Origin of the sequence: Candidatus Regiella insecticola LSR1 (assembly GCF_000143625.1) — a bacterium.
Lineage (GTDB): Bacteria > Pseudomonadota > Gammaproteobacteria > Enterobacterales > Enterobacteriaceae > Regiella > Regiella insecticola.
The window spans coordinates 1-230686 of the sequence record NZ_GL379592.1 but is presented as its reverse complement, the minus strand read 5'-3'; the positions used below and the strand labels follow the sequence as shown (position 1 = coordinate 230686).

The 230686-nt window shown below is 42.5% G+C and carries 213 protein-coding genes, 1 tRNA gene, 1 other RNA gene and 30 pseudogenes (1 of these 245 cut by a window edge); 140 read left to right on the top strand and 105 right to left on the bottom strand.

The annotated features are described in order from the left end of the window. The 18 genes and pseudogenes from rpsB to accA all read left to right on the top strand — a co-directional run. Window positions 1-9 carry the 3' portion of a 30S ribosomal protein S2 gene (gene rpsB, locus REG_RS06835; RefSeq protein WP_039907665.1) on the top strand. Its footprint begins 720 nt before the window's first position, so the window shows 9 of its 729 coding nt (coding positions 721-729); its start codon lies beyond the left edge, outside the window; it ends in the stop codon at window positions 7-9. A gap of 101 nt (window positions 10-110) precedes the next feature. Next, window positions 111-971: a translation elongation factor Ts gene (gene tsf, locus REG_RS06830; protein WP_006704974.1), complete on the top strand. Its 861-nt coding sequence runs from the start codon at window positions 111-113 to the stop codon at window positions 969-971. Between the two features lie 303 nt (window positions 972-1274). After that, window positions 1275-2054: a UMP kinase gene (gene pyrH / locus REG_RS06825; protein WP_039907787.1), complete on the top strand. Its 780-nt coding sequence runs from the start codon at window positions 1275-1277 to the stop codon at window positions 2052-2054. Between the two features lie 154 nt (window positions 2055-2208). Beyond that, window positions 2209-2766, top strand: coding sequence for a ribosome recycling factor (frr, locus tag REG_RS06820; protein ID WP_006704972.1), 558 nt, complete (start codon window positions 2209-2211; stop codon window positions 2764-2766). Between the two features lie 29 nt (window positions 2767-2795). Beyond that, window positions 2796-4001, top strand: coding sequence for a 1-deoxy-D-xylulose-5-phosphate reductoisomerase (ispC, locus tag REG_RS06815; protein ID WP_006704971.1), 1206 nt, complete (start codon window positions 2796-2798; stop codon window positions 3999-4001). Window positions 4002-4029: 28 nt separating this feature from the next. Beyond that, complete coding sequence (gene ispU, locus REG_RS06810; RefSeq protein ID WP_006704970.1) at window positions 4030-4800, top strand: (2E,6E)-farnesyl-diphosphate-specific ditrans,polycis-undecaprenyl-diphosphate synthase; 771 nt, start codon at window positions 4030-4032, stop codon at window positions 4798-4800. An 11-nt stretch (window positions 4801-4811) separates the two neighbouring features. Then, a complete protein-coding gene (gene cdsA / locus REG_RS06805; RefSeq protein ID WP_006704969.1) occupies window positions 4812-5660 on the top strand; it encodes a phosphatidate cytidylyltransferase in 849 nt (282 codons plus the stop codon). A 15-nt stretch (window positions 5661-5675) separates the two neighbouring features. Continuing rightward, entirely contained in the window at window positions 5676-7103 is a 1428-nt protein-coding gene (rseP, locus tag REG_RS06800; RefSeq protein ID WP_087943404.1) for a sigma E protease regulator RseP, read from the top strand. A 37-nt stretch (window positions 7104-7140) separates the two neighbouring features. Then, a complete protein-coding gene (bamA, locus tag REG_RS06795) occupies window positions 7141-9555 on the top strand; it encodes an outer membrane protein assembly factor BamA (RefSeq protein WP_006704967.1) in 2415 nt (804 codons plus the stop codon). A 319-nt stretch (window positions 9556-9874) separates the two neighbouring features. Continuing rightward, a complete protein-coding gene (locus REG_RS06790) occupies window positions 9875-10372 on the top strand; it encodes an OmpH family outer membrane protein (protein ID WP_039907661.1) in 498 nt (165 codons plus the stop codon). A 3-nt stretch (window positions 10373-10375) separates the two neighbouring features. Further along, on the top strand, window positions 10376-11437 hold the full coding sequence (lpxD, locus tag REG_RS06785; RefSeq protein ID WP_006704965.1) for a UDP-3-O-(3-hydroxymyristoyl)glucosamine N-acyltransferase: 1062 nt from the start codon (window positions 10376-10378) through the stop codon (window positions 11435-11437). A 16-nt stretch (window positions 11438-11453) separates the two neighbouring features. Beyond that, on the top strand, window positions 11454-11579 hold the full coding sequence (locus tag REG_RS14275; protein WP_006704964.1) for a hypothetical protein: 126 nt from the start codon (window positions 11454-11456) through the stop codon (window positions 11577-11579). Between the two features lie 102 nt (window positions 11580-11681). Further along, a pseudogene (gene fabZ / locus REG_RS06780) lies at window positions 11682-12134 on the top strand (3-hydroxyacyl-ACP dehydratase FabZ); the annotation flags it as partial. 97 nt (window positions 12135-12231) lie between these two features. Then, window positions 12232-13020 (top strand): acyl-ACP--UDP-N-acetylglucosamine O-acyltransferase, encoded by a 789-nt coding sequence (gene lpxA, locus REG_RS06775; protein ID WP_006704962.1) that lies wholly within the window; start codon window positions 12232-12234, stop codon window positions 13018-13020. Window positions 13021-13293: 273 nt separating this feature from the next. Next, window positions 13294-14442, top strand: a complete 1149-nt coding sequence (lpxB, locus tag REG_RS06770; RefSeq protein ID WP_176603474.1) for a lipid-A-disaccharide synthase — start codon at window positions 13294-13296, stop codon at window positions 14440-14442. Continuing rightward, window positions 14439-15062, top strand: coding sequence for a ribonuclease HII (rnhB, locus tag REG_RS06765; protein ID WP_039907659.1), 624 nt, complete (start codon window positions 14439-14441; stop codon window positions 15060-15062). The genes lpxB and rnhB overlap by 4 nt, the downstream gene beginning before the upstream one ends. 130 nt (window positions 15063-15192) lie before the next feature. Next, window positions 15193-18675, top strand: a complete 3483-nt coding sequence (gene dnaE / locus REG_RS06760) for a DNA polymerase III subunit alpha (protein WP_006704959.1) — start codon at window positions 15193-15195, stop codon at window positions 18673-18675. Between the two features lie 13 nt (window positions 18676-18688). Continuing rightward, window positions 18689-19651: an acetyl-CoA carboxylase carboxyl transferase subunit alpha gene (accA, locus tag REG_RS06755; protein ID WP_039907657.1), complete on the top strand. Its 963-nt coding sequence runs from the start codon at window positions 18689-18691 to the stop codon at window positions 19649-19651. 74 nt (window positions 19652-19725) lie between these two features. Here accA and REG_RS13360 read toward each other — a convergent pair whose 3' ends face one another. Beyond that, a complete protein-coding gene (locus tag REG_RS13360; RefSeq protein ID WP_176603464.1) occupies window positions 19726-19878 on the bottom strand; it encodes a hypothetical protein in 153 nt (50 codons plus the stop codon). Window positions 19879-19971: 93 nt separating this feature from the next. Here REG_RS13360 and parS point away from each other — a divergent pair, with 93 nt between their 5' ends. Beyond that, the gene (gene parS / locus REG_RS06750; protein WP_039907656.1) at window positions 19972-20421 is read left to right on the top strand and encodes a type II RES/Xre toxin-antitoxin system antitoxin; all 450 of its coding nucleotides are present in this window, start codon (window positions 19972-19974) and stop codon (window positions 20419-20421) included. After that, the gene (locus REG_RS06745) at window positions 20418-20882 is read left to right on the top strand and encodes an RES family NAD+ phosphorylase (RefSeq protein WP_039907654.1); all 465 of its coding nucleotides are present in this window, start codon (window positions 20418-20420) and stop codon (window positions 20880-20882) included. The genes parS and REG_RS06745 overlap by 4 nt, the downstream gene beginning before the upstream one ends. Before the next feature lie 94 nt (window positions 20883-20976). Here REG_RS06745 and barA read toward each other — a convergent pair. From barA to rsgA, 5 genes and pseudogenes are all read right to left on the bottom strand, one after another. Continuing rightward, window positions 20977-23768: pseudogene (gene barA, locus REG_RS06740) on the bottom strand (two-component sensor histidine kinase BarA). 11 nt (window positions 23769-23779) lie between these two features. Continuing rightward, window positions 23780-27091 carry a miniconductance mechanosensitive channel MscM gene (gene mscM, locus REG_RS06735; protein WP_006704955.1) on the bottom strand — a complete coding sequence of 1104 codons (3312 nt, stop codon included), beginning with the start codon at window positions 27089-27091 and terminating at the stop codon, window positions 23780-23782. An 18-nt stretch (window positions 27092-27109) separates the two neighbouring features. Continuing rightward, window positions 27110-27985, bottom strand: a complete 876-nt coding sequence (asd, locus tag REG_RS06730) for an archaetidylserine decarboxylase (RefSeq protein WP_006704954.1) — start codon at window positions 27983-27985, stop codon at window positions 27110-27112. Window positions 27986-27992: 7 nt separating this feature from the next. Then, window positions 27993-28166, bottom strand: a complete 174-nt coding sequence (locus REG_RS13355; RefSeq protein ID WP_176603463.1) for a hypothetical protein — start codon at window positions 28164-28166, stop codon at window positions 27993-27995. Between the two features lie 18 nt (window positions 28167-28184). Further along, window positions 28185-29285 (bottom strand): small ribosomal subunit biogenesis GTPase RsgA, encoded by a 1101-nt coding sequence (gene rsgA, locus REG_RS06725; protein ID WP_006704953.1) that lies wholly within the window; start codon window positions 29283-29285, stop codon window positions 28185-28187. A gap of 272 nt (window positions 29286-29557) precedes the next feature. On the opposite strand from rsgA, the gene orn reads away from it, so the two are divergent. Genes orn through REG_RS06710 form a run of 3 tightly spaced genes read left to right on the top strand, consistent with a single transcriptional unit; the run spans window position 29558 to window position 31400 of the window. Next, the gene (orn, locus tag REG_RS06720; protein ID WP_006704952.1) at window positions 29558-30103 is read left to right on the top strand and encodes an oligoribonuclease; all 546 of its coding nucleotides are present in this window, start codon (window positions 29558-29560) and stop codon (window positions 30101-30103) included. 22 nt (window positions 30104-30125) lie between these two features. Then, a complete protein-coding gene (gene tsaB, locus REG_RS06715) occupies window positions 30126-30827 on the top strand; it encodes a tRNA (adenosine(37)-N6)-threonylcarbamoyltransferase complex dimerization subunit type 1 TsaB (RefSeq protein ID WP_006704951.1) in 702 nt (233 codons plus the stop codon). 39 nt (window positions 30828-30866) lie between these two features. Next, complete coding sequence (locus REG_RS06710) at window positions 30867-31400, top strand: Slp family lipoprotein (protein WP_006704950.1); 534 nt, start codon at window positions 30867-30869, stop codon at window positions 31398-31400. Between the two features lie 68 nt (window positions 31401-31468). Here the strand turns inward: REG_RS06710 and REG_RS06705 are convergent, their stop codons facing one another. The 3 genes from REG_RS06705 to REG_RS11325 are packed head-to-tail and all read right to left on the bottom strand — an operon-like array spanning window position 31469 to window position 33760. Beyond that, a complete protein-coding gene (locus REG_RS06705; protein ID WP_006704949.1) occupies window positions 31469-32041 on the bottom strand; it encodes a hypothetical protein in 573 nt (190 codons plus the stop codon). A 19-nt stretch (window positions 32042-32060) separates the two neighbouring features. Beyond that, window positions 32061-33530 carry an amino acid permease gene (locus REG_RS06700; protein ID WP_176603473.1) on the bottom strand — a complete coding sequence of 490 codons (1470 nt, stop codon included), beginning with the start codon at window positions 33528-33530 and terminating at the stop codon, window positions 32061-32063. Window positions 33531-33568: 38 nt separating this feature from the next. Continuing rightward, window positions 33569-33760 (bottom strand): hypothetical protein, encoded by a 192-nt coding sequence (locus REG_RS11325; RefSeq protein ID WP_006704947.1) that lies wholly within the window; start codon window positions 33758-33760, stop codon window positions 33569-33571. A 138-nt stretch (window positions 33761-33898) separates the two neighbouring features. Between REG_RS11325 and galU the strand changes: the two genes are divergently transcribed. Beyond that, window positions 33899-34798 (top strand): UTP--glucose-1-phosphate uridylyltransferase GalU, encoded by a 900-nt coding sequence (gene galU, locus REG_RS06695; RefSeq protein ID WP_039907785.1) that lies wholly within the window; start codon window positions 33899-33901, stop codon window positions 34796-34798. Window positions 34799-34816: 18 nt separating this feature from the next. Further along, the gene (gene gndA, locus REG_RS06690; protein ID WP_006704945.1) at window positions 34817-36232 is read left to right on the top strand and encodes an NADP-dependent phosphogluconate dehydrogenase; all 1416 of its coding nucleotides are present in this window, start codon (window positions 34817-34819) and stop codon (window positions 36230-36232) included. A 25-nt stretch (window positions 36233-36257) separates the two neighbouring features. Here gndA and recC read toward each other — a convergent pair whose 3' ends face one another. After that, complete coding sequence (recC, locus tag REG_RS06685) at window positions 36258-39644, bottom strand: exodeoxyribonuclease V subunit gamma (RefSeq protein ID WP_006704944.1); 3387 nt, start codon at window positions 39642-39644, stop codon at window positions 36258-36260. Window positions 39645-40054: 410 nt separating this feature from the next. Between recC and REG_RS06680 the strand changes: the two genes are divergently transcribed. Beyond that, a complete protein-coding gene (locus REG_RS06680; protein WP_039907651.1) occupies window positions 40055-40954 on the top strand; it encodes a hypothetical protein in 900 nt (299 codons plus the stop codon). Between the two features lie 136 nt (window positions 40955-41090). Here REG_RS06680 and REG_RS06675 read toward each other — a convergent pair whose 3' ends face one another. The 3 genes from REG_RS06675 to trxA form a co-directional block, all read right to left on the bottom strand. Then, window positions 41091-41483, bottom strand: coding sequence for a hypothetical protein (locus REG_RS06675; RefSeq protein WP_039907650.1), 393 nt, complete (start codon window positions 41481-41483; stop codon window positions 41091-41093). Window positions 41484-41888: 405 nt separating this feature from the next. Beyond that, window positions 41889-43148 (bottom strand): transcription termination factor Rho, encoded by a 1260-nt coding sequence (gene rho, locus REG_RS06670; RefSeq protein ID WP_039907647.1) that lies wholly within the window; start codon window positions 43146-43148, stop codon window positions 41889-41891. A gap of 472 nt (window positions 43149-43620) precedes the next feature. After that, window positions 43621-43947, bottom strand: a complete 327-nt coding sequence (gene trxA, locus REG_RS06665; protein ID WP_006704941.1) for a thioredoxin TrxA — start codon at window positions 43945-43947, stop codon at window positions 43621-43623. 118 nt (window positions 43948-44065) lie between these two features. On the opposite strand from trxA, the gene rhlB reads away from it, so the two are divergent. Together rhlB and REG_RS06655 are read left to right on the top strand one after the other, a co-directional pair. Beyond that, window positions 44066-45361 carry an ATP-dependent RNA helicase RhlB gene (gene rhlB, locus REG_RS06660; protein ID WP_006704940.1) on the top strand — a complete coding sequence of 432 codons (1296 nt, stop codon included), beginning with the start codon at window positions 44066-44068 and terminating at the stop codon, window positions 45359-45361. Window positions 45362-45367: 6 nt separating this feature from the next. Further along, window positions 45368-46267: pseudogene (locus REG_RS06655) on the top strand (Ppx/GppA phosphatase family protein); the annotation flags it as partial. A gap of 195 nt (window positions 46268-46462) precedes the next feature. Here the strand turns inward: REG_RS06655 and queF are convergent. The 4 genes and pseudogenes from queF to REG_RS11320 all read right to left on the bottom strand — a co-directional run. Continuing rightward, the gene (gene queF, locus REG_RS06650; RefSeq protein ID WP_006704938.1) at window positions 46463-47302 is read right to left on the bottom strand and encodes an NADPH-dependent 7-cyano-7-deazaguanine reductase QueF; all 840 of its coding nucleotides are present in this window, start codon (window positions 47300-47302) and stop codon (window positions 46463-46465) included. Beyond that, a complete protein-coding gene (gene traF / locus REG_RS06645; RefSeq protein WP_006704937.1) occupies window positions 47295-47888 on the bottom strand; it encodes a conjugative transfer signal peptidase TraF in 594 nt (197 codons plus the stop codon). Before traF ends, queF begins: the two co-directional genes overlap by 8 nt. An 18-nt stretch (window positions 47889-47906) precedes the next feature. After that, complete coding sequence (locus REG_RS06640; protein ID WP_039907644.1) at window positions 47907-49094, bottom strand: amino acid aminotransferase; 1188 nt, start codon at window positions 49092-49094, stop codon at window positions 47907-47909. Window positions 49095-49170: 76 nt separating this feature from the next. After that, window positions 49171-49260, bottom strand: a pseudogene (locus REG_RS11320) (glutaredoxin domain-containing protein); the annotation flags it as partial. 351 nt (window positions 49261-49611) lie between these two features. Between REG_RS11320 and feoA the strand changes: the two are divergent. After that, window positions 49612-49836 (top strand): ferrous iron transporter A, encoded by a 225-nt coding sequence (gene feoA / locus REG_RS06635; protein ID WP_006704934.1) that lies wholly within the window; start codon window positions 49612-49614, stop codon window positions 49834-49836. Window positions 49837-49944: 108 nt separating this feature from the next. Here the strand turns inward: feoA and ffs are convergent. Beyond that, window positions 49945-50041, bottom strand: an RNA gene (ffs, locus tag REG_RS11315) — signal recognition particle sRNA small type. A gap of 538 nt (window positions 50042-50579) precedes the next feature. On the opposite strand from ffs, the gene aroQ (REG_RS06630) reads away from it, so the two are divergent. The 3 genes from aroQ (REG_RS06630) (at window position 50580) to accC (ending at window position 52994) form a co-directional block, all read left to right on the top strand. Further along, a complete protein-coding gene (gene aroQ / locus REG_RS06630) occupies window positions 50580-51050 on the top strand; it encodes a type II 3-dehydroquinate dehydratase (protein WP_006704933.1) in 471 nt (156 codons plus the stop codon). A 137-nt stretch (window positions 51051-51187) separates the two neighbouring features. Continuing rightward, window positions 51188-51637, top strand: a complete 450-nt coding sequence (gene accB, locus REG_RS06625; protein WP_006704932.1) for an acetyl-CoA carboxylase biotin carboxyl carrier protein — start codon at window positions 51188-51190, stop codon at window positions 51635-51637. 25 nt (window positions 51638-51662) lie between these two features. After that, entirely contained in the window at window positions 51663-52994 is a 1332-nt protein-coding gene (gene accC / locus REG_RS06620; protein WP_039907783.1) for an acetyl-CoA carboxylase biotin carboxylase subunit, read from the top strand. A 269-nt stretch (window positions 52995-53263) separates the two neighbouring features. Here accC and REG_RS12245 read toward each other — a convergent pair. After that, window positions 53264-54087 (bottom strand): IS5-like element ISRein1 family transposase gene (locus tag REG_RS12245; RefSeq protein WP_260200023.1). Its coding sequence is split into 2 segments (ribosomal slippage): window positions 53264-53700 and window positions 53700-54087, totalling 825 coding nucleotides; the frame shifts between segments, so codons are not numbered across the junction. A 66-nt stretch (window positions 54088-54153) separates the two neighbouring features. Here REG_RS12245 and REG_RS06605 point away from each other — a divergent pair. After that, on the top strand, window positions 54154-54396 hold the full coding sequence (locus REG_RS06605; protein WP_006707829.1) for a YhdT family protein: 243 nt from the start codon (window positions 54154-54156) through the stop codon (window positions 54394-54396). A gap of 86 nt (window positions 54397-54482) precedes the next feature. Here the strand turns inward: REG_RS06605 and REG_RS06600 are convergent. Next, window positions 54483-54970 (bottom strand): annotated as a pseudogene (locus REG_RS06600) (IS5-like element ISRein1 family transposase); the annotation flags it as partial. Window positions 54971-55036: 66 nt separating this feature from the next. Here REG_RS06600 and REG_RS06595 point away from each other — a divergent pair. Together REG_RS06595 and panF are read left to right on the top strand one after the other, a co-directional pair. After that, window positions 55037-55279, top strand: a complete 243-nt coding sequence (locus tag REG_RS06595) for a YhdT family protein (RefSeq protein ID WP_006707829.1) — start codon at window positions 55037-55039, stop codon at window positions 55277-55279. After that, window positions 55269-56705, top strand: a complete 1437-nt coding sequence (gene panF / locus REG_RS06590) for a sodium/pantothenate symporter (RefSeq protein WP_039907642.1) — start codon at window positions 55269-55271, stop codon at window positions 56703-56705. The genes REG_RS06595 and panF overlap by 11 nt, the downstream gene beginning before the upstream one ends. Window positions 56706-56825: 120 nt before the next feature. On the opposite strand, the gene REG_RS12240 is transcribed toward panF, so the two are convergent. Continuing rightward, window positions 56826-57098, bottom strand: coding sequence for a helix-turn-helix transcriptional regulator (locus REG_RS12240; protein WP_260200225.1), 273 nt, complete (start codon window positions 57096-57098; stop codon window positions 56826-56828). A 130-nt stretch (window positions 57099-57228) separates the two neighbouring features. On the opposite strand from REG_RS12240, the pseudogene REG_RS06580 reads away from it, so the two are divergent. Then, window positions 57229-57630, top strand: a pseudogene (locus tag REG_RS06580) (DUF1731 domain-containing protein); the annotation flags it as partial. Window positions 57631-58042: 412 nt separating this feature from the next. Further along, the gene (locus tag REG_RS06575; protein ID WP_039907640.1) at window positions 58043-61942 is read left to right on the top strand and encodes an FG-GAP-like repeat-containing protein; all 3900 of its coding nucleotides are present in this window, start codon (window positions 58043-58045) and stop codon (window positions 61940-61942) included. Between the two features lie 109 nt (window positions 61943-62051). On the opposite strand, the gene REG_RS06570 is transcribed toward REG_RS06575, so the two are convergent. From REG_RS06570 to mreB, 8 genes and pseudogenes are all read right to left on the bottom strand, one after another. Further along, entirely contained in the window at window positions 62052-62324 is a 273-nt protein-coding gene (locus tag REG_RS06570) for a barstar family protein (RefSeq protein WP_039907638.1), read from the bottom strand. Beyond that, complete coding sequence (locus REG_RS06565) at window positions 62305-62799, bottom strand: ribonuclease (RefSeq protein ID WP_006704925.1); 495 nt, start codon at window positions 62797-62799, stop codon at window positions 62305-62307. The genes REG_RS06570 and REG_RS06565 overlap by 20 nt, the downstream gene beginning before the upstream one ends. Then, window positions 62796-62987, bottom strand: coding sequence for a hypothetical protein (locus tag REG_RS11310; protein ID WP_071985191.1), 192 nt, complete (start codon window positions 62985-62987; stop codon window positions 62796-62798). Before REG_RS11310 ends, REG_RS06565 begins: the two co-directional genes overlap by 4 nt. Next, window positions 62974-64449 (bottom strand): metalloprotease TldD, encoded by a 1476-nt coding sequence (gene tldD, locus REG_RS06560; protein ID WP_039907636.1) that lies wholly within the window; start codon window positions 64447-64449, stop codon window positions 62974-62976. The genes REG_RS11310 and tldD overlap by 14 nt, the downstream gene beginning before the upstream one ends. A 159-nt stretch (window positions 64450-64608) precedes the next feature. Further along, complete coding sequence (gene rng / locus REG_RS06555) at window positions 64609-66078, bottom strand: ribonuclease G (protein WP_006704923.1); 1470 nt, start codon at window positions 66076-66078, stop codon at window positions 64609-64611. Between the two features lie 39 nt (window positions 66079-66117). After that, complete coding sequence (gene mreD, locus REG_RS06550; protein ID WP_006704922.1) at window positions 66118-66606, bottom strand: rod shape-determining protein MreD; 489 nt, start codon at window positions 66604-66606, stop codon at window positions 66118-66120. 197 nt (window positions 66607-66803) lie between these two features. After that, window positions 66804-67721: pseudogene (gene mreC, locus REG_RS06545) on the bottom strand (rod shape-determining protein MreC); the annotation flags it as partial. An 18-nt stretch (window positions 67722-67739) separates the two neighbouring features. Then, window positions 67740-68783 carry a rod shape-determining protein MreB gene (gene mreB / locus REG_RS06540; RefSeq protein ID WP_039907778.1) on the bottom strand — a complete coding sequence of 348 codons (1044 nt, stop codon included), beginning with the start codon at window positions 68781-68783 and terminating at the stop codon, window positions 67740-67742. 488 nt (window positions 68784-69271) lie between these two features. Here mreB and REG_RS06535 point away from each other — a divergent pair, with 488 nt between their 5' ends. From REG_RS06535 to REG_RS14260, 6 genes and pseudogenes are all read left to right on the top strand, one after another. After that, a complete protein-coding gene (locus tag REG_RS06535; protein WP_006704355.1) occupies window positions 69272-69625 on the top strand; it encodes an IS630 transposase-related protein in 354 nt (117 codons plus the stop codon). A 14-nt stretch (window positions 69626-69639) separates the two neighbouring features. Further along, a complete protein-coding gene (locus REG_RS14270; RefSeq protein ID WP_260200036.1) occupies window positions 69640-69888 on the top strand; it encodes a transposase in 249 nt (82 codons plus the stop codon). After that, window positions 69881-70072: a transposase gene (locus REG_RS14265; protein ID WP_260200071.1), complete on the top strand. Its 192-nt coding sequence runs from the start codon at window positions 69881-69883 to the stop codon at window positions 70070-70072. The genes REG_RS14270 and REG_RS14265 overlap by 8 nt, the downstream gene beginning before the upstream one ends. Further along, window positions 70073-70480, top strand: coding sequence for an Ig-like domain-containing protein (locus REG_RS06525; protein WP_087943401.1), 408 nt, complete (start codon window positions 70073-70075; stop codon window positions 70478-70480). Then, window positions 70435-70548, top strand: a pseudogene (locus REG_RS14660) (hypothetical protein); the annotation flags it as partial. The gene REG_RS06525 and the pseudogene REG_RS14660, both read left to right, overlap by 46 nt. 63 nt (window positions 70549-70611) lie before the next feature. Next, window positions 70612-70749 (top strand): hypothetical protein, encoded by a 138-nt coding sequence (locus REG_RS14260; RefSeq protein WP_260200224.1) that lies wholly within the window; start codon window positions 70612-70614, stop codon window positions 70747-70749. Window positions 70750-71302: 553 nt separating this feature from the next. Here REG_RS14260 and rfaF read toward each other — a convergent pair. From rfaF to REG_RS13345, 9 genes are all read right to left on the bottom strand, one after another. Next, window positions 71303-72364: an ADP-heptose--LPS heptosyltransferase RfaF gene (gene rfaF, locus REG_RS06515; RefSeq protein WP_006704918.1), complete on the bottom strand. Its 1062-nt coding sequence runs from the start codon at window positions 72362-72364 to the stop codon at window positions 71303-71305. 270 nt (window positions 72365-72634) lie between these two features. Continuing rightward, entirely contained in the window at window positions 72635-73591 is a 957-nt protein-coding gene (rfaD, locus tag REG_RS06510; protein WP_006704917.1) for an ADP-glyceromanno-heptose 6-epimerase, read from the bottom strand. Window positions 73592-73612: 21 nt separating this feature from the next. Next, complete coding sequence (gene uspA, locus REG_RS06505; protein WP_006704916.1) at window positions 73613-74059, bottom strand: universal stress protein UspA; 447 nt, start codon at window positions 74057-74059, stop codon at window positions 73613-73615. 36 nt (window positions 74060-74095) lie between these two features. Beyond that, complete coding sequence (gene pitA / locus REG_RS06500; protein WP_039907628.1) at window positions 74096-75595, bottom strand: inorganic phosphate transporter PitA; 1500 nt, start codon at window positions 75593-75595, stop codon at window positions 74096-74098. 210 nt (window positions 75596-75805) lie between these two features. Further along, window positions 75806-76999: a protoheme IX biogenesis protein HemY gene (gene hemY / locus REG_RS06495; RefSeq protein ID WP_006704914.1), complete on the bottom strand. Its 1194-nt coding sequence runs from the start codon at window positions 76997-76999 to the stop codon at window positions 75806-75808. A gap of 2 nt (window positions 77000-77001) precedes the next feature. After that, complete coding sequence (gene hemX, locus REG_RS06490) at window positions 77002-78108, bottom strand: uroporphyrinogen-III C-methyltransferase (RefSeq protein ID WP_006704913.1); 1107 nt, start codon at window positions 78106-78108, stop codon at window positions 77002-77004. 45 nt (window positions 78109-78153) lie between these two features. Then, on the bottom strand, window positions 78154-78981 hold the full coding sequence (hemD, locus tag REG_RS06485) for a uroporphyrinogen-III synthase (RefSeq protein ID WP_006704912.1): 828 nt from the start codon (window positions 78979-78981) through the stop codon (window positions 78154-78156). Further along, window positions 78978-79916 carry a hydroxymethylbilane synthase gene (gene hemC, locus REG_RS06480; protein ID WP_006704911.1) on the bottom strand — a complete coding sequence of 313 codons (939 nt, stop codon included), beginning with the start codon at window positions 79914-79916 and terminating at the stop codon, window positions 78978-78980. The genes hemD and hemC overlap by 4 nt, the downstream gene beginning before the upstream one ends. 243 nt (window positions 79917-80159) lie before the next feature. Next, window positions 80160-80297: a hypothetical protein gene (locus tag REG_RS13345; protein WP_176603461.1), complete on the bottom strand. Its 138-nt coding sequence runs from the start codon at window positions 80295-80297 to the stop codon at window positions 80160-80162. Between the two features lie 94 nt (window positions 80298-80391). On the opposite strand from REG_RS13345, the gene REG_RS06475 reads away from it, so the two are divergent. Together REG_RS06475 and REG_RS12225 are read left to right on the top strand one after the other, a co-directional pair. Beyond that, window positions 80392-82968, top strand: a complete 2577-nt coding sequence (locus REG_RS06475; protein WP_006704910.1) for a class I adenylate cyclase — start codon at window positions 80392-80394, stop codon at window positions 82966-82968. 320 nt (window positions 82969-83288) lie between these two features. Continuing rightward, a protein-coding gene (locus REG_RS12225; protein WP_407078952.1) for an IS5 family transposase occupies window positions 83289-84052 on the top strand; the annotation gives its coding sequence in 2 pieces (ribosomal slippage) (window positions 83289-83649 and window positions 83649-84052; 765 coding nt in all). Here REG_RS12225 and REG_RS06460 read toward each other — a convergent pair. The 5 genes and pseudogenes from REG_RS06460 to REG_RS12220 all read right to left on the bottom strand — a co-directional run. After that, a complete protein-coding gene (locus REG_RS06460) occupies window positions 84039-84311 on the bottom strand; it encodes a type II toxin-antitoxin system RelB/DinJ family antitoxin (RefSeq protein ID WP_039907626.1) in 273 nt (90 codons plus the stop codon). The two genes, REG_RS12225 and REG_RS06460, sit on opposite strands and share 14 nt — an antisense overlap. Before the next feature lie 103 nt (window positions 84312-84414). Continuing rightward, window positions 84415-86238, bottom strand: coding sequence for a pentapeptide repeat-containing protein (locus REG_RS06455; RefSeq protein WP_176603460.1), 1824 nt, complete (start codon window positions 86236-86238; stop codon window positions 84415-84417). Window positions 86239-86584: 346 nt separating this feature from the next. Continuing rightward, entirely contained in the window at window positions 86585-86770 is a 186-nt protein-coding gene (locus tag REG_RS06450; RefSeq protein WP_006704907.1) for a YpfN family protein, read from the bottom strand. A 21-nt stretch (window positions 86771-86791) separates the two neighbouring features. Further along, a complete protein-coding gene (gene dapE, locus REG_RS06445; RefSeq protein WP_039907623.1) occupies window positions 86792-87922 on the bottom strand; it encodes a succinyl-diaminopimelate desuccinylase in 1131 nt (376 codons plus the stop codon). 187 nt (window positions 87923-88109) lie between these two features. Next, window positions 88110-88418: pseudogene (locus REG_RS12220) on the bottom strand (ArsC family reductase); the annotation flags it as partial. A gap of 162 nt (window positions 88419-88580) precedes the next feature. Between REG_RS12220 and aroQ (REG_RS06435) the strand changes: the two are divergent. The 3 genes and pseudogenes from aroQ (REG_RS06435) (at window position 88581) to amiC (ending at window position 90531) form a co-directional block, all read left to right on the top strand. Then, window positions 88581-89123: a gamma subclass chorismate mutase AroQ gene (aroQ, locus tag REG_RS06435; protein WP_006704904.1), complete on the top strand. Its 543-nt coding sequence runs from the start codon at window positions 88581-88583 to the stop codon at window positions 89121-89123. 5 nt (window positions 89124-89128) lie between these two features. Further along, complete coding sequence (locus REG_RS13340) at window positions 89129-89266, top strand: hypothetical protein (protein ID WP_176603459.1); 138 nt, start codon at window positions 89129-89131, stop codon at window positions 89264-89266. Window positions 89267-89303: 37 nt separating this feature from the next. Next, a pseudogene (gene amiC, locus REG_RS06430) lies at window positions 89304-90531 on the top strand (N-acetylmuramoyl-L-alanine amidase AmiC). A 68-nt stretch (window positions 90532-90599) separates the two neighbouring features. Here the strand turns inward: amiC and REG_RS06425 are convergent. Further along, window positions 90600-90676, bottom strand: a tRNA-Met gene (locus REG_RS06425). Window positions 90677-90941: 265 nt separating this feature from the next. Here REG_RS06425 and REG_RS06420 point away from each other — a divergent pair. The 15 genes from REG_RS06420 (at window position 90942) to coaD (ending at window position 104988) form a co-directional block, all read left to right on the top strand. Further along, window positions 90942-92018: a leucine-rich repeat domain-containing protein gene (locus REG_RS06420; RefSeq protein ID WP_039907621.1), complete on the top strand. Its 1077-nt coding sequence runs from the start codon at window positions 90942-90944 to the stop codon at window positions 92016-92018. Between the two features lie 203 nt (window positions 92019-92221). Further along, window positions 92222-93052 (top strand): tRNA cyclic N6-threonylcarbamoyladenosine(37) synthase TcdA, encoded by an 831-nt coding sequence (gene tcdA / locus REG_RS06415; RefSeq protein WP_050749351.1) that lies wholly within the window; start codon window positions 92222-92224, stop codon window positions 93050-93052. Window positions 93053-93229: 177 nt separating this feature from the next. After that, window positions 93230-95347 (top strand): hypothetical protein, encoded by a 2118-nt coding sequence (locus tag REG_RS06410; protein ID WP_039907619.1) that lies wholly within the window; start codon window positions 93230-93232, stop codon window positions 95345-95347. A 107-nt stretch (window positions 95348-95454) separates the two neighbouring features. Then, window positions 95455-96804, top strand: coding sequence for a Fic family protein (locus REG_RS06405; RefSeq protein ID WP_006704900.1), 1350 nt, complete (start codon window positions 95455-95457; stop codon window positions 96802-96804). Between the two features lie 947 nt (window positions 96805-97751). Next, window positions 97752-97958 carry a hypothetical protein gene (locus tag REG_RS06395; protein ID WP_141553638.1) on the top strand — a complete coding sequence of 69 codons (207 nt, stop codon included), beginning with the start codon at window positions 97752-97754 and terminating at the stop codon, window positions 97956-97958. A gap of 32 nt (window positions 97959-97990) precedes the next feature. Further along, the gene (locus tag REG_RS06390; RefSeq protein WP_141553637.1) at window positions 97991-98938 is read left to right on the top strand and encodes a calcium-binding protein; all 948 of its coding nucleotides are present in this window, start codon (window positions 97991-97993) and stop codon (window positions 98936-98938) included. Between the two features lie 40 nt (window positions 98939-98978). Beyond that, window positions 98979-100295, top strand: a complete 1317-nt coding sequence (locus tag REG_RS06385; protein WP_039907613.1) for a calcium-binding protein — start codon at window positions 98979-98981, stop codon at window positions 100293-100295. 238 nt (window positions 100296-100533) lie between these two features. Further along, window positions 100534-100764, top strand: coding sequence for a hypothetical protein (locus tag REG_RS06380; RefSeq protein ID WP_039907610.1), 231 nt, complete (start codon window positions 100534-100536; stop codon window positions 100762-100764). A 239-nt stretch (window positions 100765-101003) separates the two neighbouring features. Beyond that, complete coding sequence (locus tag REG_RS06375; protein WP_039907609.1) at window positions 101004-101318, top strand: BON domain-containing protein; 315 nt, start codon at window positions 101004-101006, stop codon at window positions 101316-101318. A gap of 73 nt (window positions 101319-101391) precedes the next feature. Further along, a complete protein-coding gene (gene waaA / locus REG_RS06370; RefSeq protein ID WP_039907607.1) occupies window positions 101392-102666 on the top strand; it encodes a lipid IV(A) 3-deoxy-D-manno-octulosonic acid transferase in 1275 nt (424 codons plus the stop codon). Window positions 102667-102675: 9 nt separating this feature from the next. After that, on the top strand, window positions 102676-103458 hold the full coding sequence (locus tag REG_RS06365) for a glycosyltransferase family 2 protein (protein ID WP_006704895.1): 783 nt from the start codon (window positions 102676-102678) through the stop codon (window positions 103456-103458). Window positions 103459-103544: 86 nt separating this feature from the next. Next, window positions 103545-103838: a hypothetical protein gene (locus tag REG_RS12215; RefSeq protein WP_006704759.1), complete on the top strand. Its 294-nt coding sequence runs from the start codon at window positions 103545-103547 to the stop codon at window positions 103836-103838. Then, window positions 103792-104223: a helix-turn-helix domain-containing protein gene (locus tag REG_RS12745; RefSeq protein WP_141553588.1), complete on the top strand. Its 432-nt coding sequence runs from the start codon at window positions 103792-103794 to the stop codon at window positions 104221-104223. Before REG_RS12215 ends, REG_RS12745 begins: the two co-directional genes overlap by 47 nt. Beyond that, on the top strand, window positions 104133-104378 hold the full coding sequence (locus tag REG_RS13770) for a hypothetical protein (protein WP_176603386.1): 246 nt from the start codon (window positions 104133-104135) through the stop codon (window positions 104376-104378). The genes REG_RS12745 and REG_RS13770 overlap by 91 nt, the downstream gene beginning before the upstream one ends. A 127-nt stretch (window positions 104379-104505) precedes the next feature. Further along, window positions 104506-104988, top strand: a complete 483-nt coding sequence (gene coaD / locus REG_RS06355) for a pantetheine-phosphate adenylyltransferase (protein ID WP_087943398.1) — start codon at window positions 104506-104508, stop codon at window positions 104986-104988. A gap of 128 nt (window positions 104989-105116) precedes the next feature. Here coaD and mutM read toward each other — a convergent pair whose 3' ends face one another. The 6 genes from mutM to ftsB form a co-directional block, all read right to left on the bottom strand. Continuing rightward, window positions 105117-105926 carry a bifunctional DNA-formamidopyrimidine glycosylase/DNA-(apurinic or apyrimidinic site) lyase gene (gene mutM, locus REG_RS06350; protein WP_006704893.1) on the bottom strand — a complete coding sequence of 270 codons (810 nt, stop codon included), beginning with the start codon at window positions 105924-105926 and terminating at the stop codon, window positions 105117-105119. Between the two features lie 72 nt (window positions 105927-105998). Next, the gene (locus tag REG_RS06345) at window positions 105999-106625 is read right to left on the bottom strand and encodes a protein-L-isoaspartate(D-aspartate) O-methyltransferase (RefSeq protein WP_006704892.1); all 627 of its coding nucleotides are present in this window, start codon (window positions 106623-106625) and stop codon (window positions 105999-106001) included. Continuing rightward, window positions 106622-107107, bottom strand: a complete 486-nt coding sequence (ispF, locus tag REG_RS06340) for a 2-C-methyl-D-erythritol 2,4-cyclodiphosphate synthase (RefSeq protein WP_039907767.1) — start codon at window positions 107105-107107, stop codon at window positions 106622-106624. Before ispF ends, REG_RS06345 begins: the two co-directional genes overlap by 4 nt. 11 nt (window positions 107108-107118) lie before the next feature. Further along, complete coding sequence (gene ispD / locus REG_RS06335) at window positions 107119-107826, bottom strand: 2-C-methyl-D-erythritol 4-phosphate cytidylyltransferase (protein WP_006704890.1); 708 nt, start codon at window positions 107824-107826, stop codon at window positions 107119-107121. A gap of 23 nt (window positions 107827-107849) precedes the next feature. Then, window positions 107850-108673, bottom strand: a protein-coding gene (locus REG_RS12205; protein ID WP_260200023.1) for an IS5-like element ISRein1 family transposase whose coding sequence is annotated in 2 segments (ribosomal slippage) — window positions 107850-108286 and window positions 108286-108673 — 825 coding nt in all. Because the reading frame shifts where the segments join, the coding sequence is not laid out codon by codon here. A gap of 73 nt (window positions 108674-108746) precedes the next feature. Next, window positions 108747-109130 carry a cell division protein FtsB gene (ftsB, locus tag REG_RS06320; protein WP_006704889.1) on the bottom strand — a complete coding sequence of 128 codons (384 nt, stop codon included), beginning with the start codon at window positions 109128-109130 and terminating at the stop codon, window positions 108747-108749. Window positions 109131-109334: 204 nt separating this feature from the next. Between ftsB and REG_RS06315 the strand changes: the two are divergent. Next, window positions 109335-110354: pseudogene (locus REG_RS06315) on the top strand (TonB-dependent receptor plug domain-containing protein); the annotation flags it as partial. A gap of 23 nt (window positions 110355-110377) precedes the next feature. On the opposite strand, the gene REG_RS12200 reads toward REG_RS06315, so the two are convergent. Continuing rightward, a protein-coding gene (locus REG_RS12200; protein ID WP_260200023.1) for an IS5-like element ISRein1 family transposase occupies window positions 110378-111201 on the bottom strand; the annotation gives its coding sequence in 2 pieces (ribosomal slippage) (window positions 110378-110814 and window positions 110814-111201; 825 coding nt in all). A gap of 68 nt (window positions 111202-111269) precedes the next feature. On the opposite strand from REG_RS12200, the pseudogene REG_RS12195 reads away from it, so the two are divergent. Then, a pseudogene (locus REG_RS12195) lies at window positions 111270-112185 on the top strand (TonB-dependent receptor domain-containing protein); the annotation flags it as partial. Window positions 112186-112324: 139 nt separating this feature from the next. Continuing rightward, window positions 112325-112900: an aminodeoxychorismate synthase component II gene (locus REG_RS06295; RefSeq protein ID WP_039907604.1), complete on the top strand. Its 576-nt coding sequence runs from the start codon at window positions 112325-112327 to the stop codon at window positions 112898-112900. Between the two features lie 361 nt (window positions 112901-113261). Here the strand turns inward: REG_RS06295 and crp are convergent, their stop codons facing one another. The 3 genes from crp to REG_RS06280 all read right to left on the bottom strand — a co-directional run bounded on the left by crp (window position 113262) and on the right by REG_RS06280 (window position 115213). Further along, window positions 113262-113894 (bottom strand): cAMP-activated global transcriptional regulator CRP, encoded by a 633-nt coding sequence (gene crp, locus REG_RS06290; RefSeq protein ID WP_006704887.1) that lies wholly within the window; start codon window positions 113892-113894, stop codon window positions 113262-113264. Window positions 113895-114014: 120 nt separating this feature from the next. Further along, window positions 114015-114884: a phosphoribulokinase gene (locus tag REG_RS06285; RefSeq protein ID WP_039907602.1), complete on the bottom strand. Its 870-nt coding sequence runs from the start codon at window positions 114882-114884 to the stop codon at window positions 114015-114017. 59 nt (window positions 114885-114943) lie between these two features. Continuing rightward, window positions 114944-115213: a YheU family protein gene (locus tag REG_RS06280; RefSeq protein WP_050749358.1), complete on the bottom strand. Its 270-nt coding sequence runs from the start codon at window positions 115211-115213 to the stop codon at window positions 114944-114946. A gap of 95 nt (window positions 115214-115308) precedes the next feature. Here REG_RS06280 and sodA point away from each other — a divergent pair, with 95 nt between their 5' ends. After that, window positions 115309-115929 carry a superoxide dismutase [Mn] gene (gene sodA / locus REG_RS06275; RefSeq protein ID WP_006704884.1) on the top strand — a complete coding sequence of 207 codons (621 nt, stop codon included), beginning with the start codon at window positions 115309-115311 and terminating at the stop codon, window positions 115927-115929. A 211-nt stretch (window positions 115930-116140) separates the two neighbouring features. Here the strand turns inward: sodA and eno are convergent, their stop codons facing one another. The 5 genes from eno to REG_RS06250 all read right to left on the bottom strand — a co-directional run bounded on the left by eno (window position 116141) and on the right by REG_RS06250 (window position 122168). After that, the gene (gene eno, locus REG_RS06270; RefSeq protein WP_039907600.1) at window positions 116141-117451 is read right to left on the bottom strand and encodes a phosphopyruvate hydratase; all 1311 of its coding nucleotides are present in this window, start codon (window positions 117449-117451) and stop codon (window positions 116141-116143) included. 114 nt (window positions 117452-117565) lie between these two features. Further along, window positions 117566-119212, bottom strand: coding sequence for a CTP synthase (locus REG_RS06265; RefSeq protein WP_006704882.1), 1647 nt, complete (start codon window positions 119210-119212; stop codon window positions 117566-117568). Window positions 119213-119439: 227 nt separating this feature from the next. Continuing rightward, window positions 119440-119697 carry a hypothetical protein gene (locus tag REG_RS06260; protein ID WP_039907599.1) on the bottom strand — a complete coding sequence of 86 codons (258 nt, stop codon included), beginning with the start codon at window positions 119695-119697 and terminating at the stop codon, window positions 119440-119442. A 172-nt stretch (window positions 119698-119869) separates the two neighbouring features. Beyond that, a complete protein-coding gene (locus REG_RS06255; protein WP_039907597.1) occupies window positions 119870-120223 on the bottom strand; it encodes a hypothetical protein in 354 nt (117 codons plus the stop codon). Window positions 120224-120302: 79 nt separating this feature from the next. Beyond that, window positions 120303-122168 (bottom strand): hypothetical protein, encoded by a 1866-nt coding sequence (locus REG_RS06250; RefSeq protein WP_006704878.1) that lies wholly within the window; start codon window positions 122166-122168, stop codon window positions 120303-120305. 166 nt (window positions 122169-122334) lie between these two features. Here REG_RS06250 and REG_RS06245 point away from each other — a divergent pair, with 166 nt between their 5' ends. Both REG_RS06245 and REG_RS10785 read left to right on the top strand, forming a co-directional pair. Continuing rightward, entirely contained in the window at window positions 122335-122628 is a 294-nt protein-coding gene (locus tag REG_RS06245; protein ID WP_006704759.1) for a hypothetical protein, read from the top strand. A gap of 203 nt (window positions 122629-122831) precedes the next feature. Beyond that, window positions 122832-123077, top strand: a complete 246-nt coding sequence (locus REG_RS10785) for a hypothetical protein (protein ID WP_176603386.1) — start codon at window positions 122832-122834, stop codon at window positions 123075-123077. A gap of 88 nt (window positions 123078-123165) precedes the next feature. On the opposite strand, the gene speE is transcribed toward REG_RS10785, so the two are convergent. From speE to ubiD, 3 genes are all read right to left on the bottom strand, one after another. Continuing rightward, window positions 123166-124032 (bottom strand): polyamine aminopropyltransferase, encoded by an 867-nt coding sequence (speE, locus tag REG_RS06235; RefSeq protein ID WP_039907595.1) that lies wholly within the window; start codon window positions 124030-124032, stop codon window positions 123166-123168. 307 nt (window positions 124033-124339) lie between these two features. Then, window positions 124340-125041, bottom strand: a complete 702-nt coding sequence (gene fre, locus REG_RS06230; RefSeq protein WP_006704876.1) for an NAD(P)H-flavin reductase — start codon at window positions 125039-125041, stop codon at window positions 124340-124342. Between the two features lie 14 nt (window positions 125042-125055). After that, a complete protein-coding gene (gene ubiD / locus REG_RS06225; protein ID WP_176603458.1) occupies window positions 125056-126540 on the bottom strand; it encodes a 4-hydroxy-3-polyprenylbenzoate decarboxylase in 1485 nt (494 codons plus the stop codon). Between the two features lie 346 nt (window positions 126541-126886). Here ubiD and REG_RS06220 point away from each other — a divergent pair, with 346 nt between their 5' ends. The 12 genes from REG_RS06220 to REG_RS10780 all read left to right on the top strand — a co-directional run bounded on the left by REG_RS06220 (window position 126887) and on the right by REG_RS10780 (window position 137472). Beyond that, a complete protein-coding gene (locus REG_RS06220; protein ID WP_039907593.1) occupies window positions 126887-127270 on the top strand; it encodes a hypothetical protein in 384 nt (127 codons plus the stop codon). 116 nt (window positions 127271-127386) lie between these two features. Next, the gene (locus REG_RS14255) at window positions 127387-127515 is read left to right on the top strand and encodes a hypothetical protein (RefSeq protein WP_260200223.1); all 129 of its coding nucleotides are present in this window, start codon (window positions 127387-127389) and stop codon (window positions 127513-127515) included. A 181-nt stretch (window positions 127516-127696) separates the two neighbouring features. After that, window positions 127697-128083, top strand: a complete 387-nt coding sequence (locus tag REG_RS06215) for a hypothetical protein (RefSeq protein WP_039907591.1) — start codon at window positions 127697-127699, stop codon at window positions 128081-128083. A gap of 350 nt (window positions 128084-128433) precedes the next feature. Further along, the gene (gene rpsO / locus REG_RS06210; protein WP_006704872.1) at window positions 128434-128703 is read left to right on the top strand and encodes a 30S ribosomal protein S15; all 270 of its coding nucleotides are present in this window, start codon (window positions 128434-128436) and stop codon (window positions 128701-128703) included. A gap of 69 nt (window positions 128704-128772) precedes the next feature. Beyond that, a complete protein-coding gene (locus REG_RS13325; RefSeq protein WP_006704871.1) occupies window positions 128773-128910 on the top strand; it encodes a hypothetical protein in 138 nt (45 codons plus the stop codon). Window positions 128911-129006: 96 nt separating this feature from the next. Continuing rightward, on the top strand, window positions 129007-131103 hold the full coding sequence (gene pnp / locus REG_RS06205; RefSeq protein ID WP_006704870.1) for a polyribonucleotide nucleotidyltransferase: 2097 nt from the start codon (window positions 129007-129009) through the stop codon (window positions 131101-131103). A 150-nt stretch (window positions 131104-131253) separates the two neighbouring features. Next, entirely contained in the window at window positions 131254-132147 is an 894-nt protein-coding gene (gene nlpI, locus REG_RS06200; RefSeq protein WP_006704869.1) for a lipoprotein NlpI, read from the top strand. Window positions 132148-132320: 173 nt separating this feature from the next. After that, complete coding sequence (locus REG_RS13320; RefSeq protein ID WP_176603452.1) at window positions 132321-132506, top strand: hypothetical protein; 186 nt, start codon at window positions 132321-132323, stop codon at window positions 132504-132506. A 46-nt stretch (window positions 132507-132552) separates the two neighbouring features. Beyond that, on the top strand, window positions 132553-132633 hold the full coding sequence (yrbN, locus tag REG_RS14655; protein WP_141553643.1) for a protein YrbN: 81 nt from the start codon (window positions 132553-132555) through the stop codon (window positions 132631-132633). Next, a complete protein-coding gene (locus tag REG_RS06195; protein WP_039907589.1) occupies window positions 132623-134509 on the top strand; it encodes a DEAD/DEAH family ATP-dependent RNA helicase in 1887 nt (628 codons plus the stop codon). Before yrbN ends, REG_RS06195 begins: the two co-directional genes overlap by 11 nt. 375 nt (window positions 134510-134884) lie before the next feature. Continuing rightward, entirely contained in the window at window positions 134885-135379 is a 495-nt protein-coding gene (gene smrB / locus REG_RS06190) for an endonuclease SmrB (RefSeq protein WP_039907758.1), read from the top strand. A gap of 23 nt (window positions 135380-135402) precedes the next feature. Beyond that, complete coding sequence (locus REG_RS10780; protein WP_006704866.1) at window positions 135403-137472, top strand: putative Ig domain-containing protein; 2070 nt, start codon at window positions 135403-135405, stop codon at window positions 137470-137472. A gap of 365 nt (window positions 137473-137837) precedes the next feature. On the opposite strand, the gene REG_RS06180 is transcribed toward REG_RS10780, so the two are convergent. From REG_RS06180 to REG_RS06160, 6 genes and pseudogenes are all read right to left on the bottom strand, one after another. Next, on the bottom strand, window positions 137838-138119 hold the full coding sequence (locus tag REG_RS06180; RefSeq protein ID WP_039907587.1) for a type II toxin-antitoxin system YafQ family toxin: 282 nt from the start codon (window positions 138117-138119) through the stop codon (window positions 137838-137840). Beyond that, window positions 138112-138372 (bottom strand): type II toxin-antitoxin system RelB/DinJ family antitoxin, encoded by a 261-nt coding sequence (locus tag REG_RS06175; protein WP_006704864.1) that lies wholly within the window; start codon window positions 138370-138372, stop codon window positions 138112-138114. The genes REG_RS06180 and REG_RS06175 overlap by 8 nt, the downstream gene beginning before the upstream one ends. Window positions 138373-138881: 509 nt before the next feature. Continuing rightward, window positions 138882-139202: pseudogene (locus tag REG_RS06170) on the bottom strand (recombinase family protein); the annotation flags it as partial. A 173-nt stretch (window positions 139203-139375) separates the two neighbouring features. Then, window positions 139376-139636: a hypothetical protein gene (locus REG_RS06165; protein ID WP_039907585.1), complete on the bottom strand. Its 261-nt coding sequence runs from the start codon at window positions 139634-139636 to the stop codon at window positions 139376-139378. A 204-nt stretch (window positions 139637-139840) separates the two neighbouring features. Continuing rightward, window positions 139841-140047, bottom strand: coding sequence for an ATP-binding protein (locus REG_RS11305; protein WP_071985190.1), 207 nt, complete (start codon window positions 140045-140047; stop codon window positions 139841-139843). A gap of 36 nt (window positions 140048-140083) precedes the next feature. After that, window positions 140084-140353 carry a hypothetical protein gene (locus REG_RS06160; protein ID WP_039907583.1) on the bottom strand — a complete coding sequence of 90 codons (270 nt, stop codon included), beginning with the start codon at window positions 140351-140353 and terminating at the stop codon, window positions 140084-140086. A gap of 110 nt (window positions 140354-140463) precedes the next feature. On the opposite strand from REG_RS06160, the pseudogene REG_RS13765 reads away from it, so the two are divergent. The 7 genes and pseudogenes from REG_RS13765 to yigL all read left to right on the top strand — a co-directional run. Then, window positions 140464-140637: pseudogene (locus REG_RS13765) on the top strand (transposase); the annotation flags it as partial. Between the two features lie 225 nt (window positions 140638-140862). Continuing rightward, window positions 140863-141590 (top strand): annotated as a pseudogene (gene bioC / locus REG_RS06155) (malonyl-ACP O-methyltransferase BioC). 79 nt (window positions 141591-141669) lie between these two features. Then, window positions 141670-142366 (top strand): annotated as a pseudogene (gene bioD, locus REG_RS06150) (dethiobiotin synthase). A 61-nt stretch (window positions 142367-142427) separates the two neighbouring features. Continuing rightward, complete coding sequence (locus tag REG_RS06145; protein WP_006704862.1) at window positions 142428-142697, top strand: CCDC90 family protein; 270 nt, start codon at window positions 142428-142430, stop codon at window positions 142695-142697. 53 nt (window positions 142698-142750) lie between these two features. Further along, on the top strand, window positions 142751-143053 hold the full coding sequence (locus REG_RS06140; RefSeq protein WP_039907753.1) for a hypothetical protein: 303 nt from the start codon (window positions 142751-142753) through the stop codon (window positions 143051-143053). An 86-nt stretch (window positions 143054-143139) separates the two neighbouring features. Further along, window positions 143140-145014 (top strand): ATP-dependent DNA helicase RecQ, encoded by a 1875-nt coding sequence (recQ, locus tag REG_RS06135; RefSeq protein ID WP_039907581.1) that lies wholly within the window; start codon window positions 143140-143142, stop codon window positions 145012-145014. A 91-nt stretch (window positions 145015-145105) separates the two neighbouring features. Then, window positions 145106-145906: a sugar/pyridoxal phosphate phosphatase YigL gene (gene yigL / locus REG_RS06130; RefSeq protein WP_006704859.1), complete on the top strand. Its 801-nt coding sequence runs from the start codon at window positions 145106-145108 to the stop codon at window positions 145904-145906. Between the two features lie 261 nt (window positions 145907-146167). Here the strand turns inward: yigL and fabR are convergent. Then, window positions 146168-146804 (bottom strand): annotated as a pseudogene (gene fabR / locus REG_RS06125) (HTH-type transcriptional repressor FabR). Window positions 146805-146954: 150 nt separating this feature from the next. Between fabR and REG_RS06120 the strand changes: the two are divergent. After that, a pseudogene (locus REG_RS06120) lies at window positions 146955-147609 on the top strand (YaaA family protein). Between the two features lie 154 nt (window positions 147610-147763). Here REG_RS06120 and thrC read toward each other — a convergent pair. The 4 genes from thrC to thrA are packed head-to-tail and all read right to left on the bottom strand — an operon-like array spanning window position 147764 to window position 152592. After that, window positions 147764-149056: a threonine synthase gene (gene thrC / locus REG_RS06115; protein ID WP_006704858.1), complete on the bottom strand. Its 1293-nt coding sequence runs from the start codon at window positions 149054-149056 to the stop codon at window positions 147764-147766. Beyond that, the gene (locus REG_RS13310; RefSeq protein WP_176603457.1) at window positions 149053-149220 is read right to left on the bottom strand and encodes a hypothetical protein; all 168 of its coding nucleotides are present in this window, start codon (window positions 149218-149220) and stop codon (window positions 149053-149055) included. The genes thrC and REG_RS13310 overlap by 4 nt, the downstream gene beginning before the upstream one ends. Beyond that, entirely contained in the window at window positions 149180-150121 is a 942-nt protein-coding gene (gene thrB / locus REG_RS06110; protein WP_039907579.1) for a homoserine kinase, read from the bottom strand. The genes REG_RS13310 and thrB overlap by 41 nt, the downstream gene beginning before the upstream one ends. 2 nt (window positions 150122-150123) lie before the next feature. Next, window positions 150124-152592 carry a bifunctional aspartate kinase/homoserine dehydrogenase I gene (gene thrA, locus REG_RS06105; protein WP_006704856.1) on the bottom strand — a complete coding sequence of 823 codons (2469 nt, stop codon included), beginning with the start codon at window positions 152590-152592 and terminating at the stop codon, window positions 150124-150126. 448 nt (window positions 152593-153040) lie between these two features. Between thrA and arcA the strand changes: the two are divergent. Next, window positions 153041-153747, top strand: a pseudogene (gene arcA / locus REG_RS06100) (two-component system response regulator ArcA). A gap of 123 nt (window positions 153748-153870) precedes the next feature. Here the strand turns inward: arcA and gpmB are convergent. After that, window positions 153871-154427, bottom strand: a pseudogene (gene gpmB, locus REG_RS06095) (2,3-diphosphoglycerate-dependent phosphoglycerate mutase GpmB); the annotation flags it as partial. A gap of 267 nt (window positions 154428-154694) precedes the next feature. Between gpmB and prmB the strand changes: the two are divergent. The 4 genes from prmB to REG_RS06075 all read left to right on the top strand — a co-directional run bounded on the left by prmB (window position 154695) and on the right by REG_RS06075 (window position 157635). Beyond that, the gene (gene prmB, locus REG_RS06090) at window positions 154695-155627 is read left to right on the top strand and encodes a 50S ribosomal protein L3 N(5)-glutamine methyltransferase (protein WP_039907576.1); all 933 of its coding nucleotides are present in this window, start codon (window positions 154695-154697) and stop codon (window positions 155625-155627) included. A 127-nt stretch (window positions 155628-155754) separates the two neighbouring features. Next, entirely contained in the window at window positions 155755-156822 is a 1068-nt protein-coding gene (aroC, locus tag REG_RS06085) for a chorismate synthase (RefSeq protein WP_006704852.1), read from the top strand. Further along, window positions 156804-157367: an elongation factor P hydroxylase gene (locus REG_RS06080; protein ID WP_006704851.1), complete on the top strand. Its 564-nt coding sequence runs from the start codon at window positions 156804-156806 to the stop codon at window positions 157365-157367. Before aroC ends, REG_RS06080 begins: the two co-directional genes overlap by 19 nt. Next, entirely contained in the window at window positions 157351-157635 is a 285-nt protein-coding gene (locus REG_RS06075) for a YfcL family protein (protein ID WP_006704850.1), read from the top strand. The genes REG_RS06080 and REG_RS06075 overlap by 17 nt, the downstream gene beginning before the upstream one ends. 84 nt (window positions 157636-157719) lie before the next feature. Here REG_RS06075 and REG_RS06070 read toward each other — a convergent pair whose 3' ends face one another. The 9 genes and pseudogenes from REG_RS06070 to REG_RS06030 form a co-directional block, all read right to left on the bottom strand. Beyond that, on the bottom strand, window positions 157720-158055 hold the full coding sequence (locus REG_RS06070) for a hypothetical protein (protein ID WP_006704849.1): 336 nt from the start codon (window positions 158053-158055) through the stop codon (window positions 157720-157722). 298 nt (window positions 158056-158353) lie between these two features. Beyond that, window positions 158354-159109, bottom strand: a complete 756-nt coding sequence (gene rlmB / locus REG_RS06065) for a 23S rRNA (guanosine(2251)-2'-O)-methyltransferase RlmB (protein ID WP_006704848.1) — start codon at window positions 159107-159109, stop codon at window positions 158354-158356. A gap of 4 nt (window positions 159110-159113) precedes the next feature. Beyond that, window positions 159114-160946, bottom strand: coding sequence for a glutamine--fructose-6-phosphate transaminase (isomerizing) (glmS, locus tag REG_RS06060; protein ID WP_039907751.1), 1833 nt, complete (start codon window positions 160944-160946; stop codon window positions 159114-159116). 143 nt (window positions 160947-161089) lie between these two features. Further along, on the bottom strand, window positions 161090-162463 hold the full coding sequence (gene glmU / locus REG_RS06055; RefSeq protein ID WP_006704846.1) for a bifunctional UDP-N-acetylglucosamine diphosphorylase/glucosamine-1-phosphate N-acetyltransferase GlmU: 1374 nt from the start codon (window positions 162461-162463) through the stop codon (window positions 161090-161092). 61 nt (window positions 162464-162524) lie between these two features. Beyond that, complete coding sequence (gene mdh, locus REG_RS06050) at window positions 162525-163487, bottom strand: malate dehydrogenase (protein ID WP_006704845.1); 963 nt, start codon at window positions 163485-163487, stop codon at window positions 162525-162527. A gap of 587 nt (window positions 163488-164074) precedes the next feature. After that, window positions 164075-164422: an iron-sulfur cluster insertion protein ErpA gene (gene erpA / locus REG_RS06045; protein ID WP_006704844.1), complete on the bottom strand. Its 348-nt coding sequence runs from the start codon at window positions 164420-164422 to the stop codon at window positions 164075-164077. A 440-nt stretch (window positions 164423-164862) separates the two neighbouring features. Next, the gene (gene fis / locus REG_RS13305) at window positions 164863-165183 is read right to left on the bottom strand and encodes a DNA-binding transcriptional regulator Fis (RefSeq protein ID WP_006707796.1); all 321 of its coding nucleotides are present in this window, start codon (window positions 165181-165183) and stop codon (window positions 164863-164865) included. 23 nt (window positions 165184-165206) lie between these two features. Continuing rightward, window positions 165207-166161: pseudogene (gene dusB / locus REG_RS06035) on the bottom strand (tRNA dihydrouridine synthase DusB). A 545-nt stretch (window positions 166162-166706) separates the two neighbouring features. After that, window positions 166707-168155, bottom strand: coding sequence for a glycosyltransferase family 39 protein (locus REG_RS06030; RefSeq protein WP_006704842.1), 1449 nt, complete (start codon window positions 168153-168155; stop codon window positions 166707-166709). A 466-nt stretch (window positions 168156-168621) separates the two neighbouring features. On the opposite strand from REG_RS06030, the pseudogene REG_RS06025 reads away from it, so the two are divergent. Further along, a pseudogene (locus REG_RS06025) lies at window positions 168622-169082 on the top strand (DUF1456 family protein). Between the two features lie 170 nt (window positions 169083-169252). Here the strand turns inward: REG_RS06025 and REG_RS06020 are convergent. The 10 genes and pseudogenes from REG_RS06020 to pmbA form a co-directional block, all read right to left on the bottom strand. Further along, window positions 169253-169684, bottom strand: a complete 432-nt coding sequence (locus REG_RS06020; protein ID WP_006704140.1) for a transposase — start codon at window positions 169682-169684, stop codon at window positions 169253-169255. Window positions 169685-169698: 14 nt separating this feature from the next. Next, the gene (locus REG_RS06015) at window positions 169699-170052 is read right to left on the bottom strand and encodes an IS630 transposase-related protein (protein ID WP_006704355.1); all 354 of its coding nucleotides are present in this window, start codon (window positions 170050-170052) and stop codon (window positions 169699-169701) included. A gap of 218 nt (window positions 170053-170270) precedes the next feature. Continuing rightward, window positions 170271-171341: a hypothetical protein gene (locus REG_RS06010; protein ID WP_006704840.1), complete on the bottom strand. Its 1071-nt coding sequence runs from the start codon at window positions 171339-171341 to the stop codon at window positions 170271-170273. Further along, window positions 171342-172165, bottom strand: a protein-coding gene (locus tag REG_RS12185) for an IS5-like element ISRein1 family transposase (RefSeq protein WP_260200023.1) whose coding sequence is annotated in 2 segments (ribosomal slippage) — window positions 171342-171778 and window positions 171778-172165 — 825 coding nt in all. Because the reading frame shifts where the segments join, the coding sequence is not laid out codon by codon here. Window positions 172166-172178: 13 nt separating this feature from the next. Then, a complete protein-coding gene (locus tag REG_RS05995) occupies window positions 172179-174770 on the bottom strand; it encodes a TcdA/TcdB pore-forming domain-containing protein (RefSeq protein WP_006704839.1) in 2592 nt (863 codons plus the stop codon). Window positions 174771-174779: 9 nt separating this feature from the next. Beyond that, entirely contained in the window at window positions 174780-175091 is a 312-nt protein-coding gene (locus REG_RS14250; protein WP_260200234.1) for a C80 family cysteine peptidase, read from the bottom strand. A 261-nt stretch (window positions 175092-175352) separates the two neighbouring features. Then, a pseudogene (locus REG_RS14245) lies at window positions 175353-176477 on the bottom strand (TcdA/TcdB catalytic glycosyltransferase domain-containing protein); the annotation flags it as partial. A gap of 52 nt (window positions 176478-176529) precedes the next feature. Continuing rightward, a protein-coding gene (locus tag REG_RS12180) for an IS5-like element ISRein1 family transposase (RefSeq protein WP_260200023.1) occupies window positions 176530-177353 on the bottom strand; the annotation gives its coding sequence in 2 pieces (ribosomal slippage) (window positions 176530-176966 and window positions 176966-177353; 825 coding nt in all). A 36-nt stretch (window positions 177354-177389) separates the two neighbouring features. Next, window positions 177390-177659 carry a hypothetical protein gene (locus REG_RS05970; RefSeq protein WP_039907570.1) on the bottom strand — a complete coding sequence of 90 codons (270 nt, stop codon included), beginning with the start codon at window positions 177657-177659 and terminating at the stop codon, window positions 177390-177392. Window positions 177660-178321: 662 nt separating this feature from the next. After that, window positions 178322-179671 (bottom strand): metalloprotease PmbA, encoded by a 1350-nt coding sequence (gene pmbA / locus REG_RS05965; RefSeq protein WP_039907749.1) that lies wholly within the window; start codon window positions 179669-179671, stop codon window positions 178322-178324. A 447-nt stretch (window positions 179672-180118) separates the two neighbouring features. On the opposite strand from pmbA, the gene rpmB reads away from it, so the two are divergent. The 7 genes and pseudogenes from rpmB (at window position 180119) to REG_RS05930 (ending at window position 185214) form a co-directional block, all read left to right on the top strand. Next, a complete protein-coding gene (gene rpmB, locus REG_RS05960) occupies window positions 180119-180355 on the top strand; it encodes a 50S ribosomal protein L28 (protein WP_039907568.1) in 237 nt (78 codons plus the stop codon). An 11-nt stretch (window positions 180356-180366) separates the two neighbouring features. After that, window positions 180367-180534: a 50S ribosomal protein L33 gene (gene rpmG, locus REG_RS05955; protein ID WP_006704834.1), complete on the top strand. Its 168-nt coding sequence runs from the start codon at window positions 180367-180369 to the stop codon at window positions 180532-180534. Window positions 180535-180730: 196 nt separating this feature from the next. Beyond that, window positions 180731-181525: pseudogene (locus tag REG_RS12175) on the top strand (IS5 family transposase). 331 nt (window positions 181526-181856) lie between these two features. Beyond that, window positions 181857-182727 (top strand): annotated as a pseudogene (locus tag REG_RS05940) (RNA-guided endonuclease TnpB family protein); the annotation flags it as partial. 80 nt (window positions 182728-182807) lie between these two features. Further along, window positions 182808-184016: an MFS transporter gene (locus REG_RS05935; RefSeq protein WP_039907746.1), complete on the top strand. Its 1209-nt coding sequence runs from the start codon at window positions 182808-182810 to the stop codon at window positions 184014-184016. Between the two features lie 261 nt (window positions 184017-184277). Then, window positions 184278-184388 (top strand): annotated as a pseudogene (locus tag REG_RS14650) (hypothetical protein); the annotation flags it as partial. Beyond that, on the top strand, window positions 184363-185214 hold the full coding sequence (locus tag REG_RS05930; RefSeq protein WP_006704830.1) for a pentapeptide repeat-containing protein: 852 nt from the start codon (window positions 184363-184365) through the stop codon (window positions 185212-185214). The pseudogene REG_RS14650 and the gene REG_RS05930, both read left to right, overlap by 26 nt. On the opposite strand, the gene der is transcribed toward REG_RS05930, so the two are convergent. From der to pilW, 8 genes are all read right to left on the bottom strand, one after another. Next, window positions 185215-186690, bottom strand: coding sequence for a ribosome biogenesis GTPase Der (gene der, locus REG_RS05925; RefSeq protein ID WP_006704829.1), 1476 nt, complete (start codon window positions 186688-186690; stop codon window positions 185215-185217). Between the two features lie 25 nt (window positions 186691-186715). Then, window positions 186716-186901: a hypothetical protein gene (locus tag REG_RS12170; protein ID WP_006704828.1), complete on the bottom strand. Its 186-nt coding sequence runs from the start codon at window positions 186899-186901 to the stop codon at window positions 186716-186718. Between the two features lie 218 nt (window positions 186902-187119). Next, the gene (gene bamB, locus REG_RS05920) at window positions 187120-188328 is read right to left on the bottom strand and encodes an outer membrane protein assembly factor BamB (RefSeq protein ID WP_006704827.1); all 1209 of its coding nucleotides are present in this window, start codon (window positions 188326-188328) and stop codon (window positions 187120-187122) included. 275 nt (window positions 188329-188603) lie between these two features. Continuing rightward, window positions 188604-189242 (bottom strand): YfgM family protein, encoded by a 639-nt coding sequence (locus tag REG_RS05915; protein ID WP_006704826.1) that lies wholly within the window; start codon window positions 189240-189242, stop codon window positions 188604-188606. 204 nt (window positions 189243-189446) lie between these two features. Then, on the bottom strand, window positions 189447-190727 hold the full coding sequence (gene hisS, locus REG_RS05910) for a histidine--tRNA ligase (protein ID WP_006704825.1): 1281 nt from the start codon (window positions 190725-190727) through the stop codon (window positions 189447-189449). Window positions 190728-190974: 247 nt separating this feature from the next. Beyond that, a complete protein-coding gene (ispG, locus tag REG_RS05905) occupies window positions 190975-192099 on the bottom strand; it encodes a flavodoxin-dependent (E)-4-hydroxy-3-methylbut-2-enyl-diphosphate synthase (protein ID WP_006704824.1) in 1125 nt (374 codons plus the stop codon). Between the two features lie 290 nt (window positions 192100-192389). Then, window positions 192390-193403 carry a cytoskeleton protein RodZ gene (gene rodZ, locus REG_RS05900; RefSeq protein ID WP_006704823.1) on the bottom strand — a complete coding sequence of 338 codons (1014 nt, stop codon included), beginning with the start codon at window positions 193401-193403 and terminating at the stop codon, window positions 192390-192392. Continuing rightward, window positions 193393-194136, bottom strand: coding sequence for a type IV pilus biogenesis/stability protein PilW (gene pilW / locus REG_RS05895; RefSeq protein ID WP_006704822.1), 744 nt, complete (start codon window positions 194134-194136; stop codon window positions 193393-193395). Before pilW ends, rodZ begins: the two co-directional genes overlap by 11 nt. 327 nt (window positions 194137-194463) lie before the next feature. Here pilW and REG_RS05890 point away from each other — a divergent pair, with 327 nt between their 5' ends. The 12 genes and pseudogenes from REG_RS05890 to REG_RS05835 form a co-directional block, all read left to right on the top strand. Continuing rightward, window positions 194464-195219: a YciC family protein gene (locus tag REG_RS05890; protein WP_006704821.1), complete on the top strand. Its 756-nt coding sequence runs from the start codon at window positions 194464-194466 to the stop codon at window positions 195217-195219. A gap of 160 nt (window positions 195220-195379) precedes the next feature. Next, window positions 195380-195706, top strand: a complete 327-nt coding sequence (gene bolA / locus REG_RS05885) for a transcriptional regulator BolA (protein WP_006704820.1) — start codon at window positions 195380-195382, stop codon at window positions 195704-195706. Between the two features lie 113 nt (window positions 195707-195819). Continuing rightward, window positions 195820-198313: pseudogene (gene ptrA / locus REG_RS05880) on the top strand (pitrilysin). 16 nt (window positions 198314-198329) lie between these two features. After that, window positions 198330-201920 carry an exodeoxyribonuclease V subunit beta gene (recB, locus tag REG_RS05875; RefSeq protein WP_006704819.1) on the top strand — a complete coding sequence of 1197 codons (3591 nt, stop codon included), beginning with the start codon at window positions 198330-198332 and terminating at the stop codon, window positions 201918-201920. Next, on the top strand, window positions 201920-203809 hold the full coding sequence (recD, locus tag REG_RS05870; protein WP_039907741.1) for an exodeoxyribonuclease V subunit alpha: 1890 nt from the start codon (window positions 201920-201922) through the stop codon (window positions 203807-203809). Before recB ends, recD begins: the two co-directional genes overlap by 1 nt. A 737-nt stretch (window positions 203810-204546) precedes the next feature. Further along, complete coding sequence (gene dksA / locus REG_RS05865) at window positions 204547-205002, top strand: RNA polymerase-binding protein DksA (protein WP_039907565.1); 456 nt, start codon at window positions 204547-204549, stop codon at window positions 205000-205002. 387 nt (window positions 205003-205389) lie between these two features. Then, the gene (gene pcnB, locus REG_RS05860; protein WP_071985188.1) at window positions 205390-206838 is read left to right on the top strand and encodes a polynucleotide adenylyltransferase PcnB; all 1449 of its coding nucleotides are present in this window, start codon (window positions 205390-205392) and stop codon (window positions 206836-206838) included. Window positions 206839-206902: 64 nt separating this feature from the next. Beyond that, complete coding sequence (gene folK, locus REG_RS05855; protein ID WP_050749356.1) at window positions 206903-207427, top strand: 2-amino-4-hydroxy-6-hydroxymethyldihydropteridine diphosphokinase; 525 nt, start codon at window positions 206903-206905, stop codon at window positions 207425-207427. Between the two features lie 186 nt (window positions 207428-207613). After that, window positions 207614-207976, top strand: coding sequence for a 6-carboxytetrahydropterin synthase QueD (queD, locus tag REG_RS05850; RefSeq protein ID WP_039907736.1), 363 nt, complete (start codon window positions 207614-207616; stop codon window positions 207974-207976). A gap of 263 nt (window positions 207977-208239) precedes the next feature. Further along, window positions 208240-208674 carry a rhodanese-like domain-containing protein gene (locus tag REG_RS05845; protein ID WP_087943397.1) on the top strand — a complete coding sequence of 145 codons (435 nt, stop codon included), beginning with the start codon at window positions 208240-208242 and terminating at the stop codon, window positions 208672-208674. A gap of 169 nt (window positions 208675-208843) precedes the next feature. Further along, the gene (secB, locus tag REG_RS05840; protein WP_006704812.1) at window positions 208844-209329 is read left to right on the top strand and encodes a protein-export chaperone SecB; all 486 of its coding nucleotides are present in this window, start codon (window positions 208844-208846) and stop codon (window positions 209327-209329) included. Further along, window positions 209316-209558 (top strand): annotated as a pseudogene (locus REG_RS05835) (2-dehydropantoate 2-reductase N-terminal domain-containing protein); the annotation flags it as partial. The gene secB and the pseudogene REG_RS05835, both read left to right, overlap by 14 nt. A 41-nt stretch (window positions 209559-209599) precedes the next feature. Here the strand turns inward: REG_RS05835 and REG_RS13300 are convergent. Genes REG_RS13300 through REG_RS12160 form a run of 3 tightly spaced genes read right to left on the bottom strand, consistent with a single transcriptional unit; the run spans window position 209600 to window position 210433 of the window. After that, the gene (locus tag REG_RS13300) at window positions 209600-209740 is read right to left on the bottom strand and encodes a hypothetical protein (RefSeq protein WP_176603359.1); all 141 of its coding nucleotides are present in this window, start codon (window positions 209738-209740) and stop codon (window positions 209600-209602) included. A 14-nt stretch (window positions 209741-209754) separates the two neighbouring features. Next, a complete protein-coding gene (locus REG_RS12715; protein ID WP_141553588.1) occupies window positions 209755-210186 on the bottom strand; it encodes a helix-turn-helix domain-containing protein in 432 nt (143 codons plus the stop codon). Further along, window positions 210140-210433, bottom strand: coding sequence for a hypothetical protein (locus REG_RS12160; RefSeq protein ID WP_006704759.1), 294 nt, complete (start codon window positions 210431-210433; stop codon window positions 210140-210142). Before REG_RS12160 ends, REG_RS12715 begins: the two co-directional genes overlap by 47 nt. 69 nt (window positions 210434-210502) lie before the next feature. Here REG_RS12160 and REG_RS05825 point away from each other — a divergent pair. The 15 genes and pseudogenes from REG_RS05825 to REG_RS05760 form a co-directional block, all read left to right on the top strand. Continuing rightward, window positions 210503-210685, top strand: a pseudogene (locus REG_RS05825) (NAD(P)H-dependent glycerol-3-phosphate dehydrogenase); the annotation flags it as partial. 32 nt (window positions 210686-210717) lie between these two features. Next, the gene (locus REG_RS05820) at window positions 210718-211713 is read left to right on the top strand and encodes a PEP-utilizing enzyme (protein ID WP_176603455.1); all 996 of its coding nucleotides are present in this window, start codon (window positions 210718-210720) and stop codon (window positions 211711-211713) included. Next, window positions 211706-212359 (top strand): gamma-glutamyl-gamma-aminobutyrate hydrolase family protein, encoded by a 654-nt coding sequence (locus REG_RS05815; protein WP_039907557.1) that lies wholly within the window; start codon window positions 211706-211708, stop codon window positions 212357-212359. The genes REG_RS05820 and REG_RS05815 overlap by 8 nt, the downstream gene beginning before the upstream one ends. Beyond that, entirely contained in the window at window positions 212356-212622 is a 267-nt protein-coding gene (locus REG_RS05810) for a sugar phosphate nucleotidyltransferase (RefSeq protein WP_039907556.1), read from the top strand. The genes REG_RS05815 and REG_RS05810 overlap by 4 nt, the downstream gene beginning before the upstream one ends. A gap of 38 nt (window positions 212623-212660) precedes the next feature. Further along, complete coding sequence (locus tag REG_RS12155) at window positions 212661-212954, top strand: hypothetical protein (RefSeq protein WP_006704759.1); 294 nt, start codon at window positions 212661-212663, stop codon at window positions 212952-212954. Beyond that, window positions 212908-213339 carry a helix-turn-helix domain-containing protein gene (locus tag REG_RS12710; RefSeq protein WP_141553631.1) on the top strand — a complete coding sequence of 144 codons (432 nt, stop codon included), beginning with the start codon at window positions 212908-212910 and terminating at the stop codon, window positions 213337-213339. The genes REG_RS12155 and REG_RS12710 overlap by 47 nt, the downstream gene beginning before the upstream one ends. After that, window positions 213249-213494 carry a hypothetical protein gene (locus REG_RS13760; protein ID WP_176603386.1) on the top strand — a complete coding sequence of 82 codons (246 nt, stop codon included), beginning with the start codon at window positions 213249-213251 and terminating at the stop codon, window positions 213492-213494. The genes REG_RS12710 and REG_RS13760 overlap by 91 nt, the downstream gene beginning before the upstream one ends. Window positions 213495-213521: 27 nt before the next feature. Further along, entirely contained in the window at window positions 213522-214112 is a 591-nt protein-coding gene (locus REG_RS05800) for a glycosyltransferase family protein (protein WP_050749347.1), read from the top strand. Then, window positions 214057-215301 carry a CDP-glycerol glycerophosphotransferase family protein gene (locus REG_RS05795; protein ID WP_006704809.1) on the top strand — a complete coding sequence of 415 codons (1245 nt, stop codon included), beginning with the start codon at window positions 214057-214059 and terminating at the stop codon, window positions 215299-215301. The genes REG_RS05800 and REG_RS05795 overlap by 56 nt, the downstream gene beginning before the upstream one ends. 1 nt (window position 215302) lies before the next feature. After that, the gene (locus tag REG_RS05790) at window positions 215303-216382 is read left to right on the top strand and encodes a hypothetical protein (RefSeq protein ID WP_006704808.1); all 1080 of its coding nucleotides are present in this window, start codon (window positions 215303-215305) and stop codon (window positions 216380-216382) included. Between the two features lie 307 nt (window positions 216383-216689). Then, window positions 216690-217559 (top strand): alkaline phosphatase family protein, encoded by an 870-nt coding sequence (locus tag REG_RS05785; protein WP_039907555.1) that lies wholly within the window; start codon window positions 216690-216692, stop codon window positions 217557-217559. Continuing rightward, window positions 217556-218698: a YidC/Oxa1 family membrane protein insertase gene (locus REG_RS05780; RefSeq protein WP_006704806.1), complete on the top strand. Its 1143-nt coding sequence runs from the start codon at window positions 217556-217558 to the stop codon at window positions 218696-218698. The genes REG_RS05785 and REG_RS05780 overlap by 4 nt, the downstream gene beginning before the upstream one ends. A gap of 74 nt (window positions 218699-218772) precedes the next feature. Then, window positions 218773-219654 carry a hypothetical protein gene (locus REG_RS05775; protein ID WP_141553630.1) on the top strand — a complete coding sequence of 294 codons (882 nt, stop codon included), beginning with the start codon at window positions 218773-218775 and terminating at the stop codon, window positions 219652-219654. Between the two features lie 46 nt (window positions 219655-219700). Then, a protein-coding gene (locus REG_RS12145) for an IS5-like element ISRein1 family transposase (protein WP_260200023.1) occupies window positions 219701-220524 on the top strand; the annotation gives its coding sequence in 2 pieces (ribosomal slippage) (window positions 219701-220088 and window positions 220088-220524; 825 coding nt in all). Between the two features lie 23 nt (window positions 220525-220547). After that, on the top strand, window positions 220548-220808 hold the full coding sequence (locus REG_RS05760) for a hypothetical protein (RefSeq protein WP_006704804.1): 261 nt from the start codon (window positions 220548-220550) through the stop codon (window positions 220806-220808). A 256-nt stretch (window positions 220809-221064) separates the two neighbouring features. Here REG_RS05760 and REG_RS14645 read toward each other — a convergent pair. Further along, window positions 221065-221172, bottom strand: a pseudogene (locus REG_RS14645) (hypothetical protein); the annotation flags it as partial. An 88-nt stretch (window positions 221173-221260) separates the two neighbouring features. Here REG_RS14645 and REG_RS05755 point away from each other — a divergent pair. The 11 genes from REG_RS05755 (at window position 221261) to REG_RS05710 (ending at window position 230551) form a co-directional block, all read left to right on the top strand. Next, window positions 221261-223174: a hypothetical protein gene (locus tag REG_RS05755; protein ID WP_006704803.1), complete on the top strand. Its 1914-nt coding sequence runs from the start codon at window positions 221261-221263 to the stop codon at window positions 223172-223174. A 331-nt stretch (window positions 223175-223505) separates the two neighbouring features. Beyond that, complete coding sequence (locus REG_RS13755; protein ID WP_218015670.1) at window positions 223506-223754, top strand: glycosyltransferase family protein; 249 nt, start codon at window positions 223506-223508, stop codon at window positions 223752-223754. A gap of 13 nt (window positions 223755-223767) precedes the next feature. Further along, entirely contained in the window at window positions 223768-224589 is an 822-nt protein-coding gene (locus REG_RS13750) for a glycosyltransferase family protein (RefSeq protein ID WP_218015669.1), read from the top strand. Window positions 224590-224624: 35 nt separating this feature from the next. After that, on the top strand, window positions 224625-225158 hold the full coding sequence (locus tag REG_RS13745) for a glycosyltransferase family protein (RefSeq protein WP_071985185.1): 534 nt from the start codon (window positions 224625-224627) through the stop codon (window positions 225156-225158). Next, on the top strand, window positions 225149-225547 hold the full coding sequence (locus REG_RS05745; RefSeq protein ID WP_006704802.1) for a GtrA family protein: 399 nt from the start codon (window positions 225149-225151) through the stop codon (window positions 225545-225547). Before REG_RS13745 ends, REG_RS05745 begins: the two co-directional genes overlap by 10 nt. 87 nt (window positions 225548-225634) lie before the next feature. Next, window positions 225635-226123 carry a glycosyltransferase family 2 protein gene (locus REG_RS05740; RefSeq protein WP_006704801.1) on the top strand — a complete coding sequence of 163 codons (489 nt, stop codon included), beginning with the start codon at window positions 225635-225637 and terminating at the stop codon, window positions 226121-226123. Between the two features lie 284 nt (window positions 226124-226407). Further along, window positions 226408-226839 (top strand): PI-PLC domain-containing protein, encoded by a 432-nt coding sequence (locus tag REG_RS05735; protein WP_006704800.1) that lies wholly within the window; start codon window positions 226408-226410, stop codon window positions 226837-226839. Continuing rightward, a complete protein-coding gene (locus REG_RS05730; RefSeq protein WP_006704799.1) occupies window positions 226836-227159 on the top strand; it encodes a hypothetical protein in 324 nt (107 codons plus the stop codon). The genes REG_RS05735 and REG_RS05730 overlap by 4 nt, the downstream gene beginning before the upstream one ends. Before the next feature lie 47 nt (window positions 227160-227206). Then, window positions 227207-228030, top strand: a protein-coding gene (locus REG_RS12130) for an IS5-like element ISRein1 family transposase (protein ID WP_260200023.1) whose coding sequence is annotated in 2 segments (ribosomal slippage) — window positions 227207-227594 and window positions 227594-228030 — 825 coding nt in all. Because the reading frame shifts where the segments join, the coding sequence is not laid out codon by codon here. A gap of 209 nt (window positions 228031-228239) precedes the next feature. Continuing rightward, the gene (locus REG_RS05715; protein WP_141553629.1) at window positions 228240-229805 is read left to right on the top strand and encodes a uridine kinase; all 1566 of its coding nucleotides are present in this window, start codon (window positions 228240-228242) and stop codon (window positions 229803-229805) included. Continuing rightward, a complete protein-coding gene (locus tag REG_RS05710) occupies window positions 229802-230551 on the top strand; it encodes an HAD family hydrolase (protein WP_006704797.1) in 750 nt (249 codons plus the stop codon). Before REG_RS05715 ends, REG_RS05710 begins: the two co-directional genes overlap by 4 nt. The last annotated feature ends 135 nt before the right edge of the window (window positions 230552-230686 follow it).

The following is a 230686-nucleotide window of genomic DNA, read 5'->3' as shown; positions in this document are numbered from 1 at the left end:
GCTGAATAATTTCTTAATCCAGCGCGTTTTCTATATAGAGCCTATTCGAAATCCAGCAGGTTCTCTATAGAGGCACTATTCTCCCCTACGAGATAAATGAGGAAAATAAAATGGTTGATATTACTGCTGCCATGGTAAAAGAACTCCGTGAACGTACCGGTGTCGGCATGATGGATTGCAAAAAAGCCTTAGTTGAAGCTAACGGTGATATTGAGCTCTCTATCGATAATATGCGTAAATCAGGTCAAGCAAAAGCAGCAAAGAAGACAGGGCGTGTTGCCGCTGAAGGTATTATTCTGGCTCAACTCAGCTCAGACAAAAAAATTGCTGCAATGATTGAGTTAAATTGTGAAACAGATTTTGTAGCGACAAATCCTGATTTCTATGCATTTGGTGAAAAAGTGATAAGCCAAGCGCTCACTGATAAAGCAACTGATATTACCTGCTTGCAAGCTAAATTCGAAGAACAACGTGTCGCTTTAGTTGCTAAATTGGGTGAAAATATCGTTATTCGCCGTGTTACCCTAGTTGAAGGTGATGTGGTAGGTTCATATTTGCACGGCGGTGCCAAAATCGGAGTGATAGTGGCCGGAAAAAATGCGGATGCAGAATTGTTGAAGCACATTGCAATGCATATCACAGCGAGCAAACCAGAATACCTTAAAGCGGAAGCTGTTCCAGAGGCAGTTGTCACTCGTGAGCACCAGATTCAATTGGATATTGCTATGCAGTCTGGCAAGCCACGTGAAATTGCTGAAAAAATGGTCGAAGGTCGGATGCGTAAGTTTACCAGTGAAATTTCCCTGACTGGCCAGAATTTCGTGATGGATACGAATAAAACTGTTGCACAGTTATTGAAGGAACATAACGCTGATGTAACCGCTTTCGTTCGTTATGAAGTAGGTGAAGGGATTGAAAAAATCCAACATGATTTTGCTGCAGAAGTGGCAGCCATGAGTGCATCTTCTTAAACATCCGTATAAAACCGCCGATGGGCGGTTTTATTTTTCAAATTTTGACAAAAGACATCTTAGAGCCTATTCGAAATCTTCTTGAGTGACGCTCAGACAAGAAAAAAATTCGAACAGGCTCTGATATACCTTTCGCCTTTGAAGTTGCCTTCTGCTGCCAGGGCGACCGATCGATGAGTGTAGACATACCATGAGGTGAGCACCCGCAGCTAACAACGCGGCGGCTTCAAAGGCGCAGGGTATATGTCACTAGTTCCCCGAAACTCACACTTCCCCAATACTGCTGCTTTAGGACATAACACCATGGCAAAAGACACAAAACCTGAACCAAAACCCGAACCTAAATATAAACGTATTCTGCTAAAATTAAGCGGCGAGGCGCTACAAGGTAAAGAAGGTTCTGGTATTGATCCTGAAGTTTTAAATCGTATGGTGAATGAAATAAAAGAACTGACTAAACTAGAAACTCAAGTTGGTGTGGTCATTGGTGGGGGAAATTTGTTCCGTGGGGCTGGTTTGGCAGAAGCGGGCATGAACCGTGTGGTGGGTGACCATATGGGTATGTTAGCGACCGTCATGAATGGTTTGGCAATGCGTGATGCACTTCATCGAGCTTGTGTGAGTGCCCGTTTGATGTCGGCTATTTCACTCAGTGGAGTATGCGACAATTATAGCTGGGCTGAGGCCATCAGTTTATTACGTGATAACCGTGTCGTCATTTTTTCTGCTGGCACCGGCAATCCCTTTTTTACTACAGATTCTGCTGCTTGTTTACGTGGGATTGAAATTGAAGCGGACATTGTGTTAAAAGCCACTAAAGTTGACGGTGTTTACGCAGCAGATCCTGCAAAAGATCCAAAGGCCGAATTATATCGACACTTAACTTATAAACAGGTATTGGATAAAGAGCTTAAAGTAATGGATCTCGCCGCTTTTACTTTAGCACGGGATCACAATCTACCGATTCGCGTGTTTAATATGAATAAAAAAGGAGCGCTACTACGTGTTGTTATGGGTGAAGAAGAAGGGACATTAATTTCTAAGCCTTTAGTTGTTCCTGAGAAGACTATATATATCCAATGAATTTCGAGTTACGGCAAGGCGGCAAATCAATCGAATCCCCGAAGTGTACACGTAGTACATGAATGACGGAGGTCAATGATCGCTGCCAACGCCGCTGTAATTTGAAAGGCGAAGGGGATAAGCCAATTTAATTATCATTTTTAGGGTTCATAACGTGATTAATGACATTAGAGTAAACGCTATTGAGCGCATGGAAAAATGCATAGCGACATTCCAAACACAAAGTAGCAGAATTCGTACTGGTCGAGCTTCTCCTTCTATTCTTGATGGCATTAAAGTTGAATATTACGGTAGTGCCACCCCTTTGCGTCAATTGGCTAGTGTAGTAGCAGAAGATGCCAGAACTTTAGCGATTGACGTATTTGATCGTAATTTAATCTCAGTAGTAGAAAAAGCCATTATAGCCTCTGATTTGGGGCTTAATCCGTCTTCTGCGGGCAGTAGGATCCGTATCCCCCTGCCTCCATTGACGGAAGAACGCCGTAAAGAATTAATAAAAATCGTCGGGCAGGACGCTGAAAATAGCCGTGTTGCTATACGTAATGTTCGCCGAGATGCTAACGAAAAAATTAAAGTTTTGCTGAAAGACAAAGCGATCAGTGAAGACGAAGAACGGCAGGCTCAAGATAAAATACAAAAGTTAACCGACGGCTCTATCAAGAAAATTGATGAATTATTAAAAAAGAAAGAAGAAGAACTAAAAGAATTTTAATTGCTATTATTTTACGTTAGAAGATCTCTATGAAACGTCTGACTATACTTGGCTCTACCGGTTCCATCGGCTGTCAGGCTTTGGAGGTGATAAAGGCGCATCCTGATTTATTTAGCGTGACAGCTTTGGTTGGCGGATATAATGTGAATAAAATGGCCGCGCAATGTCAGGAGTTTATGCCAAAGTATGTGGCGATGGCAGATGAAATTGCAGCATGCGCGCTACGGAAGCTGTTAGACGAAAAGAAAATAAAAACAGAGGTTATTTCTAGTAAGCACGCTGCTTGTGAATTAGCAAAGTTATCTGAAGTTGATCAAGTTATAGCTGCTATTGTCGGTATTGCTGGACTGTTGCCTACCTTGGCCGCCATTGAGGCAGGTAAGCGAGTATTGTTGGCAAATAAAGAATCACTCATCACCTGCGGCCGTATTTTCATGGATGCAGTGAAAAAAAATGGGGCACAGCTATTACCGATCGACAGTGAACACAATGCCATTTTTCAATGTTTGCCCCAACAAATGCAGCAACGTTTAGGTGATGTTTCGCTAGTGGAACAAGGTGTGTCATCTATTATTTTGACAGGCTCTGGTGGCCCGCTCCGTGATATTCCCGTAACGAAATTTGGCGATGTAACACCGAAGCAAGCTTGTGCTCATCCTAATTGGTCAATGGGACGTAAAATTTCAGTTGACTCCGCGACTATGATGAATAAAGGGCTGGAATATATTGAAGCACGTTGGTTATTTAACGCTTCTGCCGAGCAAATTCAGATTGAAGTGGTGTTGCATCCCCAGTCTGTTATTCACTCCATGGTGCGTTATAACGACGGTAGTGTATTGGCGCAATTGGGCTCTCCTGATATGCGGATACCTATTGCTTATGCGATGGCTTATCCTGATCGGATTAAGTCGGGTGTTGACGCTCTCAATTTTTGCCAGATGGGAGCGTTAACATTCACGCAACCTGATAAGCAGCGTTATCCTTGCTTGCAATTAGCGATTGATGCTTGTCACAGCGGCCAGGCAGCAACCACCGCACTTAACGCCGCCAATGAAATTGCAGTACAGAAATTTCTCGACGGCACTATTAGATTTACTGATATTGTAAAAGTGAATGAAAAAGTAGTTGAAGAACAGGCATCAAAAGAGCCAAGCAGTGTAGAAGAGGTTTTAGCAATTGACCAGCGAGTTAGAAAGGCAGCTAATGAAGTTATTTACAATTTGCAGAAAAATTAATCTTTCATAAGGGAAATAAGTTCGAATTATGTTGCTCCAGAATGCATATCAAACCGCTTGCTCTTTTCCAGCGCCTCGTCCACGTCATGTTGCTATCATTATGGACGGCAATGGCCGTTGGGCAAAAAATAAGTGCAAAATGAGGGTCTACGGTCATAAAGCTGGCATAAAATCGGTACGAAGAGCGGTTAGTTTTGCTGCAAAACATGGCTTGGATGCGCTCACGTTATATGCGTTTAGTAGTGAAAATTGGAGACGTCCCGCCACGGAAGTTACTGCGCTGCTAGAACTTTTTGTCTGGGCGTTGCGCCACGAAGTCAAAAATCTACATAAGAATAATATTTGCTTGCATATTATTGGCGATACTAGCCAATTTTCTACCTCTTTACAAGATCATATTACCCGTGCTGAAGCACTAACGGCGAAAAATGATGGCCTAAAACTCAATATAGCGGCTAATTATGGTGGTCGTTGGGATATTATTCAAAGTGTACGCCAGCTAGCTCGCCAAGTGCAGGAAGGGTTATTGCAACCCGAGGAGCTAAATGAAGAATTACTTGATTCTTGTATTTGTTTGAATACCCAATCGCCGATTGATTTAGTGATCAGAACAGGAGGCAATCATCGCATCAGTAATTTTCTATTATGGCAAACCGCCTATGCTGAACTCTACTTCACAGATATACTCTGGCCTGATTTTGATGAACCTGCTTTTGAAACGGCATTGGAAGAGTTTGCCCGACGTGAGCGTCGTTTTGGGGGACTCTCACCTGTCGATATCGATGTAACAGCATCTTAGGAGAAACTCTTTTGCTAAAGTATCGTTTGATCACTGCCTTGATTTTGATTCCTATTGTTATATGCGCATTATTTTTACTACCACCGATGGTTTTTGCCGTTATGACTTTAGTGGTGTGTATGCTTGCCGCTTGGGAATGGGGGCAATTCGCCGGGTTTGTTACCCAAGAACAGCGGCTTTGGTTAGCGATACTCTGCGGCTTTTTTCTAGTTGTAATGCTACTGAGTATGCCCGTCTATAAAAACCCGTTAGACCTTAGGCAGATACGTATCCCGCTTTGGCTCGCTATGGGCTGGTGGGTAACGGCACTACTATTGATACTCACTTATCCTCGTTCAGCAGTACTCTGGCGTAATTCACGCACTCTGGCTATTATTTTTGGCGTGTTGACTATTGTACCGTTCTTTTGGGGCATTTTTGCATTGCGACAATATGGTTACGAGCAGAATCAGGAAACGGGGGCTTGGTGGCTGCTCTACATTATGCTATTAGTGTGGGGAAGCGATTCTGGCGCTTACTTTTTTGGTAAAGCGTTTGGTAAATATAAATTGGCTGCTAAAATTTCACCTTCGAAAACGTGGGAAGGGTTATTAGGAGGATTATTAAGTGCTGCTTTAATTTCATGTTTATTCAGCTATTATGCGCCGTTAAATATTGCCACTGAAAAGTTAGTAATTTGTTCTATTGTCGCTGTATTGGCATCGATACTGGGTGATTTAACCGAAAGTATGTTTAAACGAGAAGCGGATATTAAAGACAGTGGCCATTTAATTCCAGGGCATGGGGGGGTATTAGATCGTATCGATAGCTTAACTGCTGCCGTGCCGGTGTTTGCAGGTTTGATGTTACTGGTATTTTAATCTATTTTAGGGTTCATCATGCATATACTTTGGAATTTGGCGGCGTTTATCGTTGCATTGGGTATTTTAATTACCGTGCATGAGTTTGGTCATTTCTGGGTCGCGCGTCGCTGTGGCGTTAAAGTAGAGCGTTTTTCTATTGGTTTTGGTAAAGCATTGTGGTGCTATACTGATCGCTTTGGTACTGAATATGTCCTGGCAATTATCCCGCTAGGGGGCTATGTTAAAATGCTCGATGAGCGTGTTGAAGCTGTAGCCCCGGCGTTGCGTCATCAAACCTTTAGTAATAAAACGGTGCTGCAACGTATGGCGATTATTAGTGCGGGTCCGATTGCCAATTTTATCTTTGCTATTTTTGCTTATTGGTTGGTCTTTATCCTTGGAGTACCCAGTATCCGTCCTGTCGTAGGCAGTGTCCCTGAGCAGTCAATCGCGGCACAGGCCGGTATTTCAGCCGGGATGGAAATAAAAACCGTTGATGGTGTAGCAACGCCTGATTGGGATGCGGTGCGTTTACAACTGATAGGTAAAATGGGGGACGATCAAATTCAAATGGGAATTAGACCCTTTCTATCAGCATCAAATTACGTCGAAGACCATACCGATAATATAATACAAAAAACGTTAGATTTACGGCACTGGAAATTTGAACCAGACAAGCAAGATCCATTGGTAACATTGGGTCTTATCCCTGTAGGGCCAAAAATTCAGACGGTATTGGCTGAAGTTCAATCTGGGTCAGCAGCAGAAAAAGCCGGTTTACAAGTGGGTGATAAGATCGTTAAAGTAGACGATAAAATAGTGGATAAATGGTCATTATTTGTCGTTTTAGTGCATGATAACCCAGGTAAACCATTAGCATTAGAAGTGAAAAGAAAAGACGCTTCCTTATTTTTAACCCTGGTACCTGATATCATCGTTGATGGAGTAATATCCAATTATCATTATTTAGATAAAACGACTACCGATAAAAATTTAACCGGACAAGGATTTGCTGGGGTGGCGCCTAAAGTGATGCCGTTGGCAGAAGAATATAAAACAATTCGTCAATATGCTCCGTTTGTTGCATTGTATCAAGCAGGATGTAAAACATGGCAATTGATGCGGTTGACAGTAAGTATGTTAGGAAAATTAATTGTTGGTGATGTTAAACTGAATAATTTAAGCGGTCCTATCTCTATTGCACAAGGTGCAGGCGCTTCGGCTGAGTATGGGTTAGTCTATTATCTAATGTTTTTAGCACTTATTAGTATCAATTTAGGGATTATTAATTTATTCCCATTACCGGCACTAGACGGTGGCCATTTGCTTTTATTAGCAATAGAAAAGCTAAAGGGTAAACCGCTTTCTGAGCGAGTACAAGACGCCAGTTTTCGCATTGGTTCAATTTTACTGATGTTATTGATGGGGCTTGCACTTTTTAATGATTTCTCTCGCCTTTAAACAGCCAGAGATAAATTAGGAAAAACGTATAACAACAATGCTGATGAAAAAATTGCTTATAGCGTCACTGTTTCTTAGCAGTGCCACCTTATACGGTGCGGACCAATTCATAGTGAAAGATATCCATTTCGAAGGCTTGCAGCGAGTCACTGTTGGGGCAGCGTTACTTAATATGCCTGTTCGGATAGGCGATACTGTCAATGATGAAGATGTAGGTAAAATTATTCGTACATTATTTTCTACGGGTAATTTTGAAAATATTCAAGTTGCACGTGATGGTGACTCACTACTTGTTCAAGTTAAAGAACGTCCAACCATCGCCGATATCACTTTTTCCGGTAATAAATCGGTAAAAACCGATATGATTAAACAAAATCTGGACGCTTCCGGTGTCCGGGTCGGTGAAGCATTGGATCGTAGTACGTTATCCAATATTGAAAAAGGATTAGCGGACTTTTATTACAGTACAGGTAAATATAATGCCTCAGTTAAGGCTATTGTTACTCCGTTGCCGCGTAATCGTATTGATCTGAAATTAGTATTTGTCGAAGGTATCTCAGCAAAAATCCAGCAAATTAATATTGTCGGTAACCATAGTTTCACTACTGATCAGCTGGTATCTCACTTTCAGCTACGCGATCATGTTCCTTGGTGGAATTTAGTCGGTAATCGTAAGTATCAAAAACAAAAATTGGAAGGCGATCTGGAAACGTTACAGAGCTTTTATTTAGATCGAGGTTATGTTCGTTTTAATATCGATTCGACTCAGGTGAGTTTAACGCCGAATAAAAAAGGCATTTATGTCACTATAAACATTAATGAAGGCAGTAAATACACGCTAAACAGCGTAGCTTTACAGGGTAATTTAGCGGGTCATCAAGCTGAAGCGGAAAAATTATTGCAGATTCAACCAGGTGAGTTGTATAACGGCAGTAAAATTAACAAAATAGAAAACGATATTAAAAAACTGCTCGCCCGTTATGGTTATGCTTACCCGACGATAGTGACTCAACCAGAAATTAACGATGCTGATAAGACGGTAAATTTACGTATCAATTTAGATGCGGGTAATCGTTTCTATGTCCGTCATGTACGTTTTGAAGGTAACAATACCAGTAAGGATTCTGTTTTGCGTCGTGAAATGCGTCAAATGGAGGGTGCTTGGCTAGGAAGTGTTGAGGTCGAACTGGGTAAAGAACGTCTGAGTCGATTAGGTTATTTCGAAACGGTTGATGTAGAAATACAGCGTGTACCGGGAACGACAGATAAGGTTGATGTCATTTATAAAGTGAGTGAACGCAATACCGGCACCATGAATTTTGGCTTGGGCTACGGTAGCGAAAATGGCATCAGCTACCAGATTGGTGTTTCACAAGATAACTGGTTAGGCACTGGTAATAGTGTGAATCTTAGTGGGAGCAAAAATGATTACCAAACTTCCGCTGAATTTTCTTTAACCGATCCTTATTTCACGATAGATGGTGTTAGTCTTGGTGGCCGTATTTTTTACGATGCTTTTAAAGCGGGTAAGGCTGATTTATCTGACTACAACAAAAATAGTTATGGTTTAGATGGTACGCTTGGCTTTCCCATCAACGAAAACAGCTCGCTGAGAATAGGTTTGGGGTATGTCCACAACAGCTTGTCTGATATGCGACCGCAGGTTGCGATGTGGCGATATCTTAAATCGATAGGGCACAATCCAAATTATACTGATAAAGCTAGTTTTACATCGAATGATTTCAACTTAAGTACAGCCTGGTTTTATAATAGTCTTGACCGTGGTTTTTTCCCAACATCGGGGGTGAAATCGTCGTTAAGCGGTAAAATCACTTTACCAGGCTCAAGTAATGCATTTTATAAAGTTAGCTTTGATACGGTTGCTTATTTACCTTTAAATGATAATCATTCTTGGGTGGCGTTAGGCCGAGGGCGCTTGGGCTACGGTGGCGGTTTTGGTTCAAAAGAAATGCCGTTCTATGAAAATTTCTATGCAGGTGGTTCCAGTACCGTGCGTGGTTTCCGCTTAAATACCATTGGCCCGAAGGCTGTCTATTATGTTGACGGGGGAAAAAACGTAAAACCGGAGCCGGAAAAAATCGAGGATCAAAAATCAACAGAAGCTGTCGGTGGTGACGTAATGGCTGTCGCTAGCGTGGAACTCATCACGCCGACTCCTTTTATCAGCGAAAAATATGTTAACTCAGTGCGCACTTCCGTGTTTATCGATTCAGGGACAGTGTGGGACAGAAACTGGCAAAACACCGCGCAAACTCAGGCGGCGGGTATTCCAGATTATAGCAATAAGAATAATGTCCGCGTTTCCGCGGGAGTAGCGCTACAATGGATGTCACCACTGGGTCCTTTAGTCTTCTATTATGCCAGGCCGATTAAAGATTATCCTGGTGACAAATCAGAGGAATTCCAATTTCAGATTGGTAAAACCTGGTAGTGAGATCCACAACGAATTAGGTGTAATAGCCTATTCGAAATTTTCCTTGAGTTCGTTTTTGACAAAAGACTGCTGGCAAAACCGTAGCGAGGGGGGTGAAGTCAAGGCGCGTGGCGCATCGTTACCATGCGAGTACATGAGGATTGCGAGCACCTCGCAACGTAGAAATTGACACCACGGCAGTAGGTTATGCAAGCAGTCTAAAGTATCAGCGAACACAAGAGATTTCGAATAAGCTTTAAGGTGATTGGGGAGGCTAACTTATTTACCCCCCTGTATTTTCAGCGTGTCAAAACAGTTCAAGGTTAAAGAGATGATAGTGAAAAAATGGTTATATTCCGTTAGCTTGTGTATAGCATTATTCAATTCCGCGGGTGTTCAAGCCGCTAGCAAAATTGCTATCGTTAACGTTGCTGAAATTTTTCAAAAATTACCCGCCCGTGAAGTCGCAGCTAAAAAATTGGAAAAAGAATTTGCCGGCCGTGCAACCGAATTACAAAGAATGGAAAAAGATCTGCACGCTAAAATAGAAAATTTTCAACGTGACAGGTCAGTCATGAAAGAGAGTGTGCGTAGTCAATCGGAAAAAGACATCGAGGCTCAACAGCAGGCGTTTTCTACTAAAGCACAAAAATTTGAGCAAGACAATCGTCAACGTCAAGCAGAAGAACGCGATAAAATTTTAAAGCGTATTCAAGAAGCGGTAAAAACTGTCGCAGCTCAAGAAGGTTACGATATGGTGGTTGACGCTAACACGGTTGCTTATTCTGCTTCCGGTACTGACATCACTGCTGCTGTGTTGAAAAAGGTCAAATAATTCATGTTTTCTATTCGATTGGCTGATCTTGCACAGCAATTAGCAGAAAAAGATTTAGTTGCTCAGGTGCAGGGTGATGGCAATCTCATCGTTACTGGCCTGGCTTCAATACAGTCTGCCCGAGCAGGGCAAATTACGTTTTTGTCAAACAGCGGCAACCGTGAACAATTGGTTAATTGTCAAGCGAGCGCCGTAGTGCTCACTGAGGCAGATGTGCCATTTTGCCAAATGGCGGCTCTCATTGTTAACAATCCTTATCTTGCCTATGCATATATAGCGCAAATAATGGATACCACGCCGCAACCTGCTCAAGGTATTGAACCCAGTGCAATTGTTTCTAAGCAGGCGACGATAGGAAAGCAGGTTTTTATTGGCGCGAATAGCGTGATCGAATCCGGGGTAATAATAGAGGATAACGTCATCATTGGTGCGGGGTGTTTTATTGGCAAAAATACACGTATCGGCACAGGTAGCCGTTTATGGGCTAATGTTTCTATTTATCATGACGTTAGCATAGGGAAATGTTGTTTAATACATTCCGGTACTGTGATCGGCGCCGATGGTTTTGGCTATGCGAATAATCGTGGACAATGGATTAAAATTCCACAGTTGGGTACGGTAAAAATTGGCGACCATGTTGAAATTGGTGCTAGTACCACTGTTGATCGCGGTGCATTGGACAATACGATTATTGGTAATGGCGTCATCATTGATAATCAATGCCAAATTGCCCATAACGTGGTGATCGGAGAAAATACCGCTATCGCTGGAGGGGTGATTATGGCGGGAAGTTTAACCATTGGCCGTGATTGCCAGATTGGTGGAGCGAGTGTTATCAACGGTCATATGGAAATTGCCGATAAGGTGGTGATAACAGGGATGGGCATGGTGATGCGTCCTGTTAAAAAGCCTGGGGTGTATTCTTCAGGTATTCCTTTGCAACCTAATAAAATATGGCGTAAAACGGCAGCGCTAGTAATGAATATTGCTAATCTTAGCCAACGTTTAAAGAGAATAGAGCGTAAAATTGATGCCACTCCATTGCCTGAGGCTGTGAATAAATAGACTTCTTGTATACCCAATGAATTTCGAGTTACGGCAAGGCGGCAAGGGGGTGAGACCGATGAGCGTAGACATACTACGTGATTCGGCGAGCGCCCGCAGCCAAAGCCGCCGTAACTTGAAAGGCGAAGGGTATATAACCTAGCATTCGCGCCACGCAGCAGGTTATGCAAGAAGTCTAGTAAAAAATCATGATCAACACAGCCATGCTATTAATGCCATATGTTTTTTAGACAGGAAAAGTATTTTGACTACAACAAAACAAGATCCTCTAGATATTGAAGAGATTTTGACCCTGCTGCCACATCGTTACCCCTTTTTATTGGTGGATCGTGTGTTGGAGTTTGAAAAAGGTAAATCTCTTAAAGCATTAAAAAGTGTTTCTTTTAACGAGCCTTTTTTTCAGGGACACTTTCCCGGTAAACCTATCTTTCCCGGTGTATTGATTTTAGAAGCAATGGCGCAAGCAACTGGGATCCTGGCTTTTAAAAGCGGACTCGGGGGGCTTAAATCAGGTGAAATTTTTTATTTTACCGGCATTGACGAAGCGCGCTTTAGACTTCCAGTCACGCCTGGAGATCAGATGATTTTAGAAGTGACATTTTGCAGGACACGCTGTGGTATCACCCGTTTTCAAGGCGTAGCAACAGTGGATAACAAAATTGTTTGTGAAGCAACCATGACCTGTGCTCGTAACCAGCACAAAACGCCAGGAGAGGAAGATCTCAGTGTTGATATCAGCGGTGAGACAGCAACCTATACATCTGAACAGCAAAAAACACCTAGAGAATCGGTCAGTGATTAATCAAAGCGCTGTTATCCATCAAACAGCTATCATCGAAGAAGGCGCGATTATTGCCGCCAACGTTACTGTTGGTCCTTTTTGTTTTATTGGCTCTGAGGTAGAAATCGGCGAAGGCACGCAGCTGAAATCGCATGTTGTTATCAATGGCCGCACAAAAATAGGTTGCCATAATCAAATTTATCAATTTGCTTCCATTGGTGAAATCAATCAGGATTTAAAATACGCCGGAGAGCCTACCCGCGTTGAAATCGGTGATCGCAATCGTATCCGCGAAAGTGTTTCTATTCATCGAGGTACGAAGCAAGGGGGCGAGCTAACGAAAATTGGTAATGATAACCTGTTGATGATTAATACGCATATTGCGCATGATTGCTTGATTGGTAACCACTGTGTTCTTGCGAATAATGCAACCTTAGGCGGCCATGTCATTATCGATGATTATGTCATTATCGGCGGTATGACGGCGGTACATCAATTTTGTGTGATTGGTGCGTATGTGATGGTCGGTGGCTGTTCTGGCGTTGCTCAAGATATCCCCCCTTGTATGATTGCACAGGGTAATCATGCCACCGCTTTCGGAATTAATATCGAAGGATTAAAGCGCCACGGGTTTGATAAGGAGTTGCGCAGCGCTATCAGTGAAGCGCACAAACTGCTTTACCGCAGTAAAAAAACCTTTGAAGAAGCAAAAAATGAAATCGCTATCGTGGCAGAAAAAAAACCCGTGCTCAAATTATTCAATGATTTCTTTGTCCGCTCGACTCGTGGCATCATCCGCTAACTTATACCTAATGAATTTCGAGTTATGGCAAGGTGGCAATAGACCTCTTTGGAAACCTACTACATGATACGGATCCTGCGTTGCCCGGTGCGCGCAATCCTCATGTACTTATGGCAACGAAGGTTGCTGTGCGCCGGGCGCCTTGACTCCGCATAACGAACTACGGTTTCCAAAGAGGTCTAATCAATCGCATCCCAGGAGTGTATAAATAGTACATGACAAAGGATGAGTACGAGCAGCCAACGCCGCCGTAACTTGAAAGGTGAAGGGTATATGCAACAGCGTCCACTGACTATCGGATTAATTGCCGGAGAAACATCGGGTGATATTTTAGCGGCGGGATTAATGCGGGCGTTAAAAGCACAGGCTCCTGATATACAGTTTATCGGTGTTGCTGGTCCTTTAATGCAAGCCGAGGGGTGTGAAGCATGGTATCAAATGGAAGAATTGGCGGTGATGGGGATTGTCGAAGTATTGGGGTGCTTACCGCGCTTATTAAAAATACGCCGTGATCTGAGTCAACGTTTTAGCAAACTCAAGCCCGATGTTTTTATTGGCATTGACGCGCCGGACTTTAATATCAAGCTTGAAGGAGATTTGAAACAGCGAGGCATCCGTACGCTCCATTATGTCAGCCCCTCCGTTTGGGCTTGGCGCCAAAAACGCATCTTCAAAATCGCTAAAGCCACTGATATGGTCTTAGCGTTTCTTCCTTTCGAAAAAGCCTTTTACGATCGATTTAACGTTCCTTGCCGTTTTATCGGTCACACGATGGCGGATACCATGCCGCTAATCCCTGATCAGCAAGCTGCTAGAAAAGCTCTGGGGATTGCTGCAAATTGCCGTTGTTTAGCGCTCTTACCCGGCAGCCGCCAAGCTGAAGTCGCTATGCTCAGTGCTGATTTTCTTCTCACCACCCTGCTACTACGCCAACAGTTTCCTGATCTCGAAGTGCTGGTTCCGCTGGTTAATCCACAACGACGACAACAATTTGCTGCGATTAAAGCTAAAATAGCGCCTGATTTACCGCTACATCTCTTGGATGGACAGGCGAGTACCGCCATGATTGCCAGTGATGCCACATTATTGGCATCAGGCACAGCAGCATTAGAATGTATGTTAGCGAAATGTCCAATGGTCGTTGCTTATCGTCTGCGGCCTTTCACCTTCTGGCTGGCAAAACGATTAATAAAAACGCCTTATGTTTCATTGCCCAATTTACTCGCCGGAGAAGCGTTGGTCACTGAATTATTACAACAAGAGTGTCAACCGCAAAAACTTGCTGAGGCATTATTGCCATTATTAATTCGAGGAAAAGCCGTTGTAACGATAAAAAAACGCTTTTTGACTTTGCATCAAAGTATCCGTTGTGGCGCGGATCAGCAGGCCGCCCAAGCAGTATTGGAGTTAGCGCGATCATGAACAAACTGTTTATTTATCCTCAAGCAAAATTAATCGCAGGGGTCGATGAGGTTGGACGCGTGCCATTGGTTGGTGCAGTAGTGACCGCCGCAGTGATCCTCGATCCCTCTCAACCGATAGAGGGGTTAGCGGATTCAAAAAAACTCAGTGAAAAAAAACGCCGGGCGTTATATCAAGCGATCACACAAAAAGCGCGATCTTGGAGCATTGGTCGTGCTGAACCAGAAGAAATCGACCGTTTAAATATTTTAAACGCCACGCTACTCGCCATGCAGCGTGCGGTGGCCGGACTAGATCTTACGCCTGATTATGTATTGATCGACGGTAATCGCTGCCCCCATTTATCGATGCCCACGATGGCAGTGGTGAAAGGGGATAGCCTGGTAGCTGAGATCAGTGCTGCGTCTATTTTGGCAAAAGTGACGCGTGATCGAGAAATGGTTGCTTTAGATCAGCGCTTTCCCGGTTACGGTTTTGCGCAACATAAAGGCTATCCCACTGCCTTGCATTTAAAAAAATTAGCGGCTCTTGGTGTCATCCCAGATCACCGGCGCAGTTTCGCGCCAGTAAGCGCCTGTTTGAAATCTCCTTTACCTATAGTTTATACCCACAGCCCTTGAAGTTGCCTTCGGCTGCCAGGGCGTGAGACCCGATGAGCGTAGACTACTACGTGATTCGGGCTAACGCCCGCAGCCAACAACGCGGCAGCTTCAAGGGCGAAGGGTAAAATCCTCTAAATTTTGGTGTCCTATGACCGATCCACGTTTTATCCATCTACGTGTACACAGTGATTATTCCATGATCGATGGATTAGCCAAAACCAGCGCCCTGGTAAAAAAAGCAGCGAGCTTAGGGATGCCGGCATTAGCTATCACTGATTTTACTAATCTTTGTGGTCTCATTAAATTTTATAGCAGCGCACAAGCGGCGGGTATTAAGCCGATCATTGGTGCCGATTTTTATCTACAAAGTAAGCTTTTGGATGATGAACTGGCTCAACTTACGATATTGGCACGTAACCAGCAAGGTTATCAAAATCTTACCTTATTAATCTCTAAGGCGTATCAGCGTGGTTATGGTGCCAGTGGGCCCCTCATTGATCGAGATTGGTTAATCACTCACAGTGAGGGGTTGATTTTGCTCTCTGGAGGGCGCAGCGGAGATGTCGGTAAATTTATGCTGCGGGGCAATCAAACACAAATGCTAGAGTGTCTTGCATTTTACCAACAGTACTTTGCCGATAATTATTATTTAGAATTAATTCGCACAGGCCGGCCTGATGAAGAAAATTATTTGCGGGGCGCAATAGCATTAGCGAGTCAACATGATATCCCTGTGGTAGCAACCAATGATGTTCGTTTCATTGATACATCTGACTTTGAGGCGCATGAAATCCGTGTGGCCATCCATGACGGTGCTACCTTGGCCGATACTAAGCGCCCAAAAAATTACAGTCCTCAGCAATTTATGCGTAATGAACAGGAAATGTGTGCACTGTTTAGTGATATTCCTGAGGCACTTACCAACAGTATTGAAATTGCTAAACGTTGTAACCTGAGCATTCGCTTGGGCGAATATTTTTTACCCCAATTTCCGACTGGGGCGATGAGTACCGAAGATTTTTTTGCAGAAAAAGCGCAGCTCGGATTAGAAGAGCGGTTAGCTTTTCTTTTTCCTGATGTTAATACCAAAAAACAAAGGCGAGCCGCCTACGATGAACGTCTGAATGTTGAAATTAAAGTGATTAACCAGATGGGATTTGCAGGTTATTTTTTAATCGTCATGGAATTCATCCAATGGTCAAAAGATAACGGCATCCCCGTTGGGCCCGGACGAGGCTCGGGTGCCGGCTCTTTGGTCGCTTATGCGCTAAAAATCACCGATATTGACCCACTGGCTTTTGATTTGCTATTTGAACGCTTTTTGAATCCCGAACGCATTTCCATGCCTGATTTCGATATTGATTTTTGTATGGAAAAACGCGACCAAGTTATTGAACATGTGGCGAATATCTATGGGCGCGATGCGGTTTCCCAAATTATTACCTTTGGTACTATGGCAGCAAAAGCGGTGATCCGTGATGTAGGGCGCGTACTCGGCCATCCTTATGGTTTTGTCGATCGCATCGCGAAATTAATTCCACTTGACGTCGGCATGACATTAGAAAAAGCCTTCGCCGCAGAGCCTCAATTAGCCGAACTTTATCAGGCAGATGAAGAAGTTAAAGCACTGATTGATATGGCTCGCAAACTAGAAGGCGTAACACGTAATGCCGGTAAACATGCCGGTGGGGTGGTTATCGCACCCACTAAAATCACTGATTTTTCACCGTTATATTGTGATGCCGAAGGCAAAAACCCCGTCACTCAATTTGATAAAAATGATGTGGAATATGCCGGCCTGGTAAAATTTGACTTCCTCGGCTTACGTACATTGACCATTATTAATTGGACATTGGTGATGATCAATGCGCAACAGGCTAGCAAAGGATTGCCCTCGATAGATATCACCACTATTCCTTTGGACGATAAAAAAAGTTTTGCATTGTTACAACGGGCTGAGACGACAGCAGTATTTCAGCTGGAATCCAAAGGAATGAAAGATCTGATTAAACGCTTAAAACCAGACTGCTTTGAAGATATTATCGCGTTGGTAGCACTTTTTCGGCCAGGCCCGTTGCAATCAGGCATGGTAGACAACTTTATTGATCGCAAGCATGGACGTGAAGCCTTATCGTATCCCGATATTCAGTGGCAACATGAATTGCTCAAACCAGTATTGGAACCCACCTACGGCATTATTTTATATCAAGAGCAGGTGATGCAAATCGCTCAGGTTCTCTCTGGTTACTCATTGGGCGGCGCTGATATGTTACGTCGTGCTATGGGCAAAAAAGATCCAGTAGAAATGGCGAAACAGCGCTCTATTTTTGAAAATGGGGCAAAGCAGCAAGGTATTGATGGTGAACTCGCGATAAAAATTTTTGATCTGGTAGAAAAATTTGCCGGTTATGGCTTTAACAAATCACATTCTGCCGCCTATGCATTAGTTTCCTATCAAACTCTGTGGTTAAAAGCACATTATCCTGCTGAATTTATGGCGGGGGTGATGACGGCAGATATGGACAACACCGACAAGTTAGTAGGGATGGTGGATGAATGCATCCGTATGGGATTAAAAGTCTTACTTCCCGATATCAACAGTGGATCCTATCATTTTAATGTCAATGACGATGGCGAAATTGTTTATGGTATTGGCGCGATTAAAGGGGTTGGCGAAGGGCCGATTACCGCAATACTCAATGCGCGCCAAGCAGGAGGGCATTTCAAAGATTTATTTGATTTGTGTGCTCGGACAGAAACTAAAAAATTAAATCGACGTGTATTAGAAAAGTTGATTCTGTCAGGTGCTTTTGATCGCTTAGGGCCTCATCGAGCCTCCCTGATGCATTCTTTAGAAACGGCGCTCAAAGCAGCCGATCAACATGCAAAAGCAGAGGCGATTGGACAAAAAGATATGTTCGGTGTATTAACAGGGTCGCCGGAACAAGTTGAACATTCTTATGCCAATATTGCCCCCTGGCAAGAACAAATCGTGTTAGAAGGAGAGCGGGAAACGTTGGGACTTTACCTAACCGGACATCCGATCACGCAATATTTAAAAGAATTAGAACGCTACTCGGGGGGGATACGTTTAAAAGATCTGCATGTGACCGAACGGGGAAAAACAACCACGGTAGCGGGCTTGGTGATAGCAGCTCGAGTTATTGTTACCAAACGGGGTAACCGCATTGGGATCTGTACGCTTGATGATCGCTCAGGGCGCTTAGAAGTGATGTTATTTACCGAGACATTAGAAAAATACCAGCACTTATTGGAAAAAGACCGTATTCTTATCGCCACTGGCCAAGTCAGCGTTGATGATTTTAATGGCGGGCTGAAAATGAATGTACGTGAAGTGATGGATATCAATCAAGCACGTGAAAAACATGCCTGTGGATTGGCTATCTCGTTAATGCATAATAAAATTAACGATCAATTTTTAAATCGTCTCCGTCAGTTATTGCAACCGCATTGTTCAGGAACTATTCCAGTTCATATCTATTATCAATGCTCAGATGCACGTGCCAAGCTGCGTTTGGGGGCAGCATGGCGTATAACACCGACTGAACGTTTATTAATTGATTTACGAACGTTGATAGGTAATACGCAGGTAGAATTGGAATTTGACTAAAAATAGGAATGTTATGAGCCTACACTTTCTCGATTTCGAAGCGCCGATTGCGGAGCTCGAAGCAAAAATCGATGCCTTGACCAACCTTAGCGATAAAGATGAAAAACCAGCCATTAATTTGGATGAAGAAGTGCAGCGTTTACGTGCAAAAAGTGTTGAACTTACTCAAAGAATTTTTTCAGATTTAACTGCTTTTCAGATTGTCAAATTAGCGCGCCATACTCGTCGGCCTTATACTTTGGATTACATTAAACAGATATTTACTGATTTTGAAGAGTTAGCCGGTGATCGTGTTTACGGGGATGATAAAGCTATCGTAGGAGGGATTGCACGTTTAGATGATCGCCCGGTGATGATTATAGGGCATCAAAAAGGTAGAGACACGAAAGAAAACCTGCGCCGAAATTTTGGTATGCCGGCTCCGGAGGGGTATCGCAAAGCGCTACGGTTGATGGAAATGGCGCAGCGCTTCAAATTGCCCATCATCACCTTTATTGATACCCCGGGGGCATACCCTGGTGTCGGTGCAGAAGAGCGTGGACAATCGGAAGCTATTGCGCGTAATTTACGTACCATGGCGCGTCTCAAAGTGCCCATTATTTGCACTGTTATTGGTGAGGGTGGTTCAGGAGGGGCATTAGCGATTGGTGTAGGTGACAGAATCAATATGTTGCAATACAGCACTTATTCAGTGATTTCTCCTGAAGGCTGTGCTTCTATTCTGTGGAAAAGCGCCGATAAAGCGCCATCAGCTGCTGAAATCATGGGGATCACCGCTCCCCGGCTCAAAAAACTAAAGATGATCGATGCCGTGATTGCCGAACCGCTAGGAGGGGCTCATCGCGATATATTAGCGATTTCTGCTTCGTTGAAAGCACATCTACTCGCTGATTTAGAGGAATTGGATAAACTGGATGAAGAAACGTTGTTAGAGCGGCGTTACGAACGTTTGATGCATTACGGTTGTTGTAAATAATAGCTTGGGGTTGTAGGCCGGAAATTTTGTCGCTTAAATGTGTGTTCATATACCCTTAGCCTTTGAAGTTTCCGCTAGGCGGCCAGAGGGGGGAGACTGATAGGTGTAGATAGACCATGAGGGCGAGGGCTCGCAGCCAACAACGCGGCGGCTTCAAAGGCGAAGGGTATAGACATCATTTCTTTCCGAATTGGAACACAAACACTAAGCTGAAGAATTCCATTCAACCTGTATGCTCTCTTTCTTTTACCTGATCTTTGTTCGCCATTAAATCAAATGATAGATTAATATTATATCAACTGAGATTTTTGGAGGTTTCTATGGACTATGCCATCAAGGGATACCGGGTGAATTGTGATACCAACACCAGCTTCTGGAAGGCTGTTGGCATGCCTTCCCGTGGCGCAAAGCTACATCAAACCTTGCGAGATGGAATGCCCTACACTGTTTACACAAAGCTCGCTTCCGTAGCAGGTTTGGAGCTCAAGGAACTAGCCAAGTATATCATTATTCCTCAGGCTACATTGCAGCGTAGAGCTAAGCTGGGTCGGTTCAAGGTGGATGAGAGCGATAGGCTGTACCGTTTTGCGGAAGTGTTAAAAGCAGCGACAGATCTGTTTGAAGGCGATAAAGAACGTGCTCGGCAATGGCTACTTAATCCCGTTCGCGGTCTTGGTGGTCGTCGCCCTGTTGAGATGATCGCCACTTCTGCCGAGGCTACCGCCGTGTTGGATCTGATCGGTCGCCTAGAGCATGGTATCTTTGCATGAGCGAGATTGTTGCATATCGGCTGGTTAAGAGGAAATGGCTAGGGCTCGCTTTCAATGGAGAAGGTGCTCGTCTTTACGGTGGTCGTTGGAATAACCGGGGACGGCTCTGTGTATATCTAGCCAGCTCGGAATCATTGGCGATACTAGAGGTTATGGTTCACCTCGACGATTACAGTCTGTTGCAACATTACGTGTTACTGGAGGTGAAGTTGCCAGCGGAGGCTGTTCTGTACCTCTCTTCCGACCAGTTGCCGGGCGACTGGAGGGATGAACCGGCTCCACCATCAACGGCGGAGATTGGTGACGGCTGGTTGGAAGGCAGAGAAAACCTAGCTCTAGCCGTACCCAGTGTAGTAGTCCCACGTGAGCTGAATTACTTACTTAATCCGGTTCATCCTCAGTTCGAGGAGGTCATTAAGGATGCCACTGAGATAGACTTTCAGTCAGATCGTCGTTTGTAGGGGGTCGTTTGGAAGCCTGTCAGGCTAAGTTTGAGCTACTACACATAAGCGTGACGTCAATGCTAGGTTACGCGATGCTCACCATCCCCCATTGTTAACAACGATGTTGCAAGCCGTCTATTTGCTGTTGTGCGGCTTGAGTGACATTCTCAATTTCATCTAATAATTCTAACCATTCCGGTTGTAACTGTTGTAATGCTATTTTCTGCCGTAATTGACTTTCAATCGTCAAACAAATCTGTTGTAAACGAGGGGTACCGGTGTATCCACAACTACCGTGCAACTTATGGATTAACGACAAAATAGCGGCGTGGGTATTCTCATCATTCTGTTCTTTATTCATCATGTCTTGTATCTGTTTTGTGATCAAAGGCAGTGATCCCAGCAGCATAGATAATAATTCATAAGCCAAATCCTCCTTATTCGCGGCTTGTTGTATCGCTAACGGCCAATCCAGTGATTTTGCTGCCCATGTTGTAACACCTAATGTTGTATCGCAGGAGCGGGAAGGAGGAGAGAAAACAGGATGATCAGCAACCAGCGGATTGGGCAGATGATTTTTTAATCGAGAGTAGCGAGAAAGGGTGCATCTTAGCAGTGCCTCATCAATCGGTTTGGCGAGATAATCCGCCATACCCATGCTAAGAAAATAATCTCGTTGGCCATTCACTGCATGCGCGGTAACCGCAATGATGGGGGTATTCTGATGATGCGGTATTTGATGAATTAATTGACTGGTCTGGATACCATCCATCTGAGGCATCTGAATATCCATTAAAATAATATCTAACCTTTTTCGACGCGCCATCAATAATGCTTTTGCACCGCTTTCACACACAATCGTCTCTTCCACTTGTTCGGCCAAAAGCGTGCCGATGAGTTTTAAATTGGCAGGATTGTCGTCAACCGCCATCACCCGTAAAGGAAAGCGAGCGACAGGATCCGGTTTTTTCTGCGGTATCAAAGGATCCAATCCATTTTTTGCTAATAATAGAGGGAATAATCGGTTGCTGGATATTGGCCTAAGGAGACAGGCTTTGGCGCCCGCTTGTTTAAGCTGTTCTGCCTCGACCTGTAATTGACTGGGTAATACTAAAATAAACTGATCAGCCATTTCAAGGGCGGTGATTAATTGCTCCCGGTGATCGGTTTGATTCGAAGCTGAAGGAACCGCTATCCCAATCAGTAGAAAATCGTAATGTTGCTGAGGCAACTGCTTTAACGTTGAGCGGTGAGTGATCTGTAGTGGCGTACCCTTTAAAAAATGCAATGTCGCCTGTGCCGCCGTTGCGTTACTTTCGATATAAGCCAGATGTTTATTGACCAGTGGTTCCATTGAAGCCGCTTGATCAAGGGTATTTTCATTTAAAGTTAAAGCAATGTTGAATACAAATGTGGAGCCATGGTTGAGCTGGCTGGAGAAACCAATAGTGCCTTTCATCTTCTTTACCAGGTGCTCAGTAATTGCCAGCCCAAGACCGGTACCCCCGGTGGCGACGTGAAGTGCTCGCATCAGCTTGGCCAAAAGCCTGGAATAATTGCGGGTATTGTGTTTCCGAAATGCCAATACCGGTATCGCGAATTTCTACCGCTAACTTAATTTCATCTTTTGTTTGGCATGTTTCGCATAATAGATTGATATTGATATCTATACTGCCCTTTTCGGTAAATTTAATCGCGTTTCCCAGCAGATTAGTGATAATTTGTTGCAAACGCATCGCATCGCCTACCACTTGTTCGGGTACATCTTGATTGACATGTAAAATCAGCTCGAGCCCTTTTTCATGGGCCGTATGAGCCAGTAAAATGATCACTTCATCCAGCGTGGCGCGTAATAAAAAAGGGAGCTGCTCTAGCGCTAACTTTCCTACTTCTAATTTCGAGAAATCCAATACGTCATTGATGATAGATAATAGGTGATTGCCCGATCGCTCAATCGTTTGCATATAATCGACTTGCGTTGGGGTTAATGCGGTTTTTAGTGTTTGCCGAGTGAAACCGATTACCGCATTCAGCGGCGTACGTAATTCATGAGAGATATTCGCTAGAAAATCAGATTTAATACGCGCTGCTTCTTGCGCCCGTTTTTTAGCTAATTCTAATTCCACATTCTGTTTTTCTATTTGTTCAAGGGTGTTACGTAAATCAAAAGTCGCTTGATCGATACTGTGTTGCATTTTTTTGCGATATGCCGCCAGGGAACATCGCCATGGCGTTAATACCATTTTTTAGCGTATCCAGCTCCCCGAATGTATTGCCCTCTACTCGGCTATTTAACCGCCCACGACGAATGCGATCGACAGCATTAACCATATTGTGGATCGGCACAGTCACATCTTGTATGAGACGATAAGTCAATAACACCGCGATACAGAGACAAAATAAAAGTAACAATATTGATATTAATAATTCTTTTAACCGTTTTAAATGAACCGTTTTCAGATCTAAATCGATAGCAATATATCCCAAGGTTTGAGTTTGAGGCGCGATGACATCGTTGGGCTGCAAGTAATCACGCGATAAATGAAATTCAGAAATAATTGGCATTTGTAATACCAGTGAATCTCCTCGATGAGTGAGCATCAGCGAGTGAGGTATAGGATGGTTTTTGGCGAGTCTGAGCTGAGTAGAGTTGTAATTATAATTAGAAGTGGCGAAAAATTTATTATCTTTGTCAAACACCGTTATCGCTCGAATAATAGGGTTATTTCGGTGATGCAGTAAATTAATTAGCTGTCTAATATTGTCACGATTGCGGGCAATCATTCCATGTTCGCTGGCAATAGCCAAAGGCTCGATAATACTGCTCCCGGCATTGATAACTTGTTTTTCAAATTCATGATAACGACTTATCATAAAAAAGGTACTGAGTAGTATTCCTAATATAAGGGTGGGCGCTAAGAAGCACTGCCTGAGCTAGTTTTATTCTTTTGATTCAGCGTATCAGTGATCCTATTAAGTCGATCAGTGCGTATTTGGAAAGGGGGAAAAGGTAGCTCGATGCCGTGTTCACGATAACCTGCCAGTATCAGTTGATGGATCTCATGACGTAGCGGCATCCTATGACTCATTTCAGCCGCGTAGATACGTAATTCAAAAATCTGAATGCCTTGCTGGATATCGATCAAATACACTTCTGGCGCTGGGGTATCTAATACCAGTGAACAGCAGCGGGAGGCAATCAACAATATTTCAGTGACTTCTTCACTATTGGCTTCAATCGGAGCCGGTACGGTCAATACCACCCTGGTAATCGGATCTGACAACGACCAGTTGATAAATTGTTCAGTTATAAATGCTTTATTCGGTACAATAACTTCTTTACGATCCCAATCAGAAATCGTTGTCGCACGAGTATTAATTTTGGTGACGCTGCCGGTAAGATCACGAACAGTGACGGTATCGCCGATACGGATAGGTTTTTCAAATAAGATGATAAGGCCGGAGATAAAGTTGTTAACAATATCCTGCAAACCAAAGCCCAAACCTACGCTTAACGCGGCGACTAACCATTGAAATTTTGCCCACTCAATACCCAAAAGCGAGAATCCCACCATGCCACCGAGTAACATCAATAAATATTTAGTGATAGTGGAAATAGCATAACCGGTACCAGGCGCAAGATCTAAATGTTGCAATAAAGCTAACTCTAGCAGTGAAGGTAAATTACGTACTAGCTGGGTGGTGACGATTATCACTAAAATGACAATTAATATCGAACCCATGCTGATGGGTTGTATGGTATCCACGCCATTAAAGGTGGTTGTGACATCCCATAGATGAATATTTTCTAAAAAACCAAAAGCAGAATGGATTTCTGACCATAGGGCGATAACAGCGACTAACGCCAGCATAGTCAGGATAGATCGGATCAATCGTAGTGACTGGGCGCTAATCACATCAAGATTGATCATCGGCTCTTCTGTCTCGCTGCTGCCCTCTGGATTTAAACTGATGGCGGCATCATCTTCACGCGCCCGTTGTGCCAAAATATCCGCCCGCCGTTGTTTGGCTCGCTCAAAAGCGATACGCCGCCGCTGGATAAGCATCCAACGACGAACAATGTGATAAATGATCAGCAGAAAAAACCAAATAGCGACAGAAACTTCTAGACGGGTTAACAAATCTTGGGCGGTAGTGAAGTAACCCAGCGCCGAAGCCAAAGCAGCGAGCAGAGGTGCTGACAGCAATACTGCCCATAACGCCCGATTAACTTTATTATCACCATGACCTGATTCATCCAGATACAGCGGGATCCCCGCCCGTTTCAAACTACTAGTGACTAAACTGAGTGCGATACATAACAAAATAAAGCATAACCGCCCCAAAGTGGGAGCAAATTCACGATCACTGTAATTTTCAAAAAAAATCAAAGCAATCATTAACGGAATGATCAGCCAGACTGACAGTCGGTAGAAACGCATCGCTCTGGCAACCTGTGCTGGATGCCAACGAAAATGAGCAATAAATAAGCCGTGAGGATGGGTAAAAGCCGCTCCGATCATAAAAATCCAGAGTACCGGTACCGTTTCCGTTACGGCAATACCAATATCCACTGCAATCGGATAAGACCAAGCGTTTTGTAGACTGTATCCTAACGCAGACCATAATATTGGCAGGGGTAAAGCGATTAAAATTGACCAAAAAACAGTACGTAATGTTAAAGAAAATTGATCTTGATTCACTTTACCGATGTAGTTATTCGTCCGTTCAAGGAGCGCATGATAATGGCGGCGGGAGCTGATACTAAATCCAACAACCAGTAACGCGCCGAGAATCGGGATCAATGTTTGTTTGTCGGTGAGCATTTTCATTAAAGCACCACTGAGCTGCGATAATGTATCAAGTGAGAGTAAGCGACTCAGATCATGTGTCACTTCAACCGGGTAAGAAAATGAAAGTGGACTGATATCGGCAACCCAAAACAGATGACGGTGTGCGACTTCATGTACTTCTTTAAGTGCATCTACCAACTGGCTGTCAGCGACTTTGAGTTTAGTCAATTCCAGAATTTCAGTATCGTAACCAGAAAGCAATACATTCAGCAGCTTGCGTTGCGTTTTCAATTGCATATCAACAATATTTTGTTGCTCAACGTTGAGCGGACTGCCATCATTTTGCGTCAATGTTACTCTCTGTTGTTTTTCCAACATATCTTCAAAATTAAGTCGATCAACACGTAACTGAACCATATCCCGATCTAATTTTTGCGATTTTGGCATGTCTGGTAATCGGGCGACCTGCATTCTTAATGTCTCACCTAAAACCGCCGAAACGCCCACCCACTGAGCTTGTTCACGAATGGTAGCCAGTGCTTGCCGTACCTGTAGTGTTTGGGCAGAAGAGATGGTATTCATCCGCTGCGTTTGCTGTTTGAGTGAATAAGACAGTGTTCGGTTGGTTTGTAGCAATGTGCTAACAGAATCGGGTAAATTTCGGTCTTTTTCGGCCAGTGACTCAGTGCGCTCTAATACTTTTTCTGCTTCTCGCTGCCGCTCATCATTACTATGGTTACGCAAAGACTGCAATAATTGATCCAAACGTTCATGACGTTTTTTGCATAATTCTATGCGCATACGAGAGAGTTCTTGCCAATTGTTAGCAGAAAGTTGAGCGAGTTCTAATTCATTGATTTTTGCTTTACGTGCTATCGCTTCTGCTTTCAGTAAAGAAAATTTTGCTTCTGCTAAGGGAGAGGTTGGATTCTGGAATGACTGAAGCCGCTGCATCGTTTCAGTCAGCAGCTGTCGCGCTTCCGATTGTTGTAGTGGAATTTGTACAATAGAATCGCTGATTTCTCGTGAAAGTTCGAGTTCTTGCTGCATCTGGTGTTCTAAATCTGATAGTACCCCACTGGTTTGAGAGATTTTTTGTTCAAGCTCATTTGTTGTCAGCTGGCTAGGAATGAGGGGTAATTTACTGTTTTCTTCGGCTATTTTTTTATTTAAATCATCAATTAATTTAGTAAAATCATTGATAATAATCTGATATTTCTTGGCTTTTTCCTCCGATTCTTTAGCGTCTTTTAGCCAGTTTAACGCGCCTTGTAACGCCCGCACAATTTCTGCGTGATTAGGTGCTTTAGTATTCGCCGTCGCTTGTTGTAGATCTTGCTGCAATTGCCCTTCGTCGATCTGAATGGCTGCATGAGATTGAACAAACGATAAAGCAAAGAGTAAAGCAAACCAGCATATTGTTATCAGGCGCACGTTATGCTTCCTTTTTTGTCAATTTTCCAACATAACAGCTTCAGCTAACGGCTCTCCCATACGGGCAACAGACTCACTACTTAAATGAGGAGCTAAATGAATTTTATTTGATGCAAATAAGTTGATGACGGTGGAGCCTAATTTAAAATGTCCCATTTCTTGCCCTTTTTCCAGCTTGATCGCTCCCTCATCATCGGTAGATGGATACGTCCAGCGTTGTATTATGCCTTCTCTTGCTGAGTTAATATTGCTTTCCCAAACAGTTTCTATACTGCCGACGATGGTAGCACCCACTAAAATTTGCGCTACTGAGCCGAAGGCGGTATCAAAAATACAGATGACTCGTTCATTGCGGGCGAACAAATTAGTAATATTTTCTGATGTCAACTGATTCACTGAAAAGAGATCACCGGGGACGTAAATCATTTCACGCAAGGTGCCACCACAGGGCATATGTACCCGATGGTAATCACGGGGAGCGAGATACGTTGTGACAAATTGACCATTTTTAAACTCTTCGGCTAATAAATAATTCCCTGCTAATAGGGCTTCCAAACTGTAATGATGTTCTTTGGCTTGCAAAATTTTTCCATCACAGATAGTGCCTAACTGGCTGATCGTGCCATCCGCCGGTTGTACCAACAGATGATCTCCTGCGGTGATCGGACGGGCGTTATCGGCTAATCGACGGACAAAAAATTCATTGAAAGAACGATAGGTTGCGAGCTCAGAATGCTGGGCTTCTTTCATATCCACTTTGTAATACCAAACAAAGCTTTTAATCGCCAATTGACTTAACCACCCCGCTTGTTTGTTTGCACCCCAGCCCGCCAAAAGTGTTAAACCTTGCCGCGGGAGTAAATATTGTAATTTTATTTTAAGACGTTCTAGCATAAAAACCTCATGAATATGTAGGCCATGACATCAAAAAGGGTGTATTGGTAAAAATCGACTCTCTATACCCTTCGCCTTTCAAGTTACGGCTTTGTTGTCTGCGGGTGCTCGCCGAATCACGTAGTAGGTCTACGCTCATCGGTCGGTCGCCCTTGCCGCCTTGCCGTAACTCGAAATTCATTGGGTATATTGCTTGAAATCAGTCGCTGGAAAACAATTTTCTGGATCTTACCTGTTCCATACTGTCTAAAATACGATGGTAGTTATCAAAGCGTTCTGCCGCAATCTCGCCACGTTCAACCGCATCACGCAATGCACAGCCAGGATCGTCTAAATGGCGACAATCACGAAATTTACAGCGCGCTAAATAATGATGGAATTCAACGAAACCTTCAGTGACTTGCTTGGCTGTTAAATGCCAAAGCCCAAATTCACGTACACCAGGTGAATCAATAACATCCCCCCCCTGTAGTAAATGATACAAACGAGAAGCGGTAGTGGTATGTTGGCCTAAACCTGAATGATTTGAAACAGTATTAATCAAAATTTGTTTTTCAGTGGGAGGTAATAGGGTATTTAATAGACTCGATTTCCCTACACCAGATTGACCCGTAAAAATACTGACCTTCCCGACCAGTAATTGTTTAAACGATTCTATGCCTTCGCCCGTTTGGCTGGAAACCATGAATACCGGGTAATTAATTTTTCTATAGATAGCCATCATACTTTCTATCTTTTTACGATCGGCTTGATCTAATAAATCAATTTTATTGAGTAGAATTAACGGTTGTATTGTCAAATTTTCGCAGGCGACGAGATAACGATCGATAACATTCAATGATAATTTAGGCAAAATAGCAGAGACGATAATAATTTGATCAACATTAGCTGCAATGGGTTTTATTCCATCATAGAGATCAGGGCGCGTCACAATAGAAGTACGTTGATGAACTGCTTCGACAATACCTGTTACTTTTTCTATAGTAGTTTGTTCAAGCTCTGAGGATTTTTCATTTGAGGATTTTTCAATCGCTGTTTTTGATGTAATCGCCGGGCGCCATACAACATGATCACCGGTTACCAGAGAAGAAAGTGTGCGGCGAATATTACAGCGGTATTGTATGCCATCGTTGTCTTCCACATCAGCATGCTGGCCGAATCGACTGACGACAATGCCCGGTTGTGGCGCGCCGAACAATGCGTCATCGAGCGTCGATTCTTTATCTGCCGTACGTAGTCGGCGTTGATGATTTGCTTGCACTCGGCGCTGTTGGTTTCTGGATAGCTTATTTTTGCTCACGATCCCTCATTCACTTAGCACCTAGTTAGGCGCAGTACTTATTGCTTCTAATAAATAAAAAAAGCTATAATATCACTGTGTTAATTTTGTTTTATCGTTTTATACCCAATGAATTTCGAATTACGGCAAGGCGGCAATCAATCGAATCTCAGGAGTGTACAAGTAGTACATGACAGAAGATAAGTGATCGCTGCCAACGCCGCCGTAACTTGAAAGGCGAAGGGTATAAACCCTCTTGAAGTCTAGTATTTAAAAGATAGGCAGGAAGTATTATGACAGAAATTAAAAATAATTTGATCTGGATCGATTTAGAAATGACAGGTCTCTATCCCGAACATGATCGTATTATTGAGATCGCGACGCTAGTAACTGATGCCAATCTTAATCTTTTGGAGGAAGGTCCTGTCATTGCGATCCATCAATCTGATGAGACGCTCAGTTTGATGGATGAATGGAATACACGAACGCATAATGACAGTGGCCTGGTCAATCGCATCAAAAATAGTACAACAGATGAAGCTGCTGCCGAAAAACAAACCATTGAATTTTTAAAGAAATATGTACCGCAGGGCGTTTCGCCTATCTGTGGTAATAGTGTGGGACAAGATCGCCGTTTTTTATTTCGTTATATGCCTGAATTGGAAAAATATTTTCATTATCGCTATCTGGACGTCAGCACATTGAAAGAATTAGCGCGCCGTTGGAAACCTGAAATACTCAAGGGATTTACTAAGAACAATACCCATAAGGCGATGGATGATATCCGTGAATCGGTAGCGGAATTAGTTTATTACCGCCAACATTTTATTCAGCCGTAAAAGGGTTAAAAAAGGAGGGGAGGTGTCCACACGAATTTTAGCGATTGATACCGCGACAGAAGCTTGTTCTGTTGCTATCTGGAATGACGGTGAAGTCATCGCACTGTTTGAGATTTGTCCTCGCACCCATACGCAGCGTATTTTGCCGATGGTGCAACAGGTATTAGCCGAATCAGGATTATCTTTGCATCAATTAGATGCGTTGGCTTTTGGTCGAGGCCCCGGCAGTTTTACCGGGGTACGTATTGGCATCGGCATTGGGCAAGGGTTAGCATTAGGCGCTGATTTACCCATGATTGGTGTATCAACTTTACAGACCTTAGCGCAAGGCGCGTGGCGTAAGACAGGGGCGTGCCAGGTATTGGCGGTGTTAGATGCACGTATGGGGGAAGTCTATTGGGGGCAATTTGAACACAAAGCGGCGGGTCAATGGTCAAGTACGCACAGTGAAGCGGTTATGACGCCCCAGCAAGCTTTAATGCTCGCAGAATCGTTACAAGGATCCTGGGTATCTGTAGGGACAGGTTGGCAAACCTATCCTGATTTGATTGCTGGTAGTGGGGTTGATTTATCCGATGGCCAATTAGCGTTACCACAGGCGGAAGATATGTTACCGCTAGCATTAGCGTTATGGCATAGCGGCAAAGCAGTTCCTGTTGAACAGGCTGAACCCATCTATCTGCGTAATGAAGTTACATGGAAAAAATTACCGAACCGTTCATGAAGGGTTGAATTAAAGACCACGATTAAGAGATAACTCACAATGAAAATTGAGATATTTAGCGCCAAATTTTTTTTTGCCGTGCTCGCTACCCTGCTGCTGACTGGCTGTGTGAACATACCTAAAGAAATTCAAGGGAAGACAGAGACACCACAACAAAATCTAAATTTAATAAAAAATACGCCTCGGGCGTTCATCGGACAAGAAGGGCGTTTCGGTGGTACCGTTGTCAATGTGACGAATGAGCGCCAACGGACACGTTTGGAAATCACCAGCATTCCTTTAGATCGTAACGCTAAACCCATGCTGACTGAACCTTCTCAAGGGAGGATCATTGCTTATGTTAATGCGTTTCTCACGCCTGCTGATTTTCAATACCGTTTGGTTACCGTTATTGGGACAATTAGCGGTGTTGAAACCGGTAAAATTGGCACGGTGCCTTATGATTTTATTGTGATCAACACCAGCGGTTATAAGCGTTGGTATTCAACAGAACAGAGGATGATGGCGTCAGTATTGATGGAACCATTGAATGAGCGTCAGCGAGCTGAGATACAAGGTATCTTTAATCATTAATAAACAATAAAACGGGTAAAAATTGTATTTTTACCCGTTTTTTCTTTCTATCTATCAGCTTCACTGTATTAAGGCGGGCAATGTAAATAGCCCTGTAAAGCATTTTGCCAATGCGTAGACTGATCTATATCGTTATTGGGATCATAATTAACAAAAGTCCCGCTGGTATTAATATAATCCGGAGAATAATGAGGCATGCCGATATTGCGAACTTGTGCACATACTTCGACAAGACGGACTTTATCGCTCAGCGTTTGTTGGAGTTTTTCTCTGAATGCTTCGCGTTTACTCTTATCTTCATCGTCTACAGAGTTCATTGCCTTGGCGAGTAAATGAGTGTGGATATTCTTTTTAGTCGCATCAGCCATCCTAGTAACATCGAAATAAGAGTAAGTTCCTGCCAGTGAAAATAAAATGACGCCGTTATTATAGTGACGATTGTTAATACACTTAACCATCCCTTGATACAAATCGGGCGGAGTCGATTTGTTACTGACTTTGATGTCATCTCCACATCCTTTTAGTGTCAGTATTTGTGAGCTATCCTTCTTTAAAATGTCCATGTTTTTAAATAGAGCGTTATTACATCCACTCAAGGCAGCGATAACCATAAAGACAAATAAATATTTTGCTTTCATCATTTCTCCATCATGCTATGAATTAAGGTTCATTTTTCCACTGTGGAAATTCCATTTCATGGTATTTAACCATGCGTGTTCGCTTAGTTAGCTTATAACCGAACCAAATTGTTAAAAATAATGGAATGCCGATGTAAGTGGCTATTACAGCATACCAATCGATCTGATCGGCTAAAAATGCCTGATAATTTTGGCCTAGTGTAATAATAAGACACAACACAAACGCAAAAATTGGGCCTATCGGGAATAACGCCGAGCGATAAGGTAATGCGTTGATATCACGTCCTTGCGCTATATATCCCTTGCGGAAGCGATAGTGACTGACAGCAATGCCCAACCAGGCGATGAAACCGGTCATCCCCGAAGTGTTAAGCAACCATAAATATACGCTTTTATTGCCAAACATCGAACTAAGAAAACATAAACCTGCTGCTGCTGTCGTCACATATAACGCATTACGCGGTACGCCATTTTTAGATAACCGTGCAAAAATTTGTGGGGCTTTACCTTCCTTCGCTAGGGTGAATAACATGCGGGTAGAAGCATACATGCCTGAATTACCTGCTGAGAGTACTGCGGTTAAGATCACCGCATTCATTACCGCGGCGGCAGATAATAATCCTGCATTTTTAAACACTAAGGTGAAAGGGCTGAGGCTAATATCAGTCACATCATTACGCAGTAGGTTTGGATCATTATACGGAATGATTAGGCTGATAATTAAAATTGCAAAAATATAAAATAATAAAATACGCCAAAAAACTTTCCGTACCGCTTGCGGAATATTTTTGCCGGGATCTTTCGACTCCCCCGCTGCAATGCCAATTAACTCGGTTCCTTGAAAGGAGAACCCGACGATCATCGCCACCCCTATCATGGCAGAAAATCCGCCGACAAAGGGCGCATCTCCAATCCCCCAGTTATGCCACCCCGCGCTTTCGCCCCCTTTCATGATCCCGGTTATCATCATCACGCCGACAATGATGAAGACAATGACCGTGGCGACTTTTATCAAAGAAAACCAATACTCAGACTCACCAAATCCTTTCACTGAAATGTAATTTAGCAAAAATATTAGGCCAAGAAATAAAGCGCTCCATGTCCAACCGGGGACGTCTGGAAACCAATAATCCATAACCAATTGAGCAGCAACCAAGTCAACCGCGATGGTAACTGCCCAGTTATACCAATAATTCCAACCTAATGCGAAACCAAACCCTTCTTCAACATATTTTGCACCATAGGTAGAAAATGAACCCGAAACTGGCATAAATGCAGCGAGTTCACCGAGACTGGTCATTAGAAAATAAACCATCAATCCAATTAATGCATAGGAAAGCAATGCCCCGCCTGGACCTGCTTGCGCCACGGTAGCACCAGAGGCAACAAATAAACCGGTACCGATAGATCCACCGATAGCAATCATGGCTAAATGTCGTGATTTAAGCTGACGACGCAAACCTGGCTCTCCCTGTTTTTTTTTCTCCTGCATGTTAATTTCTCTTTGAGCCATTCTTGGCGTCCTATCTATTAATTAAAGAATAAAACGGCATTGTAACAAATCTGAAGTGCGCTAATACCGTCAATTTGTTGGCATGTAAATATATACCCTTCGCCTTTCAAGTTACGGCTTTGTTGTCTGCGGGTGCTCGCCGAATCACGTAGTATGTCTACGCTCATCGGTCGGTCGCCCTTGCCGCCTTGCCGTAACTCGAAATTCATTGGGTATAGTAAGTTAACATTTTATGACGAAAATGCTATTTCGGCTTGCGTAGACAAACGGCTTGTTTCAATCTTAACAGCGGATTAAGATTGCTCTGATGAAAAAGCCGGCTATTGTGTGATAAACAAGGTAAAAAAATGAGCAAAGAATTGAAGGCGGTTATCCCGGTTGCGGGGCTTGGTACCAGAATGCTGCCTGCAACTAAGGCAATACCGAAAGAAATGTTGCCAGTCGTTGATAAACCCTTAATTCAGTATATTGTCAATGAATGTGTCGACGCCGGTATAAAAGAAATCGTGCTGGTGAGTCATTCATCAAAAAATGCTATCGAAAACCATTTTGATACTTCTTTTGAATTAGAATCGGTTTTAGAGCAACGTGTAAAACGCCAATTATTAAAAGAAATTAAAGAGATTTGCCCGTCGGATGTCACTATTATACAAATACGCCAAGGACAAGCGAAAGGTTTGGGACATGCCATACTATGTGCTGAACCTGTAGTCGGCGATGCTCCCTTTGTCGTTTTACTGCCAGATGTGTTATTGGATACCTCTACCACAGAGGTTAAATTACAAAATTTAGCATTGATGATGAAACGATTTAGAGAAAATGGACGTAGCCAAATTATGGTAGAGCCTGTGCCGGCACTCGAAGTAACCAAATACGGTATCGTCGATTGTAATCAGGTGACGTTATCACCCTGCGATAGCGCGCTGATGCTCGATGTAGTAGAAAAACCTATCGTGGGTGAAGCCCCTTCTAATCTAGCGATAGTAGGACGCTATGTTTTTTCAGCAGATATTTGGCCGCAATTAAAAAAGATCACCTATGGGGTCGGCGGAGAAATACAATTAACGGATGCAATCGCTAACTTGATTAAAGATAAGGAAAATCCAAAATTAGTCGAAGCGTTTCATATAAGCGGTAAATCACATGATTGTGGTGATAAGCTCGGTTATATGAAGGCGTTTGTTAGCTATGGTATTCATCATCAAACCGAAGGTAAGGCTTTCTTGGCCTGGTTAAAGCAGTTTTAAAGAGGATATTTTTCAAATATGTCGAAACAAGAGAAAACATTGGGAGGCGTAGGGGTCGTCGGGATGGCGGTAATGGGTCGCAACTTGGCGCTTAATATTGAAAGCCGGGGCTATTCCGTCGCCATTTTTAACCGTACAAGAGAAACAACACAGGAAGTCATTGAAGAAAATCCAGGCAAGAGCCTGATCCCACATTACACTATCAAAGAATTTGTGGCTTCACTGGCAACCCCAAGATGCATCTTACTGATGGTAAAAGCGGGTAAACCCACCGATGACACTATTGCCTCATTGGTTCCTCATTTAGATAAGGGGGATATTTTGATCGATGGCGGCAACACCTATTACCGGGACACCATGCGCCGCAATAGTGAGCTCTCTAGCCTCGGTGTTCATTTTATTGGCACTGGTGTCTCTGGTGGTGAAGAGGGGGCATTGAAAGGGCCATCGATTATGCCTGGCGGACAAAAAGAGGCTTATCAATTGGTAGCGCCTCTGCTAGAAAAAATTGCCGCTACATTGGATGACAAATCCTGTGTTACCTATATCGGTGCTGACGGTGCCGGACATTATGTAAAAATGGTACACAATGGTATCGAATATGGCGATATGCAACTGATTGCGGAAGCCTATTCATTGCTGAAAAACGCATTAGGCATGAAGAATGCAGAACTGGCAGAGACCTTTAGCGAGTGGAACAAAGGAGAGCTAAAAAGTTATCTTATCGAAATTACCGCTAATATCTTTGCTAAAAAAGATGAAGACGGCAGTGATCTGATTGATAAAATACTTGATGCAGCGGCCAATAAAGGTACCGGCAAATGGACCAGCCAAAGCGCCTTAGATTTAGGTATTCCGTTGACCTTGATCACTGAATCGGTGTTTGCCCGTTATCTTTCCTCGCTAAAATCGCAGCGAGTCGCTGTTGCCAAAGTGCTAACAGGTCCAAAAATAAAACGCGTTGATGGCAATAAAGAGGAATTCATTGAAAAAGTCCGGCGCGCATTGTATCTGGGTAAAATCGTATCTTATGCACAGGGATTTCAGCAACTGAACGCGGCGGCAGAAGAGCATAAATGGAAGCTAAACTACGGTGAAATCGCCAGTATTTTTCGCGCTGGCTGTATTATCCGCGCTCAGTTTTTACAAAAAATCACTGAGGCTTATGCTGAAAGCAACGATATCGCGAATCTGCTATTGGCGCCTTATTTTAAAGATATCACTGATAAATATCAGTCCGCGTTACGAGATGTGGTGGCCTACGCAGTACAAAATGGTATTCCAACCCCTACTCTCTGTGCCGCAATAGCCTACTACGATAGCTATCGTGCGGAAGTATTGCCAGCCAATCTCATTCAAGCACAGCGGGATTATTTTGGCGCTCATACTTATCAACGTATAGATAAGGAAGGGATATTTCATAGCAAATGGTGATATATCCCCTTCGCCTCGAATCAAATTAAACTGATTCGGCTATATTATGAAGCGCTAAGGGTAATAAATAACGTTCTGTTTCTTGCAAAATAGTTTGCAAATACTGTTCATCCATAGCACGAAAAACACGCTGGATATAAGGATTTTCACCTTCTCCTGAAATTCCTTTGTTGATATTACCCTGCCACATTTGTAATAACTTGGCTTTGGCTTGATTTTGTATTTTCTCATCCCAACAAATTTCGCCAGTTTTTGAGTTAAAACAATGCTGCAACCATGCCCAACCACTTTTGTGTAATAGTAAGAGTGGTTGGCTCATACCCTGTTGATATCCCGAACACAGTACTTTTAAATATTGTTGGGCGTCAGACTGAGATAATGCGCCAAAGCGCCACCTTGTTCCTTTACAACCATAGATCCGACTTTCACCCTGCCCCCCCGCCAAGCAGTAGGCAAGATGCTCTAGCCACAGTAATAACCCATCTACCGCGGTTAATGTACTGGGTCGCCAGCGCAGTAATCCATCCGTTTGGACTTGATTTATCCGGCCGCACAGCTTGGCTTTGCCCACATCAATATCTAATTCAAAATCGTAACCTTGTTCTTTTTCTTGGCGAATTTGTTGTGCCAGTGGCATCAGGGCATCTCGCTGATTTTGCCAATATATTTCGCCGAAAGATCCATAAGGTAAAATACCTGCCGCTTTAGATCGCGCAAAAAATTGATCCATCTCTTTTTGTTCTATCAAGGCATTCAAAAGCAGCGTATTAAATTGATAGCGCGCTAAATTATCTAAGGTGAAAGGCTCTTCGTCAGATAATTCGCTTTCTTCGATAATAAAATTCACCCCCAGGCGTAATTGAAAAAAAGCTCTGATGGGATGGCGGTAAAAAGAGATGAGATCATGCAATGTGAACTCGGTTAAGGCGCCTATCGCTAAAGGTTGATTGAAATCAGGATAAGCTTTTCCTAGCCCTTGTGCCGCTGGCAACCATTCAGCGGCATAACTTTGTTGTTCACTGCCAATGAAAAAATTGCTGGCGGCAAATGGCTCTCGCGTATGCCTTTGTAATATATGTTCGGTGACACGTTGAGCACTTTCATCGGCGCATTTTTTTTCGTCTCCTGGGAGCCGATAACTTTGCGCAATATATTCCAGTAATTCACTCACTAATACCGAAGGATAACGGGTATTGTTGTTTTGAATAGAATGACCAATGTAGCTAATATAGAGCTGCTGCCCTGCGGAAAGTAAGGCTTCAAGAAACAAATAACGATCATCATCTCGACGGCTACGATCGCCTTTTTGTATTTGCTTAGCCATTAAATCAAAACCCAATGGTTTTACTGTTCTTGGATAAATACCATCATTCATCCCTAATAAGCAGACAATGTTAAAAGGAATTGAACGCATGGGCATCAAAGTACAAAAATTGATTGATCCGGCCAAAAAACGTTGGCTTATTCTTTCGTTTTCAAAGTGTGCTAGGAGATCATCTCTTAGTAGCGTAATAGGGACACTGTCGGGGTATTTTGCAGCAACGCCATAACTGATAATTTTTTGCCACTGTTGTTCGATCGAAGCCAAAATTTCTTCATTATCATCGTTGGATTCGAAGAACGTATCGAGTAATTTTCGGCACAGGCAAGACCATTCAACCAGGGTACGAGGATGACTGAGTTGCTCACGCCATACGCTGAGTTGCATTAGCATTTCTGCGAGTTTTCCTACTAATTCTGCCGCCAAACCACTGGAGTCGTCATAAGGGAGTATGCCTTGCCAGTCTCCCGCGCTGCTGTCCATCGCATAGCCGAGTAGCATACGCGTTAACCCAAATCGCCAGGTGTGCTGACCGGTTGGAGGTAAAGAAAGTTGCCGCACGTTATCGTCATCTAATCCCCAACGTATTCCCGATTCTTTCACCCATTGGCGTAGACGGCATAAGCCTTCTTCATTGATATCGAATTTTTTAGCTAATGCTTGCACTTCCAAAAACATTAATACTTGCTCTGAAGTAAAGCGACTTTGCGGCAAATCAAGTAAGGTAATAAAGGCTTGTAATACGGGATGAACTTGACTGGATTTACGATCTGAAATCGCAAAGGGCAAATAACGTTCATGGGTTGCGTTGCCAAATACCGCCTGAATATAAGGCGTATAATTGTCGATATCCGCTACCATCACAATGATATCGCGCACCGTTAGCTTGGCGTCTGTCGCCAATAATGCCAATAATTGATCCTGTAAAACTTCGACTTCTCGTTGCGGGCTATGACAAACATGGATATTAATAGAGCGATCTTGTGGATCAAATAACCGTTTTTGATCACTGTGGCTGAGGGTTTCCACTGTGGTACCGATAACAGCATGATCTTCTAGCTCCAACATATCATGTTGTACCGCATGGAGTAGGTTATCTGGCTCAACATCAGCAAATGCATGTATTTCTTGGATATCGTCAAATTGTGATAATAAATAGAGGTGATCTCGACCTAAACGCCCCCAGGAGGCGAGTAACGGATTACTGAGATTTTTTTCAGCTTCTGCATTAAATAATGTGGCGTCTGACGGTGTCTGCGGTAACGAAGGGGATGGACGCGATCTGTGAGCAGAGCGGTGCCGACGGCTTTGTAATTTAGCCAGAAAGGCATAATTTTGTATATCACCCCAAAAATAGCGGCACGGATTGGTAAACATCAAATGAATATCAATATGTTTACTTAACGCTTGCAAGGCTTGCAAATAAATAGGGGGTAAGGCAGAAATACCGCAGATAAATACCCGTTTCGGTAAACCTTGTGGGCAAGTCTCACTTTCATGCAATCTTTGAATAAAACCTTGATAGAGGTTAGCGCGATGCCATTCAGGTTGTTCAAGTTCACGGGTATATTTTACCAATTCCTGCCATAAAGGCGCCTGCCATTGTTGTATATCGGCCAATCCATCAATCAGCCGTCCGTTTTCCCACTGTTTTAACCACTGAGGACGATAAACCAAATATTGATCGAACAGATCGGCTACCCGTTTTGATAATTGATGAATTTTTTGTTTATTGTTATCGTCGTTTAGATACTGTTTTATCGGGGCGAAAATAGGACGATTAAGTAAATGTGGCAACAACCACATCAATTTCCAGCTCATTGCCTCTTTGCAAAAAGCACTTTCTTTCGGTATACCAGGTAATACCTTGATAAAAATATCCCAAATAAATGTGGCAGGAAGAGGAAATTGAATATTGGCCGCAATATTGAATTGTTGCGCTAATTGAATTTGTAGCCACTGTGCCATCCCTGGGCTCTGTACTAATATTATTTCTTGTTGAAATGGATCCGCCAACGGCTCACGTTTTATCAGTGCCGTCATCAGCTCTTTTAATATATCTAATTGATTGGAATAGTAAATGGTGAACATTGTCTTTTTGTTCTCTGATAATGAAACGGAGAGATTAGGCGAAATTTTTTAGTTGCGCTAATCATTTTTTTCCATTGTTCCATTTTTTTATGTAAAACAGGTTATGGGTGATATTTTGGCTTTTGAGACGATATATTAAAAATATAATCTTTGTAATAAATATTTCCACTAACCTTATTATTTTAAATTTTAGTATAAAAGCGTAAAAGAATAATTTTATTTATAAATTTATTATTTATATTGTTGAATAAGCGGTTTTTGTTTTTTAAATATAACCAGATGTCATATCTTAGCGCCTTAAAATATTTATTGAAAATAATAATGAGGTAATGACTATGCCTGGCAGAATATGCGATACAGTACAGACAACGAGTAATCCAACATTATGGGTTCGGTGCAAGAAGGGGCTAATGAGTCTTTTTTCAAGAGAAATAACAGCAGTCTGTAGCACATCACAACAACTTGTCACAGATATATCAGTAGAAAACAAAACCACACAACCACAGCAAGTATTAGCACTTGTGACTCCAAAACCAAATACAGAAGAGATGGCATCATCCACGAGAGGTTCTCCTAGTGTGGATCATCAAGTTCAGCTGATATTAGAGGGACATGATAAAGAAGAAACTATTTCTGAATCTGGATATGGATATGGATATGGATCAGTTACACAAGAAAAAGAATCTAAACCTGTTGCTTCTCAATTTCAGCAAGAGGAAGTAGAAAAAGAGTGGTTAGAATTTGAAGCTATGTCGCGAAAATTTATGGATAGCAGATTAAAAGATAAAACTGAAAATAAACAAGCACCTTTATCACAAGAAAATCCGCGAAGAAAAACACCTAGCCGACTCGAGGCATTTTTATCAGCGAAAGCAAGAAAGATAAGTAAAGCACCTCGCCAGCTCAAGAAATTTTTAGCGCAAGCAAATAAGAGAAGAAAAATTAATTTAATCAAGACACTTTTAGAAAGAACAGGCGCTATTAAGAGTTTGACTATTGAACTCGAGCGAGCCATTAAAAGATTTAATCGGAATGGAGATGAAAGTGAAATTAATGCAGTGAAAACAAAAATCGAAGCTAAAAAAGCTCGCAACGCTGAAAAAATTAAGAAATATCAAACAGGGAGGGGGGAAGCTAAAGCTAGAATAGGTCAAGCACTGTTGAAAAAAGATAAGAAATATAAAGCGCTATTGAAAAAAGCTGACGATGCTATTAATACTGATTACCAAAGAGGAAAAGAGGCAATTAAAAATAATCTGGCTTCGTTACTCAATTTTATAAAAACTCCAGGCTGTTTAACAACAAGCTGATACTATGCTTTCGTCTTCAGCGATTTTGTTGCACCAACAGCAGATGTCCACAACGAACGTTTCAGGAATCAATATCGACACTGGCACCCCGATGGCAACGAAGTTCCAGAACGCGGATCCTCGCCGGGAAGAGATGTCAAAGTGTGCTAAAGATCCTGTGAATATCTTCTGCAGTTAGTTTTCTGGCGCTAAATCTGCCTAAAATATCGTGGGTCGACTGATTGATGGAAGCAGCGTTATTATCTGTTGCAGCTGAAGCATGAAAAAGTTTAGTGAAACATCTATCCGAATTTGAGAAGGCGCTCGAAATAACCAGATTAGGCTCGCGTAAAATGGGTGGTTCGTTTAAAGCATCAAATAGTGCTTCTTTTTCTTTATTATTACTATCGGCTGTTTTTTCAGTGCTACAAAAACAAGATATAGGTTGTTTATTTTCACTCGAAATAGGGAGATCTTCTGTCCCTGGTGTGATTTTTATTATTGTATCCTCCTGTAAAGGATCATTTTGCACAGTAAAAGATGATGACATTTTAACGTTCTCTGTTGTGATTATAGGAGCTAGCAGTTATTTAATTGGGTTGAAAATAGAGTGTTAATTTTTATATTCCATTTGTAAAAATAAATATCAAAATACCACCATAACCCTTACTCATATTTACATATAAATACAGAGTGACTTTATACAGAGTGTTGCTTTAACTCGCTTTCAAAAAACGCTTTTTTGATTATGAATCAAAAACATTATAGTGAATCATGCCTTATTTTTAGTTAATCGCTTAACCGCTTTTCTTAAATTGAAGTTAATACACTGAGAAAAGTATCACTGATTTTTTAATCCCATCTTGATTACTGTCAATTAAGCTCAATCACGAACGCTTACTCAAAAACGTTTTTTCTGTAAGCGGTGTTTATTTAATTTTTATGATGATGAAATTTACGAACGTTTCATCATGTTGAAAAATTCATCATTAGTTTTGGTCATAGACAATTTGTTGATAAGAAATTCCATTGCATCAATTTCACCCATGGGCTGGATAATTTTACGCAGTATCCACATTTTTTGTAATTCGTCTGAAGTGGAGAGAAGTTCTTCTTTTCTCGTGCCAGAGCGGTTGTAATCAATGGCAGGGAATACACGTTTTTCAGCAATTTTACGTGATAAATGCAGTTCCAGGTTGCCTGTGCCCTTAAATTCTTCATAGATAACTTCATCCATTTTAGAACCGGTATCAACCAATGCGGTAGCGATAATGGTCAAACTACCGCCTTCTTCAACGTTACGGCCTGCTCCAAAAAACCGTTTAGGCCGATGTAAAGCATTAGCATCAACACCACCTGTTAAGACTTTACCTGAAGCGGGAACCACTGTGTTATAGGCGCGAGCTAAACGAGTAATTGAATCTAACAAAATGATAACATCTTTCTTATGTTCAACTAATCTTTTTGCTTTCTCAATAACCATTTCAGCCACTTGAACATGACGAGATGCAGGTTCGTCAAAGGTAGAAGCAATAACTTCACCTTTAACTAAACGCTGCATTTCAGTAACTTCTTCCGGACGCTCATCAATCAACAGTACCATCAATACACAATCAGGGTGGTTATGGGCAATGCTAGTGGCAATATTCTGCAATAACATTGTTTTTCCTGCTTTGGGTGGTGCCACAATCAAACCCCGCTGACCACGGCCGATAGGTGCAGCAAGATCGAGTACTCGAGCAGTTACATCTTCCGTTGAACCATTGCCTCGTTCCATCCTTAACCGCGAGTTAGGATGTAGAGGAGTCAGATTTTCAAAGAGGATTTTGTTTCGGGAATTTTCTGGTTTATCGTAATTAACTTCGTTCACTTTCAATAGCGCAAAATAACGTTCACCTTCTTTAGGTGGCCGAATTTTACCGGCAATAGTGTCACCAGTACGAAGGTTAAAACGACGAATTTGGCTAGGAGAAACATAGATATCGTCAGGACCGGCAAGGTAAGAACTGTCTCCTGAACGGAGAAAACCAAATCCATCTTGCAATATTTCCAACACGCCATCCCCAGAGATATCTTCGCCACTTTTAGCGTGTTGTTTAAGGATAGAAAAGATAATGTCTTGTTTGCGTGTACGAGCTAGATTTTCTAGATTCATTTCTTCGCCAAGTTTTATTAACTCATGAACTGGGATGTTTTTTAATTCAGTAAGATTCATAATGGTGGGTTCTTTAAACTGGGAATATGTCTCGAAGTATTGTTTTGGATTGTGTGATAAAGCAACCGGCGAATCACGTAGTATATTACGCTCATCGGTCTCACGCCCTGGCCGCAGCTTCAAAGGCGAAGGGCATATGACAGTGGCAGCTTCGAGGTTAAATGTTTAGACTGATTCTTTGATTGCACCCCGACTTTAAGCCGGGGATCCCTACTACTAATATAATTAACTCTCACTCGCTTAGATGAGTTTTTACTTGATTAAATCGTCAGGTAACAATTAGCTAGGTGAAGAGCGCTCTGCCATCAATGCATTCTGTGCAGCGAGAACAGCGCTTAATTCTGTTTTTGAAAGAATAAGCCGCGCAGCGAATGAACTAAATCTAACATGCTTCTTTGCAATCGTCTAGTTGCCAGCGAGAGAGAAATCATATTTTACGCTAAATATCTGACTCTGACGATGTCAAAATCGATTACAAGTGGGTATCCAGAAGTTTCTTAAGGTCAGTTTTCGATACAAGTCCTACCTGATTCGCTGCTACTTTCCCGTCTTTAAATAACAATAGTGTTGGGATGCCGCGTACACCATATTTTGGGGCTGTTTCCCGCTGATCATCTATATTTAATTTGGTGACAGTCAGCTTTCCTGCATATTCGTTAGCAATTTCATCCAAAATTGGAGCAAGTGTTTTACATGGACCGCACCATTCAGCCCAAAAATCAACTAACACTGGACCACTGGCTTTTAATACATCAACTTGGAAAGTTTTATCTTCAAGATCCTTTATATTTTTGCTCATACTCTACTCCAAAGTATTGTGTCAACTGGTTTGATATAGTATTAATCAAGAAAAGATTGACTTTATTTCACCGGATACGCTTTCTTAAAGCAACAATTAGCTGGTATTCTACCACACTATGAGCAAAACACACTTGACCGAACAGAAGTTTTCCGACTTCGCCCTGCACCCACAGGTTATCGAGGTCCTTGAAAATGAGGGATTTCATAATTGCACGCCTATCCAGGCGTTAACGTTGCCAATCACCCTAACCGGGCAAGATGTGGCGGGTCAGGCGCAAACAGGTACTGGAAAGACGCTCGCGTTTTTAGCGTCTACTTTTCATCATTTACTTTCTTTCCCAGCGGAAGAGGGAAAAATGATTAATCAACCACGCGCTTTAATTATGGGACCGACACGGGAGTTAGCCCTACAGATTCATGCAGACGCGGTGTCTTTATCTCAATCCAGCGGCTTGAAATTAGGTCTGGCTTACGGTGGGGATGGTTATGATAAACAACTTAAGGTACTGGAAAAGGGCGTCGATATTCTAATTGGCACCACTGGCCGTATCATTGGTTATGCAAAACAAGGCTATATTAATTTAGCTGCAATTCAGGTTGTGGTGTTAGATGAAGCTGATCGTATGTGTGATATCAGTTTTATCAAAGATATACGTTGGCTTTTTCATAGTATGCCATCAGCAGATAAACGCTTGAATATGCTATTTTCCGCCACCCTGTCTTGCCGAGTACATGAGCTTGCATTTGAACTAATGCATAATGGCCAATATGTTGAAGTAGAGCCGCTACAAAAAACAGGCCACCGTATTCAAGAAGAATTATTTTATCCTTCAAATGAAGAGAAAATGCGGCTATTACAAACACTGATTGAAGAAGAATGGCCAGATCGTTGTATTATTTTTTCTAATACTAAGCATCGTTGCGAAGATATTTGGCGTCATTTAGCCGCTGATGGCCATAGAGTTGGGCTATTGACAGGAGATGTTGCGCAAAAAAAACGTCAACGTATTTTAGAAGAATTTACAAAAGGCGATCTAGATATTTTAGTTGCGACGGATGTCGCTGCCCGTGGGTTGCATATTCCATTAGTGACACATGTTTTTAATTATGACCTACCTGATGATTGTGAAGATTATGTTCACCGCATAGGTCGTACTGGGCGGGCGGGAGAAAGTGGTTATTCAATCAGTTTAGCTTGTGAAGAGTACGCACTAAATTTGCCGGCAATTGAAGGCTATATCGGTCATAGGATCCCGGTCAGTAAATATAATAGTGATAGCTTGTTAACAGATTTGCCTCAACCCAAACCGCTACCACGTGCTCGTCGCACTCTCGTCGGTACGCGCCGCCAATCTGTATCACGTAGCGACAATAATGTATTACGTAACAACCGTAAACGATCAGGTCAATAATATACGATGTCCAATGCTACCTCACACCATGCTGTTATCGACCTAGGATCCAATAGTTTTCATATGTTGGTAGTACGTAAGGTAGCAGGCAGTATTCAGCCATTAAACCGTATTAAGCAAAAAGTACGCTTAGCAGCAAGTCTAGATGCTAAAAATTGCTTATCGCAAGCGTCACTAGAACGAGGTTGGCAATGCTTAACATTATTTGCTACCTCTTTACAAAATATTCCTCGTCATCAGATCCGTGTGGTTGCAACCGCTGCATTGAGGTTAGCATCTAATGCGGATCTATTTTTGGCCAGAGCACGTGATATTCTAAATTGTTCTATCGAAGTGATTAGTGGTGAGGAAGAAGCACGGCTCATTTATCAGGGAATGGCACAAAATACCATAGGGCCGGAAAAGCGTTTAGTGGTTGATATTGGAGGAGGCAGTACCGAGCTGATTGCTGGCAGTGGGACGCAAGCTAATATTCTAGTTAGTTTGCCCATGGGCTGTGTTACCTGGCTGGATCGTTATTTTCACGATGCTGTGCTATCAACCCAAAATTTTGCTCAAGCTGAACAAAGTGCGGGAGAAATTATTCAGCCAGTTGGCGTGAATTTTCGTCACCATGGTTGGCAAATTTGCGTTGGGACTTCTGGTATTGTTCAACGATTGCAAGAAATTATGATCAATCAAGGGATGGACGAATTGATCACCTTAGAAAGGTTACAGCAATTGAAACAAAAAGCGATTGTCTGCGGCAATATAGAGAATCTGGATATTGCAGGATTGACGTTAGAGCGTACCGGTGTTTTTCCCAGTGGTTTGTCGATTTTGATCGCTATTTTTCAGGAATTAAATATCGAAAGTATGGGTCTTTCAGGAGGAGGGCTGCGGGAGGGGCTGTTGTACGAGATGCTGTGTTAGCACCTGCTCGAAATCTCTTGTGCTCGCTGATACTTCGTCAAAAACGGGCTCAAAATGCTCATTTACTGTATGTAAACTGCGCTTTTTCGCCCATTTTTTCCTCAATTGAGCGTCGCTCAAGAAGATTTCGAATAGGCTCTTAGCAAAATTCGCTGTAAACTGTTGTCCAATAGGGCGGGGAGCAGTCACTTATTGTCTGACTAATCGCCCTATGGCTGATGTCGATTCGTAATCGCTTCTAAAGGGATTAATATCTAATCCTCCTCGACGTGTATATCTGGCAAAAACCGTTAATTTTTGTGGATGACAATATTTTTTTATATCTAAAAATATCCTTTCTACACATTGCTCATGAAATTCATTATGTTTTCGGAACGAGATAATATATCGAAGCAACTTTTCTCTATCTATTTTTTTGCCTTCATATTTTATAAAAACACTGGCCCAGTCAGGTTGCAGGGTGACTAAACAATTAGATTTTAAAAGATTTGACGTCAGGCGCTCAGTAACAAAAGGTGATTTTTCTGTCACTGCATTTTTTAAATGATCAGCATTAAATTTATAGTCATTGACCTCTATATCGCTTTCATCAATGCTAATGTAGTCAGGCTCATCAATTTTTTTGCTGTAATTTTTCATCCCCTCAAATAGTGTCACTTTCACTTCAGCTTCAGCGATGTGAGAGAGGTCTTTTGAGATATGTTGGTGAACCTCTGAAGAATCGAGATAGGATTGGTTTAGACTATTTAAATAAAGTTTGAGTGATTTGGATTCAATCAAATTTGGGGATGTGGCGGGTACAGTAAACTCCGCCATAGCAACCTGCGGTTTTCCTTTTTTATTCAACCAAGAAAGTTCATATGCCGTCCACAAATCAAATCCAGTGAAGGGTATTTTTTCATCGATTAAGCCTATTTCTTTTCTTCCTACTGATCGAGGTATGGCTACTAATAATTTTTCGTTGTATGTATCTATATACTGTGATTTTTGACCAAGATGTTTTGAATAAAGGTATTGACTGTTATTCATCTCTTATTTCCTTATAATTTTTTAACGCATGGTATTTTTTTAAAAACCATTGACCCCAATAGGTTGAAGACGTTAATACGGGGCGTATAACAGAGACAACTTGAGTTTTATTAACAGCTCCAAAATAACGTGAATCAAATGAAGTAGGACTGTGCTCCGTCATCAGTAATAATTCGGATTCACTTAAGGTGTAAGATGCTATGCTGATTTGTGGTAACAGTTGCCCGGCTCTGTCGGTTGGCAAAGGGGTAGTATGAGGCAGCAAGGTATCGTTCACGCTAACACCTTGAGCGGTAATCGCAATGTTGTCACCTTGGAGGGCAACAATTTTTTTCATCATATAACTATAGTTACCAGGACATAAACCGGAACCAATATAACCGCGCTGCTTTGCTTCCTTAAATGCGGCTTGTAGTGGGGGACAAAAAATAACATATTCGCCTTTCGCCATTGGTTTATCAGTGATCCAATACAGACCCAACGGCATACTGCTACTCGTATTGAGGCGCCCTCCTGCTAAAAAGAGAGCACCAGCTAATCCAATGGTAACCATCGCTAATACCGCGACTAGCGTGATTATTCTCATACGTTACCTATTAATTAACTAAAGAACCTCAACAATGGCTTTACACAGCGTTGACATATTTTCTTTCGTCATCCCTGCAATGTTAATTCGGCCAGAAGAGGCGGCATGAACAGAAAATTTTTCGCGTAAACCTGTTACCTGGTTAGCCGTTAAACCACTGTAGGAAAACATCCCATTCTGTTGTTTGATGAAACTGAAATTTGCTCCTTCTTTCTTCAATGTCTCAACGAACAGATCCCGCATCTCCTTAATACGTTGACGCATAGCCGTCAATTCTTTTTCCCAGAGAGGGCGTAACGTCGTTTTATCATTGAGGATAGCGGCCACGACAGCAGCACCATGAGCGGGTGGATTTGAGTAATTCGCACGAATAGTCGCTTTTATCTGACTAAATGCGTTATCCGCATCTTTCGGGCTGGCAGCAACCAGGGTGCAAGCACCGACACGTTCATTATATAAGCCAAAATTTTTCGAATAAGAGCTACAGACTATTAATTCATTATGCATTTTTGCAAAAGCACGTAATCCTTCCGCATCTTCATCAAGCCCTGTTGCGAAGCCTTGATAGGCAAAATCAAACAAAGGCAACAGGTTTTTTTCCTTCAAGAGTTTAGCCAATTCTTGCCATTGTTCTAGCGTTGGATCGATGCCGGTTGGATTATGGCAACAGCCGTGGAATAACACGACATCACCGGCTTGCGCCTTGTTTAAGTCAGCTTTTATTTTATCGAAATCCAGACAATGGTTGAGTGCATCGTAGTAGTTGTATTGAACCACTTCTAACCCGGCGGCGGGAAAAATATTGTGATGATTCGGCCAAGTGGGATTACTCACCCACACACGTTTAGCATCGGTTTTTTTGGCGATAAAATCAGCCGCAACCCGCAGCGCACCAGTTCCGCCCGGGGTCTGTGCAGTTCGCGCTCTTTTTTCCTTTATAATGTCGCAGCTCTCACCAAAAAGCAGTGCCTGTGTGCAGCCAGCAAAATTTTGTAATCCGTCAATGCTAAGATAATTTTTGCTGGTTTCATTTTCTAGCAGGTACTGCTCCGCTTTTTTTACACTAGATAACACCGGTGTTTTACCGGTTTCGTCTTGGTAGACACCAATGCCGAGGTTAATTTTGTTTGGCCGCAGATCTTTATTAAATTGCTCAGCAAGGCCTAAAATGGGATCAGCGGGAGCAAGCTCGATGTTTTCAAACATAAGAGAAATTTCCATAGCAATGGGTTTAAACAGATTGAGCCGTCAGATTAACCTGAGTATATGGCTTTGCCAATTAATCGTCGCGTTTAGCCGCCAGTGTTTCTGCCAATTGTTTTGCACGGACACAATAGGGACATCCAGAACGTCCAAAAATTACAGTACGCATTTTTTATACCTAGTCATTTAATTTTAAATTAAAAAATAGAAGAGCGAAAAGTGATCTAAACCCGCGTTCAGCATTCCTCTCTATTTAGATTGTCTTTTGAAGCTTTTACGATGTTTATACCCATAGTCCTGCAAATTGCCGCTAGGCGGCCAGAGGGGAAACCGATGAACGTGCAGCCAACACGCGGCAGCTTCAAAAGCGAAGAGCATAAACATCGTAAAAGCTTCACAATACATTTGCAAATAGTATGTACTAACGGTTTTATTGTTTATTTTTATCTTAAAGTAAATTAGAATAATAAATATTCTCATTATTATTTAGTAATTTTTGGTTATGCGATACAGAGGTCATATGCGGTTTGTTCCTCAGCAATATTATAAAATAATTCATTTTTTTCCCGAGATCCTACCTACCTACCGGCAAAAATTACTTTCTTTAGGCATGTTACCTGGCGCATCGTTTCAAGTGATTCGTTTGGCGCCCTTTGGGGATCCTGTTCAAATTCAAATTCGAGGCGTTAGCTTATTATTACGCAAAAAGGATTTGAATTTTTTGAGGTTAGAAGCACATTCTTAGCGCCTGTTCAAAATCTTCTTGAATGAGGAAAACATGGGCAAAAAATTTATGTGAGAAAAAAAACCTAGGGAGTATTAAGGGAGGATAAAATGTATATCTTGGTGGTGGCTCTGAAAGCTACATACCGGCACGTACATCGCCTGCTACGGCTGCTTCCTTCCGGACCTGACCGAATTCACAAGTTAGTACTGCGAGAGAACCAACAGAGCCGCCATTGAATGCCCCTTTATGTTTCGGAGCGGGCGGCATTATTCACCATGCTTGAGTAAATAGCAAGAGCTTATAGCCAAATCGTTTTAGCTTGATTCTGTGTTATCGTCGCTTACCGTACCATTTGTACTGTCTGTACCCCTCCGCCTTGAATCAAATTAGTAGGTAGCTGAAAAAACAAACTTTATTGCAGTGGGATAAAATATCTTCGTGGATAAAAGCAGTATTTAGCTGCTAATTGCTACGATATCGTTATAATGCTGAACTTTACTTCTGGCTGCCATGGCAGTCTTAGAGACTGTTTGGAATCTCTTGTGCTCGCTGATACTTCATCAAATATGCGCTCAAAATGCTCATTTGCCTTATGTAAACTGCGCTTTTTCGCTCATTTTTTCTCAATTAAGCGTCGCTCAAAAAGATTTGGAACAGGCTCTTAGAGTATAAAGTAACAAATCAGTTATCTCGGACGATTTTGATGTCGTCAATTTGTCGACCTTTTAGTAACTGCTTTTAAAACACCATTTGGATACAGCATGTCGGATAAGTTTCATATTTTGCTTATAAACGGCCCTAACCTCAATTTGCTTGGGACACGTGAACCAGAACAGTACACTGCGATCACGCTGGAAGAAGTGATTAGCGGATTGAAGCAAAAAGCGCAAGAATTGAATGTCGAATTATCTTACCTGCAATCGAACGTAGAGCATGAACTTATCGATAGAATTCATCAGGCACAAGGAAATATCGATTTTATTTTGATCAATCTGGCCGCTTTCACGCATACCAGTATCGCTTTGCGTGATGCACTATTAGCAGTGCGAATTCCTTTTATTGAAATTCACCTTTCTAACGTGTATGCCAGAGAGCCTTTTCGCCATCATTCATACTTTTCCGATATTGCAATTGGCACAATTTGTGGGTTAGGTGCTGATGGCTATAGTTTTGCTTTACAAGCAGCCGTCAATCGCTTATCCAAATATAATAAAATGACATATACCCAATGAATTTTGAGTTACGGCAAGGCGGCAATCAATCGAATCCCAGAAGTGTACAAGTAGTACATGACTGGGGTGAGTGCGAGCTGCCAACGCGGCCGTAACTTGAAAGGCAAAGGGTATAGAGACAATACGGAATCACCCTCATGGATATTCGTAAAATTAAAAAACTTATCGAACTGGTTGAGGAATCTGGCATTTCAGAGCTAGAAATCTCAGAAGGTGAAGAGTCAGTACGCATTAATCGTGCACCGACTCCATCGCATCATCCAATAATGCAACCACCATCTTATATTCCTACTGTTGCAGTGCAACAGCCTGCCGTTAACACAACAGCTCCTACGGTCGTTGAATCTGTATCGAATCATGTCATTCGTTCGCCGATGGTCGGTACTTTTTACCGTACACCTAGCCCAGAAGCCAAAGCTTTCGTTGAAATAGGACAAAAAGTTTCTGTCGGTGATACTTTATGTATTATTGAAGCCATGAAGATGATGAATCTTATTGAAGCAGATAAGTCCGGTACGATAAAAGCTATTTTGGTAGAAAACGGTCAACCGATTGAATTCGATCAGCCTCTTGTCGTCATCGAATAATGAGGCCACTATGCTTGATAACCCTATGATTGAAAAAATTATTATCGCTAACCGGGGAGAAATTGCTTTACGGATATTGCGAGCTTGTAAAGAACTCGGGATAAAAACGGTGGCAGTTCACTCTACGGCGGATCGTGATCTAAAACATGTTTTATTGGCGGACGAAACAGTATGCATTGGCTCCGCTGCTTCGGTTAAAAGCTATCTGAATATTCCCGCCATTATTTCGGCGGCTGAAATTACCGGTGCCACTGCTATTCATCCGGGATATGGTTTTTTGTCTGAAAATGCAGATTTCGCTGAACAAGTAGAGCATTCAGGATTTATTTTTATTGGCCCAACAGCAGAAACTATCCGTTTAATGGGCGATAAAGTTTCCGCCATCAACGCCATGAAAAAAGCAGGAGTTCCTTGTGTACCTGGATCTGACGGTTCATTAGGCAATGATGCCAAAAAAAATCAGGCGGTGGCAAAAAAAATAGGCTATCCGGTTCTTATTAAAGCCTCCGGGGGTGGAGGTGGGCGAGGTATGCGGGTAGTTCATGATGCTAAAGATTTAGAAAAAGCTATCGATATGACCCGAACAGAAGCTAAGGCTGCTTTTAATAACGATACGGTTTATATGGAAAAATATCTTGAAAATCCTCGCCATATCGAAATTCAAATCTTAGCCGATGGTAAAGGTAATGCGCTTTATCTCGCTGAACGTGACTGTTCAATGCAGCGCCGTCATCAAAAAGTGGTGGAAGAAGCCCCAGCCCCTGGTCTTAGCAATGATATTCGGTCTAATATCGGTGAATGCTGTGTCAAAGCCTGCATTGATATTGGCTACCGTGGCGCCGGTACCTTTGAATTTCTGTATGAGAATGGTGAATTTTATTTTATTGAGATGAATACACGTATTCAGGTTGAACATCCCGTCACCGAGATGATAACGGGTATTGATCTGATCAAAGAACAGCTGCGGATTGCGGCAGGTCAACGACTTTCTATTCAACAAGACGATGTGGTAGTTCGTGGCCATGCGATTGAATGTCGTATTAACGCGGAAGACGCAAAAACTTTCCTACCTAGCCCTGGAAAAATTACGCGGTTCCATGCCCCAGGAGGGTTTGGTGTACGCTGGGAATCGCATATTTATACCAATTACACCGTGCCGCCCTATTATGATTCGATGATTGGAAAACTGATTACTTATGGTGAAAATCGTGAAGCGGCGATTGCACGTATGAAGCATGCATTGACCGAGCTGATTATTGATGGAATCAAAACTAATATTGAATTGCATCAACAGATTATGGATGATGAATGCTTTCAGAAAGGGAGTACCAATATCCACTATTTGGAAAAAAACTAGAATTATAAAAAAATTAATTATACCCACAGCTCTTCAAATTGCTGCTTTTTTATCCAAAAATTCGTGGGAATGTTCGCATCAGTCTAATTTGATTCAAGGCGGAGGAGCACAGACAGTACAAATAGTACGGTAGGCGATGACAACATAAAATCAAATTAGACTGATGCGGTTATATTGACATCCTCTTCATTTCCCCCCGACTTAGGTCGATGGGATCCCCCTTTCGGAAAATGATGAAAGCAATAATAGACCTCTTCGGAAACTATCATTTATCTAATTTCCATGTTATAAATTGCAGCAATCAGATTAAATCTTAATCCAAAACGTTTTCGCCTGTTTCGATAACGGTCTGATACAATTTTAAATCTTTTAATCATACCAATGACATGTTCGTTTAATACACGCTGGCTTGATAACGCACGATTGTTGCGTTTATCTTCTTTTGTTAAGGGATTTTTCTTTGTCTTTTTCTTAGGCAACGCCGAGTTTGAATGAATCTTGCCAAGCCCTTGGTAACCTGTATCGGTAACTGTTTTGATGTCAGGATGTATTCGCACACCAGACTCCTTAAACAACCTAAAATCATGGCGCCTCCCATTCGTAAAGCTTGTACAGATGACTGCTTTACTTTTTTTATCAACGAGCACTTGTGTTTTTAAGGTGTGTCGTTTCTTTTTTCCTGAGTAAAACGGCTTTTGTTTTTTTGGGGACGTTCAATCGGCGTTTCTGTGGCATCAATAAGAACCAGCTCATACTCCCTATCCCTTTTTAATACAGCTTTGCGTCCAGGTAGGGCAAAATCAGGATGCTTTATTAGCGTATTCTCTATCCATTTAATCGTTTCATAGCATGTGCTCTCACTCACGCCATAGCTTTGGCTGACATGAAAATAAGTGCGATATTCTCGTATATACTCCAGTGCCATTAATAAGCGCTCTTCTAAACCCCGCTTGGGTTTCCGACCTCCTTTCCCTTGCTTACTCTTATCTGCTTCATTCAATATCTTTATCATCTTTTCAAATGTACTGCGTTTAACACCCGTTAAGCGACGAAATTTTTCCTCTTCCAGTACTTTTATTACTTCATATTTCATGGCGGCTCCTTGTTCAGGAGTGTTTTACCAAAATTCCTCATGAATGCTAGTTTCCGAAGAGGTCTAATGAATAAAAGATTCATTCAAATTCACAAAGAGGCACGATGGTCTTTAGGCTTAACACTGCTGTACCTAGCAGGATGGATAATAAGCGCTTACCTACCTGGCAATGCCCTTGGGGTAACTAGACTGCCTTTGTGGTTTGAAATAGCCTGTATTTTCCTGCCATTACTCTTTATTTTCCTTTGTTGGTTGATGGTGCGACTGATTTTTCGTGATATGTCGTTGGAAGAGCCCGATGCAGATTAATGTGGTTTTACCGTTATGCGCCTATCTTATCTTAATTTTCGCTTTATCTTTTTATTCTTATACTCGTCCGCGAACTGGAAGTTTTAGCTTGTACAGATGACTGCTTTACTTTTTTTATCAACGAGCACTTGTGTTTTTAAGGTGTGTCGTTTCTTTTTTCCTGAGTAAAACGGCTTTTGTTTTTTTGGGGACGTTCAATCGGCGTTTCTGTGGCATCAATAAGAACCAGCTCATACTCCCTATCCCTTTTTAATACAGCTTTGCGTCCAGGTAGGGCAAAATCAGGATGCTTTATTAGCGTATTCTCTATCCATTTAATCGTTTCATAGCATGTGCTCTCACTCACGCCATAGCTTTGGCTGACATGAAAATAAGTGCGATATTCTCGTATATACTCCAGTGCCATTAATAAGCGCTCTTCTAAACCCCGCTTGGGTTTCCGACCTCCTTTCCCTTGCTTACTCTTATCTGCTTCATTCAATATCTTTATCATCTTTTCAAATGTACTGCGTTTAACACCCGTTAAGCGACGAAATTTTTCCTCTTCCAGTACTTTTATTACTTCATATTTCATGGCGGCTCCTTGTTCAGGAGTGTTTTACCAAAATTCCTCATGAATGCTAGTTTCCGAAGAGGTCTAATGAATAAAAGATTCATTCAAATTCACAAAGAGGCACGATGGTCTTTAGGCTTAACACTGCTGTACCTAGCAGGATGGATAATAAGCGCTTACCTACCTGGCAATGCCCTTGGGGTAACTAGACTGCCTTTGTGGTTTGAAATAGCCTGTATTTTCCTGCCATTACTCTTTATTTTCCTTTGTTGGTTGATGGTGCGACTGATTTTTCGTGATATGTCGTTGGAAGAGCCCGATGCAGATTAATGTGGTTTTACCGTTATGCGCCTATCTTATCTTAATTTTCGCTTTATCTTTTTATTCTTATACTCGTCCGCGAACTGGAAGTTTTCTTAACGAATATTTTGTCGGCAATCGTTCTATGGGGGGGTTTTTGTTAGCGATGACATTAACTACCACCTATATTGGCGCTAGTTCGTTTATCGGCGGGCCAGGGGCGGCATATAAATATGGATTAGGTTGGGTATTATTGTCGATGATCCAACTGCCAGTAGTCTGGTTATCTTTAGGCGTATTGGGCAAAAAACTGGCTATTTTGGCCCGTCGTTATAACGCTGTCACATTGAACGATATATTGTATGCCCGTTATCAAAGCCGTTTACTGGTTTGGTTAGCCAGTCTCAGTTTACTAATGGCTTTGATTGGCGCGATGACAGCACAATTTATCGGTGGGGCGCGTTTATTGGAAATCGCGGCGGGTATCCCGTATGACGCTGGACTACTGATTTTTGGTCTTAGTACTATTCTGTATACCGCTTTCGGTGGCTTCCGTGCTAGCGTATTAAACGATGCGTTACAGGGGTTGGTGATGTTAATCGGCACTATTTTACTTCTTATTGCCGTAGTCTATGCCGCTGGGGGATTAACGCAAGCAGTAGAAAAATTGATAGATATCGATCCCAATCTGATTTCACCACAAGGGAGTGAGCAGCGCTTAGATTTGCCTTTCATGGCTTCTTTCTGGGTGTTGGTCTGTTTTGGCTTGATTGGTTTGCCTCCTACGGCAGTACGCTGTATCGCTTATAGAGATAGCAAAGCGGTGCATCAAGGGATGATCCTTGGCACTATTGTTGTGGCGATATTAATGTTGGGAATGCATCTGGCGGGAGTATTAGGCCGTGCTGTCTTACCTGATCTTAAGATCCCAGATCAAGTTATTCCAACGTTAATGATCATGGTGCTGCCATCATTTGCTGCTGGAATATTTCTAGCGGCACCGCTCGCCGCAATTATGTCGACGATCAATGCCCAGTTGTTACAATCATCTGCAACGATTGTCAAAGATCTGTATCTTAATTTACAGCCTGATCAAATTAAAAATGAGCGAAAACTCACCTATATTTCTAGTTTATCGACACTCATCTTAGGTCTGTTATTACTCTTAACGGCGTGGTATCCACCAGAGATGATTATCTGGCTTAATCTACTGGCACTAGGAGGTCTTGAGGTCATCTTTTTATGGCCATTATTACTAGGGTTATACTGGGAGAAAGCCAACGCATATGGTGCCATTAGTTCGATGATGACGGGCGGGGTATGTTATACATTATTGGTTAGCTTTAATATCCATCTTGGCGGTTTTCATCCGATTGTCCCTTCGTTGGCGTTTAATCTGTTGGCTTTTTATATCGGTAACCAGTTCGGTGATAGGAAGCAGACCGTTAGCCCCTAAATCAGACTTGACATTCTCCCCGACTGAATTTTAGCGGAGGATCATCGGTGATGACTGATTTTTAGAGGGGAACCTTACAAGGTCAACGGTATGCTCTGTCGCTAAAATTAGAGCAGCGACTTAAATGAATTGCACTCCAGCTTTAAAAAATCTGGCGGGGATATACTGATCAAAACCTTCTGCTCTACAAAATTCTCTTAATTGATTTGATGAATTAACGCCTGCTTTTTGCTTGTATAGCACTTGCAGTTTATTTTCTACTGTGCGGTGAGAGAGATTTAATTTTTTCCCTATTTCCTTTGCACTCATATGGGTATGTAGCAAGCAAAAAATGATTTCAAGTTCTTTTTCAGTAATTTTAAATTTATTTTCCGGCGGGGTTGTAGTTAGCACCGGCGGTATTTTGTCGTTAAACAATTCATATAAAGAAACAAAATTGAACTTCCTTACATGGTATACGGTGCCAATACACTGCTTGTCGTTGCTAAAGAGGGGAAATTTTTCGCAAAGCGTGTGCTCCCTTCCCCATAAGGGAGCATTGGCTAAAATGCTGCCTTTATTCCGTCTTGGTTTAGGTGGCTCGATGGGAGAAGGCCATCAATATTTTCCGTGGATCCATATTGATGACATGGTAAATGCAATTGATTATCTGCTGACGCATGACGCTCTACAGGGAGCCTACAATATGGTTTCCCCTTCACCCCTGCGTAACGAGCAATTCAGTGCCATACTGGCTAGCGTTTTGCGCCGTCCTGCCTTTTTACGCGCTCCTGCTAGTCTTATCCGCCTCTTGATGGGAGAATCTGCCGTGTTGGTGTTGGGTGGTCAGCAGGCCATTCCCAAACGTTTACAGGCCGCCGGTTTTTGCTTTCGCTATGGTGATTTGGAAGACGCTTTGCGGGAATGTATAGCCAAATCAGTTTAATTTGATTTAAGTGTTGTCGTCGCTTGCCGTACTGTTTGTACTGTCTGCGCTCCTCCGCCTTGAATCAAATTAAACGGATTCGGCTATATAACAGCGAGTATAAATCACGGTAAATAGCGATAATATTTTAAATATAATGAAAAATAAAAAAGATAAAAATATTTATATATTCTCTTTTAAAATTTATATTTAAAAGAGTGGCCATTACTTTTATTATAAATAAAACTGAAATAAGAAAAAATAATAATAATTAATGAATTTATTTTATAAATTTATTAATTTTACGTTTTTCTCGCTACATCTTTATATAAATATTTTATTAGAAAAAGCGATCAATATATAGAGATGATTTAAATTATCGAAATTTAAAATAATGGAATTTTATATGACTTAATATATAAGGATGAGTGCTATGAAAGAAAAAAATGAAACAGAAGACGTTCCCCCGGCAATTTCATCCTCTAGTTATGCTAAAAAATTGTCTCTCTATCCACGCGGCGTAGGTTACACCAATCAAGATACAATACAACCGATTTTTTTTCTAAAACAATTAATCATCCTCCCTCAGGATGTAACAAATCGGTTAATGCCTGATGAAAATTCAGCGCCAGCAACTGGTATTACTCCTCGGAGAAGGGCGAGACGTTCCGTTGTTATGCCTCGTTTTAACAGAGGTGTTGCCATGGTGGATACTGGGATAACTCGGTACGGGCGTACGAGCAAGGTTCGTAATTTGTCTCGAGATGAAAGAAAACGCGAAAAGGCCTCACAAGAAGAACAAGAAAAATACCGTGCTCAACAAACATTGGTAGCTGCGCATCTAACCTCTGATTTGACTATTAGTGCGGCTAAAAACAAGCTAAATAAAATTGAAAAAAAACGCCGACCTTCGCGATCTAGCTCTCGTTTTCGCCAAATTAGCCCTAATGTTAAGTCAATACGATTAACCGGCGCAGCATTGGGCGTGTTATCGGCTGGGTTTGATTTATACCATGCTGTTTCAGCATTTCGTGCGTTGTCTACCACCACTGACCCTAAAACCAGGCAGAACTTGATAGTGAAAGGTTCACTTTATACGGCGGCGACAAGCGTAGGTATTGGGATGGCCTATGTCGGCGCATTAGGTGGAACTGCAGCCGCTGTGGGGGGGCCAATCGCTGTGGCGTTAGTCGTTGGGATATACGCAACCGCAGAGATTTATACCATGGTACGCGCAATAGAAGAGGTTGAACGCTATGTGAAAAATTTGACCTGGGTAGAAAAACTAAAAATAGCCTGGCTTACATTTAGTGGGCTGATGCTAAGCCCCGATATAGAAAATCCGCTGGCGGCTGCTCACACTAAGCTCGAACTAGAACGCGCTCGCGATAGCGAGTTGGAAAGGCAAATGACAGCGTTACTGATCTCTGATCGTTTTATTGATAGCCTTTATTTCAGTCGACCTGATGTTACGATGATAGACTGCAATTTTCAGCAACTCTTTGGTAAGGATCACCGTGGTTATGAGCGCCTGGTACGGGATAATATTCCTCCATCGGAACATCTCGAGCTCGAAGAACTGGAAAGGTCTTTGACTTATGAAGATTATGCAGGATCGAGCCCTGATCCCTATGAGGTGAGAAGATATACTACCTATGTGGTGAGCAGACAGGGAGCGATAAAAGTGACGAAAGCCATTTACCGTTACCGGTCGCTTCGCACCGCCCCTAATAGCTATAAAGCTTATAGCCAAGGGAATTTTCAAGAGATTGACGATACCATTGATAGTCATGGCAGATTATCTGCTGGTGTGATTAAACGGCAGTTTATTGGCACGCACGAGCTGGTGGGCAAATTGGTCGATCCACAAGGCAAATCACTCACGACTCGCCTTAACATTATTTACAATGATAATCATGCGGTGACGGGTGATTTTAACGGTGATGGCCACCGTGATATTGGCTATTTTTCTCCACAGGGATTTTATTGGCTACGTGCGATGGGGAAAGGCGATTATGCTGCAGCTGAGCGGGTTAAAAATGTCGAAGCGCTTCATGCTCCTACAGTGCGCACGCTGGTGGCAGATATTAACAAAGATAATCTAGACGATATTGTAATTATCGGTAATAGCCGAAATCCTATTCGTATTTTGCTGTCAGAGCCAAATGGCACCTTTACTGACAAACCATTCACACTAACGCCAGGCGCCTTTTCACGAGACGCTATATTGATCGATATTGATAAAGATGGCCGGGCGGATTTAGTAACATTTACTATAAATAATATCAACATCTGCTATGGTAACGCGCATCGCACTTTCGATGCCCCGATTTCCTTTTCAGTGCCAGCATCAAAACGTCCCCCGACAAATCAAAATACTTATCGTCTTGCCGGCGATATCAATGGTGATGGGTGCGGAGACGTCGTTTGGTTTACCGAAGACGGGTCAATGTCTATTCTGCTGGGCACCCCAAACCGGAAAATCCCTTTTACCGCGCTGAAAGCAAAAAAGAGCGCTGCAATAGAAAAGCTACAAGGGGATTTTGATACGGCGCAAATACAGTTGTATGACATGAATGGCGATGGCCGTGCCGATTTTGTGGTGATCCAAGATGATGGCAGCTATACCGTCGCCTATGGGAAAAAAAATGGCGAATTTAGTCGGGAAGAACGGGATACCGTAGGCGAAGAAGATGGAAAAACAGTGCACTATCGTCCTAACATACTGGCGGTTCGTCGCCAGCAGCATATCCTTGGGATCAGCACAGGTAATGATGGTTACAAAGCGTTATTGTCTCTTAATCAGCAAGGGGAAGTAAACGCCCATAGCTTTCAGGCTACGCCGATAACAGAGAGAAAAGCGCTTTACAAATTAGGCGGGGCTAATGATACGCTGACTGGTGAGCAGGATAAGAAAAATGACTTTGAAGTTGCAGCAGGGAGAAAACAATTGACAGGCGGGCCGCTTTCAGAGCGATTTTTGTTGATGGGCGCCGCTGTGCCGGATACACCAAGTATCCTGAAAGGAGGAATGGATGATAGCGCCCTCGATAATGCTGATACAGTAATCGCTGTCGCCAAACCAAGCGCAATATACAAGGGTTACTACATCGATCTTACCCAAGGTTTTGTCAAGTATCGTTACAAGGATAGCAGCAGCACAGAACCAATACATGTCGCTAACTTGCAGCATATCGAAAACGCCGTAGGGCACCGTGAAACTGATGATATATTGATAGGTAATGATCTGGCCAACATTCTCGATGGCGTTGGCGGCAATGATCGTATTTTTGCTAAAGGTGGTAATGACATTATCAGGTTGCAAGCCGGTGAAGCACACGGTGGGCAGGGGGTCGATATCTATCATATTTTGCAACATAACAGTCAACGACATCTATCGATAACATTAGTAGAAACCGCAAATCAGCAAGAAAACAGCAGTATTGTATTGGACTATAAGGCAGAGCAAATTATCGCGATTAACCAGGTAGGTGGCGATGTTTTTCTGACGCTACGTAGTGACAGTGGCTCGTCCACTACCTTGACATTACGTGGTATTTACAGTGCTCCTCAGGATAATAAAAGAACATTACAGCATGACTATCAGCTGCATACCCGTGATGGGTTCTTAATAGGATGGCCGTCTACTGTAGCGGCACGCCGAAATATCGGTTCGTTTGCTACTACCCTAGCCGCTCAATACAACCCAATAAATGATCGAAGCTGGAAAATGCGCACGCAAGGCTTAGAAACGGAAAGTATATCGGTTCGTTTACAATCACGTAATCAACAGGGACAGGGGCAAGTCACTATTTCGGATCGTCATGGTTTGACAACAAGTACCGCCGTATTACCTGGATTTATGCAACTGGTGATGGAAGTCCCCTTATTTAACGATATCAGGGAAGGAGAAAGCGGCGATGATATTTATTGCTATGCCACCGGGGACGGTCACGATAGCATTATTGAAAAAGCAGGCAATGACCGCTTAACGTTCATATCAGAGGAAATCACCAAAGAAAAACTATGGTTAAAAAAAGAAAACAATGATTTGATTGTCTTGGTGAATGGCTCAGATTCAGGTGATAGCGTGACGATAAAAGATTATTACGCTCTATCAAAGCGCTCAGGGGCTGAATCAAAGATAGAAACAATAGAAGCAGGGAAGTATCAATTAGTAGGCAATAACATTGATAGAATGGTGATGGCGATGGCGGCTTTCTCAACTAGCGCTGATGAATTGAACATAGGTGCACGGCTTGATGAAGTACAGAAGCAAATCAACACACTATGGGTAGAAAGCACGATGAGATTGACATCATCTCCGCCCTAAAGGGCGAGGAAGAGGCGGTAGCTTCAAAGGCGAAGGGGATATCCACACGCCAGACACTCAAATCTACTAGGGTGTCTGGCGATTTTCGCTAATTAGGCTGCGGATTTTGCTAAGTCGTTATGTTGAAGTGTAAGCGCCCTGACAACTCTTGTTCTGCTTCAGAAAATACTCGCGCAAGATCAATAAAATGCCGTGCTCTGCCGCGATTGAAATGAATAAATTCAATTTTTACCGGTAAACTAATGCCACCGCCGGTCAATATATCCCACAATGCATCCAAATTAGCGCCAAAATCGTCATCCAGTGCAAACTGGCGAATAAACTCAACATAAAAGGTCGCGACATCGGGAATATGGTTAAAATCAAATACCACTTTCATTATCGATTGACTCCAGCAAAACGAAGTTTTTGTAATGATTCTGGGTGAGATAAATCAAACCATCGTTAGAGTATAACAACCGTTCGCTACCCCGATGACCACATTTATAATTCACATCTGCTTCATGCCAAATACGCCCACGTGCCTCAGGGAGCTGCCGTTCACGGTTAGAAAAAAGATCACCACCAATGGCTTTACCCGGCAATATCTGGCATAAGTTTCCTTTGCGTGCATCCCAACCTAGCTCGCGCGCTTGTTTCTTCGTGATATAAAAATGAGGTAAACGATGATGTTGCTTTAAATAATTGGCTATGCGTCTATCTTCCGTTAATTGTTCTATAGAGGCAGGGTGCGCAAAAATTTTTACTGCTGAGCTAGGATCTTCTGGAGCGATCTGGTCTGTCTTTGACACTATCATTACAACAGCCACTACGGATAACATTATCACCAGTAAAATAGACCAGAATTTTTTATTCATCTCCCTTTCCTTATATGTACCCTTCGGCCACCGTAACTATACCCTTCGCCTTTCAAGCCGCCGCGTTGTTGGCTGCGGGTGTTCGCCGAATCACGTAGTATGTCTACGCTCATCGGTCGGTCGCCCCCCTGGCAGCCGAAGGCAACTTGAAAGGCAAAGGGTATATATGCTGATTTAAGCGGTGCCACCGACTGTCAAATTATCCACTTTCAGCGTAGGCTGCCCGACACCTACAGGTACGCTTTGCCCGTCTTTGCCACAAACACCAATACCTTTATCGAAGGCCAAGTCATTACCAACCATTGAAATTTTCTGCATAGCTTCAATGCCGGAACCAATCAAAGTAGCTCCTTTCACTGCCTGAGTTTTTTTGCCGTTTTTAATTAAATACGCTTCTGAGGTTGAAAAGACAAATTTGCCTGAGGTGATATCTACCTGCCCACCTGAGAAATTCGGGGCATACAGGCCATATTCTACACTCTCGATGATTTCTTCCGGCGTTGATCGTCCCGCTAACATATAGGTATTGGTCATACGAGGCATCGGCAAATGAGCATAAGACTCCCGACGACCATTACCTGTTGCTTCCATCCTCATTAACCGCGCATTCAGTTTATCTTGCATGTAACCTTTTAAAATGCCGTTTTCAATTAAAATATTACGCTGAGTTGGCACCCCTTCATCATCAATGGCCAGTGAACCACGATGACCAAACAGAGTATCATCGTCAAACTTAGTACAAAGTGTCCCATCGTCAACCACAGTACAGAGTTCAGAAGTAACCATTTTTCCTATTTTGCCACTAAATACAGAACTGCCCCGGCGATTAAAATCGCCTTCCAAACCGTGACCTACCGCTTCATGTAACAATACTCCTGGCCAGCCAGCGCCTAACACCACGGGCATGGTACCGGCAGGAGCAGCGACAGCATCAAGATTAACCAAGGCGATCCTAACGGCTTCTTTAGCGAAAGTATCAGCTCGCTCTTCACCATCAACAGATTCAAAAAAATAATCATAACTACAACGTCCACCACCACCACAGCTACCCCGTTCACGCTTACCGTTGGCATCTTCTACCAAAACATTAACGGATAAACGAACCAACGGACGTACATCAGCCGCCAGGGTGCCATCAGTGGCGGCGACTAAAATCAATTCATACACACCGGTTAAGCTAGCGGTCACTTCTTTTACCCGTTTATCTACGGCTCGCGCTACCTCATCAACCCGACGCAACAGCGCAATTTTTTTTTCACAATCGTAATTTGTTAATGGATCTAACGATGGATAACGACTGGGATAAGAGACTTTACGCAACAGGGGTATTTGACTTGTCCCATTTTCTTTAACGATGCTACGAGCCGCTTGTGCACTTTGTTGTAATGCCTTTAAGCTAATTTGGTCTGCATAAGCAAATCCGGTTTTTTCACCGCTTATCGCGCGTACCCCAACGCCTTGGTCAATATGATAAGAGCCTTCTTTAATCAAGCGGTCTTCCAATACCCAAGCTTCATGATAGCTGGATTGAAAATAAAGATCGGCGTAATCAAGAGCGCGTTCTGTCAACTGGCTTAATATTGAAAACAGATCCTGATGGGTCAGCGTATTAGGAGTAAGCAGCTGATCGCTGACAGAAATAAGACTCATATTTTTATCACTCTTTGTCTGATTAATTTTTAATGGATTGATATACCCAATGCATTTCAAGTTACAGCGGCGTTGGCAACGATCTCTTATCCTCTGTCATGTACCGATTCGATTGATTGCCGCCTTGCCGTAACTCGAAATGCATTGGGTATATACCGATTACATAGTCACGACGTCAAAATTTTCTGGGCTATAAAGGGGGTTAATCTGTACTTTGATCGACTTACCTACAAAATTCACGATTTCTGTTAATGCACCAAATTCTTTGCTCTGTAGTTTTTCACCTACAGAAGGAGAGGCAGAAACGACAAAACCATTGGCATCATTGTTACGATGCATCTCGACAATTTTTCTTAAAATTTCATAGCACACTGTTTCTGCTGATTTCACTCTACCCTTCCCTTGACAGGTTAAGCAATCATGGCAGAGCAGCACCTGTCCGATACTTTCACGAGTACGTTTACGTGTCATTTCCACCAATCCAAGCGGAGAAAAGCCACTGATCGTGGTTTGCACTCGATCTTTGCTTAACGCTTCTTGCAAAGACGTTAATACCGATTCACGATGCTGTTTATTGCGCATATCAATAAAATCAATGATGATGATCCCTCCCAAATTACGTAGCCGTAACTGACGTGCAATAGCTTGGGTGGCTTCAAGATTGGTATTGAAGATAGTTTCATCAAGATTGTGATAACCCACAGAAGAGCCTGTATTAATATCAATGACTGTCAGGGCTTCTGTTTGATCAATAATTAAATAACCGCCCGACTTCAAGCTAACTTTCCGATTCAATGAGTGTTGAATTTCATTTTCAACATTATACTTCTCGAAGAGGGGCGGGCTGGCAGTGTAATGCTGCAATTTTGACTTTATCTCTGGCATACATTTATCAGTAAACGCCAAAAGCTGGTCATAAGTTAACTTAGAATCAATTAGAATGTGATCTAATTCAGTAACAGCAAAATCACGCAATATACGCGAAGAGAGGGGGTGTTCAGCATAAAGTTGGCGGATTTTTGCATGATTACATTTTTTCTTTGCCAGCACGTCCTGCCATAAACGTTGAAGAAAGAGCACATCAGCCGATAATTTTTCTTCACAAATATTTTCAGCGGCAGTACGGATAATAAATCCCAGTGTTTGATCACAGGACAAAGTAACAATATTTTTTAAACGTTCGCGTTCTTTTTCATTTTTAATGCGCTGAGAAACACCAACATGTTGAACGCCAGGCATCATGACTAAATATCGAGAGGGCAAACGGATATCTTTTGTTAACAGAGCACCCTTGCTACCCAGGAGATCTTTAACCACTTGCACCATTAAATATTGGCCTTGATAAACTTGCTGGGTAATGTCAGATGATTGAAAATGATGGGATTCATTTTTTTTCATCCTGTCAGGTTTTATCTCTTTAGCATGAAGAAATCCAGCCTTATCCAAACCAATATCAATAAAAGCGGCCTGTATCCCTGGTAAAACTCGCTTAACATGACCTTGATAAATATTGCCGACAATGCTTCTTTTTGTTTCACGTTCAATCTGAATCTCTTGTAAAACGCCTTCTTCGAGATAGGCCAGCCGTGTTTCTGATGCTGTAATATTGATCAATAATGTGGTGGTCATGTCATTCTCCCGCCCCGCCTACTCATCTTTCACCAACGTTTATTGCACCTCGAATTGACGGCGGATCTTGCGCATCAATAAAAATAACCAAGGCCATAAAACACCATTTATTACACTGCTATAAAAAATTTCTGGGCGAAACGAAACATTAATGACTAAAAATTCTGACCAGAACACCACCACATTCATCATAAGAACCAGTAACATCACCATGAGCGCCTGCTGCCATAACGCCATATTGCGAAATAATTGAAACTTAAAAGCGACAAAATAAGCGACAAAACTCAATCCCAATGCGCGTACGCCAAGGGTTGATCCAAAAATAAGATCCATAGCTAAGCCGAGAAAAAAGCCAGTACCTACGTTAACACGGTGAGGTAATGCCATTACCCAGTAAATGAAGACGAGAGTCAACCAAGAGGGACGAAATAGATAAATTTTTTCAGGCCAAGGTGTAATCTGAAAGATAATCGCAATCAGGAATGATAACCAAATTACCCAACGGCCATAGCTATAAAAGTAGCTCATGGCATTACTGTTCCTTGAACAAGGGGTGTATTCGCGGTTGGAGCACCACTGACTGTGTTAGGACTGGGATCATCTGATATTAAAACTGTATCAAGCGTTGCTGGGTGTTGTGTGTCTTTTATTGCGTGGGAATGGCGCTGATCATGTGCTTGAGTAGACAACACTGGATCCGTTTCGTTAGATTTTCTTTCATCCCAGTCAGCACGGTTATGAACATTATCGATTATCTGTCTCAAACGCTGTTGCGCCACCTGATGTACAACATCTGCCGCTGACGGAGGCGCATCATCTCCGCGATCATTGGCCCAAAGCAATAGTAAATAACGTAGTCGTTGTAAATCAGCGGTAGGCTTAGCGTGAATAACCGTATAAGCACGTTGATTATCTACTTTTACTGAAGTCACGATCGCGACTGGATAACCTTCAGGAAAACGTCCACCTAACCCAGATGTCACTAACACATCCCCGACGCGGATATCCGCATTGCTAAAAAAATGCTCTAACACTAAATCATCGCTACACCCCCCGCCAGCAGCAATTACGCGAATATCATTGCGTAATACTTGAACGGGTAAAGCATGGGATATATCGCAGATCAAGACGACACGGCTAGTAAACTTCCCCACTGCCGTTACCTGGCCGATAACACCGCGGTCACTGATAACCGGCTGCCCTTCGTAAACGCCATTATTGCTGCCTTTATCAATGACCACTTGATCACTATAGGGATCGGTACCGCTAGACATTACCTGAGTGACCATTTTGTATTCGTCTTGACGCAAAGGAGAACCCAGTAACTCACGTAATCGGATATTTTCATATTTAAATTGCTTTAATAATTGCAGGTCGGAACTTTTTAATAACAGCTCTTGGCGTAATGCCCGATTTTCCAGCTCAAGTTGTTGTCTCGTTGCTAAGGCTTCAGAAATACCATCTAATAGGCTGCGGGGTACATTGGCAAGAAAATAGAAGGGGCTAATAGCCGTATCCATGTAAGTTCGTATTTTTATAAATGAACTAAAACGGCTATCAACAATAATCAGCGCAATCGCTGCGCTAGCAGCAATAAACAATCGTAAAGAAAGGGATGGACCCCGATGAAATATCCGCTTCATAAATTCGGTTTCATAAATTTATTCTTCACTAAAGAGATCGCCACCATGAATATCTATCATCTCCAATGCTTTACCGCCACCACGAGCAACACAAGTCAGCGGATCATCAGCAACCACGACCGGAATGCCCGTTTCTTCCATCAGCAGACGTTCTAAATTACGTAATAATGCCCCCCCCCCCGTGAGCACCATCCCGCGCTCAGAAATATCAGAGGCCAATTCCGGCGGACATTGTTCCAATGCAACCATCACCGCGCTGACGATACCGGTAAGCGGCTCTTGCAGTGCTTCAAGAATTTCATTTGAATTCAATGTAAAACCCCGCGGTACTCCTTCCGCTAGATTACGGCCACGCACTTCAATTTCTAATACTTCATCACCAGGATAAGACGAGCCAATGCTGTGTTTAATACGCTCAGCTGTCGCCTCACCAATTAAAGAGCCATAATTACGGCGCACATAATTTATGATAGCTTCATCAAAACGATCACCACCAATACGTACCGAAGAAGAATAAACCACCCCATTTAGTGAGATAACAGCAACTTCTGTCGTCCCTCCACCAATATCAACCACCATTGAACCCGTCGCTTCAGAAACCGGTAAACCAGCACCAATTGCTGCCGCCATCGGCTCTTCAATCAGAAAAACTTCACGGGCACCCGCGCCTTGAGCAGATTCACGGATCGCACGGCGCTCAACCTGTGTTGCACCCACAGGTACACAGACTAGCACCCGGGGACTGGGACGCATGAAGCTATTGCTATGCACTTGCTTAATAAAATGTTGTAGCATTTTTTCAGTCACGAAAAAATCAGCAATGACGCCATCTTTCATCGGACGAATGGCAGCAATATTGCCAGGAGTGCGCCCCAGCATTTGTTTGGCCTCTTGCCCAACTGCCGCAACACTCTTAGGTGAGCCTGCGCGATCCTGGCGTATTGCAACCACGGAAGGTTCATTTAATACAATGCCTTGTCCTTTAACGTAAATTAAGGTGTTGGCGGTACCTAAATCGATTGATAAATCATTAGAAAACATGCCGCGAAATTTCTTAAACATAGTAAAGGGTAATCCTGCAAGCTGAGGGAGGAAAAATCCGCCTACTTTATCAATCACAAGCAGCAGCGACAAGACTCAAAATATCCTGCATAAGTGAAAAAAAGTGGTTGAGTTACGCACATCGGATACGGTTAAAATTGTATAAATTGAAAATTTTCAATAAACATCCATTATCTTAAGTTCTTTTCACATGCCGCCTAGTACAAGAAGTCCATTATACTCAAATCAGTTCAATTTGATTCGGCTATATCTCTATCTTGTTGTAAATCTTTACAATTATAAACACCGTAGCACATGCTAAACCTGTTTATTTTACTATATTCACGAAAAAATGCTGGAAATGAGGGGTTTCTCTCCTCAGGATACGCCTAATTCTTATTATTTTAACGCTTTTCATACTTTTGAAGCTTAATATCCCATCCTTATGGCTTAGGTGTTATAAATTGACGTACAATATCGAAATGATTTATTGACCTATAAATACCAAAATGACTTATCCCTTAAAATTTCGTCAACATGTATTGGCTTTCAAAAAGAAAGAAGCCCTCACTTATGCTGAAACCGCCGACCGTTTTGGTGTAGGAAGTGCCAGTTTGATGCGATGGGCGAAACGCCTGGAGCCTTGTTTGACGCGTAATAAACCCGCTACCAAAATAAACAGAGCGGCGTTGATTCTGGATGTGGAAACCTACCCTGACGCGTCTCAGCACGAGCGGGCGCCACGGATGGGTGTGAGTGCCAGGGGTATCTGTGATGCCTTAAAGCGGGCGGGTTTTAGCTATAAAAAAAACATTTTATCCCCCCAAAGCCGACGTCCAAGCTCGAAAAGATTTTCAGACTAAGCTCCAGGGCTAACGTGGATGAAAGCGGTTTTGCTCATGATATGCCGCGTCTTTATGGTTATTCAGTGAAAGGGAAGCGCTGTTACGGCCAACACGATTGCCATGCCAAAGCACGTACTAATGTCATTGGTGCACAGCTTAACGGAAAATTAACTACGGTTTGTACCTTCGACTGCCATATCAACAGCGATATTTTTTATGCCTGGGTCACCCAAAGATTTACTGCCAAAATCCCCTCCAGGGGCAGTCCTTGTGATGGATAATGTGCGCTTCCATAAACGCCAAGACATCCAGGCTGCTATACAGAAAGCTGGCTTTATTCTCGAATATCTCCCCACGTATTCTCCTGACATGAATCCCATTGAGCACAAATGGGCTCAAGCTAAAGCCCTTCGCAGAAAGCGACTATGTGATATCGATACCTTGTTTTCTGACCCTTTATTTTAAATCAATTTATACCGCATAAGCCATAACGCGCTGGTAAAGGATGCCAAGGGCAATCCGGCTGAGGATCAGGAAGTGAACTGGCAGAGTACGCTAGGCAATCTGGCTGCCGCTTCGAGCGTTACCGACAAAGACGGTAAGGCGACCATCACCTTGACCTCGGTGGTGGTGGGCAGCGCCCAGGTGAGCGCCAGCGTGAACGAAAAACCGGCGGTGAACGCGCCGAAGGTCGCCTTTATCGCTGACACCAAGAGCGCACAGATAGGCAAAAACGACCGGCGCGTGGATAAAAACAGCATTCTCGCCAATAGTGAGGACAAGGCCACGTTCACGGCAGTGGTGAAAGACGCGAACGGTAACCCGAGATCGCAAACCACCTGGTCAACTGGTCAACGGATCGTGGCAATCTGAGTGCAACCAGCAGCCGCACAAACGACAAAGGTCAGGCTGTCATTGTTCTGACGGGCTCCCAAGTTGGCGTGGCGCAGGTAAGTGCATCCTTTAACGGTAACCCCGGGGTGAACGCGCCTAAGGTGACGCTGATGGCAGACAACGCAACGGCACGGATACACAGCGGCGACCTGACCGTAGACAAAACCACGGTTATTGCCAATAACACGGATAAAGCGACCTACACCGTGCGGGTCACCGACGCGAGCGGGAATACGCTTCAGCACTAGTAGCCAGTGCCAGGACAACTTCACCTTACTTGAAAAACTTAACCCGTCTGCCCATGCTAAGTACCAGGATCAGTTCAAAAAAATCCATAATTCTTACTCCTATTACCAAAAGCACGGGGATCTGCTGGAAAGCGATCCGGCAGAGTTGATGAATTTGACGCTGAAAGACAAACTAAACCTGATATGTGAGCGAGTGAAGAGCCAAACGTTTATCGAACTCAGTCAACGGATGAAAGTGATTTCAGCCATCTAAAACACTACCTGTATCTTTGAGATATACCCTTCGCCTTTCAAGTTACGGTGGCGTTGGCAGCGATCGCTCACCCCAGTCATGTACCACACTCCTGGGATTCAATTGATTTCCGCCTTGCCGTAACTCGAAAAGCAGCATTTGGTTAACATGTAGCTTTATTTTGCGATGTTATTGGGTGATCGTTCTGATGATAATACGCACAGTTCGAGGGGATATAGCCGAATCAGTTTGATTTGATTCAAAGCAGTGAAGCACATACAGTATAAATAGTACGGCAAGCGACGATAACACAGAATCAAATTAAAATGATTCGGCTGTAACGTGGCTATTTGCCATTAGCTGTTGATAAAGTGCCGTCACCACCTGTTTGGGTTTGATGTCAATCAAACTCTGATGGTAGCCCTGATCGGCATCACCTCTACGTATTCTCTGGTAGCCCTTAATCAATCGGATCACCGCAGCTTTGTCAGATAATGGCGGAGTGAATTCTGGATTGCTTGGGCCATACAATGCAATCAATGGTTTATCTAAAGCCGCTGCAATATGCATTAACCCTGAATCATTACTGACGATAGCATGACAAGCTGCGATCAGTATTACCGCTTGTTCAAGAGAGGTCTGACCTGCCAAGTTGAAGCAGTAATCACGATTATTTTCATCCAATGCCAAGCAAATCTCCTGAGCGATTTGGTGATCTTTTGGCGAGCCTAATAAAATGATTTGATAACCATCATTAATAAGCTGTTGGCCAAGGGCGGCATAATGGTAATGCGGCCAACGCTTGGCAGGGCCAAACTCGGCACCGGGGCATAAAGCGATGATCGACCGATGAGGATTTAACGCGAAGGTATGACTGATTGCGATTTGCTCAGCATTGCTGACATGCAATTGTGGCCTGAGTAATGGTGAAAGATCTGCGGAAGAAGAAATAGCCTGTTTATCATAACCCAGTGCGACATAGCGTTGCACCATCATCGGAAAAGCTAATGTATTTAAAATCCTTATGTCGTTAAGTAAACCGTAACGCATTTCCCCTCGCCAGCCGATACGCTGAGGAATAGCAGCAAAAAAAGGTATCAGCGCCGATTTAAACGAATTAGGCAATACATAAGCACGATCATAATTTTTTTCACGCAAAGCAATCCCTAAACGCCGACGCTGACCGAGAGCCAAACGGCCATGGCCTAAAGGCATAAGTAATGCTTGATTAACTTCAGGCATTCGGTTGAGTAATGGAAGGCACCATTGGGGCGCCATTACATCAATGCTTGCTGTCACGTGTTTGGCTTTTAAAGTACGATAAAGACTTTGCGACATTACCATGTCGCCCACCCATGAAGGACCAATCACCAATATTTTCATGCTATATACCCTTCGCCTTTGAAGCTGCCGCGTTGTTGGCGGCCAGCGCTCGCCCTCATGGTATGTCTACGCTCATCGGTCGGTCGCCCTGGCCGCCTTGCCGTAACTCGGAATTCATCGGGTATAGTAGATTCTTAAGCTGTTTTATTAGACCTCTTCGGAAACCTACTGCGTGATACGGATCCTGCGTTGTCCGGTGCGCGCAATCCTCATGTACTTTATGTTAACGAAGATTGCTGTGCGCCGGGCGCCTTGACTTCGCATAACGAACTACGGTTTCCAAAGAGGTCTATTTAACCAACCCATATATTCTTTCACTCCCTGCTCGACATTCTTAAATGTTTTATCATAACCAGCCGCTCGCAGTTTGCTTAGATCAGCTTGAGTAAATTTTTGATAATGATTTTTTAATGTTTCAGGGAAATCGATATATTCTACTGTTGGATTTTTTCCCTTATTATTACAGTGATATTCCACTACGGCATTTGCTAACGTTTGAAATGATGCCGCCTGGCCTGTTCCGCAGTTATAAATGCCAGAGATATTATTATTCCAAGCCCATAAATTAACGGCAACCACATCATCCACATGGATAAAATCGCGTTTAAAATTTTCGCTATTGGAAAATAACTTAGGATTAGCGCCCGCATTGATTTGGTTATTTAAATGAAAAGCCACACTGGCCATATTGCCTTTATGGTTTTCACCGGGACCATAAACATTAAAATAACGCAGACCACAAATTTGCGAATCCGCATCCGGGATAATTTTACGAACATATTGATCAAAGAGAAGCTTTGAATAACCGTATACATTAAGCGGTCTTTCATATTCAGACGCTTCAATAAAATTTTTATCACAGCTACCGTAAATGGCGGCAGAAGAAGCGTATAAAAAAGGGATCTTACGATCTAAACAAAAATGCAGAACATCTTTAGAATATTGATAATTATTCTCCAACATGAATTTGCCGTTCCATTCGGTGGTTGAAGAACAAGCGCCTTGATGGAAAACGGCTTTAATATCACCAATATCATCACCGGCGATAATACTGGCTATAAAGTCGTCCTTATCCATATAATCACCGATATCTAGACCGAGCAAATTAACAAATTTGGCGCCCTCGGTTAGATCATCTACCACTAAAATATCTTTTTTTTCTAAATTAACTAACGCTCTTACGATATTGCTACCAATAAAACCGGCTCCGCCAGTGACGATAATCATCGCGTTTATCCTTATTAATAGTTAATCTTTTTCAATTTTTTTATCATCACGGAGCGGTACGATTAACATATCGACATGCAACGTATTGATTAGCTCACGAGCTGAAGATATCAGTTTGCTCCAAAAATCCTGATGATGGCCAAAGAGTACTAAATCTACCTGATGGTTTTTAATCGCATCAATCAAAACAGGCGCTAAATCCCCCGTATCGCTTAATATTTCATTAATATGATAATCCGTATTTTCTGATAATTCTGTGAGCGCCTGATCAGTTTCTTCAGGAATACGTTTTTGCATATCGCCAAGATTAACGTCAATTAAGCCAGTGTAGGGCGCTGAATAGTTAACATCTACATGGATGAGGGAAACTTTTGCATTATAGGGTCTCGCCATAGAAACCGCTTTTTCCACCAGTATGTTACTTTCAGGAGAAAGATCTACTGCGACTAGGATATGCTTGTAAGCCATTGGTCTGTTTCCTTCTCGAAATTTCTTGTACTCGCGTTAAATAAAGCGCAATGCTATCCGATACAAGGTGCCGGAAAGCACAATGCAGATCGGCAGCGTCAAGATCCAAGCCAGCGTAATGTTTTTTACTGTTTTATTCTGTAAGCCTCCGCCATCAACTAACATCGTACCGGCAACAGCAGAAGAAAGAACCTGAGTGGTAGAAACAGGCATACCGGTATAACTGGCAACCCCAATAGAAACAGCAGCGGTCATTTGTGCAGACATCCCTTGAGCGTAAGTCATGCCTTTTTTACCAATTTTTTCGCCGATAGTAACGGCCACCCTTTTCCAGCCAATCATGGTTCCCAAAGAAAGCGCCAAGGCGACAGCCACGATAATCCAGGTGGGTGCATACTCTACTGTCTCTAGCAGATCTTTACGGAGATTATATAAAAAATGCCGATCCTCAGCGCTGGTTTCCGGTAGTTTGGCAACAGTAGTGGTGATTTCTGCTGCACATGTCAGCAAACGACGCATATGACTACGTTGATCTGTGTTCAGGTCATAGTAGCTTTGTAAGTTATTGAGTAAAGCGGCAGCTTGATCAATTACTGAGGTAGCAACGGAAGGGTGGCAATGAAATTGCTGTGTGGCCTCCCCTGTAGCATCGTATTCAGGCATAGAGGTAGGACGGCTGCTATTAGCGGCAAGTAGCATATCATTATGTTGCTTATAATATTGCTGTATATTTGTTATAGCATTACGAGTCCGAGCGATATCATAATTGCTAGCACTCATGTCTATGATAAAACCCGCGGGAGCAATTCCAATTAATACCAGCATAATCAGGCCAATCCCTTTTTGACCATCATTGGCACCATGAGAAAAACTGACACCGATGGCAGACAAAATCAACAGGATACGTGTCCAAAATGGAGGCTTACGTTTACCGTCTTTTTTTTCTCGTTCCGCGGGGGTTAGGTGGATACGTTGACGCTTTTTCGTTCCTTGCCAATAGCGGCGTAACAAAAATACCATCAAACCTGCAATAACCAATCCCACCAGGGGAGATAAAATCAAGGACAGAAATATCTGTATCATTTTAGGAATGTTTAATGCGTCAACCAGCGAGGTGCTGGTTATAAGAGCATTCGTTAATCCTATGCCGATGATAGAGCCAATGAGAGTATGTGAGCTGGAAGCCGGAATGCCAAAATACCAGGTACCGAGATTCCAAATAATTGCCGCCAGTAGCATAGAAAAGACCATCGCTAGCCCGTGGGCAGAGCCCACATTGAAGATCAGATCTGTAGGGAGCAAATGAACAATAGCGTAGGCTACGCTCAAACCGCCCAACATAACGCCAAGAAAATTAAATATTCCAGCAGTAACAACCGCCGTTTGCGAGCGCATAGCACGAGTATAGATCACAGTCGCAACAGCGTTAGCGGTATCATGAAAGCCATTAATCGCTTCATAAAACAACACAAAAAAAAGAGCAAGAACCAACATTAGGCCAGTATGGAAATCAAGGCCAGCAAAAAGATGCAGCATAATGTTACGCCATTTTTGGACATCAACGCGACCTATTATCCGCGACAATAGGACATGGGGAAAGGCAAAATATCACCTTTTTTTGTAATATCACTCCCTCGCGACATTTTATTTTAAAGATAAATAATTTATATCAAGCAGTTATGTGATTTTTTTGTATTTATACCCTTTGCCTTTGAAGCCGCCGCCGCAAAGAGTAAATCTCTACTGCTACAAAGCATTTTTTTTCAGTGTTAATAATAAACCTTGGTGTCTGACTTCAGCGGCGTCTTTAGGACGATGGAGTTTATCCAAGGTATCGGCCAGCAAAGCATAATCGTGGCCATCAGGCCGTTGTTGTAAGGCGGCACGGAAGGCTTCACTGGCCTGCTCCCACTCACCCTGTTTTAACAGCAGCTGACCTAATGTGCTGTTAAGCAGTGGCGTTGCCCCCTGTTGTTTGATCTGTAAACGTAAGGATTTTTCCAGCGCCTTAGCATCTTCTGATTTTAGTAACGGCATGAGTGATATCAATCGCTCGTCATACTGGCGTTTTAGTCCAGTGAGAATAATCTGCTGAGCGATTTGATGATCGTCACATTCAATGAGATGTTCCACCAGCGCCGCTTGTAGGGCGCTTTCACGGCGAATTTTTCCGGGTTGTGATTGCCACCAGCGTTTGAGCCCTTCACTGCCTTCTTCTGCCATACATTGGTTCATAATGCCAATATAGGCTTGAAGTTCTAGTGTTTTTATCTCCGCTTCACTATGAAGACGCATTTTCTTCATCGTGGGTAAGATATCGAGTAATGCATTGTGAGCCCCCGTTGACAAAAAGGCCTGTTCAGCTAAACGTAAGACTTCCGGATGTTGCGAGGCATGACCAAGAAGACGGTCAACACCATGGCGGGCAGCATGAATTTGTCCTTGCGCGAGCTGAATACGTACACGAGTGATATCGACGGGTAACTGGTTGGTATCGGCTACTTCAGCGGCACGTTCCAAATACTGGTTAGTGCGCCGCTCATCTCCACGTTGTTGCGCCGCTTCAGCGGCTAGCAGATAGTTGACCATCGGTTGTTCTGCATGATCAGCATTGCAGGTCAGCAATTTTTCTACTTGTTTAAAATCGCCCTCTGCTAGCTTAATCAAAGCGGCCTTTGTCTGTTTGCTAGCGCGGTTACGTTTTTGCCCAATAAACCAGCCTCGGGTATAATAACCGGTACGAAAAATGCGACGCAGTATCCATTCAATGATTAATAATGCAACAAATACCAGCACCAAGATAATAATCATGGCGGTAACACTGGTTTCAATATTGTAATTATCAGTCTGAATTAATACATAACCTTGATGCCCCGCTAACATGGGACCAAGTATTATCCCAGCCAGTAAAATCAAGAATAATAGCAAGACACGTAACATGGTTATTGCTCCTGATGGGTATCTGAGGTGGATGTCAGTAAGTGGCGCGTGCGGATTTTAGTCAAATTTTCTAATATCGGCGGACTTTTTAACTGATCAGGCATATTCATTGAGATTGATTGCTGGCTCAGGCTATCGAGGTCTACAAGAAAGCTTTTCGTATTGGCATCGTTCACATCAAAATAGGCTCTGATCCAAGTAGCGCTGGTTTCTAAGGCTTGTTTATAGACTTCATCCTGATGACGAGGTATTGCTTGCGCCGCTATCAATAGGCGCGCGCGAATATTTTCGCATAAATAAATATCTTGATTAGGCGCTAATAGTGGTTCAGCGCCATTATCTCTACGACGGATAGTAATAAAATCTGCAATAAAATTATGCCAGCTTTTATACAAATTTTGCCGCCATTGAGAAAGAGAGCTGGAAAGTTGATTGTTGCCGTCCTCTATTGATGGATCCTCGATACTATTATCTGCCAAGCGAAGATTATCCACTTGGTTTGATAGCTGATTGAGTTTAAGAATAATTCCATCAAAATCAATTTGGCTCAGAGTAGATAAGGTGCCGATATCTTCTATAATCGCGCGCCGTATTTCGATTAAACTGGCATCATGCATATCTGCCAGGCTAGTGTCCGCATTTTTCAATAAGATAACGGCGCTAGTAGCGTCTTGGTCGTTCCATAATTTACGTTCTGCCATTTTTACCAGGAAATCCGCTTGCGCCAATAACCAGATTTTAGTGTCACTACTTGAGATAGTCGCCACTTTTTCCTGTAGCGCGTTCAATTGCTGCATTAAAGCATCTTGTTGACGATTTGCCGTTTCTAACGCTTTATTGTGTTCTAGCAATAACGAAGCTAACTGTGTTTTTTCTTTTAATTGATGTTGCTTTAGTTCTGTTAACTGCTGATGCAGTGATTGATTGGTAGCTTGTTGTTGAACGTGTTGATGAAAATAAAGCCCCCCTGCCCCTAATGCCATCACCAATACCATGGTGAAGGTAACCCAGAGTAATCGTGAGCGGTTTTTGCGTATGGCTGTCGGCGGTGCGGATCTTGCCGCTGTGGCTCCTTGCGCGGGAAGAGAGGTCATGTTTTGTTCCGTCATATTGGGGATCCCATAGTCAGGTTAATGGTATATAGCCAAATCATTTTAATTTGATGCTGTGTTGTCGTCACTTGCCGTACTATACCCTTCGCCTTTAAAGCTGCGCGTTGTTGGCTTCGGGTATAATTCATGGATCAGAGCATCGTTATCAGCATTTTTGGCGACTTGAATGTCATGCCAGCCTAGCTGTTTTGCTAATAGGGCTAAACGTTCACTAACCACTATCATGCGACAATCTAGTAGCCAAAAAGAACAAAAATCAGGCGAAACTAAAATATGAAGTTGTTGTAACATTTCACCACTAGTAACAACAAGCGTATTAATTCCTAAACGTCGCCAGTCATTTATTTGTTGATTCGCATTATAATGAATTGGATTGCGCCGATAGCATTCACAGTAGCTCACTTCGGCTCCCCGTTGCATTAAGGTTTTACCCAGTAATTCTCGGCCACCATTACCACGCAACAGAAGCGCTTTTTTACTACTGAGCTGCTGCAAATCCGTCATTGTCAGTAATTCCTCACTCGTTGCTATGGTTGGATAAGTCACGGGTAAATGGCTGACAGCTTGAAATACAGATGCAGTGTGGCGACCAATAGCGTAATACAATAATTCAGAGGGCCATAATCGTTTATTGCTATGCAGCAGTGGATTAACATAACGAATAACGTTTTGTGAGAGTATAAAAACCAAATCGCCTGCCCGCATTGTTTGTAACAATCCAGGAAGTTTTGTTAATTCACTCCCCGCCGAAAAACGGATCAATGGAGCATGATACGCCACTAAACCTAAGGCTCGCAGTCGATTCATTAACTGTTCACCCGTAGGAGACGGGCGCGTGACTAAAATAATTTTAGCTGACTCCGCTATCATCGTGGTGGTTCTTGATAAATCGCAGATAGGATCTTGTCAGCGCCCTCTGCAATCAGCTCGGTGGCCAAATCCAATCCAATTTTTTCAGCCTGTATCGCCAGCCCGCATCGTTCACCGTAAATCATTTGGCTTCCGTCTGGTGTGCTGACAAAGGCTCTTAGCCGTAAGTTATCGCCTTCTAATTCAGCATAGCTACCAATAGGCACCTGGCAACCGCCTTCCAGGCGAATATTCAGTGCCCGTTCAGCACAAATGCGTCGTTCCGTTGGAAAATGGTTCAATGGCGCTAATAGCTGTCGGGTCACATCATCTTCTAAGCGGCATTCAATACCAATCGCTCCTTGTCCTGCGGCCGGCAACGATTCTTCTGGACTCATCACATGCTGGATGCGAGATTGCAAGTCCAAACGTTGCAACCCCGCTACTGCTAAGATAATAGCCTGGTAGGCTCCTTGATCAAGTTTATTCAGGCGAGTGCCTACATTGCCACGTAAATCACGGACGATAAGGTGCGGGTACTTTTTACGAATTTGGCATTGACGGCGGAGGCTCGATGTACCGACGATACTGCCCGGCGGTAATTGCTTAAGATGCTTATAATTTTTTGATACAAAAGCATCATGTGGATCACCTCTTTGGCAAATTACCACGAGCCCGAGTCCAGCGGGAAAATGGATAGGTACATCTTTGATTGAGTGAACAGCAATATCAGCGCAATTTTCCAATAACGCCTGTTCGAGTTCTTTAACGAATAATCCTTTTCCGCCTATTTTGGCCAAAGGTGTATGCAACAGAGTGTCACCACGTGTTGTGATGGGAACTAATTTTACTTGTAAATCAGGATGATGGGATTCTAAACTTTTCCGCACATAATCAGCTTGCCATAATGCAAGGGGACTTTGTCGTGTGGCGATACGGATCACTTTTTCCGACATATTGTTTCCCTGTTATAATTTGCCGCCATTCTAGCATTGACACAGTCACGCTGTCAGTGTTGAAAGAAGTTATCCCCTTCGCCTTTGATGTTGGCTGCGGGTATTCACCGAATCACGTAGTATGTGTCTATACCCTTCGCCTTTCAAGTTACGGCTGCGTTGGCTGCTCGCACTCATCCCAGTCATGTACTACTTGTACACTCCTGGGATTCGCTTGATTGCCGCCTTGCCGTAACTCGAAATTCATTGGGTATATACACTCATCGGTCGGTCGCCCTGGCAGCCGAAGGCAACTTGAAAGGCGAAGGGTATATTATCAATATTGCTACCTTTACCATCAATAAACAAAATGTTACATTGACCGAATTTGCGTAAAGTCACTTGATTGTGATATTAGGTTACGTTTGATATGAATTGAAAAATCTGTTCTACCATTTCGAACAAACTCTTAGCACTAGAAATCAGGCGAAACGTCTTGCATCTCTATATAGATACATTAAAACGACGATTGGATACGATAAATCGATTACGGGTCGATAGGGCCTTAATCGCGATGAATCCAAGCTGCCAAAAAATCTATCATTTACTACCCGCCTTCTTGCATTACCACCACCCTTCGATGCCCGGTTATCTCAACAGTAAAGTGCCACACGGTGTGTGCTCTTTTACCGCCAATGAAATACAAAAACAGCATTTAGCACAATTTACCGCCGACGGGGAGGAGCCGCGACAACCTTCAATAAAAAATGAATTGCCCATTGTAGGTATTTATTCGATGGGCAGTACTTCTTCTATAGCGCAAGAGAGTACTTCTGATCTCGATATTTGGGTTTGTCATCAAACAACATTAAATCAAGAACAACGTTACCTTCTCCAGCAAAAATGTCGTTTATTAGAACAATGGGCAACAGAGCAAGGAGTAGAAGTCAGCTTTTTTTTGGTTGATGAAAATCGTTTTCGCCATCAAGTCAGCGGTAATTTAGGCAACGAAGATTGCGGCTCCACACAGCATATTTTATTACTCGATGAATTTTATCGCAGTGCAGTGCGTTTGGCCGGTAAAGCTATTCTATGGAATATTGTGCCGGTCATCGAGGAAAAAAATTATGATAATTATGTATTATCCCTGTATGCACAGGGTGTGATAAATGCTGACGAATGGGTAGATTTTGGCGGGTTAAGCACATTTTCTGCGGAAGAATATTTTGGTGCAAGTTTATGGCAATTGTATAAAAGTATCGATTCACCCTACAAAGCTGTGCTGAAAACATTATTATTGGAAGCCTATTCATGGGAATACCCGAATACACAACTGTTGGCGCTGGAAAGCAAACAATATTTACACGATGATTTACAGCGTCATCGCCCCATTTTAGCATCTTCCTTTGACGCCTATTGCATGATGCTGGAACGTGTCAGCCGTTACCTTATTCAGATTAATGATCCTATTCGATTAGATTTGGTACGGCGTTGTTTTTATTTAAAAGTATGCGAAAAGTTGGCTGATAATGAAGAAGGGAATCAATGGCGGCAGCAGATTATCCATCAATTAGTGAGTCAATGGGGATGGAGTAATGAGCATCTCTCTATCCTCAATAACCGCGCTAATTGGAAGATTAAAAGAGTACGAGAGGCGCACAACGAGCTGCTCGATGCGATGATGCAAAGCTATCACCATTTGATTCACTTTGCGCGCCGAAATAATTTGAGTATGAGTGCCAGCCCACAAGATATTGGCGTACTTACGCGGAAGTTATACGCTACTTTTGAAGTATTACCGGAAAAAATTACCCTGTTTAATACACAAATTTCACCCGATTTATCCGAAAAAAACTTAACTTTTATTCAGGTTTCTTCTGATCGGGTCAATGCTCCCGGTTGGTATTTATACGACCAAGCCCCTTTAGCGGAAACTATCATTAGCCATCGGCCATTGGAATACCATCGCCATCTGAGTAAATTAGTCGCCTGGGCTTATTTCAATGGATTACTGACCGCTCAGACCCATGTATATATAAGAAGTCCTCATTTATGCAACAAGGCAAAATTGCAAAAATTGATGGCGGACGTTTCACAGCACTTTCCGCTGTGTTTACCCGCCCCCAGTCCACAGGCACTGTGCTGTCCCTGTGAAATACGTCACCTTGCCATCATGGTTAACTTAGAACAAGATCCTACTGAGACTATCGATCCTCAAGCAAACAATGTTGATTTGCGTCAACGGGATGTGTTGAGCTTTGGCCAACAGAAGCAGTGCTTAGTGGGGAGTATAGATTTACTTTATCGTAACTCATGGAATGAAGTACGCACATTACATTTTAGTGGTGAACAAGCCCTGTTGGAGGCCTTGAAAAATATTTTGGGCAAGATGCATCAAGATGCTGCCCCTCCCAAATTAGTCAATGTTTTTTGCTACAGTCAACAGTGGCGCAGTGCGATCCGCACAGGTATTCAGCAGTTGGTAGAGGAATGCATAGAGTTACGTTTGTCTAGCCGCCGTCAAAATTTGGCGCGTTTTAAAGCCATTAGGGTGGCAGAGCAAATCTGGGGGCTGTTTTTCGAACGTTTGAAGGTTTCGGTGCAGAAATTAGAGAACGGCATTGATTTTTATCGCGCCATTTCTCGCAATAAATTGCATGGTTTAGCGATAAAAATGGCATCGCACCAAATGCATTTGCCCCCCGTGGTTGATAGTTTTGCCAGCGAGGGGGTGATACAGTTTTTCTTTGAAGGGAGCCGCAATAACAATAATAAAGCCGGTTTTAATATTTATATTCTTGATGAAAAAAATCAGGTCGAATTTTATCATCACTGCCAGGGCAACAGAGAAGATTTAGTGCGTGATATCAGTCATTTTTATTCATCCTCTTATGATCGTTTTGTCTATGGCTCCAGTCTAGTTAATTTTAATCTGCCGTTGTTTTACCATATCGTGCAATTAAATGGCCGCTATCAGGTTGTTCCTTTTTACCGTTCCGCCGCCTTACCTCATGTATGTATCAATACAGCCTGTATTGAGCCACCCATAAGGCAACCGTGCCGGGTGCACTAGTGTCGATCTATACCCAATGAATTTCGAGTTACGGCAAGGCGGCAATCAATCGAATCCTAGGAGTGTACAAATGGTACATGACTGGGATGAGTGCGAGCGGCCAACGCCGCCGTAACTTGAAAGGCGAAGGGGTATATAGCCTTAATTCAATATATGTCCGTCGATAGATCAGTTTACATCTTTTTTAAATTGATTTTGGTAAACAATGGTTAACATTGTCTACCATCCTATATAGTGTCGTCACGTAATAAAAAATATATTATCATGTAACAAATAACGACAACTGTTGAGATGATTCAATAATGAAAGATGATTCGGGAATGAATTTAGCCCATCGCCGCCACGATATATCCGATCATGTTTGGAGCCTATTGGAAGCTCATATCCCGGGGAGAAAAGGCACTTGGGGTGGCATAGCCAGAGATAACAGGCAGTTTATTAATGCTGTTTTCTGGATATTGAGAACCGGCGCTCCCTGGCGTGATTTACCGCCTGATTATGGCGGTTGGAAAAATACTCATCGCCGGTTTTGCCGCTGGCGTGACAAGGGGCTATGGGAGTCTCTGCTCGAAGCGCTGATTGTGGAGCCAGATTTTGAATGGCTGATGATTGATGCCACTCATAGCAAAGTTCACCCTCATGCAGCAGGCGCAAAAGGCGGTAATCAGGATATGGAGCGCACAAAAGGGGGCTCAACAGTAAGATACATCTGGCCGTGGATGCGCATGGTATGCCGGTCAGAATTTTTATTACATCAGGTACCACAGCAGATTGTCAGCAAGCAACGAATTTAACCAAAGGTATTGCAGCAGAATATCTGTTGGCTGACAAGGGCTATGACAGTGATAACATCATTAAAAAAGCAGAAGAAGCCGGCATGCAAATCGTAATACCACCTAAAAAGAATCGTAAAATTCAACGTGAGTACGATAAAGCGCTCTACAAGCATCGACATCTCGTGGAAAATGCTTTTCTGCACCTAAAGCGCTGGCGAGGTATTGCTACTCGTTATGCAAAAAATACCTCCTCTTTTCTCGCTGCTGTACAAATACGATGCCTTGCTCTATGGCTCAAAATTTCATGACGACACTATATAAATCACGTTTTAAATCATCAACCGTATTGACTCGATTAACACCAACACCCTTTTCTAAATCAGAGATCACCTGCAATGTTGTCCGATTAGGCTGGAAAAAATCAGCGGGTAAATTTACGTTTACTGCTAACCGATTGACTACCATACGGATCACAGTAGACAAATTCAATCCCAGCGCCTGAGCATTCGCGATAGCTGCTACCTTAGCTTCTGGTGTCACTCGTGCTTTTACAATAGTATCGACCATACTATCTCTCCAATGAGTTAAAACCACGCTATAGCCACACTGTGGCCATATATCAAAATCTAGCTTATTTTTTCTTCTTTCTTGTTTACGGCACACTAACTTATTAAGACCAAGCCGGAGGCAATATGCTCATTAGCGTGTCACGAAAATGGAGCTTGCCATGATCAATCATCTCGTTTGACAACATTTCAGAGCAGGTCTGTTGCGGCTTTTCCCATAGCCCTATCAACCATGTTGTCCAGCGTTTGAACTGGTCTCCATTTGATTTTGAGACAAAAATGCTCTGATCAAGTTCATGTGCTTTTTTCATTAAGGCACAGGCGTAGTCTCTCAGCATCTTTGGAGAATCCCCATCGGTACCAAAGATAATTTTCGATGAAAGTAAGGTGAATATAATTGCATGGCTTAGCAGGGTTTCAGCCTGCTCCAGAGGAGGAGCAGAGGACAGCTCATATGCCTCTAGCAACTTTTCGTAATGCTTGCCCTTTAATGAGGGATACGCACTGCTAGCAGAATAGTCAAGGTGGTGCTCGAAAATTTTCTCGAGTGTTTGCTGCGAGACTTGATCAACCAGCTTTATATCCGATTTTGGATGCGCTATGGTAGCTTCAAATACAGGCCGCAGCTTCCCTAAATTGAGTATCGTCAGCAATTGTTTAAACTTACTGACATTTTCTGCAGAAGAATAGGGCAACAAAAATAGCGGAAAATCATGCTTAAAAAGCTCTTGTAGCACATACCCAAATTGACACAGGTTTTCTTGCTTCTCATACACAAAAGATTGAGTCCAAACCGGGTTGTTGATATCCGGCTTTAACATGCCGTTCAGAGTAGCTTGTGAAAACATCATGACACGCTCACTGTTCTCCTGAGCGGATAAAAGAATGAAATTCATCGCGTGTGGGGTTGACCAATCAGCCTTACGGTTGAAATCACCAAAATCCTCTTGATTCACGTAAGGCTTGACCCTTTCATCCTTTAAGTAACTGCCATACAACACGATGGCATTCTGCTTGTGGTTCCCCCCCATGGTGACAGCCTGTGCAACGAACTGAATAAACGCCGCATTAGCGGTAAATTTTAGCTCCGGCTGACGGGAGAACATGCCTTCGAAAAAATTTAAATCCGCTTCATTCAGCGGCGGCATTACCGCCTTGTTATATTGCTTCAGATAAGCTAGGCTTAGCTTATCTAGCCATTCGGCTATCTTAGTATCGGCGATATAAGGAGCCTTGCCTAAGATAGAAAACAAGGAAAGCACCACTGGCAAAACGTCGGTGTCTCCTAATGACTCAATCAATTCAGAGACCAACCCTATTTTCGTAATGTCACAGTCGATTCTGTCAATGGTCGTCAGCAGGCTACCGGTGCGGTTGAGATATATGTCCAATGAATCGGGGGTCCAACTCGATGGTATCTTCAGCTTTGAACCGATTTTGGAAGTCTCCCCATAAGAACTTAATGTGATCTGATCCTCTATCTTAGCGCCCTGTAGATTTATCTTGAAAGGAAGTGTAGTCCCTTTTATTGTGGCACCGATGAACGTTGCACCCGTTATTATTGCCGTGTCTATACTCGTTCCGGTCAGATTCACTCCGTTCAGATTTACCCAGCCTAGATCTGTACTGGTCAGAGTCGTCTTTGTCAGGATCGTATGGCGCATATCTGACCCGATCATATCTGCATGGCTCAGATCTGCCCCACTAAAATCTATATACCTCAAATCCAGCCCGATCATATTTACTCTTGCCAAATCGACGTTAGATAAATCCAGGGTTGAGCCGTAAGGCCTTTCGGCAATGATTTTTTCTAATGCGTTTCGTTTTGCTATTTTTAAATCTTGTACTTGGCTGTAACTCCAGTCTTTTGATGGTCTTGCTCGTAATGTTGCTAATTCATGGCTAATTTTTTTAGAAGATCCGAACATGGCTCTGAGCCTGTAGCACTTCTGGACTACTGATGGGGGGTAAATCATATTTTAATTCCTATTTTAATTTCCTATATTAAAAGAGGAATTATATAGAATCATTTTGTTACCTATTTGTAAGAAACGCTGACTTCAGGCGCGGTGTTTGTAAATGTTGTCGATTTCGATTGAGAAGTGAAAATACCGACCAGCGGAAATATGAACACTGAGAGGCTAAGTGAGGGTTCGAAACAGAGCGATGAGAGAAGGAGTAAATCCGCTTTTTTAAATCTTGTACCGCAGCCCGTCTTATCCTGGGCTGCTTGAACTTTAATAAACTTCTGGCAAAACCATAGCGGCAAGAAATTTAATTATCTTCGTCCCATTTCGCATTATTGTCACGATGAGGCGGTATCTGGGGTTTATTTTTTAAGTAGTCTTTATGATTTAAACGACACAGTGCTTTGATGCTGTTGATAAAAATACCCACCAAGAAAATGAGGATAAGCCACCAATATTCTTTTAATTCGTGCCAATTTTCTAACCAGTGCATATTTTTACTCTTTTTAACGATTTAACCCCTAAGAATACGTTCCATGATCCGTTGATAAATACGGCTTAATAACTGGAGATCAGCGGCTTTTACACATTCATTCACTTTATGGATAGTTTCATTCACTGGCCCCAGTTCTACCACCTGTGCACCCAGCAAAGCAATAAAACGACCATCAGACGTCCCCCCTGCGGTACTCAGTTCTGGTGTGATTCCGTTATAACAACGCACCGCATTGATCACCGCATCCACTAAGTCACCTTTTTCGGTTAGAAATGGCTGCCCAGACACTACCCAATCAATACTGTAATTCAAGCGATACTGCTCCAGTAAGGTTTCAACACGTTGTTTAATCATGCTCTCCGTTAATTCAGTACTAAAACGAAAGTTAAATTGGACAAATAATTCGCCAGGAATCACATTATTACTGCCAGTACCGGCTTGTATATTCGCAATTTGCATACTGGTAGAGGGAAAAGATACATTGCCTTTATCCCACTGAATGGAGACAAGTTCTTGTAACATGGGGAGCGCCCAATGAATCGGATTTTTGGCTAAGTGGGGATAGGCGACATGTCCTTGCACGCCATGGATAGATAAATTAGCCGTCATTGAACCCCGGCGGCCATTTTTAACCACATCTCCTAAACATTTATTACTAGAAGGCTCGCCAACCAGGCAATAATCCAGCCGTTCCTCACGCGCCTGTAGCACTTCAACCACTTTCACCGTGCCGTTGGTCGCTTTCGCTTCTTCGTCAGAGGTGATAAGAAACACCAATCGGCCGATATAATTGGGGTTAACAGTGATAAAACGCTCGGCAGCAACCACCATCGCAGCCAATGAACCTTTCATATCAGCAGCGCCCCGGCCATAAAGCATACCGTTACGGATGGTGGGTTCGAAAGGGGGAAAGTCCCAACGATTTTCATCACCGGGGGGGACTACGTCAGTATGCCCGGCAAAGGCTAATGTCTTCCCTTCACCTCGCCAGGCGCAAAAATTCTTGGTATCAGCAAAATTCATCGGTTCGATAGTAAAACCGATAGCTTTCAGACGCTGAGTCAGTATCTCCTGACAACCTTCATCGGCTGGACTCACTGAAGGCCGTTTAATTAACTGTTTGGCAAGTTTAATTACCGGACAAGTCATACTATAGTGCCTTGTGAAAAAATTGTTGATAATCCACAGGATCAAAGCCAAGTAGCATTTTATACCCTTCACCTTTGAAGCCGCCGCGTTGTTGGCTGCGGGTGTTCGCCGAATCACGTAGTTGTCTACGCTCATCGGTCTCACCCCCTGGCCGCTTAGCGGCAACTTCAAGGACTGTGGGTATACCTGAGCACTCCTTCAGCAGTGGCCGCTTAATTATCGACGGTTGTTCTAACATTAAGGCTTTAGCGCTAGTAACGTTGGTCACTGTGATACGTTCTTGCTCATTCAATTTTCGCCAAGTGGTACTGCGCGTATTAAGCAGTGATTGCCACCCCAGTGTGTCGATAAAATCTTGTAGACAGTCAGCGGTCAATCCATCAACACGATAATCATGGAAACGATAAACTATACTGTGTGCAGCTAACCAATCACGTGCTTTTTTGACGCTAGTACAATTGCTAATACCATAGAGGCTAAATTGCGTTTTTGTCATAAGAATACCTTAATAAAAAATAGGGGAATAAATAGTGCATAATGCGTGAAAATAAAGGATGAATCTAGCGGGCGATACTGTGATTTTTTTCGTGCGACGACAGAACATGAGGTAAACTGGCTGCTTGCGTAATGGAGTAGATTATATAATTTAAGGAAAATCATGTTAGCGATTATCAAAATTGGAGTGTTGGTTAGTAGTATGACAATTTTTGCCGCCAGTGCCGCGGAATGGGATAAGGTTTTTTCATTGATCAATCAGCGATTATCTTATATGCAGGAGGTAGCGGTTAATAAAGCTAAAGCGCATTTAGCGATTGAGGATCTTGAGCAAGAAAAAAAAGTATTACAAAAAGCAATGGTGACGGCGAAAAATAAGGGATTAGATCCTGATTCTGTTAAACCCCTTTTCAGTGCCTTGATGGAAACGGCTAAAATAATCCAATATCGTTATCAGAGAAATCACTTGAATACGGCACAAAAAGCAGGTGATTCGCCTGTTAAAACATTGGCTAAAATTCGTTTAGAGATTGCTGAGTCAAGTGATTTATTAATCGAAGCGTTATACCAAATATTGCATTCAGGGGTTGGATTTGATGAAACTTCACGTGAAAAATTGATAAAAATTATCGATCAACCAGAACTAAGTAATATCGATAAGGAACTTATTTTTACGGCTTTAAGAGCGGTAAAATTAAAACAATAGACCCAATGAATTTCGAGTTACGGCAAGGCGGCAAGGGCGACCGACCGATGAGCGTAGACATACTACCTGATGAGGCGAGCACCCGCAGACAACAAAGCCGTAACTTGAAAGGCGAAGGGTATAGACCTCTTTCCAAACCGTAGTTCGTTATGCGAAGAGGTCTAATAATGATTTTGGAGTATCACAGACCCAATGCACAATTCCCATCGGCGCCTTTTATTGCAAGCTATAACAGCCAGTTGGATGCTGAGTGTCAGCAAAATTGGGTTTGCTACGTCAGTACACATTGTTGCTATTCGGGTCTGGCCCGCTTCAACCTATACGCGGATCACATTAGAATCCAACCTTCCGCTTAAATACCGTCAATTTACTTTATCTAAGCCCGATCGCATCGTAGTTGATATCGAAGATGTCCATTTAAATGAAGTGCTAAGGGAAATGACTCGCCAAGTTCAAGCAACTGACCCTCATCTCAAGCAGGTGCGGATAGGACAATTCAACAAAAAAACCGTACGGATAGTGCTCGAACTTAAGCAACTGAGTCATCCACAACTTTTTACTTTAAAACCCATCGCTAAATTTCATCATCGTTTGGTGGTAGACCTCTATCCGACAGTCGGTGATACTGCGACAAAAGATGATCCGCTACTCGCTTTGCTCGAGGATTATAATAAAGGCCATTTAGAACGCACACTCCCTACAAAGGCGCCATCAGCAGGTAAAGCTGGCCGTGATCGGCCTATTGTCATAGTGCTAGATCCTGGGCATGGGGGAGAAGATCCTGGCGCCATCGGAAAAAATAAAACCTGTGAAAAAAATGTGGTGTTGCAAATAGCTCGCCGCTTACGGACTCTTATCGAACGTGAATCGAATATGCGAGTTCATATGACACGCGATGAAGATGTTTTTAATTCCGTTAAAAGTTCGAGTGGCCAAAGCGCGTAAGCTAAGGGCTGATCTTTTCGTTTCTATCCATGCAGATGCTGTCACCAACCGCGAGGCTAAAGGATCATCGGTATTTGCACTTTCCGCCAAAGGCGCCACCAGTACTGCTGCTTATCTTTTAGCACAAACTCAGAATGAAGCTGATCAGATAGGGGGGATTAGTAAGAGCGGTGATCGCTATTTGGATCACACTATAATTGATTTGCTACAAACGGCGACTATTAATGATAGTTTAAAATTTGGAAAGGAAGTGCTCAGCCGAATCAGTAAGATTAACAAATTACACAAAAATCGGGTCGAGCAAGGCGGCTTTGCGGTATTGAAAGCACCTGATATCCCGTCAATTTTGGTTGAAACCGCATTTATTAGTAATCTTGAAGAAGAAAAAAAGTTACGCACTCGCCATTTTCAACAACAGATAGCTAAGGCAGTGTTTGCTGGTATCAAGGCTTATTTTTCTTAGGGCTTGTTTGAATGAAATCTTCTTTGAGCGCTTTTTTGATTGAAGAAATGAGAGGGGTCGGACATCGTTGGTTGCGGGAGCCGGATTTGAACCGACGACCTTCGGGTTATGAGCCCGACGAGCTACCAGACTGCTCCATCCCGCGTCTGATTGAGCGCACTATACCTTGGATTATTTTTGTTGCAAGTGCTTTTAGCATTTAAATTGATATAAAATTTTTGATTGTGGTTTTTATCGCCTTTTTGTCTTTTTTTTATGCATATACGGCGCAAAGTTGTTAAAGGTTAAAGAACACTGTAGGAAAAACTTGTCATACAAAATGATATTTCTCAGCGAGTGAGATTAGGTTGCTTATTATCACTTATATAGTAACTGCTCTCTTTTTTACCTTCATTAGGAAGAATATCAATATGCTTACTGCTACTAGCAACACATCTTTTACACCGATCTTTGTTATTGCGAATTCATCAGATGTAACCCCCTTAGCCAGCCCTGCTCCGATGATAGGTCAGAAGACAGACAAAGAAATAGTAGAACTTTTGGTTGCTATGGAAATTATCTCCGTTGAAGATAAACGCCCGCTTTTTGAATATATTAAAGATGATAATATTCAGCAAAAGCTGAAGTCGTTTAAATTTGACAACAGTAGGCTTGCTGAGCTGCAAGAAAAACCATTGAAAACATTATCGGTAAAAGAATGGACTGAAATGAATGATATTATTGATGCTGGGTCTATAAAAGATCAGGCTATGGTCGCATTTTCTCTGTTGAACGTATGGATTCAATTATCCCTTTGGAGGTTGGAGGGATCCGTAAATGAGGAGCGTGAGACGGCAGCGTTACAGACAAAAAGCCGCTTTAACGATGCCTTCCGGCAATCATTGGAAAAAATACCAGAAATCGCCCAAAAATCATTAATGATTAAAGAGAAATCATTAGAAATAGAAAATAAATTATCAGAAATATCAGGATTTGACGACTATATGTTGGCAATGAAATCTTCTTTACCCTCTTCCTTACCTCCGTTACTTTCGGAAAACATAAGAAATACATTATCAGAAATACCAGGATATCCCGCCTTTGTGTTGGAAAGGGACTCTTTTTTAACCTCGTTATATCCTATAACCAAATTTAGCCTAGATTTATCTAAATTTTGCTTGAGTTCGTTACCGGAAGGCTCTTTCCTATGGCTATCGAAATCCTCTTTATTGGCGCTAACTGAATTGAATATATCTCACAACAATCTGTCGGATCTTGTCTTACCAAAAGAGGTAGAAATAGTGAACGCCAGTGGCAATCGTGAGCTGAAAATTTTAGATCCTAAGGTGCTTCCTGCCGGAATAAAAGAGCTCGATGTCAGTGACACTGGACTGACAGAGCTGCCAAATTTATCTGAATTTAAAAATTTAATTAAGCTTAATGTAAGCGGTTGCCCTATTCAGACAATAGAATTAACCCACCTGCCTGAAAAGGTGACAATCATTTGAGATGGCAATACGACGTTGCTTGTCAAAGGTGAAAAATTTACCGGAGAAAAATGGAACGGTATTACCATTCAGCGGGAAGTCAGTACTAAGCCTATCGGCCAGCAATACATCTATAAAACAGCTTGATGTTTTTTCTTTTCTAATTCCTTTGCTCACTGTGATTTGTTATCGTGCTCGCTCTAAAAAACAGAGACCCCTATGTAATGACTAAATGTTCTAATACAAAAAACCACCACGGAATTGATCAACAACGATTTGGCGGAATTGCGCGTTTGTATGGCCATCAAGCGCAAATATTATTTTCACGCGCCCATATCTGTGTCATTGGCATGGGTGGGGTAGGATCATGGGCTGTTGAGGCGTTGGCGCGCACGGGTATTGGTGCTATCACCCTGATAGATATGGATGATGTTTGTGTGACCAATACTAATCGACAAAACCATGCTGTCCGTGAAAATATTGGGCAAGCCAAGATAGCGGTGATGGAACAGCGGATTTTAGCCATTAATCCTCATTGCCAGGTGAAATGTATTGATGACTTTATCACACCCGAAAATGTGGTTGAGATGTTGGATCAAAATTTTAGTTATGTGATTGATACTATAGATAGTGTTCGTCCTAAAGCAGCTTTGTTGGCTTATTGTCGGCGTTATGCGATCCCCGTTATTACAGTAGGAGGCGCAGGAGGACAAATTGATCCTACTCGTATAGCCGTTCTTGATCTGGCTAAAACGGTTCAAGATCCTTTAGCTGCTAGCGTGCGAGAAAGATTGAGACGTGATTTTGGTGTAGTGAAAAATAGTAAAGGAAAATTACGTATTGATTGTGTGTCTTCTAGTGAACCACTGACGTACCCCCAGATCGAGGGTAACCTGTCTAGATCAAGCTGCACTACTGAAGGATCAAAACGGATGGATTGCGCCTCTGGCTTTGGCGCGGTTACGATGGTAACTGCAACATTTGGTTTTATTGCTGTGGCGCATGCTTTAAAAAAAATGATAGCGAAAGCCACTGCGAGCCAGGTTATTAGATAATAGGCAATAGACCTCTTTCCAAACCGTAGTTCGTTATGCTAAGTCAAGGCGCCCGGCGCACAGCAACCTTCGTTAACATGTAGTACATGAGGATTTGTTGATGAGCTGATACCTGCATCCAGTATTACACTGCCTACCTCTGTGGGTATGAGAACGCCAGTTTTAACATCTGTCGCTATGACCAAACTTGAAAATTATATGACCCATGATGCCGATTTTTCATTCGACATAAAATCCTTTGGCCAGCCATCAGGCACTGCGCTCAATGCCAGTCAACTTGAAGAAAAATTTAATACCGATTTCAATACTTATCAAAATAACTATCGAGCCGCATTATGTTCACGTCTGGCAATGGCTATCGCGGATCTGCCTAGCCCACATCGTGATAATTTGTTAAAGGCTTCGCATTTTTTACAAGTCGCTTTTAAAGATGATGATGACAATGTTCAGCCTGCTTACCAAGGTGTCGTGGTGGTAGGGGAGGGAAACAGTGTTCAACCTTTTACCTTTGCCTATGACATTTTCCCTTTGACTGGGGTTATCAGGATGTTGCCGGTTATTGCTCACAGCAATAACAGTCTAAATAAATCGCGGGCGCACTCTACTATGCTCAGTATGGGTCGGCAGATCCCAACCCCTCATTTATCGGTGGGAGATAAACTGGGGCTCCGTTATCCCTTAAATGTCAATACATACGGCGTGGAAGTTAAAAAAACAGATAAGCATTGGCAGATCCCGCTATTATCGGCGCGTTTTGCCTTCAGTGATTTAGGCTCTGGAGATGAAACGAGCAAAATACAGCGCTTCTCTGAACAAGTGGTCGATAAGGTTTTTGCCGAACCGGTCAAGCAATTGAAGCAAGTGTGCCGACAACCTACGCCCTATGAAAAAAAAGTTGCGGCTGATGCAGCCACACATGATCTTTTGTGTCGTATCTTGATTCCTTTTTATAGCACTATTCAGGATATCAAAGAGGGCACACTGACTGTGGGAGGGGTGGTATTCGGGGCTATTGAACTGCTGAGTTTTATTATTCCGTTCGGATTGGCGGCGCACGCTGGTGCCAGCGCCTTTATGGCGGCCGGTAAAATCGGTGTCAAATTTTCCGCTTTAGGGGTTTCTAACTTTGCCCTGCAATCAGCAAAAACCGCCGTGGCGGCTAAACAAGCAAGCAAAGTTTTAGCCAGTGGATTGGCTGATGCGGTGAATCCCTTTAATTTTGTTGGCTCTCTATTCCAGGGAGGTAAAAAAGTGGCTTCTGTCGTTCAGGGAAATTATCAAGCGTTGCGGCAACAACTCAACACATTGCCCTCACTGGCCAGATTAAAACAGCTATCAAATGCGTCGAAAGCAACAACCGATCTGGTTTTAGCACAGCGTTCCTTGGCACATTATGAACTCAAAGGATTGACGGTTAATTCGTTACGTTCTCAAGGCAATAATCTGTACAGCGATACGCTAGGGAAAAATTATCTTGAAATAGACAATAAACTGTATTTGTCGAGCCCGGATACGGGTGATGGGAGATATATTTATTCGCCGCTAAACTACCGTGATAAATTGCCCATCGAATGGATCGATGCCAAATGGCAACCAACGGGGCGCTATGGCAGGTTATTGGGAGGAGGCCCCTTTATTGGCCAGCGCTATCGGACAGCCAATACTGAATTGGCGAAAATAGTTAGCCAGGCAGGGCAAAAAGCAGAAGATTTCACGCCATTACAAACCGAAGCCTTTGTTAACGGTTTAACCAACCTTGTTAAAAGCTCAAATGCGGATAGTTACGACAATATTAAACAGTATGCAGAAGCGGGTTCGCGTCTGATCAATAGCCAACTGCGAGCCCAGCAAACCAGCACAGAGCTCGTCAATTTTCTTAATGAATTCAAATTATTAAATGATTATACCGGTGTTGCCTATCGTAGTGCTTATGTGACCTCCAATGGCGCAATGAGGATCAGAGAGGGGATAGGTAAAGTTTTTATTGATCGCGGGGTGCAATCGGCCTCTAGCCAATATATTAATGTTAATAGTTGGCATCAGTCTCCCTGGGTAAGAAATCAAGTAGGGCAAAGTGCGACTCAACCGGCGGTATTTATTTTTGATAGCTCGATTGCTAAAAAAAATATGGCCACTTCTTTTTTGGCTGATCATGTTGCTATCGCCCCCGATACCTCGCTACAGGTGTTATCCACCAGGATGGTGGCAGATACACTTTATGTGTATTTTTCCGCGCCGCCACATAGGATTGATCAGCGTTATCATTTGTTTGACGGTAAGTTAATGGGAGGATAAAAAAGTAAGGTGAGCATCAAAAGAATGCTGGCCAATCATGTGGCGCGATTATAGAAATGGCGCCATAATTGCGCCACTCATACCCTTAAATCGCGCCAAAGGTAACTATGTCATCAATCGCTGATCTTTTGCAAAATATCCCGTTATCTACCGGACTCACTCTGGCTGAAATACTGACCCGCCATCCTGAGATTAAACGCCGAACAGCCCAACGCTGGCTTGCAAAAATGGCCGAAACCGGACAAATTATTGCTGTTGGTAAAGGACGTGCACGGCGCTATTTTTCGATAAAATCAACAGATGCGGCTAACACTGATGATATTTTTCCTCAGCATATTGCGCTTTCCGCAGATAGTATAGATATTCTTGCCTATGTTGATTGTCCCATCGCAATACGCACGCCAGTAGGCTATAAGCACGATTTTCTAGAAAGCTACCAACCCAATAAAACACGCTATCTATCTGAGCCATTGTGTCGTCAATTAAAAAAAATGGGGGATACCGGACAAGCTAAACTCCCTGCTGGAACTTATGGTCGTGAGATCCTGAACCGCTTATTGATTGATTTATCATGGGCATCCAGTTATCTGGAAGGAAATACTTATTCCCGTCTGGATACCCGACAATTAATCGAACAGGGCATGGTTTCTCAAGGTAAAGCGGCCATTGAAACGCAGATGATCCTGAATCACAAAGCAGCCATAGAGTTGTTAGTCGATAATGCAGCGACTATCAGCTTTAACCGTTATACGTTGCTCAATTTGCATAGTGCGTTGTCGGAAAACTTACTGCCGAACCCTGCTGATGAAGGCCGGTTACGTCAACATTCTGTTGATATTGGCAAGAGTGTTTACCGCCCCCTTTCTGTACCCGCACAGATCAGCGAGATACTTGACAAGGTGCTGAATAAGGCAAATCAGATCAGCGATCCGTTTGAACAATCATTCTTTGTTATGGTTCATCTGCCTTATCTCCAACCTTTCGCAGATGTGAATAAACGCACCTCGCGTCTGATGGGCAACCTGCCAATGATCCGCGCTAATTTATGCCCTCTGACCTTCATTGATGTACCTGAACAGGCATACAGTCGTGCGGTTATTGGTGTCTATGAGATGACTCGCATCGAGTTGTTACGTGATCTGTATATCTGGGCCTATGAACGCTCCACTCAGGAGTATTTAGCCATCAAACAGAATCTGTCCGAACCAGAGCCCTTACGGTTAATGTATAGAAATATTATTAATCAAACTGTGAGAGAAATAGTTATCCAGCTAGGACAAGAGCCTCTTAAGATCATCCATCGTGCATTGAAAAATCAGGTGCCTAAAATTGATCGTGAAAATGTTGAATATCTGATGATAGCTGAGCTTCGCAGATTACATGAAGGTGTATTGGTACGTTACGGCTTAAGTCGTTCTGAATTTGCACAGTGGCAAGCGCAACAGGGCGAGTTTTAATTTGTTATAGCCGAATCAAATTAAACTGCTTTGGCCATATTGTGGTTTTCTACCTATCCAAAAACCCGTATTAAATAGAACACACTCGTCACCGCTCACTTCCGTTAATACAGCACAGTTAACAAAGAGCGGAAGTCAAGGGGTTACCGATTAATATATTCACACATCAGGCCATAATAATATCGGTATTTTGATCCCCGCATTGGCACGATCAGTTATTTTTTGTTTGTCCAGGGTTTGAATGTAGTCATTGACCCAGTGTGAGGGCAGGGCGGGATCCAACTCATTAATTAATCAATTTTAGATTATAAAAAACACAATTTGTGTATATTAATTAAACATATGAGAAAATTTCGCCTGCGAAATGCTTAAATATTGATCTTATTGATGACAAAAAATACAAAGTGGAATCCCGCCCTGGTCATTGACCCCCAGTGTCAGTCTAGTTGTCGCCTCTAATTTTCGTTAATGGGAACTAATAAAGAGGCGATATAATCATGGAAAAACCGACGTATTCGGAAGAGTTTAAAGAGCAGGCGCTGTGTCAGCCACCAGGGTGGCAGGCTGATGCAAGGCTATGGCTACACCCGTGGGATACAGGATCTGATTAACTATAACCGGGCTGCTCAATCGCACTGATTTGACCCAGGAAGAAAAGCGGGATTTACGCTTTGAACGCCACTTCGCTATCGCCTCGCTGACATCTAACTTTTTGATTGATGGTAGCCAATACGGCTTGGCTAAACTGGCTGGCCATCTGGCGCACACAGGATCTGCGCCGGTTATCGAGGTTGCGCAATGTGGCCTTAGACCCTTTACGCCTTTTCTTGCTAGCAGGCTGGGCGCGAGTCGGGCAACCGTGGGACTGGAGATATTAGGCTCTCGCCTCGGGCAGATTAGCTTCAATGCGGGGAGCAAATTCGCCAGAATGGGCGGGCCTGCGTTAGGTGTATTGGTTAGGTGTATTGGCGAGCGGTTTTGACATTTACAATGCTTATCGATCATTTTCCCAATTGGCGCAGACCACTGATCCCGCAATTCGGCAAGATCTGATGGTGAATGGCTCACTTTCGGTGCTGGGAGCGGCGGTTGGCATCGGGGTGATTTCCACCTGGAGCAGCATGTTAAAAGAGAGCTGGATCTTAGCGCGTTAGACCTTCTACAAAATGCGACACCTTATTATTTGGTGCTTAATGGCGGTTTTACGTATAAAGATAGCGTAAGTTTTATCCCAACTCAGCTTTATGGTATCAATGATTTCGTTGATGCCAATGCGCCGCTTTCCCCGGCCAGCACCGTCAGAAAAGCGGTTTTAGCCCATCCTCCACAGGAGGCGCTCGCTGACAGTGAAGAGATGGTGGCTCTGTTTGATCTCGGTGACGGTGACGATATCGCTATCGGTCATCGCAACAAAAGAAATAGTTTTAATATTAATATCGGCGCGGGGAGAAAAAATTATACCGGCGGCCGATTATCGGATATTTTCTATCTGGACTGCACGGCGATGCCTGCTAATCCGAGTCGACTGGATGGCGGCAGTGCATTAGCCAGCGATTCAAATGCCCCCTTTTCCCCGACAAAAGAGCACGACACGCTGGTTGCCCGTGGCAAACCGCTGGCCGCTTACGGTTATCTCATCGATCTTAAATGGGGTGAGATCCGCTATCGAGGCATAACAGGTCTGGTCGCTGAGGTTTTTAATATTGAGCATGTTATCGGACATCGTGAAACCCATGATGTGCTGATAGGAAATGAGGATAACAATCAGCTTGATGGTCAAGGAGGGGAAGACAAGCTGTTTGGCCTGGGAGGAGATGATGTATTGACATTGGCGGCAGGGGAGGCCAATGGCGGCACTGGCATAGATACTTACTGTATTTTGCAAAATTCACAAGAAAAAGACGTCGAAATCTCATTAAGTGACAGTGAATTGGCAGGAGAAGTGAGTAATATCATGCTCAGTCATCATGTCGATCAGATAGAATCTATTCGTATCATTTCAGGGGGCGATGGAGATGAGAGATACCCGGTAAAGGTCGCGATCAGGCTGCGCAATAACAATGGCACACACACCACGCTGTTATTAAAGGAGCTTACCAGCGTAATAATAAAAACAGCAAATATCTCACCTTAGCTAACCGCGCTACCTGCTGTCAACCCGTGACGGGGTATTATTGCTCTCGGGATGGCCAGACAGTATCGCGCAAGATGATGAGGGCAATGGGTCGTTTTCGCCGATTTTTAACGCGCAATACAGCATTGCACATGATCACCGAGCCAGCAGCCTGAATTTCTTTAAGGCTCCGCAACCGGCAGATAGCCCTATTCGCTTGGCGCAGAATAATGGCCAGGGAAAAATTACGGTCGCGGGTGCCACACTATCGCTGCCGACCTTTATGCAACTGGTGGCGGAAGATACGCCTTTTAATGATTATTTGGTGGGCGACAATGCCAATAATCAGTTACATAGCCGCAGGGGAAATGACCAGTTGCAGGGAAAAGGCGGTACTGATAGCTACATTATCCATCTTGACGAAAACCAAGGTGACACGCCCAGAATGATCTGGATCGATAATGAGGATCCTCACCCCAATCCCCAGTCAGATTGGTTGATTTTGCCGGTAGCGATTGAGCAAATCAATAAAATCAGCCAGGTAGGTAACGATATTGTGTTAAGTCACGCCAGCCCGGCCTTGGGTCAATTTAAAGTTGGTCTGCGCAACTTTATGCTCGATGCACGTTATCGTCATATTACTGTGGTGGATAAACGTGGAGCTTCCTACAGTCTGGATGTGGATGAACAGAGCCAAACTTATCTCGGTCAAAAACAGAGTGAAATTCAGGCGACGGAGGGCGATGACAGCATTCTGTTATCGGGCGCCATCATCCTGGCAGGGGGGAGTTTTCATGCACTGGCCGGTAACGACACGATTTTCGATAGCAGCGAATTAGATCGCAGGTTATATGGCGATGCGGGCAACGATATATTAATAGCCAGTCGATCAGGCAGAAAAACCCTCGAAGGAGGGGAAGGCGATGATCAACTGTTTAGTGATGTCGGAAACGATATTCTGCTAGGCGGTACCGGCAATGATCAGCTGATGGGCGGTGAAGGGGATGATACCTATCGTTATGGCCAGGGGGATGGTGATGATCTGATTAATGATGCAGGCGGCCATGATACTTTGCTCTTTGATGAAGGGATAACCCACAATGATTTGCGGTTTAAAAGAGCAGGAAACGACTTGCAAATTACATTCCTTGCCAAGGATACCGACAGGATAACCGTTAAGCACTACTTCAAATCATCTGCTTTTCAAATTGAGAAAATAAAGATGGGCAGAGATGAAATGCGCGGTGATGATATCGCGCGATTAGTGCAGATGATCCCTTCATTCCCTTCGTCTGAACGGGAAGCTACGTCATCTGTGAATCCGAGTCTATTCACCCGTGACCCAAATTTAGCAGCAAATCTGCTGTCATCACATTAATGGATCTAATGCGGCATTATCACCTTGTTATATTAGACCTCTTCGGAAACCTACTGCGTGATACGGATCCTGCGGTGCGCGCAATCCTCATGTACTTTATGTTAACGAAGGTTGCTGTGCGCCGGGCGCCTTGACTTCGCATCACTCGCTACGGTTTCCAAAGAGGTCTATTATTATTCAATGAGTAGCACAAATAAAAGTATCGCTACACTAAACATGACAGAAAGAGGTGAACGGCATGAAAAAAAGAAAAACTATTTTGAAGGCGTTACCCATTTTGCTGCTGCCAACGTTTGTCTCGGCTGTTCAAGCGGCGCCACGATCTTGTGATCTTCCTTGGGATGGATTAATGCCCATAGAAATAAGCTGTAAACAGGAAGCCACTACAAATACTGCTAAACAGTCCGCACTAGACACGCCTCAAGGAGTAAGTATCGCATTTGTTCGCGCGATAGCTTTACTTTTATGAGATGAGACCCCAGTGCCAAACAATGCGCGTCATTAGAGTTGGAGTATAGCCGAATCAGTTTAATTTGATTCAGCCCCTCTGCCTTACGGCAGGGGGGGAAAGTTAAAAAAATTTCGCATAATCTCTTGAAATTCACATTTAATCATATGAATTCTCTCTTTCATTTCTCACACATCAGTCTAAAATTATAAAGTCATCTCAAAGCTTAATTTGCTAACTTCGCCATGAATGGAGAATTTATGAAGCTTTTAAAAATTCTAGCTGTATTGTGTGTTACAACTATTTTAACCTTTACTATTGCTTCTTGTGCACCGACCTATAAATCAGAAGGAACGGGCGGTTATATCGACGATACGGTGATCACAACTAAAGTGAAATCAGCCCTATTCGGCACAAAAAATTTTAAATCTACTGAGATTAAAGTGGAAACTTTTAAAGGACGTGTGCAATTGAGTGGATTTGTTACCTCAAAACAAGCGATAAACCAAGCAATAGAAGTTACTCGCCGTGTGCCCGGAGTAAGATCGGTTTCCAATAAAATGCAAATTAAATAAACTGTAGAGGAGTTCGAACAGGCTATCAGGTATAGTGCCGTTCTTAGTAACTCACAGAGATGACTTTAATAGAATGTTACTGCGTTTATATCAGCTGCTTTTTTATCTTATCCAACCATTAATCTGGTTACGCTTGCTGTGGCGTAGCCGAAAATCCAGCGCTTACCGTCAGCGCTGGGGTGAGCGTTATGGTTTTTGCGCGGGTAAGGTGGCTGCCAATGGCATTTTGCTACATTCCGTTTCAGTAGGCGAAACATTAGCCGCTATTCCACTTATCAAAGCCTTACTGCATCGTTACCCCGATTTACCGATCACCGTCACCACCATGACCCCCACCGGGTCAGAGCGAGTAAAATCCGCTTTCAGTGACAACGTTCATCACGTTTATTTACCCTATGATCTCCCCTGTGCCGTAAATCGTTTTCTTAATCAGCTCAATCCTCGTTTAGTGATCATCATGGAAACCGAATTATGGCCAACGCTGATTAATGCGTTGTATCGTCGATCGATTCCCTTAATCATTGCCAATGCGCGCCTCTCTGCCCGTTCTGCGGCAGGTTATAAGAAAATAAATCATTTTATGCGTACTACGTTACCGCGTATCAGCTTAATTGCAGCGCAAAATCAAGAAGATGCTGAACGGTTTATCTCTTTAGGAGCAGCGCGCTCTCAGGTGAGCGTGATGGGTAACCTAAAATTTGATATTGCTGTTACGCCTGAATTAGCCGCACGTACTGTTACTTTACGCCGTCAGTGGGCTCCGCGTCGTCTCATATGGATAGCGGCCAGTACACATGCTGGCGAAGAAGTGTTGTTATTAGCAGCGCATCGCAAATTATTGCAAAATTATCCAACGTTACTACTTATTTTAGTGCCTCGGCATCCAGAACGTTTCTCTGATGTAATAAAAATGGTGCAGAAAGCCGGTTTCAGTTATAGGCTACGCAGTGAAAACAACAGGCCTTCTGACACAACGCAGGTGGTTATCGGCGATACCATGGGTGAACTGATGTTGTTATATGGCGTTGCTGATATTGCTTTTGTTGGCGGCAGTCTGATAAAACTCGGGGGGCATAATCCGTTAGAAGCCGCTGCACATGCCATCCCGATTCTTATGGGACCCCATACTTTTAATTTTAAAGACATTTGTGCCAAATTAACTAAAGCCAAAGGACTGATTAATGTCACTGATGCAGATGTATTATCTTTGGTGCAACAGGCCAATTTTTTGCTCAGAGATGAAAAACGACGTTTTGAGCATGGCTATCATGCATTCGACGTTTTGCGTGAAAACCAAGGAGCGTTACAACGTTTATTGCGATTGCTTGCCCCTTATTTATCGTCATAACATCATTAAATGAGCACAAAAAAAAGTTTATCCGTCATTATTTTGACTAAAAACGAGGCGCCATTGCTTGCTGACTGCCTACTTTCAGTGGCTTGGGCTGATGAGATTATCATAGTAGATTCCGGTAGTGAGGATGAAACACTTAGCATCGCTCAGCGTTATGGCGCAAAAATTTATACGCATACTGATTGGCAAGGTTTCGGCAAACAACGAAACATAGCACAGCAGTATGCTAAGGGTGAGTATCTATTAATGGTTGATGCTGATGAACGTATCTCGCCGCTACTAAAAAATTCTATCGAAGCGGTACTGATGGCACCTGATGATAACGCAGTTTATAGTTGTTCGCGGCGCAACCTATTTTTAGGTCGATTTATGCGTCACAGTGGATGGTATCCTGACCGTGTTGTCCGTTTATACCCTCCTCAATATCAATATAAAGAAGATTATGTACATGAGTCGCTGATGTGTGGCTCAGCAAAAATTATCCCCTTAAAAGGAGATTTACTTCACCTGACTTGTCGTGATTTTAGTGATTTTCAGCAAAAACAACTTAATTACGCCAAAATTTGGGCCATTCAGCGTCATCAGCAAGGCAAAAGTTGTCATTACCTGGCTATTTTCGCTCATACCCTGTGGGCTTTTTGTAAAACAGGTTTATTACGCGCCGGTTTTTTGGATGGTAAACAAGGTTTATTACTGGCCTGTGTTAACGCCCAATACACTTTTACTAAATACACAGCTTTATGGTCATTAAATCAAATAGACCGCTTTCGAAACCGTAACCAATGATGCGAAGTCAAGACACCCCCCCAGTGTCAGTCTAGTTGTCGCCTCTAATTTTCGTTAATGGGAACTAATAAAGAGGCGATATAATCATGGAAAAACCGACGTATTCGGAAGAGTTTAAAGAGCAGGCGCTGTGTAAGGTTTATCATCGGAATGGGCGTACAATGAAAGCCATTGCGGATGAACTTAACGTGCCGCCGAGGAAGCTAAGAAGTTGTTTAGCAGAAAGTGAACTCGCCTCTTGGTGCAGGGGGCAGGGTATTTTTGTTCATCACCTGAAGCAATGGCGCGCGGATTTTTGTGACCCGAAGCGAACACAACGCAGTAAGAGGAAAAATGATTATTCCCGAACAGCGCCAGTCTATTATGATGTGGATTACTGAATCAACGCAGGCCGGAGCGCGGCAACAACAGGCTTGTCTCCTGATTGGGCTAAGCACGCGAACCCTACAGCGCTGGCAGAAAGCTATCGAGCAAGTGGATGGCCGAACGCGCCGAACAGCGCCGCCGCCCCACAAACTCTCACCCTGTGAGCGGGCTAAGCTACTGGAAATAACCTCTTCGGCCAAATTTGCTCATTTACCCCCGAGTCAAATTGTGCCGATGTTGGCTGATGAAGGGCTCTATTTCGCCTCCGAATCCACTTTCAAGACGCCCGCGCATGGGTCGAACACGTGGTGCACTGGTATAATCAAGAGCATCGCCACAGTGCCATTGAATTTGTCACACCTGCACAAAGACATGCAGGCCTTGATAAAGCCCTATTAGCTCAGCGTAACACAGTGTATGAAAAGGCACGCGCTGCAAACCCTACACGCTGGGCAGGTCAAATCCGTCAGTGGCCGTATGTGAAAGAAGTCCATTTAAATCCACAAAAATCCAGAGAAAAAAAGGTGAAACCAGACGCCAAAAAAGCAGCCTAGGATTTTACATCCTGGGCGACAACTACATTGACAATTACCGCACCCGACGCACCGGGCAACGCAGGATCCGCGTCACGCAGTAGGTTTCCGAAGAGTTCTAATCTCAGCAACCAAAAAGTGAACAACCATAGATATGCGAGCTATTTACCCGGGGACCTTTGATCCCATCACCAATGGACATCTAGATGTAATAACGCGAGCCGCCGCTATGTTCGAGCAGATTATTGTGGCAATTGCACAGAGTGCGGGTAAACAACCGCTGTTTACTTTAGAAGAACGGGTTGTGCTAGCAGAAAAAGTCACTGCTACTTTTAAAAATGTCAAAGTGATCACTTTTGATGGATTGATGGTTAATTGCGCCCGAGAGAAAGGCGCCAATATCTTAATTCGTGGACTACGCTCTGTTGCTGATTTTGAGTATGAATCCCAGCTAGCAAAAATGAATCGTCATTTGATGCCAGAATTAGAAACCCTGTTCTTACTGCCCTCAGAGAAATACTCATTTCTCTCTTCAGCATTAGTAAAAGAAGTGGCATTGCTCGGGGGCGATATCGCTTCATTTCTCCCCGCTGCGGTTACAGAAGCTTTGTTAGCCAAGATGACGTGTTAAAACTGCTTGCAAAACCGTAGCGAGAGAGGCGAAGTCAAGGCGCCCGGCGCTCGTTAACATAAGTACATGAAGATTGCGCGCACCGGGCAACGCAAGATTTGCGTCGCGCAGTAGGTCTCAAAAGCGGTCTAAGACTGACAGTGGCGGCAAAAAAACGTACTCCGTTGCCCCTGTTTCACCGTTTCAATAAGATGTGTGCACCGATAACAAGGCGCACCGGCTCGACCATAAACCTGTAATCGTGGAGCAAAATAGCCCGGCCTACCATCCGATTGTAAAAAATCTCGTAGCGTGGTACCACCTTGCTCAATGGCATCTAATAACACTTTTTTAATAGCACTGACTAATAATTTGCATTCATTTTGTGTTAATGATCCCGCAGGCTCCGTTGGCAAAATACCGGCAACAAATAAGCACTCACTGGCGTAAATATTGCCTATTCCTACAACAATTTTATTGTCCATCAACCAAGGCTTAATCAATGTACGCTTGTGTCTGGATTTTTCAAATAAATATTGCTCGGTAAATTCTGCCCCCAAAGGCTCTGGCCCTAAATGCGCCAGTACAGTGCTGGCAGTAAAATCTTTTGCCCACAGCCAAGCGCCAAAGCGACGAGGATCCGTGTAACGCAATATTTTTCCGTTACTCATGACTAAATCAATGTGATCGTGTTTTTCGGCTATCCTGTCTTTGGGTAATATGTGCAAGCGGCCTGACATGCCAAGGTGAATAATGATCCAACCTGCTGCCAGCTCGAGCAAAAGATATTTAGCACGGCGTTGTACACTGAAAACAGGTTGATCACGCAGTGATGATATCTCCTCGGAAACCGGCCAACGTAGGCGAGGATTTCTGACCACCACGTACAGAAGAGTTTGATCAACAAGATAGGGCGCTATCCCACGGCGACTGGTTTCTACTTCGGGTAATTCAGGCATGAAAATTTTTACTCTGTTTTTTGAATAGGCTCTTAGACTTTTTGCAAAATCGATTAGCCAAATCGGCTGCTATCAAGCCAATTCACCTTCGATTAATGGAACAAAACGAACTTCTTCTACATCTTCAATACAATATTCATGGTTTCGTCGTTGCACTTTTTTTAACATTTGCGTTTTTTCACCAACCGGGAGGACTAATATTCCCCCTTCATCTAGTTGTTCTAATAATGCGGGAGGGATCTTTGGTGGAGCAGCAGTGACAATAATCGCATCAAAGGGGCCGTGTGATGGCCATCCTTGCCAACCATCGCTATGGCGAGTAAAAACATTATGCAAATCTAGCGTTTTCAACCGACGTTTTGCTTGCCATTGTAATCCTTTGATGCGTTCAACAGAGTAGACTTGTTCTACCAGATGCGCCAGAACTGCGGTTTGATAACCCGAACCCGTACCGATTTCTAGCACCCGTGACATTTTTTTCAATTGCAGTAACTCTGTCATCCGCGCAACTATGTAAGGCTGTGAGATAGTTTGCCCTGATCCTATCGGTAAGGCAGTATTTTCATAAGCCTTGTGTTCTAAGGCTTCATCAACAAAAAATTCACGAGGTACAGACTCAATGGCATATAATAAGCGTTCATCACAAATACCATGCTGACGTAATTGTGTTAACAAAATTTGTTTATTTTTATTTATCATTCCATCTGTTGTCCCTTGATCAACAGGACGACGGCTTCACAGGCGATACCTTCACCACGACCAGTAAAACCGAGTTTTTCTGTGGTGGTTGCTTTAACGTTGATCTGATCCTTATCACATTGAAGATCTTCAGCCAGATTAATACGCATTTGCAAAATATGGGATCCCATTTTGGGTTCTTGCGCAATAATGGTCGCATCCAGATTACTCAGCTGATAACCTTTTTGTTGAATAAGTGAATAAGCTTGGCGCAATAAAAATCGGCTATCTACATTTTTAAAAGCGGGATCCGTATCAGGAAATAATTGACCAATATCCCCTAGAGCAGCAGCACCGAGTAAAGCATCAATAACCGCGTGTAACAATACATCACCATCAGAATGTGCTAACAATCTTTGTGGATACGGGATAGTAACACCGCCCATGATCAACGGCCCCTCACCACCCAATTCATGCACATCAAAACCTTGTCCTATCCGTATCATTTTTATTCCTAATTATTTCTACGAGTTAAATAAAATTCCGCTAAGGCCAGATCTTCTGGATAGGTTATTTTAATATTGTCAGATCGACCTTTGATCAATAATGGTTGATAACCGTAATATTCTAATGCAGAAGCCTCGTCGGTTATCTCTATCCCTTTCTCGATGCCGCCTGATAAGCAATCTTTCAATAATGCAAACGGAAAAATCTGAGGGGTGAGCGCATGCCATAGCTGTTGTCGCTCTAATGTCTGATTGATAACCGCTGTACTGACTCCTCCCCGTTTCATGGTATCTCGCACCGGTGTCGCTAGTATGCCACCAATCTTGCTGCGCTCTGTCACCGCTAACAACTTATCCAGATCCTCAGGATGCAAACAAGGGCGAGCAGCGTCATGGACGAGCACCCAGGATAATGGATTGATATATTGCTCAGCCTGTTGTAAACCCGCCATCACCGAATCGGCTCGCTGTTTACCACCATAAACCACTTGAATTTTTGCATGATGAGCCAGTGCTAAAGATTGAAATCGATCATCTTGTAAGTCAATAACAACAATAATCTGTTTAATACGTGGGTGGTGCAGTAAGGAATCGACCGCATATTCAAGTATCGTTTTCTGGCCAATGGTTAAATATTGTTTCGGGCAATCAGTTTGCATCCGCTTGCCAATACCCGCAGCAGGCAATACGGCAATTACTTCAGGAAGTGCATTCATTAGACCTCTTCGGAAACTATCATTTATCTAATTTCCATATTATAAATTGCAGCAATCAGATTAAATCTTAATCCAAAACGTTTTCGCCTGTTTCGATAACGGTCTGATACAATTTTAAATCTTTTAATCATACCAATGACATGTTCGTTTAATACACGCTGGCTTGATAACGCACGATTGTTGCGTTTATCTTCTTTTGTTAAGGGATTTTTCTTTGTCTTTTTCTTAGGCAACGCCGAGTTTGAATGAATCTTGCCAAGCCCTTGGTAACCTGTATCGGTAACTGTTTTGATGTCAGGATGTATTCGCACACCAGACTCCTTAAACAACCTAAAATCATGGCGCCTCCCATTCGTAAAGCTTGTACAGATGACTGCTTTACTTTTTTTATCAACGAGCACTTGTGTTTTTAAGGTGTGTCGTTTCTTTTTTCCTGAGTAAAACGGCTTTTGTTTTTTTGGGGACGTTCAATCGGCGTTTCTGTGGCATCAATAAGAACCAGCTCATACTCCCTATCCCTTTTTAATACAGCTTTGCGTCCAGGTAGGGCAAAATCAGGATGCTTTATTAGCGTATTCTCTATCCATTTAATCGTTTCATAGCATGTGCTCTCACTCACGCCATAGCTTTGGCTGACATGAAAATAAGTGCGATATTCTCGTATATACTCCAGTGCCATTAATAAGCGCTCTTCTAAACCCCGCTTGGGTTTCCGACCTCCTTTCCCTTGCTTACTCTTATCTGCTTCATTCAATATCTTTATCATCTTTTCAAATGTACTGCGTTTAACACCCGTTAAGCGACGAAATTTTTCCTCTTCCAGTACTTTTATTACTTCATATTTCATGGCGGCTCCTTGTTCAGGAGTGTTTTACCAAAATTCTTATATGAATGCTAGTTTCCGAAGAGGTCTATTCTTATTAGCCTTTTGTGAAAACGTGCTGTGACTGCTCCCCGCCCGTATTGGGCGAGGGTTTACGGCGAATTTTGCTAAAAACCAAGAAATTAAGGACTATTTTTTTGTTTTTGGAATTATCAGGAACGAGCCGATAGAAGGTCTCTCCTGGCTTAATCATACCAAGTTCATTACGCACACGTTCTTCAATTGCTTCTTGACCCACATTTAAATCATCAATCTCAGCAAATAACTTATCATTCCGTACTTTAAGTGTGAGGTTATGATCCTCCTGTGCGGTAAGATCATTTTTAACACGGATAAAATCATGAATCCCATTTTTGCCAAACCAAAGTGAGTATTGCAACCAACCAAGCAAAATTAATAGCAGTAGCGTAATTTTTTTCATCTCTACCTCTACCCCCCTAAGAGCCTGTCTGAAATCTTTTGTACTTACTCTATAGGTTTTTGTTTATGCTGGTAATACAATAAGCTAATTATTTTAATTAAGCTTTTTGTTGTCAAGGAATCAATTGTGCCCAGTCCGAATAACTTAAACCAAACAACACCATTATTACGAAACACCGTGACGGCTATTATTGTGTCAATGACAATGAATCTTGCTGCTCAATCAGCATCAGCCCCTAAAGTTGAAGAAAAACAAAAAAATCAGTTAAATGACGCCGACGTCATTATTGTTACTGCCCCACAACACTCCCCCCTAGTGGTTGTTAGTTCACTCAAAACACCACGCCAACCGGTTCCAGCGAGTGATGGTTCCGATTATTTAAAAACTATCCCTGGTTTTTCCCAAATCCGTAATGGGGGTGCTAATGGTGATCCGGTATTTCGTGGCATGTTTGGTTCACGTCTTCGTATTCTTGCCGATGGTGCGGAAACATTAGGCACTTGCCCATCACGTATGGATCCGCCTACCTCTTATATTACACCGGAAAGCTATGATGTATTAACCCTGATTAAAGGGCCACAATCTGTGCTTTGGGGATCAGGCGCTTCCGCAGGAACTATTTTATTTGAACGGCAACCCCCTATCTTTGATCGAGCAGGGGCAAAAGGTCACATTAGTGGACTTATCGGATCCCGTAATCGCCAAGATGGCAATCTTGCTGTCAGTCTAGGAAATCAGCAAGGTTATCTACGTTTAGTAGGAAATCACGCGCGCGCAGACGATTACAAAGATGGTAACGATGTTACTGTTCCCTCTAAATGGAACAAATGGAATGCCGATATAGCACTGGGTTTGACTCCCCTTGATCAAGATATGTTGCTCGAATTAACCGCCGGCAAAGGTGACGGAGCTGCCCGCTATGCTGGTAGAGGGCGTGATGGCGCGCAGTTACAACGTGATAGCCTGGGGCTACGTTTTGAAAAACATAATCTTAGTGAAGTATGGGATAAAGTTGAAGCCAAAATTTATTATAATTACGTCAATCACATCATGGATAACACAACACTGCGTTCACTGCCCACTGGGGGGGAGAAATCGAGCACGAATTTAGATCGACAAACGCTTGGCAGTCGAGCCATGGCAACCGGATTATGGCAAGATTTTAAACTCATCGGTGGAGTAGATTGGCAAACCAATGCGCACCGAATGAAAAAAAATAATCATTAGACCTCTTCGGAAACTATCATTTATCTAATTTCCATATTATAAATTGCAGCAATCAGATTAAATCTTAATCCAAAACGTTTTCGCCTGTTTCGATAACGGTCTGATACAATTTTAAATCTTTTAATCATACCAATGACATGTTCGTTTAATACACGCTGGCTTGATAACGCACGATTGTTGCGTTTATCTTCTTTTGTTAAGGGATTTTTCTTTGTCTTTTTCTTAGGCAACGCCGAGTTTGAATGAATCTTGCCAAGCCCTTGGTAACCTGTATCGGTAACTGTTTTGATGTCAGGATGTATTCGCACACCAGACTCCTTAAACAACCTAAAATCATGGCGCCTCCCATTCGTAAAGCTTGTACAGATGACTGCTTTACTTTTTTTATCAACGAGCACTTGTGTTTTTAAGGTGTGTCGTTTCTTTTTTCCTGAGTAAAACGGCTTTTGTTTTTTTGGGGACGTTCAATCGGCGTTTCTGTGGCATCAATAAGAACCAGCTCATACTCCCTATCCCTTTTTAATACAGCTTTGCGTCCAGGTAGGGCAAAATCAGGATGCTTTATTAGCGTATTCTCTATCCATTTAATCGTTTCATAGCATGTGCTCTCACTCACGCCATAGCTTTGGCTGACATGAAAATAAGTGCGATATTCTCGTATATACTCCAGTGCCATTAATAAGCGCTCTTCTAAACCCCGCTTGGGTTTCCGACCTCCCTTCCCTTGCTTACTCTTATCTGCTTCATTCAATATCTTTATCATCTTTTCAAATGTACTGCGTTTAACACCCGTTAAGCGACGAAATTTTTCCTCTTCCAGTACTTTTATTACTTCATATTTCATGGCGGCTCCTTGTTCAGGAGTGTTTTACCAAAATTCTTATATGAATGCTAGTTTCCGAAGAGGTCTATTGGAAAAACAATGCGCGCTTTTATAACTATGGATTATTTAGTGAATTAAGTTGGTTTGCCACCTCACAGAGCAGATTAATTACCGGTGCACGTTTAGATCATAATTCTGTAGAGCGTTATGCTGATAATAAACAACGTTCAGATAACTCACCCAGTGGTTTTATCCGTTTCGAACATGATGTATTAGATATGCCGGTATTGTTGTACGCAGGACTAGGATACAGTGAGCGTTTTCCTGATTATTGGGAATTATTTTCCTATAATGCCGCAAAGAAAGCCCCTAGTGCTTTTGTCAGTGTTAAAAACGAGAAAACAACTCAGCTTGATATCGGTGCTCAATATAATGGTGTATCGACCCATGCTTGGGTTTCTAGCTATCTTGGCCAGATAAATGATTTTATTTAAATATGATCCGAAGTATGCACGCAGCATCGAGATTAATAATGTTGACGCAACTGTCTTCGGGGGTGAGATGGGGATTGGCTATGCTTTTAATGCACATTGGAAAGCAGAAAGTAGCCTCGCTTACTCATGGGGAAAAAATAACCGTGATCAACGACCATTACCACAGATCCCGCCTCTTGAAGCCCGTTTTGGTTTAACTTATGAGCAAGGAAATTGGAGTAATACCGCTTTATGGCGAGTAGTGAGTCATCAACATCGAGTTGCAATAAATGAAGGGAATGCCGCGGGTAAAGACTTTAGCCCCAGTGCAGGTTTTGCTGTACTATCGGCCAATGTGGCTTACCGGTGGGATAAACAAATAAAAATCAGTGCGGGTATTGATAATTTATTGAATAAAAATTATAGCGAACATCTCAATTTAGCAGGCAACGGGGGCTTTGGTTATGCTGCAAAAACGGCAATAAACGAACCAGGCCGGACGGCGTGGATCAAGTTAGATGTAACCTTTTAAAAACTGAGTTTATACCCTTCGCCTTTCAAGTTACGGCGGCGTTGGCTACTCGCACTCATCCCAGTCATGTACTACCTGTACACTCCTGGGATTCGATTGATTGCCGCCTTGCCGTAACTCGAAATTCATTGGGTATACTATGCTGTTACTGATCGATAATTACGACTCTTTTACCTACAATTTGTACCAATATTTTTGTGAATTAGGAACACAGGTATTGGTAAAACGCAACGATGAACTGCAATTGGATGATATTGAGCACTTGGCTCCGTCACATCTAGTGATCTCACCGGGTCCTTGTAGCCCCAATGAGGCAGGTATTTCTCTTGCTGTGATCCGTCATTTTGCTAATACACTGCCAATCCTGGGTGTTTGTCTTGGTCACCAGGCGCTGGGGCAAGCGTTCGGGGCTAAAGTGATACGGGCACGACAGGCGATGCACGGAAAGACAAGTACTATCCGGCATAATAACAGCGGCGTGTTTTATGGACTCAATCAACCGTTAGTGGTGACACGTTATCATTCATTGGTGATCGACAAATGTTCATTGCCGGATTGTTTTGAGTTGACCGCGTGGACAGAACAAAATGGAATAATAGATGAGATTATGGGCATCCAGCACCAAAGTTTGCCCCTGCACGGGGTGCAATTTCATCCAGAAAGCATTCTAAGTGAACAAGGCCATGCGTTATTAAATAATTTTTTAAAAATATAGCCGAATCAGTTTAATTTGATTCAAAGGCGAAGGAGCACAGACAGTACAAATAGTACGGCAAGCGACGACAGCACAGAATCAAATTAAAATGATTTGACTATAAATACATGAGGATTGCACGCACCGGGTAACACAGGATCCGCGTCACGCAGTAGGTTTCGAAAAAAGTCTAACCCGTCGCCGGCAAAAACAGTTCAATAGACCTCTTTCAAAACCGTAGTTCGTTATGCGAAGTCAAGGCGCACAGCAACCTTCGTTAACATGAAGTACATGAGGATTGCGCGCACCGGGCAACGCAGGATTCGCATCACTCGGTAGGTTTCCAAAGAGGTTTAATGATGAACATCCCCTCATTCATTGATTATCGGGTACCGTAAACAACAATCGTTTTGCCGCGAGCGGAGATCAAGTTTTGATCTTCTAACATTTTAAGAATTCTGCCGACGGTCTCCCGTGAACAGCCGACAATTTGGCCAATTTCTTGACGTGTCATTTTAATTTGCATGCCGTCAGGATGCGTTATCGCATCAGGCTCCTTGGCTAGATTGAGTAAAGTTTGTGCAATCCGCCCGGTGACATCTAAAAAGGCGAGATTACCCACTTTCTCTGAAGTAACTTGTAAACGTTGAGCCATTTGTCCCGACAAACGGATTAAAATTTCTGGATCTACTTGAATAAGTTGCCGAAATTTTTTGTAAGAGATTTCGGCAACTTCACAGGATCTTTTTGCTCTAACCCACGCGCTGCGCTCTTGTCCTTCTTTAAATAACCCAAGTTCACCAATAAAATCTCCCTGATTTAAATAAGAGAGGATCATTTCTTTGCCTTCTTCATCCTTGATCAGTACAGCCACCGAACCTTTTACAATGTAATAAAGGATCTCCGCTTTTTCACCTTGATGAATCAAGGTACTCTTCGAAGGATATTTGCGAATATGGCAATGGGATAGGAACCATTCAAGAGTAGGATCCGTTTGTGGCTTGCCTAAAACCATGGGCTGTTATCCTCTGTTGTGGCAGCTATCAAAGCTGTTTTCATCTCTTGTACTCGCTGATTGTGTGCTAGAAAGTGTCACAAAATACTCATTAAGTTAGAACAGATGAAAAATCATCGATCAAACTATTTTTTTTCCTTCCAAAAGACACTTTATCAGTGATGTTATTATCAATTCCATGGCTAACCCCATTTTTCCACCAGGAATAACCAGTGTATTCATGTTTGAAATAAATGATCCCTGTAACATCGCTAATAAATGCGGAAAATTAATGTTATTCAACCCCTGAAAATGAATAACCACAAAACTTTCATCCAATGATGGGATCGCTTTAGCAGCAAAAGGGTTTGAAGTATCGACGGTAGGGACTCGTTGGAAATTGATATGAGTTCGGGAAAATTGGGGCGTAATATAATTGATGTAATCGTCCATCGAGCGAACGACAGAATCCATGACGGCTTCACGAGAATGACCACGTTCATTGATATCACGTCTTAATTTCTGGATCCATTCTAAGTTAACAATCGGCACCACCCCGACGAGCAGATCGACATGTTTAGCAACATCATAGTCTTTAGTAATGACCCCTCCATGTAATCCTTCATAAAATAAGAGCTGTGTTTCTTCTGGTAGCGCTTCCCATGGAGTGAAAGTGCCGGGTGCTTGATTATAAGGCATCGCTTCATCGTAAGTGTGTAGATATTTACGAAATTGGCCACTACCCTTTTCGCCATAATCGGCAAAATTTTTTTCCAGCAAACCAAAATTATTCGCTTCGGGACCAAAATAACTAATATGGCGGCCTTGCTCATAGCTTTCACGGATCTTTTGATCCATTTCAGGGCGCGTATAGTAATGAAAACTATCACCTTCTAACTCAGCAGCACGAATGTTGAGTTGTTGAAATATTTTACGAAAAGCCTCGCTGGTGGTTGTCGTTCCTGCACCACTTGAACCGGTAACAGCGATAATCGGATGTTTAGCTGACATAAAGCACTTCTCTTCATAGGGTTGGGATTGCCTTTCCAAACTGTTATAGCCAAATCATGTTAACTTGATTCTGCGTTATCGTCGCTGGCCGTACTATTTGTACTGTCTGTGCTCCTCTTTATTTTTGTTCGTGGCATAATGTTGATGGTTTCATGTAATTCTGACCAGATCACAACCGCCTCTCCATTGCGTAATTGATGACGAACGTCAGCCACTTTTTGCGCTAATAAAAATTCTTGTTCACCATAATCGGTACCTTCACGTAATACAAAGGATTCAATTAAATTATTTAACGTTTCACTATTGATCTGTTGCCAGGGGATTATCATCATTACTGTTCCAAAAAGTCTAATGCTGCTACGCTTGCTGGCCAAGCATACAAGATCTTTACCTACTGTCACTTTTTTTTACGGAGACCATCAATATGAGCTACACATTACCCTCTCTACCCTACGCTTATGATGCACTGGAACCGCATTTTGATAAACAAACTATGGAGATCCATCACAGCAAACATCATCAAGCTTATGTTACCAATGCCAATACGGTGTTAGAAGCGTATCCAGAATTAGCGCAATATTCAGTTGAAGAATTGATAAAAAATTTGGATAAAGTCCCGGCTGACAAACGCACTTTTATGCGTAACAACGCCGGTGGCCACGCTAACCATAGTTTATTTTGGCAGGGCTTGAAAATCGGCACCACGCTGACAGGTGATCTAAAGGCCGCTATCGAACATGATTTTAGCAGTGTTGAAAAATTTCAAGAAGCGTTTGAAAAAGCCGCCGCCACGCGATTCGGCTCAGGCTGGGCTTGGCTGGTGTTAAAAGACGGTAAGTTAGCGGTGGTATCCACCGCTAACCAAGACAATCCGTTGATGGGAGAACCAGTTGCCGGTGTTTCCGGTTATCCGATTATCGGTTTAGATGTGTGGGAGCATGCTTATTATCTTAAATATCAAAATAAGCGCCCGGATTATATCAAAGCATTCTGGAAGGTAGTGAATTGGGACAAAGCAAGCGAACGGTATGCCGCGAATAAATAATCAGCCATAGTGACAATAGACCTCTTTGGAAACCGTAGTGCGTTATGCGGAGTCAAGGCGTCCGGCGCACAGCAACCTTCGTTAACACAGAGTACATGAGGATTGCGCGCACCGGGCAACGCAGGATCCGCGTCACGCAGTAGGTTTCCGAAGAGGTCTAATCCAATACTCACCTGCTTAAGCGCGGGGGAGTATTGGTAACAAAAAATCCTTAAGCTTGTTGCCTTTTTCCTTTCACTTCTTTCAGACCGTTGAATTCGGCTTTATCACCCAATGCTTCTTCAATACGCAGCAGCTGATTGTATTTAGCGACGCGATCAGAGCGGCTCATCGAGCCGGTTTTAATTTGACCAGCAGCGGTGCCTACCGCCAAATCGGCAATGGTGGCATCTTCTGTTTCGCCAGAACGATGAGAAATAATCGCCGTATAACCCGCCGCTTTCGCCATTTTGATAGCGGCTAGGGTTTCAGTCAAAGAACCAATTTGATTGAATTTAATCAGGATAGAATTTGCAATGCCTTTATCAATCCCTTCTTTTAGGATCTTGGTATTGGTGACAAACAGATCATCGCCCACCAATTGGATTTTATCGCCAAGCACTTTAGTTTGATAAGCAAACCCTGCCCAATCTGATTCATCCAGGCCATCTTCAATAGAGACGATAGGATAATCCTTGGTTAACTGCTCCAGATAATGCGTAAATTCTTCTGAAGTGAAAGTTTTATCTTCGCCTTTCAATTCATAGCGACCTGTTTCTTTGTTGTAAAACTCCGAGGCCGCACAATCGAGCGCCAAAGTAACATCTTTGCCCAATACATAACCTGCTTTTTCTACCGCTTCTTTGATGATAGCCAACGCCTCAGCGTTAGACCCTAAATTGGGCGCATAACCGCCTTCATCACCGACAGCGGTACTTAATTTTTTCTCTTTTAAAATTTTGGCTAAGATATGGAACACTTCAGAGCCAATACGCAGCGCTTCTTTAAAGGTTTTAGCCCCTACTGGCTGGATCATAAATTCTTGAATATCGAGATTGTTATCAGCATGTTCACCGCCATTAATGATATTCATCATCGGTAATGGCATAGAAAATTTACCTGAAGTACCGTTGAGGTCAGCAATATGTGCATATAAAGGCATCCCTTTCGACGCCGCCGCTGCCTTCGCCGCCGCTAAAGAGACCGCCAAGATGGCATTGGCACCGAATTTAGATTTATTTTCAGTACCGTCCAGTTCGATCATAGTTTTATCGATCTCTGTTTGATCTATCGCCTCTTTATTTTTAAGAGCTTCTGCAATAGGGCCATTAACCGCGGCAACGGCTTCGGTTACCCCTTTGCCTAAGAAACGCAATTTATCGCCATCACGCAATTCAAGGGCTTCACGCGAACCAGTAGAAGCACCTGAAGGCGCGGCCGCCAAGCCAATAAACCCCCCTTCTAAATGGACTTCTGCTTCTACGGTTGGATTACCGCGCGAGTCGATGATCTCACGACCAACCACTTTTAAGATTTTCGACATTAGATTTTCCTTGTTGCCAAATAAGTGAGAATAGACTTTTTGAAAACCATCCTGCATGACGTGAAATCAAGACATCCTGCACGCCCCGCAATAAGTTATGCAAAAAATCTCATGTTAAACATCAAAATCGCCAATAGACTGCTTATATTCTTTCGCTGCGTTGATAAAGCTGGTAAACAAAGGATGACCATCACGCGGAGTCGAAGTAAATTCAGGATGGAATTGACAAGCCACAAACCAAGGGTGATTGGGCAGCTCAATAATTTCTACCAATTTTTTATCCGCAGAACGCCCAGCAACAACAAGCCCAGCCTTTTCTATCTGCTCCAATAATCTATTATTGACTTCATAACGATGGCGATGACGCTCAGTGATGGTCGATTCAGCATACATTTTTCGCACCAAACTGCCCTCAGTCAACAGGCATTTTTGCCCACCCACTCGCATGGTACCGCCTAAATCACTGCTTGCCGTACGTACCTCAACTGCACCCTCTGTATCACGCCATTCAGTGATTAATGCCACCACTGGATGCTTACAGTCTGAGACGAATTCTGTCGAATTCGCATCCTCCATACCGGCAACATGACGAGCAAATTCTATTAGGGCAACTTGCATTCCTAAACAAATACCTAAATAAGGAATATTATTGACCCGTGCGTACTGTGCCGTGCTAATCATGCCTTCTATACCACGGTCACCAAAGCCACCCGGGATCAAGATGGCATCCACCCCTTTCAGTATATCGAAGCCCGCATTTTCGATATGTTGCGAATCGATCAGTTTTATATTGACAGTGACGCTATTTTTCAAACCACCGTGTTTTAATGCTTCGATAACAGATTTGTAAGCATCAGGCAATTTCACGTATTTACCGATCATGCCGATGGTCACTTCACCGATAGGATTAGAGACTTGGTATAATACTTCTTGCCACTTTGCTAAATTTGCTTCAGAACAGCTTAATTTAAAGCGTTGACAAATATGATCATCAAGGCCTTGTAATTTTAATAATCCTGGTATTTCATAAATAGAATTAACATCTTGCAGTGAAATGACCGCTTTTTCTTGCACATTACAAAATAATGCGATCTTGGCGCGTTCACTGGCCGAAACTTCACAATCAGAACGACAAATCAACACATCAGGCTGAATACCAATAGAAAGAAGTTCTTTAACCGAATGTTGTGTCGGCTTGGTTTTTACTTCCCCTGCTGCGGCTAAATAAGGTACCAAAGTCAGATGCATATAAAGTGTGTGTTCACGACCCACATCAACCGCCATTTGGCGAATGGCCTCTAAAAATGGCAAAGATTCAATATCACCGACGGTACCACCAATTTCAACCAGTACTACATCATAGTCGGCACCCACATCAACAATACGTTCTTTGATTGCATTAGTAATATGGGGGATCACTTGAATGGTTGCGCCCAAATAATCACCGCGCCGCTCTTTACGCAGAACTTCAGAATAAATACGACCTGCGGTGAAGTTATTACGACCTGTCATTTTAGTATTAATAAAACGCTCGTAGTGCCCTAAATCGAGATCAGTTTCTGCACCATCTTCGGTGACAAAAACTTCTCCATGTTGTGTCGGGCTCATGGTTCCTGGATCCACATTAATATAGGGATCCAGTTTCATGATGGTAACTTTAAGGCCTCGGGCTTCGAGTATAGCGGCTAAGGAAGCCGCAGCAATACCTTTACCCAGAGAGGATACAACCCCACCAGTTACAAAAATATAGTTAGTTGTCATGCTGGATCCGAGCGTTGAGATTTAAAAGCGATTGAAGAACTAAGACGGGAAAGCAGTATACCTGAAGCTGAGTTGTGCTACAAATCATCTCATGAGCCCCATGCAGGCTGGAATGAGCATTTTCTGCAAGCAAATAAGAAAATAATCTTTTATAACGTCTCTTTTAAGTAACGCAAACTAGGCCGTCCTGTACGGCCTAGTTTGCGCGCCGGGCGGCGTTTACACAGTCATTGAATGTTTCTGAAAATATCCTGTGCCAAAACGGGGGGTATTGCGTTGCGGAGTATCGGTTCGATCTGCGTGCCTTGTTGTTCCTGTGTTGCCTGTGTCCTGGCTCCCTTCCTACGCTGCGATCCACGTTTGAGATGTGCCTGGGAAAAACGTTCAAAAGGATCGGCTTCTTGTTTGTAGTGGAAGTGGGCGTACCAAGGAAGTTGATTGCGCACTGTTTCCGGCTTACTGTCCCTGATTTCATATTCTTGCATCCAGTCCTCCGCAGCCAACCTTTGGCGACGCTCTATAGAAAATTTTATGTATCGATACTTCTCCTTGACTTAGTAAATAGTTCAGGCGGTTTACACAGGATCCTGCTGCTTGCTCATCATAATGCGAATCTTTCGCCCTTCCGCGATCATTTCTCGGGCTTTGTCCTCCAACTCAGCAATCATTTTTGCTTTTGATCCTCTCAACCTTTTCTGCTTTTGCTGATTTTGGCACTGTTCCATCAGGTGCCGCCACTTCACCGAGCTCCCGAGCACGCTGTTGCATACGCTCAGCATGGTAAACCAAGATATGCTCTACTTCACTGGGTAAAACGCTCATTTGGGACTGTGAATGAGCATTTTTAATAAGAAGTTCAGCGTTATCCAGCTTTTCTTTTGCATCTTTCATCAATGGCTTCCAGGCTCTGACGGGTTTGGCACTCTGCTGAGCTACCACGGGTGCCCATTCGTCTTTTGAGACTTCTTCAAATGTCTTGGTCTGTTTGGATGAGGGGTTAAATGTCTCCATCACTCGGTTTCCAGCAACATTTTTATCTTTCTTAAGTTTACCTATCAAAAGACCCCGATTTTTTGTTTTGAAAATAGCTTTATCTCGGTTTGCCGATGTTATTGCGAAGAAGCGGAGTGTCTTGATCGATTATGTTTCGCAACGCTTCCTTAGCGGACGTTTTGGCCTCTCTGATTCGCTCAAGAAGGCGCTCTAAATGTTCTGTATGAATGTAGGGAGAGACGGCAAAAACACTCTGATAGTTCATTTCTATTTTTTCATATTGTTCGATGACACTTTGCAGCACTTCTTTGCGACGGGCAGATGAAAATAATTGCTCTTCGTCATTCATCGCATCTATATGTGTACAAATCGTCGTTTCAATCGCGTCAGATTGGCTATTCAGGTCTTCAAGTAAATCAGTAACGCCGATTTCACTGATATGTTCAGGCTTGATGATCCATTTAGATAACATAGGCATTTGGTTTATTTTCATTACAGTAGAAGAATCGCCTGCCCCTTCCCTTAATTTATCCAGATCTTCTCTTCCCTGACGACCGAGGATCTTTAATTCATCTAAATATTTTTCTTCGTCAAGCTGTAGCTCAATGCGTTTGTCGGATATACCAATGCTGTTCTTTACGATCTTATCAACATGCTGTGGGTTCTGCTCTGACGCTAAAAACGGAGCCCACTCTTTTTCCAAGGCTCCATGGTACAGTTCTTTCAGCTTTCTTTGCGCCTCCACGATACGATTTATGATCGTACTGGCCATTTCATTGTATTCAGCAGAGGTTGTAGTAATGCGTAATTTTTTAGTTATCTCAAAAAACTCCTGAAAAAAATAGATACGTTCCTGGATGGTTTTTTCGAAAGCCTGGTAGAAACCTGCCGGATTGCTTTGGTAAAGTTCTTTCGCCTTGTTTATTTTTAACAGCATCTGGGGTTGTTTTTTGACATATTCTTGATGCTTAGCCTCGAGCTGTTCTTCTTCTACTGCTTGCTCAGCTTCGCGCTGTTTTTTTGCTGCTGCTAATTCTGCGATAGTTTTTTTGGCTGTTGGCATGCCTCCCTTTAGTCCCAAACGCTGCCATTCTCCCTCTTCCAGCACAGCAAATTGATTGGCAGAGGTCAATTGCGTCGGCTGGGTCGGGTTGATGCGATACAATTCATAGTGCCCCATGATGTTGGGTTTTTTCCAAGCGTAAAAGGTTTCACCATCGAGTTCGAGCGGCTGCATATCCCGCGCGGGAAACGGCAGGTAACGGTTAAATCGGGTTTGTGGCAACTCCAGAATGCCGGCAGCACGCGTCGGTAGCAGGGAGGTGTCGGCAGGGAAATAGGCTTTCCGCGCCGATAAATAACCGTCAATCACCGCGCTACCGCCGTCAGTGTTATCACTGTAGCGAGTAAACTGTAGCAGTTGGCCATTTTGTAGGCTATTGGCGTCAGTGATGGGGGCACCGTAGAAAATCAGCGGATCCGCTTCCAGTACCAGTATTTTGCCGGTGGCTTGCGGATTATCCATAATAATCGCCCGCAGCGTGCGTTTATCGGCCACGCCCTCATTAATGCCATCCAGCTCAATCACACAGGTACCGGTATCAAGCACTTCATCAGTGAAAGCCTGGGGTTTACCAAACAGTGGGTCGATTTTTACCCGTGCGCTCACGGTGTTTTGATAACGCAGTACGCTCTGTTCATGGATCAACGGCGAAGCACTGGCGGCGTCGTAGCGATAAATGCGCCGATCCAGGGTCAGCAATCCACCCTGAGGGGAAGCGCTGCCCGCTGTCGTAGCTGGAGTGGGCTGATAGCGGCGATAGTTAAACGCCTGCTGGCGTAACTGCTCGCTGTCATCGAAGGATTCCAGGGGCGTTTCCAGACTGAGATCGCCACTTTGCCTATTGGCAACAGGGCGTAGCGCATCCGCCTGTGACGAGCGAATAGCATTCAGATCATGCAATGCCGTTTGGCCGGACGTTAACCGATAAACACGGTTGCCGACAGCAAAATCAATCTCAGTACCGCGATCAGCAATAAGTGCACTGCCGTCTAAGGTGCCCCCAGTGTCAGTCTAGTTGTCGCCTCTAATTTTCGTTAATGGGAACTAATAAAGAGGCGATATAATCATGGAAAAACCGACGTATTCGGAAGAGTTTAAAGAGCAGGCGCTGTGTAAGGTTTATCATCGGAATGGGCGTACAATGAAAGCCATTGCGGATGAACTTAACGTGCCGCCGAGGAAGCTAAGAAGTTGTTTAGCAGAAAGTGAACTCGCCTCTTGGTGCAGGGGGCAGGGTATTTTTGTTCATCACCTGAAGCAATGGCGCGCGGATTTTTGTGACCCGAAGCGAACACAACGCAGTAAGAGGAAAAATGATTATTCCCGAACAGCGCCAGTCTATTATGATGTGGATTACTGAATCAACGCAGGCCGAACGCGCCGAACAGCGCCGCCGCCCCACAAACTCTCACCCTGTGAGCGGGCTAAGCTACTGGAAATAACCTCTTCGGCCAAATTTGCTCATTTACCCCCGAGTCAAATTGTGCCGATGTTGGCTGATGAAGGGCTCTATTTCGCCTCCGAATCCACTTTCAAGACGCCCGCGCATGGGTCGAACACGTGGTGCACTGGTATAATCAAGAGCATCGCCACAGTGCCATTGAATTTGTCACACCTGCACAAAGACATGCAGGCCTTGATAAAGCCCTATTAGCTCAGCGTAACACAGTGTATGAAAAGGCACGCGCTGCAAACCCTACACGCTGGGCAGGTCAAATCCGTCAGTGGCCGTATGTGAAAGAAGTCCATTTAAATCCACAAAAATCCAGAGAAAAAAAGGTGAAACCAGACGCCAAAAAAGCAGCCTAGGATTTTACATCCTGGGCGACAACTACATTGACAATTACCGGTCGGTCGCCCTGGCAGCCGAAGGCAACTTCAAAGGCCAAGGGTATATTTAAAGCGCTAACGCCTCGAGCAAATATTGTGGTAAAGCAAAACTATTAAGATGAATGGCGGGATTGTAATAACGACAGCTGAATTGAGCTTCTTTAAAGCGATCTTTTAAGACAGTGAGATCTAACTGACGTAAATCCGAATTGTTCGTCGCCCAAGCAAAGGTCATAATACCACCATAGTAGCTTGGAATAGCCGCCTGATAAAAACTGACATCCCTGAAATGTTTTTTAAGCTTTTTATTACTCTCTATGACTTCCTGTTGCTGCAAAAAACACACGCCATTCTGTGCAACTAGGATCCCACCCGGATTTAAACAGTTAGCGCAGCTTTGATAAAATTCGGATTTAAATAAATTTTCACCTGGACCAATGGGATCGGTGCAATCAGAAATAATAATGTCGAATTTTTCTTTAGTGTGTTCGACAAAATGCGCACCATCATCAATCACCAGTTTTAAACGTGGATCTTGATAAACCTTCCCTTCACGATTATGTTTTGGTAAAAATTCTTTGCAAAATTCCACTACACCGCGATCTATTTCTACCATAACGATTTGTTCTACAGTGGTATGACGGCAAACTTCACGTAACATAGCACCATCACCGCCGCCGATAATCAGCACTTTTTTTTTGGCGTTTCCATGGGCGAATAATGGAACATGAGCCATCATCTCATGGTAAATAAATTCGTCACGTTCAGTGGTTTGTACTACACCATCGAGTGCCATCACTCTACCAAATTCCGTATTTTGGAAAATCACCAGCTCCTGATGTTCTGTTTTTTGATTGAACAATACCTTTTCAACTGAAAAATATTGACCAAAATCACTATGCAGGGTTTCATGCCAGCGCTCTTTTTGTGACATACTCAACTCCTATCGGAGAGCCTATTCGAAATCTTCTTTGAGCTGTGCTCAATTGAGAAAAAAATAAGCGAAAAAGCGCAGTTTACATAAAGTAAATGAGCATTTTGAGCTTATTTTTGATGAAGTATCAGCGAGCACAAGAGATTTCGAATAGGCTCTGGGGTGGACATAAAAATAAGCGCCATATCATAGCGAACTATGGCACTGTGAACAAAGCTATTTTTGAGACAAGATGCGTGTTTTGTGGGGTGGCTAAAGTCGCATCAAGTAATTGACCTTGGCGTACCCTGTCGGTAACTTTCACAGTTTAAATAAAAGCAAAAGCATCACTATAAATATGGGATTTTTGTGCAGCGCGCTCACTACAGAATAGTTCGCGCGCGATTTTAGCCATTTCAAAACGCCCGGCGATGTAAATATCTTGTTTAGCTAAGGATTGATAGTCTTGTAACACAGCACTCAACACGGTACCCGTTTTACCATCCCAGTTATCAGCCGGTTGTTCGACGACAGGGACTATGCGCAATTGTGGGTATTTAACCATGAGCGCTTTTAGTTCATCTAAATCGTACAAATGCTTGGCTTCACGTCCACCCCAATAAAGTGACACTTCTCGATGGGGTTGTTCCGCCAATGCTGCCAGTAAAATAGAACGTGTATATGAGAAACCAGTACTTCCTGCGATTAATAATAGCGGACGCTGACTATTTTCACGAAACCAAGCTTCTCCATGCGGGATGTCAATATCCAATCTTCTGTTTTTTACGATAGCGTCCATCACCGTCATTGCGTATAAATTTAGTTCTGACGCCCCAATATGGAGTTCAATGTATTGCCTTTGTGTTGGTGTTGATGCTATTGAAAATGGGCGTTTATCACGTTCACTCATTACCACCATGAGATATTGACCGGCTCTAAAGGAAAATGGCACAGCGGGAACCAATTTCACTCGATATACAGTATCAGTAATGGTCTCCACAGAGGCGACTTTACAGCTCAATGTTGTCATGCGTTCCTTTTTTATTAGCGCTTGGATGACGGGCTTAATATCGCCAACTCATCCCAAATCTCATCGATACGAGTGCAAACTCTTTGATCCATTGTAATAGGGCGACCCCATTCACGAGAAGTTTCTCCTGGCCATTTATTCGTAGCATCAAGCCCCATTTTCGATCCAAGCCCAGAGACGGGTGAAGCGAAATCTAAATAATCGATGGGGGTATTTTCTATCAATAACGTGTCACGTGCAGGATCCATTCTGGTTGTAATCGCCCAAATAACATCATTCCAATCTCGCGCATTGATGTCCTGATCACAGACAATAACAAATTTGGTGTACATAAATTGCCGTAAAAATGACCATACTCCCATCATTACTCGCTTGGCATGGCCTGCATACTGCTTTTTAATCGTCACTATAGCAAGGCGGTAGGAGCAACCCTCTGCGGGTAGATAAAAATCAATAATTTCTGGAAATTGTTTTTGCAAAATGGGAACAAATACTTCATTTAATGCGACCCCCAGCACTGCGGGTTCATCGGGAGGGCGCCCAGTATAGGTTGAATGATAGATAGCATCTCGACGCTGAGTAATACAGGTCACGGTAAAAACAGGAAATTTTTCTACTTCATTATAATAGCCAGTGTGGTCACCATAGGGCCCTTCTGATGCCATCTCATCTTGCTCAATATATCCCTCCAATATAATTTCTGCACTGGCAGGTACTTTAAGATCACTGGTAAGACATTTAACGACTTCCGTTTTATTCCCACGTAGCAAACCGGCAAAAGCGTACTCAGACAACGTGTCTGGCACTGGCGTGACGGCCGCTAAAATAGTGGCGGGATCCGCGCCTAATGCCACCGCTACAGGAAAACGTTTTTTAGGATATTTGACACACCAGTCTTGATAATCTAATGCGCCGCCTCGATGAGATAACCAGCGCATAATGAGCTTGTTTTTTGCTAACCGCTGTTGACGGTAGATGCCTAAATTTTGTCGTTCTTTATATGGCCCGCGGGTAATGGTTAATCCCCAAGACACTAGCGGAGCTACATCCTCTGGCCAGCAATGCATTATTGGGATACGGCTAAGATCGACATCTTCTCCTCGCCAAATTTGTTCTTGGCAGGGGGCGGAACCTATACATTTTGTTGGCATATTCAGTACTTGCTTGAATTTTGGCCATTGCTGACACAAATCAAGAAAACCTTGAGGGGGATCAGGCTCTTTCAAAAAAGCCAGTAATCGGCCGACATCGCGTAGCGCAGCGACATCTTTTTGCCCCATTCCCATGGCAACTCGTTTGGCAGAGCCAAACAAATTGCAGAGTACCGGCATAGAATACCCTTTTGGATTTTCAAATAATAATGCGGGTCCACCGGCTCGTAAGGTGCGATCAGCAATTTCTGTCATTTCCAAATAGGGATCAATTGACTGGCTGATACGTTTAAGTTCCCCTTTTTGTTCAAGTAAGGAGATAAATTCACGTAGATCTTTGTATTTCATATTGATCACTTTAGCGTTTCCAAGGCGCTCCATTATAAGCTGTCTTGATATTGGTTACTGTTTTTTTGTTAGCACCTATTCCACATATTTTTCTCTCCTCGCCCTCCTTGACTGAAAATGACACCTAACACTTCAATTGTTAAAATAATGCGATTATTGATTAATGTTTTTGTAAAAATTAATTGACTATTTATTAACATAAATGTACAAACAGAGGACGATCCGCTTAAAAAATAATCTTATTAGATCGGTTTGTGGTGTTTATTGGCTAAAAACGGAGTAGAGAATAATAGCGAGGCAACATTCCGTTGTCAGTGCAGACAAAAAAATTTACCAGGAGAATATTATGCTTTCTATAATGCCACCCCCAATAACATCCCCAGATACTAGCCAAATTTTTACCGCAATTAATGATGGTTTTGGGGCATCAAGAGAAAAGAAAGTATTCGGAGCAGTGGGACTAGTACCAGCAGTATCATTAATAGGAATAGGACTAAGAGCTGTAAGTAATGGTGTTTCCCAGCATAACGTACTGGAGTTTTCTTATGGCATAAGCTCCATTTCGTTAGGTGTTGTTTGTGGCAGCTTTTTCTTAAAACATCTTTGTTGTGATGGAGAAATCGAATGTCTCCCTTATAATTACCGTGCGGTTGGGGTGGTTGGCAGTTTTATAGGGGCAGGGGCGGCTAGCGTAATGTTGACCTTTGCCCTAAGGGCGATTAGGGTCTAGCGGTGAGAAATTCTAGTAATTGAGATCTTAAATAACGAGAATGTAATAGCCGAGCTCTATTCAATTACCGTTTGCCTTTGAAGTTGCCACTAGGCGGCCAGGAGGGGGGGATACCGATGAGCGTAGATAGACTACGTGATTCGGCGAGCACCCGCAGCCAACAACGCGGCGGCTTCAAAGGCGAACGGTATAAACGGTTTATCCCTTGTTTCAAGCTATTATCAGTTAATAAAATAATTTATTAACATTATTGTAAAGATTTGTTGATAATTTATAAATACAAGTGTACAAAATAAAAACAATCCGCTAAAGAAACGATCTTATTGGATCAATTTATGGTGTTTATTGGCTAAAAGCGGAGGGAGAATAATAGCGAGGTAACATTCCGTTGTCAGCGCAGACGAAAAAATTTACCAGGAGAATATTATGTTGCAAAACTTTCCAAACTCTACATTACTGTCCTCAGCATCGGGTACAATATTTCCGGATGCTACTCTTTACAGAATACCACCAGAAATAGCGGTAGCAGGAGTGGCAGTAACATTAGGAGTAACGCTGCTATGTGTGCGTAATGTCGCGCGTAACCTCACCCCGCAGAATGTTGTTCCTTTAGCTAATACCTTTGCAAATAGCCTTGTGATAACTGGGTTTTCGCTTATGGGTCTGCAAGTGTACCTAGCTTCCGATGACTACGACTGGCGAAATTTACCTTATCATTTCCTTACTGGTGTGGCAGTTTCGGTGTTGATGGTTTTCTTCGGCCTGGATATTCGCGAGAAGCATAATCCAGCACCCTTTCGGCCTCCCTTTTGAATCACCGATAAAAAATACGGTTAAAAATAAATGATGTAGCGAAAAAATGGCGCTGATAATAGCGCTATTTGTTTTTGTAGCAAGTTTTTTGTGTGATATCCAATGAAAATAGCGCCAACGGGCTGTCTTGCGATTGATGATATCAAAGAGTAGAATGAGCTGGTTTATCTGTTAACCTCTAGCAGAACGGGTTAGGTCAAGTGAGCCGCTGTATTACTAAGCACAAGAGGTTTCTTTAGAGGCTAACTGAGCTTGGCTTTACTTCACCAGCTGCGGTTTTTTGGGGAATTTATGGGGTTGCTGAATTAGAGATTGGCGCCCATCTTATTTTAATTATTCGGAGTATTATAATGTCTCTAAGTGTTGAAGTGAAAGCTAAAATTATTGCTGATTTCGGTCGTAATGCTAATGATACCGGCTCTAGCGAAGTTCAAATCGCGTTACTGACTGCTCAAATTAACCATTTGCAGGGTCATTTCTCTGAACACAAAAAAGATCACCATAGCCGTCGTGGTTTACTACGCATGGTATCTTCACGTCGTAAGCTGTTAGACTATTTAAAACGCACAAAAATAGAGTCTTACTCTGATCTGATCAAACGTTTAGGTTTGCGTCGCTGATTGACTTAATTTTGTAAAAAAGGGGCCCCAAATTGGCCCCTTTCTTCTTAATTTAAAAAAATATACCCAATGAATTTCGAGTTACGGCAAGGCGGCAAGGGCGACCGACCGATGAGCGTAGACATACTACGTGATTCGGCGAGCACCCGCAGACAACAAAGCCGTAACTTGAAAGGCGAAGGGTATATATTAAGTTTAGCTATATAAATTAAGAGGCTCGATGATAGATATAAATCGCTGGTAAACCTTTATCATCTCACGAATCATTATCACACTTATTAAAGTAATAAAAAGGATACTATTTTGCTAAATCCGATCGTCCATAAGTTCCAATATGGTCAACATACTGTAACGATAGAAACAGGTATGATGGCACGCCAAGCAAACTCAGCTGTAATGGTATCTGTTGATGATACCGCCGTATTTGTTACTGTGGTGGGTCAAAAACAAGCCAAGCCCGGTCAAAATTTCTTTCCCTTAACCGTGAACTATCAGGAGCGCAGTTATGCCGCGGGACGTATTCCTGGAAATTTTTTCCGCCGTGAAGGTCGACCAAGCGAAGGGGAAACATTAATTTCACGTCTCATCGATAGGCCAATACGTCCGCTATTTCCGGCAGGTTTTTTAAATGAAGTCCAGATTATTGCAACAGTTGTTTCTATAAATAAAGAAGTTAATCCAGATATCGTTGCCATGATTGGGGCTTCCGCCGCTCTTAGCCTTTCTGATATTCCCTTTAATGGCCCTATTGGCGCGGCCCGTGTTGGTTTCATTAACGATCAATATATACTTAATCCAACAACGACAGAATTGGTAGAAAGTCGTCTTGATTTAGTCGTTGCCGGCACTAATGCCGCGGTATTGATGGTGGAATCAGAAGCCAAGATGCTAAGCGAAGAACAAATGCTAGGAGCGGTCTCATTCGGCCATGAACAGCAGCAGATCGTGATTAACAATATCAATGAATTGGTCGAAAAGGCAGGCAAAGCTAAATGGGATTGGTGCCCCGAAGAAGTAAATCAAAAACTCTATACCACCGTCAGCGAACTGGCTGAAGCCCCTCTAGGCGATGCATACTGTATTGCTGAAAAACAAGAACGCTACGCTAAAATTAACGTTATAAAAGCGGATATCACACAAACGTTATTAGATAAAAATGAAATTTTAAATGCCGCGGAAGTACAAGATATATTGAGTTATACTGAAAAAAAATTGGTGCGCCGTAGAGTATTAGAGTGTAAACCTCGCATTGACGACCGCGGAAAAGACACAATACGTAGCTTAGATATGCGCACCGGTGTATTACCTCGTACTCATGGCTCTGCATTATTTACTCGTGGTGAAACGCAAGCGTTGGTGACCGCTACTTTAGGTACTGCCCGTGATGCACAGTCTCTTGATGAATTGATCGGTGAGCGTACCGATAGATTCTTACTGCATTATAATTTTCCTCCTTATTCTGTCGGTGAAACTGGAATGGTCGGTTCACCAAAACGTCGTGAGATTGGTCATGGACGATTAGCAAAACGGGCGCTGTTAGCCGTTATGCCATCCCTTGATGATTGTCCTTATACTGTGCGCATAGTTTCAGAGATTACTGAGTCTAATGGTTCTTCTTCTATGGCGTCTGTCTGTGGGGCTTCTTTAGCCTTGATGGATGCTGGAGTTCCCATAAAAGAGCACGTGGCGGGTATTGCCATGGGACTAGTAAAAGAAGGGGACAATTTTGTTGTGTTGTCTGATATTTTGGGTGATGAAGACCACCTTGGTGATATGGACTTTAAAGTAGCAGGAAGCCGTACAGGTATTACCGCGCTGCAAATGGACATTAAAATTGAAGGTATCACCGAAAAAATTATGGAAAAAGCACTTCATCAAGCAAAATCGGCTCTCTCGCATATTTTGGATATAATGGAAGAGGCAATTAAAAAGCCGCGTAGTGATATTTCTCAATATGCGCCACGTATTCATACCATTAAGATTAATCCTGATAAAATTAAAGATGTAATAGGTAAAGGCGGCGCCGTAATCCGTGCATTAACTGAAGAAACCCGTACCACTATTGAAATTGAGGATGATGGTACTATCAAGATTGCAGCGGAAGACAATGAAAAAATAATCTATGCTATCCGGCGTATTCAAGAGATCACCGTTGATCCAGAGCCTGGAAAAATCTATTTAGGTAAAGTAACACGCATTACTGATTTTGGCGCATTCGTTTCCTGTGTGGGTGGCAGAGAAGGTCTAGTTCACATTTCTCAAATTGCTGAAAAGCGCATAGAAAACATACCGGATCATTTACATATTGGGCAAGAAGTCCAGGTGAAAATTATAGAAATTGATCGTCAAGGCCGAATTCGTCTCAGTATGAAAGATGCCGTTGATTTACCATTGAGCTAAATGAAGACGAAAAAATCGGCACAACAGGTGCTTTGACAAAGTATTCGCGCACACAAGAGATTTCGAATAGGCTCTAAAGAATAAAATGATTTAGTCGAGGCAAAAGGACGGAAAAATATTGGTGCTATGTTTATCTTTTAGAGTTAAAAAATGAAACTTTTTTTACGCTCATGTTACATTTTGCTGATATTCATTCTGGCAGGATGTGTCAATAATGATTGGCGTAAAGAGCAAATTTTAGCCATCCCTGTGCAAGCGACATTACAGCAGGAAGTCATCTTGGCGCGCATAGAACAAATTTTCTTGACCCGAATTTTGACCGATGATGAACGTTCGCGCCTTTTATATGAACGAGGAGTACTGTATGATAGCCTAGGATTACGAGCATTGGCGCAAAATGATTTTTCACAAGCGCTGACTATTCGCCCTGATATGCCAGAGATTTTTAACTATCTAGGCGTTTATCTAACGCAGGCAGGCGATTTTAATGCAGCCTACGAAGCCTTTGATTCTGTATTAGAGCTCGATCCAAATTACAATTATGCGCATTTAAATCGAGGCATCTCGCTGTATTATGGCGGTCGTTTCCTGTTGGCACAGGATGATCTGAAGAAATTTTATCAAGACGATCCCAATGATCCTTTCCGTTTGTTATGGCTATATTTGGTGGAAAGAGAAATAAATGCCAAGGCTGCAAAAATAGCGTTGAAACAGCGTTATGAAAAATCGAATAGAGAGCAATGGGGATGGAATATTATCGAGTTCTATCTGGGTAAAATCAGCATAAAAACGCTGATGAAGCATCTGGTAGTAGACACGGTAGATAACACTTCTCTCGCTGAACGTCTCAGTGAAGCCAACTTCTATTTAGGTAAACATTACCTAAGTCTGGGGGATAAGGAAACTGCTTCTGCGCTGTTTAAACTGACAGTAGCTAACAATATCCACAATTTTGTTGAGCATCGCTTCGCATTGTTGGAATTAGCGCTTTTAGGCCACGAACAAGGCAGGGCGGGATCCAACTCATTAATTAATCAATTTTAGATTATAAAACACACAATTTGTGTATATTAATTAAACATATGAGAAAATTTCGCCTGCGAAATGCTTAAATATTGATCTTATTGATGACAAAAAATACAAAGTGGAATCCCGCCCTGACGAACAAGGCGAGTTAGCGGAATCAGACCAATAGTAATCTCTTTTCGAAATCTTAAATGAATATACCCACAGTCCTTCAAGTTGCCTTCGGCTGCCAGAGCGTGAGACCGATGAGCGTAGATAGACTACGTGATTTGGGCGAACCCCCACAGCCAACAACACGGCAGCTTCAAAGGCGAAGGGTATACAGCACATTGTTAAGGTGTGCCAGTCTAAGCATGGCGCATCTTGACAGATGCTGACTTTATTGTTTTTTATCATCTAATTTGAGCCGGTTCACATTTTTCAATGAAAATCATAGAAAATTTTCTCGACGAGTTATGTAGACTGGCTGCCATTGTTAATGAGGCACATTTACATGACTACTGAGCTTGAAACTTCTTTTACTAATTTAGGGCTATCTGACCCTATTCTTAGTGCATTAACCAATTTAGGATACAAAAAACCCTCTCCAATCCAGCTGGAATGTATCCCACACTTATTAAACGGCTGTGACGTCCTTGGTATGGCACAAACAGGGAGCGGTAAAACCGCCGCTTTCGGGTTGCCTTTATTGCATAATATTAAGGCAGAAATTAAATCTCCACAGATACTGGTTCTAGCACCAACACGTGAATTAGCTGTTCAGGTTGCTGAAGCATTAACCGAGTTTTCTAAATATATAAAAGGCGTTAATGTCGTGGCGCTCTACGGTGGGCAACGTTACGACCTTCAACTACGTGCTCTGCGCCAAGGACCACAGGTTGTCGTTGGTACTCCAGGTCGTCTGCTAGATCATCTGAAGCGCGGTACTCTTAACCCATCTAAATTAAGCGGGTTGGTATTAGACGAAGCGGATGAGATGCTACGCATGGGTTTTATCGAAGATGTAGAAAATATTATGAAGCAGATACCCGCGGTACATCAAACAGCGCTATTTTCTGCCACCATGCCAGAAGCCATTCGTCGTATTACCCGTCGCTTTATGAAAGAACCGCAAGAAATTCGTATTCAATCTAGTGTGACCACTCGCCCAGATATTAGCCAAAGTTATTGGATGGTAGACGGGATGCGTAAAAATGAAGCTTTGGTGCGTTTCTTGGAATCTGAAGATTTTGATGCGGCTATTATTTTTGTGCGCACCAAGAATGCAACATTAGAAGTCGCTGAAGCGTTAGAGCTCAATGGCTACAACAGCGCGGCATTGAACGGTGATATGAATCAAGCCTTACGTGAAAGTACGCTAGAACGCTTAAAAGATGGGCGTTTAAATATATTGATTGCCACTGATGTCGCGGCGCGAGGCTTGGATGTGGATCGTATTAGCTTAGTCGTGAACTATGATATTCCTATGGATTCAGAATCTTATGTTCACCGCATTGGCCGTACCGGTCGAGCGGGTCGAGCGGGTCGGGCTTTACTGTTTGTTGAGCACCGTGAACGCCGCCTGCTAAAAAATATTGAACGGACGATGAAATTAACGATTCCTGAAGTTAAACTCCCTAACTCAGAATTACTTAGTCAACGTCGCTTAACGAAATTTTCTACCAAAGTTAGCAAACAATTAGAAAGCCATGATTTGGATGTATATCGTGCGCTACTGACCAAATTGCAACCGGAAGAGGGCTTTGATATGGAAACCCTCGCTGCGGTGTTATTGAAAATGGCGCAGGGTGAACGGCCGCTTATTATGCCGCCTGATCCAGTGCCGCGCCCTACGAAGATTCACCACAATAGTGAAAGACGTCGTATAAATGGTGAACGCCCCGTCAGGCGTGAGCGCCGTGACGTCGGTGATATGGAATTATACCGTATTGAAGTAGGTCGGGATGATGGTGTTGAGGTTCGTCATATCGTGGGCGCTATTGCTAACGAAGGGGATATTAGCAGCCGTTGTATAGGTAATATTAAATTATTTTCTTCTTACTCAACTATCGAGCTACCAAAATCAATGCCAAGAGAGATCCTATCGCATTTCACTCGTACTCGCATTTTGAATAAACCAATGAATATGCAGCTATTAGGTGACGCTCAGCCATTTGAATCACGTGGACGAGGTTATGCTAGTGAATGGCGAAGTGGAGGGCGTTTAGGTGCTGAAAACACAGCTTCTCGCCGTTCTTTCGGTGGCGATAAGCGTGGTGAAGGAAACAATAGCAATCACCGCCGTGCGAGTAAGATTAGCCGCGATACTTTACGTTTTACCCCTCGGGGTGATGATGCAGCGGTTTCTACTGCGGCCAGGCCTCGTTTTGGAGAAGCATAATTATTTAAATTAGCTTAAATAATAAAAACTGGCTTTTGAGCCAGTTTTTATTGATTGTTAATATTCCATATAGATTTTTAGAGCTTATTCGAAATCTTTTTTGACAAAAGACTGCTTGTAAAACCGTAGCAGTAGGTTATGCAGGCAGTCTAAAATATTAACGAGTACAAGAGATTTCGAATAAACTTTCAGAAAAGGAGAAACGGGGCAGGGATATGGCAGTAGATATACCCTTCGCCCTTGAAGTTGCCTTCGGCTGCCAGGGCGACCGATGAGCGTAGATATACCTTGAGGGCGAGGGATCGCAGCCAACAACGCGCCAGCTTCAAGGGCGGAGGTATAGACGGCAGCAAAAAGTGTAGTGAATTAAGTACGATGAAAATAGAATCGAAAGAAAAATATCAGCTGAGTGATGAAGAGTTACAACTTTTTGAGGCGTCGGTTAGTGGCACCAAAAAATTGAAACAAGATAAGATAATGCATCACTATCATCAAAAAAATCATCAAAGAGTAACGTCTGTTAAGTTTTTGCAAAAAATAGAACAAAAACAGAGAGAGATTAGCTGTTATTTTTCTGATGACTTTCATCCACAACTGAATAGTGAAGGTCCCATTCGCTATATTCGTCAAGATGTAGAGACTATTGAAATAAGAAAACTTCGCCGCGGGGATTACCCTGACATATTTCTTGATTTACATGGCTTCACCCAAAGGCAAGCCAAACATCAACTCGTTGAAATGTTTGCTGTTTGTAAATCAGAACATATTTATTGTGCCAGTATTATGCATGGCCATGGCAGAAATATTTTAAAAAAGCAGATACCATTGTGGCTAGCGCAGCATCCTGACGTATTGGCTTTCCATCGGTAATTGTCGATGACGTTAAGCTTGATTTGGGGGAAGGCCAACATATCTTATTGAAACATCAACAGGTCTCTGGGCTAGCTGCAAACCACTTCAAGTTTCAGGATACCTTTGTTGCTCCCATAGCTTATACCCGTACCCTTATTTCATCTGAAAGCCCAGCGGATAGCGTGGGAACCCTGGTACTGAATGGCGGCGGCGGGGGCGTTAGCTATACGACCAGTGCGGACGGTCAGCTGATAGCATCCTTGGTAGGAACTGTCTACAACCACGACAGTGCAAGATCGAATGTATTCATTGTGTCAAAACAAACAGGGGTATCTCACTATCGGAATGTGCTAAGGGGATTCAAGCAGGGTATCGACAAAATTGATCTGAGCCAGACAGGTATCACAAAATTTAGTCAGCTGACGATTAATAAGAAAAATTGGGCTGTCATTAATGGTTTATCGCAAATACATGGTGTGGAGATCAAGACAACAGCACTTGATCCTGCAGGTCAAAACGTGACCCTTCTTTATCTAGATGCATTAAACGTCTCACAGCTCAGTGCAAACGATTTTATCTTCTCTGATGTTACCTTCTCCTCGCCTAAATCAGACTCAGAGGCAGTAGCAGCCCCTAACCTTGTGACAAACCCGGTTCCTGAGCGTCCAGCCCAGACAACCAGTATTCCACCAACAACAGTGTTGGAGCGAGAAATGACTCGTCGACCATTCCCTCAATTTAATATCCGACCAATGCCGCCGCTCCCTCAGGTTGAACTTCCATCATGGTCAGATATCCTACAACAGCTCCGTGAAACTGAACTCCCACCGATACGGGAAATCCCAGCAATAACTCCTCAGCCGTTCCTTCAGGTTGAACTTCCACCATTGTCAAATACCCTACAACAGCTCCGTGAAACTGAACTCCTACCGATACAGGAAATCCCAGCAATAACTCCTCAGCCATTCCCTCAGTTTGCGCTTTCAACCATAACAATGCCGAGTATCCCTTCTGTGAGAGCGGAAAAGACGGCATATCGGATGGTTTCTAAAAATCAACCTTGGAATAGTGGGGCGCTGTCATCCTTATTTACTTTAAGAAAACGAGAGCAGCCAATGACCTACACTGTTGTTTTGGCGGATGGTTCTCGGTTACCTACGTGGCTTGCTTTGGACACTGAAAAGAACGTTTTGACCGGTATACTGGGCACGGGAACAGCTGACAAGGCAAGTTTAAAAGTCACCGCAACTGATGAAAAAGGCTTTTCGGTAAGCACGATTTTGGAGCTGCAAGCCTACGCCAATGTTTTGGATGTTGACGCATTTCAAACTGTCGCTGTATCTGATGACCAGGCCGCAATTAATGCCAGCAATGACTTCTCTAAAGTTACAGCAACGGGGGGAAATCACGTTCTTTTTATGAACGGATCGATGTCTTCTGCTAATTTGCTGGGGAATGGCAAGAATAAGGTAATAGTGGCCGGGTCGAGTAATAAGATCACACTTGGAGAAGGCAATAATGACATTAGACTCACAGGGTCTAGCTCTGTATTGGTTGCAGGGAATGGTAACAATGCTGTCAACGCTACAGGGAGTTTTATCGATATCACCTTAGGAAACGGCAATAATACCATCCATGGTGAAGTGGAAAAGTTGATAGTGGGGAATGGTGATAACACCATTACTAATTCAGCCACTCTTGCCAAACTGAAATTAGGAGAGGGTAAAAACACGGTAGTACTGAGTGGTGATATGGCGACCATAAATGTAGGTCGTGGTCACTATAACCTACGCTATAGTGGGGACATGGGAAAACTTGTATTCAACAAAAGTATTCCTTTCGATCGTCTCTGGTTCAAACATCACCAGCTAGATTTGCATGTTTCGGTCGGTGGCTCAAAAGGAAAAGTGACCCTCAAAAACTGGTATGCCAGCACTCCTGAAAGACCCAGTGCCATTATTGCCGGTGATGGCAAGCGTTTATCGAAAAATGATGTTGAACCCTTAGTTCAGGCAATGTCTACGTTTGCGTCATCTGATGCAGTAACACGCAACTTTACCCCGGCTGAGAAACAGCTCCTTCAGCCTATCCTGGCAGCAAACTGGAGATAAACAGGTTGAGGGGGCAAGTCAGATACCTGTGTAATTGACCATTTTCATTTTTAAAAAGGGCGTTTAGCCCTTGTCAGGCTTAGGTTTTATGGTTTTTTATTCAAATCTAATTTGAACATAGTATCGATCCGAAACCGGTCGGTTTCGGATGGAGTAAGGTTATATACTTTAGGGGTCGTTTGACGAAAGGGGTAGTGATAGGTCATGGTCGGCGGCCTTTGGAGTGGAGACGGGTCAATGCTCGCTTGGCGATCCCCTATAAATTGATATTATTTTTTAGAGAGGTTTTTGAGGTGTTACTAACATTCACATGTCTCTATCGTGCTGAAACGATAGAGCATTCGAAATAAATATTCAGAAGGGCTTTAGCCAAAGAGTTCGCTGTGTGAACCAATCCTAGCCAGCCGCAGTGTATCCGCACCTTGCTTTCGATAAATCAACAACAAATCTGGCTTGATATGGCATTCCCGATAACCCGCCCAATCCCCGCTCAAATCATGATCCCTTGAACGGGGTTCTAACGGCTTATCATTCGCTAATGCCATAAGGATAGGCATCAAATCATGATCAAGTATTGCTCTATACCTCCCTCTAGCTTCTCGCTTATAATCTCGTTTGAACGCCGCTGAACGCTCAACCCTACGCATGTAAATCCGCCATTAAAGCATTAATATCAGCAAATCGTTTTCCCTTGCCTGCTTCCAGTTCTGCTATTGCTTTTTTCGTAGCCGAATTAGGAACTTTGATATCAAATGGTAAACGTTGTTCGTCTGCGACACGGAGCATCAATAACCGGATAGCATCCGAAATAGAAAGCCCCATCGCTGCTAACGCTTCAGTCGCGCGTTCTTTGGTCTCTGCGTCAATCCGAGCTCGAACATACGTATTAGCCATGCTCATAAAATCATCCTCTCAAAGTAAAAATGGTATACTACCGTAGTACTTTTGTGACTACAAATCAATAGCTATTTACATACCGTACATGGGTGTCCGCAAGGATTCATTAATTTTTGGCAATAAGCTTAAAAGTTATATCTAAATGGATTGATATATGTATTTTTTCGTTTGCTTAGGTGAAGTCTGATTAAAGTGTGGTCAACCCTATGCAGCTAATCCAGTACTTTCACCGGTCTTTTCTCCAATATGCCCATCGATTTTTAGATCCGAATAATTCTCTTAGCTCACCATGAAACTGTGTTTGGAGTAGATCAAGAGTATCTTGAGATGCATTAAAATAGTATCAGTGATTTTATCGTCAATTGGGGATAATTTGGATGATTGCCTCACACTTTTTTATGCTCTCTGAAGTTAGCCACACTGGACTAGTTCAACCATCGTCGACTGTGGACTGAGGCAGACGTGCTCTCACTCGCCTACTAGCTTATTGACGCGCATTAATGCTACATCATTCACTGATGAAGAAGAGATGCAGCAGTGTGTTGCTCCATCTGAGCTAATGCGTATTTTTGAGCACTGCTAATAGTGCTGCGGCTACATCCAATCGTTTTTTGCACCACATTCCACGAAATACCATTAGCCAGCATTCTATTGATAGCCTCGTAGCGGTCTTTGTTTATCTGGCGACCTCTGTACTTACCATCGGCTTTAGCCTTGAGGATCCCTTGTGATTGCCTTTCACGACGTTGCAGATGATCACGTCGTGCAATCGCCGCCAACATGTCCAGAAGCATGTCATTGATCGCACCAAACATGCGGGAGTCAAATTCGTTTTGTATTGGTGAGAGAGCAAAATTTAGCATTGGCGAGAAAACGTAAAAAAGAGGTTGAAGAATGAATACACAATCCTTCGATAATGTAATGAAAGAGATAGAGGAAATCTCCCCGGGCTTTATTCGAGATGTAGAAAGAAGGGCTACAGAAATTCAGGAAATTAATCAGCTAATCACGGTTTGAGTGCGTCTGCATAGTAGTGAATGTAATCAATGACAAAGCCGGTCCGGGTTAAGATGCGGCGGATGACAGGAAGAAAATCGACCAGAAAAGCCGTGACATGAGTGATGATGCTCGGTACGCCGACACACACAACAGCTTCTGCCCAGCATGCGGCCGGTGTTTGAAGCAGACTGCTGTGTATCGAACCATGATAGGTACCTACCGCCAGCGTAAGCCATCTCTCCAGTTCACGCAGCGTCAGAGTTGCCATACTCTCCGAATTGTATGTACACGCTGTTCAGGGTTTGAAAAGGTTGTTCCTGGTAATTCATCGTGGACCATTTTCATCGCTGTGCCTATGATCCTTTCCACGATACCGCCGTAGTGTGGTTGGCCTGCATATTATCATCAAGAAGATCACTCAATAAAATGAAGGAGATCACTTATTCAGCGTCTCTGTAGAACGAGATTTAAGTTAGCCTGAGTGATCTCCTTGAGTCAATTTATTCATTGATTTTCTCATTGATTCGCCCTTTAGTTCTAGTTTGATAGCATTGTGCAGCAATCGGTCTAAAATGGCATCGGCATGAGTGGATTCGCCGATCATCTGGTACCAATTAGCAACAGGGAGCTGGCTGGTGCGGCACGGGTGGTCGCATGGCGCGTCAGCTGGCTGCCCAATTTACCCAGACCATATTGGGCAACGTCCGTCGCACCATTATAACCAAAGGACGCAGCAGCCCAGTCCCTGCTCAGCACTAGCAGACGTGGAAAGAAAACCGCGGTCACTCACCAACTGACCCGGTTTCAATTGCGCAACCAATCCCGCCAGATCCTGGACATGCTCTGAATGGTAGACCGTGCCCTGGTAATGCGGCAGTGTATCCAGGCCGTTCATCGCCTGCACCGTATAATCCCGCACCAGCTCAGGCAGTGTTCCACCCTCACGTAGACAGTGGGTTAAAAACCCGATAATCGCTGATGGCACCAATCTGTTCCGGTGTCAGTGATGCCGCCGCTCTCTGTGTCCCCCCAGTGTCAGTCTAGTTGTCGCCTCTAATTTTCGTTAATGGGAACTAATAAAGAGGCGATATAATCATGGAAAAACCGACGTATTCGGAAGAGTTTAAAGAGCAGGCGCTGTGTAAGGTTTATCATCGGAATGGGCGTACAATGAAAGCCATTGCGGATGAACTTAACGTGCCACCGAGGAAGCTAAGAAGTTGGTTAGAATCAGCGAGAGCAAAGAAAATGACGACATCCTCTCAGCGCGAGAAACGTCCGGAAGAGTGGTCGATTGAAGCGCGGTTATTGGCTTTACAACAAAGCCATGGTTTAGCAGAAAGTGAACTCGCCTCTTGGTGCAGGGGGCAGGGTATTTTTGTTCATCACCTGAAGCAATGGCGCGCGGATTTTTGTGACCCGAAGCGAACACAACGCAGTCCTGCCGGCGCTGAAATACGTGAATTAACGCTAGAAAATAAAAGATTAGCTGGTATGTCTACTCTCATCGGGTCTCACGCCCTGGCAGCCGAAGGCAACTTCAAAGACAAAGGGTATAATGATTATGGTCGATCAGTATTAGATGCCGGTTGTGGTACCGGCTATTTTAGTCGCTATTGGCGTAATTTAGGTAAAGAGGTGATCGCCTTGGATCTGTCTGAAGCTATGTTACATCAAGCAAAAAAACAGCAGTCAGCTGACACTTATCTGCTTGGAGACATTGAGCATATTCCGTTACTCAACAAAAAAATAGATATTTGTTTTAGTAATTTGGTGATGCAATGGTGCCATAGTTTAGCGACGGCGCTAGCAGAGTTATATCGGGTGACACAGCCTGGCGGTATCATTATTTTTTCCACGCTGGCGGAAGGATCTTTGGATGAACTCGGATGCGCTTGGCAACAAGTCGACGGCCATCGGCATATTAATGATTTCCCTTCTGTGGCACAAATCCAAGCGGTCTGTGCAAATTATTATCATCATTTAAGCTGCCGTTTACATCAATTTTTTTCCCTGATGTGTTTATGCTTATGCGTTCCCTGCAAGGCATTGGTGCCACACATTTGCATCATAGACGAAAAAAAGGGCTGACCGGTCGTCAAAAACTGAACGCCCTACAAGCGGCTTACCCTGTCAACAGGCGAGGTTACCCACTCAGTTATCAACTTGTTTACGGAGTGATTTATCGTGACTATACCCACAGTCCTTCAAGTTGCCGCTAGGCGGCCAGGGCGACCGACCGATGAGCGTAGACATAACTACGTGATTCGGGCGAACACCCGCAGCCAACCCCGCCGTAATTTGAAAGGCGAAGGGTATAAGCGTTGGTTTATCACCGGCACAGATACCAATGTCGGTAAAACAATCGTCAGTTGTGCGTTATTACAGGCGGCTAAGTTAGCGGGATATCAAAGCGTTGGGTATAAACCAGTAGCATCGGGTAGCCTGATGACCTCTGCCGGTATATGTAACCCTGATGGACTTGCGTTGCAAGCTAATAGCTGTAATAAGGCGTTAGATTATCAACAAATCAATCCATTTGCCTTTATCGAAGCCACATCAACCCCATATTGCTAGCACCGCAACGAACCAAAAGATCGCATTATCCGCATTATCACAGGGATTACAGCAATTAGAAAAAAAAGCAAATTGGTTGGTGATCGAAGGCACGGGGGGATGGTTTACCCCTTTATCGGACAATACCACTTTTGCTGATTGGGTGGAGCAAGAAAAATTGCCAGTAATATTAGTGGTAGGTATTAAACTGGGTTGCATTAATCATGCGTTACTCACGGCGATGGCCATTCAGCATGCGAAGCTACCTTTGGCAGGGTGGGTAGCGAATAATATACTGCCGGTTGAAAGCCAATGGCACAAAGAATATATGGCAACTTTGCAGCGCCAGCTGTTACCTTCACCCTTACTTGGCAGCATTCCTTATCTTGAACAGGTTGAGCAGCAGGAATTAGGCAGTTATATGAATATTGCACTTCTCTAAAAATACCTTGGTTAAATAAAAGAGGTTACTTATACTCGAAAAAAATAATGGAGATCCAAATATGTCCAGTTTGGTGTTTGATACACACAATTTTGTTAAAAAACTGACCAAGGCAGGGATGCCAGAAGCACAAGCAGAGATCCTGGCGTCAGAACAGGCTAATTTGATAGAGAATCGGCTGGCGACAAAACAAGATATCGCTTTGCTAGAAAAAAATATGGAAATAAAAATAGAAAGTGTGAAGTCAGACTTAGTCAAATGGGTAGCTGGGTTATTGATTGCGCAAGCGGCGCTGGTAGCAGCCTTGCTTAAATTATTCGCTGGAGTTTAAGTCTGTCATCGCTGATGATTGAAGCGCCTTGGTTAAATAAAAGAGAATCTACTATGTCCAGTTTGGTGTTTGACACGCACAATTTTGTTAAAAAAATGACTATGGCAGGGATGCCAGAAGCGCAAGCAGAGGTACTGGCATCAGAACAGGCTAATTTGATAGAGAATCGGCTGGCGACAAAACAAGATATCGCCTTGCTAAAACAAGATATTGCCTCGCTAGAAAAAAATATCGAAATGAAGATAGACATGAAAATAGAAAGTGCTAAATCAGATTTAATAAAATGGGTAGCCGGGTTATTGATTGCGCAAGCGGCGCTAGTAGCAGCCTTGCTGAAATTATTCGCTGTAGCTTGAGTCTGTCATCGCTGACGACAGTGAGCATTTCATCACGATGAAGCGAGCACGGAGACGCTAGCTAAATTTCATTGTTGGGAGAGACAGTGCCTACCGAAGTATCGATAAATCAAGAACAATTCACCACAGAGATATTGCGCGATGTCTTCGGATATCAGCAATTTAGACCTGGACAAAAAGAAATTATTGCTGCCATTTTATCAGGGCAAGATTGTTTAGTGATCATGCCAACCGGTGGCGGTAAATCTTTGTGTTATCAGATCCCCGCGTTAGTGATGAAAGGATTGACGCTAGTGGTTTCTCCACTGATTTCATTGATGAAAGACCAGGTTGATCAATTACTGGCCTATGGTGTCACGGCGGCTTGTTTAAACTCGTCTCAAACTTGGCAACAACAATCAGAAGTGATAGCAAACTGTCGCAGCGGTAAAATTAAATTGCTATACATTGCCCCTGAGCGTCTAGTAGCGGAAAATTTTCTTCAGCAATTGTCTTTTTTTTCTCCCGCATTGTTAGCCGTAGATGAAGCCCACTGTATTTCACAATGGGGTCATGACTTTCGGCCAGAATATCGAGCATTAAACCAATTAAAACTGCGTTTTCCTCATTTACCGGTGATTGCGTTAACCGCCACTGCTGATGAAGTAACGCGCGCTGATATTATCCGTTTGCTGAATTTGCACCACCCTTTGATTCAAATCAATAGTTTTGACCGTCCCAACATCCGTTATACGTTAATCGAAAAATTTAAGCCTGTAGAGCAGTTGTGTCGTTTAGTGGGGAAACAAGGAGCAAAAAGCGGCATTATTTATTGTAATAGCAGGGCGAAAGTAGAAAGCACAGTCGCTCGCTTACAGAATCGAGGATTAAGTGTCGCCGCTTATCATGCTGGCCTGGATAGCCTGGTACGTGCACAGGTGCAAGAAGCATTTCAACGTGATGATTTACAAATTGTGGTCTCGACAGTTGCCTTTGGAATGGGGATCAACAAACCGAACATCCGTTTCGTGATCCATTTTGACATTCCGCGAACCATCGAATCTTATTATCAAGAAACTGGTCGAGCAGGGCGTGATGGGCTGCCAGCTGAAGCCATGTTATTGTATGATCCGTCAGACATGGTATGGTTGCGGCATTGCCTAGAAGAAAAACCGGTTAGCGAACAACAAAATATTGAACGTCATAAATTAAATGCGATGGGCGCATTTGCAGAAGCACAAACTTGCCGTCGGTTAATATTACTCAATTATTTCGGTGAATATCGATCCCAATCTTGTGGCAACTGTGATATCTGCCTTGATCCGCCTGAACGGTATGATGGATTGATCGACGCACAAAAGGTGTTGTCTTGTGTATATAGAGTCGGTCAAAGGTTCGGCGTAGGCTATATTGTTGCAATGCTACGGGGCTCAAGTCATCAACGTATTCATGCCCTGGGTCACGATAAACTCTCAGTTTACGGTATTGGCCGCGAAAAAACGGCCGAGCATTGGACGAGTATCTTACGTCAACTCATTCATTTGGGTAAGCTCCGCCAAAATATTGAAATGTTTTCTGCACTACAGTTGACAGAAGCCGCACGGCCAATATTACGCGCTGAAGTCTCTTTATCGTTGGCGGTGCCACGGATCCTTGATTTTAAAAAGAGAAAAAATAGCAAAGATCAGCCCTATTCCAGCGGTGCTCAAGGCCACAAAAATGCGACGCATAAAAAATATTCTCATAAAAAAAGTGATCACGAATTATTCACTAAATTGCGTAAACTGCGTAAATCGATGGCAGATGAAGCCAATGTCCCTCCCTATGTCGTGTTTAACGATGCCACTTTATTGGCAATGTCAGAGCAAATTCCGATTACAGTTGATGAATTATTTAATATCAACGGAGTAGGAAAAATAAAATTGGAGCGTTTTGGCACTTCATTTCTTAAGGTGATACGAGAGCATGTCGATGGATTGTGAAGATAACTTTTATACCCTTCGCCTTTAAAGCCGCCGCGTTGTTGGCTTCGCATCATTCACTACGGTTTCAACAGAGGTCTAATATATCATTATGTATCATATTGTCGCTTCAGATTTAGATGGCACCTTATTATCGGCTGATCATAAATTGTCTCCTTATGCTAAAGAAACACTTAAATTATTGACTCAACGAGGAATACACTTTGTTTTTGCCACTGGGCGCCATCATATTGATGTTACACAAATCCGCGCCAACGTAGCCATCGACGCTTTTATGATCACCTCTAACGGCGCCCGCGTACATAATACTGCCGGAGAATTATTATTCAGTGACAACATTGACCATGATATTGTTACCGCTCTCTACTCGATAGAAGCGAATAATCCGGAAATCCTGACAAATATTTATCGTAATGACGACTGGTATATTAATCGTGAAAGTCCAGAACAAGCTGCCTTCTTCCACGAATCCATTTTTAATTATCAGATTGCGACACTCGAACTGTTGCCTACTGATGGGGTCTGTAAAATTTACTTTCTTTCTCATGATCATGAAAAATTATTGCCGTTAGAAAAAGAGATTAAGGCTCGCTGGGGGGATCGTGTTAATGTTTGCTTCTCATTACCGAATTGTTTGGAAGTGATGGGCGCTGGGGTATCAAAAGGGAATGCATTAGCACGGGTAGCAGAAAAGCTTGGGCATTCACTTGAAAATTGCATCGCTTTTGGCGATGGTATGAATGATCTGGAGATGCTTTCCATGGTAGGCAAAGGTTGCATTATGGAAAATGCTCACGGCCGCCTGAAAGAGTCGTTACCGGGGCTTAAAATGATCGGATCTAATACCAATGATGCGGTTCCTAATTATTTACGTAAAATATTTTCAATTTAAGTGAGCATCCAGCTCAAGTGTCGGCGCTAATATAACCAATCGGCTAGCGTCGTTTCATTTGACCTCTTTCGAAACCTATAGCCGAAGCAGTTTAATTTGATTCAAGGCGGAGGAGCACAGACATTACAAATAGTACGGCAAGCGACGACAACACAGAATCAAATTAAACTGCTTCGGCTATACTGCTCACCGCAAAATTCACAACACGCAGTAGGTTATGCAAGCAGTCTAAAGTATCAGCGAACATAAGAGATTTATGTGTTATCGATTTTTTTGTTCACGGTGATACCAATAATAGACCCCTTTAGCAATCATACGGAGCTGTAATATTAAGCGTTTTTCTAACCCCCGCCGCTGCTCAATATCAACATCAAGTGCTTCCGCACCTGCACTAAACACTATGGTAACCATGGCTTCTGCTTGCGCTTTAGTGAAATGACTTGGCATGTTACTTTTTTGTCCCAAATAATCTGCCAATTCAGCAATAAAATGTTGAATTTCACGCGCAACTGCTGCCTGAAACGCCGCCGATGTGCCAGATCGTTCACGCAATAATAAACGGAAAGCATTGGGATTATTATCAATAAATTCCATAAATGTCGCTACAGAGGTACGAATCACACTGCCGCCTGTAGCAATACGCTGACGCGCCTGGCGCATAAGTTGTCGCAGCATCAGGCCGCTTTCATCAACCATGGTTAGTCCCAGCTCATCCACATCACGGAAATGCCGATAAAATGAAGTTGGTGCAATCCCGGCTTGACGAGATACTTCTCGTAAACTCAGATACTTCTCGTAAACTCAGGCTAGCAAAACTCCGTTCTGCTCTCAATTGACTAAAAGCGGCTGCAATAAGAGAGCGTCGCGTGCGTTCTTTTTGTTGCGCCCTAATACCTATCACTGTATTCAAAATAGATCCAATTTTTTCATGCAGACTATATTACTATTGATATCAACCTTTATGGTACTCGTATATACCCTTCGCCTTGCACATTATTTTTTTGCTAATTTAACATCCTGATCTGCTTATACCAAAATGGATATCATTATGCTTATTGTCCTTTCTCCTGCTAAAACGCTTGATTATCAAAGTCCATTGGCAACCGACAAATTCACTCAGCCTAAATTGCTCGATCAATCACAAAGGTTAGTTGATATTTGTCGTACGCTTACGCCAATAAAGCTCGCCGGTCTGATCAAAATCAGCAATAAGCTGGCCACGCTAAATGTAAAACGTTTTAATGAATGGCAAACTGAATTGACGTTACAGAACGCCCGTCAGGCTATTTTAGCTTTTACAGCCTTATCGTCTAGAAATGGGGACGAAATTAATTAATCCCGTCGGCAAAGATCTTTATGCTTTTTGGCAAGATAGTTTAACCAAACAATTAAATCAGGCGTTAGAAAAACAGGGAGATGCGGTGCTGATTAATCTGGCTTCTGATGAATATATCAACGCATTAACACCTGAAAAATTGGCAGGCACCTTGGTCAAACCCGTTTTTCTCGATGAAAAAAACGGTAAATATAAAGTAATCAGTTTTTATGCTAAAAAAGCGCGGGGATTGATGAGCCGTTTTATTATTAAAAATCGATTAACAAAAATAGAACAATTACGTGATTTTAATTGCCAAGGGTATGCATTTGATCCTGGGCTATCAGTAAAAAATGAGCTGGTATTTAAACGATCAGAGCCGCGATGAATGACTTCCCCAAACGGCTATACCCACAGTCCTTGAAGTTTCCTTCGGCTGCCAGGGGGTGAGACCGATGAGCGTAGACATACTACGTGATTCGGCGAACACTCGCAGCCAACAAGACGAAGGGTATACGCCGCTATGGAGGTAGTTTGGGGCGTTATTGAGACTGTTGAAGTAAAAAAGTGCGTAATTTAGCGTAATCCACCGGTAAATAATGTGAAAGCAAGGGTAAATTTACCCTGCTTGCCAAGGCTTTGGGTAACGGCAGTTGCTGTTGCAAAATAGATTCAACACTTTCTTTGAATTTCGCCGGGTGTGCCGTTGCTAAAAATAAACCGAACTCATCCTGGTGTAATTTTTCACGCAATACCTGGTAAGCAATGGCAGCATGAGGCTCTGAGATATATCCCAGTGTTGCGAGTTCACGCATGGCATCTTGCGTTGTTTTGTCGCTGACAGCGCCATAAGCCAAATCCTGTAACGACCATTTCTTACGGCGAAATAATTCTTCAACCCGTGGCCAGTTGTTTGGCGCACTGACATCCATGGCATTCGATAAAGTCGCTACCGTTGGATTAATCTGCCATTTTCCGCTGCTTAAAAAACGGGGCACGGTATCGTTAGCATTGGTAGCGGCGATAAAACGTTTGATCGGTAGCCCAAGTGATTTAGCCAATAAACCGGCGGTTAAATTACCAAAATTGCCACTGGGTACGGCGATCACCAATTGCTCTCTCGCTTCTTGAGGACATTGCGCGACGGCTTCAAAGTAATAACAAATTTGCGCCAGTAATCGGCTGATATTGATCGAGTTGGCGGAATTTAGATTCACTTTCTGCCGTATTTCTGTATCGTCGAAAGACTGTTTGACTAAGGTTTGGCAAGCATCAAAATCACCGTCGATAGCGACAGTGTCAATATTGCCGCCTAGGGTGCAAAATAGCTTTTCTTGCAATGAACTAATTTTTCCACGCGGATAGAGGATGACAACACGGACGTTTTGCAAACCATAAAAGGCATGCGCCACTGCCGCGCCCGTATCCCCAGAGGTAGCGGTTAAGATAGTAACCGGTTTATCGGTAGCCACTGTCGCTAACATTTGCGCCATAAAACGCGCGCCAAAATCTTTAAATGCTAACGTCGGGCCATGAAATAGCTCCAGTATCGCTATTTTTTCGCTGATAGTTGTTAGCAGCGGGGCTGGAAAGGTAAAGGCCGCTTTCACTTTTTTCTGCATGATCTCGGGCGTTATTTCATCACCAATAAAAGCTGAAAGAATACGGCTACTGCGGGTGACAAAATCTTGCTTTAACAGGTGATCTACCTCTGTTGATTCCAATACCGGTAATTCAAGTGGAAAAAATAAGCCTTGTTGCTTTCCCAAGCCCTGTGTTAACGCCTGGATAAAACTGACTTGCTGGTGGTGATCTTTTAAGTTGTAAAATTTCATATATTATTCCTATACCCTTCGCCTTTGAAGCCACCGCGTTGTTGGCTGCGGGTGCTCGCCGAATCACGTAGTCTATCTACGCTCATCGGTCTCACATCCTGGCCGCCTAGCCTAGCGGCAACTTCAAAGGCTATGGGTATATAATTGACGAGCGCCAGTGCCATCAAGACGGCAGATATGAACAAAACCTTGGTCATTTTGCAGATAATTATCTTTCAAATAATTAGCTATATCTTCTGCTACCTCTTTCTTATTACAGATCGCAAATAAAGTAGGACCCGAGCCTGAAATGCCACAAGCCGAAGCCCCTTTTTTCATTATTTCTTGGCGAGCGGTGTCAAAACCAGGTAGCAACTGAGTGCGATAGGGTTCGGCGATCACGTCTTTCATCAATTTCGTTGCTAACTCGGATTGTTCAGAATGACAAGCATGGATAAATCCCGCTAAACGACGTCCATAGTCGATGCAATCTTGTTTGCGGTATTGATCAGGTAAAATGCGTCTCGCCTCGAGGGTAGAAACTTTAATTCCAGGATAAGCCATGACCCATAACCAATCATCAAAACCAGGAATCGATTGATTAATACACTGATCTTCTTCTAGAATTAATTGCATACCACCCAGATAACAGGGCGCAACATTATCATAGTGAACTCCCCCAGAGATCTCTCCTTCCATCTCACCCATCATCGATAATAACGCGGCTTCTTTTAGAGGATGGCCACAAAATTGATTTAACGCAACGAGAGCCGCGACTATTGAACAGGCACTAGAACCCAAACCTGAGCCGATCGGCATATTTTTTTCTAGCCGTATTGTTACCGCTATTTCTTTGTCTATTTCTTTACAAAAACGTTCCCAGCATTGATAAACAATATTTTTTTTCTCATTTTGTGGCAATTTGTCTTTGAAGCGACCCTCATTGCATAAACTAAAGCAATTAGCTGCTTCAATGCTGACACAATCGCCCAGAAGGAAGCCATCAATAGGAGATATTGCCGCTCCTAACACATCAAAACCGACACTGACATTACCTATTGATGCGGGCGCAAAAATTTTGATCATCTTTAATTTCCCTGCTTCCAAGATAATGTGCGTAAAATGTCAGCAAATATACCCGCTGCCGTGACCTCATTACCAGCACCATAGCCGCGTAGTACTAAAGGTAATGGCTGATAATAACGGCTATAGAAGGTCAATGCATTTTCACCATTTTTGATTTTGTTGAGTGGATCATGACTATCAATCTCTTCTATACCCACTGTACAATCGCCGTTTTCTTCAATTTTACCAACGTAACGCAATACTTTATTTTTTTCACCGGCTTTTTTTATCTTTTCACTAAAATTTTCATCTACCGACGGTAAACGGCGCATAAAAGTAGCAATGTCACCTGAAGTATCAAACTCTGCTGGTAATACAGATGTCAGCTTAATATCATTCAATTCCAATTTAAAACCGACTTCTCGAACTATAATCAACAATTTACGTGCTACATCCATTCCTGACAAATCATCACGCAGATCCGGCTCGGTATAGCCTAATTTTTTCGCTTCAGCAGTGGCGTCTGATAACGTCATGCCTTCATCTAATTTACCGAAGATAAAAGAAAGTGAACCGGATAAAATCCCTGAAAATTTGACTAACTTATCGCCGGCATTAAGCAAATTTTGCAAATTTTCTATCACAGGTAAACCCGCGCCGACATTAGTATCATAGAGAAATTTACGGCGTGATTGCGTTGCGGTGATCCGTAATTGATTGTAATAATCCATTGACGCCGTATTGGCTTTTTTATTCGGCGTCACCACATGAAAGCCTTCTTTGAGTAAGTCGACATATTGTTCGGCGATTTCTTTACTGGAAGTGCAATCAACGATAATCGGATTAAGTAAATGATTTTTTTTCGCCAGAGCGCGAAAATGATGCAGATTATATTTTTCTTGTGACAATCTGAGTTGCTCTCGCCAATGGGTGAGGGGGATACCATCAGCGTGCGTCAACATAGTTTTAGAATTGGCAATCCCGCACACCCGTAAGTCGATATGCTTTTGTTTCAGCCAATTTTTTTGTCGATGAATTTGTTCGATTAATGCACTACCTACGCCACCAATACCGATGATGAAAACCTCAATGATTTGATTGGTATTGAATAAAATTTGGTGACAAACACGAACCCCGGTTGTCGCCATACGGTTATCTATTACCGCAGAAATAGAACGTTCAGAAGAGCCTTGTGCGATCGCAATAATATTGATGTTAGCATGTGCTAAAGCGGAAAAAAAACGGGCGGAGATGCCACATTGTGCACGCATTCCATCTCCAATGACCGAGATAATAGCTAGATCTTTGATGACATTTAATACATCTAACAATCCTTCTTTTTGCTCGGGGACAAATTCTTGCTCTAACGCGGCGAGAACCAGTGATAATTGCTGCTGCGGCACACAAAAACTGATGCTGTATTCGGAGGACGACTGAGTGATCAACACCACAGAAATGCCGCTACGCGACATAGTAGAAAACACCCGTGCTGCCATCCCAACCATGCCTTTCATTCCTGGCCCTGAGACGCTAATCATGGCGACATGATTCAGATTAGTAATTCCTTTCACTAAATAATTGCCATCATCATTCTTTTTATCGCTAATTAACGTTCCTGGCGCTTGTGGATTAGAGGTGTTTTTAATCAAACAAGGTATTTTAAATTGAGAAATAGGGCTAATGGTACGTGGATGAAGTACTTTAGCGCCGAAATAAGAAAGCTCCATCGCTTCTTGATAGGAGAGTGATTTCAGCAATTTTGCATCGGGTACTACTTGTGGATCACAGGTGTAAACGCCGTCAACATCAGTCCAAATTTCACAACAATCAGCGTGTAAACATGCAGCCAATACTGCCGCGGAATAGTCGGAGCCATTGCGCCCCAAGAGTACCAATTCATTTTTATCGTTACCCGCAATAAAACCCGCCATCAGTATAATGTGAGTGGTCGGGATATTTTTAGCGCTAATACGTAAAGTAGAGGCAGCCACATCTACGGTGGATTCAAGATAATCACCTTGAGCCAGCAAGTTTTCAACCGGATCAATCATCGTGACCTCAAATTTTTTTGCTTGTAACAATGCGGCCATTATTGCAATAGAAAGTTTTTCACCACGACTAATAATGGTGGCATTAATAGCAGCGGGACAATGCCCTAACAAAGAGATCTCATGCAGCGATTGTGTCAATTGTGTAAATTCTTGTGCTAGCAAATCGTTTAACGATTGTTCAGCTATGTTGGGATGCGCTTGAGCAAGTCCTAAGATTAAATCAGAAAAAATTTGTTTAGCGTTATTAATGATCGGTAACACATCTTGTTTTGCTATGACAGTGTCGATCATAGTGACTAAATAATTAGTAATTTTGGCGGGCGCAGATAACACAATTGCCACTTTTTTTTCTTTATTTGCATTGTTTTCAACAATATTGGCAGCAGACATAAATTGTGGTGCATTGGCTACTGAGGTGCCCCCAAATTTCAGTACTCGCATTTTTTATTTTCTCCGATATTTACTTGAGTAATGATCCGCACAGATTATACCCTTCGCCTTCCAAGTTACGGCGGCGTTGACAGCGATCTCTCATCCTCTGTCATGTAACTACCTGTACACTCCTGGGATTCGATTGATTGCCGCCTTGCCGTAACTCGAAATTCATTGGGTATATTATTCTTCGAGCCTGTTGCAATTTTTCTTATTCACTCGGTTTTTTAGCGCATTTTTTCTTCGTTTTTGTATAAACACTTAAACATAATTCATTAATTATTAATATTATGTATCCATTTATTTTCTCAAAACTTTTCTAAGGGTTTTTCACGAAAGTGTTAACGTGCTACAATCAGCCCTGGTATCTATCAACAACATACTGTTTTACAAGGTAGTTTTAAGATATGCTTTTGAAATATAGTTTTGTTGGCAATCTTGCTCTTAGGTAGTAAACATGCAAACCCCGCATATTCTAATCGTAGAAGACGAGTTAGTCACTCGTAAGGCATTATCGAAGCGGAAGGCTATGTTGTTCATGAAGCCACTGATGGAGAACAAATGCACCATATCCTATCTGGCAATCAGATTAATTTAGTGATAATGGATATCAATTTGCCTGGTAAAAACGGCTTGCTACTTGCTCGAGAACTGCGTGAACAAGCTGACGTTGCTTTAATTTTCTTAACGGGCAGTGATAATGAAATAGATAAGATGCTCGGTTTAGAAATTGGAGCGGATCACTACATCACAAAACCTTGCAATCTACGTGAATTGACTATCCGGACACGTAACTTGCTTTCTCGAACCATGAAATTGGGAACCGTAAATGAAGAAAGTAAAATAATTGAAGGTTACACATTCAATGGTTGGAAACTGGATATTAATAGCCGTTCACTGATTAGCCCGACAGAGAAACATTATAAATTGCCGCGTAGTGAATTCCGTGCCTTACTGCATTTTTGTGAAAATCCTGGAAAAATTCAATCTCGAGATGAATTATTGCAAAAAATGACAGGACGTGAGCTCAAAGCACATGATCGCACAGTGGATGTCACCATCCGACGTATTCGTAAATACTTTGAGTCGATATCAAGCACGCCAAAGATTATTGTGACCGTTCACGGTGAAGGCTATCGTTTTTGTGGTGATTTAACCCAATAAAATTATCATCTATCGATGAATAGGCTCTAGTGGCGATGATGGTTCCTACTTTGTGGAAGTGCGATAATCAGTAAGATACGAAGTATCACCCGTGCTTTCAATAATCCAACCCTCGGCAAGTCAGGAACTATTTTGATAATCAATACGGGATAATGAACCATTACGTAGTCGCAAACGTCGGCGAGAGTATACAGGTAAACCAAGAAGCGTACTGATTAAGCAGCTTAGTGCAATCCCATGACTCACTAGCAGTGGTTTGCTGTCATCCGGTAGAGCAAGGCAACTTTCCAGAGCAGCGTGCATACGGGTGGCCAGTTCTGCCATGGATTCTCCTTCGGGGATACCAGCATCTAGGCTCCCTTCTACGATGCTTCTACGCCATCTCTCTTCTTCTTCGGTCAAGCTGGTAATTTCTCGCCCCTCTAATACGCCCATATCCAGTTCTCGCAAACGCGAATCTGTGGTCACCTGGAGACCACCGCAGGCCGCCGCAATAATTTCTGCGGTTTTCTGCGCACGGCGCAAATTGCTGCTAATAACATGAGTAATTTTTTCGATTTTAACGCGGTTAGCGACTAACTTTGCTTGTCTTTCCCCTTCAAGCGTCAGGGGGCTATCAGATTGCCCCTGAATGCGCTGTGCAACGTTTCACTGTGACGAACAAGATAGACCTGTAACATGTTTTTTCCCGTTGCGTTAAGTTAGCTCCAGCATGTTCAGTTTATTATGTATCATTTTTTAGGCTTCAACCAGGTAGAAACTTGTATAGCCAAACCAGTTTAATTTGATTTAAGTGTTGTCGTCGCTTGCCGTACTATTTGTACTGTCTGCGCTCCTCCGCCTTGAATCAAATTAAACTGATTCGGCTACATGCCATGCTCATAGCCCTTGACTTCGTTGGTGACTGTTTCAAAATAGCGGCTAATGGAACGAGGAGAGCTGAAAAATTGAATAAAATGGCGATCGATGACACGGTAAGAGAACTGCACAGCATTGGAGATATGTTGCGTTGGGCGGTGAGCCGATTTAATAGCGCTGATCTTTATTACGGCCACGGCGCTGATAATCCCTGGGATGAAGCACTACAACTGATTTTGGCTACTTTATATTTACCAATAGAAATGCCGACAGAGATCCGCTCTGCCCGTTTAACCTTAAGTGAACGACGGTTAATTATCGAGCGGATAAACCGGCGGGTCGATGAACGTATCCCTGTGGCCTACTTGACTCATCAAGCGTGGTTTTGCGGGCGGGAGTATTATGTTGATGAACGGGTTTTAGTACCACGTTCACCCATTGGTGAATTAATCAACAAAAAGTTTGCTACTTTATTACCGCGCACGCCTAAACATATTTTGGATCTCTGTACTGGCAGTGGCTGTATCGCTATTGCTTGTGCCCATGCCTTTGCACAAGCAGACATCGATGCGGTCGATATTTCAGAAGAGGTTTTAGCAGTAACCGAATACAATATTCAGCAGCACGCTGTCGAGCAGCAAGTGACTCCGATCCTTTCTGATTTATTTCACGCCTTGCCGCCAATTCAATATGATCTTATTGTCACCAATCCGCCTTATGTCGACACTGAAGATATGGCAAATTTGCCGCCAGAATTTTGTTTTGAACCTAAATTAGGCTTAGCGGCAGGGGAGGATGGTCTGGAATTAGTGCGCCGGATCTTGGCTTGGGCTCCCGATTTTTTACAAGATGATGGGGTGTTAATTTGTGAAGTGGGTAATAGTATGATGCATTTAATCAGACAATATCCGGATGTAGCGTTCACCTGGTTAACTTTTGAACATGGCGGTGATGGTGTCTTTATGCTCACTAAACAACAATTGCAGCAATATCATCATTATTTCAGTTGTTATACCCAATGAATTTCGAGTTACGGTAAGGCGGCAGTCAAGCGAATCGCAGGAGTGTACAGACTGGGGTGAGTCTGAGCAGTCAACACTGCCGTAACTTGAAAGGCGAAGGGTATATCGTGATAAATAAGGCACTCTGATGGCAGGCAACAGCATTGGGCAACTCTTTCGTGTTACGGCCTTTGGCGAGTCTCATGGCACCGCCTTAGGAGGGATTGTTGACGGTGTTCCCCCGGGTCTTCCCCTAACGGAAGAAATTTTACAACGGGAACTTGACCGCCGTCGGCCTGGCGGCTCTTGTTACACTTCTCCCCGACGTGAGTTGGATCAAATTCGTATTTTGTCTGGGGTGTTTGAAGAGAAAACAACGGGAACCAGTATTGGATTAATGATTGAAAATACCGATCAACGTCCACAGGATTACAACTCTATTAAAAATATTTTTCGCCCTGGGCATGCTGATTTTACCTATCAGAAAAAATACGGCATTCGTGATTATCGAGGGGGAGGCCGCTCCTCTGCTCGTGAAACCGCCATGCGTGTTGCCGCCGGTGCCATTGCCAAACATTATTTATCTCAAAAATTTGGGGTAAAAGTACGAGGCTACTTAGCGCAAATGGGCACCCTTTGCTGTGAATTAAAAGATTGGGATTTTGTCGAACAAAATCCCTTTTTTTGTCCAGACGAAAGCAAAATAGCTGAACTCGATACGCTGATACGGATCCTGAAAAAAGAGGAGGATTCTATTGGCGCCAAAGTGACCATCATTGCTGACAATGTGCCTGTTGGTTTAGGTGAACCTGTTTTTGATCGCCTCGATGCGGATTTAGCGCATGCATTGATGAGCATTAATGCAGTAAAGGGCGTTGAGATAGGAGCCGGTTTTGCGGTGGTTAGCAAAAAAGGCAGTGAAAATCGTGATGAAATAATGCCCCAAGGTTTCACCAGTAATCATGCCGGGGGGATCTTAGGTGGTATTAGTACTGGGCAGGCACTGGTGAGCCACATCGCGTTAAAACCCACTTCAAGTATTAGGATCCCTGGGCGCACAATTAATCATCAGGGTGAAGCAGCCACTATTATTACCGGTGGACGCCACGATCCCTGTATTGGCATTCGAGCCGTTCCTATCGCTGAGGCGATGGTGGCCATTGTGTTAATGGATCATGTATTACGTCAAAGAGCACAATGTGGAGAGCCGTGGTGATCCATCATTATCAACAATTAATCACTATTTTTAATCAATGCTTTGCCAATAGTGACAATACCAGATTATTAAAGGGAGATGACGAACCGATATATCTGCCGGCCGATGAAACAACACCCTATCATCGGGTGATTTTTGCGCATGGTTTTTATGCGAGTGCTCTGCATGAAGTGGCTCATTGGTGTATTGCTGGAGAAAAACGTAGACAATTAGTTGATTATGGTTATTGGTATTGTCCAGATGGACGTGATCTTCAAACTCAACATCAGTTTGAAAATGTGGAGATAAAACCTCAAGCGCTAGAATGGTTATTTTGTGTGGCGTCGGATTTTCCTTTCAACGTGAGTTGTGACAATCTGCAAGGAGACTGTGAGCCGGATCGGTTCGCTTTTCAACATCGTGTTCGTCAACAGGTATTGTCATATTTACAGTATGGGATTGCTCCTCGCGCTCAGCTCTTTATTCAAGCGTTACAGCGGTTTTACCAAACACCGTCGCTGACCGCAGTACATTTTAAGGAAGAGAGATATGCTCGAAAAATTTGAAGCGCGCATTTTAGCTCAAATCGATGATATGGTGGAATATGCTGACGCCGATAATTTATTTGCCAGTGGTTACTTATGTGGCCATATTACGCTTGCGGTTGCGCAAGCAGAAGAGCATGGTGAACATTCCGTTGAGCAACTGCATATTCGGGTAAAACATAGTTTAGAAAAGGCAGTAAAAGCCGGTGAGTTATCGCCTCCGGATCAAAGACTGGTATTTAATATGTGGCATTACTTGTTACAGCAAGCTCAACATGAAGAGCGTTAGAGCCAAAGCAGTTTAATTTGATTCTGCGTTGTCGTCGCTTGCCGTACTATTTGTACTGTCTGCGCTCCTCCGCCTTGAATCAAATTAAACTGCTTTGGCTATGGCGGCACTGTTAACAAAGTAATTTAAAAACCTTAAGACAAGCGATGGCGAAAAAAGAAAAGAAGGTGACATCCAGCTTATCAAAGCGTAAAGCGAGTCTTTTGTGTTCTTTTTTTTGCCGAAGAAACGTTCAATGGCATTACGTGTTTTATATTTTTCTTTATCTTTTGGCTGGATACCGGGATAAATCGCGCCCTGGCGGCGAGGGATAACCGGGTATTTTCCGCTATCACGAATAAGCTTTTTGACATCATAAAAATCGTAGCCTTTATCCGCGATGACATCATTTATCTGTCTCCAGTCTCCTTTTGCCCACAAAATAGGAAAGACTTTCAGAAAAAGTGATAATGGCTGATACCCGAGGGTCTGCCTGGACGCTGGTAATATTTAAGAATATGAGGCTCGATTTCTTTTATAAAATCGGACGCTTTGATTGGATAATGTCTGTTTTTCATCCTTAATAACCCCACAAAAAGCGGATATTATCTCAACACTCACTTTGTTAACAGTGCAGCGCTATAGTATTTTCCTGTCCATGCCTCCGCCATCAGTGATTTTAATCCCCAGAGATTAGATAGCTGACACGTATCACACTATCCCTGAGTTTGAACAGGCTCTAATGATTGCTAAGATTACGCTGACGTGTTACTTCAAACAAACAAACGCCGGTAGCAACAGACACGTTCAGCGATGAGACGCTACCCGCTAGCGGAATACTGATTAATTCATCACAATGCTCGCGTGTTAAACGACGCATGCCTTGCCCTTCGCTTCCCATCACTAAAGCCATTGATTGTTGTATTTTCCATTGATACAAATTTTGCTCTGCGTCGCCCGCGGTGCCAACAATCCAGATATTATGCTCTTTTAATAATCGCAGCGTGCGAGCCAAATTGGTTACCACAATCAGCGGTACCGTTTCGGCAGCACCACTGGCCACTTTTTTCACTGTTGCATTAAGAGGAGCTGAATGATCTTTCGGCACAATGACCGCGTGCACTCCAGCAGCATCAGCGCTACGCAAACAAGCGCCTAAATTATGCGGATCGGTAACGCCATCGAGAATTAACAGCAAGGGATCCTTCTTATCGGCTAATAATTTTTCTACTAATTGCAGCAAATCATTTTCTTGATACTGACGCCCTTGACGTATTTTCGCTACGATGCCCTGGTGAACCTCATGGTTAACTTGATTATCTAACCATTGGCGTTTAGCCATCTGCACCTGTAATCCTTCGGATTCTATCGCCGAGATTAGTGACCGTAGCCGACGATCATGACGATCTTTTTGAAGAAAAATTTCGAGAAGACGGTGTGGCTCTTTCTCTAATAAGGCCTTGACGGCATGAATGCCGTAAATCATTTCATCCATAAATTTATTCCACCGTTACCGATTTAGCGAGATTACGGGGTTGATCGACATCGGTTTTTTTGATCAAGGCAACATGGTATGACAGCAGCTGTAATGCCACGGTATAAAAAATAGGGGCGATAATATCGTCTACTTGTGGTAATTGAATCGTTTTTATCCCTTTACTTTCGTTAAAAGCCGCTGCTTTATCGGTGAAAATAGACAATTCACCCCCTCGAGCACGGATCTCTTCAATATTCGATTTTAATTTCTCTAGCAATGAATTCTTTGGCGCAATAACAATCACTGGCATGTTTTCATCAATCAGCGCTAAGGGGCCATGTTTTAATTCACCCGCCGCATAAGCTTCCGCATGAATATAGGAAATTTCTTTTAGCTTCAAGGCTCCTTCCATGGCAATCGGATATAACTCACCTCGGCCAATAAACAAGGCATGCTTTTTATCATAAAAATTGTTTGCCAAATTGGCGATGCTGTTATCCCAGGTTAATATTTCTGTAATTTTTACTGGCAGTGTTTGTAACGCATGCACAATTTTGTGCTCTACCGCTTCTGGCCTGCCTTTTTTCTTACCCATAAAAGCCACTAACATCAACAATACAGCCAATTGGGTCGTAAAGGCTTTCGTCGAAGCAACACCAATCTCAATACCCGCTTTGGTCATCAATGCCATATCAGATTCACGTACTAACGAGGATCCCGCTACATTACAGATAGCCAACGAAGCTAAGTAGCCTAGTGTTTTTGATAAACGTAATGCCGCGAGCGTATCGGCGGTTTCACCCGATTGCGATAAGGTAATTAACAAACTGTTGGCGCGAACCACCGGTTGGCGATAACGAAATTCAGAGGAAATTTCTACATCGCAAGGGATCCCCGCTAAAGATTCAAACCAATAACGAGCAACCAGGCCAGCATGGTAAGAGGTACCACAGGCGACGATTTGAATATGTTGCACATTGGTTAGCCGATCAGCGATATCACTGCCTAATTCAGAGAAATCGATTTTGCCATTATTGATACGATCCGTGAGCGTTTGTTGCAGCGCTAGCGGCTGCTCATGGATTTCTTTTTGCATATAGTGGCGATAGAGCCCTTTATCTCCCGCATGATATTGCGCTTGGGGCGCTGTTTCAGCCCGTTGCACTGCGTTACCTTGACCATCAAAAATAGACAGGCTGCTATGCGTCATTTCCACCAGATCGCCTTCGGCCAGATAAATAAATCGACGGGCAACCTTTAATAGCGCTAATTCATCAGAGGCGATAAAATTTTCTCCCTCGCCACAACCAATCACCAGTGGGCTGCCTGATCGGGCAGCGACTAAGCGAGCGGGATCACGACTATCCATCACCACAACACCATAGGTACCGGATAATTGAGCAACAACAGGTTGCATCACCTCGAGAAGTGAGCCCCCTTGCTGTCGTTGTTGCCAATCTATTAGATGGGCAATCACCTCGGTATCAGTCTCAGAAGTAAAATTATAACCACGATGAATTAATAAATTACGTAATGATTCATAATTTTCGATAATACCATTATGAACCACGGCAATATGCGTCGACAGATGAGGATGAGCATTCAGCTCTGACGGTTTACCATGCGTTGCCCAGCGCGTATGCGCTATGCCGGTATTACCCAGCAAAGGTTGTGTTTTAGCGGCATCCGCTAAGGATTGTACTTTGCCTGTTCGGCGCAAGCAGGTCATTTTTCCTTCGCTATCGACAACGGCTAAACCGGCTGAATCATAACCACGGTATTCAAGCGCCTGCAAACCCTTAATCAATATTTCAGTAATATTACGTTGCGCTACGGCGCCAACAATTCCACACATCAGCTTATACTCATACATTAAAAATATTAAAATAGGCTCTATACCCTTTGCCTTTCAAATTACGGCGGCGTTGGCTGCGGGTGCTCGCCTTCATGATCTATCTACGATCATCGGTCGCCCTGGCAGCCGAAGGGTATGACAAGTCACTTAAGCTTTTTTTTCGGCCGCTGCCATTGCTTAATATGACGTTGTTTAACACGGCTTAATATCAACTCATGTGCCTCGGCATTATCGGTCACTGTTGTACCTGCCCCAACAGTGACACCATGAGCGAGCGTTACCGGGGCTATCAATTGGCTATCAGAGCCGATAAACACATCATCGCCAATGATGGTTTTATGTTTATTAGCACCATCATAATTGCAGGTAATAGTTCCAGCACCAATATTCACACCAGAGCCAATTTCAGCATCGCCTAAATAAGAAAGATGATTCGCTTTAGAGCCTTTACCTAATTGCGTATTTTTTATCTCGACAAAATTACCGACCTGAGCCTTTTCGGCTAATTCACTCCCTGGACGTAAACGAGAGAATGGCCCAACACGACAAGCGCTATTTAAGCAGGCATTTTCTAATATGCTGTAAGGTTCAATGTGACAATCGTTGCCGATCACCGAATTTTTTAACACACACCCAGTGCCGATCCATACCCGATCACCCAAGCTGACACGGCCTTCAATAATAACATTAGTATCGATAGTGATATCGCGGCCATAAGACAATTCTCCCCTTAAATCAAAACGGCTAGGATCACGTAATTTCAAGCCTGACAAGAGGAGTTTTGTTGCTTGTTCCGATTGAAATATCCGTTCAAGATTGGCTAACTGTAAATGATTATTGACGCCTTCCACTTCACTCACGCGGGCGGGATGAATCGCCGTTATTTTTTTATTCTCAGCACAAGCGAAGGCAATAATGTCAGTAAGATAAAATTCTCCCTGCGCATTATCGTTATTCAGCATAGATAACCAACGTTTTAGATCGCCGCCAGTAGCCACCAAAATACCACTGTTGATTTCATTGATTTCCCGTTGATGCTCGTCAGCGTCTTTATGCTCGATAACGCCAATCAATTCACCCTTTTTACGTAAAATTCGACCGTAACCACAGGGATCATCCAATTTGGCGGTTAGCAGGCAGATACCACCGACGGGTTTAGCACTTAACAGTCGCTTCAATGTCTCTAACAATATCAATGGCACATCACCATAGAGAATGAGAACATCTTCATCATCGGAAAAATAAGGCGCAGCCTGCAACACAGCATGTCCGGTGCCCTGCTGTTTTTGTTGTAATACCCAGTTCAATCTAGGATCAGGCAGCGCTTTTTTTAGTAATTCGCCTGCATGGCCATAAATGATATGAGTACAGCGGGGCTTTAATTTTAAGACCGTATCAATCACGTGTTGGATGAGCGCTTTACCTGCCAGGGGATGTAATACTTTAGGCAAATCTGAACACATTCGTGTCCCTTTGCCGGCAGCAAGAATAACGACACTTATCGGACGGTTTGACATAAATAATCTTTCTTTGGTGTTGTATTTTAACTAACGTTATTGATGATCAATCGATAAAATTTTATTTATCACGATTGTTAGGCGTAGTAACGAATTTTTCGCCCTTACTAATATCCCCTCTCAACTCATCCAGCATGTTGTCCAGTGCTTGTTGCTCAAAAGCACTCAATTTGCCTATTTTTTCACGTTTACAAATTCCTTCCTTACCCAGTAAAACAGGCTGAGCAAAAAAACGGGTATGTTCACCATTACCGTCAACATCAACGTAAGCGCATTCAATAATACCTTTTTCACCCTGGAATGCGCGCACCAAAGAAAGTGCAAAACGCGCGGCGGCCTGTGCCATAGAGAGAGTGGCGGATCCGCCTCCGGCTTTGGCTTTTACTACTTCAGTTCCCGCGTTTTGAATACGCTTAGTCAGGTCAATAACCTCTTGCTCAGAAAAACTCAGGCCAGAGATCTGTGATAGCAACGGCAAAATAGTGGCACCCGAGTGCCCGCCGATCACGGATACATTGATTTCTTCGGGTTGTTTTCCCTTTGATTGAGCAACAAAAGTACAGGCTCGTAAACTATCTAGCGCTGTAATACCAAAGAGTTTATTTTTATCGTAGACTCCCGCTTTTTTCAGCACTTCAGCCGCGATGGGAACCGTGGTGTTAACCGGATTAGTAATAATACCAATTAACGCTTTTGGACAGGTTGTGGCTATTTGCTCCACTAAATTTTTTACAATACCGGCATTGACGTTAAAGAGATCATCACGTTCCATCCCTGGTTTACGTGCTACACCCGCGGCGATCAAAACAATATCCGCTTCTTTTAGCGCGTCGGTTGCATCTGTCCCCGTAAATCCTTCAATTGTTACGGCAGTTGGAATATGACTCAGATCAGCAGCAACCCCTGGAGTAACCGGCGCAACATCATAAAGAGAAAGCGCTGAGCCTTTAGGCAATTGTGTTTTAAGTAACAGAGCGAGCGCTTGACCAATACCGCCTGCGGCACCAAGAACAGTAACTTTCATCGTAATACTCCTAAATTTACATTAACCAGCAAGAAATCTATACCCTTCGTCTTTGAAGTTGCCTTCGGCTGCCAGAGCGACCGACCGATGAGCATAGATATACTACCTGATTCGGCGAAGCATCCACAGTCAACAACGCGGTGGCTTCAAAGACGAAGGGTATATAGCCGAATCAGTTTAATTTGATTCAAGGCGAAGGAGCGCAGACAGTACAAATAGTACGGCAAGCGACGACAACACTTAAATCAAATTAAACTGGTTTGGCTATATTGTGATGGACTCTAGGTTATTGCGTTACTAAACACAATAGGATTTTAGCAAAACAAACTTCCACCGCTTCCTTCTATAGAGACTATTCGAAATTTTTTTTGAGCGGCGTTCAAGTGATGAAAAAACGGAGTAAAAAGATAGAAGCCTTGGTTCATTATCACTATTTTGGTAATGACACAGGGTGTGATGGCTGGCATTGATTTGGCTAATCTACTGTGGCAGGGGGATGTCAACAGCACGGATATTGGCTGAAAGAGGGGTATAATTTTTGTGGAAAATATTGGCAAATTAATGCAAATATCTGCCTATCATTGAATTTAGATACTAAATGAGGAGCCGCAGCCACAGGTCGTTTTCGCGTTAGGATTGCTCACAATAAAGCGTGATCCTTCTAACCCTTCGGTGTAGTCAACTGCTCCCCCTACCAAATATTGGAGACTCATGGGGTCGACGACTAATACAACACCTTGTTTTTCAATAGTCATATCTCCGTCGTTTATTTTTTCATCAAAAGTAAAACCATACTGAAACCCACTACATCCCCCGCCGGTAATGTAAACACGTAGCTTCAGACGCGGATTATTTTCATAGTCTATCAGTCGCTTAACCTTGTTAGCTGCTGCTTCGGTAAACTGCACAGGCATTGGCGCGGTGTTTTCACTCATCTTTTATATTCTCTACCCTGTTCAAGTTGCATGTTGCTAGCGTTAAAAAGCATTAGCCTGATGAGGATAATACCTTTTGTTTTTTATACCCTTCGCCTTTGAAGCCGCCGTGTTGTTGGCTACGAGCCATCGCCTTCATTGTATATCTACGCTCATCGGTCTCACATCCTGACCGCTAGCGGCAACTTCAAAGGCGAAGGGTATATTAAAGCCGGTGAAATCTCTTGTGCCCGCTGATACTTTAAACTTCTTGCAAACCTACTGCGCGGTGTGAATTTCTGCATTATAGCCAAATCAGTTTAATTTGATTCGGCTATATACACCGGTGCCGACAACCCTCATGTACTCGCATGAGCACTACGGTTGCTGTGCGCCGGGCACCTTGAACTATTTTGCAAGAAGTCTATGTATTCACTGTACCCAGCATCAACTCACCGGTATCAGTTCAGGCTGTATTTCTTTAATTTTTTACGTAATGTGCCACGGTTAATGCCCATCATTGTAGCAGCACGTGTTTGATTGCCACGAGTGTATTGCATTATCTGATCTAACAGAGGTTGTTCAACTTCAGCCAAGACTAATTCGTACAGGTCGTTAACATCCTGACCATTAAGCTGTGCTAAATAATTTTTTAAGGCCTGTTTAACTGAGTCACGCAAAGGTTTTTGCGTAGCTTTATCTGATAAAATTCCAGGCACGATAGTCGGTACTTCAATATCTACTTGTTGTTCTAATTCAGCATTTCTTTGTTGTTCAAACATAGTTCTGTCCGCTCTTTTTTTGTTTATGCAAGATTTTCGAAATATACCTTCAACGCCTCTAGCTTCTTCAATGGCATTGAATGTGCGCCGGAACTGGTCGTTTGGGGCGTGTTCTTTGAGATACCAAGACACGTGCTTACGAGCAATACGAAATCCTTTACCTGGACCATAAAAGTCATGCAATTCTCGTATGTGATTGTTTAACAAGTGCTGCACTGTTTCTAATGGCATTGGTGGCAGCAACTCCCCAGTGTCCAGATAATGCTGGATTTCCCGGAAGATCCAAGGTCTTCCCTGAGCAGCGCGACCTATCATCAAGGCATCTGCCCCAGTATAGTCGAGTACCACTTTGGCTTTATGCGGGTTAGTAATGTCACCATTGGCTATTACAGGAATAGTGACATTTTGCTTAACAGCACGAATGCTATCGTATTCCGCCTCACCATTAAATAGGCAAGAACGGGTTCGGCCATGAATAGTCAAAGCCTGTATACCACAGCACTCGGCCAATTGAGCAATTTCTACACAATTACGGTTTTCAGGAACCCAACCAGTACGTATTTTCAGTGTTACAGGCACATCCACCGCATCGACTACCGCAGTAATAATTTGTTTAACCAAATTGGGATACTTTAGTAACGCAGATCCTGCTAATTTGCGGTTAACCTTTTTAGCGGGACATCCCATGTTGATATCAATGATTTGAGCGCCGTTTGCCACATTGATTTTGGCCGCCGCCGCCATCTCATCGGGATCACTACCGGCAATTTGTACGGTACGAATTCCTGCTTCATCTTTATGTATTCTACGTAAACGCGACTTATCGGTTTGCCATACTTCCAGGTTGGAAGAAAGCATTTCAGATACTGCCATTCCAGCGCCCATTGCTAAACACAATGCCCTGAAGGGACGGTCTGTAATACCCGCCATCGGAGCAGCGATCAAGCAATTGTTAAGCTGTAATTGTCCAATATACATAGTTGACATCCTCCGCGCCATCAATGGCGCGGATTCCTACCGCGTTCAGATCGAGGCTTGACTCGCCTCAGTGGGTTCCTATTTCATAGAGCGGCCTAGCTGCGCCGACTCTCCACAGGCTTAATATCCCGCATGCCCTGAGGTATTGACTGCCGTCATAGCTATGCCGAAGCTTTCGCTGTTAGCCGCAGCATTTTAACACAGGTTAGTTGGAAAACCAGGCCTTATATCCCCACCCTAAAGGCCGAGGTTTTACGCCATACCGGATAAAAGATAACCGTACTTGATACGTAAAGGCGCGTATGTTACGCATTTTTACTCTAAGATGAAAGGACAAACTTTAAGCAATTGATGTAAAAAGATCAATAAATGATGAACCATTACTAATCAATTTTAATTTTTTATATAACAATTAATTAAATGTACTTATTGCTGTCATATAGCCAAATCATTCTAATTTGATTATAAGTGTTGTCGTCGCTTGCAGTACTGTTTGTAATGTTTGCGCTCCTCCGTAGAATTTATAGGTTGGGTAAATCAACTCATCATTTTGGTGGTACAAAAGCTAAACACAGGGTGATTGTTTCACCTTGTTTCGTTATAAAGTTATAGTCATATTTTTGTGACAAATTGAGAGTAGGAAAATCTTTTTTTACGTTACTAAAATCGGCTTGCTGGCAATTCATTCCGCTCTCACTCAGGAATAATCCCCCGTCAGTTATAATGTTTTCTTCAGTGATATCTACATTATAAACATTAGGTTTTTGTTGATTTGACCACTTAGTCGTAATTTCCGGGTGATCAGGCGCATAAAATATTAACCACTCAGATAGGTTTCCTCCTCCCACATATTTTAATGGCACATTATAGTGTTTCTGCCATAAATTATTTAATTCTAAGCTGATAGGTTTTATATAATTACGCTTCGAACCTGCTCCACGAATATCTTTAGTGAGTACTAAAACGTAACCGGAAACAACCAGAATGGCAAAAAATAATAAGCCTAAATTTATTTTATTCCAGCATTTTATTTTTTCTACATTTATAAATAGCAATGTTAATAGCGGTGCTATAATTGAAAAAGGTTGTAACCATTCTGTTATCCGTCCACCGTTATTAAAAAGAAAATAAATGAATATTATAAAAACAGGTGGCAATAAAACGAAAATAACCGCTCGCTTTTCTTTTGTATTCGGTGATTCTATTTTTCCACCGAGTGGAAATAAAATTAATCCCACTATAATCACCGGATAAAAAACAGACAAAAAAGCAATAAAAATTTTGCCATTGAGACCTGGATCTATTTGTGAACCAACCCAATCAAATGCAGCAAAATCATGTTCATAAAGCCACAGAGCATTAGGTGCAATGATACAAATGAACAGCAGAATTGAAAAATAAAATTCTTTATATTTAAAAGCTTTCCTGCCTTCTTTAGTTATTAAAATATAAGACAGCATAAAAGGTAAAAAAGATAATGAAGAATATTTTGACATTGTTGCTAACCCACAAAATAATGCGAGTAATAACCAATATTTTTTATTGTCATAAATTGCTTTAATAAAAAAAAGGAATAGATAGGGCCAAAGCATAACAAGTAGATAATTATCGTTATAGGGAATTATATCAAAATTAATAATACCACTTATATTTAAACTCATTAAGGAAAAAAAAGCCATAACATGACAATAAAAAAGACGTAAGCTCAGTAACCATATTCCAAACATACCAATAGATATAGCGAGAAAATGTGTTGCATACCAATAAAAATCAAAGGGAATCAGTTTATTAAAAAACAAGGCAGGGAGCATTGCCGCACCGACTAGATAAGGATTTTTTGGTGAACCAAACTCATAGTTGCTTGCCCAATTTAATGCCTCAATAGCATCATAGGGTACGGATGGATCAAAAAGATAACTCGCGAATGTCCATGCAATGGCATAAAAAACGATAAAAAAAAGAGCAGGCATTATGCTAGAATTATGTACCTTCATGAATTTATTGCCTTAATTTATTCAATAATTTTTGTATTATTTTAACGTAGAACATACTGATTTACCATGATATACCCACAGTCCTTCACGTTGCCGCTAGGCGAACCCCTGCAGTCAACAACGCGGGGTTCAAAGGCGAAGGGTATAACGGAGGGTGATGATTTTTATATGTCAGTAAGTATCTTGAATTCACATTTTCGTAGAAATTAACTTCAATTATATCTATTGTCCTTGTCGTTTAATTGGAGGTTTTATAGGGGTATGCTATCATGAATTTTTTTGGCCTAGTTGCTGGCATTTTTATTAAATGAATTGTACCGAATGAAAGTGAAAATATTATTGTTATCACTATATTTATTTTAGATGAAAATAAATATAAGTGCTGATGATATTTTTTTAAAATTTGAAATGAATTTTTATTACAACCAGATTTTATTATTAAATAAAATTAAAAATAGGATAAGAGATGATTAATAATGATGTACTACGTAGTATTCGCTATATGCTTAATGTTAATGATGCTAAAATAGTCGACATTATTAAATTAACAGGTTATCAGATTAATAATCTAGATGTTATTAGTTTTCTTAAAAAAGACAATGAAGCAGGTTATCAATATTGCTCTGATGAGGTAATGGTACATTTTCTTAATGGTTTGATTTTTTTAAACGTGGTAAAAATGATAAATTTCCGCTTCCTAATATTGAAGTTAAATTAAATAATAATATTTTTTTAAAAAAATTACGGGTGGCTTTTTCGTTGAAAGATAGTGATATGCATGCTCTCTTTCTTTCGGTTGATTTTCCTGTAAGCAAACCGGAATTAAATGCGCTTTTCCGCAAAGAAGGCAGTAAAAATTTTCGTTTATGTGGCGATCAACTATTACGTCATTTTTTAAAGGGACTCACTCTACGTATTCGCAGTTAGACTTCTTACATATCAAAATGCTCATTTGCTCCCTTGTTTTGTACAAAAAAGGCAACTGTGTTTTTTCGCCCATTTTTTCCTCGCCTAAGTGTCGCTTAAGAAGATTTGGAATAGGCTCTTAAAAATTAAATGATCTTTGCATAATTATGGCTTATGCGGTATAAATTGATTTAAAATAAAGGGTCAGAAAACAAGGTATCGATATCACATAGTCGCTTTCTGCGAAGGGCTTTAGCTTGAGCCCATTTGTGCTCAATGGGATTCATGTCAGGAGAATACGTGGGGAGATATTCGAGAATAAAGCCAGCTTTCTGTATAGCAGTCTGGATGTCTTGGCGTTTATGGAAGCGCACATTATCCATCACAAGGACTGCCCCTGGAGGGGATTTTGGCAGTAAATCTTGGGTGACCCAGGCATAAAAAATATCGCTGTTGATATGGCAGTCGAAGGTACAAACCGTAGTTAATTTTCCGTTAAGCTGTGCACCAATGACATTAGTACGTGCTTTGGCATGGCAATCGTGTTGGCCGTAACAGCGCTTCCCTTTCACTGAATAACCATAAAGACGCGGCATATCATGAGCAAAACCGCTTTCATCCACGTTAGCCCTGGAGCTTAGTCTGAAAATCTTTTCGAGCTTGGACGTCGGCTTTGGGGGGATAAAATGTTTTTTTTATAGCTAAAACCCGCCCGCTTTAAGGCATCACAGATACCCCTGGCACTCACACCCATCCGTGGCGCCCGCTCGTGCTGAGACGCGTCAGGGTAGGTTTCCACATCCAGAATCAACGCCGCTCTGTTTATTTTGGTAGCGGGTTTATTACGCGTCAAACAAGGCTCCAGGCGTTTCGCCCATCGCATCAAACTGGCACTTCCTACACCAAAACGGTCGGCGGTTTCAGCATAAGTGAGGGCTTCTTTCTTTTTGAAAGCCAATACATGTTGACGAAATTTTAAGGGATAAGTCATTTTGGTATTTATAGGTCAATAAATCATTTCGATATTGTACGTCAATTTATAACACCTAAGCCATATCAATCCTTTTTGAGGATATTGAGTATCAATTTTGTACCTCATAATCAGCGGTTGTTGATGATCAATGGCTTGATAGCGTTGTTCAAAAACGATGTATCGGGTGATATCTTTGGGCTGAGTTATGAGGGTGAGGGTGGATTGAGAAGGGAGCGCTATTTTTTCCCGCGTGAGGGGATTTTGAGTATCAAGCACATCGGGTAGATGACACAAGGGCAGATAAATGTGTTGCAAGCGCGATGCGTCTTAATTTCTGATAGCCAAAAGAGATTTCGATAGTAGTAAAGATGCTCAAGACCCTCAGACGCCACCTGCATCAATAAATCTCCCTTAAACCAGGCATACTTCTCACCGAAAAAAAGAACGTGGACATCAGTACGATTGGTATCTTCAAACAGCGTACCGGGCTTGTTTGCCGTATGAAAAAATTGTTCGTCGTAGGTAGAATAGTAAACCTGATCGCTCTTTTCATCACCGATCAGTGAAAGTTTTTTTACTGGAATATAATTCGGCGAAAAATGGGTATTTTGAATCATGAGTCGCAAATAGCGTCTTGTCAGTTCTAATTTTTTCCTTGCTGGAGACATGCGCTTCGTCTCCTTCTTAGGATCAAGGATCTGGATGGTTTGTTTTGTTAGATAATAAATAAACTGATCCGCGTTAAATTCTCTAACAATACGCTTACATGAATTTTTCTCATCACACTTTATGCTAATAATTCCCAAGGGAAGCTGAAAAGTGATGTTGGTGTTAGCGCGATCAATAACCTTTATCGCAATGCTATTTTTGTCCCCGTATTCATCTGCGTTAACGTCAAACAATTTATAACCCTCATTAGTCACCTCAAATGACATCTCAGGAATATAGGGATGATTAGCATTGATGATCCAAACGATATTTGGGTTACTACGTGCGATGGTAATATCAGCCTGTCCCCGATTGAATACCAAAAAAATCGTTGCACTTCCCTGCTCCGAGCCATAAAAGCGGTAATGTAAATAGTTTTTGCTAACCGAATCTGTGATTTTTTGATCTTCTTTAATCCCCTGTAGCATCACGTTGTAATTGTTATTACCGAAATAAATGTTGATATCCGTTTTTTCATAGTGATACTGAAGATCATTGATCAGCATCCAGTCGAAACCCACCTTCTGCTCGAGTTTGCTCAAAATAGAAAGAGGATTGGGTATGTTCAAGCTTCGATAGACCTCTTCGGAAACTATCATTTATCTAATTTCCATGTTATAAATTGCAGCAATCAGATTAAATCTTAATCCAAAACGTTTTCGCCTGTTTCGATAACGGTCTGATACAATTTTAAATCTTTTAATCATACCAATGACATGTTCGTTTAATACACGCTGGCTTGATAACGCACGATTGTTGCGTTTATCTTCTTTTGTTAAGGGATTTTTCTTTGTCTTTTTCTTAGGCAACGCCGAGTTTGAATGAATCTTGCCAAGCCCTTGGTAACCTGTATCGGTAACTGTTTTGATGTCAGGATGTATTCGCACACCAGACTCCTTAAACAACCTAAAATCATGGCGCCTCCCATTCGTAAAGCTTGTACAGATGACTGCTTTACTTTTTTTATCAACGAGCACTTGTGTTTTTAAGGTGTGTCGTTTCTTTTTTCCTGAGTAAAACGGCTTTTGTTTTTTTGGGGACGTTCAATCGGCGTTTCTGTGGCATCAATAAGAACCAGCTCATACTCCCTATCCCTTTTTAATACAGCTTTGCGTCCAGGTAGGGCAAAATCAGGATGCTTTATTAGCGTATTCTCTATCCATTTAATCGTTTCATAGCATGTGCTCTCACTCACGCCATAGCTTTGGCTGACATGAAAATAAGTGCGATATTCTCGTATATACTCCAGTGCCATTAATAAGCGCTCTTCTAAACCCCGCTTGGGTTTCCGACCTCCTTTCCCTTGCTTACTCTTATCTGCTTCATTCAATATCTTTATCATCTTTTCAAATGTACTGCGTTTAACACCCGTTAAGCGACGAAATTTTTCCTCTTCCAGTACTTTTATTACTTCATATTTCATGGCGGCTCCTTGTTCAGGAGTGTTTTACCAAAATTCTTATATGAATGCTAGTTTCCGAAGAGGTCTGATGAAATAAATAAATGAAATGGGGATCTTTTTCAGCAAAAAAACGCATGGCATCAAACTCAATATCACCACGCTGATTCATAAAGGCTACTACTGCCTTATACTTAGGATCAATTTTAGTTCGAGGTGTCTTGGGTAAGATCACTGTATTCACGGCAGGTTGATCGCCTATGGGGAGATCAGCGATAGTAATGGCTTGGTTTTCTTCTATTCCGCTTAATGCTCTCAGATTGATGTAATGAACAGGGTCATAAGGATCCGCTTTGTTAATGGTTAGATCTTTCCCTTGAGCCGTTTTTTTGTGCATTTGTACACCGATATCATCAAAGATGACATAGGGTCTTCTGGTATTCTCCAAATGAATTCTTTTCATTACCGCGCCCTCGACAGGCACCAATACCTTATCATTAACGACAGTAAAGCCGCCCTGCTCAAAACCCTGTTTTATTTGATTAAATTTGATTCCGCACAGTTGTGCTTTGGTAATATTGTCAGTATTTTCTCCTAAGAGATAACTGACTTCTTCACTCAGTTTAGATAAACCATAACCGGCACCAATGACGATCAAAAAAGGAGCCAACGTTGGACTAAAACCAAGAGACCATAAACTTCCCACGGTGAATGCAAAGTTCACCCCATCGAATGCCATTCTGACGATAGCGTGACTGCGTTGCAGATCATTTTTGGCTTGATAGTATTCATAGCTATTGAATACAAAACTAATGGCCGTTAATGCAAAACTGGTTGTTGTGGTAGCGTTCCCTATTTTTTTTATAGCCGGCGAGGAGGCAATACGATAACTGGGATTCCATAAAGCATTAATGGTTCCGGTAAAACGCTTGAATAGCCAGTCGTTTTGTACAGCAGACTCCAGTAATCTTTCACTACCATCAGTCAGAGTAGAGGCCATGCTGCTGATGTTATTAATATCGCCTAATAAAGAGATCCAAGTGTGCAGTTTTATGGCGAAAGAGAGCGGTTCTTTTTTCTCGTGAGTGACGGAGACTGCTTGGCTAAAAAAATGGTAAATAGACAGGATTGAATCGTCAAAATTGGCAAAGCCTCCAGTTCCACCGGTACGGCCAACCGCTCTGGCAATCTGGCTTTTTTTCTTCATCAATGGGTGATGGTGCTTAATCAATGCAATTTTTTTATCTAAATACATCCTCATCTCAGCAAAAAAAGGCTCCCGAGTGGTGATATCGGTTATATTATGGTCAGAAATGTTTAAATAGCTGATAGTGTAGAGTTGATCGATCGGATCATATCGCAGTGTCGAAAATAAGATCACCCACTCTCCTGGCGCGAGTCGGCTTTCGTTCAATACATTATGATTGATACGTTTCCATGCCTGATGTTGCGAGTACAGGACAGCATAATCGAAACTGGGATGATTTCCTGCCCGCCAATGTAATTGCATGGCTCTCAGTATGTCATTACTGTTGATATAATTTTCTAGCCCCAGGGGGCTGTCCCGTTGCTGCAAGCTGGGTTTAGGCTCCCACAATGAGTAATAGTAACGTTTGAGCGGAGCATGAGGTGTTTGAGCGGTATTTTGCAGGCTGTTTAAATTGATCTCGAGGCTGTCGACGCGATGCCTAGCCTGTTTTATAAGATTGTCTCTGGTGCCGACTTGGCTATCCGGCAATAAAAGCCCTTCCAGGCTACCCAAAAAAATGGCTTTAATGGCGGCTTTACTTTTCATTCCTTGACGTATGCTCGTCGCACTGCCGTCTTTATTGAGATTAAGGTTGAAAAAGGTGATACGTTTGCTGCTGACCCGCCATTGAAGGCACCCAAAAGCGTGATCTCGCGCAGTCTGTGTTGGAAAAAGGGTATTGACGAGCAGATTGAATTCAATTTTACCGCAACTAAAATCAAGCAGTTCATACCACTGTGTGTAAGTTTCAACTTCAAGGCTCAGCCTTAATGCCTGCATCACTACCGAGATCTTGGTAAGATCAGGATCGCTGATGATAAGCTCGTGATCCACTGCACCCATCGCGGCGATGAGTGCCATGCTCTCGGCAACAGTCACCACCACACCTTGCTTAATACTGTCTAGCATCCCTTTAGCTGTTGCTTGATCTATCCATCCATCGAGTTTGTGAGGATCCTTCATCCACTCTTCTAGTTTTTCAGGGGGAATCAGAGGAATTTCCATCACGGAACCCAGCGCAAAAGGGGTTGGGTTAAATGTCGCCATAGCGATGATTTTATTGCGCATCACCCTATCTTCGACAAGAGGCCGAGTGGTATAAGACAGCGTCATATTGGTCGATCTCGTGGCGATCCCAACTTTGTCACTTTCTATTACATTTTCCCACGTTATTTCGGCTACGGCTGAGTTATCTGCGCTGACTACAGGCAATTTTCCCTGCCATTGACGCCCCATGCTATCAACAGTAAAAAGCTTTTCTTGCACCACAATGCGATCAATGCTTATTTTACGATCACTCTTATCAAAAGCATCATAGAGACTTTTGATAAAGCGATGATTGTTGCTTGCTATCAGGTTTGGCTCTGGTTGACAAGCCACCAGGATCAGCTATTCTGTCCTAGTGATATTGATCGGCAGCATCGCTTTCAATGATGCTGTAATTTTTAAGGCATGTAAGAGGGGTATAGGCTGACCGTTTCCAGCCCACACAATATATTTTCCCTTATTGACTCTAGCCAGGGTATCGGGTTGTAGGCTAAGGGTATTTTTAGCTTCATCGTAACGATACCAATCGCTAATATCTCTGTTTTGATGGTATAAAAACCGCGCCGTTTTGGTGCTAATCTCATCATTATGAATTTGTATAATATATTGGCCGCCATATTGAGGGCTGTTAGAAAAGGGTTCAAGATAATACATGGGTCCCATTAATTGCGAGCGTGATACCTCTTCGGTTAATGGGGTGATAGCATTGAAAGAAGGCGTGAACTTTTTTTGAAAGATCAGGGCATTGGTTGGCCGTATCGGCTGACCCTTTTCATTAAGTACCGGATCGAGCATATTATCCAATAGTTGAGCATAAGCAACATTATAGGCAGGGGTGCCCAACAGTTCAGGGCTAGTTTGTTCATATTGATTTAGAATATCCCAACGGTAAGAAAGAACCGCCTTAGCACTGAGCTGTAGATTTGCGCGTTTTATCTCTGCCTCAATCTCAGAAATAAGAGATTGCCGTAAAGCTGGCTCGGTTAGCTTGAGAGTGAGGGGATTGTATTTTTCAATGATGGCATATGTCTTAGCAAAATTGCTTAATAAGTGAGTAATAAATGGAATGCCTTCTTGATCATCAAACTTTTTTACGGCCACCGCTTTGGCATAACCATCAGCGTAACAACAGCGAAAAAAAGGGTCGACTTTGACGACACCAAGGCTTTTAAACAAGGGAATTTTCTTTTCTATAGCACGTTGTATTATCGTTTCTATTTTTGTCCGTCTTGCTGAATCAATATTGTAAACCGGGTAGTCCTTAATCAACTTTTCACGGGCGAGTATTTTGCTGGTACCCGTTTCCGGATCGGTTTTTTCCATTAATGCATCTAGGATACAACTGGCAATGACTGCTTTGCTTTCCACACCTTGAGGATCCTGAATACTGGTCTGAATTAAGCTTCGGTGCCCAACATTAAATAGTTTTTCATCGATCTCGGGCAACACATTGGTCGCTAAATAAATGCCGCCTTCTTTTTGTAACACCTATAAGCCCAGTATTTCGCTGGCAGTAATCAGATTTCCTCGTCGAACCAACTCTGTTAAATAATAAGAGGGCGAAGGAAAAAAAGCATCCTCACTGAGGATAATGGTGATATCCGTTGTTGGATTCGCTTTCCTCAGAAAGTACTGAGCAGATGATAGCCTGTTTCTATTGGCATCATAGCTGTTGTCTAACTCTTCAGCAGTGCCTAGCCCTCTTTCTTGACAAAATGCTTTGACACAATTATCGAAACTATTAGCAAAACTTTCTATTCCTGCCTCTGTGGCTACTCTGTTTCTTATGTAGTTAAAAGCATCGTTTTGCCAGGAAAAAAGGGCTGTTCGAAAAGCCTTACCGGAATGGTTTAACGTTTCTTTACTGGCTTTTTTTTGTAGTCGTACAGCAAGCTCTCTCGCTAAAAATGCATATTTATCCGTATGAATTTTGATGACATAATCTGGATTCGCTGCTATCCAAAGATTAATATAGTCCCGCTGAATGTGTGTTATTTCACACAGGCAAACAAAATGGAGTATTTTAGGGACAGCGGTCATGAGGGTATTTTTACGTGCTAAAAGTATATTAGACCTCTTCGGAAACTATCATTTATCTAATTTCCATATTATAAATTGCAGCAATCAGATTAAATCTTAATCCAAAACGTTTTCGCCTGTTTCGATAACGGTCTGATACAATTTTAAATCTTTTAATCATACCAATGACATGTTCGTTTAATACACGCTGGCTTGATAACGCACGATTGTTGCGTTTATCTTCTTTTGTTAAGGGATTTTTCTTTGTCTTTTTCTTAGGCAACGCCGAGTTTGAATGAATCTTGCCAAGCCCTTGGTAACCTGTATCGGTAACTGTTTTGATGTCAGGATGTATTCGCACACCAGACTCCTTAAACAACCTAAAATCATGGCGCCTCCCATTCGTAAAGCTTGTACAGATGACTGCTTTACTTTTTTTATCAACGAGCACTTGTGTTTTTAAGGTGTGTCGTTTCTTTTTTCCTGAGTAAAACGGCTTTTGTTTTTTTGGGGACGTTCAATCGGCGTTTCTGTGGCATCAATAAGAACCAGCTCATACTCCCTATCCCTTTTTAATACAGCTTTGCGTCCAGGTAGGGCAAAATCAGGATGCTTTATTAGCGTATTCTCTATCCATTTAATCGTTTCATAGCATGTGCTCTCACTCACGCCATAGCTTTGGCTGACATGAAAATAAGTGCGATATTCTCGTATATACTCCAGTGCCATTAATAAGCGCTCTTCTAAACCCCGCTTGGGTTTCCGACCTCCTTTCCCTTGCTTACTCTTATCTGCTTCATTCAATATCTTTATCATCTTTTCAAATGTACTGCGTTTAACACCCGTTAAGCGACGAAATTTTTCCTCTTCCAGTACTTTTATTACTTCATATTTCATGGCGGCTCCTTGTTCAGGAGTGTTTTACCAAAATTCTTATATGAATGCTAGTTTCCGAAGAGGTCTATTGGATAAAAAACCACTGTATCGCTTTTCACCGTTTTTATTATGAATAAAAATCCATTTCTCAAGGCAATCCAACATTTCAAATAAAAGCTTGGTTTCTTCTACGGGGGGTAAAGGGTGAATTGCAGCTAAGTAGTGATTTCTGACTGTTATAAATTTTCTATAATAATCTTTTCTATTATACTTCGACTCATCTAAGGTGATGTTTTCTAGTTGCTTAATGACATCGCTGTATTCCATTATTTTACGGCTCCATTTCATTTGATGTTTTTATAATAAAAATTAATACTGTATTTATAATTTTATTCTGGTTATAAAAATATATTTTTATAACCTAATTCTAAGACTTTCTTGGTAATAACGCATAAGTGTTAATTTGATAAATTAATTCAGTTATTTAGAAATAATAAATGAAATGTATTTAATAGCGTTGTTTTTTAAATCAGACATATAAATAATTTGTGATTTATTTTTATATGATGAAAAAATAAATATTTGAATTTACTTTTACGGAATATCATATTAATAGAAATGTTTTTATCGATTTTAATTCATATAGAGCAATAAAGAATAACTGCTATTTTAATTACATCGGAGAGAATGGGTAAACATTATCTGCAAGGCGCCCCATCGTGCGAAATGCTACGCCAATTTTATGCAAAATGCAAAAATTGGCGCCTCTCCCATCACCGATCAAAATACTCGCACTCTGGCTTTCTATTTAAAGTTCGAGGCCAGTGAAATTTACAATAGACTTCTTCGGAAACCTACTGCGTGACGCGAATCCTGCGTTGCCCGGTGCGCGCAATCCTCATGTACTTCATGTTAACGAAGGTTGCTGTGCGCCGGGCGCCTTGACTCCGCATAACGAACTACGGTTTCCAAAGAGGTCTAATGAAATTTTATTCACCCGCAATTTTCATCGGTCGCAATAACACTGAACCACATTGAATATTACTACGGGTTTCGATATCGCTACCGATACTGACAATATTACGCAGCATATCTTTCAAGTTACCGGCAATAGTGATCCCACTGACCGGATATTGAATTTTACCCTTATCAACCCAAAATCCGGCCGCACCACGCGAGTAGTCACCGGTAACCGTATTGACACCGTCCCCCATCAGTTCTGTGACTAATAAACCTGTACCCAGTTGCTTTAGCATACTGGTAAAATCCTTCTTCTGAAAATCTTTCTCCTGACTGGAAATCAGCCAATTGTGGATCCCGCCTGCATGGCCGGTGCTTTTTAAGCCCAATTTACGGGCAGAATAACTGCTCAATAGGTAAGTTTGCAGTACGCCATCTTTAACAATATCTTGTGTTACCGTCCGTAACCCTTCACTATCAAAAGGGGAAGATGCTAGCCCACCGAGTAAATGTGGCTTTTCTTCTATTGTCAGCCAATCAGGTAAAATTTGTTTACCCAGATGATTGAGCAGAAAAGTGGATTTACGGTAAATATTGCCGCCACTGATAGCAGAAACCAAATGGCCAAATAATCCCGTTGCTACTTCTGCGGCAAATAATACTGGCGCTTTTCTAGTGGATAATTTAACGGTACCCAACCGGGATAATGCACGACGCGCACATTCTTGACCGATCCACTCAGGATTTTTCAGATCTGATATTTTGCGGCTAACGCTATAAGCGTAGTCCCGCTCCATTTGACCATCTTTTTCGGCGATCACACTGCAGGAAAGTGAATAGCGGCTGGAACAATAACTTTGTAACATGCCATGACTATTACCAAAAACTCTAATACCATAATGATTATTGAAATTACCCCCTTCAGAATGGGTGATACATTTATCAAAGCTTAATGCGGTCTGCTCTGCTTGCGCTGCCAGTTTAATGCCATGATCAACATCCAAATCGCTTGCATGCAAAAGATCCAAATCTGGTGCCTCAAAGGCCAGCAGCTCTTTATCTGCGATCCCTGAAAAGGGATCGCTTGAAGTATGATGTGCTATATCCAGCGCGGCTTTCACTGTACGTTCAATCGCATGAGGACTGAGATCTGTTGAAGATGCACTCCCTTTGCGTTGTTGGTGATAAACAGTGATACCTAGCGCACCATCACTGTTGAATTCCACGTTTTCTACTTTACTAGAGCGGGTGCTGATGCTGATACCCGTTGTTTTCGTGATGGCAACTTCAGCAGCATCAGAAGAAAGGCTGGCCAGCTGCAATGCATGCTCAACGGCTTGTTCTAGTGTTTTACATTGTTTTGTAACTTGAGTGTTCATTGCTTTTTTCACCGCTCGACTCTCGTTATTGAGGAAGAAATAAATTATGCGACTTAGTCTAACAGGAACTATGTCACCTGACACGAGCTGTGGAAATATACCCTTCGCCTTTAAAACCGCCGCGTTGTTGGGCTGCAGGTGTTCGCCCGTATCATTTAGTATTCACGCCCTAGCCGCCTAGCGGTGATTTGAAAGACGGTGGGTATAAATACACCTCGGCTGGCTTTAACGGTTCAGGACTTGAGCACTTACATTGCAAGGCGTATAATGCCCCTCTTTTGAGCGCCTCATTTGTTTAAATGAGGGGGATTTGGCATAAAAGTCTTTTTTCAGTGGATATTTTTTGCTGATAGCAGTTTCTTATCTGATTTTATCCGGAGTGCCGTAAAACCTCGGCCATGTCCTATATGAAGCTCGCGCTGATTTGATTTTTTGGAGAAAATAGATATGTCCCGAATTTGTCCGGTTAGTGGCAAACGCGCAATGCGTGGTAATAAACGCTCTCATGCGATGAACGCAACTAAACGAAGTTTTAATGTAAATCTACAAAGCCACCGTTTTTGGGACACAGAAAAAGGACGTTTTGTAAAACTACGTATATCTACCAAAGCTATGCGTACTATTGATAAGCACGGTATCGAAAAGGTAATGAAGACACTTGACGCTAAAGGCGTAAAGTATTGAGGAATTGAATCATGGCTAAAAGTAGTTGCGAGAAAATTAAGCTGGTTTCTTCTGCCGGTACGGGTCATTTCTATACGACTACAAAAAATAAACGTACTTGCCCAGATAAATTTGAATTCAAAAAATTTGATCCAGTCATTCGTAAACACGTTCTATACAAAGAAGCTAAAATCAAATAATTTTGGTGGATTAAAACGACTGGCTTTGATTGAGTTGAATAAGATGACCATCCACACCCTGCGACGATAAGTCGACAGGGTGTTTTTTTACAGTTCGAAATTCTCCATTTATAGCAGCTAGCGCTAACAATAGACCTCTTCGGAAACTAGCATTCATGAGGAATTTTGGTAAAACACTCCTGAACAAGGAGCCGCCATGAAATATGAAGTAATAAAAGTACTGGAAGAGGAAAAATTTCGTCGCTTAACGGGTGTTAAACGCAGTACATTTGAAAAGATGATAAAGATATTGAATGAAGCAGATAAGAGTAAGCAAGGGAAAGGAGGTCGGAAACCCAAGCGGGGTTTAGAAGAGCGCTTATTAATGGCACTGGAGTATATACGAGAATATCGCACTTATTTTCATGTCAGCCAAAGCTATGGCGTGAGTGAGAGCACATGCTATGAAACGATTAAATGGATAGAGAATACGCTAATAAAGCATCCTGATTTTGCCCTACCTGGACGCAAAGCTGTATTAAAAAGGGATAGGGAGTATGAGCTGGTTCTTATTGATGCCACAGAAACGCCGATTGAACGTCCCCAAAAAAACAAAAGCCGTTTTACTCAGGAAAAAAGAAACGACACACCTTAAAAACACAAGTGCTCGTCAAGCTTTACGAATGGGAGGCGCCATGATTTTAGGTTGTTCAAGGAGTCTGGTGTGCGAATACATCCTGACATCAAAACAGTTACCGATACAGGTTACCAAGGGCTTGGCAAAATTCATTCAAACTCGGCGTTGCCTAAGAAAAAAACAAAGAAAAATCCCTTAACAAAAGAAGATAAATGCAACAATCGTGATTTATCAAGCCAGCGTGTATTAAACGAACATGTCATTGGTATGATTAAAAGATTTAAAATTGTATCAGACCGTTATCGAAACAGGCGAAAACGTTTTGGATTAAGATTTAATCTGATTGCTGCAATTTATAATATGGAAATTAGATAAATGATAGTTTCCGAAGAGGTCTATTGTAAAACCACAGAATGTGCAATTAGCTCCGCCACACCCGGAAAAAATGAGCAGGTGGGGTTTTGTTTTGAGGGAGGGGGTGATTAATGGTGATGATACAGATAGGACTAAAACACAAGGTAATTAAAATTTTTATCTTTTAGCAAAATTCGCCGTAAACCCACGCCCAATAAGGGCGGGGATATAAGGCGAAAAGCCTGAAAGGCTTTAAGGATGGCTATTCAGTGCTATTTTGACTGGCAACGTACGCTTTAAGCGTTTCTATCGTTGCACCGCCTTAAGATCTTGACCACAACAGCAGCGTTTCAAGCAGTCCAGCTATCACTGTGTAGGAGTAAAAGTGCTGGATGGAGCCGTAAAAATCCCGAAGCTATCCCCCATGGAAGCACGGATCCACAGGGAAATAATCGGAAAGGTGAAAAGCATAACGTTATCCAGAACGTCAACGGGTAAATATTTCGCGTCAATACTTTGCGAGGATGCTAAAGGTGCACCAGAAAAGCCAGACGTTATAGATGCTGATAAAATTACGGGTTGTGATCTGGGTCTGACGCATTTTCTCATCCGTTCTGATGGCAGGAAGCAGGCCAATCCGCGTTATTTAATCCGCGCTAGCCAGAATCTGCGCAGGAAACAAAAGGCGCTGTCCAGGAAAGTTAAAAGCAGTAAAAATCGGACAAAAGCACGTCTCATCGTCGCCAGATGCCATGAAAAAGTTGGCAACTCGCGGGCAGATTTCCAGCACAAACTATCTCGAGCGCTTATTGACGAAAACCAAGCAGTGATCGTCGAGACATTAAAAACCAGCAACATGCTTAAAAACCAAAGGCTGGCACGACATATCAATGATGCAGGATGGCAGGGTTTTGTCACTAAACTCGAATACAAGGCCATCGATGCGGGTAAACATCTGGTCAAACTTGATCAATGGTATGCCAGTTCGAAAAAGTGCCATCGTTGCGGCCACAAAGAAATCGCTATGCCGTTAGGCAAACGGTTCTGGCAATGCCCAGCGTGCCAAATGGAGCATGACCGCGATATTAACGCTGCGCTGAATATCAAACAACAAGGTTGTATTTGAATTACAGGCGGCGGGTCTCGTCGTTTCTGCCCATGGAGGCCAGCATAAGACTTGTCATGCACAAGCGGCGGCCTTTGAAGTGGGAAGCCTCGCCTAATAAGGCGGGGAGCAGTCACCTCTGCTAAAATAGAGAAAAAATGAGCGAGAAGCCTCGATCACTATCTTGTGAATTATCCTATGCAAACAACGTTTCCAGGCATCACAAGCTTAAGCCGCCAAGCTTTGCTGTTTATTAGCTGTTTAGTTTTATTCGAATTTACCGTTTATATCGGTAACGACATGATACAACCGGGCATGCTGGCAGTAGTAGCCAATTTTAATGCTGATGTTAAATGGGTTCCCACTTCGATGACCGCTTATCTGGCCGGTGGTGCGTTTTTGCAATGGCTGCTGGGTCCACTATCAGATCGCCGAGGCCGACGGCCAGTCATGCTCGCCGGTGTGTTATTTTTTATCGTCACCTGTCTGGCGATACTGCTGGTCACGTCCATCGAGCAATTTATGGTCATGCGTTTTCTACAAGGGATTGGGCTGTGTTTTATTGGTGCTGTAGGCTATGCCACCATTCAAGAATCATTTGAAGAAAAAACCTGTATCAAGATCACCGCTTTGATGGCAAATGCCGCATTGATTGCACCGCTTTTCGGCCCACTGGCTGGCGCAGTGTTAATCCAGCTTATCTCCTGGCACTGGATGTTTGTTATCTTTGCTCGGGCTGCTGCTATCGCTTTCATCGGTCTGTGGTACGCCATGCCAGAAACGGTATCTTTACAGGGTACACCACTTTCTTTTAGCGTTATGTGGCATGATTATAAACAGGTTGTCAGCAACTGCCGCTTTCTCTGTGGAGCCCTCGCCATCGGTTTTGGCAGTTTGCCATTACTAACATGGATTGCCCAATCACCGATTATTTTAATTAAAGATGAGGGACTGACTACCTTCAAATATGGCGTGCTGCAAATCCCCGTGTTTAGTGCACTCATCATGGGTAGTCTAGCACTAACACATTTAGCCGATAAAAAAAGTATTTTCCAACTGCTAACATTCGGGGCATTCCCTATCATTGTAGGGCTGTTATTGGCGGCAACCGCCGTTTTTTATTCTTCTTACACTTATCTGTGGATGACCTTTGGGCTGAGCCTATATGCTTTTGGTGTTGGTTTAACCAACGCTGGCTTGTATCGATTGACCTTATTCTCTAGCAAAGTGAGCAAAGGTACCGTATCCGCTACAGCGGGAATGTTCAGCATGCTGATATTTACCCTAGGGATTGAGTTGTCTAAGCTAGCTTATCAATGGGGTAACGCTGGTGCTTTTAATCTGTTTAATCTATTCAGCGGTTTATGTTGGCTATCGTTGGTCGTGATTTTTAAAAAGTTGAGTTAGCAAAATTCGCCGTAAACCCTCGCTCAATAGGGTGGGGAGCAGTCACATGTAGAGTTTGTTGGTGTCTAGTCGCCACTGCATATTATCATCAAGAAGATCACTGAATAACCGCCCTGTATCAGCATAGTTGTCGCCTGTTAATATTAAGGGGTCGTGTGTGAGTAGAACGGCTAGATCACTCCAGCCGAACTCTCCGCAGAACCGGAGTTGCGGAACTACCGCATCCGGCTCCCGATAGATCAGTGTCCCCACACCTATTTCAACGCTGCACGTAATATTTTAGCGGCAGGGCATGCCGTATTAGCCTGTGGAGAGATGGCAGCTTTAGGCCGCTCGAGGCTTTCGTATGAACGGGGTAGGGATCCTCGCTGAGGATGTCAATAAAAGGTTAAATGGAATGATAGATAGTGTACAGGTAAGAAATAACGCGGATACAAACACATACAGTACGGTTTCACCTTACTTTCAAGCGTTTTCTTCCGCTGATTTGATGGCATTGAGACAAACAATACCGCTTGGAGCAAGTATAGATGCTCAAAAAAATTTTGAAGCGATTAGACAAAAAGCATTATCAAACATACTGTCCAAAGTAAGAGCTGAAAACGATCAAGTTGATTTAAGTGATACGAATTTATCGTGGATGAATCTGAGCGGGATAGATCTAAGTGGGGTAAATTTGAAAAAAGCGAATTTGATTCAGACAAACCTAAGCAACGCGACCCTGAGCAATGCAGACCTGAGAGGGGCATACATGAGTTGGGCGAATCTACAGAATGCAACCCTGAACGATGCAGATATGCGTGAGGTAGACCTGGTCGGTGCAGATATGAGAGAGGCAAAGCTAATTGGGAAGAAGACGAATCTAGAAGGCGCGAATTTGAGCGGTGCAGATTTACGGGGGGCTGAGCTCTGCCACACGATCCTGATAAAGGCGGCGCTGAGTTGGGCAGACCTAAGCTACGCGAAACTAGAGAGGGTAAACCTGAGAGAGGCGAATCTATACCACGCGATCCTGGAAGAGACTAGTCTATACCTCACGAAACTGGAGAATGCGAATTTAGAGAGCGTAAATCTAAAGGATGCAGTCCTGGAAGCGATAGATCTACGTGGTGTGAAACTTAGCGGGGTGAATTTACAGGAGGCGAAGGTCAGCAAGAATCTTTTAACTTATAAAATGCCGACCTACGTAAAAGATTAATTAGTTTTTCTTTAGATGTGAGATTAGCCGTTTACGCTTACGAATTTGAGTGGGGGTTAAGGTGTTACGCTTACCAGCAAAGGGATTTTCACCTTCCTTAAATTGAATGCGGATAGGTGTTCCTATTATTTTTAATGAACGGCGAAAATAATTCATCAAATAGCGTTTATAAGCGTCTGTCAAACTACTCACCTGATTACCATGTATAACTATAATGGGTGGGTTATATCCCCCCGCATGAGCGTATTTTAGTTTGACTCTACGACCTTGGATCCGGGCTGGCGGATGCTCTTCTTCAGCCATTTGCATAATTCGGGTTAGTAACGAAGTATTGACACGTTTAGTAGATGAATCATAAGCTTCACACACTGATTTGAATAGATTGCCTACGCCGCTAACACGTAGCGCAGAGATAAAGTGTATGCGGGCAAAGTCGATAAAATTTAAGCGTAAATCCAGCTCGTTTTTTACTCTCTGGCGATCTTCTGCCTGAATCCCATCCCATTTATTGATGACAATAACTAATGAACGGCCACTGTTTAAGATAAAACCAAGTAATGACAGATCTTGATCAGAAATACCATCCTGGGCATCAATAACGAGCAATACCACATTGGAATCTTCAATCGCTTTCAATGTTTTGATCACTGAAAATTTTTCAACCGTTTGCGTTACTTTTCCACGTTTACGGACACCCGCAGTATCAATCAAAATATATTGGCGTTCATTCCGTGTCATTGGGATATAAATACTGTCGCGGGTCGTACCGGGTAAATCATATACTATCACGCGCTCTTCGCCCAAAATACGATTAGTGAGTGTCGATTTACCTACGTTAGGACGTCCAACAATAGCCAGTTTAATCGGCAAATCTTGTGGATTAAAATTATCCTCTTCAAGTCCCGTTTCATCATTTTTTTCTTCCTGTGTAGCCCAATAAGCAGCATTAAGCTGTTCATCTGTTAATACTACAGGCTCTTTGGCGGGTATAAATGGTGCCATAACTCGCTCGAGTAATTGCGCAACACCACGACCATGAGAAGCAGCAATCGCATAAACCTCACCTAAACCCAATGAATAAAAATCAGCAATAGCACTATCAGAATTGATACCATCTGTTTTATTGACAAGCAAAAAAGTCGATTTTTGTCTATTACGCAAATGTTGAGTAATCTCTTGATCTGCTGGTAACATTCCAGCACGACCATCGACAATAAATAATACGATATCCGCTTCTTCAATCGCCAAGAGTGCTTGGCTCGCCATAAGTGTTTCAACCCCTTGTTCAGTGCCATCAACCCCACCAGTATCGATAACAATAAATTCATGGCTTTCAAACTCAGCACGGCCATACTGACGATCACGTGTTAACCCTGGAAAATCAGAAACTAAAGCACTACGGGTGCGTGTTAGATGGTTAAATAAAGTGGATTTCCCCACGTTTGGGCGTCCAACTAACGCGACAACAGGTATCATTGTTATATCCTTTATTAACTTAATTTTATGTATACCCTTCGCCCTTGAAGCTGTCGCGTTGTTGGCTGCCAGCTCTCGCCCTCATGGTATGTCTACGCTCATCGGTCTCACGCCCTGGCCACCTATAGCCAAAAATCAGTTTAATTTGATTCTGTGTTGTCGTCGCTTGCCGTACTATTTGTACTGTCTGCGCTCCTCCGCCTTGAATCAAATTAAACTGCTTCGGCTATAGCGGCAACTTAAAGAGCTGTGGGTATATTACGGTTTTGCAAGAAGTCTTTTGCCAAAGACGAGTTAAAAATGCTTATTTACGTTATGTAAACTGCATTTTTTAGCTCATTTTTCCATCAATTGAGCCACGCTAAAGAAGATTTCGCATAGGCTCTTAAACGAATTTGGAGAAATATGAACGAGGAAACGTTTTTGCCGTTATATTTCAGTTTTTTGACCACCGATACGTGCAAATGCATAAACTGTGCCGTTTTTAGCTTGGATAATTAACTTATTGTCAGCGATGATGGGTGCGCTAAGAAAACCTGAGCTATCAACTTGCTGCTGTGCTACAAAACGACCGTCACTTTTATTTATCCAGTGCAAATATCCTTTACTATCACCGACCACCAGATAATCGTCACTATAGATTACAGGAGCCGTTAGATTGCGGTGTAATAAGTCGTTTTGACTCCACAGATTGAGCCCCCCTTCTGCTTTCAATGCCACAATGCGGTCATTTTGGTCAACCAAGTAGATACGGCTATTATCAACAATAAAATCATTAACCGAACCTATTTCCTGTTGCCATAAAATCTGACCAGAACGTAAATCCAACGCAGTTAAATTGCTGTTGTAAGCTATAGCATAAACAATGTTGTCAACTACTACAGGGGGAGTATCCACATCGTTCAGACGATCAATTTCACTGGCTCCTGCTACCTTAGCAATGGGCTGTTGCCAAATTAATTGGCCTTGTTTCATCGTAATCGCGCTAATACGACCATTATCACCACCAATAATCGCGGCACCGAATGCCGTACTCGGAGCCGATTCACCACGTAAAGACAACAATGGAATGCCCAGATTCAGCATCCACTTTATTGCACCATTTTCTTCGTCGAGGGCTTGTAACATACCATTACTGGTGTGGATCAGTACCAAACCATCACTTACTACTGGGTGAGATAATGCCTCCCCTGCCACAGGGGTTTCCCACAGGACTCTACCATCGTCAGTATGTAATGCGTAAACTATCGCTTTTTCGCTACCAACATAGAGATTGTTTCCTTTCACCGTTAACCCACCAGATAACATCGCTGATCGGTTTTTCATAGTGAATGTCGTTTTTTCAGATAGATTTTTTTGCCATATTTCTTTACCAGTATCCAAGTTGACCGCTTTAACCAAACCTTTTCTATCAGCAGCAAACAGGGATGATCCCTGCCAAGTAGGGCGTAAATAAGAGTAATAATCATTGGTACCACTGCCTACCGAAACACTCCATATTTTTGTTAGGGTGAATTGATTTGTTATTTTCGGCAATGGTGATATAGCCGCTGTACCTTCATCACGATTAAACAGTGAACAACTACTCAAAAAGACCATTGATAGCAGTCCTGGTAAGAGTATTTTACATAATTGCATGGGAATTCCTCTAGGAGCCTATTCGAAATCTCGGGTACTCGCTGATACTTTACACTACCTGCATAACCTACTGCGTGATGTGAATTTCTGCGTTATAGCCAAATCATTTTAACTTGATTTAAGTGTTGTCGTCGCTTGCCGTACTTATTTGTACGCCTTGAATCAAATTAAACTAAATTCGGCTATACCCGTTGCTCGCCATCCTCATGTGCTTGCATGTTAACGCGCGCCGAGCGCCTTGACTTCACAGCCCCGCTACGGTTTTGCAAGAAGTCTTATAAATTATCTAATTTCAACCGCAGCAATGTCTGTAATGTTTGAGCTGCATTGACTTCAGTAGCTTTAGTGTAAGCGGCTCGAGCGGCGGGGATATCGCCTTTGTTTAAAAATATATCCCCGCGCACATCTTCAGCCATTGCTACCCAAGCCTCACCCTCTACGCTATTAAGCGTTTTCAGTGCTTGGTCTGGTTTTTTCAATTGTAACTGTAGCTTTGCTAAACGTAGATTCGTTAATGATAAAAGATTTGTATCTTTGGTTTTCGTCAAAGCTAGCATAAGTTGCTGCTCTGCTTTATCAAAAATCTTTTGCACAACAAAACGATTGGCTAATTCCAACGCGATAAAAACAGCGTAATTATTATCATTCTCTCGGACAAACTGTTCAGCAACATCATTAGTATTATCGTCAGACTTTGTAACCGCGGCTTTTTTATTATCAGTCAATATTTCACTTACTTGCTGATAAGAAGAAGCCGCATTTTTCATTGCTGTATTTTGATTATTTTGCCAATAGTGCCAGCCAATTAAAACAGTGATGATGAGTAGCACACTCACAACGAGTATCTTGGCATTTTCACTAAAAAAACGCCGCACCGCATCCGCTTGCTCGTTTTCAGTGGTATAGATTTCCACGGTATATTTCTCCTTTAAGCGCGTTTCGAGATCTCTTATGCTCGCTGATACTTTGTCAAAAATAAGCTCAAAATGCTTATTTTTTTCTCGTCTTAGCTTCGTTCAAGAAGATTTGGAACAATCTCTTAGACTTCACACCTCTCGCTACGGTTTTGTAAGAAGTCTTCTGCCAAAAACGAGCTCACAGAAGATTTCAAATAGGCGCTAAGTTAACAATTTTGCGAGACGTACAGCGATATCAGCTTGCTGTACTGTTTCTTGTTCACCTATTGCAAGATTTTTTAGCGTCACTTTTCGAGTTGATAACTCATTACTACCCAATACCAAAGCAAAACGCGCCCCACATTGTTCTGCTCGGGAAAACTGTCTGGCTATTTTACCGCCGCCATGGTGAGTCATTAATTTCAAGCTGGGTATTTTATTACGCAAATCCTCGGCCAATTGCATAGCGGCACTTTGTGTCCCCTCACCTGACGCAATAAGATACACATCAATCATTTTTGCCGCGGTAAAATTGGGATTAATTGCTTGCACCAGAAGAATAAGCCGTTCCAGCCCCATCGAAAAACCTATCCCGGGTGTGGCTTGTCCGCCTAATTGCTCTACCAGTTCATCGTAGCGACCACCCGCACAAATGGTGCCTTGTGCCCCTAAGTTTTTTGTTATCCATTCAAACACGGTGTGATTATAATAATCTAATCCACGTACTAACCGAGGATTAACTTTGTATTTTATATTGGTTTGATCTAAAAATGCGCACAAACCCGCAAAATGCTGTTTTGATTTTTCATCGAGGTATTCAGAAAGCACTGGAGCATCATGAAGTAATTGTTGAATATTGGGATTTTTAGAATCGAGCACCCTTAATGGATTAAAGTACATACGACGTTGACAATCTTCATCCAGCTTATTTTTATGTATTTCTAAAAATGCCACTAGAGCATCACGATATCTGGCTCTTTCTTGCAAAGAGCCTATAGAGTTCAGTTCAAGTTCAACATGATCTGCAATGCCCAATTCACGCCAGCAACGCGCTGTTAGCATGATTAATTCCGCATCTATATCTGGCCCAAACAAACCAAATACTTCAGCACCTAATTGATGGAATTGCCGATAACGCCCTTTTTGGGGGCGTTCGTGACGAAACATCGGACCGATATACCATAAACGTTGTTGCTGATTGTATAGCAGACCATGTTCTATTCCCGCGCGTATACAGCCGGCGGTGCCTTCTGGGCGTAGCGTTAGACTTTCGCCATTACGATCATCAAAGCTGTACATTTCTTTTTCTACCACATCGGTCATTTCACCAATGGCGCGTTTGAATAACTGGCTTTGCTCGACAATCGGTAAACGTATTTCACTGTAACCATAACGACTAAGTACCCGTTTAACTACATCTTCAACATGTTGCCATAATGCTGTTTCTGCCGGTAAGCTGTCGTGCATACCACGAATGGCCTGGATTTTTTTTGCCTTTGTCACATTTTCTCTCTAATCAATCTCTATATATCCTTTGTCTTTGATGTTGGCTGCGGGTGTTCGCCACATCACGTAGTATGTCTACGCTCATCCCGTAACTCAAAATTCATTGGGTATAATCCAACTCGGTATTTTTCTGCGCTCATTTCAGTCAAAGGTGCAAAGTATGCTTTGCGTCTTCTCAACTGTCTCATTATTGATGGATTAAAACATAACGTGACAGGAAAAGTGAAAAAGAGTTTTATGTTAGCTACAGGTTTTCGCGTTGATCAATTTCAATACGATTTTTTTTATCTAATACAGCGGCTTTTGCGCGAATTTTAGCTTCAAGTTGGTCAATTATATTATTATTATCAAGACGTTCTTTAAGACGTACACCATCTTCATAAAAGCCACTTTTATTACTGGCACCGGTAATCCCCATCGTTGAAACCAAGGCTTCACCTGGGCCGTTCACCACACAACCGATAATGGAAATATCCATGGGTGTGATCACATCTTCTAACCGTTGTTCGAGGGCATTCACCGTGTTGATAACATCAAACTCTTGCCTTGAACAAGTTGGGCAGGCAATAAAGTTGATCCCTCGTGAACGAATGCGTAATGATTTGAGAATATCAAAGCCAACTTTGATTTCTTCTATTGGATCGGCAGCCAGCGAGACGCGTATTGTGTCGCCGATACCTTCAGAGAGTAACAAACCTAAACCTATGGCAGACTTCACCGCGCCACTACGCAGCCCACCCGCTTCAGTAATGCCTAAATGCAATGGCTGCTTGATCTTTTTTGCCAATAGACGATAAGAAGTGACGGCTAAAGCAACGTCTGAGGCTTTTACACTGACTTTAAATTGATCGAAATTAAGGCAGTCAAGAATATCCACGTGACGCATGGCTGATTCTACCAGTGCTTCTGCTGTTGGCTCTCCATACTTTTCTTGAATATCTTTTTCTAATGAGCCAGCATTAATACCAATACGAATGGGAATATTTTTATCGCGCGCACAGGCCACTACCTCGCGGATACGATTTTCGTTGCCGATATTACCCGGATTAATACGCAAACAATCAACGCCGTATTCAGCGACTTTTAAAGCGATACGGTAGTCAAAATGGATATCAGCAACCAGCGGCACATTAACCTGCTTTTTTATCAGTTTGAATGCTTCGGCTGCATCCATTGTCGGAACCGAGACACGTACAATATCGGCACCAACACGTTCCAGAGCAAGAATTTGTTCGACGGTAGCTTCAACGTCTGTCGTTTTAGTATTCGTCATGGATTGCACAGCAATCGGTGCACCCTCACCAATAGGAACCTTACCAACGTAAATCCGTTGCGATTTACGGCGTGTAATGGGGCATGGATTCTGCACTTAATTCTCTCCTGTATCTACGCTATAGCCAAAGCAGTTTAATTTGATTCTGTGTTGTCGTCACTTGCCGTACTATTTGTACTGTCTGCGCTCCTCCGCCTTGAATCAAATTAAACTGATTCGGCTATACTGGCAGTGCCCTTCGCCTTTGAAGCCGCTGCGTTGTTGACTGCTCGCACTCACCCTCTGTCATGTACTAGTTGTACACTTCGGGGATGCGATTGATTGTCGCCTTGCCGTAACTCGAAATTCATTGGGTATATAATATCCCATTTGATCATGAAAAATGGCTATTCTTCACCTAGGGTGAAGCGGGCTACTCTATCCGTTTTGATAAATCGAGTTAAATCTACGGGTTTGCCTTGATACACCACCGTAACCGCACTAGGTACGCCAATAATCAGTTTATAAGTTGATTTGCCTGCCACGTTGAGCGTTGCATTTTTTTTTTGCATACCACTAAACAATTTTTTACCACTGCCATCAATAATCTGTAACCAACAATTAGCAGAAAAATTCATTGTTAAGTTATTCGTCGGTGGTAACGTATTATCGAGTGCCGTATCGGTATTGGATAAGGATGCTTGTATTAGTGCATTATCTGTCGATTCTGGATCCAAAGCTTTTGGGATGCTCGGTATCATATCCTGGTTGCTAGCCGTTGAATTATCCGTATTCGTTAAAATAACGGCTGAATTCAAAGCTGACTGAGGAGAGGTGAACTCTTCTTCGTTTGCATTATCAGCAGACCAACGTTTTGCATTTTCTTGTTTATCAGTAAGATTATTGCTCTCGCGCTGAAGTAGCGCAGGCTCCCCTCCCCCTCCTTGCAGCAAAGACGTAGGAGATTGATTGGCCATTTTCGCGATTTCTTCCTGATGAATTTGATAATTTTGCCACCACCAGGCACCCGTTAAACCAAGTACAACCAATATAATTAGCCATGTAAATCCCATTAACCAACCATCACGTTTTTGACGTTTTTGACGTTTTTTCCCAAGAGAGAAATTTTGCATCGATGGGGATCTCATGATCTTTATTGATATGTCTTGTTTGGGGCTCGGCAACAACTCGTCCTCTGGAATATGAACCAGTTTGGCATAAGAACGAATGTAACCTCGTTGAAATGTTGAAGCCAGACTCTCTTGCATTTTGTCTTCTTCAATATCGCGTATGATGCACACTTTCAGACATAGACGTTCTGCGACTGCCTGTTCTGTAAGTCCTAAGGCTTCACGTGCTTGACGTAGGCGTGTACCTGTCGTCTCTGTAACAAATTTATCTTGGCCAGTTTCAGTATTCATGGGCGAGAAAATGCCGGTACTGTTCAGATTGCGGGAAATTTTGCGCTAGCTGTTGCCCATAGCGTTGTACGCTATCTTGACTACCTGCCAACGCGGCGAAACGAATTTGTAACCATAAACTTCTAGCATTTTTGGGTAAAATATCTTGGTATATATTAAGTAATAGCTGCGCTTTCACATAATTTTTTAGCCTAAATTGCCTTTCAGCTTCCGTCAGCAGTACTGCACTTTTATCAGGGTCATATTTCAATGCACGGCTTAACATAATACGAGCTTTATCATTTTGATCAGCTTGTAAAAAACAGTAGCCCGCATTTTCAATACTATTGATGACTTGACCATAATCAGGTAACAATACCGCGGTATTGAATTGTTGCTGCGCGGACATATATTGCCCTAAACTACACAAAAAGGCACCGTAATTATTTAATATAATACCATTGTTTGGAGCCAGTTTCATTGCCTGTTGATAACGTAGTTGTGCAGCGTTGTTTTCACCAATGCGTTGCTCGTAAAGCGCCATGGCTAAATGAGCACGGTAATTTTGTGGATGAGCACGCAACACTTTAATAATGTTTTGCCGAGCGTCATTGAGATCACCCCTCGCCAAATATTCTAAACTGAGCTGCAAACGCGCTTGCCCTGCTGTTACCTGGCTTGTTATCTCGGGCGCTACTGAGCAGCCGGTTAAGATGCTCGTTGTCAAATACATTACCAACAGTAATAGCTTCATGCTTTTTTATCGTCCTTGAAAGCTTATATGACAATTTAAATAACAGTTAGTTATTTAAATGTAAATCCCTAATCCGATTTAAATTATTTTTATGTTGATTGCAATAGCAGCAACCATAGTACTCATGGTAAGTGCATGAGGGTTGCGAGCACCCGCCGCCAACAACACGGTGGGGCTTCAAAGGCGAGGGGGATACAAGCAGTCTAAAGTATCAGTGAGCACAAGAGATTTCGAAGGCGCTTAACTTCATGCACAGAAAAAATTGATAAACAGAGTATAATAGCCTTTCTAAATGTTCTGTTTTATTTTCGATTCTAAGGAGCTTGTATGCCTATCACGGCTAACATTTTACACCGTGACAGTTTTAATTTTTTAAAAAATCAGTTACCTAGCATTTTGTTGCTAGCATTATTGAGTGCATTGATTACCGTCATATTGAATCAGATTTTTCTTCTTGATGCTGAACAGTTAAACAGTTTAGAGATAGCGAGCCGTGATTTGACCTCTTCTTCGGAAATGGGGATTAAAGAAATGGTGCAGCTGATGACACCTGAACAACAGATAATTTTGCTTAAAATATCAGCTGTTGCTACTTTTTCGGCATTGTTAGGGAATGTGTTACTTATCGGTGGTACATTAGCCCTGATCACTTTAGTCTCTCAAGGCAACTACCTCAGCTTATGGCAAGTCATTGGTGTGGCTTTGCCAACATTACCCCGATTGGGTTTGTTGATCTTTGTTTGTACGCTATTGGTTCAATGCGGGTTGGCGCTTTTTATTGTACCCGGTGTCGTTATTGCTTTAGCGGTATCTTTAGCCCCTATCATTATTACTAATGAAAAGATCGGCATTTTTGCAGCAATTAAAGCCAGTGCAACATTAGCTTTCGCCAATATTCGCTTAATAGTACCGGCGATGATATTGTGGTTTAGTGTAAAATTATTAATTATACTTATAATTAGCAAGGTAATTTTATATTTTCCGGTGGTAGCAGATATAATATTAAGCACATTAAATAATGTGGTATCCACGTTGTTGCTTGTTTACCTATTTCGCCTGCATATGCTGCTACATAATCGTTAATTTTAGGGTTATACCCTTCACCTTTGAAGCCGCCAACGCCGCCGTAACTCGAAAGAGGCGAAGGGTATAGAAACAAAATAGGATTGGAGCAGGTTATCATTTATCAGATTACACTATAGACATGGCTTTCTGTCCCCTTTGCAGTTTACGGAGGTGAACGATGTTTTTAATTCGTGAAAAAATTGAAGAAAAACTTAGAAAAGAATTCAAACCCACTCATCTAGAGGTCATTAATGAAAGCTACAATCATAATGTTCCCGCGGGCTATGAAAGTCATTTCAAAGTTGTGATTGTCAGTGAGCAGTTTTCTAACCAGCGCCATTTAAAACGCCATCAGGAAGTCTATAGTTTATTGAAAGACGAGTTTATGGGGGGCGTTCACGCACTTGCCTTACATACTTATACTGCGAAAGAGTGGGAAAATTTGCAAGATACCGTCCTTATCTCACCGCCTTGCCGTGACGCAGGAACCTTTGATTTGAATTAAACATAAAGATACATTTCTTATTAATTAATCAATTTTGTATGATTTCATAAAGATACTGTTTGTATTACAATGCCTGAATTGTTAGTTTTATCTGTAGTGAATGGAGAGAATAGATGTCGAAACAATTTCAGCGGATCTTACAAACCTGTATTTTTTTATTTTTGCTTATTCCAGCAAGTTGGGCGGGTAAGGGTTGGCAACCGTTGACAGAAACCATTCATAAAAGTACAGATGATCCTCGTCAATATCAGGCTGTAAAATTAATTAATGGTATAACCGTATTGTTAATTTCTGATGTGATGGCACCAAAGTCCTTAGCGGCATTGGCACTACCGGTTGGTTTTTTGGAGGATCCTAATACACAATTGGGTTTAGCACATTATGCAGAGCATATGGTTTTACAGGGTTCGCAACGTTTTCCTGAATCGGATGACTTTGCTAACTTTCTGAAAAAACATGGTGGCAGCTATAACGCAAGTACTGCGTCTTACCGTACGGGCTATTATCTTGAAGTTGAAAACGAAGCATTAACACCTGCCGTTGAACGTCTTGCTGATGCAATTGCCGCACCGTTATTCAAGCCTATGAACGCTGATCGAGAACGTCATGCGGTTCATGCAGAGGCGTCAATGGCACGTTCCAGCGATGGTATTCGTATGTGGTTAATAGACGGTGAAACACTTAATCCAGCGCACCCTTTTGCGCGTTTTCCAATCGGCAACTTAGATACCCTACAAGATAAACCAGACAGTAAATTGCAGGATGAGTTAATCAAATTTCATCAACGCTATTATTCAGCAAATATTATGGTTGCGGTACTTTATAGCAATCAATCATTGGCAAAATTAGCAGAATTGGCAGCTAATACCTTCGGAAAAATAAGCAATCGCAATGTGGAAGTTCCCTTGATTACAGTGCCCGTTGCAACTTCTGAACAAACGGGGATTATTATCCATACTGTCCCAGCGCAACCCCGTAAACAGCTAAAAATAGATTTCCGTATTGATAATAATAGTGCGGCTTTCCGCAGTAAAAAAGATGATTATATTAGTTATTTGATCAGTAATACCAGCGACAATACGCTTTCTGACTGGTTACAAAAACAAGGATTAGCCGATGCGATTAAGGCAGAAGCGGATCCAATGAGTGCACGTAACAGCGGGGTATTTACTATTGAGGTTTCCTTAACTGATAAAGGATTAGCACAGCGGGATAAAATTATTGCAGCCATCTTCAACTATTTAAATCTATTACATAAAAATGGCATTAAAAAGAGTTATTTTGATGAAATGGCACGTATGCTGAATTTAGATTTTCGTTACCTCTCCATTACGCGAGACATGAATTATATAGATGAACTGGTCGATATGATGTTGCGTGTACCCGTCACTCACGTGTTAGACGCACCCTATTTAGCCGATCGATTCGGATCCTGAAGCCATCACAGCAAGACTCGCGGAAATGACGCCTGAAAAAGCCCGCATTTGGTTTATCAGCCCTGAAAAGCCTCATAATAAAGTGGCGTATTTTCTCAATGCCCCTTATCAGGTTGATAAAATTAGTACTCAGCAGCTCACTAACTGGAAGCAATTGGCTAACGATCTTACTTTCTCATTACCCACATTAAACCCCTATATTGCCAATGATTTTTCTTTAATTGAAAATAAAAAATCAGGCATTGTACATCCACACAAGATCCTTGATGAACCCGGATTGCGGGTGTTCCACATGCCGAGTCAATACTTTGCCAATGAACCCAAAGCTGACATCTCTATCGCTTTTCGTTTTGAAGCCGCCCAAAATTCGGCACGCCATCAAGTACTCTTTGCCCTAACCCATTATTTGGCAAATCGCTCTCTTAATCAGCTTCGTACTCAAGCAGATGTTGGTGGGATACAATTTTCGATTGGATCGAACCAGGGGTTGTATATTAATGCCCATGGTTTCACGCAGCGACTGCCTAATTTACTGCTCACATTATTAAAACAATACTCTGCTTTTACACCGACGAAAGAGCAGCTAGAGCAAGCCAAATCCTATTATCGTGAACAATTAGAGATTAATGAAAAAAGACGGGCGTTTGAACTCGCAATTTATCCCGTTAAGATGTTATCTCAGGTTCCTTATACCGAACGGGCTGAGCGGCAAAAAACGCTTGATCATATTAGCGTGCAAGATATTGTCAATTATCGGAATGATTTACTACAACGGGCGGCGGTTGAAATATTAGCTATAGGTAATATATTGCCTCAACAAGTCAATGTATTAGCGCAATCACTTAAAAAACAACTCGCGTTGGCGGAAGAAGCGGATCATTATGAAAATGATTTTAATCGCCATCGTTTTGCCTTTGATCATCGTCACAATATGATTGAACAAGTGAAAAAGCTTAATCAAAAATCATTAGTCAATTATTTTCAGCAGGCGGTGATAAAACCTCAAGGATTAGCCTTACTTTCTCAGGTTAAAAGCCAGGAACCAGCGTTATTGAAAAATGGTGATTATGCAACGATGACGGAATGGATCACCTATCCCACTATTTCAGCTCTGCAAGCTACTATGCCCAGAGTTACACCGCCCGCGGGATCCCCTCAAACCAGCCATTAAGAATACCAACAAATATATGAAAGCGTCCCCCCCACAATCACTTGAGCCATTTAGCTTACCATTGTGGGGAGAACGCCTCATCGAAGCGTCTGCCGGAACAGGTAAAACATTTACCATAGGTGTGCTGTATTTACGTTTACTGTTGGGACTGGGTGGCGACACTGCTTATCCACGCCGCTTAACAGTGGAAGAAATTTTAGTCGTCACCTTTACTGAAGCGGCAACAGAGGAATTAAAAGGGAGGATCCGCAGCAATATTCATCGCTTGCGGATAGCCTGCGTACGTGGAGCCAGCGATGATGCGATGGATCAGGCATTATTAAATGAGATAACGGATCTGGCTGACGCGGCAGCGCAATTGTTAGCGGCGGAACGGCAAATGGATGAAGCGGCTATTTATACTATTCATGGCTTTTGCCAAAGAATATTAGCGGCTAATGCTTTCGAATCTGGCATTTTATTTGAACAAACCTTAATCCATGATGAATTACCGCTACGTCGGCAAGCTTGTGCCGATTTTTGGCGCCGGTATTGTTATCCACTTTCCTTGAATGAAGCGCGAGCGGTAAGCCAAGAATGGCAAGGGCCTGAACAACTACTCAATGATCTTTCTCCGTATTTACAAGGTGAAGTGCCACAATTTCGCCAAGTGCCCAAGGATCAAAGTATTAGTCAGCGTCACCAACAAATAGTGACCAAAATTGATGAACTGAAAACGCATTGGTGCCAAAAAGCCGATAAATTGGCTGCATTAATCAGCGATTCTGCTGTCGACAAACGCAGCTATAGCAGTAAAAATCTCCCTCATTGGTTAGCCATAGTCACTCAATGGGCTGAGCAGGAAACCTGTGATTATTTTCTACCCCAAGAGCTGGCTAAATTCCGTCAGTCCGTTTTGTATGACAAAACTAAACAAGGCAATCCCCCAGAAGATGCGCTATTTTTGGCCATCGACCAACTATTTGCCGACCCCCTAACGTTACGTGATCTCATTATCACAAAGGCCATCAGGGAGATCCGCGAAGCGGTTCAACAAGAAAAACGTCAACGGGCAGTACTAGGTTTTGATGATTTATTAAGTCGTTTGGACATGGCCTTACAACAATCGGCAGGAGAGTCGTTAGCCGCCGCGATCCGTAGCAAGTATCCCCTCGCGATGATCGATGAATTTCAGGATACTGATCCGCAACAATACCGTATTTTTAATCGTATTTACGCTAATCAAGAGCATTGTGGACTGTTGTTGATTGGTGATCCCAAACAAGCCATTTATGCCTTCCGCGGCGCCGATATTTTTACTTATATTCGTGCCCGCGCTGAAATTAATGCCCACTACACCTTATCGACTAACTGGCGTTCTTCTCATCAGATGGTGCGATCTGTCAATCGGTTGTTTAATCAAGTTAATGTGCCTTTTTTATTTGAGCAAATTCCCTTTATTAATGTTATTGCGGCGAAAAAAAATGCTGAATTAGCCTTCGAAATCGATAAAAAAATACAACCCGCACTCCACTTTTGGGTACAACCTGGAGAAAAAGTCAATCTCGGTGAATACCAACAACTCATGGCTCAGCAATGCGCGACACAAATACGCGATTGGCTTACGGCAGGACAACTTGGACGCGCCAACTTAATCACCCAAAAAGGGTCTCGTCCCGTTCAAGCATCAGATATCACTATTTTAGTCCGTAATCGTACTGAGGCTATGGTAGTCAGAAAAGCGTTAAATATGCTGGCTATTCCCTTTATTTATTTATCGAGTCAGGACAGTGTCTTTGATACCCCAGAAGCCAAAGATTTATTTTGGTTGCTACAAGCCGTGTTGGCGCCAGAGCAAGAACGCACTTTACGTTGTGCAATGGCGACCAGTTTACTTGGACTTGATATAAAAAAATTAGATCAATTAAACCATAATGAACAAGCTTGGGATGCACTGGTCGATGAATTTGATGGTTACCGCCAACATTGGCGGAAACATGGCATTTTACCCATGTTACGAGAGATCATCACCAGGCGCGAACTGGCCGAGAATTTGTTAGCCAGCCCAGGGGGTGAACGGCGCTTGACCGATTTACTCCATTTGGGAGAACTGTTACAAACAGCGGCAACACAGCTTGACAGTGAACACGCATTAGTCCGTTGGATAGCGCAACAAATCTCACAACCTGAACGACAGGCTGAACATCAACAACTGCGGCTGGAAAGTGATGCGCCTTTAGTTAAAGTGGTCACTATCCATAAATCAAAAGGATTAGAATATCCTTTGGTCTGGTTGCCGTTTATCGTTAATTTTCGTCAACAACATGAAGCGTTTTATCATGATCGTCAAAATTTTACCGCTATGCTGGATCTTAATCCCAACGATGAAAGTAAAAAGTTGGCTCAGCAGGAACGCCTAGCGGAAGATTTACGATTACTTTACGTGGCCTTAACCCGTTCGGTTTACCACTGTAGTATAGGGATCGCACCTTTAACCAAAGGCAGCCGTAAACAAGGTAACAGTGATTTACATCAAACCGCTATCGGTTATTTGTTGCAAAGAGGGGAGTCAGGTGATGGTGATTATTTGGTAGAACAATTAGCAATATTGATGACAACAGACAGCAAAAGCGACGATATTGCCGTATCCGTAGTGGCGGCACTGGATAAACAAATTTGGCAACCGCAAAAATCGACAAAAATTCCACTTGCCGCAAAAACATTTACGCGACAAATACAAGATCATTGGCGCGTGACCAGTTATTCAGCGTTACAACAGGCTTTCCAATCATCCGTAGAGCCAATATCACAACCGCAAGGTGTCGTTAAATCAGTAGACAAACTAACGTGGTTAACACCATTAAACAATGATACCGCGAGTAAAACGGTATCTCTGGTAAATAATTTGACACCACACCATTTCCCACGTGGTGCAATAGCGGGAACATTTTTGCATGGGCTACTCGAGCTGCTTGATTTTAGTCAACCCATCGACCTGGAATGGCTAACCGATCAACTCCTACAAAAGGGTTTTGACACTATTTGGTCACCGGTATTACACCAATGGTTAACCGATATTTTACATACCCCATTGAACGAAACAGGGGTAAGCTTGGCGAGTTTGACGCCAGCGAATAAACAGGCAGAATTACAATTTCATCTACCGATCAATAGTCTATTGCAAGCAAATGAATTAGATAATTTGATCAAACAATATGATCCCATATCAGCGCGTTGTCAGGCATTGAATTTTCAACAAGTGCAAGGAATGCTAAAAGGTTTTATTGATTTGGTGTTTTGCTGGCAAGGGAAATTTTATCTATTGGATTATAAATCGAATTGGTTAGGTGAAGACAGTCGTGCTTACCACCCTACAGCAATGACCATGAGCATGGCTGAACATCGCTATGATTTGCAATATCAGCTCTACACCTTAGCATTGCATCGTTATCTAGCTCATCGCTTAACTGATTATGATTATCAGCGACATTTCGGCGGGGTGATCTATTTATTTTTGCGTGGGATTGACGCTAACTACCCAGGTAATGGGGTTTTTTCCTACCGCCCTCAACAACAACTCATTCACGCATTAGATGATCTATTTAGCAGAGAGATCACCGCCACATGATGATGGAATTATTAGATCAGGCTATCCGTGAGCGATTATTACGTCCTATTGACGTGCAGTTTGCCCGCATGATCGCGCCGGATCATTGTCCTGCGTTACAGCTGGCCGCCGCCTACCTTAGCGCCGAAGTAGGCGCTGGACATATCTGTTTACCCATAACAAGTTTGCAACCTCAATGTTTATTTGCTGGCCGTCAACCTGAGCTTACTCGAGCACTGTGGCATGCCGCCAAAGCGCCGGATGTACAATGTTGGCGTGACAGTTTGCAATGCTCGCCCTCTGTTAGTGATGGTTCACAACCCACTCCCTTAGTTTTACAGTATGATCGGCTTTATCTGCAAAGGATGTGGCAAAGTGAAGGCGATGTCGTCCGTTTTATTGCCGGTAGCAGAGTTAATGAGGCGATCAATGAAAATCAGCTGCGAAATATTTTAGATCAACTCTTTGGTACTGATACTGATGAGGTCGATTGGCAAAAAATAGCAGCAGCAGTGGCAGTAACAGGAAAAATATCGGTCATTTCAGGTGGACCAGGCACCGGTAAAACCACCACGGTAGCAAAATTGCTCATTGCCTTAGTACGCCTAACCGCAGGGGCTCAGCTGCGTATTCAGTTGGCGGCACCTACCGGTAAAGCCGCCGCACGTTTAAGCGAGTCTTTGGGGAAAACCTGGCAACAATTAGCGCTTAATGAAATAGAACGTAAGCTATTGCCTGATCAAGCTTCAACTCTGCATGGTTTACTTGGGATACAACTGAATAGCCAACGGTTGCGCTATCATCCCGCTAATCCGTTAAATCTTGATGTTTTGGTGGTCGATGAAGCTTCAATGGTTGATTTGCCCATGATGGCAAAATTAATTGCTGCATTGCCCGCTAAAGCCCGCGTGATTTTTCTCGGTGATAGAGATCAATTAGCATCAGTAGAAGTCGGTGCAGTCTTTGGTGATATCTGTCGTTTGGCTGTCTTAGGTTACAGTGCGCCCCGTGCTGAGCAATTAGCCCGCGCGACCGGTTACCGATTAGATCAGCTCTGTAATTATCATCGGGAAAAGAAAAATGAGACGTTGACAACACAAACCCGTGTTGGTGATAGCCTCTGTTTATTGAAAAAAAGTTACCGCTTTGATAAAAAATCAGGCATAGGACAACTTGCTGAAGCCGTGAACACAGGCAAATATCAACGGGCTTTATCTGTTTTGCAAAGAAACCACACTGACGTTGAATATGTGGTATTAACTGAAGCTGAAAATTATAAAGCCTTACTGCAAGCCAGTGTGATAGGGTATCAGACCTATCTTGAACAGGTTATGCAAGGTAATGATGCAGCTGAGATATTAGCCGCTTTTAACCGTTATCAATTACTCTGCGCACTACGCGCTGGATCCTTTGGTGTCAGTGGTTTAAACCAGCAAATTGAACACATTTTACGGAACAAAGGCTTGATTCGACGTTCAAAGAGGCTATCTAACGACTGGTATAGCGGACGTCCTATTATGATTGGACGTAACGATAGCGCACTTGGATTATTCAACGGTGATGTTGGCATTGCGTTACCTGGTGCTCATGGCCATCTGCGTGTTTATTTTCAATTGCCAAATGGTGATATTAAATCAGTACAACCTAACCGTTTACCCTACCACGACACGGCATACGCAATGACCGTACACAAATCTCAAGGCTCAGAATTTGAGCATACTGCTTTAGTACTCCCCCCCCATTTTTCACCGTTAATAACACGTGAATTACTCTACACTGGAATTACCCGCGCGCGAAGGAAACTAACGCTTTATGCGTCTCATCAGGTTTTAAATCACGCTATTAATACATCAACGTTAAGACGTAGTGGCTTGGTTGATCGCTTATATAGCCGAATCAAGTCAGACTGATTTAGCTATATAAAATTAAAGATCATGACAAAAATAACCGTATAGATTTATTGTTACAGGAAAAGAGCATACCTGGGTGCTATATTAAAGCCTAGCAGGTTGCTGTAGTAGCTCGTTCGAAATTTCTTGTGTCCTCATACACAGCGGTTGCTGTGCGTTGGGCGCTTTTTTGCCCCTTTTTTTCTCAATTGAGCGTCGCTCAGAGAAAATTTTGAACAGGCTCTAAACAAATAAAAATTATTGGCAATGTTTATCAAGCAACCAGCAAGAGTAATTGCCAATTTATCCAGTATGCTGTAAAACCTTGGCGTTTAGGCCGGGGATATAAGGCATGGTTTTCCAACTAACCTGTGTTAAAATTTTGCTGCTAACAGCGAAAGCTTCGGCCTAGCTATGACGGCAATTGATACCGCACGGCATGCGGGATTTTAAGCCTGTGGAGAGTAGGCGCAGTTAGTTCACTCTATACCCTTCGTCTTTGAAGTTGCCTTCGGCTGCCAAGGCGACCGACCGATGAGCGTAGACATACCATGAGGGCGAGCACCCGCAGCCAACATCAAAGGCGAAGGGTATATGAAGCAGGAACCCACTGAGGTGAGTCAGGCTTCGGTCTGAACGCTGTAAATCCTCGCCATTTAGGATCGGGGAGGATGTCAAAGCGGCCTGAATTTTCCCCGCTTGGGGGGACAATATACGTATTACTAATTCATTGTACGTGTAAATGTAGGAGAAGCATCATGCAAAAAGGGCAAAAACATCCGAATTCGTCCCTGAGCATTCTCGCTATCGCTGGGGTGGAGCCTTATAAAGAAAAGCCCGGCGAAGAGTACATGAATGTTGATCAGCTAGCGCATTTCAAAAAAATTTTAACAGCATGGAGTCATCAGCTCAGAGATGAGGCAGACAAGACGATCAGCCACATGAAAAATGACGGAGCTAACTTCCCTGATCCCATTGACCGAGCAGCTCAAGAAGAAGAATTTAGCCTTGAATTACGAAGCCGCGATCGTGAATGTAAACTTATCAAGAAAATAGAAAAAACCCTGAACAACATTGAAGGTGACGATTTTGGCTATTGTGAAGAGTGCGGTGTAGAAATTGGTATTCGCCGTTTAGAAGCAAGGCCTACCGCAACTATGTGCATTGACTGTAAAACCCTAGCTGAAATAAAGGAAAAACAGATGACAGGTTAAAGTATTATACCCTTCGTCTTTGAAGTTTCCTTCGGCTGCCAGGGCGACCGACCGATGAGCGTGGACATACCATGAAGGCGAGAGCTGGCAGTCAACAACGCGGCGGCTTCAAAGGCGAAGGGTGTAAAGGGTAAAAACATGGCAAAATACATCCGTTGTTAATGCCGACAACGAGGGGTGGCCAGAACTTGTTTTTGGTATCCCTTAACGTAATAAAAACTCTCATTTTTTTATTACCTATGATTGCTGGTGTTTTACTATTTATCCATGGCTCATGGTTATTTTTTTTAAAACCCCACAACGTTCTCAAAAGAAGCACAGTAGGTTACTATTAGCCACTACTTTATCTGTAATTATGTTTTTTATTCATTACTGTCGAGGTGTACCATTTTTACCCGAGTAGCTAAAATCTACCGCAATGTGCTGATATATAAAAATAAAATATTTCGTAAAGATAATATTGCTAGTACGCACAAAACCCTCAATAAAAGCAATACGCTGTCGTTGCCAGAAAAAAAGCACCTTATGACCACCACTCCGCGAGATAAACATAACATTTCTCGTAAAGATATCAGCGATAATGCCTTGAAAGTGCTGTATCGGCTAAATAAATCAGGCTATGAAGCTTATTTAGTTGGTGGCAGTGTCCGTGATTTACTGCTTGGTAAAAAACCACAAGATTTTGATATTGCGACTAACGCTACACCAGAACAGGTACGTAAACTATTTCGTAATTGTCGTCTGATTGGTCGCCGTTTCCGTTTGGCGCATATTATGTTTGGACGCGATGTTATTGAAGTCGCTACTTTTCGTGGTCATCATGAGCAAGAATTGAGTAAAAATAGTGATAAGAATGCTTCTCAGCAAGCACAAAGCGGGATGTTGCTGCGAGACAATATCTTCGGATCTATTGAAGAAGATGCCCAGCGTCGTGATTTCACTATCAATAGCCTCTATTATGGCAGTTCAGATTTTGTATTGAGGGATTATTGTGGTGGACTCCATGATCTAAAACAAGGTGTGATTCGCTTAATCGGCGATCCTGAAGTGCGTTATCGGGAAGACCCGGTACGAATGTTACGTGCCGTGCGTTTTGCAGCCAAGTTGGATATGACCATTAGCCCTGAGACAGCAGAGCCTATTAAGCGTATGGCTTCATTATTGAGTGATATTCCACCAGCGCGATTGTTTGAAGAGTCACTTAAATTATTGCAAGGGGGCTATGGCTATAAAAGCTATCTAAAACTGTGTGAGTATCAGCTTTTCCAACCGTTATTTCCATTAATATCTAATCATTTTACTGAACACCAAGATTCACCAATGGAGCGTATTTTAGTTCAGGTGCTAAAAAACACCGATGATCGTTTACACAATGATAAACAAGTCAATCCGGCATTTTTATTTGCGACGATGTTGTGGTATCCATTGATTGAACATGCGCAGAAACTAAAACAGGAAAGTGGTTTAGCATATCATGAGGCTTTCTCTTTGGCGATGAACGATGTGTTGGAACTAGAGAATCGCTCATTAGCCATTCCGAAGCGCATCACTATCGTTACCAGAGAGATTTGGTCATTGCAGCTACGCTTGCCACGCCGTGAAGGGGTGCGAGCGTATAAGTTGATGCAACATCCAAAATTTCGCGCCGCCTATGATCTGTTGATGCTACGTGCTGAAGCTGAAAATAATCAAGTATTACAGAAACTAAGCTGCTGGTGGACTCAATTTCAAGTAGCGACGTTAGAGCAGAAAAAATCAATGCTAGCAGCTTTAGCAACATCACGTCACCGCCCACGTTCTCCTACAAAGAAAAAATCTGTACGTCACAGTGAATAAAAATCGACATGATCGCTGGTTATACCCACACAAGTTGCCGGTCGGCGGCCAGGGCGTGAGACCGATGAGCGTAGGCGAACATTCACAGCCAACAACACGGCAGCTTCAAAGACGAAGGGTATATATCGCATTGGGTAGTAATCTTGCCTCCCCGCTACTACAAATAAATTCTGCCTTGGAGGCATTGGCGCGTTTACCTGATACTACACTGATAAAATGTTCTCCATTTTATTGCAGTCAGCCTTTAGGAGCACAAAAACAGCCAGATTATCTTAACGCCGTAGCTGCATTAGATACGTTACTCCCCGCCGAAAAATTACTGGATCATACCCAAGCTATTGAACGCGCCCAGGGGAGAGTACGCAACAATCAGCGATGGGCTCCCCGAGAGCTAGATTTAGATATTATGTTATATGATAATCAGATTATTAATACCGAGCGGCTTACAGTTCCTCATTATGGTTTGCTAGAGAGAGCGTTTATGCTTTACCCTTTAGCGGATATTGCTCCTGGATTAATTTTACCGAATGGTGAATCGCTTGCCGAAAAGCTAGAAAATTTGCCTAAAAATGGTTTAATACTTTGGTGATCCGTATTAAATTCGCCTAAAAAGCGGTTCGAAATTTCTTGTATACCCAATGAATTTCGAGTTACGGCCAGGGCGACCGACCGATGAGCGTAGACAGACTACGTGATTCGGCGAGTACCCGCAGCCAACGCCGTCGTAACTTGAAAGGCGAAGGGTATATTGGCTTATAAAAAGAAGGCTACAATCGTGACCACCACTTTGTTTAAAGATTTTCAATTTGAAGCGGCTCATCGGCTGCCCAACGTACCTGAAGGGCATAAATGTGGTCGTTTGCATGGCCATTCTTTTTCACTCAGGCTGGAAGTGACGGGTGAGGTCGATCCTACATTCGGTTGGATCATGGACTTTGCTGCATTGAAAACTCAATTTGAGCCCATTTTACAACGCTTAGATCATAATTATTTAAATGAAATAGAGGGGTTAGAAAATCCCACCAGTGAAGTACTCGCCGCTTGGATTTGGCAACAGCTGAAGCCAAAGTTGCCTGAATTGAGTGCGGTGACAATAAAAGAAACCTGTTCTACAGGCTGCGTTTATAGGGGTGAATAGTATATTAGACCTCTTTTCAAACCTACTACGTGACGCGAATCCTGCTTTGCCCGGTGCGCGCAATCCTCATGTACTGTATGGGAACGAAGGTTGCTGTGCGCCGGGCGCCTTGACTTCGCATAACGAACTACGGTTTGGAGAGAGGTCTATTCTCTATACCCTTTGGTTTTGAATACTAAACTACTGCCAAAGTCATCGCGAATGGAATTAGTTTTTGTCAGCAGTCTGTTTTCTTTATAGCCCATGGAGGAATTGTGAGCACTATGTTGCAAGAAATAACCCAATTTATTAGCCAACATCCCATTCTAAGCATTGCTTGGATAGCTTTATTTATCATGTTGATTACTAGCATCTTTAAAAGTTTTTTTTCTAACATTAAAGAAATTACTCGAGCGGAAGCAATACGATTAATTAATAAAGAAAATGCAGCAGTGGTTGATATCCGTGCACCTGAAGATTATCGCCGAGGCCACATTCTCGGGGCGATTAATCTTGCCGCTAAAGAGATAAAAAATAATAATTTTCAGCAATCAAAACAACATAAAATGCGGTCTATTATCGTGGTTTGTGCCACTGGCACAACAGCAATTAGCCTGGCTAAAAATCTCAACAAGGCAGGATTTGAGTCTGTGTTAGTTTTAAAAGAAGGGATATCAGGTTGGAGTGGGGAAAATTTGCCCCTAGTACGAGGTAAATAAAAATTTTACAGAATTCTATATCCTTCGCCTTTGAAGTTGCTTTCGGCTGCCAGGGTGTAAGACCGATGAGCGTAGACATACCATGAGGGCGATGGCTCGTAGCCAGCAACGCGGCGGCTTCAAAGGCGAAGGGTCTATCTAATTTTTAAATCTAAGGGTATGCATACCAATGTCAACACAAGATAAAACCGATATGATGTTCCAAATCCAACGTATTTACACTAAAGACATTTCTTTCGAAGCGCCTAATGCCGTGGATTTTTTCCAAAATGACACGCAACCAGAGGTTATGGTTAACCTAGAAACAAAATCTGAAAAGTTAGCGGATAATTTATTTGAAGTGGTACTCAGCATCGATGTGGAGGCGACTTTCGATGAAAAAACGGCATTTATCGGTGAGGTTAAGCAAGCGGGGATTTTCTCCATTGAAGGGATAGAAGATGCCAAATTAGAACGCTGTTTAGGTGCCTATTGCCCGAATTTGCTTTTTCCTTATGCGCAAGAATGCATCTCAAATTTGGTTTCCAGAGGCACTTTCCCACCGTTAAATTTAGCGCCGGTTAACTTTGATGCCCTATTTATGAATTATCTACAAAAAAACAAAATGGACAGTCAAACATCGCACAACATCAGGATGCCTGATGAACATAACTGATAGTGTTATGACAATCATTGGTGCCGGATCTTACGGTACCGCGCTAGCCATAATGTTAGCGCGTAATAATAAAGTTGTATTATGGGGACGCGATCCAAAACATATTGCAGCATTGCAAAACACCCGCTGTAATCAGGCTAATTTAGCCAATATCGCATTACCCGAAAAATTGCTACTACAAACTGATCTCGCTCAAGCGCTAGCGGCCAGCCGTAATGTATTGTTGGTAGCGGTAATTGTCAATGTAGTTGTCGCCCAGGATGTAAAATCCTAGGCTGCTTTTTTGGCGTCTGGTTTCACCTTTTTTTCTCTGGATTTTTGTGGATTTAAATGGACTTCTTTCACATACGGCCACTGACGGATTTGACCTGCCCAGCGTGTAGGGTTTGCAGCGCGTGCCTTTTCATACACTGTGTTACGCTGAGCTAATAGGGCTTTATCAAGGCCTGCATGTCTTTGTGCAGGTGTGACAAATTCAATGGCACTGTGGCGATGCTCTTGATTATACCAGTGCACCACGTGTTCGACCCATGCGCGGGCGTCTTGAAAGTGGATTCGGAGGCGAAATAGAGCCCTTCATCAGCCAACATCGGCACAATTTGACTCGGGGGTAAATGAGCAAATTTGGCCGAAGAGGTTATTTCCAGTAGCTTAGCCCGCTCACAGGGTGAGAGTTTGTGGGGCGGCGGCGCTGTTCGGCGCGTTCGGCCATCCACTTGCTCGATAGCTTTCTGCCAGCGCTGTAGGGTTCGCGTGCTTAGCCCAATCAGGAGACAAGCCTGTTGTTGCCGCGCTCCGGCCTGCGTTGATTCAGTAATCCACATCATAATAGACTGGCGCTGTTCGGGAATAATCATTTTTCCTCTTACTGCGTTGTGTTCGCTTCGGGTCACAAAAATCCGCGCGCCATTGCTTCAGGTGATGAACAAAAATACCCTGCCCCCTGCACCAAGAGGCGAGTTCACTTTCTGCTAAACAACTTCTTAGCTTCCTCGGCGGCACGTTAAGTTCATCCGCAATGGCTTTCATTGTACGCCCATTCCGATGATAAACCTTACACAGCGCCTGCTCTTTAAACTCTTCCGAATACGTCGGTTTTTCCATGATTATATCGCCTCTTTATTAGTTCCCATTAACGAAAATTAGAGGCGACAACTAGACTGACACTGGGGGGTAGTGCCGAGTCAAGTTTTTGGCTCTGTATTGCAGAAATTAAAATCCCATTTGCGATCTGACGCTCGGATTGTGTGGGCGACGAAAGGATTAGAAGCGGAAAAAGGGCGATTATTGCACCAAGTTGCACAAAAAATTGTGGGAAAAACGGTACCTTTAGCTGTTATTTCCGGCCCTACCTTCAACTTATTGAAGACTGTCGAAGATTCGGTACCTTGGCATTTTCTCATGCAGCGCGCGCCGGATTTGTTGCAGTGGCACTGTTAAAAAGTTTCATTAAACAAGGGAGCTTGAGTCAAGACCATATGCTTGAATTTCAGGCAACTGTTCCAACGGTGGCAGGAGATTTTCAAGACGCTCTTGCTGATCATAGCTTGAGCATCGACGTCCTTATAAAACAATTTGGTCACCTGCGCCCCGGAACTTATGATGTAAACCAAACAGCCTATTGGGAAAAACCGGATTTTTATTTCAATCGTCAACTATCTCATCTCACTAAGCAAACAGATTGTGATGGGTTTGTCTTCACAAAACACGAAATGGAAGGGTTTCAAGCTTTCCTAGATGCCTTGCCTACTGAAATTGAAGTAGATGAACTCATTCGATATCTAAGTCAGGCTATTCAGGCACGAGAAAAAACTAAATTTGAATTTTCCCGAAATTTAAGTGCTGCCCTCGATTTTTTAATTCAATATGGCACAGAAGTGTTGGGATTGACGCGCGAAGAAGTTGGGTATTTAACATTTGACGACATCAGAGCCCTTCGAACGAGTCAATTAGATGAAAAGCTGATTCCAAAATTCGTTAAATTAAGAAAAACAGCATCCGTCGAACAGCATCTCGCCAAACTGCCTGGTTTTATTTGTTGTGAGGATGACTTCTTTGGATATGAGCAGGAAAAATCACATGCTAATTTCATAACCCGGTTAAGCGTTGTTGCAGAATTGGTCTTCATTAAAGCAAATCAAAATGAACCGATTGATGGCAAAATTGTTGCCATTCCTAACGCAGACCCCGGTTTTGATTGGTTGTTTTCTCATAATATTGCGGGTTTGATTACACAATATGGAGGCGCTAACTCACATATGGCCATCCGGTGTGCAGAACTGAGTATTCCGGCAGCTATTGGTATTGGAGATAAAATATATGACAATCTCCAAGAGGGTCGTGTGATACTTGACTGTCATAAAGGGCGGTTTGAGTATGTTTAAAAAACGTATTGGCATAACACAAAGAGTAATGAAGCATCCGCGCTATAACGAGGTGATGGATTGCCTTGATACTAACTGGGCAAATCTTTTGACTGCTATGGACATGCTACCCATACCTCTCCCTTTGATGTCCCCTGATTTTACACTCGAGATGTGGAAAGAACTTAAACTTGACGGCCTGATCTTAAGTGGTGGCAATACTCTCGTTGATTTTGCAGATGAAACCGACACGCCAGAGAGTCTTAGTCCAGAACGAGATGCCTATGAAAAGGCCTTATTGAATGCGGCGATATCAACTCAAATCCCTGTATTAGGGGTATGCCGTGGATTACAGTTGATCAATGTTTATTTTGGTGGACAACTTGTTAAAATCAAAGGTCACGCAGGAACGAGGCATCCTTTGATTGCAGAAAATAATAACGCGTCTTTTCTATTTCCTTCTGAGGTGAATAGCTTTCACGATTGCGCTGTACCGCGTGATAATTTGGGAGAAAATCTTATCGCTCTTGCTCATGACGCCGAAGATAACATTAAGGCCTTTTGTCATACTCATCACAAAGTACTTGCTATTATGTGGCACCCTGAGCGTGAAGTCCCACCCTTTAAAAGTGATTGCCAACTTATCAAAGGACATTTTGGAATATGACATGTTGCCTGATTCTAGCGGCCGGTGAGGGATCACGCTTACGACCCTTAACAAACGATCGTCCAAAGGGACTGGTTTCTTTATTGGGTAAACCGCTAGTCTCTCACCAGATTGATACTTTGAGGGCATCAGGCATTGAAAATATCGCCATTGCGACTGGCTATAAAGCTGAAAAATTCGATGCCTTTGGCTGTCCTACTTATCATAATGCGTTTTTCAATAGCACCAATATCCCCCAGTGTCAGTCTAGTTGTCGCCTCTAATTTTCGTTAATGGGAACTAATAAAGAGGCGATATAATCATGGAAAAACCGACGTATTCGGAAGAGTTTAAAGAGCAGGCGCTGTGTAAGGTTTATCATCGGAATGGGCGTACAATGAAAGCCATTGCGGATGAACTTAACGTGCCGCCGAGGAAGCTAAGAAGTTGTTTAGCAGAAAGTGAACTCGCCTCTTGGTGCAGGGGGCAGGGTATTTTTGTTCATCACCTGAAGCAATGGCGCGCGGATTTTTGTGACCCGAAGCGAACACAACGCAGTAAGAGGAAAAATGATTATTCCCGAACAGCGCCAGTCTATTATGATGTGGATTACTGAAGCAACGCAGGCCGGAGCGCGGCAACAACAGGCTTGTCTCCTGATTGGGCTAAGCACGCGAACCCTACAGCGCTGGCAGAAAGCTATCGAGCAAGTGGATGGCCGAACGCGCCGAACAGCGCCGCCGCCCCACAAACTCTCACCCTGTGAGCGGGCTAAGCTACTGGAAATAACCTCTTCGGCCAAATTTGCTCATTTACCCCCGAGTCAAATTGTGCCGATGTTGGCTGATGAAGGGCTCTATTTCGCCTCCGAATCCACTTTCAAGACGCCCGCGCATGGGTCGAACACGTGGTGCACTGGTATAATCAAGAGCATCGCCACAGTGCCATTGAATTTGTCACACCTGCACAAAGACATGCAGGCCTTGATAAAGCCCTATTAGCTCAGCGTAACACAGTGTATGAAAAGGCACGCGCTGCAAACCCTACACGCTGGGCAGGTCAAATCCGTCAGTGGCCGTATGTGAAAGAAGTCCATTTAAATCCACAAAAATCCAGAGAAAAAAAGGTGAAACCAGACGCCAAAAAAGCAGCCTAGGATTTTACATCCTGGGCGACAACTACATTGACAATTACCGATATGGTAGAAAGCCTGTTTGCAGCGCGCCCATTTCTTGAACAAGCTCAAGACGATTTGCTCATCTCTTATGGAGATATCGTGTATGAGAGAAATAATTTGGAAACCGTATTGCAAACTAATGGAGACATCGTTGTCATGGTGGATGATGGCTGGCTTGACCTATGGTCAGCACGCAATGAAGACCCGCTAAAAGATGCTGAAACACTTAAATACGATGCGAATGGTCAAATTCTGGAATTGGGTAAAAAGGCACAATCTCTTAACCATATTGAAGGCCAATATACTGGCCTGATCAAGATCGCTCATAATAAAATTGATGATTTTATTTCTTTTTATGATGAGCTCGATCAAGCGGCTCAGTATGATGGGCGTTCATTTAAACAAATGTATATGACAAGCTTTTTGCAGCTTTTGATTAATGCGGGCTGGAAGTTGATACCGTTGAAGATTTGCAGCTTTATGAGTCATTATCAACAGAAGGAAAGCTTGATGCCTTATGGCGACCTCATGAATATACCCAATGAATTTCGAGTTACGGCAAGGCGGCCAGGGGGTGAGACCGATGAGCGTAGATAGACTACGTGATTCGGCGAGCACCCGCAGCCAACGCCGCCGTAACTTGAAAGGCGAAGGGTATAATATCATACAGAGTCTAAAGGCCATCTCAGGTGCTATTGGCTTTAATAACTTACCCAAAGATCAACGCCAAATCACTTTTTACAGTGAAGGTAAAAGCTATTGGCCCCATCTTGAAAACCTACTGGTTGCAACTCTGGAACGAACGGATAAATCAGTTTGTTATCTCAGCTCCTCTCTTGATGACCCGGGGTTGATGGTAAAGCATCCACAATTAAAAACCTTTTTTATCGGTATGGGTTTTGTTCGTGATTATGTATTCCAAACCATTGAAACCCCTATTATGGTCATGACAATGCCAGACCTGAACAATTTTCAGGTTAAACGTTCACGACATAATGTGCATTATGTCTATGTTCAACATTCACTGGTCAGCCTTCATATGATTTACCGTCATGGTGCTTTTAACCATTACGATACAATCTGTTGCGCTGGCCCTCATCATATACAAGAAATTCGAGCCATTGAAAAAAAGTATAATTTGCCCGAAAAAAACCTAGTAGAGCTCGGTTATTCGCGGTTAAACAGCTTAATTGAGCAGGCAAAAAAATATCCAAAATCTGAGAGTGAAAACAAAGGCCAGCGTAAAAAGATTTTAATTGCACCTTCATGGGGGTCTCAAGGGTTAATTGAATCTGGCCTAGGTCATCGCTTAGTGAATGAGCTTATAGCGCTTGGCCATGAGGTGATTTTGCGTCCGCACCCGCAAACCATTAAATTTGCGTCAAATCAGGTGAAAAAGATTGTTAACCTACACGAAAAAAATCCACATTTTACTTTTGAAAGCTGCGTTGCAGGACAAGAGAGTTTGCATCAATCGGATATTATGGTGAGTGACTGGTCTGGTGCAGCACTGGAGTTTGCTTTTGCACTAAACAAACCTGTAATTTTTTACGATATTCCCCAAAAGGTTAATAACCCCCAGTATCAAGACATAAACCTTGAGCCACTTGAGTTCTCAATTCGAGAAACAATTGGAATGATATGGGATGGGCAATCTCCGGTCGCCGAAATCATTGAGCTTTGCGAACAAAAAAACAAAAATGTTCTGCATGAACTAAGCAATCAGTATGTTTTTAATCAGGGGCAGGCTGATGAAGTTTTTACCCAATTTTTAGGGACGGTATAAAATGTTAAAAGAAAAATATTTAAAATTCAAAGAACAAGGAATTGCCCAAGAATGTCTTTTGGTTTCACTCTGTTTTTTTCTTCTTGTCTGGGTTTTATTTGTTGCGACACCATTCGACATTGTCGCTGCAAATTCTGAAGAATTTACATCTGTTCCCGGGATTTCCATATTATGGCATGGACTATTTTATGCTCTATCCGCACTCATCAGTTTAGTTGTTTTATATGTTTTAATCTCTTTTACTTTTAAAAAATATATACGGAAATTTTTGCTTTTTACTCTTATCGCTTTTTCTTTATCTGTTTGGCTTAACTCAACATTTCTTACCGGCGTGTACGGCGAATTTAATGGTCGTGATAATTTGCAGATTGCTCCTTTTGGACTCTTAAACTGGATACAAATCGGCGCTTTTTTGATTATTTTTGCCCTTGCCATTTATTTTAGCAACAGGACAAAGATTTTTATTTATATTATTGCATCCATTTTTCTTATTTCTTTCTCTGTCTCCACGATCAATATTGCCTCAAAACTATCCGAAAAAAAGATAAAGCAAGGTTCAGAAAAGAAATTTTTCACCTATTCCAAAAACAATCCGAACCTATTGTTTATTCTTTTAGATGAATATCAATCAGACTATTTTTCAGAAATTTTAGATGATAAACTCAAAGGCAACTTAAATGGATTTATTTGGTTCAAAGACGCAGCCTCCAATTTTCCAACAACCATAGTCGCAGTTGCTGCAATGCTTACTGGAGATATCTATGATAATACTGTAGATATCTTAGATTTTTTTAAAGCAAGCTCTGATCATAGCATTGCTAAGAAGTTTCCAGGCGGCCAAGTTAATCACACACCCGGCTCAGATATATTAGACCTCTTCGGAAACCTACTGGGTGATACGGATCCTGCGTTGTCCGGTGCGCGCAATCCTCATGTACTTTATGTTAACGAAGGTTGCTGTGCGCCGGGCGCCTTGACTCCGCATAACGAACTACGGTTTCCAAAGAGGTCTATTCTTTCCTGTTGGATCCTCAACGCATTTTCCCAAGGTAGACACTCAACGCTTAACTGCATACAGTGATTTGATCAATTATTCACTATTCCTCGCGGCGCCGGATATATTTAAACACCGCATATATAATAACGGGGATTGGTTGGTTCACTTAAGTAATACTAGTCCATATGATACAGCGGGTCACACTGGTAGCTCATTCAAATTCCTAAACTATATTGCCAATAGAAAATTAATGGTTGCTAAGGGTCCATCTACTTTCAAATTTCACCACTCGGTTGTCACCCACTCACCAACAGTTCTAGGATCCAAGTGTGAAATTCTTGGAGTAGTTCCTGCTACGTTGCAAAACAAAAGCGCAGAAGGAGCATGTGCAATGAGTCAAGTGATTAATATTATCAAAAAGCTTAAACAAGAAAATATTTTTGATAATACTATGATCATCATTGCTGCTGATCATGGTTCAGTTTATAAACCCGCCTCATTTAGTAAAAACATGCCGTATAGTAGCGCCTCCCCGACACTTTTGATTAAGCCCCTTTATGGCAATGATCTTTTTCAGATCTCCGACTATCCTGCACAGTTATCTGACATACCAAAAACAATTGCAACCGCTTTTAATATCCCTCACGAATATTCGGGTATTGATTTGCTGAGTAAGGGCAAGCAAAAAAACAGATCTCGTGAATTTAATTATTATGTATGGTCCAAAGAGTACCACTCTGGGACAAAATCCAGAGTACCTCCAATAACAAAATACACGATTGAGGGGCCTTTACGCGACCCTATGAGTTGGCTTTTTCCAATAGAATGTGAGGCAACCCTCGATTTTTCTAAAGCGACTCAAGAAACATACTACTTTGAGAGTAACATGATCTCACGAGAACATTGGGGGCGATGGTCTTACGGTCCGCAAGTCAAGTTTCAGTTCAAGATTAAACCGGATTGCCAAACGTCTTCTGTTTTTTTCAACCTAACTGCTTTTGTTACACCTAAAAACCCTGAACAAACTGCACAGGTTTTCATTAATGATAAACCCGTTGGCGACATTGCTATTTCTATAGGGGAAGCACAGCCAAAAAAGTTCACTTTTCCACTTCCCATATCCCCCGATAATACCTATTCGGTTCGTTTCGAAATTGACAAACCTACAAGCCCTAAATCAGTTGGAGTAAGTGGAGAGGAGCGAGAATTGGGCTTTGGTTTTGTCAACATGGAATTGCTATCGAATGGGTCAGTGCAATGATAAAAAAGCAGGCTTGTTTATTCTTGTTACTGTTATCGATGATACTATTCCCACAGTTAGCCACCGCGAAAGTGCAGGAATATCGTTTAGAACTGAACGGTATTAATCCCTTCATTGAAACCAATGTCAGGGATCACTTTTCTTATTCAGGATTGGCTGCTTTTTATAACGGTGTTAGTGCCTATGTGGTTGATATAGCAGGTATTAAAAAAATTAATACCGAAGCCTACACTTTAAAGCCAAATCAAGTTTTGGCGCTTGTTGGACACTACAAAATACTAATCCTTCAAGATGTGGTTGGCGTTGTATCTTTTAAAGAAGATAGATTACTTTGGCATAAAAGTGATACAGAAAATCAAGTATCCAGCATGGGGAAAACCCGTGCGCAGCTATTGTTAAAATCGGATCTTGATCAACTACCTCAATATTTTCAAAAAATTAAATATGCGCATTTATGGGCTCCATTGAGATTGCTTTGCCTGGGTATAGAAGCAATTTTATTGTGGCTCAATACAATCCATAGCTTTGGGTGGGGCATTACAATCATTTTATTGTCTTTATTATTTAAGCTTTTCATTTTACCAGCCAATATATTACTGACGCGTGCTCAAAGAAAAGTATCACATCTTCAGGCACGCCTTGCTCCTGAACTAGAATATATCAAGGCGAATTTTACCGGGGAAGAAGCACATCAAAAATTTATGGCTGTACATAAACAGCAGGGTGTCTCGCCATTTTACAATCTGAGATCTTTACTGCTCACTTTGGCGCCTTTTCCATTTTTGATTGCTATATTCAACGTATTGAGTGAAATGGATCTTATTGCTGGTCATCCATTTTTATGGATTGAAGATTTAGCCTATCCAGATGCCATTTATCATCTCGGCTTTCATATTCCATTGCTAGGAGCCAGTATCAACTTACTGCCGATTTTGATGACGCTTCTGACCATTTTGGCAGCTGTTATCCATCAAAATAAAATTATTAGCACAAAGGAGCTTCGCAAACAGAAGCTAAATTTGTATTTTATGGCCGAGGGCTTTTTCTTGTTATTTTATCCCTTTCCATCAACGATGGTTTTATATTGGATCTTTGCCAATATATGGCAACTTATTCAGCAAAGATTTGTTCGCATATGACATCTCTTCAAACTTTAAAAAGCCAACTCAGCCATTTTTCGCAATCCTTTACACCTGCTAGCGGGGTGCCGAGCTTGCAACATTCGACGCTTTCACGTTTGTGCTTTCTTGCTGCTGAAGAGGGTTTTAGCTCGCATAGCAACAAAGAAATCGATTTTTTCAGCAAGAAATATGACATCACGTTAAGGCTATTTTCTTTCTATGATAATAAGGGTCGCAAATTGGGTATTGAAACACTTAACCACGCTGGGTTACAGCTTTTTGCTGGTTTGCTTTACCTGCGTATCCTTCTCGCAATTGATCAGAACGCCTCAGATATTGACCAAGCAAAATATATTAATGTTTGTTGGAAAGCATTTGATAATATTAATCTCCCCGATTTTTTGCAAACAGAACCCGAACGCTTAAAGTATTTGCAAGATAAACTTTTTGAACGATTACCCGCTAAGAATCTACAGGATAAAGCACTTTCACCTTACACAGTAACAAATATCAAACCCGTTAATTGGGATGGGTTCAAAACGTTACCCATTGATGTTTTATTTTATGAAGGCCCCATCGCACGAGCTTATCTTGAGACATTTTATTCCCTTAAGTGCAAATCGAGGCGGATCCATCTCATTGCAGAACGCGATCTTGTGTCTAAAAAAAGGGTAGGACGATTTATGCCCTCATTTTTCAGACATAAATACGCTGCTGCTGTACAATCCCGAAAAATTCACTACTGGCCACAATATCTGTTTCTCACCCAAAAAAAATTATGCCTTGAAATTTTTGAGCACCTTCAGAAAATTTTAAGAATTGAACAAAGCACCCTTTGGGGGCTTGTCGATTTAAAAGCACTGTACCACTATTCGGACAGTGTTATTCCTTTGCCATTTACTTCTTTGAAGGATCAAAAAATTTTAGACTTTATCAATACACAAAATTTTTCAATAGACCTCTTCGGAAACTAGCATTCATGAGGAATTTTGGTAAAACACTCCTGAACAAGGAGCCGCCATGAAATATGAAGTAATAAAAGTACTGGAAGAGGAAAAATTTCGTCGCTTAACGGGTGTTAAACGCAGTACATTTGAAAAGATGATAAAGATATTGAATGAAGCAGATAAGAGTAAGCAAGGGAAAGGAGGTCGGAAACCCAAGCGGGGTTTAGAAGAGCGCTTATTAATGGCACTGGAGTATATACGAGAATATCGCACTTATTTTCATGTCAGCCAAAGCTATGGCGTGAGTGAGAGCACATGCTATGAAACGATTAAATGGATAGAGAATACGCTAATAAAGCATCCTGATTTTGCCCTACCTGGACGCAAAGCTGTATTAAAAAGGGATAGGGAGTATGAGCTGGTTCTTATTGATGCCACAGAAACGCCGATTGAACGTCCCCAAAAAAACAAAAGCCGTTTTACTCAGGAAAAAAGAAACGACACACCTTAAAAACACAAGTGCTCGTTGATAAAAAAAGTAAAGCAGTCATCTGTACAAGCTTTACGAATGGGAGGCGCCATGATTTTAGGTTGTTTAAGGAGTCTGGTGTGCGAATACATCCTGACATCAAAACAGTTACCGATACAGGTTACCAAGGGCTTGGCAAGATTCATTCAAACTCGGCGTTGCCTAAGAAAAAGACAAAGAAAAATCCCTTAACAAAAGAAGATAAACGCAACAATCGTGCGTTATCAAGCCAGCGTGTATTAAACGAACATGTCATTGGTATGATTAAAAGATTTAAAATTGTATCAGACCGTTATCGAAACAGGCGAAAACGTTTTGGATTAAGATTTAATCTGATTGCTGCAATTTATAATATGGAAATTAGATAAATGATAGTTTCCGAAGAGGTCTAATGTATCTGTTCACTGGAGGCGGCATTGTACCTGGCAGTTTTTTTAACCTGAAAAACACGCGTTTTCTTCATATTCATCCAGGCTATTTGCCTAACATACGCGGTGCAGATTGTTTGTTATGGTCAACGATGTTAGCAGGGTATGCTTCGGCTACCTGTTTTTACCTGGATCCAGGTATTGATACTGGTGATGTTATTAACGCAGCGTTTTTACCAAAGATTAGGTTACCTGATGCAGCATCTCATTTAGACGAAAAATGATTTATCGCTTGCTTTACAGCTTTATCGATCCATGGGTTCGCTCCGTTGTTTTGAGAGATACGCTCTGCTCCACAAATTATTTGGAAAATATAACTGCATCAGCTCAGCCGATAAAGGCAAGGACGAATTTTCACTTTATGCACCAGAAATTAGAAACGCAGTTATAAGAAATGTTTTCATGAAAAATAATTAAGTGGATTTTCAGTAGCAACAGGGAAACATTGAAAAACCTCCGAAATTACTTGACCAGAATAAATCAAACTGATCTTAAATTTTCAAACAGGTTCAGTTGCGTTAGCGTACATAACAACACCCGTTTTCTTTTGGTATCAAATGAATACCACAGCCAATGGGATTGCTTTTTACTTCCAACAAAGAACTACTGCTCATCGGCTTCACAGACAAGTAATATACTCACTTTAATAAGTGTATAATTATTATATAGGGATAACATGGATAAAAGTAATATAAGATATTTTCTTTCTTTTCTAGCTTTGTTTTTTGCAACATCACTTCTATGGTTCCGTATTCAATTGCATAGTGATATCCTTCACTGGGAAGCTTTGGCAAGGGATTTATTCGATCTCGGTGGAAAATGGAGTGATTGGCGTTTCCCGCCAGCACCGGCTTATTTTCCTGAAACGTTGTTGTATTTTTTAACATACAAAATATTACCAAATAGTTACTATCGGGTATTTTTTATTTCGGTAGCACAAGTCTTTATGCTATTAACGGCGGTAATATGGACATCGAAGCAAATTTATCCACAAATTAGCATCCGAGCTCGGGAAGTTGTTATTTTACTGCTTACTTTTGTTACATTTACTGCTGCCAACTCTGGTATGTGGCTTTATTTTTATAGCAACAGTACTCATTTTTCCTCTATCCTTTTTTCACTGATTTGTTTAGGTCTTATTATCCGTTTTTACGAAAAACCCTCTCTTTTATGTGCAATTTATTTGACTCTGATTAATACTATTGCCCCTGCTTCTACTGCAATATATTTAATCAATTTTTTAATACCGGCAATCGTCACTGCACTCTTTTTATTAATTATGGGTAAATTTACTCATTATTCATGGATTAATCGTAATAAAATATTGAGTATATTAGGTATTCTTTCTATATCTTTTTTACTGTTTTTTTTCATAAATCCACTAATAACGCTTAATAAGCCATTAGAGGGAAAAATGCCGTTAACATTTAAGGGTGCCAGAGATTCGTTCAACCTATTTTTAAACAATACTGCTAATGCTTTTTCATTTGATAATGGATTCACGTTTACTTTATCTACATTAATTTTATTGTCCTTGTGTTTTCTTATTTATATTCTATTCATAAATAAAAAACAAAACGTTGCTAACCTGTTACAAATTAATTCCGAAAATACTGTTAATGATAATTGGAAATTTTTATTTTCATGCTTATTTCTTTTTATTGTTATGCCAATTAATGTTTTTGGTGCACTATTATCCGGAGGTTTTAGAGATTTATATGCTTACCGTTATTTTACTTTTTTTCTTTCACTTATACTCATTATGATGGTTATCGTCGCTGATAAACTTCATTATTTTTCGTCTAAAAAATATAAATTAGTATTTTATTTTATTTGTTTTGCAATCATTTTTTTTAGTATTCTAAAGATTAAAGAAAAGAAGTTTGTTGATATCATCAATATGCCATCTTTGATGGCTAAAAATCCTGTCAGTTTTTTATTAAATATAGAGAAAGAAGGATTTATTTTGCAGTCAGGTATCGCTAACTATTGGCATGCAAGAGGAGTAAGTGAATTTCTTACTAAGAAAAATTGGATCCTGGCAACCCTTAATAATATAACACCATTTTATTGGATATCATCTATGGGTCCTATTCGTCGACCTGATCATTACCAATACAAATATAATTTTTTAATATCATCGATGAATGATTATCCATTTTATTTTACTCCCGATAAAATTGAAAAATATCTACCTCTTCCAAGTAAAAAACATAAATGCGCGGATGGTAATACAGAAATTTGGCTATATACCGATAATACATTAGATATCGCTGTAAGAAATATGTTTAATCGTTTTCTTTTTCCCAAAAAATTAAGTGACACCTATCAATCAGAAGGCCGATTACTTCCTGGAGAAATTGGAAGAATTATTGGGTTAGCACGTTCCGCAGATTCATTAAGAGACAAACCAGGGTTTCTTTCATACGGACCTTACATTTTTCTTAACGAAGGCAAGTATAAAATTTCGGTTATCTATTCAACAGCGGGATCTGAAGGATCTACTGTTGGTTATATTGATATGGGGCGATTCAATATTGCGCAACCTAATGTTCTTTATAAGCAGTTTCTGCAAAGTAATACTGAATGACAGTTATCTACTGTCATTGATATTCCGCCCAATGGAATATCAGATTTTGAAATAAGATCATGGTTCTCAGGAAAAGGGGAGATGACTATTAATTCTATAGAGCTAAAAAGAATAACGGCATTAGCTGAAGTGTATTGATGTTAATATTTTGTTGTCGCTATCAGAAATTAACATCTGCTATTTTTGTAATTTTATGCAGAGACGTTTATACTGAGCACTTAATGAATTGACAAGCGGAGAAGAAGCAGCACAGACCAACAGTTTCTCGCAGTTACATCTTCTGTTTGTTGAACAAGTTTAATTTATTAGATAATTAAAGGTACAAAACTCAGTGCAAATAGTCATCCCGATGTCAGGTTTTGGAGAACGTTTCCGCAGAGCGGGGTACCAGGTTCCCAAACCCTTGATCGAAATCGAAGGAAAACCGATCATTGCTCATATTATTGATATGTTTCCGGGTGAGCAGAATTTTATTTTTATCTGTAATCAAGCGCATCTTGATGAAGCCGGTTACAGTATGGAGACTATCCTTAAAGCGTATTGTCCCACAGGTCGAAATAGTGGGCATCGCTCCTCATAATGCGGTGCGCCAAGTGGAACATCTGCTCGATCCCACTCAACCAGTGGTGGTTAATTACTGTGATTTCACTTGTTATTGGGATTGGCAGCATTTTAAACAATTTGTTAAGAGTACTGCGTGCTCTGGTGCAATCCCGGCCTATAAAGGATTTCATCCGCACACATTGGGCACAACTAACTACGCCTATCTGCATGAAGAAAACGGCTGGGTGCAAGATATTCAAGAGAAACAACCCTACACCGATAATCGCATGGAGGAATTTGCTTCCAGCGGAACCTATTATTTTGCTTCTGCGAAAATCATGAGTAAGGCCTTCCGTATAACGATGGCACAAAACCTTCAGGTTAACGGAGAATATTATCTTAGCCTGGCTTATAAGCCTTTGCTAGCAGCTGACGAGCCGATTGCCGTTTATCCTCTGCAGCATTTTATGCAATGGGGAACTCCGGAGGATGTCGCGGAATATAATAACTGGTCTTCCGTTTTTAAGCGTTTAATCGTTTCGGAAAATGTGCCAGCCCCAAAAGGATCACTGGTTATTCCGATGGCGGGATTGGGGCAACGTTTTATCAACGAAGGTTATAGCGTCACCAAAACGTTAATACCCGTTTCCGGTCAGCCAATGGCCGTGCAAGCAACGCACGATTTGCCGGCGGCGTGCCATCATGTTTTTGTACTAAGAAACGATATGTCAGGCCATCGCGAAATCGCAGACCAACTTAAACAACAGTATCCACAAGCGATCATTGAGACTATTACTGGCGTCACAGAAGGTCAGGCCTGTACAGCACTGATCGGATTAAAGCCCTTGAACGCACTGTTAGTAGTACGCTAGGACCAATCACCTTTGGCGCTTGTGACAATGGTGCTTTGTATGATGCTAACGCCTTTCAAAAATTGGCAGATAACCCTGATGTGGATGTGATTGTCTGGGGAGCTCGTGGTTATGCCAATGCGATTCGCCATCCCAATATGTTCGGTTGGATCGATGTTGAAAATGGCCGAATACGAAAAATATCGGTGAAAAAAGCGTTACGTTCTCCGGAAACTGACCCTATTGTCATTGGTACTTTTACATTCCGCCGTGCCGAGGATTTCCGTCGAGTAGTCGAGCATTTAATCGCCCGAGATGGCCGTATTAATAATGAATTTTATATCGATTCATGTATTAACGATGCGATTGAACTGGATCTGAACTGTTACCTATTTGAAGTTGACCATTATTTATGTTGGGGAACCCCGAATGATCTGCACACCTTTGAATATTGGCAATCTTGTTTTCATAAATGGTCTAACCATCCTTATCAACTAAATTTGGATCAAAGGATCCCAGAGAACCAAGTAAGTATTCTTGAAAAGCGCTATAGAGCAATAGCGCCAGATAGGCTTGGTCAATGCTTATGATCAAGCGGGAGTTGAGCTTATTTTTACTAGTAGGAACCTTGACTGTTCTGGTGGATTTTCTGTTTTATCGCAGCCTGATTTGGCTGGGTGCTATGGGAATTACTACGGCAAAGGTGATCGGTTTTTTACTTGGAACCTTGTTTGCTTATTTTGCCAATCGTTTCTGGACCTTTGTACACCGATCTCCTACAACAGGCAGCCCATGGCGTTTTATGTTTTTGTACGCATCCACGCTCTGTGTGAATGTGTTGGCCAATGCACTGTTGCTGAAATGGTTGACAGATATTCGGCTTGCTTTTTTGCTAGCGACAGGCTTGTCTGCCTTACTTAATTTTTTAGGCATGAAGTTATTCGTATTTAAGGACAAAACTGCCTCGGAGCTGACATGAAATTTTCTCTTATCATTCCTTGTTTTAATGAAGCTGACAATCTCACTCTGTTGCTTGAACGCTGTAAGGATATAGCGAAACACCCTAATGTTGAATGTCGATAACGGATCAACAGACAGTACACTTGAGATACTTCAAGAACTTCTGCCCAGTTCCCCCTATTGCCGGACTGTGCATGTCGAAAAGAACCAGGGTTATGGTCACGGCATACTGACAGGTCTCAGAGCAGCGCAAGGGGAAATTTTAGGTTGGACACATGCGGATATGCAAACTGATCCTTTGGATTTATTACAAGGCTTAGCCCTGTTTGAGCAGTACGGCGACAATATTTTTGTTAAAGGTCGGCGCTATGGCCGCCCATTTATCGATGTGATGTTTACCGTTGGCATGAGTCTCTTTGAAACAGTACTGCTTGCTAAGCCAATGTGGGATATCAATGCCCAACCTACCCTGTTCAGCCGTAAATTTTTCGAAACATGGGACTCACCACCGAACGATTTTTCCCTTGATCTCTATGCTTACTACCGAGGCTCATCATCAGAAGTTGAAGGTACAGCGCTTTCCAGTAAAATTTAGTAAACGAGCCTATGGTGTATCTCATTGGAATATTAACTGGAAGGCTAAGTGGAAATTTATTCGTCGGACGGTGGATTTTAGTCTGCAATTGCGTAGCTGTACCAGGAAAAAACAATGAACATCATTTTACATCGCCGCAATACATTATCCGATCTAAAGGCCACACAACCTAAATATGGTATTGAAGTTGATATTCGAAGTTACGGCAACTGATCATTCATCATGACCCTTTTATTGTCGGTGAATCTTTTGAAGATTGGATCAATGCCTATCAACACGGAACTTTGATTCTGAATGTCAAAGAGGAAGGACTCGAAGCACGATTGATTGCTCTGATGAAAGCCAAAGGCATCGATGATTATTTTTTCCTCGATCAATCGTTTCCCTTCCTAGTGAAATGGGCGGCGGCAGGTGAACACCGCTGTGCTGTGCGTGTCTCTGAATTTGAATCTATTGAAACGGCTTTGACGTTAGCGGGAAAAGTTGATTGGGTATGGGTGGACTGTTTCACTTATTTTCCTCTAAGACACATTGACGCTCAACGGCTCAAACAAGCCGGTTTTAAACTTTGTCTCGTTTCTCCTGAATTGCAAGGCAGGAACGCTGAAAACGAAGTTCCCACTTTGATTCAATTACTCCATAAACGTCATATCCAAGCCGATGCCGTATGTACCAAATGCCCAAAATTGTGGGAACAATTGGCTGAGTTAGTATGAAAAAACTGTGTTTTAATCCCTTCTTTATATTAGGTCTGTTGATCCGGCTAGCACTGATCGTCACCATGGCTCCCCATCCGGCTATTGATTGGTATGTGCCGTTTCTGGATATTACCACTACTCATCTGAGCGTTGATCCCTGGGCTGTCTGGCTTAAAGCGGGAGGAGCCCCCGCCGCTTTTCCCTATGGCTATGTGATGTGGATGGTTTTTCTGCCACTGGTATTTATTGCTAAATTGATGGGTTTCCCGCTGCAATACGGCTATCAATTAACATTGCTAGCCGCCGACTTTGTTTTATTAGACCTCTTCGGAAACTAGCATTCATATAAGAATTTTGGTAAAACACTCCTGAACAAGGAGCCGCCATGAAATATGAAGTAATAAAAGTACTGGAAGAGGAAAAATTTCGTCGCTTAACGGGTGTTAAACGCAGTACATTTGAAAAGATGATAAAGATATTGAATGAAGCAGATAAGAGTAAGCAAGGGAAAGGAGGTCGGAAACCCAAGCGGGGTTTAGAAGAGCGCTTATTAATGGCACTGGAGTATATACGAGAATATCGCACTTATTTTCATGTCAGCCAAAGCTATGGCGTGAGTGAGAGCACATGCTATGAAACGATTAAATGGATAGAGAATACGCTAATAAAGCATCCTGATTTTGCCCTACCTGGACGCAAAGCTGTATTAAAAAGGGATAGGGAGTATGAGCTGGTTCTTATTGATGCCACAGAAACGCCGATTGAACGTCCCCAAAAAAACAAAAGCCGTTTTACTCAGGAAAAAAGAAACGACACACCTTAAAAACACAAGTGCTCGTTGATAAAAAAAGTAAAGCAGTCATCTGTACAAGCTTTACGAATGGGAGGCGCCATGATTTTAGGTTGTTTAAGGAGTCTGGTGTGCGAATACATCCTGACATCAAAACAGTTACCGATACAGGTTACCAAGGGCTTGGCAAGATTCATTCAAACTCGGCGTTGCCTAAGAAAAAGACAAAGAAAAATCCCTTAACAAAAGAAGATAAACGCAACAATCGTGCGTTATCAAGCCAGCGTGTATTAAACGAACATGTCATTGGTATGATTAAAAGATTTAAAATTGTATCAGACCGTTATCGAAACAGGCGAAAACGTTTTGGATTAAGATTTAATCTGATTGCTGCAATTTATAATATGGAAATTAGATAAATGATAGTTTCCGAAGAGGTCTATTATTTATTCTTCATCGATTACTACCAGGGCGACAAAAATTACTTTTAGTCTCCTATTGGTTATCCCCTATTATTATTGTCACCAGCTATGGATTGGGCTTAAATGATCTGATCCCGGTTTTATTGTTAATCCTGTCAATATATGGTCTTCGCCAGCGAAAATTTAAGCTGGCGGGAGCAGTTTGCGTGGCGGCTGTTTCGGCCAAGCTCAGTATGCTTGTCGCCTTGCCATTCTTTTTAATCTATCTGTATAACAATAAAGCACTCAGGCAACGCCTGGCAGCATTCTTGATCGGCCTTTCCATCAGCACCCTTTTTTTCGCTACACCCTTTATTTTTTCCAGTGGCGGTATGCAAATGTTGTTTAGCAACCCTGAAATGAAAAGCATTTATCGCTTAATGCTAGATTTAGGCGGCAATGTATCTATCTACATTGTGCCACTGATTTATATGATGATGCTTTACCTAACATGGCGCTTTAAACGTTTTAACTTCGATCTGTTTCAAGCGGCCACTGGCCTGGCTTTTTTATTGATTGTTTTTATGATACCAGGATCGCCTGGTTGGTTTGTGTGGAGCATGCCTTTTCTTGCTTTCTATCAGGCAATGAGCGGCCGCATCGCGATGATATTGGTCGGCATATTTTCAGGGTTGTATGTACTGAGTACCCTACTTATTACCCCTTTACCATTAGCCAATGGACTTGTATTTGATTTAGGGGCTTTTTTCCTGCTCGAGGGGCGATTTGGTAGCCATGCCATTTCTCTTCTGCATACAATTATGGTTGCCATTGGTGTAATGATAGCAATCCGCATCTGGCGTGAAGCGATCAGCCGGAATGATTTTTTTCGATTGAGCAGAAAACCCTTTATTATCTGTATCGCAGGTGATTCAGGAGCGGGTAAAGACAGTTTTACCGATGCTATCAGCGGACTTTTTGGCCAGCATTCTGTGGTCAAACTTTCTGGTGACGATTATCACCTGTGGGATAGGCAGAAGCCTATGTGGCAAGTGATGACGCATCTCAACCCGATGGCTAATGATCTAGAGGGATTCTGCCATGACCTCGTTTCTTTGGCTGACGGAAAAGCGATCCAATCGAGGCACTACGATCATCAAACAGGGAAAATGAGCAGGCCATTACGCATCAAGAGTGATGACTTCATCATTGCTAGCGGATTACATGTACTTTATCTGCCGATGCTAAGAGAATGCTACAACCTTAAGATTTATTTAGATATTAATGAAGGGTTAAGGCGGCATTTTAAGCTCAAGCGAGATGTCTACCAGCGAGGTCATACTATTGAACAAGTACTCGCCTCATTTGAAAAAAGAGGAGCCGATTCTGCTCGTTTTATTCGTCCTCAATCTAGTTACGCCGATTTGATCTTGTCATTACAGCCTATCCATCCCTGGATGTTGGAAAAATTAGATGATCAGCATCCTCTTCGCCTGCAATTGGTAGTAAAAACACGACGGGGGTTGAATGAATTCTCACTGAATCGAGTATTAATAGGAGTTTGTGGCTTACATATCGATATGATCAAAGGTGAGAATAGCGAGGAAATACAAATGACAATAGAGGGTGAAACCTCCGCGGCTGATGTAGCCATGGCAGCAGAAATACTATGCCCACAAATTTTGGAGTTCTTAGATATTCAACCCAAATGGCAGGATGGCATGGCAGGTTTAATGCAATTGGTCACCCTATCTCATATTAACCAAGCACTGATCAAGCGATTTATACAGTGAAAATCTATAATTCTGAACTATTTACTCGCCTGCCTAATGCTTTTTTATTTGATACAGACAATACCCTGTATACCTATAATCCAGCTCATGCGAGCGCCCAGAAGGCGGTGCGTGATAAAGTCATCAAAACGTTTTCTATCTTACCTACAGATTTTGATAAAGCGTTTTGTGAGGCAAAAAATCAAATAAAAAATCGTCTGCAACATACGGCATCCTCTCATAGCCGATTGCTTTATCTCCAGCGAATGCTTGAGATCCTGGGGCTAGGCTCACAAGTGTTGCTGGCGCTGGATTTTGAACAAACTTATTGGCGAACTTTTTTGAGTAACGCCACCTTATTTGAGGGAGTAAAAGAGTTGCTGGATGACATCCGGTTACTGGGTATCCCGACCGCAATCGTGACCGACTTAACTGCCCAGATCCAATTTAGAAAGGTCGTTTATTTTGGTTTAGATCGCTATTTTGATTACATTGTGACCAGTGAAGAAGCGGGTTTTGATAAACCTCATACAGCACCATTCCAAATTGCATTGGAGAAAATGAGACCAAAAGGGGATTGTGTTTGGATGATTGGTGACAATGCCGTCAATGATATTCGTGGCGGACGCGAGCAGATCAAGGCTGTGACACTGCAAAAAATACATGCAGGGGTTGAATTAGGCACTGGCCAAAATGCTCCCGATGCTTCATTCAATCATTTTGATTCATTAAGAAAACTGATAGCCAAGTTAGGAAATCAAGAGTGATTACTATGCCAAACAGCGGTGTTGTAGAACAGATAAGCGATTTTTGTGCCCGATTCGGAGCTGATCCACTGCTCGTCCAAGCCGCCGGGGGAAATGTTTCGTGGAAGGATGGCAAGACACTCTGGGTCAAAGCTT

Coding starts and splice junctions, on each gene's coding strand:
- REG_RS06075 (WP_006704850.1), top strand. CDS start 157,351: ATGCTCGAAAAATTTGAAGCGCGCATTTTAGCTCAAATCGATGATATG.
- REG_RS06165 (WP_039907585.1), bottom strand. CDS start 139,636: ATGGCAACTCTGACGCTGCGTGAACTGGAGAGATGGCTTACGCTGGCG.
- accA (WP_039907657.1), top strand. CDS start 18,689: ATGAGCCTACACTTTCTCGATTTCGAAGCGCCGATTGCGGAGCTCGAA.
- REG_RS05760 (WP_006704804.1), top strand. CDS start 220,548: ATGTATCTGTTCACTGGAGGCGGCATTGTACCTGGCAGTTTTTTTAAC.
- REG_RS12715 (WP_141553588.1), bottom strand. CDS start 210,186: ATGATTATTCCCGAACAGCGCCAGTCTATTATGATGTGGATTACTGAA.
- REG_RS06285 (WP_039907602.1), bottom strand. CDS start 114,884: ATGTCAGCTAAACATCCGATTATCGCTGTTACCGGTTCAAGTGGTGCA.
- REG_RS05730 (WP_006704799.1), top strand. CDS start 226,836: ATGAAAAAACTGTGTTTTAATCCCTTCTTTATATTAGGTCTGTTGATC.
- REG_RS05795 (WP_006704809.1), top strand. CDS start 214,057: ATGAATTTCGAGTTACGGCAAGGCGGCCAGGGGGTGAGACCGATGAGC.
- REG_RS05755 (WP_006704803.1), top strand. CDS start 221,261: ATGGATAAAAGTAATATAAGATATTTTCTTTCTTTTCTAGCTTTGTTT.
- rho (WP_039907647.1), bottom strand. CDS start 43,148: ATGAATCTTACTGAATTAAAAAACATCCCAGTTCATGAGTTAATAAAA.
- aroQ (WP_006704933.1), top strand. CDS start 50,580: ATGTCGGATAAGTTTCATATTTTGCTTATAAACGGCCCTAACCTCAAT.
- REG_RS06745 (WP_039907654.1), top strand. CDS start 20,418: ATGAGCGAGATTGTTGCATATCGGCTGGTTAAGAGGAAATGGCTAGGG.
- recC (WP_006704944.1), bottom strand. CDS start 39,644: ATGTTCACCATTTACTATTCCAATCAATTAGATATATTAAAAGAGCTG.
- dapE (WP_039907623.1), bottom strand. CDS start 87,922: ATGACTTGTCCGGTAATTAAACTTGCCAAACAGTTAATTAAACGGCCT.
- hemY (WP_006704914.1), bottom strand. CDS start 76,999: ATGTTACGTGTCTTGCTATTATTCTTGATTTTACTGGCTGGGATAATA.
- REG_RS06675 (WP_039907650.1), bottom strand. CDS start 41,483: ATGTCATCATCTTTTACTGTGCAAAATGATCCTTTACAGGAGGATACA.
- REG_RS06265 (WP_006704882.1), bottom strand. CDS start 119,212: ATGACAACTAACTATATTTTTGTAACTGGTGGGGTTGTATCCTCTCTG.
- REG_RS06195 (WP_039907589.1), top strand. CDS start 132,623: ATGACTACTGAGCTTGAAACTTCTTTTACTAATTTAGGGCTATCTGAC.
- accC (WP_039907783.1), top strand. CDS start 51,663: ATGATTGAAAAAATTATTATCGCTAACCGGGGAGAAATTGCTTTACGG.
- REG_RS12745 (WP_141553588.1), top strand. CDS start 103,792: ATGATTATTCCCGAACAGCGCCAGTCTATTATGATGTGGATTACTGAA.
- hemC (WP_006704911.1), bottom strand. CDS start 79,916: ATGTCGGAAAAAGTGATCCGTATCGCCACACGACAAAGTCCCCTTGCA.
- REG_RS05935 (WP_039907746.1), top strand. CDS start 182,808: ATGCAAACAACGTTTCCAGGCATCACAAGCTTAAGCCGCCAAGCTTTG.
- waaA (WP_039907607.1), top strand. CDS start 101,392: ATGTTACTGCGTTTATATCAGCTGCTTTTTTATCTTATCCAACCATTA.
- erpA (WP_006704844.1), bottom strand. CDS start 164,422: ATGAGTGAAAACACCGCGCCAATGCCTGTGCAGTTTACCGAAGCAGCA.
- REG_RS14275 (WP_006704964.1), top strand. CDS start 11,454: ATGAATTTCGAGTTACGGCAAGGCGGCAAGGGGGTGAGACCGATGAGC.
- trxA (WP_006704941.1), bottom strand. CDS start 43,947: ATGAGCAAAAATATAAAGGATCTTGAAGATAAAACTTTCCAAGTTGAT.
- traF (WP_006704937.1), bottom strand. CDS start 47,888: ATGAGAATAATCACGCTAGTCGCGGTATTAGCGATGGTTACCATTGGA.
- yrbN (WP_141553643.1), top strand. CDS start 132,553: ATGAAAATCATAGAAAATTTTCTCGACGAGTTATGTAGACTGGCTGCC.
- REG_RS11325 (WP_006704947.1), bottom strand. CDS start 33,760: ATGAATTTCGAGTTACGGCAAGGCGGCAAGGGCGACCGACCGATGAGC.
- folK (WP_050749356.1), top strand. CDS start 206,903: ATGAGCGTAGGCGAACATTCACAGCCAACAACACGGCAGCTTCAAAGA.
- REG_RS05890 (WP_006704821.1), top strand. CDS start 194,464: ATGCCTATCACGGCTAACATTTTACACCGTGACAGTTTTAATTTTTTA.
- dnaE (WP_006704959.1), top strand. CDS start 15,193: ATGACCGATCCACGTTTTATCCATCTACGTGTACACAGTGATTATTCC.
- REG_RS06455 (WP_176603460.1), bottom strand. CDS start 86,238: ATGTTCGGATCTTCTAAAAAAATTAGCCATGAATTAGCAACATTACGA.
- REG_RS06375 (WP_039907609.1), top strand. CDS start 101,004: ATGAAGCTTTTAAAAATTCTAGCTGTATTGTGTGTTACAACTATTTTA.
- galU (WP_039907785.1), top strand. CDS start 33,899: ATGAGCAAAGAATTGAAGGCGGTTATCCCGGTTGCGGGGCTTGGTACC.
- REG_RS13355 (WP_176603463.1), bottom strand. CDS start 28,166: ATGAATTTCGAGTTACGGCAAGGCGGCAAGGGCGACCGACCGATGAGC.
- REG_RS06605 (WP_006707829.1), top strand. CDS start 54,154: ATGAATAAAAGATTCATTCAAATTCACAAAGAGGCACGATGGTCTTTA.
- hemX (WP_006704913.1), bottom strand. CDS start 78,108: ATGACGGAACAAAACATGACCTCTCTTCCCGCGCAAGGAGCCACAGCG.
- REG_RS06700 (WP_176603473.1), bottom strand. CDS start 33,530: ATGCAGGAGAAAAAAAAACAGGGAGAGCCAGGTTTGCGTCGTCAGCTT.
- REG_RS12155 (WP_006704759.1), top strand. CDS start 212,661: ATGGAAAAACCGACGTATTCGGAAGAGTTTAAAGAGCAGGCGCTGTGT.
- nlpI (WP_006704869.1), top strand. CDS start 131,254: ATGAAACTTTTTTTACGCTCATGTTACATTTTGCTGATATTCATTCTG.
- ispC (WP_006704971.1), top strand. CDS start 2,796: ATGAAACGTCTGACTATACTTGGCTCTACCGGTTCCATCGGCTGTCAG.
- rodZ (WP_006704823.1), bottom strand. CDS start 193,403: ATGAATACTGAAACTGGCCAAGATAAATTTGTTACAGAGACGACAGGT.
- rlmB (WP_006704848.1), bottom strand. CDS start 159,109: ATGGATGAAATGATTTACGGCATTCATGCCGTCAAGGCCTTATTAGAG.
- mreD (WP_006704922.1), bottom strand. CDS start 66,606: ATGAGCTACTTTTATAGCTATGGCCGTTGGGTAATTTGGTTATCATTC.
- dksA (WP_039907565.1), top strand. CDS start 204,547: ATGCAAAAAGGGCAAAAACATCCGAATTCGTCCCTGAGCATTCTCGCT.
- feoA (WP_006704934.1), top strand. CDS start 49,612: ATGCGGTTTGTTCCTCAGCAATATTATAAAATAATTCATTTTTTTCCC.
- REG_RS06575 (WP_039907640.1), top strand. CDS start 58,043: ATGAAAGAAAAAAATGAAACAGAAGACGTTCCCCCGGCAATTTCATCC.
- fre (WP_006704876.1), bottom strand. CDS start 125,041: ATGACAACATTGAGCTGTAAAGTCGCCTCTGTGGAGACCATTACTGAT.
- ispD (WP_006704890.1), bottom strand. CDS start 107,826: ATGAATGCACTTCCTGAAGTAATTGCCGTATTGCCTGCTGCGGGTATT.
- REG_RS13310 (WP_176603457.1), bottom strand. CDS start 149,220: ATGGCACTGGCGCTCGTCAATTATATACCCATAGCCTTTGAAGTTGCC.
- pmbA (WP_039907749.1), bottom strand. CDS start 179,671: ATGAACACTCAAGTTACAAAACAATGTAAAACACTAGAACAAGCCGTT.
- REG_RS12160 (WP_006704759.1), bottom strand. CDS start 210,433: ATGGAAAAACCGACGTATTCGGAAGAGTTTAAAGAGCAGGCGCTGTGT.
- sodA (WP_006704884.1), top strand. CDS start 115,309: ATGAGCTACACATTACCCTCTCTACCCTACGCTTATGATGCACTGGAA.
- REG_RS13320 (WP_176603452.1), top strand. CDS start 132,321: ATGAATATACCCACAGTCCTTCAAGTTGCCTTCGGCTGCCAGAGCGTG.
- REG_RS06710 (WP_006704950.1), top strand. CDS start 30,867: ATGAAAATTGAGATATTTAGCGCCAAATTTTTTTTTGCCGTGCTCGCT.
- tcdA (WP_050749351.1), top strand. CDS start 92,222: ATGACTAAATGTTCTAATACAAAAAACCACCACGGAATTGATCAACAA.
- orn (WP_006704952.1), top strand. CDS start 29,558: ATGACAGAAATTAAAAATAATTTGATCTGGATCGATTTAGAAATGACA.
- REG_RS06405 (WP_006704900.1), top strand. CDS start 95,455: ATGTCATCAATCGCTGATCTTTTGCAAAATATCCCGTTATCTACCGGA.
- tsf (WP_006704974.1), top strand. CDS start 111: ATGGTTGATATTACTGCTGCCATGGTAAAAGAACTCCGTGAACGTACC.
- ispU (WP_006704970.1), top strand. CDS start 4,030: ATGTTGCTCCAGAATGCATATCAAACCGCTTGCTCTTTTCCAGCGCCT.
- smrB (WP_039907758.1), top strand. CDS start 134,885: ATGAAAATAGAATCGAAAGAAAAATATCAGCTGAGTGATGAAGAGTTA.
- REG_RS14265 (WP_260200071.1), top strand. CDS start 69,881: ATGGATAATGTGCGCTTCCATAAACGCCAAGACATCCAGGCTGCTATA.
- REG_RS06380 (WP_039907610.1), top strand. CDS start 100,534: ATGAAAAAAAGAAAAACTATTTTGAAGGCGTTACCCATTTTGCTGCTG.
- parS (WP_039907656.1), top strand. CDS start 19,972: ATGGACTATGCCATCAAGGGATACCGGGTGAATTGTGATACCAACACC.
- secB (WP_006704812.1), top strand. CDS start 208,844: ATGTCAACACAAGATAAAACCGATATGATGTTCCAAATCCAACGTATT.
- pilW (WP_006704822.1), bottom strand. CDS start 194,136: ATGAAGCTATTACTGTTGGTAATGTATTTGACAACGAGCATCTTAACC.
- lpxB (WP_176603474.1), top strand. CDS start 13,294: ATGCAACAGCGTCCACTGACTATCGGATTAATTGCCGGAGAAACATCG.
- recB (WP_006704819.1), top strand. CDS start 198,330: ATGAAAGCGTCCCCCCCACAATCACTTGAGCCATTTAGCTTACCATTG.
- REG_RS06565 (WP_006704925.1), bottom strand. CDS start 62,799: ATGAATAAAAAATTCTGGTCTATTTTACTGGTGATAATGTTATCCGTA.
- rng (WP_006704923.1), bottom strand. CDS start 66,078: ATGACCACCACATTATTGATCAATATTACAGCATCAGAAACACGGCTG.
- bamA (WP_006704967.1), top strand. CDS start 7,141: ATGCTGATGAAAAAATTGCTTATAGCGTCACTGTTTCTTAGCAGTGCC.
- REG_RS06015 (WP_006704355.1), bottom strand. CDS start 170,052: ATGACTTATCCCTTAAAATTTCGTCAACATGTATTGGCTTTCAAAAAG.
- accB (WP_006704932.1), top strand. CDS start 51,188: ATGGATATTCGTAAAATTAAAAAACTTATCGAACTGGTTGAGGAATCT.
- glmU (WP_006704846.1), bottom strand. CDS start 162,463: ATGTCAAACCGTCCGATAAGTGTCGTTATTCTTGCTGCCGGCAAAGGG.
- thrC (WP_006704858.1), bottom strand. CDS start 149,056: ATGAAATTTTACAACTTAAAAGATCACCACCAGCAAGTCAGTTTTATC.
- REG_RS13325 (WP_006704871.1), top strand. CDS start 128,773: ATGAATTTCGAGTTACGGCAAGGCGGCAAGGGCGACCGACCGATGAGC.
- rpmB (WP_039907568.1), top strand. CDS start 180,119: ATGTCCCGAATTTGTCCGGTTAGTGGCAAACGCGCAATGCGTGGTAAT.
- REG_RS06410 (WP_039907619.1), top strand. CDS start 93,230: ATGACCAAACTTGAAAATTATATGACCCATGATGCCGATTTTTCATTC.
- rnhB (WP_039907659.1), top strand. CDS start 14,439: ATGAACAAACTGTTTATTTATCCTCAAGCAAAATTAATCGCAGGGGTC.
- hemD (WP_006704912.1), bottom strand. CDS start 78,981: ATGATAGCGGAGTCAGCTAAAATTATTTTAGTCACGCGCCCGTCTCCT.
- REG_RS05815 (WP_039907557.1), top strand. CDS start 211,706: ATGTTTAAAAAACGTATTGGCATAACACAAAGAGTAATGAAGCATCCG.
- REG_RS12215 (WP_006704759.1), top strand. CDS start 103,545: ATGGAAAAACCGACGTATTCGGAAGAGTTTAAAGAGCAGGCGCTGTGT.
- pyrH (WP_039907787.1), top strand. CDS start 1,275: ATGGCAAAAGACACAAAACCTGAACCAAAACCCGAACCTAAATATAAA.
- REG_RS06680 (WP_039907651.1), top strand. CDS start 40,055: ATGAGTCTTTTTTCAAGAGAAATAACAGCAGTCTGTAGCACATCACAA.
- rpsO (WP_006704872.1), top strand. CDS start 128,434: ATGTCTCTAAGTGTTGAAGTGAAAGCTAAAATTATTGCTGATTTCGGT.
- REG_RS05810 (WP_039907556.1), top strand. CDS start 212,356: ATGACATGTTGCCTGATTCTAGCGGCCGGTGAGGGATCACGCTTACGA.
- thrA (WP_006704856.1), bottom strand. CDS start 152,592: ATGCGAGTACTGAAATTTGGGGGCACCTCAGTAGCCAATGCACCACAA.
- aroQ (WP_006704904.1), top strand. CDS start 88,581: ATGTTAGCGATTATCAAAATTGGAGTGTTGGTTAGTAGTATGACAATT.
- REG_RS06705 (WP_006704949.1), bottom strand. CDS start 32,041: ATGATGAAAGCAAAATATTTATTTGTCTTTATGGTTATCGCTGCCTTG.
- REG_RS06595 (WP_006707829.1), top strand. CDS start 55,037: ATGAATAAAAGATTCATTCAAATTCACAAAGAGGCACGATGGTCTTTA.
- recD (WP_039907741.1), top strand. CDS start 201,920: ATGATGGAATTATTAGATCAGGCTATCCGTGAGCGATTATTACGTCCT.
- asd (WP_006704954.1), bottom strand. CDS start 27,985: ATGCTAGAACGTCTTAAAATAAAATTACAATATTTACTCCCGCGGCAA.
- bolA (WP_006704820.1), top strand. CDS start 195,380: ATGTTTTTAATTCGTGAAAAAATTGAAGAAAAACTTAGAAAAGAATTC.
- REG_RS05930 (WP_006704830.1), top strand. CDS start 184,363: ATGAACGGGGTAGGGATCCTCGCTGAGGATGTCAATAAAAGGTTAAAT.
- rhlB (WP_006704940.1), top strand. CDS start 44,066: ATGAGCAAAACACACTTGACCGAACAGAAGTTTTCCGACTTCGCCCTG.
- der (WP_006704829.1), bottom strand. CDS start 186,690: ATGATACCTGTTGTCGCGTTAGTTGGACGCCCAAACGTGGGGAAATCC.
- bamB (WP_006704827.1), bottom strand. CDS start 188,328: ATGCAATTATGTAAAATACTCTTACCAGGACTGCTATCAATGGTCTTT.
- REG_RS05970 (WP_039907570.1), bottom strand. CDS start 177,659: ATGGAATACAGCGATGTCATTAAGCAACTAGAAAACATCACCTTAGAT.
- REG_RS06640 (WP_039907644.1), bottom strand. CDS start 49,094: ATGTTTGAAAACATCGAGCTTGCTCCCGCTGATCCCATTTTAGGCCTT.
- speE (WP_039907595.1), bottom strand. CDS start 124,032: ATGTCACAAAAAGAGCGCTGGCATGAAACCCTGCATAGTGATTTTGGT.
- REG_RS06140 (WP_039907753.1), top strand. CDS start 142,751: ATGTCCAGTTTGGTGTTTGACACGCACAATTTTGTTAAAAAAATGACT.
- eno (WP_039907600.1), bottom strand. CDS start 117,451: ATGTCGAAAATCTTAAAAGTGGTTGGTCGTGAGATCATCGACTCGCGC.
- REG_RS06245 (WP_006704759.1), top strand. CDS start 122,335: ATGGAAAAACCGACGTATTCGGAAGAGTTTAAAGAGCAGGCGCTGTGT.
- uspA (WP_006704916.1), bottom strand. CDS start 74,059: ATGGCTTACAAGCATATCCTAGTCGCAGTAGATCTTTCTCCTGAAAGT.
- REG_RS06450 (WP_006704907.1), bottom strand. CDS start 86,770: ATGCACTGGTTAGAAAATTGGCACGAATTAAAAGAATATTGGTGGCTT.
- REG_RS06175 (WP_006704864.1), bottom strand. CDS start 138,372: ATGAGCATGGCTAATACGTATGTTCGAGCTCGGATTGACGCAGAGACC.
- REG_RS06030 (WP_006704842.1), bottom strand. CDS start 168,155: ATGAAGGTACATAATTCTAGCATAATGCCTGCTCTTTTTTTTATCGTT.
- REG_RS05790 (WP_006704808.1), top strand. CDS start 215,303: ATGTTAAAAGAAAAATATTTAAAATTCAAAGAACAAGGAATTGCCCAA.
- REG_RS06145 (WP_006704862.1), top strand. CDS start 142,428: ATGTCCAGTTTGGTGTTTGATACACACAATTTTGTTAAAAAACTGACC.
- ubiD (WP_176603458.1), bottom strand. CDS start 126,540: ATGAAATACAAAGATCTACGTGAATTTATCTCCTTACTTGAACAAAAA.
- REG_RS14260 (WP_260200224.1), top strand. CDS start 70,612: ATGGCAGACAACGCAACGGCACGGATACACAGCGGCGACCTGACCGTA.
- REG_RS06345 (WP_006704892.1), bottom strand. CDS start 106,625: ATGATAAATAAAAATAAACAAATTTTGTTAACACAATTACGTCAGCAT.
- REG_RS05780 (WP_006704806.1), top strand. CDS start 217,556: ATGATAAAAAAGCAGGCTTGTTTATTCTTGTTACTGTTATCGATGATA.
- queF (WP_006704938.1), bottom strand. CDS start 47,302: ATGAATAACAGTCAATACCTTTATTCAAAACATCTTGGTCAAAAATCA.
- REG_RS06260 (WP_039907599.1), bottom strand. CDS start 119,697: ATGCAAGAATATGAAATCAGGGACAGTAAGCCGGAAACAGTGCGCAAT.
- REG_RS06535 (WP_006704355.1), top strand. CDS start 69,272: ATGACTTATCCCTTAAAATTTCGTCAACATGTATTGGCTTTCAAAAAG.
- REG_RS05785 (WP_039907555.1), top strand. CDS start 216,690: ATGAGTCAAGTGATTAATATTATCAAAAAGCTTAAACAAGAAAATATT.
- REG_RS14255 (WP_260200223.1), top strand. CDS start 127,387: ATGAGCGTAGATAGACTACGTGATTCGGCGAGCACCCGCAGCCAACAA.
- rfaD (WP_006704917.1), bottom strand. CDS start 73,591: ATGATTATCGTCACTGGCGGAGCCGGTTTTATTGGTAGCAATATCGTA.
- mdh (WP_006704845.1), bottom strand. CDS start 163,487: ATGAAAGTTACTGTTCTTGGTGCCGCAGGCGGTATTGGTCAAGCGCTC.
- REG_RS12710 (WP_141553631.1), top strand. CDS start 212,908: ATGATTATTCCCGAACAGCGCCAGTCTATTATGATGTGGATTACTGAA.
- REG_RS06215 (WP_039907591.1), top strand. CDS start 127,697: ATGTTGCAAAACTTTCCAAACTCTACATTACTGTCCTCAGCATCGGGT.
- glmS (WP_039907751.1), bottom strand. CDS start 160,946: ATGTGTGGAATTGTTGGCGCCGTAGCGCAACGTAATATTACTGAAATA.
- REG_RS06010 (WP_006704840.1), bottom strand. CDS start 171,341: ATGATAGTTTCCGAAGAGGTCTATCGAAGCTTGAACATACCCAATCCT.
- yigL (WP_006704859.1), top strand. CDS start 145,106: ATGTATCATATTGTCGCTTCAGATTTAGATGGCACCTTATTATCGGCT.
- REG_RS06220 (WP_039907593.1), top strand. CDS start 126,887: ATGCTTTCTATAATGCCACCCCCAATAACATCCCCAGATACTAGCCAA.
- mreB (WP_039907778.1), bottom strand. CDS start 68,783: ATGTTTAAGAAATTTCGCGGCATGTTTTCTAATGATTTATCAATCGAT.
- REG_RS14250 (WP_260200234.1), bottom strand. CDS start 175,091: ATGTATTATCTTGAACCCTTTTCTAACAGCCCTCAATATGGCGGCCAA.
- tldD (WP_039907636.1), bottom strand. CDS start 64,449: ATGAGTCTTATTTCTGTCAGCGATCAGCTGCTTACTCCTAATACGCTG.
- REG_RS06280 (WP_050749358.1), bottom strand. CDS start 115,213: ATGATAATCCCCTGGCAACAGATCAATAGTGAAACGTTAAATAATTTA.
- ftsB (WP_006704889.1), bottom strand. CDS start 109,130: ATGAAAAAAATTACGCTACTGCTATTAATTTTGCTTGGTTGGTTGCAA.
- crp (WP_006704887.1), bottom strand. CDS start 113,894: ATGGTTTTAGGCAAGCCACAAACGGATCCTACTCTTGAATGGTTCCTA.
- REG_RS13340 (WP_176603459.1), top strand. CDS start 89,129: ATGAATTTCGAGTTACGGCAAGGCGGCAAGGGCGACCGACCGATGAGC.
- REG_RS05845 (WP_087943397.1), top strand. CDS start 208,240: ATGTTGCAAGAAATAACCCAATTTATTAGCCAACATCCCATTCTAAGC.
- gndA (WP_006704945.1), top strand. CDS start 34,817: ATGTCGAAACAAGAGAAAACATTGGGAGGCGTAGGGGTCGTCGGGATG.
- panF (WP_039907642.1), top strand. CDS start 55,269: ATGCAGATTAATGTGGTTTTACCGTTATGCGCCTATCTTATCTTAATT.
- fis (WP_006707796.1), bottom strand. CDS start 165,183: ATGTTTGAACAACAAAGAAATGCTGAATTAGAACAACAAGTAGATATT.
- REG_RS06365 (WP_006704895.1), top strand. CDS start 102,676: ATGAGCACAAAAAAAAGTTTATCCGTCATTATTTTGACTAAAAACGAG.
- REG_RS06295 (WP_039907604.1), top strand. CDS start 112,325: ATGCTGTTACTGATCGATAATTACGACTCTTTTACCTACAATTTGTAC.
- pitA (WP_039907628.1), bottom strand. CDS start 75,595: ATGCTGCATCTTTTTGCTGGCCTTGATTTCCATACTGGCCTAATGTTG.
- REG_RS05740 (WP_006704801.1), top strand. CDS start 225,635: ATGTTGAATGTCGATAACGGATCAACAGACAGTACACTTGAGATACTT.
- REG_RS06460 (WP_039907626.1), bottom strand. CDS start 84,311: ATGGTCGATACTATTGTAAAAGCACGAGTGACACCAGAAGCTAAGGTA.
- REG_RS05745 (WP_006704802.1), top strand. CDS start 225,149: ATGCTTATGATCAAGCGGGAGTTGAGCTTATTTTTACTAGTAGGAACC.
- REG_RS06080 (WP_006704851.1), top strand. CDS start 156,804: ATGTGGAGAGCCGTGGTGATCCATCATTATCAACAATTAATCACTATT.
- rpmG (WP_006704834.1), top strand. CDS start 180,367: ATGGCTAAAAGTAGTTGCGAGAAAATTAAGCTGGTTTCTTCTGCCGGT.
- aroC (WP_006704852.1), top strand. CDS start 155,755: ATGGCAGGCAACAGCATTGGGCAACTCTTTCGTGTTACGGCCTTTGGC.
- REG_RS06420 (WP_039907621.1), top strand. CDS start 90,942: ATGCTTACTGCTACTAGCAACACATCTTTTACACCGATCTTTGTTATT.
- REG_RS06180 (WP_039907587.1), bottom strand. CDS start 138,119: ATGCGTAGGGTTGAGCGTTCAGCGGCGTTCAAACGAGATTATAAGCGA.
- thrB (WP_039907579.1), bottom strand. CDS start 150,121: ATGATCAAAATTTTTGCGCCCGCATCAATAGGTAATGTCAGTGTCGGT.
- lpxD (WP_006704965.1), top strand. CDS start 10,376: ATGTTTTCTATTCGATTGGCTGATCTTGCACAGCAATTAGCAGAAAAA.
- rfaF (WP_006704918.1), bottom strand. CDS start 72,364: ATGAAAATATTGGTGATTGGTCCTTCATGGGTGGGCGACATGGTAATG.
- mutM (WP_006704893.1), bottom strand. CDS start 105,926: ATGCCTGAATTACCCGAAGTAGAAACCAGTCGCCGTGGGATAGCGCCC.
- REG_RS06255 (WP_039907597.1), bottom strand. CDS start 120,223: ATGGAGACATTTAACCCCTCATCCAAACAGACCAAGACATTTGAAGAA.